Raw genomic sequence first — 225189 nt, forward strand, 5'->3', positions numbered from 1 at the left:
CCGACGACTGGCGCGGGCGCGTCCTGATCGACTGGGGGCCGATGCCGGGCAGTTACGGCTGGGTGTTCCCCAAGGACGACACGCTGACGGTCGGGGTCATCTCGGCCCGCGGCGAAGGCGCCGCCACCAAGCGGTACCTGGAGGACTTCATCGCCCGGCTGGGCCTGGCCGGCTTCGAACCGAGCGTCTCCTCCGGGCACCTGACGCGCTGCCGCGCCGACGACTCCCCGCTCTCGCGCGGCCGTGTGCTGGTGTGCGGGGACGCGGCGGGGATGCTGGAGCCGTGGACGCGCGAGGGCATCTCCTTCGCGCTCAGGTCCGGGCGGCTGGCGGGGGAGTGGGCGGTGCGGATCGCCGAGGCGCACGACGCGGTGGACGCCCGGCGCCAGGCACTGAACTACGCGTTCGCGGTCAAGGCGGGGCTGGGGGTCGAGATGGCCGTCGGCAAGCGCATGCTCGCGGTCTTCGAGCGCCGTCCCGGCCTCTTCCACGCCGCCCTCACCGGCTTCCGCCCGGCCTGGAAGGCGTTCAAGGACATCACCCAGGGCTCGACCACGCTGGGCGAACTGGTCCGCAACCACCCCGTGGCCCAGCGCGCCCTGACCATGATGGACCGGCGCCAGGCGGCGCCCGCCGCCCCGGAGACCGACGCGGTGGAGGACGCGGTCGGTCCGTGACGGTGTGAGGGCAGGGCGGCGTCACCGCGGGGCGCGGGGACGACGGGGTGCGGTCCTGCGCGCCCGAGGGGACCGGTCCCACGTCGTCCCGTCCGAGGGCGCGCCGCGCCGGTCCCGGACGCGTGACCCCTCCCGGCGTGCCCCGGTCACCGTGCCGAGGGCCGTCCCGGGGCCGGGCGGGAGGCGTACTCCCCCGGGAGGACGGGTAGACCGCACCGGCGGGCTGACGCGCCCGGCGACGGCAGGGCCTGGCGTGGCGGGCATGGACGTGCAGCGCGTACGCGGATCGGGCCGCCGCGCCGACGGACATCCGCTTGCCCGTGCTCGACGGCCCGGCGGTCACCCGCCGTCTCACCGGCGACGCGACCTGGCGGACGTCGAGGTGGTCGTCATGGCGCCGGTCGGCATCGGCCTGTCCTACGAGGAGATCGCCGGCCGCCTGGTGGGCAGCCCGCTCACCGCCAAGACCCATGTCAGCCGGAGCACGGTGAAAATCGGTGCCCGCGACCGGGCCCGACTGGTCGTCCCGGCCTGCGGGTCGGGGCTGGTCCGGCCGCGCCGGCCGGGCCGAGCCCGCGGGCGTCCCCCCGCCCGGTCAGACGATCCCCGAGGTCGTCCGCCACAGGGCGGCCAGCGAGGCGTCCCCCGTCACCCGCGGCACTGGCACCCGGTTCCACAGCGCCAGGTACAACTGGTCGGCGGGGCCGAAGAGTTCGGCTTCGGCGGGGGCGTCCGCGCCGCCGCCCCGTTCCGTGACCGGCGGTCCGTCGGACAGCCGTACGGTCCACACCGCGTCGTCGTCCGCCGGACCCGCGCCGCCGGGCACGTCCTCCGCGCGCACCCGCAGCACGCGCGGCCGGGACGTGCGGACCCTGCTGCGGGAGCGGGCGTGGAAGCCGCGCAGCAGTTCGTCGATGCCGTCGACGGCGAAGGGGGTGCCGACCGGTGCCGGGGTCCCGCCGCGTGCCGCCTCGGCGTCGAAACGGTGCACCGCCGTCTCGTGCGCCTGGCGCCGGGTCCAGAAGGCCAGCGGAGACGGCGAGGGCAGGGGTGCCGGGTGGAACGTCCAGCACACCACGTCGTCCGGGGCCCGGTCCAGGGTCTCCACGAGACGGCGGTGGCTGTCGCGGTACCAGTCCACCAGAGCGGCGCCGTCGAGGAGCGGGGGCTCACCCATGGGCCGCGGCGAGGTGTGCGCGTCCGCGACGAAGGCGGCGGCCCACCGGTGCACCACGCCGGTGTGCCGCAGCAGGTCCCGCACCCGCCACCCCGGGCAGGGCGGCACCGGCGCACCGGTTCCCGCCTGCTCGGCGGCGGCGGCCAGCAACCGGCCCTCCCGGTCCAGGGTCTCGAGGAACTCGGCAGTCTTCATGGCGGGAAGTGTGCCGGACGGCACCCGCTCCCGGGGAGGGGGTCCGGCCACCGGACGGGTCCCCCCGGCGCCGTGCCCGGCCGGCCTCCCCCCGGCACCAGGGGGTCCGGCCATCGGACGGGTCTCCCCGGCGCCGTGCCCGGCCGGCCTCCCCGGCACTCCGGCACGGCACGGTACGGGGGCGGTTCTCCCGGCGTGACACCGGACCGGCCCCCGGGGCCGGCCGCCCGGTACGACACCGGGTCGGCGTATGCCGCGTTGCGGTGGGCCGAACGGTGGGTTGGGCTGGTGAGGACTCATTTCCCCACGCTGCGGACGGCGATCATGACGATGTCCCCCTTCGGCGCCTCGTTCGGTGGCCCGGACCCGTTCTCCGAGATCCTCAACCGCTTCTTCGGCATGACCCCGGGGGCCTCGCCGCCGCAGGTGCAGAGGGTGCCGATCGGGCGGCTGCTCACGGAGTCGGCGCAGGACCTGATCAACCGCGCCACCGGGAAGGCGGCCGAGGACGGCAGCTCCGACCTGGACACCCAGCACCTGCTGTGGGCCTGCACCCAGGTGGAGCCCGCCCGCGGCCTGCTCGCCCAGGCCGGCGCCGACCCCGAACGGCTCGCCGCGGACCTCGCCCGGGCGCTGCCCGGGGAGAGCGGCACGCCCTCCGCGCAGCCGGGCCTGACCCCGGCGGCCAAGCGGGTGCTGCTGCGCGCCTACGAGCACTCACGGGCGGCCGGAGTGTCGTACATCGGGCCCGAACACATCCTCGGAGCCCTGCTGGACACACCGGGCGCGGCGCCCGACCGGGTCCTGGCGGCGCACGGCATCGACACCGAGCAGGTGCGGCGCGGCGCCGAGGCGGCGGCCCGCAACGAGGGCACGTCCGGCGGCACCGAGACCCCCAGCGACACGCCGACCCTCGACCAGTACGGCCGCGACCTGACCGAGGAGGCCCGCGCCGGGAAACTGGACCCGGTGGTGGGCCGGGCCCAGGAGATCGAGCAGACCGTCGAGATCCTCTCCCGCCGCTCCAAGAACAACCCCGTGCTGATCGGGGAGCCGGGCGTCGGCAAGACCGCCATCGTGGAGGGGCTGGCGCAGCGGATCGTCGCCGGGGACGTGCCGAGGACCCTGGAGAACAAACGGGTCGTCGCCCTGGACCTGACCGGCCTGGTCGCCGGGGCCCAGTACCGCGGGCAGTTCGAGGAACGGCTGAAGAACGTCATCGACGAGGTCAAGGCCGCCTCCGAGTCGACGATCCTGTTCCTGGACGAACTGCACACCGTCGTCGGCGCGGGCGCCACCGGCGAGGGCTCCATGGACGCAGGGAACATCCTCAAACCGGCCCTCGCCCGCGGTGAGCTGCACGTCGTCGGCGCCACCACGCTCGCCGAGTACCGCAAGTACGTCGAGAAGGACGCCGCCCTGGAACGCCGCTTCCAGCCCGTCATGGTGCCGGAGCCGAGCGTCGAGGAGACCGTGCAGATCCTGGAGGGCCTGCGCGACTCCTACGAGGCCCACCACCAGGTCCGCTACAGCGACGACGCGCTGGCCGCCGCCGCCGAACTCTCCGACCGCTACGTCAGCGACCGGTTCCTGCCCGACAAGGCCATCGACCTGCTCGACCAGGCGGGGGCCCGGGTACGGCTGCGGTCCCTGGGGCGCTCCACCGAGGTCGCCGACCGCGAGGACCGGCTGGCCAAGCTGCGCCGCGAGAAGGACCAGGCCGTCGCCGCCGAGGACTTCGAGCGGGCCGCCGAGCTGAAGGACCGCATCACCGAGGTCGAGACCGAGCTGGAGGGGGTCGCCGAGCGTCGCGAGGGCGTGCTGGAGGTGACCGTCGACGACATCGCCGACGTGCTCTCCCGGCGCACCGGCATCCCCGTCGCCCAGCTCACCGAGAGCGAGAAGGAACGGCTGCTGAAGCTGGAGGACGCCCTGCACGACCGGGTCGTGGGACAGGACGAGGCCGTCACCGCCGTCGCCCAGGCGGTACGCCGCAGCCGGGCCGGCATGGGCGACCCGAACCGGCCCGTCGGTTCCTTCCTCTTCCTCGGCCCCACCGGCGTCGGCAAGACCGAACTGGCCAAGGCACTGGCCGAGCTGCTCTTCGGCGACGAGAACCGCATGGTCCGCTTCGACATGAGCGAGTTCCAGGAGAAGCACACCGTCTCCCGGCTCGTCGGCGCCCCGCCCGGATACGTCGGCCACGAGGAGGCCGGCCAGCTCACCGAGAAGGTGCGCCGCCAGCCCTACAGCGTGCTGCTCTTCGACGAGGTCGAGAAGGCCCACCCGGACGTCTTCAACACCCTGCTCCAGGTCCTGGACGACGGACGCCTGACCGACGCGCAGGGCCGCACCGTCGACTTCCGCAACACCGTGGTCGTCATGACGTCCAACATCGGCGCCCAGCGGATCCTCGCCCACCACGGGGACGTCGCCGCCATCAAGGACCAGCTGATGGAGGACCTGCGCGGCCGGTTCCTGCCCGAGTTCCTCAACCGCATCGACGACATCATCGTCTTCCACGGCCTGGGCGAGCAGGAGCTGAACCGGATCGTCGACCTGCTGCTGGACAACAGCCGGCGGCGCGTGCGCGCCCAGGGCCTGGAGCTGCGGGTCACCGACGCCGCGAAGAAGCTCCTCGTGGCCCACGGGCACCAGCCCGCGTTCGGCGCCCGTCCGCTGCGCCGCACCATCCAGGCCGAACTGGACAACCGCATCGCCTCCCTGCTCCTGAGCGACTCGGCCGACCCCGGGGACACGATCGTCGCGGACGTCGAGAACGACGCCCTGGTGTGCGGCGTCGAACGTCCGGCGCCGTCCGACGCCAAGGTCTACGCGGAAGGGGACGGCATGGACGCGGCTTCCTGACCTGGCGTCGCACCGGTCGGGGGCGGTCGTCGCGGGGTGCCTGCCGCCGGCCGTTGCCGGTCGCGGGTCGCCGGCCGGCCCCGGTCGTCGGCCGGTGACCGGTGGCCGGCCGCCCGTGTCACTCGTACGCCGACCGCCGGGTCGCGAACCCGATCGCGGCGGCGACGGCGGCCAGGACGGCGACGCTGGTGAGCGCGGCCCGCAGGGAGAGCCATTCGGCCATGAACCCGATGGCCGGAGGCCCCAGGAGCATGCCGCCGTACCCGAGGGTGGAGGCGGTCGCGACACCGCTCGGGCCGGCCAGGGCGCCGGCGCGTTCCACGGCGACCGGGAAGAGGTTCGCGAGCCCGAGCCCGGTGACGGCGAAGCCGAGCAGGGCCGCCCACACGGTCGGCGCCAGACAGCCGAGCAGCATGCCGACGGCCCCGACGCAGCCGCCTGCCACGATGGTGCGGGTGCGGCCGAGCCGTTCGAGCAGGGTGGTCCCGGTCAGCCGCCCCACGGTCATCGCGAGCGCGAAGCAGGAGTAGCCGACCGCCGCGACGCCCGGCGAGGCGGCCAGGTCCTGGGTGAAGTGCAGCGCGCCCCAGTCGGCCATGGCCCCCTCGCCGTAGGCCGTGCACAGGGCGATGAGACCGAGGACGAGGACCATCACGCGGGTACGCCCGTCCAGCCGGCGCGTGTCGCGCTCCCCGGGACGAGCCCGGCCCGACGGGGACGGAGACGGGGCCGGGGGCGTGATCCGCAGGAGCGTACGGCCCGCGACCGCGGTGACGAGCAGGCCGATCAGGGTGAGGGACAGCAGGTGGCGGGTGGGGGAGAGGTGTCCGGCCACCAGGCCGCCCAGGCCCGCCCCGACCATGCCGCCGAGGCTGAAGGCGGCGTGGAAGGTGGGCATGACCGGCCGCCGCAGCGCGGCCACCAGATCGACGGCCGCGCTGTTGAACGCCACGTTGATGCCCCCGTAGGCGGCACCGAACACCAGGAGGACGGCGCCGAGCGCCGGGGCGGAGTGGGTGAGCGGGGGGAGGGCGACGCTGAGGGAGAGCAGGACGGCGCAGACCACGGTGACGGGGTGGCTGCCGTAGCGGCGGCACAGACGTCCGGTGAGGGTCATCGTCACGACGGCCCCGGCGGAGACGCCGAGCAGCGCGAGGCCGAGCGCCCCGGCGGAGGCGTGCGTCTGCTCCTTGACGGCCGGGATGCGCACCACCCAGCCGGCGAAGACGAAGCCGTCGAGCGCGAAGAACGCGGTGAGGGCGATCCGGAGTCGGACGAGCGAGGGGTCCGGCACGACACTGTGCGAACGGACTTTGTTTATTAGCGGCACAAAGTCAGGCTAGAAGGGCGTCCGCGGCGGGGCAAGGGGCTGGACGGTTCGTCCGGGCGGGACGGTGCGGAGTTTCCGGGTGCGGTTCCGCGCAGGTCAGCGGGTGCGCGCGGCGGACCGGCCCGGCCGGGCCCGGCGGTCGAGCGGGCCCCGCCGAACCGGAGCGGGCCCGTCCCGCCGGGGCCGCACCGGAATGCCCCCGCCGCAGCAACTGGCCGCACCGCAACCCAACGCCGCAAGTACAGGAACGGCCGCGTCGTGATGGCCGCGCCGGGACGCCCTCGCCGCAGCGGCCGGTCACACCGCAGCGGCCGGTCGCACCGCAGTGGCCCCGCCGGACAGCTCAGCGGGAGTGGCCCGCCGGTCGAGCGGGCCCGCCGAACCGGAGCGGCGGCCCGCCGCGGTGCGGGTGCCGCGCCGCCTCTCTCCGGGGAGCTGGTCAGCCTCTCCGCAAGGTGCTGGTCAGCCCGTCATACGGCCCCAGCGGGTGTCCATGCGGGCCCATTCGTCGTCCCACTGGTCGAAGCGGTGGTGGTCCAGACGGGACTGCGCGATCTTCGCGGTGCCGATGACGAGACCGACGGTCGCCGTCCCGGCCCACAGGCCGCCCAGGACAGACTGGAAGGCCGTGTCGGCCGCGGAGGCGGGCGGGGAGGTCAGGGTGCCGTGGCCGTTGGTCCAGACGGTGACGCGGGACCCGGGGGCCGCGGCGGCCGGGACCCGGGTGCGGTCCGTGTGGCCGGCGCCGTCGGGTTCGGTCCAGCGGACCGTCCCCCACACCAGGGCGCCGCCTCCCGGCCGGTCGTTGCCCCCGGGACCGTCCCGGGTGAGCACGGCGGTCACCGGGTGGATCTGCGCGCGGGCGCGTTCCGCCGTCTGCTGCATCGCGCCCACCGTCAGCAGCCCGGCCGCCAGACCGCCCACCAGGGCGAGGACCCAGGCGGCCAGCAGGATCCACGCCTCGATCACATCGCTGGTCCGGCGGAGTGGATTGCGCCGCCATCGCCACCGCCACACTCCCGCACGACGTGTCACTTTCGACACCCCCTCGTGCCAGACCTACGGCCCTTACTGCCAGTGTGCCCCCAGAAGCGATCAGAGGCCTGCGCGCGGGCGGAACCAGTGGGGCCGGCGCTACGACAGAGCCAGGACGACGAGCCCCACGACGGAGCCAGCGCGACCAGCGCCCGACAGGACGAGCCGGGACGCTCGGTGCGGAAGGAGGCCTGAGGCCGGGGCGCCTTCGAGGGCTCAGGCCGTGGCCACCAGCAGTTCCTCCGCGGCCGCCGGACGCAGTCCGTCCGTACGGCCGGTGAAGTAGCGCCGCGCCAGGTCCTCCGCCGACACGTGCCGCACCTGCGCGAACCCCGCCTCGCGCGCCAGGGAGAGCATCTTCGGCGGGGAGAAGAAGCTGAGGAACGGCGTCCCCGAGGCCCGCGCCCGGCGCGTCGTGGTCTCCAGCAGGTCGCGCATCGCCGGCTCCAGGAGTTCCGCGGGCTGCATGAAGGTCATGGCCAGCGTGGAGCCGGGCGCGAGTCCCGCCACCTGGCGCAGCGTGCCCGTGATCGCCTCCCGCGTGAGGTACATGCTCACCCCCGTGCACGCCACCACCGCCGGACCGGCCGCGTCGAACCCGGCCGCGACCAGTTTCTCCCACCAGGAGCCGCCCGCCTCGAAGTCGACGGGCACCAGCCGCAGGCCGTCGGGCACCCCCAGCCCCAGTTCGGCCAGGCGCCGCCGCTTCCACGCCTGCGGCTCCGGCTGGTCCACCTCGAACACCCGCATCCCGGCCGCCACCTCGGGCCGGCGCTGGACGAAGGTGTCCAGACCGGCGCCGAGGACCACGTACTGCGTGACGCCCCGCCCGGCCTCCGCCACGACCAGGTCCTCGACGAAGCGGGCCCTGGCCACGATGCCCGCCCGGAACGCCCGCGTCCCCTCCGGGTCCATGTCCGGTCGCGCGCGCCAGTTCTCGCCGGGGTCCGCCAGGCGCAGGCCCACCTCGTCCTCGAAGACGTGCGGCGGCGGATCGGCCCGCACGTGCACGCCCGCCACAGCGCGACCCGTACCGCCGTGTGGTCCGGCTGCTCCGCCCGACTGCCCACCATGCGTCCACCACTCCTCCGCGACCGGACCGGGGGCGGTCGCCCCCGGGGACCAGGGTGGGGCCTGTGCCGGGCGGCCACTACCGCGCCGATGCGCCGTCCGGCGGGTCTCGCCCGAACGGGTGAGGCGGCCTTCCCGTCTTGGACACGGATCGGTTAAGGCTTCCTCACGTGTCGGTTGCCGTGCGGTGAGCGCGCCATGATGGGGCCATGACGCTCGCCGCGCGCGCTCTCGCCCAACTGGCCACCTGGCCCGACCTGATGGAAGCGGTACCGAGCTGTGGCACCGGGCAGGCGCTCGGCTCGGCGCACGGGGAGATCGCCCACTTCCACTCCGACCGCGACGTCGACCTCAAGCTGACCGACCGGGCCATACGCCGGCTGTCGGGCGATCTCAGACGCTTCGCCGCCGTCCGCGTCGTGCCGGGCTCCTCCTGGGTGACGATCCGCCTCGACGCCTCGGCCGACGTCGATCTCCTCCTGTCCCTCATGAGCGTCGCGCTCAAGGCCGATCAGGGGGGAGCGGGGGAGGACCGTCCGGTTCCGGCGGGCTGCAACGACGGCCGTGGTGTGGGTTTCCTGCGCACCTGACCAGCCCCGGCCCCGGCCCCGGTCCCGGCGCCCGGCGAAGACGCCGGACACCTCGGCCCGCCCCGAGACCCCGGGCGCCCCGCCTGCTCCGATCGCTGCGGCGGTCCCGGCCACCCGGCAGGCTTCGAGCGGCCCGGTGGTGTCGGAGCCCCGGGTCCTCTCCGGCGGCCGGAGCCCCCGGCGTGCCCCGGACTCAGACGGTGACCACCCGGACCCCCGCCTCCTCGAACCTGCGGACCGTCTCCTGGCCCGCCGCCGCGTCCGTGACCAGGGTGTCCACCGCCTCCGCCGGGCAGATGCGGGCGAAGGCGCGGCGCCCCAGCTTGCTGGAGTCCGCGGCCACGACGACGCGCTCGGCGCGCTCGCACAGCACCCGGTTGATGGCGGCCTCCGCCTCGTCGTGGGCCGCCGCACCGTGCGCGACGTCGAAGGCGACCACCCCGAGGACCGCCACGTCGAGCGTGATCTGCCCGAGCACGCCGTCCGCCAGCGGCCCGATCAGCTCGTACGACTGCGGGCGCGCGACCCCGCCGGTCACCACGATCTTGAACTGGGGCCGCACGGCCAGCTCGTTGGCGATGTTGAGCGCGTTCGTCACCACGGTCAGGGCGGGCGAGCCGGAGCCGAGGTCGCCGCGCACCGCCAGGGCGCGCGCCACCTCCGTGGTCGTGGTGCCGCCGGTCAGGCCCACCGCCTCCCCGGGCGCGACGAGGCCGGCGACGGCCTGGGCGATGCGCTGCTTCTCCGATGCGCGGCGGGCCGTCTTGTAGCGCAGCGGCAGCTCGTAGGAGACGCCGTGCACGACCGCACCGCCCCGGGTGCGGACGAGCATCTGCTGCTCGGCGAGCTGGTCGAAGTCCCGCCGGATCGTGGCGGCCGACACCTCCAGCCGGGTCGCCGCCTCCTCGACCTCCAGGCGGCCGTGCTCCACGAGCAGTTCCAGCAGTGCCTTCCAGCGGGCGTCGCGCGACATCGGCGGCCTCCGTTCGTCCGTCCTCCGCGACCTTAGCGCACCCGACGCGCAGGGAAATGCTTGATTGTGCTCGAAAGTGGGCTGTATCTTGCAAGAACAATCAGATGACCCGGGAGGGTGTGCCATGAGCCATGTCGAGGACGAGCTGACCAGCCAGCCGGAGTGCTGGACCCGAGCCGCGGCCGACGCCGCGGAGCACGGCCGGGCGCTGCCGGCCCCGGGGGAACGGGTCGCGATCGTCGGCTGCGGGACCTCGTACTTCATGGCGCAGTCCGCCGCGGCGCTGCGTGAGGGCGCCGGACAGGGCGAGACCGACGCCTTCGCCGCCTCCGAGTTCCCCCGCGGCCGTGCCTACGACCGCGTGATCGCCCTGACCCGGTCCGGCACCACCACCGAAGTCCTCGACCTGCTGAACGGGTTGAAGGGCACCACCCGCACCACCGCCGTCACGGCGGACCCGGCCACCCCGGTCATGTCCGCCGCCGACGACGTCGTCGTCCTCGACTACGCCGACGAACGCTCGGTCGTGCAGACCCGGTTCGCCACCACCGCGCTCACCCTGCTGCGCGCCCACCTCGGCCTGCACACCGACGCCGTCGTCGCCGACGCCCGCACCGCGCTGGCCGGGCCCCTGCCCGAAGGACTCGTCGACTGCAGGCAGTTCACCTTCCTGGGCCGCGGCTGGACCGTGGGCCTCGCCAACGAGGCCGGCCTCAAGATGCGCGAGGCCTCCCTGTCCTGGACCGAGGCGTACCCGGCGATGGAGTACCGCCACGGCCCCATCAGCGTCACCACCCGGGGAACGGCCACCTGGGCGCTCGACCAGGCACCGGAAGGCCTCGCCGAACAGGTCCGCGGCACGGGCGCGCTGTGGGTCCAGGGCACCCTCGACCCGCTGGCCGAACTCGTGCGCGCCCAGCGCCTCGCGGTGGCCGTCGCCGCCTCCCGCGGCCTCGACCCCGACCAGCCGCGCCACCTCACCCGCTCGGTGATCCTCACCCCCTGACCGCCTGCTCCGCCCCCTTCCCGAAAGGAACACGCCGTGCCGCTTGCAGCCACCGGCGACCTGGTCGGCAGCGCAGCCGCCGCGCGCTCCGCCGTCGCCGCGTTCAACATCATCACCCTGGAACACATCGAGGCCGTCGTCGCGGGCGCCGAGGCGGCCGGCGCACCCGTCCTCCTCCAGGTCAGCGAGAACGCGGTCGCGTACCGCTACGGGCGGCTGCTGCCGCTCGCCCGCGCCGCCGTCGCCGCGGCCGAACAGGCAGCCGTCCCCGTCGCGTTGCACCTCGACCACGTGCAGAGCGACGACCTGCTGCGTCAGGCCGCCGACGCGGGCTTCGGCTCGGTGATGTACGACGCGGCGCGGCTGCCCTACGCGGAGAACCTCGCCGCGACCCGGGCCGCCGCCGAGTGGGCGCACTCCCGGGGACTGTGGATCGAGGCGGAGCTGGGACAGGTCGGCGGCAAGGACGGCCGGCCGCCGCTGGACGCCCACGCCCCGGGCGCCCGTACCGACCCCACCGAGGCGCACGCGTTCGTCACCGACTCCGGCGTCGACGCCCTGGCCGTGGCCATCGGCAACACGCACGCCATGACGGAGCGCACCGCCGCCCTCGACCACGGCCTCATCAAGAGCCTGGCCGGCGCGCTGGACGTCCCGCTCGTCCTGCACGGCTCCTCCGGCGTGCCCGACGGCGAACTGACGGCGGCCGTCACCGGCGGCATCGCCAAGGTCAACGTCGGCACCGCCCTCAACATCGCCATGACCGCGGCGATCCGCGACTTCCTCGCCGCCCACCCGGAGGCGGTCGACTCCCGCAAGTACCTGGGGGTGGGCCGCGAGGCGATGGCGCGGGAGGTGGAACGCCTCATCCGCGTGATCGGCACGCCGGTCGCCCAGGCCGCACCGGACGGCATCGGCACGGCGGGTGCAGCGGCTACCTCTTGACGGCCGTCAGCACCACGAACTTCGGGTTGCCGGCCACCAGCCGGCAATTGCCGAACAGCCGGCGCAGCTTCACGTGATAGCCCAGGTGCCGGTTGCCGACCACCCACAGCGCGCCACCGGGGCGCAGCGCCCGCCGCGCCCCGGTGAACATCCGCCACGCCGTCGCGTCCGTCGTCGCCTGGTGCGAGTGGAAGGGCGGGTTGTTCAGCACCAGGTCCACGCTGCCGGCCGGCACCCCGTCCAGGCCGTCCCCGACCCGGAACTCGGCGTGCCCCGGCACCCCGTTCGCCTTGTACGTCGCCTCCGCCGACGCCACCGCCTGGAACGACTCGTCCGTGAACAGCACCTCGGCCCCCGGGTGCGCCAGCGCCACCGCCGTCCCCACCACACCGTTGCCGCAGCCCAGGTCCACCACGCGGCGCGCGGCGCGCGCGTCCGGCAGGTGCTCCAGGAGGAAACGGGTGCCGATGTCGAGCCGGTCGGCGCAGAAGACCCCCGCGTGGTTGACGACCGGCCGTCCCGAGACCGCGCCGACGCCGTCGGGCAGCGTGTACTCGTACGGCCACGGGTTCGCCGGCCGTTCCAGCGCCGGGTCCGGACGGCACAGGATCAGCCGCGCCTTGCGCTCGGCCAGTGAGGTCCGGGTGGGACCGAGGACCCGCTCGAACAGCGCCAGCGTGGAGGTGTGGATCTCCTTGACCATGCCGGTGCCGACGACCACCGTGCCCGCGTGCACCCCGGGTGCCAGCCGCAGCAACTGGTCCTCCAGCAGGGCGAGGCTCTTGGGCACCCGCACCAGCAGGACGTCGATCCGCCCGGGCGGCGGGTCCTGGGTGGTCAGCAGGCGCACCGCCCCGGTCTCCACCCCGTTGCGGGCGAGGTTGGCGCGGGCCGCCTCCTGCCCGAGGTAGGAGTCCGTGATGTGCACCGGCCGGTGCGCCGCGAGCGCCGTGACCAGCGCGCCCCAGCGGTCCCCGAGGACCACGACCGTGCCGGACAGGTCGATGGACTGTTCGGCGAGGTGTCGCAGCAGGTACTCGTCGGAGGCGTCCCAGGCACGCAGCCGGTCGCGCGGGTCCTCGGGGAACCGGGCCAGCGCCGGCTCGCCCCAGGCAGTCGTCATACGGTCGTTCATCGTGCGTCCAGGCTAGGCCCTGTCGTCAAATTCCCGGCTGCCTCGCGACGCCATGCACGCACTCTCGCCGCACCGGGCCCGGACCCGAGTACGTCCAGTACGAGGGTCAGGGCCCGGCACGCCGAGAGCACGCACCTGACGCCGCGAGGCCCGCCCTCCGGGCGGACGACGGGAATGTGACGACAGGACCTAGCCGAGCCGCAGCTCACGACCGCTCGGGCAGGATGGAGGCATGGACGCCGAGCTGTTCCCCCGTTCCCGTACGGAGATCGCGCCGGGCGCCGTGCACGTACCGGACTGGCTGGACCCGGCCGGCCAGCGCGAGCTGCTGGCCGCCTGCCGGGAGTGGGCCCGCCCGCCGGCCGGCCTGCGCACGGTGCACACCCCCGGCGGCGGCACGATGACCGCCCGGCAGGTCTGCCTCGGCCGGCACTGGTACCCGTACGGCTACGCCCGCACGGCGGTCGACGGCGACGGCGCCCCGGTCAAACCCTTCCCGGCCTGGCTCGGGGAACTGGGCCGGCGCGCGGTCGCGGACGCGCTCGGGACGGACGGCGCCGGAAGGGGCGCGCTCGGAGCGCCGGGGGCCGGCGCGGACGCGCTCGGAGCCGACGGTTCCGGCGGGGTGGCGTACGACATCGCGCTCATCAACTTCTACGACGCCGACGCCCGCATGGGCATGCACCGCGACAGCGACGAGAAGTCCGGCGCGCCCGTGGTGTCGCTGAGCCTCGGTGACACCTGCGCGTTCCGCTTCGGCAACACCCGCACCCGGACGAAGCCGTACACGGACGTCGAGCTGCGCAGCGGTGACCTGTTCGTGTTCGGCGGCCCGTCCCGGCTGGCGTACCACGGCGTGCCGCGCGTCCACGGCGGCACCGCACCGCCTGAGTTGGGCCTGACCGGGCGGCTGAACGTCACGCTCCGGGTGAGCGGGTTCCCAGACCCCTGCTCCGGATCCCGCGCCGTGCGGCCGCCCGCACCGGACCCCGCTCACCTGGGCTGATCCGCACCGCCGCTGACCTGCGGCACGATCGGCCGGACGGACCCGCGGGACAGGCCCGCGGATCATGGGAGACTCGGCCTCATGAGCGGCAAGGCGGACCCCCGGGCGGCGGGGGAAGGGACCACCTCGAGGACGCGGCTGGACCGGGGGCGCGGTGCGCTCGGACCCGCCCTGGAGCTGGTGCACACCGGACGTGCCCCGACCCGCGCCGTGCTCACCGCCGAACTGGGCGTGACCCGGGCGACCGCCGGTGCGGTCGCCGCCGAGCTGGAGGCGCTGGGCCTGATCCGGGTGGACGCCCGGCCGGGGGCGGCGGCCGGTTCGCAGGGACGGCCCTCGCACCGGCTCACGGTCGCGGACGAGGGCCCTGTGGCCCTGGCCGCCCAGGTGCACGCGGACGGCTTCCGGGCCGCCCTGGTGGGGCTCGGCGGCCGGATCGTGGCGACCGCGCCGGGCTGCGAGACCGTCGACGCCGACCCGGCCAAGGTGCTCGGCTCGGTCGTGGAGGCGGGCGCCGAGCTGCTGCGGGCCACCGGGCGGCGCTGCGTCGGCGCGGGCCTCGCCGTGCCCTCCGCGGTCGCCGAACCGGACGGCACGGCCCTGAACCCGCTCCACCTCGCCTGGCCCGCTGGCGCCCCCGTGCGGCGGATCTTCGCGCAGTGCGTACGCGACGCCGGCATCGGCGGACCGGCGTTCGCGGCGAACGACGTCAACCTCGCCGCGCTCGCCGAGCACCGGCACGGCGCCGGACGCGGCGCCCGCGACCTGCTGTGCGTGGCCACCGGACACCGGGGCGTGGGCGGCGCGCTGGTGCTGGACGGGCGGCTGCACACCGGCAGTTCGGGGCTGGCGCTGGAGGTCGGCCACCTCACCGTGAACCCCGAGGGCCGGCCCTGCCACTGCGGCAGCCGCGGCTGCCTGGACGTGGAGGCCGACCCGCTGGCCTTCCTCACCGCCGCGGGCCGGGAACCGGGCCCCGAGGTGTCGCTGCTGAAGCAGGCCGAGGACCTGATCCGCGGCCACTACGACGACCCGGCCGTCCGCACGGCGACCGCCGCCCTGATCGACCGCCTGGGCCTCGGGCTCGCCGGACTGGTGAACATCCTCAACCCGGACCGGATCATCCTCGGCGGACTGCACCGCGCCCTGCTCGACGCCGATCCCGGCCGGCTGCGGGCGGTCGTCGCCGACCGCAGTCTGTGGGGGCAGAGCGGCGGGGTCCCCATCCTGCCCTGCACGCTGGCCCACAACAGCCTGGTCGGCGCGGCCGAGCTGGCCTGGCAGCCGGTCCTGGACGACCCGCTGGCGGCACTGACCTGACCCGGACCGGCCCGGCCGGGCCGCCGGCGGTGCACGGCGGCCTCATGAGCGCGCGGCCCGCTCAGGGCCGAAGCAGCGTCTTGATCGCGCGGCGTTCGTCCATGGCCCGGTAGCCCTCGGCCACCTCCTCCAGCGGGAGGGTCAGGCCGAAGACCTGCTGCCGGTGCTGGAGGAACAGTCCGGCGGCACGGGCGAGGCGGGGGCCCTGTGACCACCGCCGTCACCGTCGCCACAGGCGGCACCGACAGCACCGCTGACCGGCCACGTACCCGCCGCAGCCGCCCGCGGCAGTTTCGGTGACCCACCGCAGTGGGCCACCGAAACTGCCGCGGGCGGCCGGCGGTCGCGTCCTCGTGCGTCCTCACCGTCCGGTCAGCCGAGAACGGCCGACCGGGCGGGAGCATGCGCGGGACGCGCTCCGTCGAGGGCGGGGCCGACCTCGGTGAACCGGGGCACGGACTGCTCCCCGCCCACCAGCCGCGGTACCCGTGCGGGCACCCCGACCGGACCGGCGGCCGTGGGCAGGGTGAACCACACCACCTTGCCCTCCTCGCCGTCCGGGCGAGCACCCCAGCTCTCGCTCATCGCGGCCACCATCGCGAGCCCCCGGCCCTCGGTGGCCAGCGGTGCGATCTCGCCCATGTCCTCCACCACGGGAAGACGTGGATCATGGTCGCGTACGGAGACGGTGAGCCGGTCGAGCAGCAACTCCAGCTCGACGGTGCACAGCTTGTCGGGCCGGGCGTGCTGGTGGACGTTGGTCAACAACTCCGTCACACCGAGCGCGGCCCGGTCTATCAGAGGGTCCAGATGCCAGTAGCGCAAGTGCGCCGATACGATTCTGCGGACCTGGCCGATCCGCGACGGCAGGGCTTGGAGCTCCACCGTGCAGTGCCTGCTTGGGTGACTGATCACGGCTGCGACTCCCCGACGTTGAGGTCCGGAAGAACACGACGTTTCGGATGCAGCAGGGCGCCTGCGTGACACTGCCGCCTGCTGTCGTGGCCGGCGGGCTGGTTCGCAGCGTTATCGCCGGTAAACCCAGAGTGACGTGAGACCAGCGTGGCGCAAGGGGTTCGGTACCGCAACTTCGAGTCACCTTCCGACGCTCAGCCGTCCCGTCCCGCCGCCCGGCGGACCGCCTCGACGAACCGCTCGGCGGCAGGCGGCCCCGGCTCCCCGGGCGGGGGGTCGTCCGCGGCGAGGGTGAGAACGTACCGGTGGCCGTTGAGGTCGGCCAGCGCCCGGTCGTCCGGGGCCAGCCACGGCCTGGAGGCGCGTACCGTGCGGATCGGCGCGCTGTCGATCTCGCTGCCGTAGCTGGTCAGCAGCTCCAGTCTGCCGTCGCTGATCCGCACGCGCCCGGCGCGGGTCAGCGAGCGCAGCCGCCGCGCGATCCGCACGCCCCTGGCCGTGAACTCCGGCTCCGCCATCCCTGACCGCCCCCTTGCATGCGCCGGCGCCTGGTGCGCGCGCCGGCTCCCGTCGCCGCCGGGACACGCCCGCACGCCCGGCTCCGATACCGCCGGGACACGAACCGGCACGGTCCGTCCGGGGTCCGGGGCCCGGTGCGTTGTGCGTTTCCGGCGGGCTGTTCGTCCCGCGCGGTGCAGTCTGCCCCGCTTCGGCACACAGCACCAGAGCACGTGGGACCCCGGCGGGCCCGGACCCGGAGCACTCGCGCGAACGCGCCCCGGCCGATGCCCGCAGTGCGCCGCCGGCGCGCTCTGGCGCGTCGCGCCCCAGGGCTGCCTTTGAGCCGCCCAAAGTGGCGTTTATGCAGGTGAAAGGCGTGTCGAAGGTGTCTATCATCGAGTGCGTCGGGCCGTGCGACACGCCGTCGCGGGCCCCGTGAGCCCAGTTTGAGGAGTACGGCCGTGAGCACCACCGAGCAGCGCCGGACCGGCGAGACCCTCGACGTCGACCGCAGCGACACCGGCTACCGCGACTGGCTCAAAGAGGCCGTCCGCAAGGTCCAGGCCGACGCCAACCGGTCCGCCGACACCCACCTGCTCCGCTTCCCGCTGCCCGAGGAATGGGGCGTCGACCTGTACCTGAAGGACGAGTCGACCCATCCGACCGGCAGCCTGAAGCACCGCCTGGCGCGCTCCCTGTTCCTGTACGGCCTGTGCAACGGCTGGATCCGGCCGGACCGCCCGGTCATCGAGGCCTCCAGCGGGTCGACGGCCGTCTCCGAGGCGTACTTCGCCAAGCTGATCGGCGTGCCCTTCATCGCGGTGATGCCGCGTACGACGAGCGCGGAGAAGTGCCGCCTGATCGAGTTCCACGGTGCGCGCTGCCACTTCGTGGACGACCCGCGCACGATGTACGAGGCCGCGGCGCGGCTGGCGGTGGACACCGGCGGCCACTACATGGACCAGTTCACCTACGCCGAGCGGGCCACGGACTGGCGGGGCAACAACAACATCGCCGAGTCCATCTTCCGCCAGCTGGAGCTGGAACGGTTCCCCGAGCCCGCGTGGATCGTCGCCACCGCGGGCACCGGCGGCACCTCCGCCACCCTGGCGCGCTACGTCCACTACATGCAGTACGACACCCGCGTCTGCGTCGCCGACCCGGACAACTCCTGCTTCTTCGAGGGCTGGACCACCAGGGACGCGGACGTCACCTGCGAGCGCGGCTCACGCATCGAGGGCATCGGCCGCCCGCGCATGGAACCGAGCTTCGTGCCCGGCGCCATCGACCGGATGATGAAGGTGCCCGACGCGGCCGCCGTCGCCGCCGTCCGCGCCCTGGAGCGGGTCATCGGCCGCAAGGCCGGCGGCTCCACCGGCACCGGTCTGTGGAGCGCCCTGAAGATCGTCGCCGAGATGCGGGAGCAGGGGCGCCGGGGGAGTGTGGTCACGCTGCTGTGCGACCCGGGCGACCGCTACCTCGACAAGTACTACTCGGACACCTGGCTGGCCGAGCAGGGCCTGGACAGCGCGCCGTACACGGCGGCGATCGACGCGTTCCTGGCCACCGGCACCTGGCCCCGCTGAGCCAGGGGCAGTCCCGCCGGCCGCCGCCCAGCCGACCCGCCGCTCCGTCCCCCGTCAGCGGCGGCCCTCCTCGCGGGACCTCAGTCGGCTGAGCCCTCCACGGCCTCGCCCGCCACCACCAGCCGCAGGTGTTCCGAGATCTCGGCGCGCGCCCCAGCCGGCAGTCCGGCGTCCGTCACCAGGGTGTCCACCTGCTCCAGCGTCGCGAACGAACTCAGCCCCACCACACCCCACTTGGTGTGGTCGGCGACCACCACGACACGCCGTGCGGACTGCACCAGCCGCCGGTTCGTCTCCGCCTCCGCGAGGTTCGGCGTCGACAGACCGGCCTCGGCCGATATCCCGTGCACCCCGAGGAAGAGCATGTCGAAGTGGAGCGCCGCGATCGCCTGGTCGGCCACCGGGCCCACCAGCGAGTCGGACGGTGTGCGCACGCCGCCGGTCAGCACCACGGTCGCCGCGCCCTGGCGCTGGCCGGAGGTGCGCTGCGCCGTGTGGAAGACGTCCGCGACCCGGACCGAGTTGGTGACCACCGTCAGATCCGGCACGTCCACCAGGTGATGGGCCAGCGCATACGTCGTCGTACCGCCCGAGAGGGCGATCGCCGAGCCCGGCGCCACCAGCTCGGCGGCGGCCCGGGCGATGTCCTCCTTGGCCGTCAGCTCCAGGCCCGACTTGGCCTCGAAGCCGGGCTCGTGCGTACTGGCCTCCACGACCGGGACCGCACCGCCGTGCACCTTCTCCAGCATGCCCTGGCGGGCCAGCGCGTCCAGGTCACGGCGGACCGTCATGTCCGACACGCCGAGCTTGCGCGTCAGTTCGTTGACCCGCACCCCGCCCCGGCGCCGGACCTCGTCGAGGATCAGGGCGCGCCGCTGCTCCGCGAGGAGGTTCTGATTCTCGCTCACGTGTGCTCCGGTTCCTTTCGCCTCAAGCCGTCCGACCCGCGCCTGCGCAACGGGTCCGGCGAGGAGGTCCGGACAGCCCTGGTGCGCGGGCGCCCCATCCTTTCACGGGTCACCCGCCGTGGCGCCATCGCCTGTCCCGACGCGCTCATGCCAGAAACAAGCGCCTCGCCGTACGCCCCCCTCACTCCGATGTCACCCAGATCGGGGAGATTGCGTGACAGGGGCTGTGCGGCGGGCCGCCGGCGGAGATCCTGGTCGCGCACCGGCAAGGACGACGGCGCGACCCGGGGGAAGTGCGGCGGTGGCACAGACACGAGGACACCCGACGGTGAACGGACCGGACGGACCGGAAAGGCCTGACGGACCCGGTGATACTTCCGGGCCTGACGCACCGGACAAGCCTGACCGACCGGGCGGCGCTGACGGAGCTGACGGGCCTGACGGGCCCGGTGGCTCTGACGGGCCTGACGGACCCGGTGCGCCGGGCGGACCGGGCGGACCGGGTGGGCCGGACGGGGTGCGTCCGGCTGGGAGCCCCGGCGCACCGTCAGGGCCGGCCCCGCCCGCACTGGAACTCCTCGTGCACGGTGTCGGCGGCACCACGCCCGAGAAGATGCTCGACGACGAGCGGACGGTACGGGTCACCGGCGACGACACCGCGGCGGTCTACCGCCGGGCCGCCGACGCCGACGCCGAGACCCGGGCGGGGCGGGACCCCGGCCGGCCCGTGCCCGAGGCGTACGTCTGGTGCAACCTCACCTCCGGCGACGGCAGCCGCGCGCTGTGGCTGTTGCTGCTGCCGTTCATGGTCGTCAACCTCGCCCACTGGATGCGCCCCGAAGCCCACGGCCGCCCGCGCACCGTACGCCTGTACGGTCTGCTGGTCCGGCTGGCCGGTCTGACCCTCACCGTGCTGCTCGTCGCCGCCGCCTGCGAGGTCGCCCTCGACCTGGCCGCCTGGCAGTGCGCGGGCACACCCGCCTGCACCGCACGCCACTCCTGGCTGGCCTTCCTGTCGCCCGCCACGGGCGGCTGGTGGAGCCTGCCCGGCCGCCGGCTCGCCCTGGCCGCGCTGGTGCCCGCCGCCCTCACCGGCCTGCTGTGCCACCTCTCCCACCGCACCTGGAGCGCCTACGAGTCCCAGCAGCCGCTGTCCCCGGGACCCGAACCCGAGGAGGAACCGGGCGGCGGCTCCCTGGCCCGCCCCGGCTTCTGGTACGGCAGGCGCCTGGTGGCCCGGCTGCGCGGTGCGCACACCGCCGCCGGACTGCTGACCGTCGCCGCGGCGGTCGCCGTCCCGGCCGCGCACTTCGACCGGCGGCCGGGCGGCCCCGCGGCCCTGGACGTCCTGGGCTGGCTGCTGCTCGCCGCCCTCGCCGGCACGGCCGTCCTGGTGGTGGCCGTGGTCTGCCGCCGGGGCCGCAGCGAGCACCGCCTCGACCGGCACCTGGACCGCCGCCTCGTACGGGGACTGCCGCTCGGCGCGCTCCTGCTGCTCGCCCTCGCCCTGGTCTACGGCGGCTGGTCGCGCCCCGGCTGGACGTCCGCGGGCCGGCTGCAGGGTGACGCCACCTTCGGCGCCGTCTCCCTGGTGCAGGGCGCCCTGGTCGTCGCCCTCGCCGTCACCGCGGCAGTGCTGCACCGCGGCCGGTCTGCCGACCGCCGCCCGGGTGCGCCGCCGCACGCCGCGGGCGGGCAGCGGGCCGCGCTGCGCGGCCAGGGCGGACCGGCGGTCGCCATGCTGGCCTGCGCGCTCGGCGGAGTCATGTCCGGCGGCGTCGCCCAGCGCGTGGCCGACTGGCTGGACGGCACCGGCGGCTGGATCCAGGGACCGCCGGTCCTGCTCACCTGGCAGGCGTCCGTCATCCCCCCGCTGCTCCTGTTGCTGCTGGTGCTGTGCGGGCGGCTCGCCGGCCGCACCTGGCGGCTGGCCCGCGCCGAGCGCGCCACGGTGCGACGGGACTTCCCGGGCGAGCCGGCCGACCGCGAGCGCACCCGCCGGATCGCCCGCACCCGCGCGACGGCCACCCTCACCGACGACGCGCCGCTCGTCGTCGGCGTCGTCTCCGCCGCCACCCTCCTGCTGGGCACCGTCGCGCTCGTCGGCGCCCTCGGCACCGGCCGGACCCCGGCCCGGGCCGCCGGCGAGGTCCACCCGGCCGTCCAGGGCGCCGCCCAGACCGCGCAGGCGCTGGGCTCCTGGCTCGTCGGACTCGGGTTCATAGCGTTCGTCACCTGGGGCCGGCGCGCCTACAAGGACGCCTCCGCCCGGCGCACCATCGGCATCCTCTGGGACGTCGGCACCTTCTGGCCGCGCGCCGCCCACCCCTTCGCCCCGCCGTGCTACGCGGAACGCGCGGTGCCCGACCTCACCTGGCGGATGGCCACCTGGACCCGGGCCACCGGCGGCCGTCTCGTCCTGTCCGGACACTCACAGGGCAGCGTGCTGGCCGCCGCCGCGGCCTGGCAGCTCACCCCCGCGGTCCGCCGCCGGGTCGCGCTGCTCACCTACGGCTCCCCGCTGACCCGCCTCTACGGCCGCTGGTTCCCGGCCCACTTCGGACCGGGCGCCCTCACCGGGCTGCACCGCGACGTGGTCTGCTGGCGCAACCTGTACCGGCTCACCGACCCCATCGGCGGCCCCGTCCGCCTGCCCCGCGACGGCGGTCCGCGGGGCGCGTGCCCGGAGGTCGACCGCGCCCCGCTCAAGGACCCGCTCGCCTACGGCCGTACCGCGCAGCACCCGCTGCCCGCACCGCTCCTCGGCCACTCCGACTACCAGGCCGACCCGGCCTTCGCCGAGGAACGCCGCGAGCTGCTGGCCCGGCTGCACCCGGAAGTGCCCGCACCGCGCCGCGACGCGGACTCTCCCCCCTCCCCGGCCGCCGGCCCGCGACCGGGCGCGCGGCCCCCTGGAGGCACCGGGGCTCAGGGCAGCTCGGGCAGATCCTCGGAGTAGAGCAGGGTCAGATCGTCGGTGTCGGGGTCGTCGAGCTGGGCGACCCGGCTGGCGTGCCGCTCCACCATTGCCTCGAACGTCTGCCGCGCCGTGCGGCCGTTGCCGAACGCGGCGCCCCGGGGAAGCGCCGTGAAGTACTTCAGCAGCGCGTCCGGCGTGCCCGGCGCCAGCCGGTACTCGTGCTCCTCGGCCTGCTGCCCGACGATCCGCAGCAGTTCCTCGGGACCGTAGTCGCTGAAGGTGATGGTGCGCGAGAAGCGCGAGGCCACGCCCGGGTTGACGGACAGGAACCGCTCCATCTCGGCCGTGTAGCCGGCGACGATCACCACGACCGCGTCGCGGTGGTCCTCCATCAGCTTCACCAGCGTGTCGATGGCCTCCTTGCCGAAGTCGCGCCCGGCGTCCTCGGGAGAGAGCGCGTACGCCTCGTCGATGAACAGCACACCGCCGCGCGCCCGTTCGAACGCCTCCTGGGTGCGGATCGCGGTGGAGCCGATGTGCTCCCCGACCAGGTCGACGCGGGACACCTCGACGAGATGGCCCTTGTCCAGGACCCCGAGGGAGGCGAGGATCTCGCCGTACAGGCGGGCGACCGTCGTCTTGCCGGTGCCGGGGGAGCCGGTGAAGACCAGATGGCGCTTGACGGAGGCGGCCTTGAGCCCCGCCTGCTGCCGGCGCCGGCCCACCTCGATCATGTCGGTGAGGGCCCGGACCTCGCGCTTGACGCTCTCCAGGCCGACCAGGGCGTCGAGTTCGCCCAGCACGTCCTTCGCGGTGCGCGCGGGCCGCTCCTCCTGGACCGCGGGCGCAAGCGGCTCCTGCGCGGTGCCGCGCTGCCCCGGGACCGCCCCCAGCAGACCGGCAGCCCCGGGCGACGGCTGCACCGTCTGCACGGCCGTCTCCCGGGCGGCGGGCGGGCGCACGCCGCCGCTCTCGTCGCTCGCGCAGTCCTCGACGACCGGTCCCGACCCGGGCGCCGCGTCCTGGCCGGCGTCCGCGAACTCGTACCCGCCGCGGGCGCACCGCTCCGTACGGCACTTCTTCAGCGTGGTACGGCAGCCGTCGATCACATGGAAGCCGTAGCCCCCGCTGCCGGTGACCCGGCATCCCAGGAAGCTGCCGCGGCCACCGGCGGAGACGTAGAAACCGGCTTCGGCGGGGGAGACGACGGTGCAGCGCTCGATGGTGGGGTCGGCGCCCTTGGTGACGATCACACCGGTCTGGGTGGCGTCCACCGTGCAGTTGGCGAGCGTGCCGCCGCTGCCGTGGTCACGGAACCACGCCCCCGTGGCCGCTTCCTTGATCCGGCAGTCGTCGAGCTGTGCCGTGGCGCCGTCGCTCACCGACACGGCCGTGTTGCGCACCTGGGACAGGTCGCTGTCGACGACGTCGGCGCGGGAGCCGCGGTCGAGCACGAACAGGGCGTCCGGCACGTCGTGCACCCGGCAGGAGTCGAGGACCGCGGTCGCGCCGTCACTGATCCACACGGCCGGGTAGTCGCCCGTGCTGTCGGAGATCTCGCACTGGTTGGCGTCCACCCGGGTGCCCGGGTCCCACACCGACAGACCGTTGCGCCCGAACCGGCGCACCGTGGTCCGCGTCAGCGTCAGCACGGAACGCGAACGCAGGTCCACCGCGTTCTCCGGGATGTCGTGGAGCCGGCAGTCGGCGAGGGTGAGCACCGCGTCCGTGTCGAGGGTGACACCGTCCGCGGTGGTGCGGTGCACCTCGCAGTCGGTGAGGTGCGCGGAGGCCCGCCCGGTCACCTGCACACCGCTGCCGCGGACCTCGTAGACCTCGCAGCCGACGGCCTCCAGGGCGGAGTTGTCCCCGGTCACGGTGATGCCCGGGCCCGAGGTGTGGTGGATCCGGCAGCGTTCGAGACGCGGGTGGGCGGCGTCCCGGACCGACACGCCGGACTGCCCGGCGGCCAGGATCTCGCACTCCTCGAACACCCCGCCGCCCGAGCCGAGCACGGCGATGCCGGCGCCGGCCGGATTGTCCACGGTGCAGCGCCGCACGGTGGGGCGGGCCCCGCCGCGCACCTCGATGCCGGACGCCGACCGCGTCACGATCCGCACGTCCCTCAGCTCCGGTGTGCCCTCCTCCACCAGCAGCGCGGGCGCGGTGGTGTCCTGGCCCTCCACGTGCAGGTCCTGCACCACCGCCGAGGCGCGCACGGTCAGCGGCACCCCGTCCAGGGGGGCGATGCGCACCGCGCCGGGGGATCCCTCGGGACCGCGCAGGGTCACCGCGCGCTGGACGACGAGGTTCTCGCGGTAGGTGCCCGCGGCGACGGTGAGGACGTCACCGTCCGCCGCGGCCTCCAGGGCGGCGGCCAGCGATGCGTACTCACCCGTGCGGCGCCGCCACCGTGATGTGCCGGTGTGCGTCACCTGGACCGTGCCCTGTGCCATGGTGTTGCCGTGCCCCCACCTCGTCGTACTGATGGCTCGTTCACCTTCGGGGCGCCGCACCGGTGCCGGGACCGGGGCCGTGCTCAGCCCTTCGGGCCGCCGCGCGCACGCGCGCGGAGGGTGCCGAACGCGTCGGCCGGTCCACCGTAGCGCGTGCGTGGAGGGTCGGTTGACCGGAGCGGGGAGGCCGGCGGCAGCCGGAGCCGGGAGGCCGTCAGCTGCCGGTGCCGGTGCGGCCCCAGTCCGGACCGGCGCGGTCCCAGGCCTGGTCCCAGCGCGCGTACCTGCGGCGGACCAGGCGCCACAGGACCAGTCTGCGTATGCCCTCGGTCAGGCCCGCCGCCACCAGGGCCGTACCGAGCCCGGCCAGCACCGCGTGCGTGGTCGCGGTGGTGGTGTCCAGGGGGCGGGGCACGGTCCGTCCGTGTGCGTCGGTCCACAGGGTGAAGTGGTCGCCGGCGTGCGCGCTCTTGAGATCGGTGGTGACCGGGCCGTGCCGGTGGACGCCGTCCGGTCCGGTCCAGTCGGCGACGACACGGCTGCGGACGTCCCGGCCCGTCGCGATCTCCGGGTCCGGGACCGGCGCGGACGCGGTCAGTCTCCGCACGACGGTGGCCGGGACCGGATGCCGGGCGTGCCGCTGCTCGCGCACCGACTGCTGGAGGGCGTCCTGGGTGACCGTACCGACGAGGGAACCGAGGACCGGGGCGGCGACCAGGATCAGGAGCAGGGCGGCCAACGCCACCCATGACTCGACCAGATCGGTCGTGCGCCGCAGCGGATTGTGCCGCCAGCGCCAGAGTCCGCTGATTGCCCGCACTCTCCCGCACCCCCTTCCCGCTCCGTGATAACCCCCCGCGGAGCCGTGCATCCGGGAAGTCGGTCGAAGAGAGAGGGAAATCACCTACGACCGGCCACTCTCATGAATCTCTCACGAATCCCCAACGAGCGGGCCGCGGCAACGGGTTCCCGGGAAGGGGCGGATCTCACGCGAGGATCGTGAGCGGGTCGCCGACGCGGAGGGTGCCCCGTGACTCGGGCACCAGGTTCTGCCCGAAGACCAGGGAGCCGCCGAAGCGGCGGTGGCGGCCGAGGGTGCGCAGGGGTTCCTTGCCGCGTTCACCGGTGGTCTGGTCGGTGGTGGTGACCACGCACCGGCCGCACGGCTTGGCGACCCGGAAGGTGACCTCTCCGATCGCGATCCGCTGCCAGTCGTCCTCCGCCCAGGCGTCGGTGCCGCTCACCACGACGCTCGGGCGGAACCGGTCCATCGGCACCGGGCCCTCGTCGGCGTGATCGCCCTGTGCGATCAGCGAGTTGAGGGAGCGGAGCGAGGAGAGCGAGGTGATCAGCAGCGGGAAGCCGTCGGCGAAGCTCACGGTCTCCCCGGGCCGCGCGAAGTCCGGGTCGACGGGCCGGCGGGCGGCGGGGTCGTCCATGTGCACCAGGCGCACCGCGGCTCCGACGAGCGCGCTGCACCAGGCGTCGGCGGCGGCACCGGCCGGGACGGCCTCCACCTTCTCGCCGAAGATGTCCACCGTCACGGTGGCCCCCGGCCGCGGCACGGGCACGGTGCACGGCCCGAGTCCGGGCGCGGACAGACGAAGGCCGCCGCCGGGTGACAACTCGGCGACGGCCGACGCGAGGTGCGGCTGCTGGCGCTGGGTGACGACCTTTCCCCCGTCGTCGGTCACGACCCAGCGCCGGTCCCCGGCCAGCCCCCAGGGCTCCACAACGGCTTCCCCGAGCCCCACGGGCCGGAACGCCTTGACCGGATGGATGTGTATCGAGTGCAGTTCCGCATTCCCCATGACCTCATCCTGCCAGGTGGCACGGACAGGCGGGGGAGGCGGAAGGATCAGTAGCCGCGGTACTGCTGGTTGTTGTACGGATCCTGGTACGGCGCCGCACCGGGCCGCGGGGCCGCGGGACGCATCGCCTCGTAGCCCGTGCCGTTCGTCATGGGGCGCGGAAGCTGCTGCTGCGGGCCGGGATAACCGCGCGGGGCGGAGGCCTGCTGCGGGATGTAGGCGGCGGGCGCCTGCTGCAGAGGTGCGGGCTGCGGCGGCTGCTGGTAGCCGTAGCCGGGCTGGGACGGGGCTGCCGGCAGGGCGGGCAGCGCCGAGGGAAGCGCGGGCAGGTGGCTTCCCGCGTGGTTTCCCGTGTCGTACGGCGCGGGAACCCGGATCGGGGCGATCTGCGGCGTGCCACGCTCGGCGACGAGCGAGTCGTAGATCGGGGTGTCCGGGAAGGAGGCGGAGTAGTAGCCGCCACCATAAGTGGAGCGGGGGGAGGTCATGGCACATAAGTTAAGCCCACGATGTGCTGGTTGGGGAGACCGATAAGAGGGTTGTTTTCCGTGTCGGCGGTGACGCGGGATCCCCAATCCGAGCGAACTTGACAAAAAGGGACGCTGCGGGGGGTTTGGATCGTGTAAGGAGCAGGGTTCTGGGGCGTTACGGGGGCCCGCCGGGCGAGTTCCGCCGCTCCTCGTGAGAGTCCCGCCCCGCGGGCATAGGTTGGGCGGGAAGCGAGTCGAAGCAGCGCCGGGACCGGGGAGATCGGCCCGGCCGAGGTGAGGGGGCGCACATGTCCATGCCGAAGGGATCGAACACGCCGGTGCCGACCACGGCCCTGCGCGTCGAGGTGGGCCGGCGTTCCGGTCCGGGCGTCCCCGACGTGGACGCCTCCGCCCTGCTGCTGGCGGGAGGCGGAAAGGTGCGCTCCGACGGGGACTTCGTCTTCTACAACCAGCCGGCCCACACCTCGGGCGCGGTGCGCCACGAGGGCAAGCGCGACCTCGCGGGACAGGCGACCGACACGCTCGTCGCCGACCTCGCGCGCGTGGAGGCGGCGATCGACCGGGTGGTGCTGGCCGCCTCGGCGGACGGCGGCACGTTCGGCCAGGTGCCCGGTCTCTACATCGAGGTGCGCGACGCCGCGGCGGACACCGTGGTCGCCCGCTTCGACAGCACCGGGGCGAGTGTCGAGACCGCCTTCGTGCTGGGCGAGTTCTACCGCCGCCAGGGCGCCTGGAAGTTCCGTGCCGTCGGCCAGGGCTACAGCAGCGGACTGGAGGGCCTGGCAACCGACTTCGGCATCACCGTGGACGAGCCCCAGCACGCCGCGCCGGCCCCGGCGCCGTCGGCGGCCCGCACCCCGCCTCCCTCACCGCGGGCCGGCGGGGCCGCGGCCCGGACACCGGCCACCGCCCCCGCCACACCGCCCCCCGTCGGCCCGCCGGTGCCCCTGCCGTCGCCCGTCACGGCCTCCGCGCCCGCGTTCCCGCCGCCCACCGCACCCCCGCCGCCCGCTCCCGCCCCCGTCCGCCTCACCAAGGTCACGCTCACCAAGGCGGCCCCTTCCGTCTCGCTGGCCAAGCAGGGCGGCACCTCGGGCGCGATGCGCGTGAACCTCAACTGGCAGGTGCGCAAACAGTTCACCGGCTGGGCCGGCAAACGCGGCCGGGCCGTCGCGACCCACGCCGACCTCGACCTCGACCTGTGCGCGCTGTACGAACTCGCCGACGGCCGCAAGGGCGTCGTCCAGGCCCTCGGCAACGCCTTCGGGGCCCTGCACCGGCCCCCCTACATCCACCTCGACGGCGACGACCGCACCGGCGCCGTGGACAGCGGCGAGAACCTCACCATCAACCTCGACCACACGCACGACTTCCGGCGCATCCTCGTCTTCGTGACCATCTACGAGGGCGCCCGCTCCTTCGCCGACCTGCACGCCACGGTCACCCTCCAGCCGCAGCACGGAGCGGCGGTCGACTTCTCCCTGGACGAGTGCACGGTGCCCTCCACCGTGTGCGCGCTGGCCCTGATCACCAACACCGGCGGCGACCTCGTCGTCCAGCGGGAGGCCCGCTACCTGGTCCCCGCGCGCGGGGTGAGCCCCCAGCGCACCATCGACCACGCCTACGGGTGGGGCATGAACTGGACGCCCGGCCGCAAGTGAGCCTCGGTCCCCGTTCTCAGCCCTCCTCGGGCACGGCGTCCGGACGGGTGTAGGTGCGGCCCTTCCAGGCCGCACCGCGGCCCCGGTAGTGCTGCACCGCGGAGTCCACCGTCATCAGCAGGTACAGGAACGCCGTGAACGGCAGCAGCGGGGCGAGCCACAGCGGCTGGCGGTAGTACCGCACCATCGGCACGTACGTCGCCGCCATCACCAGCCACGCCGCGCCGCCGGCCAGCGCCGTCGCCGCGCCGCCCCCGGCGAGTCCCGCCACCAGCGCCACCGGGGGCACCAGGTACACCAGCGCCAGTCCGGCGACCGTCCCGGCCAGCAGCAGCGGGTTGTGCCGCAACTGCGCGTACGCGCTCCGCGAGACCATCCGCCACAGGTCGTACAGGCGCGGATACGGACGCACGCTGTCCACCCGCTCGGCGAGCCCCAGCCAGATGTGCCCGCCGCCGCCCTTCACCGCCCGGGCGAGCGCCACGTCGTCGATCACCGCGTGCCGGATCGCGTCCGGGATCCGTGCCCGCTCGGCCGCCTCCGCGCGCAGCAGCACACAGCCACCCGCGGCCGCCGCCGTCCGCCCGCCCCGCCGCCCGATCCACCGGAACGGGTACAGCTGTGCGAAAAAGTAGACGAACGCCGGGACGACGAGCCGTTCCCACAGGCTCTCCACCCGCAGCCGCGCCATCTGCGAGACGACGTCGAACCCCCCGGTGCGCGCCGCCGCCACCAGCCGGCGCAGGCTGTCCGGAGCGTGCGCGATGTCCGCGTCCGTCAGGAGCAGGTACTCGGGGGTACGCGCGCGTGCCAGCGCGATGCCGTGCCGTACGGCCCACAGCTTGCCGGTCCACCCCTGCGGCGGCTCGCCCGGCGAGTCCACCGTCAGCGGCAGCCCGCCACCGCGCCGCGCCAGTTCCCGGGCCAGTTCACCGGTGCCGTCCGTGCTGCCGTCGTCGATCAGGAACACCTCGGCGCGCCCCGGATAGTCCTGCGCGAGCAGCGAGGGCAGACTCTCGCCCAGGACGGCGGCCTCGTCCCGCGCGGGGACCACGATGCACACGGCAGGCCAGTCGTCGGGCGCCGGCTCCGTCCGCGGCGGCAGTCTCACGTCCGTACGCCAGAAGAACCCCTGGCCGAGCAGCAGCCACAACCAGGCGGCGAGTGATCCGACGGCGGTCCACATGATCACGCTCACCCCCGCAGTCTGCCCCACCCGGACGGCCGGTTCGAGGGGATCGTCTATCGTGGCCGGGTGAAGATCGCGCTCATGGACTCCGGGATCGGGCTGCTGGCGGCCACCGCCGCGGTACGGCGCCTGCGGCCCGACGCAGATCTCGTGCTGTCCCTCGACCCCGCCGGGATGCCCTGGGGACCCCGCACCCCGCAGGACCTCACCGCGCGGGCCCTCGCCGTCGCCGAGGCCGCCGCCGCCTACGGTCCGGACGCCCTGATCGTCGGCTGCAACACCGCGACCGTGCACGCGCTGACGACCCTGCGCGACCGCCTGGAGCCGGACGTTCCGGTCGTCGGCACCGTCCCCGCCATCAAGCCCGCCGCCGCCGGCGGCGGCCCGGTCGCCATCTGGGCGACGCCCGCCACCACGGGCAGCCCCTACCAGCGGGGCCTGATCCGCGACTTCGCCGACGGCGTGCCGGTCACCGAGGTGCCCTGCTGGGGGCTGGCCGAGGCCGTCGAGCACGCCGACCAGGCGGCGATCGACGAGGCCGTCACGGCCGCCGCCGCGCTGACTCCCGAGGACGTCACGACCGTCGTCCTGGGCTGCACCCATTACGAACTCGTCGCCGAGCGCATCCGTTCGGCCGTACAGCGGCCGGGACACCCGCCGCTGGTCCTGCACGGCTCGGCGGGCGCCGTCGCGGCCCAGGCACTGCGCCGGCTCGGCGCCGGACCGAAGCCCCAGGCGCCGGCCGAGGGCACGGTGACGGTCCTGCTCAACGGCGAGGAGGGCGCCCTGCCCGCACCGGCCCTGGCCTACGCGGAAGGCCGCCTCCTCGAAGCGGTCTCGCCCGCCCGCTGACGGCCGCCCGCACGAGGGGTGCCGCGTTCCCGGGCGCCCGGGCGCGGGACACTCCCCGTGTGCGACGCGCTACCCACGCGGCGAAACCTGAGTAACCTCATTGCCATGAGGGACCACTCCCGCGTCGAGAACGGCCCGCATCCCGAGGTGTGGACGGGGCGGGCCACCAACCGGTTCCAGTGGCTGCTGGCGCTCGTCGGCGCCGCCTGCCTCGCGCTCGGTATCGAACTGGCCGTCGACTCCGCCTGGAGTTCCGGTGTCCCCGCGCTGGTGATGTCCGTCGTGGGCTGCATCGCGGCCGGGCTGCTGGTCCTCTTCGGCACCCTCGCCTTCGTCCACGTCGCACTGAAGGTCGACAAGGACTCACTGGAGGTGCGCTGCGGCCACATCGGGCTGCCGCGCCGCCGCATCCCGCTGGCCCACGTCACGGACGCCGAGTTCGCACCGCACGTCACTCCGCGCCACTGGGGCGGCTGGGGCTACCGCTGGCGTCCCGAGAAGGGCACCGCGGTGGTCGTCCGGCGCGGCGAGGGTATCGTGCTGCGCCTGTGGGACGGCCACACCTTCACGATCACCGTCGACAACGCCGAGTCGGCGGTCCGCGTGATCAGGGACCGGCTGCGTCCGCCGGCACCGGGACGCGCCTAGCCAGTGCTGTGGCCGGGAAGGCCGTCGGGAAGCTCGCGGCGTCCGGTGACGGGGGCACCTCCCACGCCGTCCGGGCAGCGGGGGGCATCGCAAGGCGGAGCCTGACCCGCGTACCGGATGCACTCGGGGGATGCGACGACGCGACCGGGGGTCCCCCTGCTCGAAGAGCTGGGGGAAGCCGTGCCGGGCGTCGCGAGCCGGTGAACCTTCCCGGTCACAGCATCAGCCGCACGGGCTGCAGCCGCGGCAGCCGCCGGACGTGCTCAAGGAGGGTACCGACGAGTTGCTGCCCGCCGTCGGGGCCAGGGTGCGCCGGTCCGCCTGCCGCCTGGCGTCTTCGGCCCGCGATCCGCGCTGACGAGGGGCAGGTCAGCCGCCGTACACTCCCGGGGTGACCGTCACCGCAACTTCCGTCGACGAGTCGGACCGGCTGCACCCGCGGTCCGCCCGCGCCCCCTGGTCCGCGAGACTCGTACGACTCGTGCCCGCCGCCGTGGCGGCACTGTCCGGCCTCCTGCTCTACGTCAGCTTCCCGCCGCGCACCCTGTGGTGGCTGGCCCTGCCGGCGTTCGCCGGGTTCGGCTGGGTGCTGCGCGGCCGTGGCTGGAAGGCCGCGCTGGGCCTGGGCTACCTCTTCGGCCTCGGTTTCCTGCTGCCCCTGCTGGTGTGGACGGGTGTGGAGGTCGGCCCCGGACCCTGGCTGGCGCTGGTCGCGGCGGAGGCGCTCTTCGTGGCCCTGGTGGGCGCGGGCATCGCCGCGGTCTCCGCGCTGCCGGCCTGGCCGGTGTGGGCGGCAGCCCTGTGGATCGCCGGTGAGGCGGCACGCGCGCGCGTGCCCTTCCACGGGTTCCCCTGGGGCAAGATCGCCTTCGGCCAGGCGGACGGTGTGTTCCTGCCGCTGGCCGCGGTCGGCGGCACGCCGGTGCTCGGCTTCGCGGTGGTCCTGTGCGGCTTCGGTCTCCACGAGGCCGTACGCCTGGCGGTCGAGGCACGGCGGACCCGGACGGTGCGCCGCCCGGCCGCGGCCGTCGCGCTGCTGAGCGTGGTCCTGCCGGTCGTGGGCGCGCTGGCCGCCCGCACCCTGGTGAGCGACAAGGCGGAGAACGGGACGGTCACCGTCGCCGTCATCCAGGGCAACGTGCCGCGCTCGGGTCTGGAGTTCAACGCCCAGCGCCGGGCGGTGCTCGACTACCACGCGCGGGAGACCGAGCGGCTGGCGGCGGACGTGAAGGCGGGCAGGGCCCCGCGGCCCGACGTCGTGCTCTGGCCGGAGAACTCCTCCGACATCGATCCGTTCGCCTACCTCGACGCGCGCATGGTGATCGACCAGGCGGCCAAGGCCATCGGCGCACCGATCTCGGTCGGCAGCGTCGTGGAGCGCGACGGCGAACTGCTGAACGAACAGATCCTGTGGGACCCGGTCAAGGGGCCTCTGCAGACCTACGACAAACGGCAGATCCAGCCGTTCGGCGAGTACCTGCCGCTGCGCTCGCTGCTCGGCGCGATCAACGAGAACTGGACCTCGATGGTCCGCCAGGACTTCAGCCGGGGCACCGAGCCCGGCGTGTTCCGCGTCGCCGGCACCCGGATCGGCCTGGCCACCTGCTACGAGGCCGCCTTCGACTGGGCCGTGCGCGACACCGTCACCCACGGCGCGCAGATGATCTCCGTGCCCAGCAACAACGCGACCTTCGACCGCAGCGAGATGACCTACCAGCAACTGGCCATGTCCCGCGTCCGCGCGGTCGAGCACAGCCGCACCGTCACCGTTCCGGTGACCAGCGGCGTCAGCGCGATCATCATGCCCGACGGGCACATCACCCGGAGGACCGGCATGTTCGTCCCGGGCCACCTGGTCCAGAAGGTCCCGCTGCGCTCCTCGCGCACGCCCGCGACCGAGCTGGGCGTCCTGCCGGAGATCGCCCTCGTGCTGATCGCGGCCGGCGGCCTGGGCGGGGCGATCGGCGCCGGCGTGCGCGGCCGTCGCGCCCGGACGGCGTGACCGTACGCCGGACGTACGCCCCCGCACACCCTCTGTCCACCGGCTGACCGGCGGCCCCGGCCCGTTAGGGTCGGTCCATGGCCACTCCTGACTTCATCCGTACGATCCGGGCCGCCGCGGGCAACCAGTTGCTGTGGCTCCCCGGGGTCACCGCCCTCGTCTTCGACGACGAGGGCAGAGTCCTGCTGGGGCGCCGCTCCGACACCGGCAAGTGGGCCGTGATCGGCGGCATCCCCGAGCCCGGTGAGCAGCCCGCCGCCTGCGCGGTGCGGGAGGTGTACGAGGAGACCGCCGTGCGCTGCGTCACCGAGCGAGTGGTCCTGGTCCAGGCGCTGGACCCCATCACCTACGCCAACGGCGACGTCTGCCAGTACATGGACATCACCTTCCGCTGCCGTGCCGTGGGCGGCGAGGCGCGGGTCAACGACGACGAGTCGCTGGAGGTCGGATGGTTCCCGGTGGACGCGCTGCCCGCCCTGAACGAGTTCGCGCTGTTCCGGATCAAGCAGGCCCTGTCCGACGCCCCCACGTGGTTCGAGCCTACCGATCTTGACTGAAGTATGGGTTGTGCCCATATGGGGTGGGGTGCGGGCACTGCCTAGGGTCGAGGCATGACCTCGCCCCGCCCGTACCCCGCACCCCAAGGCTCCCCGCTCGACCTCGCCGGTCGCACCGCGCTCGTCACGGGCGCGGCCGGCGGCATCGGCCGCGCCTGCGCACTCCGGCTGGCCGCGGCGGGAGCCGAGGTCAGAGCGGTCGACCGGGACGCGGCGGGCCTGGCCGCGCTCGCCGAAGGCTCCGGCTCCCTCGCCGGCACCCTGGAGACCCAGGTCCTCGACCTCACCGACCTGGACGCCGCCGAGCGGGCGGCCGCCGGCACCGACGTGCTCGTCAACAACGCCGGGATCCAGCTGGTACGCCCCATCGAGGAGTTCCCGCCCGAGGTCTTCCACACGGTACTGACCGTGATGCTCGAAGCGCCCTTCCGGCTCATCCGCGGTGCCCTGCCGCACATGTACGCACAGGGCTGGGGCCGGATCGTCAACATCTCCTCGGTGCACGGGCTGCGGGCCTCCGCCTACAAGTCGGCGTACGTGGCGGCCAAGCACGGCCTGGAGGGCCTGTCCAAGACGACCGCCCTCGAAGGCGCGCCGCACGGCGTCACCTCCAACTGCGTCAGCCCCGCCTACGTCCGCACCCCCCTCGTCGAGAAGCAGCTCGCCGACCAGGCGCAGGCTCACGGCGTCCCCGAGGAGCGGGTCCTTTCCGAGGTGCTGCTGCAGGACAGCGCCATCAAACGCCTGATCGAACCGGAGGAGGTGGCGGAGGCCGTGGCGTACCTCTGCGGTCCGCACGCGTCCTTCCTCACCGGCACCTCGCTGGTGCTCGACGGCGGCTGGACCGCCCACTGACCTGCGCCGCCGCCGCCCGCAGCGGAGTTTTCCACAGGGCTCGGCGGACATCGCCCCGATACGGAATCCTGTCCGCATGCCCAGCGATCACGTGCAGTCCGCCCGGCGCCCCGCCCCCGGCGCAAAGACGCCCGCCGGCGGTGGCGCCCCGCCGGACGGCGGTGCCGAGGCCCCGTTCCTCGAACTGCTGGCCCGGGGCGCGCCCGCCGCCGCCTTCGAACAGCCGGTGCAGCTCGCCCGCGCCGAGAACCGGCCCGCCGAGCGGATCGCCGCGCTCGAACACGCCAAGCTGCTCGCCCTGCGCGTCCGCGCCGAACTGGAGGGACGCAGACGCCGCGAGGCAGAGCTGTCGGCGCTGTTCGAGACCGCCCACGACCTGGCGGGCCTGCGGGACCTGGACGCGGTGCTGCCCGCCATCGTGCAGCGGGCCCGCTCCCTCCTCGGCACCGACGTCGCCTACCTCACGCTGAACGACCCGGCGCGCGGCGACACGTACATGCGGGTCACCGAGGGATCGGTGGCGGCCCGCTTCCAGCAGTTGCGCCTGGGCATGGGGGAGGGGCTGGGCGGCCTCGTCGCGCAGACCGCCCGGCCGTACGTCACCGACGACTACTTCAAGGACGCCCGTTTCCAGCACACCGGCACCATCGACGAGGGCGTGCAGGACGAGGGGCTGGTCGCCATCCTCGGCGTGCCGCTCATGCTCGGGGCGCAGGTGATCGGCGTCCTCTTCGCGGCCGACCGGCGGGCCCGGGTGTTCGAACGCGAACAGATCGCCCTGCTCGGCTCCTTCGCGGCCCTCGCCGCCGCCGCGATCGACAGCGCCCACCTGCTCACCGAGACCCGCACGGCCCTGGCCCGGCTCGAACGCGCCAACGAGATCATCCGCGACCGCAGCGCGGTCATCGAGCGCGCCTCCGACGTCCACGACCGCCTAGCCGAACTGGTCCTGCGCGGCGGCCAGGTCCACGACGTGGCCGCCGCCGTCTCCCAGGTCCTCGCCGGCACGGTCGAGTTCACCGAGGCCGCCGCCGCGCCCGCCGGGCCGCTGGAGGCCGCCCGCGCCGAAGGACACGCCGTGCGCCACGGCGAGGACTGGGTGGCGGCCGTCACCGCCGGCGGCGAACTCCTCGGCGCGCTCGTGCTGCGCGGGCACCGCCACCTCGACCCGGTGGACCAGCGCACCCTGGAGCGCGCGGCGATGGTCACCTCACTGCTGCTGCTGGCCAGACGCTCGGCCGCGGAGGCCGAGCAGCGCGTCCGCGGCGAACTCCTCGACGACCTCCTGGACGCCCGCGACCGCGACCCGCGCCTGCTGCGCGAGCGCGCCACACGCCTGAGCGCCGACCTCGACGCCACCCACGTCGTGCTCGCCGCCCGCCTCGACGCCCCGGCCGCCGACGCCGACCAGGCGGCCGACGCCCGGCGCCGCCTGTGGTCGGCGGCCTCCCACCTGGCCGCCACCCGGCAGGGCCTGGCCGCCGCCCGCGACGGCGGTACGGTGCTGCTGCTCCCCCTCCGGCACGGCTGCACCGCGACGGAACTGGCCCGCCGTACCGCCCACCACCTGGGCGCCGCCGTGCACGAGGCGGTTACCGTCGGCGCCTCCGCCCCTGTCGGTGACCTGGCCGCCCGGCCCGGCACCGCCACCGCCGCCTACGCGGAGGCGCAGCGCTGCCTGGAGGCGCTGCGGCTGCTCGGGCGCACCGGGGACGGCGCCGCCGCCGAGGACTTCGGCTTCCTCGGCCTGCTCCTGGCCGGTGAGCGGGACATCGCCGGGTTCGTGGACCGCACCATCGGCCGTGTCACGGCCTACGACGAGCAGCGCGGCACCGACCTCATACGCACCCTGGAGGCGTACTTCGCCTGCGGCATGAGCCCGGTCCGCACCAAGGACGAGCTGCACGTCCATGTCAACACCGTGGCCCAGCGCCTGGAGCGCGTCGGCCGCCTGCTCGGCGCCGACTGGCAGACACCCGCGCGCGTCCTGGAGATCCAGCTCGCCCTGCGCCTGCACCGACTCGCGTCGCCCGCCCCGCGGTGACCCGGCCGGGCAGGATGCCGCCCGGGAGCAGGACCCGCTCACTTGTCGACGTCCGAGGGGGTCGAGCCGTGCGACCCCGCGTGTCAGGTGATCGCGCTCGGTGACAGCGGCGGCCGCGGCGGCGTCCTCGGTGACGTCGACACGGACGAACCGGGCGCCCGGCGCGGCGGCCGCGGCGGCGCACTCCGCTTGTCGTGCCTGTCCGTCATGCCCAGATCGACTGGGCGACGGCCGCCCCCGTGAACGCCGCGCCGAGACCGCCTACGATGCCGGCGACCGCGTTGGCCGCCGCGAAGAAGCGGGCGCCTTCCTCGGCCAGCCGCAGGGTCTCGTAGGAGAAGGTCGAGTAGGTGGTGAGCGCCCCGCACAGGCCGGTGCCCAGCAGCAGCTGGACGTCGGAGGAGGCGCCGCCCGCGAGGACCGCGCCGGTGATCAGACCGAGGGTGAGACAGCCGATCATGTTGACGGTGAAGGTGCCCCAGGGGAAGACGCTGTCGTGCCGGGACTGCACCGCGCGGTCGGTCAGGTAGCGCAGCGGCGCACCGACCATGGCGCCGAGGACGACGAGCAGCCAGTTCACGTGTTCTCCCGGTGCCGTCCGACGTACCTGATGACCTCGCAGCCGTCGAGGATCACCAGACCCTCGGTGACCAGTTCGTCGAGCTGGGGGAGGAAGGCGCGGACGCGGTCCTCGGTGTCCACGATGACGATGGCCACCGGCAGGTCCTCGCTCAGCGACAGCAGCCGCGAGGTGTGGATGAGCGAGGACGCCCCGAACCCCTCGATGCCGCGGAAGACCGAGGCGCCGGCCAGGCCCGCCCGGTGCGCGCGGTGGACGATCTCGGAGTAGAGGGGCTTGCGGTGCCAGGTGTCGTTCTCGCCGATGAAGATCGTCACCCGTAGCGCGGTGCCGGTGAGCCGGGTCATCGCTTCCTCCGCTCGATCACGCGGCGGGTCAGGTTCGCCGTGGTCCACACGGCCGCCAGCGCCGCGAGCATGGTGGCGGCCAGGTAGGCGAGGCCCGTGGTGGCGCGGCCCTGGTCGACGAGCCGCTGGATGTCCACGGCATACGTGGAGAAGGTGGTGAAGCCGCCCAGGACGCCGGTGCCGAAGAACGGCCGGACCAGCCGGTGGGCGGCCCAGACGTCGGTGATGACCACCATGAAGACGCCGATGACGCCGCAGCCGATGACGTTGACGAGGAACGTCGTCAGGGGGAACGTCCCGGCGGCGGTCGGCCACAGCAGCGAGGCCCCGTAGCGGGCCACCGCTCCTACGGCGCCGCCCACCGAGACGACGGCCACGACCGGCCCCTGTCCGGCGAGCAGCTCGCGCCGTCTGGCGGGGCCGCGCAGTTCGACGTCGGGGTCGACGGGTTCGCCTAGCACCTGCGGTCGGGCCTCTCCCATACGGCAGTACTCCTACTCGGACAGCGCCCGGTGCTTCTTCGGGCGCACACGTGTCGCAAGCAGGGACCGTTGGCGGCGTCGACGCCGCGGTTGGGTGCGGCGGGCCCCACCGCCGCGCGGCGCACCCGATCACGTCCGGTCGCCGCCGCCCGGCCAGCCTACCGTGTGCGCCGGACCGCTTCACCGGCGGCGTCCGGGAGCGGGCCCCTCGGCCGGCCGGGCACTTCGTGGAGGTGAACCGCGGCCGGTCCAGCCGGACGCGCGGTCCAGCGGAATGCGGTCCGCCTGCCGCCTGCCGCGCCGCGGCCCGGCGGTCTACGGACCGACGGCCGCCGCCGGGGATGCGGTGGGCCGGGTGAGGTCGAGGGTCCAGTTCTGGCCGACGAGATCGTGGCCGAAACTGTGGTGCGACTCCTCCTCGGCGAGGACGAAGCCGAAGGCGCGGTAGATCCTGCGCGCGGCGACCAGCACGTCGTTGGTCCACAGTGTCACCTGTGCGTAGCCGGCCTCCCGGGCGAAGGCCAGACACGTCTCGACGAGACGGCTGCCGACGCCGAGACCGCGGGCGGCCGGGGTGACGAGCAGGATGCGCAGCCTGGACACCGCCGGGGTGTCGCCGGCCACCAGGAAGACGCACCCGACGCGTTCGCCGTCCGCCTCGGCGATCCAGCCCGCCTCCCTGGCCGGGTCGTGGCCTGCCGCGTACTGCGCGACGATCCCCGCGACCAGCGCCTCGAACTCGGTGTTCCAGCCGAACTGCCGGTCGTACTCCTCGCCGTGGGCCATCACCACCCAGCCCAGGTCGCCGGGACGGTCGGCGCGGCGCACGGTGACCCGTGACCGGTGCTCCTGCTGTGACATGGCCTGTTCTCCCGTCCGGCTGCCCGCCCCGACGCACTGACACGACTGTTTCAGTAACGCTAGGCTAGCTCCATGTCCCAGCAAGCGGGAGCCCCCTCCGCACGGCAGACCGAGCTGCTCGAAGCCGCCTACCGGTATGTGCTCGCCCACGGCCTGGCCGGCCTCTCCCTGCGCCCGCTGGCCACGGCCATCGGCTCCAGCCCCCGGGTGCTGCTGTTCCTGTTCGGCACCAAGGAGGGGCTGGTGCGGGCGCTGCTGGCGCGCGCCCGCGCCGATGAACTCGCGCTCCTGGCGCACCTGACACAGGCCGGCCGGCCCGTCGGGCTGGCAGACGCCGCCGAACGGGTCTGGGAGTGGCTCGCCGCCGCCGGACACCGCCCCCTGCTGCGGCTGTGGACCGAGGCGTACGCCCGTTCCCTCGTCGAGCCCGACGGAGCGTGGGCCGGGTTCGCCCGGGCCACGGTCGACGACTGGCTGGAGGTGCTGGCGGCCTGCCAGCCGCGGGCGGAGAGGGACGGCGCGGACGGCGCGAGCCGCCGCACTCTGGCACTGGCGGTGCTCCGCGGGGCGCTCCTGGACCTCCTCGCCACCGACGACGAACCCCGGGTCACCGCGGCCGTGCACCACCAGCTGGCCGTGCTGCGCACATGAGAAGGCCGACGGGCCGCCACCGTGGAGTACGGCGGCCCGTCGGCCGTGGCGCCGTCGGGCGGGGCCTGCGGCGGCCGGAGCGGACCGGCGGCCGCAGGCCGCGCCGTGGGCCGGTGCCAGGGCGGGAACACGCCGGGCCCCGCACCGAGCGGAGGCCGCCGTGCACCGGCCGTCGCCTGGCTGCCGCCCCGACCGGCCCCGGCGGGACCACCCACCGTCCCTCAGAGGACCGGCGAGCGCTCCCTACGGGCCCGAGGAGCGCCCCACGCCGGGATCGGGGGAAGGCTGTCCGGCGCCGGTTCAAGGGCGCCCCGTACCGCACACCCCCCTCACCGCCCCCTCGCGCCCGAGCCGGTCACAGGTACTTCTTCAGCTCCCGCCGGGCGAGTGAGCGCTGGTGCACCTCGTCCGGGCCGTCGGCGAGCATCAGCGTGCGCGCGCCCGCGTACAGTTCGGCCAGGGGGAAGTCCTGGCTGACGCCGCCGGCGCCGTAGAGCTGGATGGCCCGGTCCAGGATGGCGACCACCGCGCGCGGGGTGGCGATCTTGATGGCCTGGATCTCGGTGTGGGCGCCCCGGTTGCCGACCGTGTCCATCAGCCAGGCCGTCTTCAGCACCAGCAGCCTCAGCTGCTCCACCTGCACCCGGGCGTCCGCGATCCAGTTCTGCACCACGCCCTGCTGCGCCAGCGCCTTGCCGAACGCCGTACGGGACACCGCCCGCCGGCACATCAGCTCGATCGCCCGCTCGGCCATGCCGATCAGCCGCATGCAGTGGTGGATGCGGCCCGGACCGAGGCGGGCCTGGGCGATGGCGAAGCCGCCGCCCTCCTCGCCGATGAGGTTCGACGCCGGGACGCGCGCGTGGTCGAAGACCACCTCGGCGTGGCCGCCGTGGTAGTGGTCCTCGTACCCGAAGACCTGCATCGCCCGCTCGACCGTGACACCCGGCGTGTCGCGCGGCACGAGCACCATGGACTGCTGGCGCCGGATGTCCGCCCCGTCCGGGTCGGTCTTGCCCATCACGATGAAGATCTTGCAGTCGGGGTGCATGGCCCCGGAGATGTACCACTTGCGGCCGGTGATGACGTACTCGTCCGAGCCGTCCGTGGCCCGCTCGATGCGCGTGGTGATGTTGGTGGCGTCCGAGGAGGCCACCTCCGGCTCGGTCATCGCGAACGCCGAGCGGATCTCACCCGCGAGCAGTGGCTGGAGCCACTGCTTCTTCTGCCGCTCGTCGCCGAACTGGGCCAGCACCTCCATGTTGCCGGTGTCGGGCGCCGCGCAGTTGGTCGCCGTGGGCGCCAGCTGCGGCGAACGGCCCGTGATCTCGGCGAGCGGCGCGTACTGGAGGTTGGTCAGACCGGCACCGTGCTCGGCGTCCGGGAGGAACAGGTTCCACAGGCCCTGCCGGCGTGCCTCGGCCTTCAGTTCCTCCACCACCGGGGGGTTCTCCCACGGCGAGGCGAGGCGGGCGCGCTGCTCGTGCGCGATCTCCTCGGCCGGGTACACGTACTCGTCCATGAAGGCGAGCAGTTTGGCGCGCAGTTCCTCGGTGCGCGCGTCGAACGCGAAGTCCATGACGGATCAGCCCTCCCGGAGGCCTTCGTGCAAAGTGGTCAGGCCGTGCTGGATGAAAACGGGGACCAGATCGCCGATGCGGTCGAAACCGCGGCCGACCGTCTGGCCGAGCGTGTACCGGTAGTGGATGCCCTCCAGGATCACGGCGAGCTTGAACCAGGCGAACGCCGTGTACCAGGAGACCGCGGACACGTCGCGCCCCGAGTGCGCGGCGTACCGCTCGATCAGCTCGGCGGGCGAGGGGTGCCCGGGCGCCTCGGCGGTGGTGGACACGGGCGAGTCGGGCATGCCGAGCGGGCTGCAGTACATGACCAGCAGGCCCACGTCGGTGAGCGGGTCGCCGAGGGTGGACATCTCCCAGTCGAGGACGGCGCGGATCCGGTCGTCAGGACCGATCAGCGCGTTGTCCAGCCGGTAGTCGCCGTGCACCACGGCGGGGGCGGGGGAGACGGGCAGCGTACGCCCCAGGGACGCGTGCAGCTCGTCGATCCCCGGCAGGTCGCGGTTGCGGGAGGCGTCCAGTTGCTTGCCCCAGCGGCGCAGTTGCCGGTCGAGGAAGCCCTCCGGGCGGCCGAAGTCCGCGAGACCCACCTCGCCGGGGTCCACGGAGTGCAGGTCGACGAGGGTGTCGACGAGCGACAGCACCGCCTCGCGGGTACGCGCCGGGCCGAGCGCGGCGAGCTGCCGCGCCGTCCGGTACGGAGTGCCCTCGACGAACTCCATCACGTAGAACGGCGCGCCCAGCACCTCCTCGTCCTCGCACAGCAGCACCGTGCGGGGCACCGGCACGCGCGTCGGGTGCAGCGCGCTGATCACGCGGTGCTCGCGCTTCATGTCGTGCGCGGTCGCCAGTACGTGGCCCAGCGGAGGCCGGCGTACCACCCACCGGGTGGTGCCGTCGGTGACCGCGTACGTCAGGTTGGACCGTCCGCCCTCGATCAGCCGCCCTGTCAGGGGGCCCCGGGCCAGGCCGGGCCGCTCGCGGTCGAGCAGGCCGCGGAGCCGGTCGAGATCGAGTCCGGGCGGGTGGTCGGGGCTCATCCGGTGCTCCTGGGAACGGGTCGGCAGCAGGTCACGACCATCATGCTGACTAGTCGGTATGTCGTCCAGTACGCGTCACCTCACGGTGAAGTGATCCACGTCTCCAACGGCCCTGACCTCGCTGCCGGGCATCCGCTCCGCCTCCTCCCGCCGCCCCCCGGGGCTCAGTCAGTTCGTGTAGTGCGTGTCGAAGCGGCCGGTCCGGTCCGCCGGGTGGCCCCCGTCGCCCGGCTCGCCCGGGTCGAGTGGGTCGGTCCGGTCGTACCGGGCGGCCGGGGCGGTCCCCGGGGCCGCGTCGCGGTGTCCGGGCGGCCCGTACGGCTCCTGCGGCCGTGCGGTGCGGCGCGGCCGGACCGGCCACCACAGGGCACGGCCGAGCAGCGCGGCGAGCGCCGGGACCAGCGCGGTCGACAGGACGAACGCCGACAGCAGGATGCCGAGGGCCGTGGCGAAACCGATCTGCTGGGTGGCGGGGGCAGGGTTGACCGAGAGGCTGCCGAAGGAGCCGGCCAGGACCAGACCGGCGGTGGCCACGGCCGGTGCCGTGTGCCGTACGGCGCGGGCCACGGCCGAGCGGGCAGGTCCCGGGCGCGCCATCTCCTCCCGGATGCGGTCGCTCATCAGGATGTTGTAGTCCGTGCCCAGGGCGACCACGAACAGGAACAGCACGAGCGGCAGGGTGAAGTTGACGCCCGCCTCGCCCCGCAGGTGCTGGAAGACCAGGGTGGAGGCGCCGAGCGTGGCGGCGAAGCCGAGACCGACGGCGAGCATCAGCACCGCGGGCGCCGCCACGCTGCGCAGCAGGACGAGCAGGATCAGCGCGATCAGCGCGGCGGCCACGGGGAAGACGAGTTCCAGGTCACCGGAGACGGCCGTGGAGATGTCCGCGAAGATCGCCGCCGTCCCGCCGACGTGTGCCTCGCCGCCCGGCGGGGTGTGCCGTGCGACGGTCGCTCGCACCGGCCCGGACACCAGGTCGCGCGCCTTCTGGCTCTGCGCGTCCGCGGTCAGGTAGAGGTCGATCCGGGCGGCGTCGCCCGCCTTGTCGAAGACGGCCGGGGCCACCTGGCCGACGCCCTCCGTACGGCTGAGCGCCCGTGCCAGGCCGTCGACGCCGTGCCGGTCGAGGGTGCCGCCGTCCTTGGCCGTGAGGTAGACACTGGCCGGGTCGGAGACGCCGGCCGGCAGGGCCCGGGAGATCTTCGCCGCGGTGGCCGCGGCCGGGGTGTCGCCGGTGCCGCCGCCCGTGCCGTAGTCCATCTTCATGCCGAGGGTCCCGGCGGCCATCACACCCAGCAGGGCGACGGAGCCGAGGGCCACGGCCAGGGGCCGCCGGGCGACCACGTCCGCGAACCGGCCGGCCGCGCCCTCGCGCGGCGCCCGCTTCAGGGCGCGGGAGGGCCAGAACATCTTGCGTCCGGCGACCGCCAGCAGGGCCGGCATGAAGGTGAGACTGGCCAGCAGCATCACCAGCACGGAGACCGCGATGGCCGGGCCGAGCACCCGGAACTGCCCGAAACTGGCGATGCCGAGGGTGGCGAAGGCGGCGACGATGGTGAGGGCGGCCGAGGTGATCGCGGAGCCCACGCGGCCTGTCACCTCACCGGCGATCTCACGCGCGTCGCGTTCCGGACGCGCGCGCAGCCGCTCACGGAAGCGGAACAGCAGGAACAGGAAGTAGTCGATCCCGATGCCGAGCAGTACGACGCTGATGAGCGACGGGGTGGAGGGGTCCAGCCGGATCCCGGTGAGCAGCGCCGTGCCGACCACGGCTCCCGCGGCGGCTCCGCCGATGAGGCTGACCGCCAGGAGGGGCAGCAGAGCCGCCATGACGCTGCGGAACACCAGCACGTTCAGCAGCACGATCAGACCGATGGTGAGCAGACCCGCCACCGTGCCGGTGGTCTTCTCCGCCTCCTCGCTGTCGACCGTGTCGGCCAGACCGCCGGTGAATCCGGCGCGCAGTCCGTCGCGCGCGTAGGTGTCGGACGCGGTCTTCCGGAATTCCTTGAAGACGTTCTGCAGACCGGGGTCGGTGGAATTGCCGGAGAGTCCGACGGGGAAAAGGACGAAAGTGCGGTGAGGGGCGACCGTGCCCGGTCCCGTCTTCGGTGTCTGGGAATAGTCCTTCACCAGGAAATCCGGGGTGTCGTCGGTCTTGGGCATCGTCACCCGCTGCCGGCCGAGCCCGGCCGCGACAGCCTCCGCGCGCCGCTGGTCGGCGACGGAGAGCGGCTTGCCGTCGGCCCGTTCGACCAGCATCGTCACGGAGTTGACGTCCGGCTTGACGCCGAACTTGTCCTCGGCGACCTTCAGCGCCGCGGCCGAGTCGTACGACTTCGGCAGGAAGTCGCCGAGCTGGCTCTCCGTCACGCGGAACATCAAGGCCTGGCCCAGGATGGTGAGACCGATTCCCAGCAGTACCCAGAGGGTGATGACCTTCCATGGATTTCGCGTGGAGAATCCGGTCAGGGCGCGTATCACAGCGGCTCCGTTCGAAACGATCTCGGACAGTACCTCTCCAGAGAACCAGCGGAACGGGCGCGGATCGTCGGGGCGCGGGATGAAAAGCGGCGGGGGCCCCAGGGGCCGCAGGCGCGGCGGACCGGGACCGTGGTCCTGGTCCGGTCTCGGTCCCAGGAGGGAGGGCGGCGGCACCGCCCGCTGCGACAATGGCGGCAGCAAGCGCCGGGGCCCGAGGGGCCGGCCGGACCGAGCGGCGAGAGGAACACCATGGCGACGTGTCGCAGCACCGCGCCGTCGTCGCCCGCCACCGCCCCGGCGGGGCGCGGCGCCGCGCCCCCGGCGGGCCGGGGCACGCGCGGGTGGCAGGGCACACGTGTGCGGCGCGTGCGGCACGGCATACGCGTACGCCCCGCCTTGCCGTGGACCGGCGACGAGGCCCTGCCGTGGACCCGCAACGACGCCTTGGTGGCCGTCGGCGCGGCCGTCCTGGACCTCATCGGCTACACGGCGTTCCCGCAGTTCACAGGCGTACCGGTGTCGACCGCCGGAGCGCTGCTGCTGGTCGTTTCCGGGCTGCCCCTGCTGGTCCGGCGGCGCTTCCCGCTGACCGCCCTGACCGTCGTCCTGGCGTTCGTCGCGCTGCTGAACGTGTCGGTGCGGATGGACCAGCACTTCGGCGCCGTCCTGGCGGTCGCCCTGTACTCGGCCGTACGGGGCGGCCGTCCCTGGGCGACGGCGGCCGCGACGGCCGGCGCGGTCGGCGTCACGCTGCTCACGCCCGACCTCACCTCACCGCCCGGTCTCCTGAACGTGGTCGGCGCCTGCCTGGCCGCCGGGCTCATCGTCGCCGGCGCCCTGGTCATCGACCGCTGGCAGCAGGAGACGGAGGTCAGGCGCCGGCTCCTCGCCGACCGCGCGGTGGCCGAGGAGCGCAGGCGGATCGCCCGGGAGCTGCACGACGTCGTCGCCCACCGCATCACCACCATGCAGCTGATGGCGGGCGGTGCCCGCGCCAACCTCGACCACGATGCCGGCGTCGCCCGCGAGGCCCTGGTCACCCTGGAGGAGTCGGGACGGCTGGCGCTGCGCGAGATGCGGCAGCTCCTCGACGTCCTGCGCGCCGACGACGACACGGCGGCCGACCGCTCCGGCGTCCCGGAGGCGCCGCAGCCCGGCCTGGAGGACCTCGACCGCCTGGTCAAGGAGTCACGGCAGGCCGGCCAGCCCGTCGAACTCGTCCTCGACGGCGAGTCCCGGCCGCTGCCCCCGGTGGTCGGCCTGACCCTGTACCGGATCGTGCAGGAGGCGCTGACCAACGCCCGCAAGCACGCCGGTCCGGGGGTGGCGGTGGAGGTCCGTCTGGAGCGGCGGCCGCAGGGGGTGACGGTGTCCGTCACCGACCCGGGCCCCGACGACGCCGAGCCGCCCGCCGCGGCGGGCGGCGGCAGCGGATACGGTCTGATCGGCATGCGCGAACGCGTCGCCCTGCACGGGGGCACGCTGCAGGCCGGCCCGCTGCCCGGGGGCGGGTTCCGGGTGGCGGCGAGTCTGCCGGCGGAACCGCGGCGCGGCGAGGACGAGGAGCGATGACGGTGACCGAAGACGCGAGCGAAGGGATGAGCGGGGCCGTGACCGGGACTGCGACCGGGACCGACGAACCGGTCCGCGTGCTCATCGCGGACGACCAGCCGCTCGTCCGGCGCGGACTGGCCCTGATCCTCGGCCCCGCGCCGTCGGTCACCGTGGTCGCCGAGGCGGAGAACGGGGAACAGGCCGTCACGCTCGCCGCCGAGCACCGCCCCGACGTCGTGGTGATGGACATCCGCATGCCGGTCCTCGACGGGGTGGCCGCCACCGAGCGGCTCGCCCGTGAGCTGCCCGGGTGCCGGGTGCTCGCGCTGAGCACCTTCGACATGGACGAGTACGTGGTCGCCGCGCTGCGCGCCGGTGCGTACGGCTTCCTGCCCAAGGACAGCTCCCCCGAGGAACTGGTCGCCGCGATCCGCACCGTCCGGGCCGGTGAGGCCGTCGTCGCCCCACGTCTGCTGACCCGGCTGATCTCCGCGTACGTCAGGACCCGGCCGGCAGCGACCCGCGGCCGTCCGGACGCCGCTCCCCAGGACGCCGCCGACCTCACGCCGCGTGAGGTCGAGGTGTGGCGGCTGCTGGCCACCGGCCAGGACAACAACGAGATCGCGCGGAGCCTGGAGATCAGCGTCTCCACCGTGAAGAACTACATCACCAGCATCTTCGGCAAACTCGGCGTCCGCGACCGGGCGCAGGCGGTCATCGCGGCCTACGAGTCGGGCCTGGTACAGGTCAGCCGGCCGGCCCGTACCGACACCTGAGCGTCCCGGCGGCGGACCGGCCCCCAACCGCCACCGGCCGCGAGCGGACGGAGGCGAGGCGTGAGCGACGACCGAGGCTCGGCCGGGGCGGCGGCGCGGACCGGCTCCCGCTTCCGGACAGGCGCGGCGCGGGCGCATGCGCAGGGCAGCGGCAGGGGCGTCGTCCCCTGCCTCCACCGGGGCCGCGGCCGCCGGCCCCAGGCCGCAGGCCGGGCCACCGGCCCGTGACCCGGCCCGTGGAACCAACGCTGCACAGGTCCCGCCCCGTGGCGCGGCCGGAGCCTGGCGGCAGCCCATGGCGCAGTGTGGCCCGAACCCGCCGGACCGAACCGCGCCCCGGCCGGCCGCGCCCCATCCCGTCCCGCCCCACGCCGCCGAGCGGAAGTGGCGCGGGGCGTGGCCGGGCCCCGGCCGGGGCCCGGAGCCGGCGTGCCCGCGGCCGGGGGCCGGACGCTTCTACGGCTCGGGGCGGCCGTCCGGGGTCCGGGGCACCGGTTCGGCGTTCCGGGGGGTGGCGGGGACGCCGCCCTTCGGGTCGAGGATCTGGCCGCCGTAGAGGTCCTCCAGCCAGGTCGACTGGTAGATCGTGTCGAGATAGCGTTCGCCGAGGTCCGGGGCGATGGCCACCGCGGTCAGGTCGCGCTCGTCGTGCTCGGCGAGCCACGCCATGGCGCCGCTGACCACCGTGCCGGTCGAGCCGCCGAAGAGGAAACCGCGCCGGGCCAGCCGGTGGCAGGCGCGGATCGTGTCGGCCTCCTCCACCCGGATCACCTCGTCGACGTAGGACTCGTCGAGCAGCGGCGGGCGCATGCTCATGCCGAGGCCGGGGATCATCCGGCGGCCCGGCTTGCCGCCGAAGGCCACCGAACCGACGGTGTCCACCGCGACGATCCGCACCGGCCGGTGCCACTCGCGGAAGTACCGCGCGCACCCCATCAGGGTGCCCGTGGTGCCCGCCCCCACGAACAGCACGTCCAGGCGGGGGAACTGCGTGGCGATCTCCGGCGCCGTCCGCCGGTAGTGCGCACCCCAGTTGCCCGGGTTGGTGTACTGGCTGAGCCACACGTACCGCTCGTCGGAGGCGCACAGCGCCCGGACGTAGTCGATCCGGGCGCCGAGGAAGCCGCCGTTGGCGTCGAGGTCGGCGATGACGTGGACCTCGCTGCCCAGCGCCTCCATCAGCAGCCGCGTGGACAGGTTGCAGCGGGAGTCGGTGACGCACAGGAACCGGTAGCCCTTGCTTGCGGCGATCACGCTGAGCGCGACGCCGAGGTTGCCGGACGAGGACTCGATCAGCACCGAGTCCTCGCTCAGCAGCCCGTCCCGCTCCGCGGCCTCCACCATCTCGACCGCGGCCTTCAGCTTGATCGAACCCGCGAAGTTGAAGCCCTCGCACTTCAGGTAGAGCGAGCGTCCGAAGATCGGCCGGAGGTCGACGTAGAGCCGGCCTTCGTTGAAAGCGTGGGGAGCGGAGATGACAGGCACGCTAACCTCCTGATGCCGGGGGCCGGGGGACGGACGTTCAGCCGTACCGGCGCAGCTCGTGGAAGAAGTCGTCGACGACGTGGAGGTTCCCGGCCCGGGCCACCTCGGCGTGGACATAACTGCCGACGGCGAGGTCGAGGACCCCGAGGCCGAACGGGGAGAAGATCACGGTCCGGTCGGACGGCGGTTCCACCCGGCCGGTCAGCACGTCGTCGAGCGTGCCGTCCAGGAAGTCCCGCCCGCCGGTGAGTTGTTCGGCCAGGTGCGGTGAGGTGCCGGCCTTCAGGCAGTGCTCGACGTCGTCGACGAAGTTCGCCGAGCCGAGCAGGATCCGCGGGTCGAGGTCGCGCAGCGACACGTGCAGCACCACCGGGTGGTGGTCGAACCAGGACGGGTCGGTGACGTGCGGTTCGCCCGCGACGGTCGCGAACACGACCAGGTCGCTGGAGCGGATCAGCTCCTCGGGGCTGTCGTGCACGGTGATCCGCCCGGCCTGATCCGCGGAACCGTTTCGCCCGCCCTGCCCGGCCTGTTCCACGGCACCGGCCGCCTGGCGCAGATAGCCGCAGAAGCCGGCCGCGCTGTCGGCGGACACGTCGTACACGCCGACCGAGTCGAAACTCCAGCCGGTACCGGCGAGGAACGTGTGGATGTAGCGGGCGATCAGACCCGTGCCGAAGAAACCGATCCGGGCCGGCCGGGTCCGGGTCCGGGAGAGCCGGTCCGCGGCCAGCGCCGCCGACGCCGCCGTCCTGGTGGCGCTGATGATGGAACTCTCCAGGCAGGCGAACGGATAGCCGGTGTCGTGGTCGTTGAGGATCAGGACCGCCGAGGCCCGGGGCACCCCGGCCGCCACGTTCTCCGGGAAACTGGAGATCCATTTCAGTCCGTCCACCCCCACCGTCCCGCCGACCGAGGCGGGCAGCGCGATGATCCGGGAGGTGGGCCGGTCCGGGAAGCGCAGGAAGTACGACGGCGGGTTGACCGTCTGTCCGGCGCCGTGCAGCCGGTACGTGGCCTCGACGAGGTCCACGATCTCCTTCTCGCGGCCCTGGAGCGCCTGCTGCACCTGCGCACCGGAGATCACCGCGAAGGACGGCACGCGCGCCGCCCCGGAGGCGGGGGAGCCGGTGACGGGGGACGTCACGGAGGTCATCGCCGGTCTCCTTCCGGGGCGGGCGTGCCACCGGCCGGCACCCGCGGCTCGGCCATGGCCACCAGGACCCGCCGCTCACCGGTGAAGGCCTCGCGGCTGTGCGCGGTGCGGATGTTGTCGACGAGCATCAGGTCACCGGCCTGCCAGGGCTCACGCCGGGTGTGCTCCTCGTAGACGGCGTTGATCCGCTGGACGACCTTCTCGCCGATCGGACTGCCGTCCCCGTAACGGGTGTTGAACGGCAGCCCGTCCTCGCCGTACTCGTCCACCAGGTACTCGCGCACCTCGGGCGCCAGCGTCCACTCGTTGAGGAACGCGATCTGGTTGAACCAGCAGGGCCGGCCGGTGACCGGGTGCCGTACGACGGCGCTGCGGCGCTGCCGGGTGCGCAGCGACCCGTCGTCGCGCCACTCGAAGCCGATGTCGTGCGCGCGGCAGTAGTTCTCGACGGTCTCCCGGTCCTCGGTGCCGAACGACTCGGCCAGCGAGGCGCCGATCTCGTCGTTGTAGCTGCGGGTGAGCAGCCAGCCCTCGCGCTCGAAGCGCTCCGTCACCTCGGCGGGCAGCGCCCGCAGCACCTGTTCCGCGTCCGCCACCGCGGTGGCACCGCCCTGGGCGGGCGCGGTGAGGCACGCGAACAGCATCAGCGTGGGAACCCGCTGCGCGTAGCTCAGTTCGTGGTGCATGCACATCGGCTGGTTGTCCGGCCAGGCGGTCGAGGAGTACAGCCCGGAGCCGTAGGACTGCCGGACGGCGAACGCCTCGCGCTCCGCCATCGGTTCACCGCCCAGCGCGGTGAAGACCGCCCGGACCTGTTCCTGCTCCCCGAGGCCCAGGCCGCGCACCAGGAGCGCGCCGTGCTCGGCGACCTGCGCGCGCACCGCCTCGCGGTACTGGGCCGCCCAGCCGGCCGCGTCGGCCGGTGGTTCGACGTGCAGGACCGGCGGCCGGTCCGGTCGCAGCTCCACCTCCAGCAGTGACGCCGGGGACGAGAACGACATCTCGGTGTTCCTTTCGTCGGGCGGTGTGGTCGCCGGCCGGTCGCTCGCCGGCCGGCGTGGTCAGGAGGACGCCAGCAGTTCGGCGGCGCCGAGGACGGCCCGCGCCGCCCCGTCCGGCCGGGTGCGGGGGAAGTAGTGGCCGCCGTCGGCGAGTTCGTGCAGCTCCACCTGCTCGGCCAGGAACCTCCAGTCCCGGTGGTGTGCGCCGTACCCGGCGGTGTGCGGATCGTCGGCGGCGACGACCACGGTCACCGGTGCGGCGAGCCGCACCGCCGGCGGGCTCTCCAGGACGGCCGCGAAGTAGCGGTGCGCCGACACGCAGTCGTGCCGGTAGGCCGCGCCGATGTGCTCGGCGTGGTCCGCGTTCAGCTCGCCCAGCTCGGTGTAACCGCTGTCCGCGCTCAGCCGGGCCGCGATCTCCGCGTTGCCGCACCGTGCCAGCTCCGCCGCGGCGGCGGTGCGTTCGGCGGCCGTCCCCGGCAACTGCGCGCCCAGGAACACCCGCACCACCCGCACCCCGCGCTCCTCCAGCCGCCGTGCCGTCTCGACGGCCGGGGCCGCCCCGGAGGAGTGGCCCCACAGCATGACCTGTGCCAGACCGCGCGCCAGGATCTCGGACACGGCCTGCTCGGCGACCTGCTCCAGCGGGGCGAACGCCTCGCCGGCGGCGGCCAGGTCGTGTCCCGGCAGCTCGGCCGCGTACACCGCGAGGCCGCTGCCGGCCAGGGCGCTCGCCATCGGCCGGAAGTTGACCGCGTTGCCGCCCGCGTACGGGAAGCACACCAGGGCGCAGGCGCCGGGGCGGGCCGCCGCCGACAGCGGCTGCAGCAGTTCCGGCCGGCTCGCCCGAGCACCGTCGAGCAGCGCCGCGAGGTCGGCGAGCACCGGATGACGAGTGATGTCCTTGAGGGAGACCGCCCGGTCCAGGGCGATGGTCAGCTTCACCGCCGACAGCGAGGTGCCGCCGCGGTCGAAGAAGTGGTCGCCGCGGCCGACGCCGTCCCGGGGCAGCCCCAGCAGTTCGGCCCAGGCCTCCGCCAGCCGCCGCTCGGTCGCGGTGCGCGGGGCGTCCTTCGCCCCGCCGTCCGCCCTGTCCTGCTCCGCAAACCGCTCGGCCAGCGCGGTCAGGGCCTTGCGGTCGGTCTTGCCGTTGGCCGTCAGCGGCAGGCCGTCCTGCCAGTGGAAGGCGCTCGGCACCATGTAGGCGGGCAGCGCGGCCCCCAGCGCCCGCTTCAGCTCCTCGGCCTCCAGGCGCCGGCCGGTGTAGAAGGCGACCAGATGGGCGCTGCGCCCGGCGAGTTCGGCGACGACGACCGCGCCGTCGCGCACTCCGTCCACCCGCAGCAGCGTGTTCTCGATCTCCCCGATCTCGATCCGGAACCCGCGGATCTTGACCTGGCTGTCCCGCCGTCCCAGGAACTCCAGCTTGCCGCCCGGGTGCCAGCGCCCCCAGTCCCCGGCCAGGTAGAGCCGCTCGCCCGGCCGGTAGGGGTCCTGCCGGTACGCCTCCCGGGTGCGCTCGGGATCGTTGACGTAGCCGCGGCCCACGCACACCCCCGAGAACGCGATCAGGCCGGGCGCGCCCAGCGGCACCAGGGACAGGTTCTCGTCGACGACGAGCACCCGCACGTTGCTGACCGGACGGCCCAGCAGCACCCGGTCCGGCACCTCGCGCATGACCTCGTGGTTGGTGTCGTCCGACGTCTCGGTCAGGCCGTAGGCGTTGACCAGGGCGACGTCGGGCTTCAGCGCGAACCAGCGCTGGACCAGCTCCCGTTTCAGCGCCTCACCGGTCACCGACACACACCGCAGGGCGGCCAGCTCGCGCGGGTGCCGTTCCAGGTACGCGGCCACCACTTCCAGGTAGGAGGGCACGACCTGCGCCACCCCGACCCCGCCGCGTTCCAGCGTGTCGACGAACCGCTCCACGTCCACGACCGCGTCCTGCTCCACCAGCAGCGTCCGCCCGCCCACCAGCAGCGCGGCCAGCAACTGCCACAGCGAGATGTCGAAGCACTGCGGGGCCGTCTGCGCCACCACCGTCTCCTGGCCGATCCCCAGGTCGTCGATCTTGGCGAACAGGTGGTTGAGCATGCCGGCGTGCTCGCACATGGCGCCCTTCGGCTCGCCCGTGGAGCCGGAGGTGAAGTAGATGTACGCCAGCCGGCCGGGCGCCACCTCCAGACCCAGGTCGCCGTCGGCGTGGTCCTCCGCGTACGCGTCCCCCACCAGCAGCTTCTCGACGCCCGGTGCCTGCCCGGCCAGGGCCTCGTCCAGGGTGGCGGTGCTGCCCGGCTCGGTCAGCGCGATCCGGCAGCCGGACCGGGCCAGGGTCGCCGCGATCCGCCCGGCCGGGAAGTGCGGCTCGATCGGCAGGTAGACACCGCCGGCCTTGAACACCGCGAGCACCGACGCCAGCCAGTCCAGATCGCGTTCGGTGACCACCGCCACCACGTCCTCCGGGCCCACCCCCCGCGCCAGCAGCGCCCGCGCCAGCCGGTTCGCGTGGGCGTTCAGCTCGCCGTACGTCCACGAGCGGTCCCCGTGCACCGCGGCCACGGCGTCGGGACGCTCCCGTACCCGCTGCTCGAACAGCTCGTGCGCCCGCGCGTCGGGCAGGGTGCGCTCCGGTCCGGCCAGACCTTCGAGCTGCTCGCGCACCTCCTCGGCCGGCAGCAGGCTCTGCCGGGCGTGCTCGGCGTCCGCGTCGGCGGCCATCAGGGCGAGCGCGGCCAGGTGGTAGCCGCAGATCCGGGCCGCCGCCGAGGCGTCCAGCACGTCGGTGCGGTACCGCAGGCGCAGCGTCATCCGCGCCTCCCGGTCGGACCAGCCCACGGCCAGCACGGTGCCCGGGGGCAGGGCGCCGTCCGCGCCGCGCCCGGTCTCCTGCCAGGCCCCGGCGGCCCAGGAACCCTCCGGGTCGCACACCACCTCGTACGCCGGTTGGGTCAGCCCCAGCTCCCGGCGCAGCTCGCCCACGGCGAAGTCGCGGTGCGTGAGCAGGTCCGCCTCGACGCGGCGGGCGGCGCGCACCACGCCGCGCCAGGTGGGGGGTGCGACCGTCAGCCGGCAGGGGAGCGGGTCACCGTCGCCCACCGCGTGCCCGGTCACCACGTCCGGCTCCCCGCAGAGCGCGGCCAGCACCTTGGCGTGGGCGGCCAGCAGCACCGCGCTGACCGGGACGCCCAGTTCGGCGGCCAGGGCGCGCACCGCCTCGGCCACCTGGGCCGGGACCGTCTCCTCGTGCCCGGCCACGCCGGCGACGGGCCGCGGCGCCCACCGCGGGACGGCGGTGAACCCGCCGGCGGTCAGCACATCAGTCCAGAAGTCCCTGTCCGCTGCCACGAGCGTTCCCATCGAATGACCCTTCCTCAGTTGGCCGTCGGAGCGGCGGGGTTGCCTTCCCATTCCGCGTCGGGCGGGACTTCCTCGCCCTTCATCAGAAAGGAGTCGGGCGCCAGCACTGCCCGGTCGCCGAGCGTCACGCCGTAGTGGACGTGCGCGCCGACGCCGAGGGTGACGCCCGCGCCGAGTGCGGTGCGGTCGGACTTGAAGGTCCCGTCCTCCTGCGAATGGCACTGGATCTTGCTGCCGGCGTTGAGGGTGCAGTCGTCGCCGATGGCGGCCAGTGTCCGCTCCGTGATGAAGCATCCGTCGTCGAAGACACGGCGGCCGATGCGCACCCCGGTCAGCCGCCAGACCAGGGCCTTGAACGGCGTGCCGTTGAAGATGGCCAGGTAGTGGTCCGGCACCTTCCACACCCGTTCGTGCCACCAGAAGTACGGCTCGTAGATGGAGCACAGCTTCGGCCGCAGCGGGCGGAACCGGGTCAGGCATCGCTCCAGCAGGATGTAGAACCCGGTGGTGAGCACCAGCGTGAGGGCCAGGTAGCAACCGATCACGATGTGCCCCAGGGTGCCGTACAGGCCCACCGAGCCGAGCGCGAAGGCGGTGAGCAGGGCCGTGTGCAGCCAGCGCATCAGCAGGTGCATGGCCATGGAGTGCAGGTTGTAACGATTCTTCGCGGCCAGGCTGCGGCGCAGCGCGTCGCCCGTGCGCAGGTGGTCGAATCGGGTGTCGCGCTCGACCGACCGGGGGATCTCGAAGCACGGCGAGCCGAGCAGTCCGACCCCCTCGCGGATCTCGCCGTCGAGGGGGACCATCACCTTCGTCGCCAGCAGGCAGTTGTCACCGGTGCGCGCCCCGGCCGGGTAGGCGATGTTGTTGCCGAGGAAGTTGCGGGCCCCGATCGAGGTCCGGCTCATCCTGAAGGACGTGCGGGAGTAGTCGGCGTTCAGGATCGACAGGCCGTCGGCCACCATCGTGCCGCTGCCGACGGAGACCAGGAACGGCGACTGGTGCTGGACCTCGGTCCCGAAGTTCGAGCCGGTCTGCTCGACCTCGGAGAGGTCGTACCCGATGCCGCGCAGGTAGGGGACGATGTAGGAGCTGTCACCGAACAGCCAGGTGAAGAACCTGACGTTGGTCAGGCCGGCGATCAGCCGGTGCACGGCGTAGTGGAAGCCGTAGAGCGGATAGACCCGGTCGGGGCGGATCACGCGGTGCAGTACCCGCGGCACGGTGCACAGGGCGAGCAGTCCGAGCAGGAGACCGCCGAAGAACAGCACCGAGGACACGATCAGGGTGTCGCCGAGGAACTCCCCGGCCGTGGTGCCCCGGGTCTCGGCGGCCAGTCGTTTGCTGAGCACCGGGACCTCCGCGAACAGCATGTACACCCCGCCCACGGCGAGCGGCAGGTACAGGAGGAACAGCTGCAGCAGGGTGGTGAGCGCGAAGCCGGCGCGGCGCAGCGTGCCGCACCGGGCCGGGGGGACCCGTACGTGATCGACGTGCGTGGGCTGGGCCGGGGAACCGTGCCACCGCTCGCCGGCCGGGATCGCCCGCCCCCGGTACAGGGCCGAGGCGTGGCCGAGCTGTGCGGCGTCGCCCATGGCGGTGTCGATGTCGAGGACCGTCTTCTCACCGATGAAGACGTCCCGGCCCAGGGTGATGCCGCCGGTCTGGATGGCTCCGGCGTACGCCCGGTAGCCCAGGAACACGGCGTCGTTGCGGATCACCGTGCCGGCCCCGATGGTGAGCAGGTCCGTGCAGACCGGCACCGACCGGGAGAGGATCGTGACGTCCTTCCCGATCCGTGCGCCCAGCGCCCGCAGGTACATGACGTACAGCGGATTGCCGACGAACAGCACCATGGGATTGGCGTGGAGCAGTGACTTGACGACCCAGAAGCGCAGATACGCCATGCTCCACACCGGGAACTCCCGGGGTTTCCAGCGGCCGACGAGCACCCATTTCACGAGGACGGGGAAGGCGCACAGGGCGAGGAATCCGATCGTGCCGCACAGGAGCGAGCGGACGTAGATCTGGACGAGGCCCGATCCCGCCGCGACCCATTCGTAGGCCTGGGCGGTGACCATGCCGATGACGAAGGAGTAGCCGAGGAAGATCAGCGCCTGGAGCGCTCCGCACACCAGGTGGTTGCCCGGGACGTGCGGTGCGGGCGCAGGCGCCGGCGCGGAAGCCGGTGCCGGCGGTGGTCCGGCCGCCGTGCCGGGGCCGGCGGCCGGGGCGCCGGCGGGCGCGAGGGCGGCCGCCAGCTCCCGGAGGGTGGGGTGCCGGTAGATGTCCTTCATGGACACGGACGGCAGGTCGGGGTGTTTGCGCACCCGTGCGCAGAACTGGGCCATGACCAGGGAGTTGGCACCCAGGTCGGTGAAGAAGTGGCTGTCCGCCGGTACCTGCTCGGTGTGCACGACGTCCGCCAGGATGCCCGCGAGGAGCCGCTCGGTGTCCGCCGTCGTCGGATCGGTGACTGCGCGTCGGACGACGGCTGATTCGTCCGGCCCGGGCATCAGGATGTCGGCAGACTTCTCCACCATGCGAACTCCCTGAGAAAGGTCGAAAACCGTCGGCCAGGGGTGGCCGGTCCCCGAGACCGTGCGTTTTCGCCTGATCACGAAACCATGGATCAGTCTTGTGCGGGGTCCACGGGGTTGCCACTCGGGTCGGGCGCGCCGATCCGCCGCCGAGCGGCCGACGTACCGCTGTTTCCGCTGCCCCGGGCAGGGCGGGGGCCCTTGGCGGGATCACCCGTATGGAGTTCACTCCCGCCATGCGCGCGGGGCTTGCGGAGGCCCTTTCGGAGCCTCGGGGCCTCTTCGCGGGCCGGGGAGCGGCCGAGTGGCCCACAGCGGTCCTGGCGCGCACACTGAGCTGAGACGCGGGGCCGCGACCGGCAGTGACGCGGGGCCGCCCGGAGCAGGACCGTACCGGCCCGTGGGCCGGACCGTTCGTCGAGGGGGCCGATATGGCCGTAGAAATCCCGCCCCTGATCACACCCTCCCGGCTCAGGCGCCGCGGGGGCCTGTGGGGCGAATGCCTGGCGGAGTTCCTCGGGACCTTCGTCCTCATCGCCTTCGGCTGCGGCGTGGTCGCCATGGCGGTCGCGGCGCTGCCCGGATCGGGCCGGACCGAGGGACCCACGACCTTCTTCCTGGGCGCAGGGGACTGGCTGCTCATCACCTGGGGATGGGCGTTCGCCGTGGTCTTCGGCGTGTACGTGGCCGGTGGCGTCAGCGGCGCGCACATCAACCCGGCGGTGACGCTGGCGTTCGCGGTGCGGCGCAAGTTCCCCTGGGCCAAGGTCGTGCCGTACTGGATCTCACAGGTGGTGGGCGCCTTCGCCGGCGCGGCCCTGGTGTACGGGGTCTACCACGACGCGATCAACACGTTCGACCAGGCCATGAAGGGACCCAAGACGCACGGGCACACCGTCGCGTCCTTCTCCATCTTCGGCACGTTCCCGGCCCCGTACTTCCACGGCGGCTACTGGGGTCCGCTGGTCGACCAGATCGTCGGCACCGCCCTGCTGGTCATGCTGATCGTGGCCGTCGTCGACCTGCGCAACACCGCCGTGAAGGCGAACCTCGGGCCGCTCGTCATCGGCTTCGCCGTGGCGGCCGTCGGCATGTCCTACGGCGCCAACGCCGGGTACGCCATCAACCCGGCCCGCGACTTCGGCCCCCGGCTGTTCACGTTCTTCGCCGGCTGGGGCGACCTGGCGCTGCCGGGCAGTGAGCCGGGCTCCTTCAGCGCCTACTGGTGGGTCCCCATCGTCGGACCGCTCGTCGGCGGTGTGGTCGGCGTGCTGGTCTACGACCTGTTCATCGGCGACGTCCTGCACATCCGCGCCCAGCAGGCCGAACTGCCCGAGGTGGGCCGCACCCGCGGCACCGCGTCGGACGACGAGTAGCGCGGGCGCGGCGCCCGCGGCGGTCCCGGCGGCCGCCGCGGGTGCCGCGCCCCCGTGGGCGCGCCGCGGTGCGGCTCAGCCGTGGTACGAGATGTAGCCGTTGCCGTCGCGGTCGTCGCGCGCCTTGGTGTAGGAGTGCACGTCGGCGCGGGCACCGGAGGGCTTGTACAGGTAGATGGTGTCCTTGTCGTTGTTCCAGATGAAGTTGCAGTTCTGGCGGTAGGCGACGTTCTTCGCGTCGGACTCCCTGCCCTTGCCGCCGCGCAGCTTCACGTAGTCGCCGGGCTCCAGGTAGTGGTCGGCGGAGAACCTGAAGCGGTTGCCGGCGGCGTCCTTGACGACGTAGCCCTTGAGGTTGACCCGCGAGGTGCGCGAGTAGTTCTTGATGGTCAGGTACTCGTCCTTGGCGTTGCCCTTGGTGCAGCTGTTGGAGTCCCGCCCGGGGGCGTCGTACTGGACGCCCTTGATCTTCAGGGCGGAGGAGTACTCGGCGGCCTGTGCCGGAACCGCGGCGACGACGGCGACCGTCCCCGCCGTGGCGGCCGCGGCCAGCACGGAACGTATGCGCATGAGGATCCCCCCTCGGTGATGCGGATGGAGCGTCAGGAGCATACACAAGCATGGTGGAACGGTGGCGGGGGAGTGGAGGAAGCGTGAAGGCTGACGGGGGGCCAGCTCCGGAGGTCAGGCTCGGCCCGCCGCGGGCGGCGGGAGGGTGCGGGCCCGGCGCGGGGGGCGCTCGCGCACGCGGCGCACGAGGTCGACGGCGGCCTCGGGCCACTGCGGGTGGCCGAAGGCGAAGCCGGCGTCGAGCAGGCGGCCGGGGACCACGCGCCGGCTCTTCAGGAGCAGTTCGGTGTCCGTGCGCAGCACGAAGGCGCCGGCCTCCGCCATCCACCGCGTGGCCGGCAGGCCCACCGGGACGCCCCAGGCGGTGCGCAGCACCCGCATGAGGGCGCGCTGCGTCAGGGGCGCGGGGGCGGCGAGGTTGACCGGCCCCTCGATGTCCTCCCGCGCCGCCAGGAACAGCACGGCGCGCACGAAGTCCTGGTCGTGGATCCAGGAGACGTACTGCGCGCCGCCCGCCACCGGTCCGCCGAGGCCCAGCCGGGCCAGCCGCAGCAGCACGTCGAAGACCCCGCCCCGGTCGGGACTCATCACCATGGCGGCCCGGAGGGCGACCTTGCGGGTGCGCGGGGTCGCGGCCCGCTCCTGTTCCCGTTCCCAGGCGCGGGCGATGTCCACGCTGCAGGCCCAGTAGCCGGGGACGCCGGGTTCCGAGCCGCCGATGACGCCGGTCGCCTCGTCGTGGGGCGCGTCGAAGCGGTGCGCGTAGACGGTCGCGGTGCTCATCTGCAGCCACAGGCGCGGGGGCCGCCGGGCGGCGGCCACGGCCTCGCCCACGACGCGGGCGGAGTCCACGCGCGACTGCTTCATGGCCCGCAGGTTGTCCGGTGTGTAGCGGCAGCTGACGCTGCGTCCGGCCAGGTTCACCACCAGGTCGCAGCCGTCGACCGCCTGAGCCCACGGCCCGAGCGTCCTTCCGTCCCACAGGACCTGCCCCGCGCGCCGCGGACGCCGGGTCAGTACGACGACCTCGTGCCCGGCCGCGCTCAGCGCCCGCTCCAGCACGGTGCCCACCTGACCGGTCCCGCCCGGCAGTACGACCTTCATCGGACCTCGCCCCCCTCGTCGGTGAGGGTGATCCTACCCCTGTCTTGAACGTGTTCAAAAGTTCGGACGGCCGCCCGGGGAACTCCGGAACGGCTTGACCCTCACGCCGCGTGAGGCCCCAGGGTGAGGCCCATGAGCGACCACTTCAACGCGTTCGAGATCAGTCCCGTGCCCGCTCCCGGTCCGGACGCCGCCGCGCCGGAGCCGTTCCGCGGCATCTACGGAATGCCCGCCTTCGTCACCGTCCCCACGAGCGACATGGCGGCGTCCGTGGACTTCTGGACCCGCGGGCTCGGGTTCTTCGAACTGTTCACCGTCCCCGGCAGGCTCGTGCACCTGCGCCGCTGGGCGTTCCAGGACGTACTCCTCGTCACGGCGGCGGGCGTTCCGGAGCGGGCACCCGCGATGAGCATCGGTTTCGCGTGCGTGCTCGGCCAGGTCGAGCCCCTCGCCGAGGCCTGCCGCGCGCTGCGCCCGGACTCGGTCGAGGGCCCGCGCGACACCCCCTGGAACACCCGCGACCTGACCGTGATCACCCCCGAGAACGCACGGATCGTCCTCACCGCGGCGAAACCCTTCGACCCGGCAGGGGAGGAGGCGCGGTACCTCGAAGCCGTCGGCATCGTCGCGCCGGGAGCGGGCCGCGGCGACGGCGACAATGGGGAACATGCCTGACACCACTGATGCCGGGGGCCTGACCGTCGGTCAGGTCTCGGCCCGTCTGGGCGTGACCGTCCGCGCGCTGCACCACTGGGACGAGACGGGTCTGGCGCGGCCGTCGCTGCGCACGGCCGCCGGGTACCGGCTCTACACCGCCGCCGACCTCGAACGTCTGCACCGCGTCGTCGTCTACCGTGAGCTGGGTCTGGGCCTGGACGGGATCCGGGCCGTCCTGGACGACCCGGCCGCTGACGTGCCCGGTGCGCTGCGCGCGCAACGCGCCCAGGTCGCCGAACGGATCGAGCGCCTCCGGCAGCTCGATGCCGGACTGGGCCGGATGATCGACGCCCACGAGCGCGGCCTGCTGCTGACCGCCGGGCAGCAGGCCGCGGTCTTCGGCCCCGGGTGGAACCCGGACTGGCCCCTCCAGGCCCGCCGGCGTCACGGGGGCACGAGGCAATGGCAGGAGTACGCCGAGCGCTCGGCCTCCCGCTCGCCGCAGGAGTGGCAGGAGGTCGCCGACGCCGTCGCCGGTTTCGAGCGCGCGCTCGCGGAGGCGATGGACGCCGGTGTCGCCCCGGGTGACCCGGAAGCCGACCGGCTCGTCGAACGGCACCGTGAGGTCTTCGCCGCGTACTTTCCCCTCACCCGGCGGATGCAGGTCTGCCTCGGCCGCAGGTTCGAGACCGATCCGGGATTCGCCGCCCACTACGACGGCATCCGGCCCGGTCTGGCCACGTGGTTCCGCCGCGTCATCGACGCCGGCGCGCGTGCCCACGGCATCGACCCGGACACCGCGACCTGGGAGTAGGCCGCAGGCCTCCGCCTGCCGGTCCGCGGGCCCCGGCCGGGCCGGGTCAGGCGCCCGGTACGGGCCGCACGGTGAGGATCTGCTGGGCGTGGCCGACCGGGCCGTGCACGTCGTGCAGCACCGTACTGGTGATCCCCTGGCCGGCCGGACCGAAGACGACGGTGGTGTCCAGGCCGGTCCAGCGCCCCTCCGGCCGGCGGTGCAGGTGCACGGTCAGGTCGACGTTGGGAAAGATCCACGCCTTGGCCCTGTCGTCGAATTCCCGCCTGCCTCGCGACGCCATGCACGCACTCTCGCCGCACCGGGCCCAGACCCGAGTACGTCCGGTACGAGGGTCAGGGCCCGGCACGCCGAGAGCACGCACCTGACGCCGCGAGGCCCGCCCTCCGGGCGGACGACGGGAATGTGACGACAGGACCTTGGGCGACTCGCGTACGGCGATGCCGTTGGCCGTGTCGACCAGGGCCAGGTAGGAGGCCAGCGGGCTGCACGGCTCCCCGGCCACCAGGGCGAGCGGGGTGGACACCCAGACGGTCGCGCGGCCGGGCCGCGGCGGGCCGACGGGACGGACGTCGAGTGAGGCGATGTAGCCGCCGGGCCAGTGGTCCGTCATCGGCCAGGGGGCGAGCCCTTGCGGCCCGGTGAGCGGGACGGCCCCGCCCCCGGCGACCGAGGCGGTGTCCTGCGCGGCCAGCAGCCAGGCACGGGCCCGGACCACCGGGCGCCCGGGCACCCCGCCCGGAGCCGGGCGGCAGCGTCCGCCCCTGGGGCCGAGACGGGGCGGGCGCGCCCTGGCCGGTTCGCCGGCGGAGCGCGGGCCACGGCGTCGGAGTCGTCGGGGCGGCGACCCCCGTCAGGGCTCGCGGTGCTCGTGGGCCGCGCGGTCCAGCTCCGCCGCCTCCGCCTCGGCGAGCCGCTGCTCGGCGGCAACGTCGAGGGAGCGGGTCAGCCACCAGTACAGCAGCGCGGAGACGGGCAGCCCGATGAACAGGGAGATGTCCGCGCCGCCCAGCGCCTTCGCGGCCGGTCCGACGAAGAGGGTGCCGACGGAGAAGAACGGCACCATGGCGGCGAACCCGGCGAGGTAGGAGACGATCCCCTGCCGGCCCCAACGGCCGTACACACCGTGCGGGTCGAAGATCTCCGCGACCGCGTAGTGGCCGCGGCGCACGACGTAGTAGTCCATGAGGTTCACCGCGGTCCACGGGATGAACAGGTAGAGGACCAGCAGCAGGAAGTCGTTGAAGTTGCGCAGGAAGTGCGAGGTCGCGGCGAGCGCGCCGACGAGGGAGAGCGCCGCCGTCACCCCCAGGGTCACCAGGCGCACGGAGAGCGTCGGGCGCACCCTGCGGAACGAGTCGATGCCGCTGATCAGCGTCAGCGAGCCGCCGTACAGGTTCAGCGCGGTGACGGACACCAGGCCGAGCGCGGCGAACAGCAGCACGACGGCGCCGAAGCCGGTGAACACGGTGTCGCCGGCCGCGTCGATCGACCGGATCGTGTCGAAGTCCCGGCCCGCCCAGGCCGCCAGCAGCGAGCCCAGCACCATCAGCCAGATGCCGCCGAGCGCGGAGCCGGCGTAGGTCCAGTAGAAGGTCTTGCGGACCGTGACGTCGGGCGGGAGGTAGCGGGAGTAGTCGGAGACGTAGATGGCCCAGCTGATCTGGTAGCCGGCGACCACGCCGAACTGGGCCAGGAACGGGGTCCACCGGAAGCCGCCCGGGTCGAAGGAGCCCGCCGGGTAGCGCAGGTTGACCAGGACGCCCACGGTGAAGATCCCGAAGACGACCAGGAAGGTGTACGTCAGGAAGCGCTCGGCCTTGTGGATGACGTCGTAGCCGACCAGCGCGACGACCAGCCCGGTCACGGTGACCACGAGCACCCAGAGCTTGACGCCGCCGTGCAGGGTGGCGTGCAGGGCCTGCCCGGCGAGGATCGTGTTGAAGACGTTGAACCCCGCGTACTGCACATAGGCGAAGAGCCACACGAGCAGGGCGCCGACGTAACCGAACTGGGGCCGGGACTGGATCATCTGCGGCAGCCCCAGCTGCGGGCCCTGGGCCGAGTGGAACGCCATGAAGAAGGTGCCGACGAGGGTGCCCGCGACGATGGCCAGGAGCGACCAGAGGAGGTTGCCGCCCCCGGTGATGCTGATCAGGCCCACGGCCAGGGTGGCGATCTGCGCGTTCGACATGAACCACAGGGGGCCCAGGTGCCACAGCTTGCCGTGCCGCTCGTCCAGGGGCACGTAGTCGATCGACCGGGTCTCCAGACCCGCCACCCGCGGTTCAGCCGACGCGCTCACGGCACCTCCAGGGACCGACACACCCCTGTGGCCACGGTCGGCCCCGCGACGGCGCTGGTCAAGCCGGGCGGCGGGCGGTGGGTGCCGCCGGACGGAAGCGGTCCGGGCGCGCCCGCGGGCGGCTCGGCGCCGCTCAGCCCGCCAGGACCTCCGCCCAGCGGCTGGTCCCGGCGTCGTCCGCCCTGACGCCGCACCGGGCCGACAGCGCGGTGACGATGCCCAGGCCGCGGCCGTGCTCGTCGGGGTCGGGGGCCGAGCCGGGCGGGCAGGGAGCCGCGGGGCCCGGGTCGCTCACCTCCACGTGGACCGCGCCGCGGCCGTCGACGGGGACCCGCCACAGCCGCAGGGTCGCGGGCGGCCGGGCGTGCACGAGCGCGTTGGTGACCAGCTCGGAGACCACGAGGAGGACGTCGTCGGCGGCGTCGGCGGGCAGGTCCCAGCCGCCCAGCAGGCGGCGTACGCGACGGCGTACCGCCGACACCGCCCCGGGCGTGTGCAGCAGGGGGAAGGCGTGGTCGACTTCCCCGTGGGGCGCGGCGTCGAGCTGCGCTACGGTCATGTGCCTTCCTCCTCCGGCAGGTGCCGCCGCCCGCCGTCCGGGCGCGACGTGTCACGCTAAGGAACAAAAGCCCCGCAGGTCAATGAACCGCGGTCGGCATTACCGAACAACAGTCCTGAGCGGGACAAACAGGGCTAATATCGCCCCATGGCCGGACCCGTCCAGTCCATCGAACGAGCCGCGGCGATCCTGCGCCTCCTCGCCGGGGGCCCCCGCAGACTGGGGCTCGGGGAGGTGGCGTCGTCCCTCGGCCTCGCCAAGGGCACCGCACACGGCATCCTGCGCACCCTGCAGCACGTGGACTTCGTCGAACAGGACGAGACCACAGGAAAGTACCAGCTCGGAGCGGCACTGCTGCATCTGGGGACCAGCTACCTCGACGTCAACGAACTGCGCTCGCGCGCGATCAACTGGGCCGACGCGCTGGCCGCCCGCAGCGGCGAGGCGGTGCGCATCGGCACGCCGCTGGAGGGCCGGGTCCTCGTCATCCACCACGTCTTCCGGCCCGACGACACCCTGCAGACCCTCGACGTCGGCGCGCTGCTGCCGCTGCACGCCTCCTCGCTCGGCAAGGTCCTGCTCGCCTTCGGCACCGCCACCCTCGGCCCCCTGCCCGCGGACGGCCTGGAGGCGTACACGCGGCACACCCTCGTCGTGCGCGAGGACCTGGACCGGGCGCTCGCCGAGATCCGCGAGGTCGGCTGGGGCGCGGAGGTCCAGGAGATGGCGATGGGCGACGCGGGGATCGCGGCGCCGATCCGCGGGCACGGCGGCCTGGTGGTGGGCGCCATCTGCCTGTCCGGCCCCGTCGAGAGGATCTGCGACCCCAGGGGCAGGCCGCTGCCCGCCCTGACCGCCCTGCTCCGGGAGGCCGCACGGGCGATTTCCCGGGACCTGGGAGCGGGCCGCTGGTAGACCCCGGTAGGCCTCTCCTGTCAGGCACCCGCAGGCCCCCGACAGGTCTCCGCACCCGCGCGACGCACCGGAAGGCAGGACCGACCATGGTTGACCGGTATGTGATGTCCATCGACCAGGGCACCACGTCGACGCGGTGCATCCTGTTCGACCACAGCGGACGGCTGTGCGCGGTCTCCCAGCGCGAGCACCAGCAGTACTTCCCCCGCCCCGGCTGGGTCGAGCACGACGCCGTGGAGATCTGGCGCAACGTCCAGCGCATCGTGCCCGAGGCGCTGCGGAACGCGGGTGCGGACGCCGGGGCCGTCGCCGCCATCGGGATCGCCAACCAGCGCGAGACGACCGTCCTGTGGGACCGGCGGACCGGGGCGCCGCTGGGCCGGGCGATCGTCTGGCAGGACACCCGCACGGCACCGCTCGTCGACGCGCTCCGCGACCGGCCCGGCGACGAGTTCTTCCTCGACCGCTGCGGCCTGCCCGCCTCCACCTACTTCTCCGCGCCCAAGATCCGATGGCTCTTCGAGCACACGGAGGGCCTGGAGGAACGCGCCCGCAACGGCGACGTGCTGTTCGGCACGATGGAGAGCTGGCTGATCTGGAACCTGACCGGCGGCACCGACGGCGGCCTGCACATCACCGACCCCACCAACGCCGGCCGCACCATGCTCGTCAACATCCGCACCCTGACCTGGGACCCGGAACTCCTGGACTTCTTCGGCGTGCCGCGCGCCCTGCTGCCCGAGATCCGCTCCTCCGCCGAGAGCTACGGCGAGGCCCGCGCCCTGCTCCCGGGCGTCCGCATCACCGCCGCCCTCGGCGACCAGCAGGCGGCCCTGTTCGGGCAGACCTGCTTCTCGCCCGGCGAGGCCAAGTGCACCTACGGCACCGGCAGCTTCCTGCTCATGAACACCGGCACCGAGCTGGTCCGCTCCCGCAACGGGCTGCTCACCACCGTCGCGTACAAGATCGCGGGCGAGCCCACGGTCTACGCCCTCGAAGGACCCATGGCGGTCACCGGGTCACTGGTGCAGTGGTTCCGCGACCGCCTCGGCATGATCAGCACCGCCCCCGAGATCGAGACGCTGGCCCGCACGGTGGAGGACAACGGGGGCTGCTACATCGTCCCGGCCTTCTCCGGACTCTTCGCCCCCCACTGGCGCAGCGACGCGCGGGGCGTCGTCGTCGGCCTCACCTCCTACATCACCAGGGGCCACCTGGCCCGCGCGGTCCTGGAGGCCACCGCCTGGCAGACCCGTGAGGTGGTCGACGCCATGAACGCCGACTCCGGTCTCGCCCTCAAGCAGCTCAAGGTGGACGGCGGCATGACCTCCGACCACCTGCTCATGCAGATGCTCGCCGACGTGCTCGACGTCCCCGTGGTGCGGCCCCTGGTCTCCGAGACGGTCTCGCTCGGCGCGGCCTACGCGGCCGGGCTCGCCGTCGGCTACTGGGCCGACCTGGAGGTGCTGCGGCGCAACTGGCACCGTGCCGGGCAGTGGATCCCGCAGATGCCCCCCGAGCGGCGGGCGTGGGAGTACGAGAACTGGCAGCGGGCCGTCCAACGGTCCCTGGACTGGGTCCGCCCGCGCCCCGACGGAGTCTGACGCCCGCCGACACCGCGAATCGCCCCCGCCGCACTGGATACCCGGGCGTTCAGGGGTTCGGAAGTGAGCCCCACCGGGCTCTCCGCGCCGTGTGCCGCGGAGGGCCCTCTTCCGTCCTTCACCCGCTCCCCGCCCATCCCCCGGACCGGGCTCGTGACGGTGCGCGGCGGGGCCGCCGCCCGGTCATGCCGGGCACCCGGAATTCCGTGACCGGGACGATTGCGCGGTGCGTGGCCGGGTACGCGAGCAGAACCGTGCCAGGGCGCAGCGCCCGGACGGGCCCCCCGACCGCCGCGACCAGGGACCTGCCATGGACACACCCTCGAACGACCACACCGCCACGCCCGCCCAGCAGGCACTGGACGTGCTCGCCGAGAACGCGGAGGACACCGGCGCACTGGACACGCTGGCCGGCAGCGACGTGCTGGTGCCCGTGCCGGACGACGTCAGCGACGAGGACGCCACCGACCCCTCGGCGGTGGCCCTGCCCGTCCTGGAGCAGCCGGGCGGAGTGCCGGTGGTGCCCGTGTTCACCTCGGAACTGGAGATGTCCGAGCTGCTGCCCTTCATCTCCCGGTACCGTCTGGTGCCCCTGGGCGCCCTCGCCTCCCAGTGGCCCGCCGACGATCTGTCGCTCACCATAGACGCCAGCTCCCCGCACGGCCTGACGCTGACCTCCGAGGGCGTGCGCACCCTGCTGGGCCGCCCGCGCGGCTGACCCGCGGGGCCGGGGCGGGCGTCCGCGTCCGCCGACGGGCGGCCGCCCGCCGCTCACGCGTCCTGGATGAGCCCGACGAGGTTGCCGTCGGCGTCCTTCACCGAGGCGATCATCCGGCCGCCGCCGACGTCCTGCGCGTCCTGGAGCAGTTCGCCGCCCGCCTCCAGCAGCGCCGCCAGACGGCCCCGGATGTCGTCGACGTGCCAGTAGGGCACCGGGCCCGTCATGCCCTTGCCGTGGCCGTTCGGGTCGAGGCCGACGTCCTGGCCGGCCGCCTTGTAGCCGACGTAGTAGGGCTCGTCGGCGTACGGCTCGACCTGGAGCAGGGCGCCGAACAGGGACTTGGCGCGGGCCAGGTCCTTGACGGGGTAGACGATCGTGTTGAGGCCGGTGGTCATGGTGGGCTCCTCGCTGGTGGGCCGGACCCGACGGGTGCGTCGGTGGTTCCACCGTAGGGCGGGGGAGGGCGGGACGGCTTCTCGGATCCTGACCGGTCCCGCCGCGCCCCGCGCCTCCCGTCCCGCTACGCCGAGCCGCGCCTGACCAGCTCCGTCGGCAGGATCACCGCCGCCGGGTCCTCGCCGCTCATCTGCGCGAGCAGCACCCGCACCATCTCGGCGCTGATCCGGTCCCAGGGCTGGCGGATGGTCGTCAGCTCCGGGGTGGCGGCCAGCGCGGCGGGGGAGTCGTCGAAGCCCCCGACCGCCACGTCCTCGGGGACCCGGCGGCCCGCCCGCCGCAGGGCGCTCAGCACGCCCTGCGCCATCAGGTCGGAGGCGACGAACACCGCGTCCAGGTCCGGCACCCGCTCCAGCAGCAGCGCGGCGCCCGCCTCGCCGCTGGCCCGGCTGTAGTCCCCGGAGACGATCAGCCGCTCGTCGACGCCTGTGCCGACCTCCGTCAGCACCTCCTTGTACCCGGCGAGGCGTTCCACACCGCCGGGGGTGTCCAGCGGCCCGGTCACCACGCCCACCCGCCGGCGTCCCAGCGACAGCAGGTGGCGCACCATGTCGCGGGCGCCGTCGCGGTCGTCGGCGGCGACGTAGCTCACCTTGGAGCCGAGCCCGATCGGCTTGCCGCACGCCACCAACGGCACGCCCGCCGCGCGCAGTTGCTCGGCGACGGGGTCCCCGGAGTGGCTGGAGACCAGCAGCACCCCGTCGACGTGCCCGGCGGTGATGTACCGCATGATGCGCCGCCGTTCGTCCTCGGTCCCGGCCAGCATCAGCAGCAGCGGGACGTCGTGCGCGGCCAGCGCCTGGGTACAACCGCGCAGCAGGACGTTGAAGTTGGGGTCCTCGAAGAACCGCTCCTGCGGCTCGGTGAGCAGGAAGCCCACGGAGTCCGAGCGGCCGGTGATCAGGGAGCGCGCGTGCCGGTTCACGACGTAACCCGTCCTGCGGATGGCCGCGTCGACCGCTTCGCGCGCGGCCGGGCTGACGTAGTGCCCGCCGTTGAGCACGCGCGAGACGGTGCCCCGGGAGACTCCGGCCTCGCGCGCCACGTCATGGATCGTCGGCGGTCTGCGCCGGCCCCCCGCATTGCTCATGGTCATGACTTTACGGCTCCGGACAGCAGATCGAGACTCCAGAACCGCTGGACGACCAGGAAGAGCGCGATCAGCGGGACCACCGCGAGGAACGCCCCGGTGATGACCAGCGTGTACAGCGCCGGGGTGTTGGAGCCCTGCTCCAGGAGGGTGTACAGGCCGAGCGTGATCGGGAACTTGGCGTCGTCGCTGAGCATGATGTACGGCAGCAGGAAGTTGTTCCAGACGGCCACGAACTGGAACAGGAACACCGTGACCAGGCCGGGAACCATCATCGGCAGCGCGATCCGGGTGAAGATCCGCCACTCGCCGGCACCGTCCGTCCGCCCGGCCTCCACCACGTCCGCGGGCACGGCCGCGGAGGCGTAGATGCGGGCCAGGTACACCCCGTACGGGGACAGCACCAGCGGCAGCAGTACGGAGAGGTAGGAGTCGGTCAGGTCCGCCTTGGCCAGCAGCAGGTACTGCGGGACGGCGAGGATCACCGGCGGCATCAGGACACCCGCGAGCAGGACGTTGAAGACGCTCTCGCGGCCCCGGAAGCGGTAGACGGCGAGCGCGTAGCCGCTCAGGGCCGACACCGCCGTCGACAGCAGGGCGCCGGCCCCGGCGTAGAGGGCCGAGTTGGCCATCCACTTCCAGTAGATGCCGTCCCGGTAGGCGTCGAGGTCCCTGAGATTGCCGGCGAGGCCGCTGCCCGGCAGGAACGTGAACGTGGAGAACAGCTCCCGGCCCGACTTGGTGGCCGCGATCACCACCCACGCGACCGGCAGCAGGCAGTACACCGCGCCCAGCAGCAGGGTGACGGTGGGGACCAGCCCGATCCTGCGGCGCAGCGGCGGGCCCTGCGCCGTCCCGGGTGTGGTGCCGGCGGCCGGGGCCGCCTTGCGGACGGTGAGCGTGCTCATCGTGCCTCCTGCTGCTTGTTGCGGCGGTTCGCGGTGCGCAGGAAGCCGAACGACAGCACCAGCGTGGCCAGGGCGACGATCGTCGCCTCGGCGGCAGCCGCGTAGACGTCGCCCTTGCCGAAGGCGTCCTGGTACACCTTCATCAGCGGACTCCACGTCGTGCTGACCGAGTTGGTGAGCGGTTTGAGGGTGGTCGGCTCGTTGAACACCTGGAGCGTGGCGATGATCGAGAAGAAGAACGTCAGCACCAGCGAAGGGACCACCATGGGGATCTTGATCCGCAGCGCGGTCTGCAGCGGGGTGCAGCCGTCCAGTCTCGCCGCCTCGTACACCTCGGCCGGGATGGACCTCAGCGAGGTGTAGATGACGATCATGTTGAAGCCGGTGCCGCCCCAGACGGCGATGTTCGACAGGGCGAGGTAGAGCGGTCCGCCGTCGAGCAGGTCCGGCTGCGGCAGGTGCAGCTTGCCGAGGACGTAGGAGAAGGGGCTGACGTCCGGCAGGTAGAGGAAGCCCCACAGCAGCGCCGCGACCACGCCCGGGACGGCGTACGGCAGGAAGACGGCGAGCCGGGTGAAGGGGGCCAGCCGTACCTTCTCGGTGTCGAGCATCAGCGCGAACAGCAGGGCCAGGCCCAGCATCACCGGCACCACGATGCAGCCGTACCCGAGGACGCGCAGCGCCCCGTGCAGGAGTTCGCTGTCGGTGAGGGCGTCGGTGTAGTTCTCCAGGCCGGCCCAGACCTCCTTGCGGGCCCCGGAGCCCAGACCGAGCCCGGACACGTGGACCTTGTGGAGGCTGAGCCAGACCGCGTAGCCGATGGGCAGCGCGAAGAACAGCAGGAACAGGGCGGCGGCGGGGAGGAGGAAGGCGTAGGGGGCGCCCTTCACCCCACGGCGCCCCCGGCGGGCCGTGCTCGTCACCGGGCGACCTCGAAGCCCTGCTTCTTCATGTCGGCGACCGTGGCCTCCTGCATGGTGGCGAGCGCGGCGAGGAAGTCCGACCTGTTCTTGGCGGCGGCGCCGAAGGCGTCCTTGAAGGAGGTGTAGGCGACGTTCACGTTCGGGCCCCACGCGGAGGGCGCGGTGGTCTTCGCGATGTCGGCGGCCTCGGTGTAGAAGTCGGCCTGGCCGGAGAAGTACGCGGGCGGCTCGGTGAAGGCGCCGGAGAGCTGGGCGGAGGTGGAGGCCGGGTAGATGCCGCCCTCCTTGGCCAGCGCGTTGAGGGCGTCGCGGTCGGTGTTCAGCCAGGCGGCGAACTTCGCGGCGGCGTCCTTGTGCCCGGAGTCGGTGGTCACGGCGGTGGAGGAGCCGCCCCAGCTGCCGGTCACGTCCTGGCCGGGCGACCACTGGGGGAGCGGGGCCATGGCCCACTTGCCCTTGGTGTCGGGGGCGGCGGTGGTGAGCGTGCCCGGCGCCCACACCGCGCTGACCCACGCGATCTGCTTGCCGGTGTTCAGTGCCTTGTTCCAGGCCGGGGTGTACATCGGCTGGTTGTCTACGGCGCCCTCCTCGACCAGGTCGCCCCAGAACTTCGCGACCTTCCGGGTCGCCGCGTCGTCGACGGCGACCTTCCACCTGTCGCCCGAGGTGGTCCACCACTTGGCGCCGGCCTGCTGGGCGAGACCCGCGAACAGGCCGGAGTCGTTGGCCGAGAAGGTGGTCAGCGCCTTGTCCGGGGCCTTCTTCCGCAGGTCCCGCGCGGTCTGGGCGAACTGCTCCCAGGTGGCCGGAACCTTCAGCCCGTACTTCTTGAACAGGTCGGCGCGGTAGTAGAACATCATCGGCCCGATGTCCTGCGGGACCGCGTAGACCGCGTCGGTGCCGAGCGTGGTCTGCTGCCACACGCCCGCGGCGAACCTGCCCTTGATGTCACCGGTCTGCCCGGAGATGTCGGCGAGGGCGTCGTTGCTGACCAGGGTGGGCAGCGCCTGGTACTCGGCCTGGACCAGGTCGGGGGCCTTCTTCGCCTTGTGCGCGGTGAGGATCTTGGTGACCAGTGTGTCCCCGGACGCCTGGCGCTTGACCGTGACGGTGATCCCGTCCTTCTTGCCCGGGCCCTCGTTCCACAGGGCGACGACCTTGTCCATGCCGGGTGTCCACGTCCAGTACGTCAGTGAGACGGGCCCGGACCCGGCCCGGGCGCCGTCCTCGGACGACCCGCAGCCGGCGAGTGCGGTGGCTCCGAGCGCGACGGCTGCGGACATGGCCACGAGGCGGTGGCGCTTCGTGTTCGGCATGGATGTCTCCCCTGACCTGGGGCCCCACCTCGCGTGGAGACCCGCGGTGCCTGCTCCGCGGCGCGCCTCCGGCTCGCTCGCGGTGCTTCTGTGATCGTTCACAGTAGAGAAACATCCTGGACACTTGTCAATGGTTGTTGCTGTGCGGTTATGTTGGGATCTCACCACTGAATCTGTGTGTGTACGTTCTCAGACGATCGAACTCAACGGGAGAGATCCATGCCGGACACCACCCCCCCGGGGCCTCACCGGGCTCGCCTTCGGCGGGGACTACAACCCGGAGCAGTGGCCGGAAGAGGTCTGGCATGAGGACGTCCGGCTGATGCGGGAGGCCGGCGTCACCATGGTCAGCGTCGGGATCTTCTCCTGGGCCCTGCTGGAACCCGCCCCGGGGGAGTACGACTTCGGCTGGCTCGACCGGGTCCTCGACCTGCTGCACTCCCACGGCATCCGCGTCGACCTGGGCACCCCCACCGTCGCCCCGCCCGCCTGGTTCTACCGCGCCCACCCCGAGGCGCTGCCGGTCACCGCCGACGGCACCCGCCACGAGTTCGGCTCCCGCGGCGCGATCTGCCACAGCAACCCCGACTACCGGGCCGCCGCCGCGAGCATCACCACCCGGCTCGCCGAGCGCTACGGCAGCCACCCCGCCCTCGCGCTCTGGCACGTCCACAACGAGTACGGCGTGCCCGTCTCCGCCTGCTACTGCGACTCCTGCGCCGCCCACTTCCGCCGCTGGCTGGCGGCCACGTACCGGACGGCCGACGCGGTCAACGAGGCCTGGGGCACCGCCTTCTGGGGCCAGCGCTACGCCGGCCTCGACGAGATCAACCCGCCCCGCACCACCCCCACGGCCGGCAACCCGGCCCAGGCCCTGGACTACCGTCGCTTCGCCGACGCCACCATGCGCGAGAACTTCACGGCGGAACGGGACATCCTGCACCGCCTCTCACCGGGCGTCCCCGTCACCACCAACTTCATGACCGCCCTGAGCCAGTGCGACTCCGTCGACTACTGGGCCTGGGGCCGCGAGGTCGACCTGGTCAGCAACGACCACTACCTGATCACCGACGGCCGCCGCACCCACGTCAACCTCGCCATGGCCGCCGACCTCACCCGCTCCGTGGCCGGCGGCGCGCCCTGGCTGCTGCTGGAACACTCCACCTCGGGCGTCAACTGGCAGCCCCGCAACCCCGCCAAGGCACCCGGCCAGATGGCCCGCAACTCCCTCGCCCACGTCGCCCGCGGCTCCGAGGGCGCCATGTTCTTCCAGTGGCGGCAGTCGCGGCGCGGCGCCGAGAAGTTCCACTCGGCGATGCTGCCGCACGGGGGCACCGGCACCCGCGTGTGGCGCGAGGTCGTCGAACTGGGCGCGTCCGTCGACGCGTTGGGCACCGTCCGCGGCACGCGCACCGAGGCCGACGTGGCGGTGCTCTGGGACTGGCAATCGTGGTGGGCGCAGAATTTGCAGTGGCGGCCCAGCGAGGACCACGACCCGCGCGAGCGCGCCGACGCCTTCTACGAGGCGCTCTACGACCGTCACCTGACCGTCGACTTCGCCCACCCGGAAGCCGACCTGTCGGGCTACCCGCTGGTCGTCGTGCCCGCCCTGTACCTGATGACGCAGGCGGCCGGGAAGAACCTCACCGCGTACGTCGAGCAGGGCGGCACCCTCGTCGTGTCGTACTTCTCCGGCATCGTCGACGAGCACGACGCCGTCCACGAGGGCGCCTACCCGGGCCCGCTGCGGGACGTGCTAGGGAGCGTATTCGGTTGTGATCAAGGGGCTGCTCGTGTGAGGTCCTTGATCCAGATCACGGAGGCCCGGAGGTGGAGTCCGGCGAGGTAGCTCGCCGGGGTCTTGTCGTAGCGGGTGGCGATGCCTCGCCATGCTTTCATCCTGTTGATCGCCCGCTCGACGGTGTTCCGTTCCTTGTAGAGCCCGGTGTCGTGACTGACGGGCCTACCGCCTCCACTGCCCTTCTTCTTCCGGTTGGCGGCCTGGTCCTTCTTTTCCGGGATGACTGCCTTGATACGGCGTTTGCGCAGGTAGGCGCGGTTGCCGCGAGACGAGTAAGCCTTGTCTCCGGCGACTGCGTCCGGCCGGGTGCGGGGGCGGCCGACGGGCCCGCGCACCCGCACCTTCTTCAGGACGGGGATGAACTGTGGGCTGTCGGCTGCCTGGCCCGCGGTCAGGATGAACGCCAGCGGGCGGCACTTGCGGTCGGCGGCGAGGTGGACCTTGCTGGTCTGTCCGCCCCTGGAGCGTCCGAGGAGGGCGGCCTTCAGCCGGAGTCTGTGCCGACGCCGGACGCGTCGTCGTTCTTCCCGCGCGGGACCGCTTTCGGTCTCCTGCCCTGTTTGTTCTTCGAGGCCGCCCCCTTTGACCTGGCCTTCTCCTCCTCGGCGGCGGCTTTCTCCAGGGCAGTGACAACGTCCTCACCGAGGTGCATCCCGGCCGCGTCGTGGTGGGCACGGGTGGTGGTGGAGTCGATGCTGACCAAGGACAGGTCCACCTCACCGCGCTTCGCGGCTTCCGCGATCAGGCCCTCCAGCAGCGCCTCGAAGACCCCGGCGTCACGCCACTGCCGGAAGCGGTTGTGGACGGTCGACCATGCACCGAATTCTGTCGGCATCTCCCGCCACTGGCCGCCCGTCTTGAACCGCCAGATCACGCCCTCGAACTGCTGCCGCAGCCGCTCGGGGTACGGGCCGTACTCGCCAATCGGCAGGTACGGCTCGATGAACTCCCACTCCGGGTCAGTCAGTTGCACTCGTGTCACGTACGACGGTCTACCGGACCAGACCATGCCACGAAGGCACATCCCGCAGATTGATCACGACTCGATACGTGCCCTAGGCCTGACCGTCGAGGAGTTCTCCCCGCTGCAGGCGGGCGAGCGGGTGCGGCTGACCGGACCGGAAGGACCCGGGCCGGGCGGCGACGTGTGGACGGAGTTCGTGGTGCCGCGCGGCGCCGAGACCGTATGGACGTACGCCGACGGGCTCACCGCGGGACACCCGGCCGTGACCCGCCACCGGCGGGGCGAGGGCACCGCCTGGTACGTCTCCACCCGCCTCGGCGCGGACGGTCTGGACACGGTGCTCGGCCGGGCCGCCGAGGACGCGGGCATCGCGCCGCGCACCGGACTGCCCCGCGATGTCGAAGTGGTGCGCCGCAGCGGTGCGTCGGGCACCCATCTGTTCGCCGTCAACCACACCGGCTCCGACGTGAAGGTGCCGCTGGAGGCACCCGGCACCGAGCTGCTGACCGGGGAAGCCGTCGCGGGCCGGCTCGCGGTGCCCGCGGGCGCCGTGCGGGTGGTGCGCCTCGACCGCGCCTGAACCGCCGCCGGGCCGTGTCCGGGGGGCGGGCCACACCCGGGGGACGGCCGTGCACGGGGGCGGGACGGTGCACGGGAGGCGGGACCGTGCACGGGGGGATCGTGCACGGGGCGCCGACCGGTACTCGGAGGGTGCCGGGCCGCACCGTTGTGCGCGGGGGTGCGCTCTCGCGCCTGCTCCCGCGCGTACGCCCCCCCGTTATGTTTTCCGCGGTCCTGCAAGAGGGCCGCTGGCCTCCGGACTCGGCATGGCTGTTCCCCCCTGTCGAACTGATGACCTGGGGGGTGGTGCCACCGGGCCCGAGAGGCGCCGTTGGAGACGCTGATGAGAGGTCCGACTACCGCCCGGCCTGGTGCAACGCCCGGCCGCTTGCGGGTGGCAGGTCTGCATAACGTGGATGCGCGCACGACGCCAACGCCCCGGCCAGCACGCACGACATCCGTTCGGGAGGACGGCTTGTACGACAGCGACGAGATAGGCGTCTTCCTTGGCCTGGACGTCGGCAAGACGAACCATCACGGGCACGGGCTCACCCCGGCCGGCAAGAAGGTCTTCGACAAGCAGCTACCCAACACCGAACCCAAACTGCGGGAGGTCTTCACCAAGCTGAAGACCAAGTTCGGCACCGTGCTGGTCATCGTGGACCAGCCCGCCTCCATCGGAGCCCTCCCGCTCACGGTCGCCCGGGACACGGGTTGCCAGGTCGCCTACCTGCCCGGACTGGCCATGCGACGGATCGCCGACCTGTATCCGGGCGAGGCGAAGACCGACGCCCGCGACGCCGCCGTGATCGCCGACGCCGCACGGACGATGCCGCACACCCTGCGCTCGCTGGAACTGACCGACGAGATCACCGCCGAACTGACCGTGCTGGTCGGCTTCGATCAGGACCTGGCGGCCGAGGCCACCCGAACCAGCAACCGGATCCGCGGCCTGCTCACCCAGTTCCACCCCAGCCTGGAGCGCGTCCTGGGCCCCCGGCTCGACCACCAGGCCGTCACCTGGCTGCTGGAACGCTACGGATCCCCCGCCTCCCTGCGAAAGGCCGGACGCCGCAAACTCGTCGAGGTCATACGGCCCAAGGCCCCGCGCATGGCCGCCCGGCTGATCGACGACGTCTTCGACGCCCTCGACGAACAGACCGTCGTCGTTCCCGGCACCGGCACCCTCGACATCGTCATCCCGTCGCTGGCCCGCTCTCTCGGCGCCGTCCACGAACAGCGACGGGCACTCGAAGCCCAGATCGAGGCCCTGCTGGAGGATCACCCTCTTTCCAAGGTCCTGACGTCGCTGCCCGGCGTCGGCGTCAGGACCGCCGCCACACTGCTGGTCACCGTCGGCGACGGCACCAGCTTCCCCACCGCCGCCCACCTGGCCTCTTACGCCGGCCTCGCCCCCACGACCAAGTCCTCCGGGACCTCGATCCACGGCGAACACGCACCCCGCGGCGGCAACCGGCAACTCAAGCGGGCGATGTTCCTGTCCGCGTTCGCAGCCCTGCACGATCCCGCCTCCCGCACCTACTACGACAAATGCCGGGCCAGAGGAAAGACCCACACCCAGGCACTGCTCCGTCTGGCCCGACAACGGATCAACGTGCTGTTCGCGATGCTCCGCGACGGCACCTTCTACGAACCCAGAACCCCACGCCTCGCTTGACGAACGACATAGAGGCACCCCCCCGCGCCGGCCTCCGCCGCCCGGTACCGGCCAACGGTCGTCGAGTCCCGGTCACCACGGGTCGCTCCGCTGCGCGGCGGGAAACGTCAGGACGGGACGGGTGAGCGGCCCACGACAGGAGGCGGAGATGCTGCGTACTCCCGCCGGCCGGACACGTCTGGCCATCCTGGAGTGGCTCAAGGACCCGGTCCCGCCCCCGGGGCGGCGCGCGCCCCGCGTCCTGGCCGCCGGCCGCGCGGCGCACGGCAGGACCGCACGGTCCGTCGCCGCGGGCCTCGGCATCTCCCGCCGGGTCACCGAGAACCACCTCGCCCTCCTCGCCGGCCTCGGCCTGGTGCGCGCCCGGCGCGTCGGCCGCCGTACCTACTACCGGCGTGACGAGGACCGCATCGCGCAGGTGACCCGGATGTTCGAGAACGGCTGGTGACGGGGGGCGAGTTCAGACGGACAGGGGGTGGACGTCACCGGGACTTCATCTTGGCGCAGTAAGTGTGTCTGCGACGCCAGAGCGTCTACAACACTGTCGACCAAACATCCCCAGAACTGGATCCCATGAGCGCCATCTCCGTCGGTCAGGCCGTCGTCCTCGGAGTCGTCGAGGGGGTGACCGAGTTCCTCCCCGTGTCCTCCACCGGCCACCTCAAGATCGCCGAGGGGCTCATGGACATCCCGGTCGACGACAGCTCCGTCGTCGGGTTCTCCGCCGTCATCCAGGTCGGCGCCATCGCCGCCGTGCTCGTGTACTTCTTCAAGGACATCGTGCGGATCGTCTCCGCCTGGTTCCGCGGCCTGACCGACCGCGAGCAGCGCCACCACCACGACTACAAGTTCGCCTGGTGGGTGATCTACGCGACCATACCGATCGTCGTCGTGGGGCTGGCCGCCAAGCCGCTGATCGACGGGCCGCTCGGCTCGCTCTGGGTGGTCGCGGGATCGCTGATCGCCGGCAGCGGCGTGATGTGGTGCGCCGACCAGATGGGGCGGCACAAGCGCGGCGAGGACGACACCTCCTTCAAGGACGCCATGCTGGTCGGCACCTCGCAGATCCTCGCCCTGCTCTTCCCCGGCTTCTCCCGCTCCGGCGCCACCATGTCCACCGCGCTGATCCTGGACCTGGACCGCGTCGCCGCCACCCGCCTCTCCTTCTTCCTCGGCATCCCGGCACTCACCGGCGCCGGCCTGTACGAACTCAAGGACGCCCTGGGCGCCGGCGTGGGCGCCGCGCCGCTGGCCGTCGGCACGGTCGTGTCGTTCGCCGTCGCCTACGCCTCCATCGCCTGGCTGCTGAAGTTCGTCGCCAGGCACTCCTTCAACGCCTTCGTCCTCTACCGGATCGCCGTCGGCGTGCTGCTCTTCGGGCTGCTGGGGACGGGCGTCCTGGACGCATAGCCCCGGTCCGGGACCCATGGCGGCGATCCAAGAGGGTGCGGGCCCGGTCCGGGACGCACCGGCCCCGGCCGGGAGGGCGCAGCCAGGTCCGGCGCGGTCCGCCGAAGCCGGAGAGCGCCCGTGACGGCCGGGGCCGGGGCGACCGCCGGGGCGGGACTTGACACTCCCGCCCCGCAGGCCGGACCATCGCTCCGTGAACCTGTCAGACAGCCAGACAGGTGGGCAGGCACCCCGGCGGGTCAGCGCCATGGAAGCGGTCCTCACCCACCTGCGCGGCGCCATCGAGCGCGGCGCCTACGCGATCGGCGACAAACTGCCGTCCGAGGCGGAGCTGTGCCGCACGCTCGGCGTCTCCCGTCCGGTGCTGCGCGAGGCCCTGCGGGCCCTGCAGACCATGGGCCTGACCGTCTCGAAGACCGGCAAGGGCACCTTCGTCGTCGCCCTCTCGGTGGAGGACCCCACCTTCGGCGACTACACCGCCGGCCACCTCATGGAGGTGCGCCGGCACATCGAGATCCCCGTTGCGGGCTACGCCGCCACCCGGCGCACGCCGGAGGACCTCGACCGTCTCACCCACCTGCTGGAGCGCATGGAACAGGAGACCGACACGACCTCCTGGGTCGCGCTGGACACCCTGTTCCACCTGTCCGTCGCCCAGGCGGCCCAGAACCCCGTCTTCCGCCGCGTCATCGAGGAGATCCGGGACGCCCTGGCCCGCCAGTCCGCGTTCCTCAACGAGCTGGGCGGCCGGCGCGAACAGTCCGACCGCGAGCACCGGGCGCTCCTCGACGCACTGGTCGCCGGCAGCGAGCAGGACGCGGTGCGGGCCATGTCCCACCACCTCGACCGCGTCGAGACGACCCTCACCGACATCGTGCGCTCCCCACACACCCCCACCACGGCCCACGCGTGAACCCCGCGCGGGGCCGAGCCACCCACCCACCAGTGATCCAGGCAGTGATGTACAGCAGCTTTCCCGCCGAGGCACCCCTCGTCCGCGAACCCCGCCACGTCCCCGTCGCCCACCTCGTCCGCGGCGGGGTGATCGAGGGCGTCCACCACGGCTCCGCCGTCGTCCTCGGCGCCGACGGCCGGGTCTCCTTCGGCCTCGGCGACCCCGAGGCGGCCTTCTACCCGCGCTCCGCGCTCAAACCCGTCCAGGCCGTCGCCATGGTGCGCGCCGGGCTCCCGCTGGAGGGCGAGCTGCTCTCGCTGGCCGCCGCCAGCCACTCGGGCGAGGAACGTCACCTCGCCGGCACCCGGCGGATCCTGGAGCTGGCCGGACTGACCGAGGACGACCTGCGCAACGTCCCCGACCTGCCCTTCGACCCGGTCGTCCGGGACGCCTGGGTGCGCGAGGGCCGGCTGCCCTCCCGGCTCGCCCAGAACTGCTCCGGCAAGCACGCGGCCATGCTCTACACCTGCCGGCTCAACGGCTGGTCCCTCCACGACTACCTCGACCCGGCCCACCCGCTCCAGCAGGCCGTCGCCGAGATCGTCGAGGACCTGACCGGGCAGCGCGTCGCGCAGGTCACCGTCGACGGCTGCGGCGCGCCGCTGTTCGCGGTCTCCCTGCACGGCCTGGCCCGGGCCGCCGCCCGGATCACCACCGCCGTCTCCGGCACCCCCGAGGCCCGCGTGGCCGACGCGATGCGCGAGCACGCCGAGATGGCGTCCGGCTCCGGCCGGGACGTGGCGGCGCTGATGCGGGCCGTGCCCGGACTGCTGGCCAAGGACGGCTTCGAAGGGGTCCAGGTCGCCGCGCTGCCGGACGGCCGGGCCGTCGCCGTGAAGATCTCCGACGGGGCGAACCGGGCCCGGATACCGGTCGCGGCGGCCGCCCTCGTCCGGGCGGGCGTCGAAGCCTCCCTGCTCACCGAGTTCGCGGGCGAGACACTGCTCGGCGGCGGCCGTCCGGTCGGCAGCGTCCGCCCCGTCCGCGCGCTGGACCCGGAGGCGGACCCGCGCCCGGACTCGGACCCGGAGCGCTCCGCGGCCCCCGCCGGCGTCTGACATCCGGGCCCGTCCCGCGTCCGCGAGCCGTGCCACGCGGCCCGCGGAGACGGGCAGGGGCCCGCGGGGGCGGCGGTGCGGCCCGTGGCCCGCGGCCTGTGCAGGAGGGCCTAGCTAGGGGATTCGGGCGTGCGGAGCCGTGAGGACGCCGGGGGAGCCCGGCCCGGCTCGCGTCGCGCCCGGGCGGTAGGCGTCGGGCGGCCGGTGCGGGGGCGCCCAGGGCAGTACGTGCCGATCCCGGCGCGGTGCGCGTGAGCCCTGGGCAGTACGGGTGACCTGTCAGTGAGCCCGAGTTCCCGGGGCCGGGCGGGGCCGGGCGTCGCCGGTTCGGGGGTCAGCCGCGTGCGAGGCGCCTGGACCGGCGCCGCAGGCCCATCAGTACCGCTCCCGCGCCCAGCCCGGCCGCGCCGGCGATCGCGCCCGTCTGCGGCCAGTCGTCGGAGGGCGGTGCGGGCGGCGGTGCGGGCGCCGCCCTGGGGACGACGACCTGGGCGCTGTGCGCCACCGGGCGCAGTCCGTCGAGCGACCCGACCGGGTCGACGTGGCCGGCGGCGTCGAACCCCCAGTCGAGCAGGGCGCGGGCCTCCTCGTACACCTCGAAGCCCTCACCCTCCTGGGGGTTCATCACGGTCACGATGAGGGTGCGCTCACCCCGGTGGGCGGCGGCGACCAGGGTGTTGCCGGCGTTGGTGGTGTATCCGTTCTTGATGCCGACCAGCCCGGGGTAGGGCGTCACACCGTCGGCGCCGGTCAGCAGCCGGTTGGTGTTCGCGATCTCGAAGGTGCTGCCGTCGTTGCCGGGGAAGGAGGTCTCGACCGTCGAGCAGTAGCGGGCGAAGTCCGGGTTGCGCAGTCCCGCTCGCCCGAACACGGCCAGGTCGTAGGCGGAGGACACCTGTCCGTCGGCGTCGTAACCGTCGGGCGAGACCACATAGGTGTCCATGGCGCCCAGGGCGCGGGCCTTGGCCTGCATCTGACGGGCGGTCCGGTTCCAGCCGCCGTTGAGCGCGGCGAGCACGTGCACGGCGTCGTTGCCCGAGTTGAGGAACACCCCGTGCCAGAGGTCGGAGACCCGGTAGGTGTGCCCCTCGACGACCCCGACCAGGCTGCTGCCCTCGCCGATCCCGGCCAGTTCCTTCGCGCTGACGGTGTGCTGGACACCGCCGGGGACGGCGGGCAGCACGGTCAGCGCGAACAGGGTCTTCAGGGTGCTCGCGGGCGGCAGTTTCTCGTGCGCGTTGTGGGCGGCGAGCACCTCGCCGGTGCCCGCGTCGGCCACCACCCACGACAGGGCGGAGACGTCAGGTGTCTCGGGTGCGCCGGCGCGTGGGCGCACCTGGGTGCCCTCGTGCTGGAGGAGGGCCGGCTGCGGCACCGCGGCGTTCGGCCGGCCCCGCGCCCCGGGGTCCGTGCCGGTCCGGTTCGCCGCCGCCACCGGCGAGGTCACTATGAGCACGCCGGCCGTGCACAGGGCGCAGGCCGACACGGCAGTACGGAGCGAGAATCCGATCGTCATATCGCAAACGTAGGGACGTGTCGGGGCAGGCGTGACCTTGCCGGGGGCCGAACGGGGACGACGAACACCCGGATGTCCCAGCCCGCGCGGCCGTTCGGGTCGCGGCCCGCGTCGTAGGGGACTTCTCCGGCTTCCCCGCAGTCGGTGAACGGGCCGGCCGAGCGGTGGGCCGGCCGAGCGGGCGGTCGGCTGTGTGGTGGGCCGGCCGAGCGCTGCGGTCGGCCGAGCGGGCGGCCGGCCGAGCTGCCGAGCGGTCGGTGGGTCCGTCGCCCGTGGTCCCGTCGGCCTGTCGACCGGTCAGTCGCTCGTCGCTCGGCCGGTCGGCAGGGTCGGCTGGATCCGGCGCAGGAACGTGGCGTTGTCCGGCGTGCCGCGCAGCCGCTCCAGGAGGGTTTCGAGACCGCTGTGGCCGTCGCGGTGCTGCAGGACCCGGCGCAGACCGCGGGACGCCGCCAACTCGGCCGGCGACAGCAGGAGTTCCTCACGGCGGGTGCCGGAGGCGGCGAGGTCGACGGCCGGATGGACGCGGCGGGAGGCGAGTTCGCGGTTCAGCCGCAGCTCCATGTTGCCGGTGCTCTTCAACTCCTCGAAGAAGAAGTCGTCGGCACGCGAACCCGTCTCCACGAGCGCGGTGGCCAGGATGGTGAGCGAGCCGCCCTCCTCCGCCAGGCGGGCCGCCCCGAAGAGCCGTTTGGGCGCGTGCAGCGCTGCCGCGTCGACGCCGCCGCTGAGGGTGCGGCCACCCGCGGCCGCGGCGTTGTTGTGGGCCCGGCACAGGCGGGTCAGGGAGTCGAGGAGGATCACGACGTCCTCACCCGCCTCCACCAGCCGCTCGGCCCGCTCCACGACGAGTTCGGCGAGCGCGATGTGCTGCCTGGGCGTCCGGTCGAACGTGGAGGCGTAGACCTCGCCGCGCACCGAGCGCCGCATGTCGGTGACTTCCTCGGGACGTTCGTCCAGCAGCAGCACCATCAGCCGGCATTCGGGATGGTTCCCGGTGACGGCGGCGGCGATCTGCTGGAGCAGGACGGTCTTGCCCGTCCTCGGCGGTGCCACGATGAGCCCGCGCTGGCCCTTGCCGACGGGGGCGACCAGGTCCGTCACCCGCCCGGCGAGACCGGCTGCCGGGTGTTCGAGACGGAGCCGTTCGCGCGGGTGCAGGGGCGTCAGGTCGTGGAAGCGGCGCCGGCCGCCGAGTCCGTCCGGGGTGCGGCCGTCGACGCGGGCGACAGCGGTGACGGTGTGCCCCTCCCCCTGCACGGCTTCGACGAGGTCGCCCTTGCGCAGCCCAAGGCGGCGGACGAGGGCGGCGGGGACCTGCGGGTCGGTGGGGGAGGGAAGGAGGCCGGGACCGCGCAGATGGCCCTTCGAGCCGGTGTCGAGGTCCAGGACACCGGTGACGAGCCGGGGGGCCGGGGACGACTGGGCGTCCGTCGGGAGACGGTCGAGTGCGACGGTCATGGGTGGGGGTCCTTTCACGGACAAAGGCGCACGGCAGGGAAGAGGTGCGGGAGAGAGAGGAGAGCCACGCGGCGTGCGCCGGGCGCGGCCCGGACCGGGTACGGACCGGGCGCCGCGGGCGGAACCGCCACGGCGGTGCGGCGGCCCGGCGGCGCACGGTGTGCGGTCGGGACCCGCGAGGTGGCGGTGGGAAGCTGCTGTGCCGGACGCGGAGCGGCCGGATCGGCGGTCGCGTCGGCGGATCAGCTCGGAAGAGGAGAATCACATCGCACCGGCGCCCCCAGGAAGAGGGCGTGACACAAGTGCTCCAGGCAACGTAACACGTTCACGCCCGCCTGGCCACCCCGCAGCTCCGGTGACTGGCGGCTAAGCTGACGCGGATGTTCAGCCCGGAAGGACCCACGGTCCGCGAACTCGCCGTGCAGGCGCTGTCCTCCGTCGAGCACGGCTACGACCTGCTCGCCCCCAAGTTCGACCGCACCCCCTTCCGCACCCCGGACGCGGTGCTGGACGCCGTCGGATCCGTGCTGGAGCGGACCGGCCCCTACGGCGACGGGCTCGACCTGTGCTGCGGGACGGGCGCGGGGGCCGGCGTGCTGGCACGGGTGTGCCGCTCCACGGTCACGGGCGTCGACTTCAGCGCGGGCATGCTCGCCGTCGCCCGGCACCGGCACGGCCGGGCCGGCGACGCCCGGGCGACCGACGCCCGGGTCACGGATGTCCAGGTCACCGACGCCCGGGCGACCGACGCCCGGGTCACGGATGTCCAGGTCACCGACGCCCGGGCGACCGACGCCCGGGTCACGGATGTCCAGGTCACCGACGCCCGGGTCACTGATGTCCGGGATGCGGGCGGCCGGGACCCGGACGCCCGTTTCCCGGACGCCCGGCCCATGGGCGCCCCGGGCGCCGGACCCCGGGACGACCGCGGCCCAGGCCCCCGGGTGGCGTGGGTGCGCGCCGACGCGCGTGCCCTGCCGTTCCGTGCCGCCTTCGACCTCGTCGTCAGCTTCGGGGCGCTCGGCCACTTCCTCCCGGCCGAACTGCCCGCGCTCTTCGGACAGGTGCGTGCGGTCCTGCGGCCCGGCGGCGTGTTCGCGCTGCCGGTGTTCGCACCGCCCCCGCCGCGTTCGAGGGCGTTCTGGGCGCTGCTCGGCTTCGACGCGGCGATGCGGGTGCGCAACGCCGTGTGGCGGCCGCCGTTCGTGATGTACTACCGCGCGTTCCGCTTCGGTGACGTCCTGCGGGAACTGGAGCGCGCCGGACTGCGCACGGAACTGCACGCGCTGCCCGGATTCGGCCGGCGCGCCGACGGCAGCCCGCGGGCCCGGCTGATCGTGGCGCGCCGGCCGCCCCGAGACCGCGGCCGGCCGGTCCGACCGGGCGCGGCGCGTCCTTGACGGCCGGTCCCGGGGCGCGGCGTCTCAGCCCGCCGCCGGCAGCGTGAACTCGTAGACGAGCGCGTCCTGCCGTGCGTCCACCACCAGGTCGGTGATCTCCAGGATGCGGGCGTACTGGTCGTGGACGCGCCGGGTCACGCGCACCGAGGGGCCGTCGGCGAGCCGGGTGATCGCGTCCCGGTGGTGCAGGGTCAGGCCCGCGCGGCGCATCCAGTCGTAGGCCCGGCGCAGTTGGGCGGCGCACGCCCCGTCGGCGCGCTCGCGGTAGCGGGCCAGCTCGTCCACCTCGGCGAGGGCCACCGAGGAAAACGATGTCACCGCGATGCGCAGTCCGGTGCCGTCGGCCGTCGCCGAGCGGTAGCGGTGCACCAGGGTCGGGCGTCGCGGGGCGAGGCCCAGCTCCGCCGCGTGGTGCGCCGGCGGTGCCTCCCAGGCCACCGTGGCCCGGTCGAAGGCGTCCGGGGCGGCGGAGCGGGCGCCCACGGGAAAGTCCAGGAACGTGGACGGCTCCACGGGCAGGCCGGTCAGCGTGGCGTGGGTGCCGCGCCGGTCGGTGGCGACGAGTCCGTCCCGGCGCAGCACCTCCAGGGCCTGCCGTACGGTCTCCCGGCTGACCCGGAAGTGCGCGGCCAGGTGCCGCTCGCTCGGCAGGCGTTCACCGGGCGGGATGGTGCCGGCGCGCAGCTCGCCGAGCAGTTGGGTGGCGATTCTCCAGTACAGCGGCCGTCCCTCGGTCGCTCCTTCGGTCGTCGGGCGGGGGTGGGGGGTGGTGCGGGCCATGCCGCGCCTCCTGTTGGTGACGTACGGTAGCCATGCGGGCTCGGTGCGCCACCACATCTACCATTGGTCTAAACCAGTCGGAAGATGGTCCGCGCACTTCGACCGAAATCCGTCCATGCCCCACCCCTCGCCGCGTCGCCGGACCGCCTCGGGACCGCTTCCGCCCCGGCTGTCTCCCGCCTCCGGTCCGGCGCGGCTGCCGCCGCCCGGGAGGTGCGTCAGGCGCGCGAGCGCAGCCAGCGGATCTGGGCCGCCTCCTGGTAGGGGCCTCCTCCTTCGTGGTCGTTGAAGTCGTACACCTCGATCGTCTTGTCCTCGTGCGCCCACGCGTTGAACGCGGCGAACACCGTGGACGGCGGGCACGTCTGGTCCTCCAGGGCCGCCGAGAAGAGGGCCGGCGACCGGCCGCGGGCCGCGAAGTGGACCCCGTCGAAGTACGACAGCGTCCGCAGCACGTCCTCGGTGCGGCCGCGGTGCGTCTTGAGGTAGAGGCCGATCTCCCGGTAGGGGTGGCGGTCCGTCAGGGTCGCGGCGCGCGGATAGTCGCACAGGAACGGCACGTCGGGCGCGACGGCGACGAGGTCGGGCACCAGGCCGCCCACCGCGATCGTGATGCCGCCGCCCTGGCTCCCGCCGAGCGCGACGGTCCGGGCGGAGTCGGTCAGCGGGTGCGAGCGGGCCGCCTCGACCGCGCGGACCGCGTCCGTGAACACCCGGCGGTAGTAGTGGTTCTCGGGCGCGTCGATGCCCCGGGTCAGGAAGCCGGGGTACGCCGGAGCGCTGCCCACCGGGTCGGCGGTGCCGCCACCGCCGCCCCAGGCGCTGCCCTGCCCGCGGGTGTCCATCACGAAGTGCGCACGGCCCGTGGACGCCCACAGCAGGTGTTCGTGCGCCAGCCCCCGCCCGCCGCCGTAGCCGACGAACTCCACGACCAGCGGCAGCGGCGCGTCCACCCGGGTGGGCAGGGTCAGCCAGCCCTTGACCGGGTGGCCGCCGAAGCCGGCGAAGGTGACGTCGTACACCTTGACCGTGCTCAGCCCGGTGTCGACGAGGTCGAAGCGCGCGCCGAGATCGTGCTCGCGCGCCTCCTGGAGGGTCTTGGACCAGAAGGCGTCGAAGTCCTCGGGCTCCGTGGAGGCGCTGCGGTACTCGCGGAGTTCGTCGAGGGGAAGGTCGAACAGTGGCATCGGCGGCCGCCTTGGGGAGAGACGTACTGAGGATGATCACACCGTACGGCCGTGGTCGGATCACTCGCCAGACCCGGTCCGTGGGCCGGACGGCCGGGCGGCGCACCGTGGTTCGGGTGATCCGCAGGTCAGGGCGGCTGCGCGGGAAGAGGTGTGCGGCGGGCCGGACGAGCGAGGGCGGCCGGGCGGGGGCGCGGGTGATCGGGCCGGTGGGGACGGCCGTGCGGGGGCCCGGGGGAGGGGAGCGCTCTCAGGGAGCGCGCCCGGCCGCGCGGGCCGCATGCCCGCGCCCGGGCGGACGCCGTCAGCCGAAGCGCTCCACGCGGACGCGGTCGACGGGCAGGCCCGCCGCGACGAGCAGCCGGCAGGCGTGCTCCGCGAAGGAGTTGGACCCGCACACGTACGCCTCCCAGCCGCCCTCGGGCGGATCGGCGACGAGCGGCGCCAGATGCGCTGCCGACAGCCGTCCCGCCGGCACGCCGGCCGGGGCCCGGCGGGTGAAGACGGCCGTGGTCTCCGCGCCGAACTCCCCGGCGTAGATGAGCTGTTCGGGGCTGCGGGCGGACACCAGCAGGCGCAGCGGCACGCTCAGGCGCCGTGCGCGGTGGTGGCGCACCATCGACATCAGCGGGACGACCCCGCTGCCCGCGCCCAGCAGCAGCGCCGGACGGTCGCCGGGCCAGGCGAAGAAGCCGCTCAGCGGGCCGCGCACCTCCACCTGGTCGCCCGGCCGGGCCACCGTGTGGAACCAGCCGGAGACCTCGCCGCCCTCGACGTGGTCCAGGGTCAGCTCGATGTGCCCGGAGTCGTCGGGGGCGGAGGCCAGCGAGTAGTGGCGCTGGGCCACGTAGCCGTCGGGCGCGGTCAGCCGCAGCATCAGGTGCTGCCCGGGCAGGTGCCCGGCCCAGCCCGGCACGGCGAGGCGGAAGGTGGCGGCGCGCGGGGTCTCCCGGCGGATCTCGGTCAGGGTCGCCGTCCGCCAGGTCGCGGCGACCTGCTCGCCGACCGCGATACGCCCCGGAACGGCGAACCGGGTCGGCGGCGTGAACACCCCGCCGGCCGGCGTCTCGCCCACGGGCGTCTCGTTCACCAGGGCCCCGCTCGCCGTCGTCTCGTTCACCGGCGTCCGGGCCGGCAGTGTCTCAGTCACCGGAGTACCGCTGCTCCTCCCAGGGGTTGCCCCGGGCGTGGTAGCCGTTCTGCTCCCAGAAGCCAGGCTCGTCGTGGTCGAGGATCTGCAGACCGGCGATCCACTTGGTGCTCTTCCAGAAGTACAGGTGCGGCACCAGCAGCCGGGCCGGACCGCCGTGCTCGGCGGTCAGCGGCTCGCCGTCGTGGGTGAACGCGATCCAGGCGCGCCCGCCGCGCAGGTCCGCCAGCGGCAGGTTGCTGGTGTACCCGGTGTGGGAGTAGGCCACCGCGTGCGTGGCGGCGGCGTGCGGCCGCACGGCGTCCAGGAACACGTCCAGCGACACCCCGTCGAAGCGCACCCCGAACCGCGACCAGCCCGTCACACAGTGGATGTCGCCCTCGTAGGCGGACTGCGGGAGCCGCCGCACCTGCTCCAGGTCCCAGGTGCGGTCCTCGGCGACCAGGCCGTCGACGCGGAAGGTCCAGTCGGCGGGCGCGAGGTCGGGCGTGACCTCCGCGGACAGGACGGGCCAGTCGTCGCCCGCGTCGTACTGCCCGGGCGGCAGGCCGGGGTTGTGGACGCGGGGGCGTCCGGTGAAGCCTCGGGTGACGTGCATGCGGGTGGTGCCTCCAGGCCGCCGTGCGCGCGGCGGCCCGCCGGTCGGACGGGACGGACCTCCCGCCGGCCGGGCGGGACGGTTGCTTACGCATTCAACCGTACGTGCTCGCCGGACCTGCTTCCCACCCGGGCGCGGCCGGCCGGTGTGACGGCTGGATGAACTCTCCGGCGCGCACCCCGGTCACCGGGAATAGCCGCCGGACGATCTCTCTTGCAGGTGGCGTGCCGGCCGAGGCCGCCCCGCGGCGCCGAGGTGACGGCGCGGACGTCACCGGACGTGTGGTGCGGACGGCGGCGGACGTGCGGCGCCGGCGGCGGCCTGCGCGGCAGCACGGGCCACAGCGAACGCGACAGCGAAGGAGAGTGGAAGCGATGCCGAAGGCGTACGTCTTCACCCGGTACGGCGGTCCGGAGACCGAGGCGCTCGTGGACGTCGACCGGCCCCGGCCGGGTCCCGGGCAGATCCTGATCGCGGTGCGCGCGGCGGGGGTGAACCCGGTCGACTGGAAGCTGCGCACGGGATTCCGGCGGCCGGGCGAGAGCGGTGAGCCGGCCTTCCCGGTCGTCTTCGGCAGCGAGGCGTCCGGCGTCGTGGAGGAGGCCGGCGAAGGCGTCACCGGCTTCGCCCCCGGGGACGAGGTCTTCGGGAACGTGGTGGCGGGCGGCTACGCGCAGTACGCACTGCTCCCGGCGGCGGTGGCCGCGCACAAGCCCGCCGCGGTCCCGTTCACCGACGCGGCCACGCTGCCCGTCGCCGCGGCCACCGCCTACGACGGCCTGCGCCAGCTCGGCCTGCCGGCCGGGGCCACCGTGCTCGTCACCGGCGCGGGCGGCGGGGTCGGCGCGGCGGTCCTGCAGATCGCCCGCGCCTTCGGGCTGCGGGCCGTGGGCGTGGCGAGCGAGGGCAAGAAGGACTTCGTGGAGGGGCTCGGCGCGGTGCACGTGCCCTCCGGGCCCGGGTGGGCCGAACGCGCGCGGGCCGCCGCGGCGGGCGGCGCCGACGGCGTCTACGACCTCGTCGGCGGTGAGGTCCTGAAGGAGGCGGCGGACCTGGTCGCCGACCGCACGAAGCTGATCACCGCCGGCGCGCCGGAGTCCGACGTCGAGGCGCTGGGCGGCGCGCGGGTGCGGCGCGCCCGGACCGCCGCCGTCCTGGACGCGCTGGCTGACCTGGTCGTGCGCGGCGCCCTGGACCCGCACGTCACCGCGACCTTCCCGCTGGAACGGGCCGCCGAGGCGCTGCGCACCGTGGAGGAAGGGCACGCCCGCGGCAAGGTCGTGATCGAGGTCGCCGCGTGAGCGTGCCGACGGGCCGCACCGCCTGCGGGCCGGTGCGCGGGCACGTCCTCGACCACCCGGCCCTGGCCTCCCTGACCGGCCCGCACGCCCGCTTCGCCGAGCGGCGCGGACGGGTGCTGCGCTACCCGGTGGACGTGTCGCCGTGGTCGGCGCTGCCCGAGGAGCCCGACGCCCGCGACTGGGCGGACCTCGCCGCCCTCGCCGGGCCCGGCGCCGAGGTCCCCCTGCCGGGGTTCGTGGGCCGGGTGCCCGCGGACTGGGAGATCACCTTCCGGGTCGAGGGCGTGCAGCTCGTCGACGACGGCCTGGCCGCGGCCCCCGACCCGGAGGCGGTCCGCCTCGGCCCCGCCGACGTGCCGGAGATGCTCGGCCTGATCGCCCGCACCGAGCCCGGCCCGTTCCTGCCGCGCACGATCGAGCTCGGCACCTATCTCGGCATACGGCGGCAGGGAGCGCTCGTCGCGATGGCGGGGGAGCGGCTGCACCCGCCCGGGTACACCGAGATCAGCGCGGTCTGCACGGACCCCGCCTTCCGCGGCCGGGGCCTGGCGAGCCGGCTCGTCCTGGCCGTGGCCCACGGCATCCGGGCCCGCGGCGAGACGCCCTTCCTGCACACGGGGGCACGGAACACGAACGCCGTACGGCTGTACGAGTCCCTGGGCTTCCGTCTGCGGCGCCGTACCGCCTTTCTCGCGGCCCGCGCCCCCGAGACGGCGGACGGCGGTGCGGTGGCCGCGGCGCCGGCGGCGTAGCGGCCCACCGCCCGGGGACGGGGTCCGGGGTCAGCCGCCGCCGGGCGGTGTCCAGGAGTTGTAGCGGGCCAGGTAGTCCGCGAAACGCTTCAGGTCCTCCTCGGGCCACTGAGCCAGCCGCTCCTGGAAGGCCGCCCGGCGGCTGTCGGTGACCTGGAGGAGGAGCTGCCGGCCGGCGTCCGTGAGGTGCAGCACCTGGACCCGGTGGTCCTCCGGGTCCAGGCGCCGTTCGACGAGCCCGGTCCGTTCCAGCGCGGCGACCTGCCGGCTGACGGTGGACTTGTCCAGGGCGTAGTGCGCGGCCAGGTCGGTGGCCCGGCAGCCGCCGCGCTCCTCCAGGTGCCCGAGCAGCGTGTACGAGACCAGCGACAGCTCCGGGTGCATGCGGCCCGCCGAGGCCCTGGCCCGGCGGGCGAAGACCGTCATCTCACGCTGGATGGTCTCGACGGCCCCGTCCCGGGCAGGGCCGGTCGCGGTCGCGCCCCGGGCGGCTGCGCACCCGCCCGGTTCTTCCTCTGTTGTCACGGAATACCTCCCCGGCTCATTCTGGTTGTATAGTACAACTGAAAATAGAGTTGTATATGCCAACCATTGGAGGTCGTGAGCGATGAGGTCGCCTGCGCTGCGCCATGTGCTCACCCACCTGATCACCCCCCTGCTGATGTGCCTGGGCATGGGGCTCGCGTACATGGGCGCGTTCGTCACCCCGGAGCCGCACCACCTGCCCGTCGCGGTCGTGGGCTCGGGGCCGCAGGCCAAGGTGTTCGCCCAGACGGTCAAGGACACGGCGGGCGACCGGCTCGACGTCCGCACGGTCGCCACCCGGGACCGTGCCGTCGACCTGCTCATGTCCCGCGACATCGACGGCGCCTACGTGCCCGGCGCCAAGGCCCCGGAGGTGCTCGTGGCCGGCGCCGGGTCCGACATGGGCGCCACCGCCGTGGAGAAGGTCTTCACCCCCGTCGCCGCGCGCCAGGGCCTGCCGCTGAAGGTGACCGACGTGGCCCCGCCGACCTCCCACGACCCCACCGGGCAGGGCCTGTTCTTCCTGCTGGTCGCGCTGAGCATCGGCTCCTACGCCTCCGTCGCCGCCATCGGCGCCGCGGGCGCCGCCCTGCCGATGCGGATCCGGGCCCTGCTCACCCTCGGCGTGTCCGCCGTGGTCGGCGGCATCGGCGCGCTGCTCGCCGGCCCCCTCTTCCACCTCGCCCCGCACAGCCTGGCGGGCCTGTGGGGCATGGCCTGGCTCTACTCCGCCGGCATCCTCTTCATCGGTGTCGGTCTGCACACCTTCCTCAAGCGGTGGACCACGCTCACCATGATGGTGCTGTTCGTGATGCTCAACTTCACCACCTCCGGCGGTCTGTTCCGGCCCGAACTCCAGAACGGCTTCTTCGGCGCCCTGCACGCCTTCTGGAACGGTGCCGGGTTCGTCGAGGGCGCCCGCAGCCTGCTGTACTTCGGCAGTGACGGTCTCGGCCGCAACCTGTGGACCCTGGTGGTGTGGCTGCTGGCCGGCCTGGCGGTCACCGCGGTCGCGGCGGCCTGCGAGGGACTGCGGACGTCCGCCTCCCACGGGGCGCACGCGGCCGGGGGAGCGCACGCGGCGGGCGGCGCCCACGCCGCCGGTGCGCCGCGCACGGCGCCCGCGCAGCCGGCGCGGGAGCCCGGAGAGGCGGAGCGCTCGCAGGAGACCGGCTCGCAGGAGACCGGCTCGCGGGCTCCCCGCGTGAGCGCCACCGGAGCGGCCGACGAGGCGGCGCGCGAGGCGGCCGAGGAGGAGACCGAAGAAACCGTCGGCGTCTGAAAGTTGGGGTAGGGTGACCTGCGGTCGTGGACGGTCCCGGCCGCAGGAGACGGAGGAGGTGAGACCCATCACCGCTGTGTCGGCTCGGGTGCTCTCCTCCCACCGGGCGCGGATCACCGTCGGCAGGTGACCGCGGGAGCACCCTTCGCTTCCGAAAGGTCTCGCCCCTCCATGCCTGAACTCCACCCCTCTTCGCCCGAGTTCCCCCCGTCCTCCGCTCCGGCGGAACCTTCCCCTTCCTCCGCCGGCTCCGCGGCCGCCCCCGTCCCGCCGGATCCGGCCGCACCCGCCGCGGTCGTCGCGGCACTGCGCGCGGCCGGCTGCGTGTTCGCCGAGGAGGAGGCGGAGCTGATCCTCGCCACCGCCCGCACACCGCACGAGGTCACCGCCCTCGTGGAGCGGCGGGCCGCCGGCCTGCCGCTCGAACAGGTGCTGGGCTGGGCGGAGTTCCACGGTCTGCGCATCGCCGTGGACCCGGGCGTCTTCGTGCCCCGCCGCCGCACCGAGTTCCTGGTCGACCAGGCCCTGGCCCAGGTGCCTGACGCGTCCGTCGTGGTGGACCTGTGCTGCGGCTCGGGCGCGGTGGGCACCGCCCTGGCCGGCGCCCTCGGCCCGGTCGAACTGCACGCCGCCGACATCGACCCGGCGGCGGTGCGCTGCGCCCGCCGCAACGTGGGCGCCGCCGGCGGCCGGGTCCACCAGGGCGACCTGTTCGCGGCGCTGCCCGCCGCGCTGCGCGGCCGCGTGGACATCCTCGCCGCGAACGTGCCCTACGTCCCCACGGACGAGGTCTCCCTGCTGCCCTCCGAAGCCCGTGACCACGAACCGCCGGTCGCGCTCGACGGCGGCGCCGACGGCCTCGACGTGCTGCGCCGGGTCGCCGCCGGTGCCCCCGGCTGGCTCGCCCCCGGCGGCTGCCTCCTCGTCGAGACGAGCGGGCGCCAGGCGCCGGCGGCCCTGGCCGCCTTCGAGGCGGCCGGACTCACCGCGCGCCTGGCCGCCTCGGAGGAACTGGCCGCGCACGTCGTCGTCGGCACACGGCGATGATCCGGGCGCGGCGGCGGGCGGCCGGGGGGACCCAGGCACCCGCCGCCGCGCCCGAGCCGGAGCTCTGGGCGGGCCGGCGCCGGTGTCGGAGCCGAGGGCGGGCCGGCTTCGGGGCCGGGTCCGTGGGCGGGGCGGTGCCGGTCTCGCCGCTGCGGGTCGATACACCTGGGGCGTGTTTCGCAAGTGGCGCTGTCCGTCCGAAGGGCGGGCCCCGCGGCGTCCGGTGCGTGTGATCGCGAGGCGGAGGGTCGTCCTCGTACCGGGTGTACGTGGACGATCCCGGCAACGCGGCGAGCGTGCGTGCCAGGCGTCGCGGGGCAGGCGGGACTTCCGAAACCCGCCCTGGGCTAGGACGGTGTCTGCGCGCGGGCGACGAGCAGCGCCACGTCGTCGTGGTTGTCCGGCTGGCGCAGCGTGCGCAGCAGCAGGTCGCACAGCTCCTCCAGCGGACGCAGCGGATCGTCGAGCAGCGACAGCAGCAGGTCCAGGCGTTCGTCCAGCGGGTGCCGGCGGGTCTCGACCAGCCCGTCGGTGTACAGCACCAGCTGGTCGCCGGGTTCCAGGCCGACGGTGGTGGTGGAGAACGCGACCCCCCCGACGCCCAGCGGCACCCCGGTGGGCAGGTCGAGCAGCTCGGGCAGACGGCCGGCCCTGACCCGGGCCGGCGGCAGGTGCCCGGCGTTGGCGATCCGGCACTGGCGCAGCCGCGGGTCGTGGACGGCGTACAGGCAGGTGGCGATGGAGTGGTCCAGGCCGTCGGTGATCCGGTCCAGGTGCTCCAGGAGCCGGGCGGGGTCGAGGTCCAGCGAGGCCAGGGCCTTCGTGGCGGTGCGCAGCCGGCCCATGGTGGCCGCCGCGCCGATGCCGCTGCCCATGACGTCACCGACGACCAGGGCCGTCTTGTCGTCCTCCAGGGGGATCACGTCGAACCAGTCGCCGCCCACCTCGGTGGTGGCCCCGGCCGGCTGGTAGCGGGAGGCGACCTCCAGGCCGCCCGTGACGGAGGGGTGGTGGGGCAGGAGGCTGCGCTGCAGGGTGAGGGCGGTGTCGCGGGCGTTCTGGTACCAGCGCGCGTTGTCGATCTGCACCGCCGCGCGGGCGGCCAGCTCGCGGGCCAGCAGGACGTCGTCGTCGCTGAAGGGAGCCGGGTTGCGGGTGCGTTTGAGGTCCAGGGCGCCGAGCACCTCGCCGCGCGCGATGAGCGGCACGGCCAGGTACGAGTGCACGCCCGCCCGGCCCAGCAGGACGGCCGCCTCCGGGGACCGGGCGATGCAGGTCAGGTCCTCGTCCTTCACCTGGGCCACCAGCACCGGCTCTCCGGTGCGCACGCACCGGGTGACCAGGCGGTCGGGGTCGTAGCGGGCGATCTGCCCGGGCGTGTCGGCGGCCTCCAGGGCGTCCGTGGCATGGTCCGCCCGCACCGCGAGCGCCCTGATGACGGCCGGCTCCGCGGGTCCCAGTTTGCTGCGGCGGCCCCCGACGACCGCCTCCAGCAGGTCCACGGCGGCCACGTCCGCCAGTTCCGGCACGGTGACGTCGGCCAGTTCCCTGGCCGTGCGGTCCAGGTCGAGGGTGGTGCCGATCCGGGCCGAGGCGTCGGCGATCAGGGCCAGGCGCCGCCGGGCGGCCTCCGCCTCGATGCCCGCCCGGTACTGCTCGGTGATGTCGACGACCGACACGGCCACGCCCAGCGGGGTGCCGACCGCGTCCTCGAGCCGGTACATCGACACCGACCAGGCGTGGTCGTTGTCGGGGTCGGCCGGTGTCCTGCCGACCGCGAAGACGTCGACGACGGACCGTCCCGTCTCCAGGACGCCCCGCGCCGCCGACTCCACGGCCTGGGCGTCCACCTGGACCAGCACCTCGGGGACGGTCCTGCCGATGTGCTCCTCGGCGCTGACGCCGTCGATCCGCTCCAGCGCCGGGTTGACCGACACGTAGCGCAGCCGGGTGTCGAGGACGGCCAGGCCGATCGGCGACTGCGAGACGATCCGCGCCGACAGGGCCACGTCCCGCTCCAGCCGCCGTACGGTCGACTGGTCCGCGGCGAGCCCGAGCGCGTAGACGTCCCCGCGGTCGTCCAGCAGCCGCATGTTGCGGAACTCCACCAGACGGGTGCTGCCGTCCTTGTGCCGGATGGGGAAGGCGCCCGCCCAGCTGCGGCCGGTGCGCAGGACGTCGGCGAAGAGTTTGATGACCACGTCGAGGTGTTCCTCGTGGACCATGATGCGGGCCGCGTACTGGCCCAGTGCCTCGCCGGCGGAGTAGCCGAACAGCTCCTCGGCCTGCGGGCTCCACAGCACGATGCGTCCGTCGGCGTCCAGCACCACCGAGGCCACGCGCAGCACGTCGAGCAGGCCGCTCGGCTGCACCGGGCCGGACACCGGCTCGTCGCCCTCGGCCAGGGGAGCCCCGGCTGCAGTCATCCCACGCACCGCCTTCACCCGTCCACGCGGCCCGCCGTCCCCGGTGCCGGCACACCCCGTCGTACCGCGCCCCCGCTCACGCCGAGAGGGTCCGCCGCTTCCCTCCACCATCTCTCAACACCCGGGTGGCCGTCCCCCCGAATGCGCCGGAAGGACCGCCCCGGGGCGGCCGGGAACGCCGGTAGTGCTGCGCGGGAGGTGGTGGTTTGCTGAGAGGAGGTGAGGGTGGAGCGCGGCTTCGGGGGAACCCCTGTGCGGTAGTACAGCGCGGTCACGAGAGGAGCGATCACGATGGAGAGCGAGCGAGCGCACCCGGAATCCGTCTCGGTGGAGCTGAGCGGATGCAGCAAGGAAGACGCCCGGACCGTGTTCGACGCCCTGTGCGCCTGCTATTCGTCCGACCGGTGTACGGACGACGTTCCCCGGGACTTCCACGAGGTGCGCCCGACGGTGTGGCTCGGCACCTTCGACGTCGCCGAGACGACCGGGTCCGAGTGCGGCCCCACGCGGCTCGGGGCGTCCGTCACCGCGGACGTGCAGGGCGGCTACTGGGCGATCGACAGGTTCCGTACGACCCTGGACTCCCTGTTCACCGTGCAGGACCTGGCCACGGCCTCCGGCGACCAGGAGCGGGAGCTGCACGTCCGGCTGGAGAGCCGCTGAAGGCCCACGGCCGCCGGTCCGGACCGCTGACCGCGGCCCGCTGACGGCGGCGGGGCGGCCGGTGGCGGCCCGCCTGCCGACGGGCGGCGGGCCGCCTTCACGGCGGTGACGGAGGCCGGCCGGTGCCGTGACGGTGGCCGGCAGGGCGGTGACGGCCGCGCGTACGGCGGTGAGGGCCGCGGCGGGAAGCGGCGGCCCGGCGTACGGCCGTCGGGGTGACGGCGCGCGGCCGTCGCCACCCTTCGCGTCCGCCCCGCAGTGAACCCATGACCCGATCCCGTCGCCCGGAGAGCGGCCGTCCGCCCTCCGGGCGGCGCACACGCACGCCGCGCCTTTGTGCAACAAGTTGCATAACAGTCTCCGGGTCCTCTACAACTAGCGGGTACGACACCACGCACGGAGGGCCCGATGAGCCGTTACCCGCACCTGCTGAGCCCGCTCGACCTGGGCTTCACCACCCTGCCCAACCGGGTCCTCATGGGCTCGATGCACGTCGGGCTCGAAGAGGCCGAGGGCGGCTTCGAGCGCATGGCGGAGTTCTACGCGGCGCGGGCCCGCGGGGGAGTGGGCCTCATCGTCACCGGCGGCATCGCCCCCAACGACGAGGGACGGCCCTACGAGGGCGGGGCCACACTGACCGACGAGGCCGAGGCCGCCCGGCACCGCACCGTCACCGCGGCCGTGCACCGCGAGGGCGGCCGGATCGCCCTGCAGATCCTGCACTTCGGCCGCTACGCCTACCACCGCGACCTGGTCGCCCCCAGCGCCCTCCAGGCGCCCATCAGCCCCTTCGTGCCCCGCGAGCTGACGGACGCCGACATCGAGCGGACCATCGACGACTACGCGCGCACCGCCCGCCTCGCCCGGCAGGCCGGGTACGACGGCGTGGAGATCATGGGCTCCGAGGGCTACCTGATCAACGAGTTCACCGCCGCGCCGACCAACCACCGCACCGACCGCTGGGGCGGCTCGTACGAGAACCGCATGCGCCTGCCCGTCGAGATCGTCCGCCGGGTGCGCGAGGCGGTGGGCGAGGACTTCATCGTCATCTACCGGCTGTCCATGCTCGACCTGGTGCCCGGCGGCTCGTCCCTGGACGAGGTGATCACCCTCGCCCGGGCCGTCGAGGCGGCGGGCGCCACCCTGATCAACACCGGCATCGGCTGGCACGAGGCGCGCATCCCCACCATCGCCGCCTCCGTACCGCGCGGCGCCTACACCTGGGTGACCAGGAAGCTCATGGGCGCGGTCTCCGTCCCGCTCGTGACCACCAACCGCATCAACACCCCCGAACTCGCCGAGCGGCTGCTCGCCGACGGCTGCGCCGACATGGTGTCCATGGCCCGCCCGATGCTCGCCGACCCCGACTTCGTCGCCAAGGCCGCCGCCGGGACCCCCGAGGCCATCAACACCTGCATCGGCTGCAACCAGGCCTGCCTCGACCACACCTTCAGCGGGCAGATCACCTCCTGCCTGGTCAACCCGCGCGCCTGCCACGAGACGGAACTGGTGCTCTCGCCGACCCGCCGGCGCAAGCGCGTCGCCGTCGTCGGGGCGGGCCCGGCGGGCCTGGCCTGCGCGGTGGCGGCGGCCGAACGCGGCCATCAGGTCACCCTGTTCGACGCCGCGAGCGAGATCGGCGGGCAGCTCAACGTGGCCCGCAGGGTTCCCGGCAAGCAGGAGTTCGAGGAGACGCTGCGCTACTTCCGCCACCAGCTCGCGGCGCACGGCGTCGACGTGCGGCTGAACACGCGCGTGGGCGCGGACGACCTCGCCGGCTACGACGAGACCGTCGTCGCCACCGGTGTCACCCCGCGCCCCCCCGACATCCCCGGCGTCGACCACCCGCGTGTCCTCGGCTACCTCGACGTGCTCCAGGGCGGCGCCCCCGTCGGCGAGCGGGTGGCGATCCTCGGCGCGGGCGGCATCGGCTTCGACGTCGCCGAGTACCTGACCGACGGCGGCGAGAGGACGAGCGAGGACCCGGCGGCCTACTTCCGCGCCTGGGGCGTCGACACGGACTACCGCACGCCGGGCGGCCTCGCCGCGCCCGAGCGGCCCGCTGCGCCGCGCACCGTCCACCTGCTCCAGCGCAGGACCACCAAGGTCGGCGCCGGGCTGGGCAAGACCACGGGCTGGATCCACCGCACCGAACTCAGGCACCGCGGCGTCACCATGGTCCCGGGTGTGCGCTACGACCGGATCGACGACGCCGGACTGCACATCACCGTCGACGGCACGAGCCGCGTCCTGGAGGTCGACACCATCGTGCTGTGCACCGGGCAGGAACCGCGCCGGGACCTGTACGACGAGCTGCTCGCCGCCGGACGCAGCGCGCACCTCGTGGGCGGCGCGGACGTGGCCGCCGAACTGGACGCCAAGCGTGCCGTCAAGCAGGGCACGGAACTGGCGGCGGCCCTGTAGCACCGCGGCCCGGCCGCCCGGGATCCGGCTTCCCCCCGTCCCGGGCGGCCCGGTCAGGCCCGTCCCGGGCCGGGTCCGGTCCTTGCCCGGCTCGGCCCCGCCCTCCCTAGGATGGAGCGCATGTCACTGCCGCACGCCATCCTCACCGCCCTGCTGGAGAAGCCGTCCTCGGGGCTGGAGCTGACGCGCCGCTTCGACCGGTCGATCGGCTATTTCTGGTCGGCCACGCACCAGCAGATCTACCGCGAGCTGGGAAAGCTGGAGGCGGACGGCCTGATCCGCACCCTGCCGGCCGAGCAGCCGGCCCGCGGGCAGAAGAAGAGCTACGAGGTCCTGCCCGCGGGCCGTGCGGAACTGGCCCGCTGGAGCGCCGCCGCGCAGGACCCCAAGCCGCTGAGGGACGCCCTGCTGCTGCGGCTGCGCGCGGCCGCGGTGGTCGGCACGGCAGGCATCCAGGACGACCTCAGACGCCATCTGGAGCTGCACGAACGGCAGTTGGCGGAGTACCGGGAGATCGAGGAGCGCGACTTCCCGCCCGGCCGGGACGGCGCGCAGGACCGGCTGCGGCACCTGGTGCTGCGGGCCGGCATCGACCTGGAGACCTTCTGGACCCGGTGGCTGGAACACGCCCTGGAGGAGTTCGCCGAGCTGCCGGACGGCGTCTGAGAGCGCGGCCCCTCACAGACGGTACGGCCTGGAGCGGCGGCGCAGCACCCAGCCCGTGGCGATCAGCCCGGCCCCCACCAGGGCCCCGCCCGCCGCGAACGTGACCGTACGGTAGTCCTTGACGGCGCCGCCGAGCCCGCCCATCACACCGCGCGTCGGCGTGGCGGGCGCGGACGTGGCCGGGACCGCCGGTTTCGAGGCGGCCGCGACGACGATCGACTGGGTGCCCGCGGTGATGTTGTCGGAGCACACCACGATCACGGTGTAGGTGCCCGGCCGCACACTCTGCCAGGCCGCCGACTGGCTCACGGTCGTCCCCGCCAGCGCCGACCTGCGTCCCTGGGCGAAGCTGGTCTGCCCGGGCGCGAGCAGTGACGCCGTCCCCCAGCCGCCGCCGACCAGGGTGCACGCGCTGGTGGTGACCGACACGGTGGAGCCGTTGGCGCTCACCGAGATGCCCGGGCCCGCGGCGGCCGGCGCGGCGGCGAGGGCCAGAGCGGCGGTGACCGCCGCCGCGGCCGGGGCGGAGCGCGTGAGTGGCTGAGTGTGGCGCATGGGAGTCCCTCCGGCGGCACGGTCGGCGGACCACCCCATGTGCCGCCGGAGATAGGGGATCGCCCGTGCTGCCTCCTCAAGGGGCAGCCAACGCCCCGGGGACGCCGGTCGCACGCGCGGCGCGCCCACCCGGGTGACCGGCACCGCGGCGGCGGCTCCGGCGGAGGGATGCCACCGAGGGTCCGGTGACCCGGCGGGCGCTCCCGTACCGAGGGTCCGGTGCCCCGCCGGGCGGTCCCGTATCGAGGGTCCGGTGACCCGGCGGGCGGCCTCTCGGCGGGGGCCGTCGACCGGCGGCGGCCCCTGCGCGCGGGACCGGGCCCCGGCGGACCGGGGCTACCGCCGGCCCTGTCCGGTGGTCACCGTGCGCTCCGGCGAGAAGCCGCCCCAGGTACCGTCGGGCAGCCTCGCCCGCAACCGGACCCGGTGTGCGGCCCCCGCTTCCCGGCCCAGGTAGAAGCTGTACGACGCCGTCCCGCGCGGGGGTGTGCCGCCCCAGACCAGGGAGGTGGCCGGCCGTCCGTCGAGTTCGATCTGGTACTCCGTCACCACGGTCTCCGTGCGCGGGGCGACCCAGTCGAGGTCGAGGTAGTACGCCCCGTCCGCGCGGTGGGTCGCCGCGTGGAACGCGGTCGGCGCGGTGTCCCGCCCGTCGTCGGAGCCCGGCGTGGTGAGCGGGACGGCGGCGCTCGCGGGGGAGAGGTTGCCGGCCGCGTCGCGGGCCCGCACGGTGAAGGAGTAGCGGGTGCCCGGCCGCAGCCCCGTGAGCACCGTCGCCGTCTGGTTCCCGCCCACGCTGTGGATCCTCGTGGCGCCCTGGCAGATGTCGTAGGAGACCACGCGCCGGTCGTCCTCGGAGGGCCGCCAGGACAACTGGACGGCCCGGCTGCCCACCGTCCGGCCGCGCGGGGAGCGCGGGCGGGACGGGGCCGAGCGGTCGGCCGGGGCGGCCGCGGGCGTCGTCGCCCGCACCGGCCGGCTGCGCGGCCCCAGCCTGCCCTCGGTGTCCAGGGCCCGCACGGTGAACACGTACGCCGTCGACGGGCTGAGCCGGGTGACGTCCGCCATGTGTTCCGTGGCCGGTACGTCCGTCACCCGGGCGGTGCCCCGGTAGACCCGGTACGCCCGGACGCCCGACCCCGGGGGCGAGGCGTTCCACATCACGTGCACGCTGGTGGCGCTGCCGGCCGCCGCGGTGACCCCGGTGGGCGCGCCGGGGCCGCCGCCCTCCCCGTCGTCCGCGGCGCCCTGCCCGCACGCCGCGAGCAGCGCGAGCGCCCCGCAGACCGCGACGACACGCCCGGGAAGGCGGTGAACGCCGCCGGGCGGGCGAACCGGCTCGGGAACGCGTCGCACGAGGTCTGCCTCCCCGTCAACTGCGGCGCGGGAAGCCCGAACACCGCTTCGGTCAAGGTCCGGACCAATATGCCGCGTTGATGTGAGCCCATCAAGAGGGCCCGAGGCGGGCGCGCCGCGGGACCGGGCGGGGCCGGGTGCGCACGCGGTTGCGTATGCTGAACCACATCCCAGCCGAACTCCCCGGAACACCAGGGGAGTTCGTGCCGTGGCGCGGAACCGCTGTCGTCGCTGATCCCGCGCCGTCGCCGGCGGCCGGGGCGGCACGGGCCCTGCGGCCCGGCCCCCGGCCGTCCGGCAGGCATGACACGCCACGCGCCGTCCGGTCCCTTAACGTGTGCCGCACGATCACCTTCATCACCGATGAGATGAAAGTCAGTCAATGTCCCCGAGGAGAGGGTTCCTCATCGTGCGTGTCCAGTCGCTGACCCTCGTCGCGGCGAGCGCCGCCCTGCTGGCTCCGACGACACTGCCCGCCACCCCCGTCCCGTACCGCCCCCCGGCGGAGCCGGCGGCCCGCGGCGACGGCGACGTCCTGGCCGCCGACCTGCTGGCCAGGACCCGCCACTGCGCCCAGGTGTCCCACGGCCGCTACCGCTCCGACGCCGGTACCCGCGCCACCATCCCGGTCTGCGGGCTGTCCGGCGCCGTCTACTGGAAGGCGGACCTGGACATCGACTGCGACGGACGGCCCACCCGCCGCTGCAACCGGCGCACCGACCCGCAGTTCTCGCCCGCCGCCGCCTACACGCAGTCCGACGGCCGCCGGCTGAACGCCGAGCGCCTGCCCTACATCGTGCTGCCCGCACCCAGCCGGATCTGGAACCACCGGGCCCACGGCCTGCGCGGCGGATCCGTCGCCGCCCTCGTCTACCGCGACCGGGTGCGCTTCGCGGTCGTCGGCGACACCGGGCCGCGGGACGTCATCGGCGAGGCCTCCTACGCCGCCGCCCGCCAGCTCGGCATCCCCGCCGACCCGCGCGGCGGCGGCGCACACTCGGGCGTGACCTACATCGTCTTCGAGAACTCCCGGGTCGGCCGCATCGAGGACCACGCCGAGGCCGTGGCTCAGGGGGAGCGGCTGGTCCGGCGGCTGGTGGGCGGCAGGGCGCGGACCCGGTGACCGGCGGGCGGGCCCGGCCCGCGGCCGGCGCCCCGGGCCCGTCCGCCGGTCCGGCTCACACCTTCCGGTAGGCGTAGGCGTCCGCGGCGGCCGCCTCGACCGCGTCGATCCCGGCCCCGGTGGCCGCCGTCACCACGGCCGCCACCGCGCCCTCGACGAACGGCGCATCCACCAGCCGGGTGCCTTCGGGCAGTTCGTCGCCCTCGGCGAGCAGCGCCTTCACCGTGAGCACGGCACTGCCGAGGTCGGTCAGCACGGCCACCCCGGCCCCCCGGTCCACCGAGGCCGCCGCCGCGGCGACCAGCTCCGCGCTGGTGCCCATGCCGCCGCCCTCCCGGCCGCCCGCGGGAGCCACCGCGACCCCCTCGGCCCCGCCCGCCAGTCCCCTCGCCAGCTCCGCCACCGACGCCGCGACCTCGGCGCTGTGCGACACCAGCACGATCCCGACCCGTGCGCCGTCACCACCCACGTCAGCCCTCCACCCCTTCGGCCGTCCCACTGGTCCCGCTCGCCCCGCCGGCTCCGCTCGTCCCGTCCGCCGCGCTCGCTCCGGCCGCCTCGGCGAGGGCGGCGACCAGCAGCGCCGACGACGTGGCACCCGGGTCCTGGTGCCCGATGCTGCGCTCCCCGAGGTAGCTCGCCCTGCCCTTGCGGGCCTGCAACGGCGTGGTCGCCTCGGCGCCCCGCTCGGCGGCGGTGCGCGCGGCCGCGAACCCCTCACCGAGCGCGTCCACGGCCGGCACCAGCGCGTCGACCATCGTCTTGTCGCCCGGCGCGGCACCGCCCAGCTTCATCACCCCGTCCACGCCGGCCCGCAGCGCCTCGGCGAGCTGCTCGCCGGAGACCTCGGAGGCGTCCCCGAGCGCCTTGCCGGTGCGGCGCAGCAGCGTCCCGTACAGCGGCCCCGACGCGCCGCCGACCTTCGAGATCAGCTCCCGTCCGGCCAGCGTCAGGACCCCGCCCGGCGTGTCGAGCGCCTCCTTCTCCAGCGCGTCGCGCACAGCCGTGAAACCGCGCTGCAGATTGCTGCCGTGGTCGGCGTCCCCGATGGCCGAGTCGAGGTCGGTGAGCCGCTGCGCCTCACGGTCGACGGACGCGGCCGTCGCCGTCATCCAACGGCGGAAGAAATCGGCGTCGAGCACTGGAACTCCCTTGCGTGATGGATACGGACGAGGTGCCGGCACCGGTCACAGACCCCAGCGCAGTCCCGGCGTGTTCACGGGCGCGTCCCACAACCGCAGCAGCTCCTCGTCGATCTGGCACAGCGTGACCGAGGCACCCGCCATGTCGAGGGAGGTGACGTAGTTGCCGACCAGCGTGCGGGCGACCGCCACACCGCGCTCGGCCAGCACCCGGTGCACCTCGGCGTTGAAACCGTACAGTTCGAGCAGCGGGGTCGCGCCCATTCCGTTGACCAGGAGCAGCACGGGGTTGCGCGGGTTCATGTCCTCCAGGACCGCGTCGACCGCGAAGTCCGCGATCTCGCCCGAGGTCATCATCGGCCGCCGCTCCCGGCCCGGCTCGCCGTGGATGCCGATGCCCAGCTCCAGCTCACCGGCCGGCAGATCGAAGGTGGGGCTCCCCTTGGCCGGGGTGGTGACGGCGCTCAGCGCGACGCCGAAGCTGCGCGCGTTCTCGTTGACCTGACGGGCGATCGCCTCCACGCGCTCCAGCGGCTGCCCCTCCTCGGCCGCCGCGCCCGCGATCTTCTCCACGAACAGGGTCGCGCCGGTGCCGCGCCGCCCCGCCGTGTACAGGCTGTCGGTCACCGCCACGTCATCGTTGACCAGGACCTTCGCGACCCGGATGCCCTCGTCCTCGGCGAGTTCGGCCGCCATGTCGAAGTTGAGCACGTCGCCCGTGTAGTTCTTCACCACGAAGAGGACACCCTGCCCGCTGTCCACGGCCGCCGCCGCCCGCAGCATCTGGTCGGGCACCGGGGAGGTGAAGACCTCTCCGGGACACGCGGCCGTCAGCATCCCCGGCCCCACGAACCCGCCGTGCAGCGGCTCGTGCCCCGAACCGCCGCCCGACACCAGGGCGACCTTCCCGGCCACCGGCGCGTCCCGTCGCAGGATCACCCGGTTGTCCACGTCGACCGTCAGCTCGGGATGGGCCGCCGCCATGCCGCGCAGCGCGTCCGCGACCACCGTTTCGGCCACGTTGATCAACATCCTCATGGGGTCTCCTCCATAGCTCGGCGCTTGCCTCCAGGCCTGCTTCCCCGCAGGCCAGCGGCGTGGACGGCGGTTGGCATGAGGCGCTGACGGCCGCCTGGCACCGGCGGCCGTCCGTCCCGTCTACTGAAGTATTGACCTTGTGGCGGCGAAGGTCACCTGCGTCCGCCCGCCTTCACCGCGTGTAGCGGCCGGTGACCGAGGGTGCGCGGGTCGCGCTCGTGCCCGTCGGACCCGCCCCGGGCCGCCGGCCGCCGCCCGCGGAGCCGGTGTAGTGGGCGAACACGATGACGTTGCTGTCGTAACCGCGGCCGCCGGTGTAGGTGCCGCCGCAGGTGATGAGGCGCAACTCCGGTGCCCTGGTGGGCCCGTAGACGGCCTCGGTGGGAAAGCGGTCCTTGGCCACCGTGACCACGGTGTCGACGGTGAAGCGGGCGGTGATCCCGTCGGCGCGCAGCACGTCCACCCGGTCCCCGGCGCGGACCTGCCCGAGGCGCCAGAAGACGGCTCTGCCGCCGGGCAGCCGCGCGGAGTCCACATGGCCGAGCACCACGGCCGGCCCAGGCTGCCCGGGCGCCGCGCTGCCGTCGTACCAGGCGGCCTCGCGGGCCTGCTCCGGGCGGGGCACGGCGACCGTGCCGTCCTTGTTCAGGCCGAGACGGAGGACGTCCGCGTGGATGCCGAGGCGCGAGAGGTCGATCCGCACGGGCGGGGAGTGCCCCAGCGCGGGCGCCCCAGGGGGAGCGGCGGGGCGCGTGCCCGGCGGCAGGGACGCGCTCGCCGGGGCCCGGGGCGGCGGCTCGTGCGTCTCCAGGACCCCGCGGACCGCGACGGTCAGTCCCGCCAGGCCCGCGGTGACGCAGACGGCGGCCGGCCACAGCGGCCTCCCGCCCCCGCCACGCCCCGGAGCCCCGCCGCCACGCCCGGGGTGTCCGGCATCGTTTCCGTCAGGTCCGGGGGCGTGTCCAGGTGGGCCCGGGTCGCCTTCGGCAGGTCCGGGTTCGCGTCCGGGGTGTCCGGCATCGTTTCCGGGAGGTCCGTCGCCTTCGGGGTGTCCGGGAGGACCGGGGTCGCGGCCGGGAAGTCCCGGGTCTTCCCCGGGGAGTCCCGGGCCGCCCTCGGGATGTCCGGCGGCGCGTCCGGGAAGGCCCGCGACGTCTCCGGGAGGCTCGGGGCCGTTTCCGGAAGGTCCCGGGTCCCCTCCGGGAAGTCCGGCGGCGCGTCCACGATGACCGGCGTCATGGCCCGGACGCCCGTCGCCGCGCCCGGAACGCCCCTGGCCGCCGTCGTCGTCAGCCGCGCGCGGCACCGCGCCGACGCCGCAGCAGGAGGGCGCCGGCGCCCGCGCCGGCGGCGGCCACGGCGCTCCCGGCGGCGATGAGCGGCGCGGTGGAGGTCTGGCCGGCGCCGTCCCCGGTGTCCGCCGCGCCCCGCGGCAGCACGGCCTGCGCCGACGCGGAGGCGGACGTGGACGCGGCCGCCGGCGTGTCGGTCCGCGGGGCGGCGGCCTGCCCGGCGTGCCGGGAGAGCCAGGTCAGGAAGTCCGTGATCTCCGACTCCTGGCCGGTGGCCCCGGAGGCGGCGGCCGCCCGCAGCTCGTCGTGGACCGCACGCGCCTGCGGCTCCAGGAACTCGACGAGACCCGAGTTGTGGTGCGGGATCATCATGTTCACGAACGCACGGTCGAACGCCTCGCCGCCGGCCGTCGCGCGCAGCCCGGCCAGCATGCGCCGGCCCTCCTCCTCCAGCCCCCGCACCGCCTTGCCGACGCCGGCGGGGAGCTTCGCCGACGCCTGCTCGGGAGTCAGCCCGTACCACTGGCGCAACCAGCGGGTGAACTGCTCCACCTGGCGCTGGTGGGCGGTGATCAGGTCCTTCGCACGCGCGCGCAGCGCGCCGTCCGTGCCCCGCTCCGTCTCCAGCCGGGCCATGTCGATGGCCGCCTCGTGGTGCGCGATGATCCCCGCGAGGAAGGCCGTCTCCAGGTCCTTGCCACGCAGCGCGGCCAGCTCCTCGCCGAGGCGGCAGGCGAGCGGCGACAGCGCCGCCGGTCCGTCGCCTCCGGTGCGCGCGTCGGCGGTGCGGGCACCGGCGGTCGCCAGGGGACTCGGGACAGTGGTGCGGGCGAGCGCCGGTGCGGCCGGACCGCACAGGACGGCGCCGAGCGCGAGCAGTGCGGCGCCACGGCGGCGCCAGGGTATGGGTACGTTCACGGCAGAGCCTTTCTGGGAGAACCGGCGTCTGGCGGAACCGGCGCGGGCGGTCCCCGCACGGGTGAGAGGGGACCGAACGGACAGAACGTGCCCGGTTCGGTACCCACAGTAGGAACTGCGGCGGTCGGGGACCGCGCCGGTGTGCTCCATCCGGGCGTACGGCCACGGCACCCGCCCGCCGCTCCGCGCGGCCGCAGTCCGGCGGGCGGCGGGCCGTCCGGAGCGCGGGGGCGGTCCGGCGCGCGGCCCGCGCCGCACCCTTCGCCGCCCCCCGGCGAAGGGCAGCCGGTGAGGCCTGCGCGGAAAGCCCGTGAGCAAGGTCCGTGCGGAAAGCTCGTGCGGAAGGCCCGCGGCGGAAGGTCCCCCTGCGAAGGGCTCTGAGGCGGTCCTACGACGTCCCGCCTAGGACCGGACGCGCAGTGCCGGTGGTGACGTTACGACTTCCGCCCGTTCCGCCGCCGCGGACGGCCGCCTAGGTCCTGTTGTCACATTCCCGTCGTCCGCCCGGAGGGCGGGCCTCGCGGCGTCAGGTGCGTGCTCTCGGCGTGCCGGGCCCTGACCCTCGTACTGGACGTACTCGGGTCTGGGCCCGGTGCGGCGAGAGTGCGTGCATGGCGTCGCGAGGCAGGCGGGAATGTGACGACAGGGCCTAGCGTCCTCGCCATGGCACAGACAGGAATTCTCGACGAAGCGCTCGAGCGACTGCACCGGTCGGGTCCGGAACGGCTCGGGCGGCTCACCAACCACGCGCCGATGGCCGTCGAGGCGCTGGCCGCGCACGGGCAGGCGGGCGCGGTGCACCGCTGGCTCGATCTGTACAGCGGCAAACTGGAGGACTTCCCGTCCGGCACCGGACCCGTCACGGCCGCCGACTGGCGTACGGCGCTCGGCGATCCGCGCCGGGTCGCCGACTGGATCGGCCACTTCGAACGCGAGATCGCCGAACGCCCTTGGCGCGACGTGCTGACCGAGTGGTGGCCCCGGCTGCTGCCCGGCATGTACGGCGGCTCGACGCACCCGGTGATCCGGGTCGGCCACGCCGTACGCACCCTGCTGTCCGGCGAGAGCACCGGGCCGCGCCTGGCCGAACTCGCCCACGGCCTCGGCTACTGGGCCGCCCGTCACCGTCCCGTGGCGGACATCGTCCCGCTGCCCGGTGCCGCGAGCGCGGCCGGTGCCCTCGACGCGGTGGCGCCCATCGCGGAGCAGGACGGCGGCTTCCCGGACCGGCTCGGCCGCGTCACGGGCCTGCCCGTGTGGGCGGCCACGGTCACGGACGCCGACGAGGCGCACCGCCGCCTCACCGAACTGGTGCGCGCGGCGACCCACCGGTACGCGACACACGGCCACGGCGAGCCGACGATGCTGGTCCATGCCGCGACGGCTCCCAACGCCGTGCTGCGCACGCTGCCCGCGCTGCCCCGGGTGCTGTGGGTTCCGAGCCTGCGGGCCGCCTGGACGGCGTCCGCGGCGGTCACCGCGATGTACGCGCCCCGGGACCCGGTCGCGTACGCGCCCCCGGGCACGTTCACGCCGGAAGAGGTCTTCGAACGGGCCCTCGTCCACGGCGACGAGCACGTCATCAAACTCACCGACACCGCCCTCGACGTCGGTGACGCGCAGGCGCTGGCCGCCGCGCTGCGTGCCGTCGAACTGAGCGAACCCCTGGTGTGACCCGGAGCCCTTGGTGTGACCTCGCGAGCGAGCCCCTGGTACGGCCAACCCCGTGCGCCGCGCCCCGCCGGGGGCGCCCGTCCGCCGCCCGCGGGCCGTCGCCCTGCCGCCTGCGAGCCGCCACCGTGCCGCAAGCGGGCCCCCCAACCGGCTGCGGGCCGTCTTCGCCGCGCGCCGGGGGGCTTCGGCCGGTCGCGGGTCGGGACCCCGTCCGTCGCGTCGTTACGCTCGACACCACGATGAAGAACCACACCACTGAGCTGGGGCCGAAGGCCGACAAGGTCACCGTCCGACGGCACAACCTCAGCCTCGTGCTGCGGACCGTGCACGACGCGGGCGAGGTGACACGGGCCCAGATCGCCACCCGGGTCGGACTGACCCGGGCCGCGGTGTCCTCCCTCGTCGAGCAACTGCTCGCCCACGGCTTCGTCACCGAGTCGGGCAAGACGAGCAGCGGCCAGGCGGGCCGCCCCGGCACGGTGCTCAAGGTCGCCCAAACCGGCCCGGCGGGCCTCGGCGTGGAGATCAACGTCGGTCACGTCGTCGTCTGCGTCGTCGACCTCGCCGGCACCGACCGGGTCCGGCTGGAGGAACACGTCGACAACCGCGGGGTGCCGCCGTCGCAGGTGCTGCGACGCGCGGCCCGGCTGGCCGCACGGGCGCTGGGTTCGGCCGCCGCTCAGGGGCTCGAGCCGGTCGGTGCCCATGTGGCGGTGCCGGGCCTGGTCACCGGCGGCTCCGTCCGGCAGGCCCCCAACCTCGGCTGGCGGCGCGTCCCCCTCGAGGGACTGCTCGCGCAGGCGCTGAGCGCGCTGCGGCCCGACCGTCCGGCGCTGCCGGTCAGTTCCGACAACGAGGCGAACGCCGCCGCGCTCGCGGAACTGTGGTACGGCGCGGGGACGGAGGGAGTGCGCAGTTTCCTGTACCTCACCGGGGAGATCGGCATCGGCGGTGCCCTCGTGCTCCGGGGCGAACTGCTGCGCGGCGCGCACGGTTTCGCCGGCGAGATCGGGCACATGGTGGTCGACCCGGACGGCCCGCTGTGCCGGTGCGGCGCCCGGGGCTGCCTGGAGCAGTACGCCGGTCAGGCCGCCCTGCTGGACGCGTCCGGCGTCGGCACGGACGCCGGCGTGCCGGGTGTCGCCGAACTCCAGCGCCGGGCACGGCGCGCGGACCCCGCCGCGCTGGCCGCGATGGAGCGGGCCGGGCGGCAGTTGGGCGTGGCGGTGTCGGGAGCGGTGAACCTGTTCGACCCGGACGCCGTGATGCTCGGCGGTGTCTACCGGGAACTGATCGAGTGGCTGGCCCCGGCCGTCGACCGTGAACTGGCGCGCCGGGTGGTCTCCGGGCTGTGGCGCGAGGACCGGAGCAGGCTGCGGGCGTCCTCCGCGCTGGGCGACGCCGCCCGGGGCGCGGCCGGAGTCGTCGTGCGGGAGGTACTGGCCGACCCGGCCGCCTACGCCGAGCGCGCCGCGCGCGGCCCCGACCCGCACGAGGCGCGGTCCTGACCCGCGCGGCGGTCCCGTCCCACGGGGTAAGAGCTGCGAACAAAAATGGGCCCCGGCGGTCGGCGCCCGGCACGCGCCCTCGCCGTGTTGCCGGAAGGCCCTGGTAGCTCCGCTACAAGGACCTTCCGGCGCCTTGCGATCGCACGCACCGGACACCGTCCGCTGATCGGAACCCACTTTTGTTCGCAGCTTTAAAGCGGGCCCCGCAGCGACCGGTCCCGCAGCGCGGCCGGTCCTCGTAGCGGTCGGCCCCGTAGCGTGGCCGGCCCCCCGCAGCGGCCGGCCCCGCGTCGCCCTGCCTCGGTCAGCCGCGCTGTGCGGCGATCAGCGACCTGTACCAGTGATAGCTGTCCTTCGGGATGCGCCGCTGCGTGTCGTAGTCGACCCGGACGATGCCGAAACGCTTGTCGTAGCCGAACGCCCACTCGAAATTGTCCAGCAGCGACCACACGTAGTAGCCGCGGACGTCCACCCCCGCGTCCATGGCGGCCCGCAGCGCGCCGAGGTGGTCCCGCAGGTAGGCCACCCGGTCGGTGTCGTGGACCGCGCCGTCGGGGCTCACCTCGTCCTCCTCGGCCGACCCGTTCTCCGTTATGTGGAGCGGCGGCAGGGCGTCCCCGTAGCGCTCCTTGAGGGAGACCAGCAGGTCGGTGAAGGTGGCGGGGGCGACCGGCCAGCCCATGGCGGTGCGGCGGGCCCCCGCGAGCGGCACCTCCTGGTAGCGGTTGTCCGTGGCCACGCGCCGGGCGGGATCGCTCTCGCGGTGGGGGGCGTCGGCGACGACGATCGGCCGGTAGTAGTTGACCCCGAGGAAGTCCAGCGGCTGCGAGATCAGCTCAAGGTCGCCCTCGCGCCGGAAGTCCTGCCCGCTGATCAGCTCGCCCCAGGTCTCCTCCTCCGTGTCCGGATAACGGCCCGCCAGGAGGGGCTCGGTCCACACGAGGTTGTGCTGGGTGTCGGCGCGGACCACGGCCGCCAGGTCGGCGGGGGAGCCGGTGGCGGGCAGGTTGCGGTCCAGGTTGAGGGTGATGCCGACCTCGCGCACCCCCGCCGCGCGCAGCGCCCGCACGGCCAGTCCGTGGCCGACCAGCAGGTGGTGGGCGGCGGCCAGCGCGCCCCGGCCCTCCTTGGCGCCGGGTGCGTGCCGCCCGACGGAGTAGCCGAGGAACGCGCTGCACCACGGCTCGTTGAGGGTGATCCAGCGCGGCACGCGGTCGCCCAGGTGCTCGGCGACGACCGCGGTGTACTCGGCGAACCGCTCGGCCGTCTCCCGGACCCGCCAGCCGCGCCCCGCGGCGGAGCCGCCGTCCGACGGGGTCTCCAGGGCCTGCGGCAGGTCCCAGTGGTAGAGGGTGGCGGCCGGCTCGATGCCGGCCGCCAGCAGTTCGTCGACCAGCCGGGAGTAGAAGTCCAGGCCCTTCCGGTTCACCGGGCCCGTGCCGTCCGGCACGATGCGCGGCCAGGCGATCGAGAAGCGGTACGAGTCCACGCCCAGGTCGCGCAGGAGCGCCACGTCCTCGCGGTAGCGGTGGTAGTGGTCGCAGGCCACGTCACCGGTGTCGCCGTTGGCGACCAGACCGGGGGTGTGACTGTAGGTGTCCCAGATCGACGGGCCGCGGCCGTCCTCCCGTGCCGCGCCCTCGATCTGGTACGAGGCGGTCGCGGCGCCGAGGACGAAGCCGGGCGGGAAGCCGGGGAAGCCGGTGGTGTCGGGAAGGTCAGTCATGGAGGCCGTTTCCAGATGTGCCGTGGGACGGGTTACTTGACGGAGCCGCCGGTGATGCCGGCGGCGATGTACTTCTGGGCGAGGACGAGGAGGACGGCTGCGGGGACGGCGGAGAGTACGGAGGCGGCCATCACGGAGCCCCAGTCGCCGACGTGGGCGCCGATGTACTGGTAGATGCCGAGGGTGACGGGTTTGACGTCGTCGGTGGTGTTCAGGGTGAGGGCGAACATGAAGTCGCTCCACGAGAAGAGGAAGGCGAACAGGCCGGAGGTGATCAGGGAGTTGCGGCTCATCGGCAGGACGACTTGCACGAAGGTGCGTACGGGGCCGGCGCCGTCCATCTGGGCGGCTTCGATCACCTCGCCCGGGATGGAGACCATGAAGGAGCGCATCAGGACGATCGAGAAGGGGATGCCGAGGGAGGCGTCGGCGAGCATGAGGCCGAAGTAGGAGTTGACGAGGCCGAGGTCGACGTAGGAGTTGTAGAGCGCGTTGGCGATGACGATGCCGGGGACCATCTGGGTGATCAGTGTGGTGAAGACGATCGTCCGGGAGCCGGGCAGGCGGAACCGGGCCAGTGCGTAGGCCGCGGGGGCGGAGATCGCCAGGCAGATGGCGACGGCGCCGAGGGAGACGGCCAGCGAGGTGAGCAGGTGGCCGCCCTGGTCGTCCAGGGCTTTGGAGAAGCCGGACAGGTCCAGGCGGGCGGGTACCGGGTCGACCTGGAGGAGCCCCGATTCGGGCTGGAGGGCGGTGTTGAGCATCCAGTACAGGGGGAAGAGCATCACGCACAGGATGAGCACACCGGCGATGGTGGAGCCCCAGCGGCGCCCGGGTGTGGTGGGCGTGCGAGCGGTCATGGTGGTCACTTCCCCTCGGTGCGGTTGGCCCGCAGGTAGAACACCGCGAAGACGGCGGAGATGAGGATGAGTACGTTGCCGACGACGGCGCCGGCGCCGAAGTCCAGGCGTACGAAGGAGTTCTGGTAGGTGAGGGTGCCCAGGGTCTGGGTGGCGTCGGCGGGGCCGCCGTCGGTGAGGGCGAGGATCAGGTCGAGGATCTTGACCGTCGACATGAAGCCGAGGACGAGGACGACGGTGATCACGGGTTTGAGCATGGGCAGGGTGACGGAGCGGAAGGTCCGCCAGGCGGTGGCGCCGTCCAGGGCGGCCGCTTCGTGCAGTTCCCTGGGGATCTCCTGGAGTCCGCCGTAGAGGATGACCATGTTGAAGGGGATGCCGATCCAGATGTTGACGAGGATTACCGACACCAGGGCCATGCCGGGGCTGGTCAGCCAGGGGGTGTGGCCGCCCGGGCCGAGGGTGTCCAGGAACGAGTTCAGGACGCCGGTGTCCTGGTCGAGGATGCGCCGCCACACGATGCCGGAGACGACCATGGGCACCAGCCAGGGCAGCAGGATCAGGGAGCGCAGGACGCCGTTGAGGGGGAATCTGCGGCTGAAGAACACGGCGAGTGCGAGGCCGATGGAGAACTGTCCGAGCAGTGATCCGGCGGTGAAGACGAGGGTGTGCCACAGTGCCTTGCCGAACAGCGGGTCCTGGAAGACGTTGATCCAGTTGTCGGTGCCGTTGAAGGGTGCGTCGCCGGTGAAGAAGGTCTTCGGTGTGTAGTGCTGGAAGCTCATCACGACGTTGCGGACGAGCGGATAGCCGAAGAACAGGAGCATGAAGACGACCGCGGGGGCGACGAACCCCCACCGCGTGAGGCTGCGGCGCAGCCGCAGCCGTCGTGGATCCGGGGCGCCGGTGCTCTGCTCGGTGGCGGGCACCGGGACGGTGACGGTGGACGTGGTCATGGTGGCGTACCTCAGTTCCCGCTCGTGGCCCGCTGCTGGGCGCGCTTCAGGGCGGCCTCGCTGGACTGGCCGGTCAGGGCGGACTGGAAGGCGCTCTGCAGGGCGAGCGACACACTCGGCCAGCCGGCGCCGAGCTTGGCGGTCCGGGACCGGGCGGCGGCCACCTGGTCGGCGAGCGCGTCCAGTTCGGGCACCCGGGTGCGCCACACGGCGGCGGCCTTGGCGTTCGCCGGGACCATCCAGCTGTTGAGCGCGTAGGTCAGCTGTTCCTTCTGGCTCGCCAGACAGGCGACGATCTCGCCCGCCCGCTTCTCCCGCGCCTGGTCACCGGTGTCGGGCACGGTGAGCACGGCGCCGCCGAGCGGACCGACGGAGGGCGCGCCCGCCCGGGGGACCGGGATCTTGGCGATGCCCCAGTGCAGCGACTTCTTCGTGTTCAGCGTCTCCACCTGCCACGGGCCGTTGATCATCATCGCGGCGTTGCCGGCCATGAACTGGTCGTTGACGTCCGCCTGCGTCCAGCTGACCGTCGACTTCGACAGCGAGCCGTCCGCCAGCAGGGCCTTCCAGTAGTCGAGCGCCCCGACGACCTGCGGGCTGTCCAGCCTGGTCTCGTCGCCGCCGTTGGACCACATGAACGGGGTGAACTGGAAGACGCCGTCCTCCGCGCCGCCCGCGCTGAGCGCCACTCCGTACCGCTTGCCCCCGGTGAGCTTCTTCGCGGCCCTGCGCAGCTCGTCCCACGTGGTGGGGACCTGCACACCGGCCTGGTCGAGGATGTCCTTGTTGTAGAACAGCGCCAGGGTGTTCACCGACCGTGCCGCACCGTAGTACGTCCCCTTGTACGAGCCGAAGTTCACGATGCCCTGGGGGATGTCCCGGGTGCTCAGGCCGAGCGTCTTGAGGTCGACCAGACCGCCCGCCTCGGCGAACGTCGGCATCTCCGAGGCGTCGAACTGCACGATGTCGGGCAGCGACTTCGAGGACGCCATGCGCAGGGCCTTCGTCATCACCTGTGCGGCCGGGACGCTCTGCTGCTCGATGGTGACGCCGAGCTGCTCGCCGCAGCGGGCCATCGCCTGGGCGTCCCAGCGGTGGTAGGACTCGTCGGTCGAGGAGTTGAGCACGGTGTAGACACCGGCGTCGCGCTGCTGACCGCAGCCGCTCAGACCCGCGCCGGCGACCAGGGCGAGGACGGCGGTGAGCGGCGCGAGGGCCCGGCGTGAGCGCCCGCCGCCCGCGGCAGCCGGGTCCCGTCCCGGCCTGCCGAAGGTCCACACCCCGGTCGTGAACCGATCTTCAGGAGTCCTGTTGAAGCGCTTCGACATGCTGCGGCCCTTGCTGTCGTGTCGCCCGGCGGCGTCGCCGGAGGCTTTGTTTGCTGAGATGACTAATACGTCAATCGCTGCCGCCGCGCTAGCCCTGTACGCGTGTTGGTTCGCGCACCCTTCGAAGTGGCACTCCGTGCCGGTCCGGAAAAAGTGCCTGGTCAGTCGCGTGAGTATCAGGCAAGACGCCTGTGCTGCCTATTTGTTTTGTGTACGATCAAAATGCCGGGCGACAGCCTGCGCAGCCCCGCCGAACAGTCCCGCTCCCCCGAGGAAGACCATGAAGTTCACCAACGGGTTCTGGCGCATCCGCGACGGCGTCCAGCTCGGGTACGCCACCGAGATCCGCGACGTACGTATCGAATCGAAGCGCTTCACCAGCTATGCCGCCGTGCAGCGGGTGACCCGCAGAGGGGACACCCTCAACGCCCCGCTCCTCACCGTCGACTGCTTCTCGCCCGCCGAGGGCGTCATCGGCGTCCGCGTCACCCACCACGCCGGCAAGCGGCACCCGGGCCCGGACTTCGACCTGGCGGCCGAGCCCGGCGGCGCCGGTGAGGTCCGCCGGGACGGCACCGTCACCGAACTGGTCAGCGGTCCGCTCACCCTGCGCCTGGACCGCGCGGCCCCGCACACCCTGACCTTCCACGGGGCGGGCGGGCGGGAGCTGACCCGGGCCGGCCGCAAGGGCACCGCCTTCGCCACCACCGACGACGGAGCGCACCACGTCCTCACCCAGCTCGCGCTCGGCGTCGGCGAGCAGATCTACGGCCTCGGCGAACGCTTCACCCCGTTCGTCAAGAACGGCCAGGTCGTCGACGTCTGGCAGGCCGACGGCGGCACCAGCAGCGAGCAGGCCTACAAGAACATCCCCTTCTACCTGTCCTCACGCGGCTACGGCGTCTTCGTCAACCACCCCGGCGCCGTCTCCTTCGAGGTCGGCTCGGAGTCCGTCGGACAGGTGCAGTTCAGCGTCGAGGACCAGACGCTGGAGTACTACGTCGTCGCGGGCCCCACCCCCAAGGACGTCCTCACCCGCTACACCGCCCTCACCGGCCGCCCGGCCCTGCCCCCCGCCTGGTCCTTCGGCCTGTGGCTGACCACCTCCTTCACCACGGACTACGACGAGAAGACGGTCATGTCCTTCGTCGACGGCATGGCCGAGCGCGGCATCCCGCTCTCCGTCTTCCACTTCGACTGCTTCTGGATGCGCGAGTACCAGTGGTGCGACTTCCAGTGGGACCCCGAGGTCTTCCCCGACCCGGAGGGCATGCTCGCCCGGCTGAAGGCCAAGGGCCTGAAGGTCAGCGCCTGGATCAACCCCTACATCGCGCAGAAGTCCCCGCTGTTCGACGAGGCCGCCGCGCTCGGACACCTGGTGCGCAGGCCGGACGGCGACGTGTGGCAGTGGGACCTGTGGCAGGCCGGCATGGGCCTGGTCGACTTCACCAGCCCCGACGCCCGCGCATGGTTCCAGGCGAAGCTGAAGCCACTGCTGGACCAGGGCGTGGACTGCTTCAAGACGGACTTCGGCGAACGCATCCCCACCGACGTCGTCTGGCACGACGGCTCCGACCCGGAGCGCATGCACAACTACTACACCCACCTGTACAACCGGACGGTCTTCGAACTCCTGGAGAAGGAGCGCGGGCAGGGCGAGGCCGTGGTCTTCGCCCGGTCCGCGACGGCGGGCGGCCAGCAGTACCCCGTGCACTGGGGCGGCGACTGCTGGTCGTCGTTCGAGGCCATGGCCGAGTCGCTCCGGGGCGGCCTGTCCCTGTCGCTGAGCGGGTTCGGCTTCTGGAGCCACGACATCGGGGGCTTCGAGGGAACGCCCGACCCGGCGGTCTTCAAGCGCTGGCTGGCCTTCGGCCTGCTCTCCTCCCACAGCCGCCTGCACGGTTCGTCGTCCTACCGCGTGCCGTGGGAGTTCGGCGAGGAGGCCGTCGAGGTCGCCCGGCGCTTCACCCTGCTCAAACACCGCCTCATGCCCTACCTGTACGGGGTGGCCGTCGAGGCCCACCGCACCGGCGTCCCGGTGATGCGGCCGATGGTCCTGGAGTTCCCGCACGACCCGGCCTGCCGTCCGATCGACCGCCAGTACATGCTCGGCCCCGACGTCCTGGTCGCCCCGGTGTGCAGCGAGGACGGAGAGGTGGAGGTGTACCTGCCCGAGGGCACCTGGACCCACCTCCTCAGCGGAGAGCGGGTCACCGGACCGGTGTGGCGCACCGAACGCCACGGCTACGACAGCCTGCCCCTCTACGTCCGCGAGGGCGTCGTCCTGCCCCTGGCCGCCGAGGACGAGCGGCCCGACGGTGACTGGCTGGCACACCTCACCCTGCTCGTCCACCCGTCGGACGCGGCCGACGGCGTCCGCCCGGTCCGCGTCCCCGACCTGAGCGGTGCCACTGCCGCCGAGTTCCGCGTCCGGCGCGAGGGCCGGCTGCTGCGGGTCACCGCCGAGGGCACCGACCGGCCCTTCACGGTGCGGGTCGCGGGCGGTGCCAGTGCCGAGGGCGCGGGCGAGGTGACCGTCCCGCTCGGATGACCGCGCGAGCGTCCCCGGGGGTCCTGCGCGGCCGGCGCCCTCGGCGCCGGCCGCGACAGCCCCTCGGGGCGCGCGGCTCAGCCCTCGGCCTCCTGCTCGGTGAGTGTCCAGGCGTACTGGAGCCAGTCCGCCGCCGTGACCGCACCCAGACCCGCGCAGAGCAGCCGGGTGGCCCGGGGCGCGCAGACGTAACCGCCGGTCAGGGCGCCGGCCACCCACACCGAGGTGCAGAACGGGCAGGCCACCAGGTCGCCGATCGCGCGCCGGACGCCACTGCCGCGCGGCTGGTCCATGACCTCACCCGCCGGCAGCTCTTCGCCGCGCCGGGTGAAGGGCGCCCGCAGGAAACTGGTGACCTTGTCCTTGGTCAGCAGCCGGGAGGCCTTGAACGTCGCCGCCCCCAGCAGGGCCACGTCCCACGGCGGCACCCGCTCGGGCAGCCGGACGCCCCGCCGGCGGGCCACCCCGGCGAAGAGCGCCGCGCCCGCCGTGAACGTCGCCGCGAGCGCGGCGTACCCGCCCAGGGGCACCTCGTCACGGTCGTCGTACGACTCCTGTGCGGCCGTCATGGAACACCCTCCTTCGCCGGTCCCGCCGGTCGCGGACCCCGACCCGGGTGCCCAGCGGCGCCCTGCGCCACACGTGCGCGGACGACGCCCGCCCCCCGCCCGCGCGGACGACGCCCGCCCCGGTCCCGGCCGTGCGCGGACGACGCCGCCCCCGGTCCCGCACGTGCAGGGACACGGCCGCCTCCGTCGTCGCCCGCCTCGGCCGTCCTCCCCGCGCCCCCCGCGCGTCGGCCGGCCGCACCCGGCCCGCCTCGCGCACCGCCGGCCGCCCCGGAACCTGCCCCGCGCACCGCCGGCCGGCCCCCGCCACCGCACGGGCGGCTTGGTTCCGGTCTTCCCGGGTACCCACGGCGCCATGGCGGTGGGCAGGACGACGACGCGAGGACCGCGCGGGGGAACCGGGGGACCGGGGGGAGCCGGGAGAGGAGCGAACCCGGCACTCGGACGGGCCCTGCTGCGCTGGGCCACCACGACCGATCACAAGGTGATCGGCAACCTGTACATGGCCACGGCCTTCTCGTTCTTCCTCTTCGGCGGGGTGCTCGCCCTGCTGATGCGGGCCGAACTCGCCCGGCCCGGACTCCAGTTGGTCAGCGCCGAGCAGTACAACCAGCTCTTCACCATCCACGGCACGGTGATGATGCTGCTGTTCGCGACCCCGATGTTCGCCGGGTTCACCAACGCGGTCATGCCGCTGCAGATCGGCGCGCCCGACGTCGCCTTCCCGCGGCTCAACGCGCTGTCCTACTGGCTGTACCTGTTCGGCGGGCTGACGGTGGTGTCCGGATTCCTGGTGCCCGGGGGAGCGGCCGGCTTCGGCTGGTTCGCCTACGCGCCGCTCAACAGCGCGATCCGCAGCCCCGGCGCGGGCGGCGACCTGTGGGTGATGGGGCTGGTGGTCACGGGCGTCTCCACGACGCTGGGCGCCGTCAACTTCATCACCACGATCCTGTGCCTGCGCGCCCCCGGCATGACCATGTTCCGGATGCCGATCTTCACCTGGAACGCGTTGTTCACCTCGATCCTCGTGCTGCCCGCCTTCCCCGTCCTCACCGCCGCCCTGCTCGCCCTGGAGGCCGACCGGAAGTTCCGCGCGCGGATCTTCGAGGCCGGCGACGGAGGCGCCCTGCTGTGGCAGCACCTGTTCTGGTTCTTCGGGCACCCCGAGGTGTACATCGTCGCCCTGCCGTTCTTCGGCATCGTCTCGGAGGTCATCCCGGTGTTCAGCCGGAAACCGATCTTCGGTTACGTCACCCTGGTCGGCGCGACCATCGCCATCACCATGCTCTCCGCGGTGGTGTGGGCCCATCACATGTTCGCCACCGGCGCGGTCCTGCTGCCCTTCTTCTCCCTGATGTCGTTCCTCATCGCGGTGCCCACCGGCGTGAAGTTCTTCAACTGGATCGGCACCATGCACAAGGGGTCGCTGTCCTTCGAGACGCCCATGCTGTGGTCGCTCGGCTTCATGGTGACCTTCCTGCTCGGCGGGATGAGCGGCGTGCTGATCGCGTCCCCGCCGCTCGACCTCCACCTCACCGACAGCTACTTCATCGTCGCCCACCTGCACTACGTGCTCTTCGGCACCGTGGTGTTCGCGATGTTCGCCGGGTTCTACTTCTGGTGGCCGAAGTTCACCGGCCGGTTCCTCGACGAACGGCTCGGGAAGATCCACTTCTGGACCCTCTTCACCGGCTTCCAGACCACGTTCCTGGTGCAGCACTGGCTCGGTGAGACCGGCATGCCCCGCCGCTACGCCGACTACCTGGCCGCCGACGGCTTCACCGCCCTCAACACCGTCAGCTCCATCGGCGCCTTCCTGCTCGGCCTGTCCACCCTGCCGTTCCTGTACAACGTCTGGAAATCGGCCAGGAGCGGGCGCCGGGCGGAGACCGACGACCCCTGGGGCTACGGCCGTTCGCTGGAGTGGGCGACCTCCTGCCCGCCCCCGCGCCACAACTTCACCGCGCTGCCCCGCATCCGCTCCGAGTCCCCGGCGTTCGACCTCCACCACCCGGACGTGGCCCGGGGCAACGGAACGACGAGCGGCGGGGGACCGGCCGGCCGCCCGACCCGAGAGGCGCCCCTGTGAAAACCGAGGCACGGCTCTTCACCGGCGTGGCGCTCTTCTTCGCCGTCACCGCCGCCGGTTACGGATGGTGGGCGGCGGAGCCCGCCGGCACCGCCGCCCTGGCCGTCACCTGCCTGACGGCCGCGCTCGTCGCCTTCTTCCTGCGCGTGCAGCACCGCAGGCGCGGCCCGCGTGCGCAGGACCGCCAGGACGCCGAGGTCGTCGACACGGCCGGGCCGCTGGCCTTCTTCTCCCCGCACAGCCCCTGGCCCGTCGTCGTCGCGCTCGGCGCCGTGCTGCTCGCCCTGGGCGTCGTCCTCGGCCTCTGGCTGGTCCTGATGGGTTGCGGGGTGCTCGTCTGCGGGGTGCTCGGAATGGTCTTCCAGCACGCAGGCCGCGACGACGAGCGCGGCGGGGCGGCCACCGGCCCGCAGAGCGCACCGCCCGGAGCGCAGGACGGCGCGCCTGCCGCCGCTCAGCGGCCCGGCCCGCGCCCCGCACCGGGCTCCGGCTCCTCCTCCTGAAGGCCTGGCCCCTCCCCACCGTCCTGGGAGTACCAGGAGTTGAGAGTGGCCCGCAGCCGCCCCACCCGGGACGCGTCCCCGCCGGCGTCCTCCGGTGACGTGAGGGGCCGGGGCACCCGCCGGGCCCGTACGGCATGCCGGGTCTCCTCGTCGACCGGCACGTGCCGCGCGGTGTAGCCGCCGCTCACCGTCTGCCGCACCTCGCCGGTCTCCTCGCCCCTCGCCAGCCGCTCCTCCTCGGCCTCCCGCAGGGCGAGGCAGAGCCGTTTGGTGACCATGAGGGACAGCGGCGGCAGCAGGACCAGACAGACGCGGAAGGTCCAGGTCAGCGCGTTCAGGGAGACCTTGAAGGTGTGGGCGAGGATGTCGTTGCCGCCCGCCGCGAGCAGCACCGCGTAGAAGCTCAGCCCGGCGACGCCGAGTCCGGTGCGTACGGGCCGGTCGCGGGGCCGGTCGGCCAGGTGGTGCTCCTGCCGGTCACCGGTGACCCATGCCTCGAAGAACGGGTACGCGTACAGGACGGCGAACAGGGCGAGCGGCAGGACGACGCCGGGCAGGAGGACGTTCCACATCACGGTGTGCCCGGCGACGGAGGTCTCCCACGGCGGTACCAGCCGCAGCGAGCCTTCCAGGAAACCGACGTACCAGTCGGGCTGGGACCCGCTCGACACCATGTCGGGGCGGTAAGGACCGTACTTCCAGACGGGGTTGACCTGTGCCACCCCGGCGAGCAGGGTCAGGACGCCGGACACGGTGCAGAGCAGTCCCAGCGAACTCGCCGTGAACTGCGGGAACAACGGCTTGCCCACCGCGTTCGCCTTGGTGCGGCCCCGGCCCGCCCACTGGGTGTGCTTCAGGTGGAACACCAGGATCAGGTGCGCGGTGACGAGGGCGAGCAGCAGGCCCGGGACGAGCAGGACGTGCAGCGAGTACAGCCGCGAGATCACCTCGTGCCCGGGGAACTGGCCGCCGAGGACGAGGAATCCGACGTACGTCCCGACGACCGGGACCGACAGCATGACGCCCTGCGCGATCCTCAGCCCCGTCCCCGACAGCAGGTCGTCCGGCAGCGAGTAGCCCGCGAAGCCCTCGGCGAGCGCCAGCAGGAACAGGGTCACACCGATCATCCAGTTGATCTCGCGGGGGCGGCGGAACGCGCCGGTGAAGAACACGCGCAGCATGTGCACGCCGATCGCGGCGACGAAGACCAGCGCGGCCCAGTGGTGCAGCTGCCGGATGAGCAGCCCGCCGCGCACGTCGAAGCTGATGTGCAGCGTCGACCGGTAGGCGGCCGACATGCGGATGCCGTCCAGCGGGGTGTAGGTGCCGTGGTAGACGACCTCGGTCATGTCCGGACGGAAGAACAGTGTCAGCCAGACGCCGGTCACGAGCAGCACCACGAAGCTGTACAGGGCGATCTCGCCCAGCAGGAACGACCAGTGCCCGGGGAAGGCCTTCCGCAGGAGGCCCCCCGCTTCGTACACGGGCGCCCGCCCGTCGAGGTGGTCGGTGGTCCGCTCGGCCGCGTCACGGAGCCCGGCCGCGGCCCGGGCCCTCCTCCTCCGCATCAGCACGGCGCACGGGTGCCCGTGCGCCGCTGCCGGAAACCAGGGGTGACGCCCCTTCTACGTGCGGTCGCCCTTCGGCTTGCCCCGCTGGTCCGGTGTGCCGTGCGGCGGCGGGCTGGACGGCTGCGGCGAGGTCGCCGGGGTCACCGGGGAGCCCGCGTGTCCCTCCCGTCGCTCGGGGCGCGGCGCGGAGGGGTCGCCCGGGGTGGGCCGGGCGCCCGACTGGAGTTGCCGCAGGCGGGCGGTGAGCACCTCGGTCGCCGGTGGCCGGTCGGCGTGGGTGCGTTCGTGGGCGAGCAGTTCCTCCACCGCCTCGGCGGGCAGGGAGCGCACCCTGCTCTCCAGGGAGCCGAGGGGCAACTGGTCGTAGTCGGGCAGGGGCAGGGCGCTGCGGCCGGTGTCGTCGGCCATGGATCTCACTTCCCTCGGGGCGAGGACCACGCGGAGCGGTCCCTCGGTGCGACGACCTCGCGCTCGCGGGTCGGGTCCCGGTGCGGCGGTCCCGCGAGCCGTGGCCGGGGCCCGGTGCGGACCCCGGCAGGGCCCGCCGGCGCGGGTCAGTGGCGACCGGAGCCGCCGCTGCCGAACGAGCCGCTGCTCCCCTCGTTCCAGCGGGGGCGCGTCCGCGTGGGGCTCGTCCGCGAAGCGGCGTTGCCGTGTGCCGGCAGACGGTGCGGCGTCAGCCGTTCGCCGTCCCGGGGCACCTCGTGGGGCTCACGGTTCTCCAGCACCTCGCCGACCGGGCCGGAGTCCGGCAGACGCGGCTGCTCCTCCGGGCGCGGCGGCGCGGGCTCGCGCCGGCGGATGCGCGCGCCCATCCAGAACGCGCCGATCAGCAGGGCCACCAGGACCAGCCCGGCGACGAACGGCCAGATGCCGATCGCGGCCCCGTCGGCCGCGGCGATGTCCAGCGATGCGTTGCTCATGGAGCGCGGGTACCCCTGGCCGCGCCGGCGAACCGGGGCGCTGTCCGCCGTGCCGGACGGGCCCGCTCCCGTGCGCGAAGCGAGGGCCGCGGCCCCGGACCGGTGTGCCACGGCACGCCGGGCCCTGTCGTCACATTCCCGGACGCCGCAGGCCCGCCCTCCGGGCGACGACGGGAAGTGACGGCAGGGCCTAGGAGCGCGCCTGACGGGTCCGGGAGCGGTTCGCCTTGCGGATCGCCGTCAGGAGTTCGTCCTTGGTCATGCGCGAGCGCCCCTCGATGTCCAGGCGCTTGGCCATGTCGTACAGGTGCTCCTTGGACGCGCTCTCGTCGACGCCCTCGCCGCTGCGCCCTCCGCTCCCGCGGGGCCGGGCCGACCGCGGGTCGGAGGGACCCTTGCGGCCGCCCTCCTTGCGCTCCCAGTGGTCGCCGACCTTCTCGTACATGTGCTTCAGCGCGCCGTACGCCACCCGGTGGGCCCGCTCGCCCTCGCCGTACGTCTCGACGGCGGAGTCGTGGGCCTTGATCCAGGTGCGCTGGGCGTCCTGGGAGGAGCGCTCCAGCGTCGACGGCAGCTCCTGTCGTCCGGGCACGGACATCCACCTCCGTGGTGCGGTCGCTCCCCGGTGTCCCGGGGCTTTCCGGATTCTTTTCTCACGTCCCGGTGCTCCGCGGGGTCATCCGGTGCTTTTCTCTGTTTTTCGGTCCTTTCCGGGGTGCCGCACGGGTGCCCCCGCCGGGCGGCCGGAAAACCGCTCAGGCCCGCCGTGGCACGGGGTTTGGCGGGTACGGCACCGGCTACTCGCGAGATGTGACCACGACGCATACGACATCATCGACGCCTTCGCAACAGGAACTCGTCCAGTTCCTGGAGGACCGTTTCGCGTGTGCGCAGGCGTGCACGGAGTGCGCGCGGGCCTGTGCGCTGCGCGCGAGCCTGGTGGATGTGGGCGGGGGTGAGGAGCAGGACCTCGTGCGGCGCAGGGGCATCATGTGCGCGGAGGTCTGCGACGCCACCTGCAGGGTGCTGTCCGAGCAGAACAGCCAGGACGAGGCCGGTATCCGCGCCCAGCTGGAGTGGTGCGTGACCGTCTGCCTGGAGACCGCCCACGTCTTCGACCGGCACCCGGGCGCGGAGCAGGCCGCGGACGCCTGCCGGACCTGCGCCAAGGCCTGCGGGGAGTTCACCGCGGTCCTGGACTGACCACGAGGCGGCCCTGCGGCACCACCGGCCCGGCACACCCGACGCGTGCCCGCGCCGCACGGCAGGACGCGTGCGTCCGAGCGGTCCGCGTCACGACGCACCATGCGGCCCGCGTCCCCCGCACGCCGTGCGCGCCTCATGGCATACCTCCCGGCACGGCCTGCGCGCCCCGTACGGCGTGCGGCCGACGCGCGGGGCGGTGCACAGCGCGCGGGCGCCCGTCGACGTGCCACGGCCTCCGCGTTAGCCTGCCGGACGTGGAGACCATACGCACGGCCGCGACCGTGCCCACGGACGACGGGGACGCGGGGCTCTTCGGGCCGGACTCGGTGACCTGGCAGGTGCACAGCGATCCGATGATGTGGGTCGCGGGCATCCGGGCGCTGTACCTCCAGGCGCTGCATCCCCGCGCCGTGCGCGCGGTGATGGAGAACTCCGACTTCCGGCGCGACGCCTGGGGCCGGCTGATGCGCACCGCGAACTTCGTCGGCACGACCACCTACGGGACGACGGACGCCGCGGAGAAGGCGGGCGCCCGGGTCCGCAGGATCCACCGCCTGCTGTCGGCCACCGACCCGGACACGGGCGAACGGTACGCCGTCGACGCCCCCGAACTGCTGCTGTGGGTGCACTGCGCGGAGATCGACTCCTACCTGGACGTGCTGTGGCGGTCCGGTTTCCCGCTCACCCGCGCACGCGCCGACCGCTACGTCGCCGAACACCGCGCGAGCGCCCGGCTGGTCGGCCTCGACCCGGACACGGTGCCCGCGAGCCGGTCGGAGCTGGCCGCCTACTTCGACTCCGTGCGGCCCCGGCTCGCCGCGGGCGCCGACGCCCGCGCGGTGGACGACTTCCTGCGCCGCCCGCCGGTGCCCCTCCCGCTCGTGCCGGCGCGCGAGCTGCTCTGGCGGCACGTGGCGCACCTGGCCTACGCCTGCCTGCCGCCGTACGCGCACGAACTGTACGGCCGGCCCGCCCCCGCGCCCGGCGTCGTCACCCGCCGGCTGCGAGCCACCGGCACGCTGCTGCGCTGCGTGCCCGCCCAGGTGCGCTGGCAACTGCCGCCCAAGCACATCCTGCGCGCCGTGGCACGGCTGGGTCCGGCGGCACGTCCCGCCCCGCGCAGAGCCGGTCCGTAGCCCGCCCGCCCGGCAGGCACCGGGCCGTCGGCACGCGCCCCCGCCGCGGCCCTGGCCGCCCGGACGTCCGCGTGCTACCAAGAGCCATGAGCGCACACGACGCACACGACGCACAGGGCGGCTACGACGTGGTGATCGTCGGCGGCGGGCACAACGGCCTGGTCGCCGCGGCCTACCTGGCCCGCGCCGGACGGTCGGTGCTGGTGCTCGAACGGCTGGACCGCACCGGCGGGGCGGCCGTCTCCACCCGCCCGTTCGCCGGGACGGACGCGCGGCTGTCCCGCTATTCCTACCTGGTCAGCCTGCTGCCCCGGAAGATCGTCCAGGAGCTGGGCCTGGACGTCGGGCTGCGCACCCGCGCCGTCTCGTCGTACACCCCCGCCGTGCGGGACGGCAGGCACACCGGACTGCTCGTGGGCGGCGGCCCCGAGCGCACCCGGGAGGCCTTCGCCCGGCTCACCGGATCCGACCGCGAGTGGCAGGCCTGGCAGCGCTTCTACGCCATGACCGGACGGGTCGCCCGGCGGGTCTTCCCCACGCTGACCGAACCGCTGCCCGGCCGTGCGGAACTGCGCCGCCGCGTCGACGACGAGGACGCCTGGCGCATGCTGTTCGAGGAGCCCGTCGGCGTCGCCGTGGAGGACTTCTTCGCCGACGACCTGGTCCGCGGAGTGGTCCTCACCGACGCCCTCATCGGCACCTTCGCCGACGCCCACGACCCGGCCCTGCCGCAGAACCGCTGCTTCCTCTACCACGTGATCGGCGGGGGCACCGGGGACTGGGACGTCCCGGTCGGCGGCATGGGCGCCCTGACCGACGCCCTCGCGGACGCGGCGCGCGCCGCGGGCGCCCGTCTCCTCACCGGGCACGAGGCCGTCCGGGTGGAGGCCGACGGGCGAACCGCCGAGGTCACCTACCGGACCGCGGACGGCGAGGGCACGGTGGGCGCCCGGCACGTGCTGGTGAACGCCTCTCCGCAGGCCCTGGCCGAGCTGACCGGCCAGGAGCCGCCCGAGCCCGCGGAGGGCGCCCAGCTGAAGGTGAACATGCTGCTCAGCAGGCTGCCCCGGCTGCGCGACACCTCCGTCGACCCGAGGGAGGCGTTCGCCGGCACCTTCCACATCGCCGAGGGCTACCGGGCCCTGGCCACGGCCCACGCGCAGGCCGCCGCCGGTGAGCTGCCCGCCGCGCCGCCCTCGGAGATCTACTGCCACTCCCTGACCGACCCCACCATCCTCGGTCCGGAACTGATCGAGCGGGGCTGCCACACGCTCACCCTGTTCGGCCTGCACACCCCGGCCCGGCTGTTCGCCCGGGACAACGACGCCGTACGGGAGGAGCTGCTGAAGTCGACGCTCGCCCAGCTCGACGCCCACCTCGCCGAACCGCTCGCCGACTGCCTGGCCACCGACGCCGAGGGCCGGCCGTGCATCGAGGCGAAGACGCCGCTGGACCTGGAACGGGACCTCGGCCTGCCCGGCGGCAACATCTTCCACCGGGCACTGAGCTGGCCGTACGCCCAGGAGGGCACCGGCCGCTGGGGTGTGGAGACCCGGCAGGCCAACGTGCTGCTGTGCGGCGCCGGCGCGGTGCGCGGGGGCGGGGTCAGCGGCGTGCCCGGGCACAACGCGGCCATGGCGGTGCTGGAGGGGACCCGGGCGCAGGACGGCTGAGGGCAACGTCGCGGCAGGGGGCGACCGAAGGCGATGCGTAGCAGGGCGGTTGAATGCCCCCGCCGTCCCGGGGCACCCCGACAGAGCGAGGCAAAACAGGACGAACCCCCCACCGGAGGCTCCCATGGCCGACCTCAGCCCGATCGACCTGCAGAAGGCCCTCAGCGGCGCGGACTATCCCACGGACAAGCAGCACCTGGTGGAACGCGCCCGGCAGAACAAGGCCAACGAGAAGATCGTCAGCCGGCTCGACGGCCTCAGCCAGGACCACTTCGACGGCCCCAACGAGGTGCAGAAGGCCGTCTTCAACGAGTGACGAGTGGCGAGTGACGGGTGACGGGTGACCGTCCGCGGACGCCCGTCGATCCGCGAACGCCCGTGCATCGGCCGTGGGCCTGCCGTGCCGTTCCGGAGGGCAGGCCCACGGCATGTACGCCACGGCATGTACGGGGTTCCATCAGACGTCCGGTTGCCCGGTCGAGTCTGATCGTCCGGACGTGCCCGCTCGGCCGTGCCCGGTCGTCGGGCCGTGCCCGGTCGTTCCTTGCCGGTCCGCCGGTCCGCCGGTCCGCCGGTCCGCCGGTCCGCCGGTCGCTCAGTCCGCGGAAGCGGTCCATCCCTGCGCCGTCACGCGGGACGCGTCCGCCGGGCGGACCTCGTCGAACAGGACGTGCCGGTGCGACTCGACGCGCTGGCCGTCGACGTACGCGCCGCGCCCCACGTAGAGGCGGTCGGTCGTGTACCGCCAGCGCACCACCAGCTGCCGGGCCGCCGGCAGGTCGGCCGCGACCCGGTGCCAGACGCGCCCGGAGAAGCCGGTGGCGGTGCCCGCCGGGTGCTGCTGCGGCTGCTCGCCCCGTCGGGTCGCCGTGTACGGCACCGGCTGCCAGGACGTTCCCCCGTCGGCGGAGGACTCCAGGGTGAGGACGTCCGACTGCGGCTCGGTGTCCCACCACAGGGAGCAGCGCAGCCGTGCGCCGCCCGCGGAGGTGTCGAGCGCGGGCAGCGCGAGGGTCGCGGTGGTGCTGCTCGCCATCCCGGAGAACCAGGCGGTACGGCCCTGCTCGGGGCGGACCGCGACGGCCCGCGCCAGGTTGTTCCCCGCCGCGACCCGGGGGGCCGAGCCGGAACGCCAGGTACGCACCGGGTGCACGGAGTTGCCGAGGACCACGAGGAAGGAGTCGGTCGTCGGGTCCAGGACCAGCGACGTCCCGGTGAAGCCGGTGTGGCCCGCGGTGCTCGGGGTGGCCATCGCGCCCATGTACCAGTGCTGGTACAGCTCGAAGCCGAGGCCGTGCTCGTCGCCGGGGAAGGCGGTGTTGAAGTCGGTGAACATCAGCTCCACCGACTCCGGGCGGAGGATGCGCGCGTGCCCGTAGGCGCCGCCGTTGAGCAGGGTCCGGCCCAGCACCGCCAGGTCCCAGGCGCTGGAGAACACGCCCGCGTGCCCGGCCACCCCGCCCAGGCTGAACGCGTTCTCGTCGTGCACCTCGCCCCACACCAGGCCCCGGTCCAGGGCCGACCAGGGTCTGCGGGCGTCCTCGGTGGCGGCGATCCGCGGCTTCCAGGAGGCCGGCGGGTTGTACCGGGTGCTGCGCAGCCCGAGCGGTCCGGTGACCTCCTGGGCCAGCAGTACGTCCAGGGTGCGGCCGGTGATCCGCTCCAGGACCAGCTGGAGCGAGATCATGTTCAGGTCGGAGTACAGGTACACGGTGCCGGGCGGGTTCAGCGGCGCCTCGTCCCAGATCATCTCCAGCTTCTGCTCGTACGCCGGCGCGTCGTACAGCGGCAGGTCGGGCCGGAAGCCGGAGGTGTGCGTGAGCAGTTGACGGATCGTCACGTCCTGTTTGCCCGCCCGGCCGAACTCCGGGAGGCAGGAGGCGACCTTGCCCTCCAGCTCCAGCGCGCCCCGCTCGATCTGCTGCACGGCCAGGACCGAGGTGAACAGCTTGGAGAGGGAGGCCAGGTCGAAGACCGTGTCCCGGGTCATCGGGTGCTGCTCGTCCGGCGGGAACTCCACACCGGTGTCGGTCTTCTCGTCGTACGACGCGTAGCGCACCGCCATGCCGATCGGCTCGTGCAGCGCCACGGTGCCGCCGCGGCCGGCGAGCAGGACGGCGCCCGCGTACCACGGGTGTTTGGGGGAGGAGCCGAGGAACGTCTCGGCGTCGGTGACGAGCCGGCGCAGCGGGCCGGGGAGCAGACCGGCGTCATGCGCGGTGCCGTGCCGCAGGGTCCTGGGGGCGGCGGGGCGCCGGGGGCCGTCGGACGCGGCGGCCGGCGCCACCGGGAGGGCGCCGATGCCCAGTGCGCCGCCCAGGAGCAGGGAGACCCGGCCCAGTTGGCGGCGGGTGATCCCGCGTCCGTCCCTGTCTGCCCTGCCGTCGGTCATCGTGAGGCCTCCCGCCGCGCCGTCTGAAAGTATCTTTCGTACGTTGCCGTGCGGGGTGAAACTTTCGTGTCAGAGTGGGGCCTTGTCAACGGGGCGTGCGCGAACGGCGCCCGCGCGGAGGCGAGTCGGCCCCTGGGGGCGGTGCCCGGCCGCGGAACCGCGTTCGGCCTCTCCGGCCGGAGGGGAGCGCCGGATGCTTGACCTGCCCGGGCGGCGGACCCAGGATCATGTGTCATGACGCCTGGACACGCCGGCACGGTCGACGGAGTGCTGCGGCACAGCGCCGGGCGCACGCCCGCGCGGACCGCCCTGGAGTACGGCGACCGCTCCTGGACGTACGCCGGACTCGACGACGCCGTCTCGCGCGCGGCGAGCGTCCTGCTCGGACACGGCCTCGCCCCCGGCGACCGCGTCGCCGCCTACGGCCACAACTCCGACGCCTACCTGATCGCCTTCCTCGCCTGCGCCCGCGCGGGCCTCGTCCACGTGCCCGTCAACCAGAACCTCACCGGCGACGACCTCGCCTACATCCTGGGCCAGTCCGGCAGCGCCCTGGTCCTGACCGACCCCGGCCTCGCTCACCGACTCCCGCCCGGAGTGCGGCAGTTCGCCCTGCGCGACACCGAGGACTCGCTGCTCGCCGCCCTCCCCTCCGCCACGCCCCATGCCGGCCCCGCACCGGGCGGCGAAGACCTGGTGCAACTGCTGTACACCTCGGGCACCACCGCCCTGCCCAAGGGCGCGATGATGACCCACCGGGCCCTGGTCCACGCGTACCTGAGCGCGGTCGCCGCCCTCGACCTCGACGCGGACGACCGGCCCGTGCACGCGCTGCCGCTCTACCACTCCGCGCAGACACACGTCTTCCTGCTGCCCTACCTCGCCGTCGGCGCCACGAACATCCTCCTCGACGCACCCGACGGCGACCGCATCCTCGACCTGGTCGAGGCCGGCCGCGCCGACAGCCTCTTCGCGCCGCCCACGGTCTGGATCGGCCTGGCGAACCGCCCCGACTTCGCCGGCCGCGACCTCGACGGACTGCGCAAGGCCTACTACGGCGCCTCGATCATGCCGGTGCCCGTGCTGCAACGGCTGCGCGCCCGGCTGCCGCACCTCGCCTTCTGCAACTGCTTCGGCCAGAGCGAGATCGGTCCGCTGGCCATGGTGCTCGGTCCCGGCGAGCACGAGGGGCGGATGGACTCCTGCGGGCGGCCGGTGCGGTTCGTGGACGCCCGCCTCGCCGACGAGAACGGCGCGGACGTGCCCGACGGGACGCCCGGCGAGATCCTGTACCGCTCGCCGCAGTTGTGCGAGGGCTACTGGGACAAGCCCGAGGAGAGCGCCGAGGCCTTCCGCGACGGCTGGTTCCACTCCGGAGACCTCGCGGTGCGCGACGCCGAGGGGTACTACACGGTCGTCGACCGGGTGAAGGACGTCATCAACTCCGGGGGAGTGCTGGTGGCCTCGCGCCAGGTCGAGGACGTGCTGTACACCCATCCCCGCGTCGCCGAGGCCGCCGTGGTCGGTCTGCCCGACGCACGGTGGATCGAGGCCGTCACCGCCGTCGTCGTCCCGCGCGGCGAGGTCACCGAGGAGGAGCTGATCGCCCACGCCCGCGACCGTCTGGCGCACTTCAAGGCACCGAAACGGGTCGTCCTCGTCGCGGAACTGCCGCGCAACGCCAGCGGCAAGATCCTCAAGCGGGAACTGCGCGACCGGCTCGCAGGCCCCGCGCGGCCCTGAGCCGGCCCGGCACGGACGTGGACCGGCCCGGCGTGGACGTGAACCGCCCGGCGCGGACCTGAGCCGGCCCGGCGCGGACGTGGACCGGCCCGGGGTGGACCTGAGCCGGCCCGGCGCGGACCTCGACGCCGCCATGAGGTGGCGGGGGCATCGGGCAGGGCGGTGCCCAGGGGGCCGGCGGGTGCATGGGGCACGATGGGCCCATGGCGACGCACGAGAGCACGACGGTCCCCCTGCCTGCGCACCGGACCGGGAAGGGCCCGGACCCTCTGCCGCGGCACGAGACCGCGGGGGCGCCCCTGCCGCCGCACGAGACCACCGGCCGGCTGGAAGCGCCGGCCACCGCGACCGCCCCCGCCCTCCTGCTGCGCCCGTGGGAACCGGCGGACGCCGCCCCTCTCGCCGACCTGTACCGGGACGAGGCACTGCGCCGCTTCCTGAGCCACTCCGTCACCGACGAGGCGGGCGCCGTCCGCTGGATCGAACAGCAGCGGCAGGGCAGAGAGACCGGCGGCCGGTTCGCCTTCGCCGTGGTGGAACACGCGGCCCCGGGCACCGCGGGGCGCCTGGCGGGACACGCCGTCCTCAAAGGCGTCGCCCCCGGCTCCCCGGCCGCCGAGGTCGGCTACTGGACCGCGGCCCACGCGCGCGGCCGGGGCGTGGCACCCCGCGCGCTGGAGGCGCTGACCGGCTGGGCCTTCGCGGCGTTCGCCGCGCAGGGGCTGACCCGGCTGGAACTCGTGCACCAGGCGGACAACACGGCGTCCTGCCGCGTCGCCCTCAAGTGCGCCTACGAGCTGACCGGGACCCTGCCGGCCGCGCCGCCCGCCCACCCGCTCGACGGGCACGTCCACACCCGCACGCGGATCACGGGCGCAGGTCCACGATCCGCCTGATCTTGCCCACCGACCGCTCCAGCGACTCCGGTTCCACGATCTCCACCGCGACCGACACCCCGATGCCGTCCTTCACCGCCGCCCCGATGGACCGGGCGGCCGCCTCCCGCACCTCGGGCCCGGCGCCGGGCCGGGCCTCGGCGCGGACCGTGAGGGCGTCCAGCCGGTCCTCACGGGTGAGCCGGAGCTGGAAGTGCGGCGCGACGCCCGGGGTGCGCAGCACGATCTCCTCGATCTGGGTGGGGAAGAGGTTCACCCCGCGCAGGATCACCATGTCGTCGCAGCGGCCGGTGATCTTCTCCATCCGCCGGAAGGCGCGCGCCGTGCCCGGCAGCAGCCGGGTCAGGTCCCGGGTGCGGTAACGGATCACCGGCATCGCCTCCTTGGTGAGCGAGGTGAACACGAGTTCCCCCTCCGCGCCCTCGGGCAGCACCTCACCGGTGAGCGGGTCCACGACCTCCGGGAAGAAGTGGTCCTCCCAGATGTGCGGGCCGTCCTTGGTCTCCACGCACTCCTGCGCCACACCCGGCCCGATCACCTCCGACAGCCCGTAGATGTCGACCGCGTCGATCCCGCACCGCTCCTCGATCTCCCGCCGCATCCCCTCGGTCCACGGCTCCGCCCCGAAGACACCGACGCGCAGGGAGGTGGAGCGCGGATCGACGCCCTGCCGCTCGAACTCGTCGAGGAGGGTGAGCATGTACGACGGCGTGACCATGATGATCCGGGGCTGGAGGTCCTGGATCAGCCGCACCTGGCGGGCGGTCATGCCGCCGGAGGCGGGCACGACCGTACAGCCGAGCCGCTCCGCGCCGTAGTGGGCGCCCAGCCCCCCGGTGAACAGCCCGTACCCGTACGCCACGTGCACGACGTCGCCGGGCCGGGCGCCCGCCGCGCGCAGCGAGCGGGCCACCATGTCCGCCCACACCGACAGGTCGCCGTCCGTGTAGCCGACGATCGTGGGGAGCCCGGTGGTGCCGCTGGAGGCGTGGATGCGGCGGATGCGCTCGCGGGGCACGGCGAACATCCCGTACGGATAGGTCGCGCGCAGGTCCGCCTTGTCGGTGAACGGGAAACGCGCCAGGTCGGCGAGCGAACGGCAGTCGTCCGGGTGCACCCCGGCCGCGTCGAAGGACGCGCGGTGGAAGGGGACGTTCTCGTAGGCGTGCCGCAGCGAGGCACGCAGCCGCTCCAGTTGCAGCGCCCGCAGCTCGTCGGTGCCCAGCCGTTCCCCCGAGTCCAGCAGCCGTGCCGCATCCGCCATCGGGACTCTCCCTCGCCTGTCACGCCCGTACGGTCGATCCGGTCCGTCGACCGATCATTCGGTCGAGACCCTGGAGATCAGTAATCCAGTCCATCGGGCCACAGGCAAGGGGCGGTGGCGAAATTCCTTGCCGGCCGTGGCGCCCTCGGCCAGGATCGGCCGCATGCCGACCTTCACCGCACCCGACGGGACCCGCCTCGCCTACCACCTGCGCGGAGAGGGCGAACCGCTGCTCGTGCTGCCCGGCGGGCCGATGCGGGCCTCCGCCTACCTGGGCGACCTCGGCGGGCTCGCCGCCCACCGCCGGCTCGTCCTCCTCGACCTGCGCGGCACCGGCGGCTCCGCGGTCCCGGCGGACCCGTCGACGTACCGCTGCGACCGGCAGGCCGAGGACGTGGAGGCGCTCCGCGTCCATCTGGGCCTGGAGCGCGTCGACCTCCTCGGGCACTCGGCGGGCGGCAGCCTCGCGGCGCTCTACGCGGCCCGCCGCCCCCGCCGGGTGGGGCGGCTCGCGCTGATCACCACCGCCCTGCGCCCCCTGGGGCTGAGCGCGACGCCCGGGGACCGGCTCACCGCCGCCCGGCTGCGCAGCGGCGAGCCGTGGTTCGCCGGGGCCTACCCGCGACTGGAGGCCTGGCTCGCGGGCGGCAGCGAGTACTGCGCGGCGCTCGCCCCCTTCTTCTACGGCCGCTGGGACGACGCCGCCCGGGCGCACGCCGAGGCCGACGAGGAGCAGACCAACGAGGAGGCCGCCGACCGCTTCTTCGGGGAGGCGGAGTTCGACCCCGCCGCGACCCGCGCCGCGCTCCGCGAGCTGACCGCGCCCGTCCTCGTCCTGGCCGGGGAGCTCGACGGCGGGCCCCGCCCGGAACTGGCCCGCCGCGCCGCCGCGGCTTTCCCGCGCGCCGAGTTCGCGGTGCAGCCCGGCGCCGGACACTATCCGTGGCTCGACGACCCGGAGTGGTTCGTGCGGCGGGTGACGGACTTCCTCGGCCGGGCGCGGTCCGCTCTGCCGTCGGCAGAATGACCGGCGGCACGGCGCGGACCGGGCCTAACGTGCCGGCATGGACAGCGGACCGCACCTCGTCGACGCCAACGGCATCACCCTCGCCTACCGCGCCTGGGGCGAGACGGACGCGCCGCCCGTCCTCCTCCTGCACTGCCGGGGCGCCGACGGCTCCGACTGGACACCGATCGCCCGGCGGCTGGCGACCGGCCCGCGCCCGCGCCGGGTCTACGCCCCCGACCTGCGCGGCCACGGCCGCAGCAGCCGGCTCGGCGACCGCCCCGGCGGCTACGCCCACGAGGCCCTGCGCGACGACGTGCTCGCCCTGCTGCGGGCGCTCGGAGTGGACCGTACCGACGTCGTGGGCCACTCCCTCGGCGGCGCCGTCGCCTGCCTGATCGCCCAGCGGGCGCCCGGGCTCGTACGGAGGCTCGTCCTGGAGGACGTACCGGCGCCCGTCCCGCTGGACCCGCCCCGCCCGCCCGCGCGGCGCCCGGCCGGGGACCTGCCCTACGACTGGGCGATGATCCGGGCCACGGACGAGCAGCGCAACGCCCCCGACCCCGCCTGGGGCGCGGGCATGCACCGGATCACCGCGCCCACCCTGCTGGTGTCGGGCGGCCCGTCCAGCTTCGTCCCGCCGCGGCAGATCACCGAACTGGCCGGTCTGATCCCCGACGCCCGCGTCGTCACCGTCGACGCGGGGCACCTGGTGCACGAGAGCAGGCCCGAGGAGTTCCTGGCCGTCGTGGAACCCTTCCTCGCGCACTGAGCCCGCGGTCCCGGCGGACCCGCGCGGAACCTCCCGGACCCCGGCGGGCCATCCCGCGAAGGTCCCTTCCGGACGGCCTGTCGGCGGTGGCGGCCGCTCGCTAGGCTGGCCCGCGGACGACGGAAACGGGAGGAGCACGGACGTGGCCGAGAGCACTGTCCAGCAGCACCCGCTCGCGGGGTGGGACAAGCCCGAGCTGGACCTCAGCAACGCCGAGTGGCAGTCCAGCAGCCGTGGCCTGGGGGATGTGGAGATCGCCTTCGTCGAGGGGTTCGTCGCGATGCGCAACAGCGGTCGCCCGGAAGGCCCCTCGCTGATCTTCACACCCGCGGAGTGGGGCGCGTTCGTCTCGGGAGCACGGGAAGGGGAGTTCGACCTGACCTGAGCGGGGCTCGCGGCCGCGGGACGGCAACGGGGGGACGGACCCCGTCGGGACCGTCCTCCGGCCCGGCTGACGTGCCGGAGGCCGGGGCGGGGTGTGGCCGCCGCGTTTCGTGGACACGCGGCCTTCAGGGCCCCGCCGGCGCCGCCCGATCCGGGCCGGCCCGGCCGGGCGAGGCCGCCCTCCGGAGGTGAGGTACCCCATGAGCGCTCCGCCGGTCGTCGCAGCGGTCGACGGCTCCGACGACAGCCTGCGCGCCCTGGACTGGGCCCTGGACGCGGCCCGGCGGCGCCGGGCACCGCTGCGGGTGGTCCATGTGCGGCAGTACGCGGCCTGGACCCAGCCCGGCGTCCTGGTCGCCGGGCCGCCCGCGGGAGCGGAGGACGCCGTGCTCGACGCGGCCCGCGCCCGTCTCGCGGCCCACAGCGGCGGCACCGCCGTCGAGTACGCCGGGCTGGACGGCGTGCCGGGCGCCCTGCTGCCCGAGCAGGGCGCGACCGCCCAACTGCTGGTGCTCGGCTCCCGCGGCCGGGGCGGGTTCGCGAGCCTGCTGCTGGGCTCCAACGGCCTGGCCGCCGCCCGCGACGCCGAGTGCCCGGTCGTCGTGGTGCCCCGGCCCGGACGCGAGGTCCACGACGGCGTGCCGGCCGGCCCCGGCCCCAGGGTGGCCGTCGGCCTGCACGTCGACAGCCCCGACGACGCGGTGCTCGCGTTCGCCTTCGCCGAGGCCGCCCGGCGCGGTGCCCGGCTCCAGGCGGTCGCGGCCTACCCCTGGCCCGCCCGGACCTGGGCGGCGGCCGGGGAGATGCCCGCGCCCGCGATCGACCAGGGGGAGGTGGAGAGCGAGATCCGCACCCTGGCCGAGGGCTTCCTCGCCCCGCACCGTGCCCGGCACCCCGACGTGACCGCCGACGCGGACGTCCTGCCCGGCGACGCGGCCGGCCGGCTGGTCGCCGCGTCCCGCGGTGCCGAACTGATCGTGGTCGGCCGCCACCGCCGGCGCCTGCTCGCCCCGGCCCGCATGATGGGCTCCGTCACCCAGGCGGTCCTCCTGCACGCGGCGGCCCCGATCGCGGTGGTGCCCCCGTCACCGCCCCAGGAGTGACAGCCCTGGCGGCGCCCGAGCCGCCCCGCCCGGCGTTCGCCGTGCGGGGGCCGGGCTCCGGCGCCGGCGGACGGGGGCGTGACTACCATCGGCGTATGCAGGACTCGCCGGGCAGGGACGCCCGTCTCGCGCTCGACCTCGCACTGACCCTCCGCCACGACGGCGCCGGCGGGGTCGCCGACGACCTGGCCGACCCGGCCGGCCTCACCGCCTGGGTGCGTGCGCGCCCGGAGATCCTGCCCTTCGCAAAGCCCTGCACCGCGGACGCGGCCGCACTGGCCGCGGTCCGTGAACTGCGCGCCGCCGTCCGCGCGCTCTTCGCCCACGCCGTCCGCCCCGGCGCGCCCAGCGCCGCCGACGCCGCACGCCTGATGCCCGTGCCCGAGGCCGTCGACCGGCTCAACGCGGCCGCCGCCCGCACGCCCACCGTGCCCGTGCTGCGCTGGGAGGGGTCCGCCGAACCGGTGCTCCACCGCCGGCCCGTCCACGGCGCCGGTGACCTCACCGCGGTCCTCGCCCAGGCCGCCGTCGCCTTCCTCACCGGCCCCGACCGGCAGCGGCTGCGCGCCTGCCACGCCCCCCGCTGTGTGCGGTACTTCCTCAAGGAGCACCCGCGCCAGCAGTGGTGCGGGCCCTCCTGCGGCAACCGGGCCCGCGTCGCCCGCCACCACGAGCGGCACCGCACCGCCGGAGGGGCCGGCTCCGGGTGAATTCCCGCCCCGGCCGGAGGCCGCCCGCACGTCGCGCGGCAGGCCGGGACACGTACCATGGCGGCATGTCGTTCCTCCGTCGCCGCAGCGCCACGCCCGCCGGGCCCGACTTCGACGTACTGGCCATGGACCCGGGCGACTGGCCCGGCAACCTGGGTGCCGGGCTGCTGCCCGCGCCCGACGGCACCTGCCAGGGTGTGTTCCTGCGCTACGACCTCTTCGGCGGCCGCGGTACCGCAATGATCATCGGCAACCTCCCCGAGGGCTCCCCGGCCCGGGAGGTCCCCGACGGCGAGGTGCCCTTCGAGGTGGCCCAACTGCTGCTCGCCCTGGAGAACGACGAGGAGGTCACCGTCGTCGGCACCGAGGACATGCCGGTGCTGCAGGGCGACAACCTGCTGATCGTGCGCCGGCTCAAGCTCTCCGAGAGCCGGATCTCCTGTGTGCAGTTCGACCGCAGCGACGGCGTCCTGGTCACGATCGCCGCCTGGGACCGTCCCATCACCGACGACCTGTACGCCCTCCTCAAGCCGCTGCCCGCCGAGCTGTTCCAGCAGGGCTGAGCGGGCACGGACGGGCGGACGCGGGCGCCGGTCCCGGAACCGGCACCCGCGAGGGGCGCAGCGCGTGCCCCTACAGACCCGAAGGCTGCACCCGCACGTCGGCCGCCCGCACGAACGCCACCCGGTGGCCGTACTGGATCTCGTAGTACAGGTCCTTGCCCACGACCACCCGGTGCGAGTCCGTGGTGAACGTGACCGAGTAGAAGTACTCACCCGGCACCGCGTCCCCGGCCACGTACTTCTGCCCGGCGAGCAGCCTGTACGGCAGCGGCGACACCGACTGCACCGGCACCCCGGCCGGGTAGGCCTCCTTCTCGGGGTACGCCCGTCCGTACACCGGCACACTGTCCGCCCCGGCCTTCGGCGTCACCACCAGGCCGGCCGCGTTCACCGCGGTGGGCCGGCCGGCCGGGTTCTGGAACCAGGCCTTCTGGCCCAGGTACCAGATCGCCGTCCAGTCGCCCTGGCGGCCGGCGACCGCGTACTGCTGCCCGGTCTCCGCCCGCGACGCCACGTCGTTGACGTCGGTCGTGGAGTCGCCGCCGTCCGGCCTGAGCCCGATGTCCTTCACCAGCGGCGCGGACGTGTCGGGCCGCGTGTACAGCCGCACCTCGTTCGAGCCGTGCGCGGCGCACGCCTCGCCGGCCGTGGTGCAGCCGGTGTACTCCACCTGGTTGGCCGCGTAGTCGGGGCGGATCGTCACCAGCCCGCCGTTCCTGCCCGCGGTCGGTTCGAACGGGCGGCCGAGCAGCTCGAAGTAGTGCCGCCAGTCCCAGTACGGGCCGGGGTCGGTGTGCATGCCCGGGACCGTCCCGCTGGTCGGGCCGGGCACCGTGTCGTGGCCGAGGATGTGCTGCCGGTCCAGCGGGATGCCGTACTTCCGGGCCAGGTACTTCACCAGCCGCGCCGAGGAACGGTACATCGCCTCCGTGTACCAGGCGTCCGGCTCGGCGAGGAAGCCCTCGTGCTCCAGCCCGACCGAGGCGGCGTTGACGTACCAGTTCCCGGCGTGCCAGGCCACGTCCTCGCCCTTCACGTGCTGGGCGATGTGGCCGTCGGTGGAGCGCAGCGTGTAGTTCCAGGACACGTAGGTCGGATCCTGGACGAGGTTGAGGACGCCGTCCCAGCGGCCCTCGGTGTCGTGGATGACGATGTACCGGACGCGCTGCGAACCCGGCCGGCCGCCCAGGTCGTGGTTGCCGTAGTCGTCGGTGCCGAACTGCTGGTACGGCGCCGGGACCCACTCGCAGGACACCGAGGCCGGGCACTCCGTGCCGGCCGCCGAGAGGTGCGCGAGGCCCGTCCGCGCCAGTTGCGCGGTGTCGGGGGCCAGGCGCGGCCGGGCGGCCAGCACGACGCGCTGTCCGGCGTCGGTGGTGCGCCGCTCGCCGGAGCGGATGACGTCGTACACGTCGTCCGCGTAGGCCGCCGCCGTCGCGCTGTCGTCCGCGCCGGAGAACCGGGCCACCGCCCCGTACCAGTCGGCGGGATCCGCGCTCAGCGGCTCGCCGAGGCGCTTCTGCGCGGCGGCCAGCAGGGCCGCGCCGCCCGCGATGTTCGCCGCGGCGTCGCCGCGCAGCCGCTCGGCGGGGATCCCGGTCAGGCCGGCGGCCCGGGGCAGGGTCTTCAGCCGGTCGGGCAGCGCCTGGTCCGCCGGTACGGCCGTGCGCGTGACGGGGTGCAGGGCGGGGCGGGCGCTGTCACCGCGCGGGTCCTCGGTGCCCTCGCCGTGGTGCTCGGCGCGGGCCAGCGCCGTGTGCGCGTCCGTGAGGTGCATCGGACCGTAGCCGCCGGTCACGCTCGGGGCGCCGGCGTGTGCGTCCCAGCGGGACTGCAGGTAGGAGACGCCCAGCAGCACACTGAGCGGCACGTGGTACTCGGCCGCCGCGGAGGCGAACGCCCGTTGCAGCCGGCCGCTGTCGCCGGGCGCACCGGTGCCGTCCGCGGCACCGGCGGACGGCGCGGCGCCGAGCAGCGGCAGCAGCAGCGCGGCACAGGCGACGGCACCCGCCGCCGTTCGCGCCCGGGTGCGGCCCGGCGTGGCTCTGGAGTCGGTGACGGATCCTCGCAAGGCTGCCTCCTGGGGCACTCGGGCGTGACGGGGCGTGCGGGGCCGGCGTGGGGTCAGTGGTACCGGCTGTCCGACGATCCGTCAATCATGCGCGCGGCCAGGCGATTTCCCATGTCAGCCGGGGTTCCGGCGAGTTTCGCGGCAACACCGCACGGGCCTGCGGGGCGTCAGTGGCATACACCTGTGTCCACGCCTGCCGACCGCTCCCCGCCCGGGCCCCGGGAAGGGCAACGGGCCGGCGACCGAGGCGCCGGGGCGGACGGTGAGAGTCCGCGGGGAGGGAGGGGAAGAGGGCGGCGGGCGCGGTGGAGGGAGCGTGCGGGGCGGCGCGCGCCGGCGGTGCGCGACGGCGAGGGCCGGCCGGGTCGAAGACCGCTCCGGGACGAGGAAAGACGAGGAAAGGGGCCACACGGCGAGCCGGAGAAGACCGGCAGGGCGGCGGGGGCGAGCCCGTGGCGCGGGACGCTGAGGGTGGTCCGCGGTGCGAGGGCGAGAGGCCCGCGGGAGCGGGGGAGAAGGTGCACGCGGCGGGGCGGGCCCCGCCGGGGGAGGGGCCGCCAGGGCCCGCGGCGCGCGAGGACGACTGCCGAGGGCGCGGCGGAACCGGACCGTGGCGTGCGCAGGGCAGGGCCGCGGTGTCACGGCGAAAGGCCGGCGGTGTCACGGCGGAGGGCCGCGGTGCGCCCGCTGGGGTGGCGCGCCGCGGCCCTCCGCCCCTGTCAGCGAGTGCCGACCGCCGCGCGTACGGCCCTGCGGGCCAGCTGGCAGTCGTCGTGCAGCCGCCTCAGCAGCAGCCGCTGCTCCTCACCGGTCGGCGCGGCGGCCGGGTGGGCCGTGCCCGGTGCCGTCGGGGCGGCGTCGTGCATCGAACGCTGCACGGCCGTCTCGTAGGTGCGGATCTCCCGCGTCAGGACGAGCATCAGGTTCACCAGGAACGCGTCCCGGGCCGCCGGACCGCCCGCCTGGGCGAGCTGGCTGATCTGCCGCCGCGCCGTGGGCGCGTCGCCGAGCACCGACCACAGCGTCGCCAGGTCGTAACCCGGCAGGTACCAGCCCGCGTGCTCCCAGTCCACCAGGACGGGACCGGCCGGTGAGAGCAGGATGTTCGCGAGCAGCGCGTCCCCGTGGCAGAACTGGCCCATGCCCTGGCGGCCCGCCGCGTGCGCGATGCCGTGCAGCAGCTTCTGCAGGTCGCCCATGTCGCGGTCGGTGAGCAGGCCCAGCTCGTGGTAGCGGGAGATCCGGGCGGCGTAGTCCAGCGGGGCGTCGAACGTGCCCGCCGGCGGCCGCCACCGATTGAGCCGGCAGATCGCGCCGAGGGCCGCCTTGATGTCCGCCCGCGGCGGGGTCTGCGACGGGTGCCGCTGGAGGGCCGCCACCCGGCCCGGCGCCCGCTCGATCACCAGCGTGCAGTTGTCCGGGTCCGCCGCGATCAGCCGGGGCACGCGGACCGGGGGCCGGTGCCGGACGAACGAACGGTAGGCCGCTATTTCGTGCCGGTACCGCTCGGCCCATTCACGGGACGGGTCCAGTAAACACTTGGCGACGGCCGTGCTGCGCCCGGTCGTGCCGACCAGGAGAACCGACCGGGCGCTGCGGCGCAGGACCTGCACGGGAGCGAACTCCGGGCAGATCCGCTGCACCGAGGCGAGCGCCGTGCGCAGTTGGGCGCCCTGCGGGCCGGACAGATCGAGCCTCCCGCTGAGCGGTGGTGTGCCGAGCCCCGGTGCGCGCCGCGGCCGGCCCACACCGAGCACGGGGGCCGCCGGACGCGCGGGGTCGAGGTAAGGACCGCCGGTGCCCGGACGGGCGCGCAGCGGCCGGGGCGGGGCGGACACGGAGGACGATGCTGCGTACATGGGCGAGACAGATCCCTTCGTGTGCCTGCTGCTCGAAGCGCGCTGCCCGGCCCGGTCGCCCGGGTGCACCCTGGGGAATGTCCCTCGGCGACCGGGTCGGGGTGGCGCTTTCCTACCTGACACCCCTGGCCCCGTGGCACACCATCTGGCGCACCCTGGCGAACCCTGGCGAATAGTCGCCCGGCAACTCTCACCGGGTCTACTGTCAACTCAGCCGAGTACCTGGGGGCTTGACGTGACAGGACAACCCAACACCCGTCTCGCGGATCTGTTCGGCCTGGCCGGCTGGTCCAAGGGGGAGCTGGCCAGGCTGGTCAACCGGCAGGCGGCGGCCATGGGCCACCCCCAGCTGGCGACCGACACCTCCCGGGTGCGGCGTTGGATCGACATGGGAGAGATCCCGCGCGATCCCGTGCCGCGGGTGCTGGCGGCCCTGTTCACCGAGCGTCTCGGCCGTGTCGTGACCATCGAGGACCTCGGTCTGGTGCGGCAAGGGCGTACGGGGAAACGGCAGGGCGAGCGGGACGTGGAACATCCCGACGGCATGCCGTGGGCGCCCGAGCAGACCGCCGCGGTCCTCACCGAATTCACGGGAATGGACCTCATGCTCAACCGACGCGGCTTGGTGGGCGCGGGTGCCGCGCTCACCGCGGGATCAGCACTCACCGGCGCCATGCGCGACTGGCTGCACACCGATCCGGCCCTGAAGGCCGACGCCCCCGGCCTCGACCACCCCCTGCACGCCGACCCCGCCGGGTTCGACCGCTACGACGCCGCCCCGGTAGGCGCGGAGGAGGTCGAGGAACTGGAACGCTCGGTGGAGGTGTTCCGGGCCTGGGACGCGGCCCGCGGCGGCGGGCTGCAGCGCAAGGCGGTGGTCGGCCAGCTCAACGAGGTGGGCGGCATGCTCGCCTACCGCCATCCCGCCCACCTCCAGCGCCGTCTGTGGGGCGTCGCCGCCAACCTCGCCGTCCTGGCGGGCTGGATGTCCCACGACGTCGGCCTGGAGCCCACCGCCCAGAAGTACTTCGTCATCGCCACCCACGCCGCGCGCGAGGGCGGCGACCGGCCCCGCGCGGGCGAGGCGCTCTCGCGCGCGGCCCGCCAGATGGTGCACCTGGGCCGGCCCGACGAGGCACTGGACCTGATGAAGCTCGCCCGGTCCGGCTCCGGTGAGGGACTGCAGCCGCGCACCCAGGCGATGTTCCACACCATCGAGGCCTGGGCCCAGGCGTCCATGGGCAAGGGCCAGGCGATGCGCCGGACGCTCGGCCGGGCGGAGGACCTGTTCGTCTCGGAGAGGGGCAACCACGAACCGCTGCCCTGGATGCAGACCTTCAAGGACGAGGACCTGTACGGCATGCAGGCGCTCGCGTACCGCACGCTGGCGGAGTTCGACCCGGACGCGGCGGTGCACGCCCAGCACTACGCGGAGAAGGCGCTGGCCCTGCGGGTCGACGGCCGTGAGCGGTCCAAGATCTTCGACCACCTGTCCATGGCCTCCGCCTGCTTCATCGCGGACGATCCCGAACAGGCGGACCGCTACGCACGGCTGGCGCTGATGTCGATGGGGTCGAACTCCTCCCGGCGCACCTGGGACCGGCTGCGCGAGATGTACCGGCTCACCGCCCAGTACGCCACCTACCCGAAGATCCACGAACTGCGGGAGGAGATCCTGCTCGCCATGCCCGGGCCGCGGACGAAGGGCGCGGGCAGCGCACCGGCGTAGAGGAGCCGAGGCATCGGTCACGGCCTCGTCGGTTACGGCGTCACCCTGGCGACGAGCACCCAGGCGTCGTCCTCGCGCTCCGCCGCGCCGAACTCCTCCGGGACCGCGCGCACGCCGTCCCGCGCGCTGCGCGCCGAGGCGAACCGCGGGGCGAGACCCAGCAGGCGGTCGACGGCTGCCGTCGTGTCGTGTCCGGGCACCAGGGCGCCGGAGTGCAGCAGGAGCAGGTCACCCGGCCGGAGGGTCTCCTCGGTCTGCCCGTGTCCGGCGGCCGGGACGGTACCGGGCGGCACGCCGTCCGGCGCGTCCAGCGTCCGCCCCCTCCCGTCGCGGAACAGCAGGGGGGCGGGGTGTCCCGCCCGCGCCCAGGTCAGGGCGCGGCCGGCGGGCCGGTAGCGGCAGCAGACGGCGCCGCCCAGGGCGGGCCGGCCGGTGGTGTCGGCCAACTGACCGAGTGTCAGAAACAGTTGGGCCGGTCCGGCGCCCGTCCCGGCCGTCCCGCACAGGGCACTCGGCAGCCGGGCGGCGCCGGGTCCGACGCCGGTGAGGTGCCCCACGCCGAGCAGGGTGTCGCCGTCGGGCAGCTCCAGCGTCTCGTACCAGTCGCCGCCGGTGACCGGGCCCGAGGCGGCGGGCAGGTGACGGGCGGCCAGGTCGAGCCCCGGGCCGCCCCGGTGCGGGAACCGCGGGGAGCCGCGCCGCGGGGGCGGCACGGCTTCCCGCGGCGCGGCCGCGAGCCGGTGCCCGGTCTGTGCCGGGTGCCGGTGGCGCTGCGGCGAGTCACGGGTCTCGCGCAGTGCCGGCCGGCCGCGGCGCAGTGCGCTGACGTCCCGCAGTGCCGCCCGCATCGAGGCGGTGCCGCCGTCGGCGTCGGGCACCGGTTCGCCCGTCGTGCGCACGGTGCGGACCGTGCCGTCCGGCCGTACGACGCGGAACTCGCCGTCGACCGGCTTCGCGTCGACCAGGCAGCCGGTGACCATCGCGGTCAGCCGGGCCCTGTCCTCCTCGTGCGCCACGGAGGGCAGTTCGTCCAGGGTGAGCGCGGGGGCGGCGGGGGCACGGCCGAGGATCCGGTGCAGTGCCGCGGACCAGTCGGCCGCACCCGTCAGCAGGTTCCACTCGGCGTTGCCGGACCGCCGGGACGGGGAGCCCTCCCGTGCCTCCCGGCGCACGGCGCCGCCCTCCGGCCGGCGCGCCCGGGAGGCCAGGGCGCCGACCGCACCGCGCCCGCCCGGCCGGCCGGGCGGGCGGTCCGCGAACAGGGGCGAGGGCATGACGGACTCCGATGAGGGGACGGGGCGCGTGGGGCGGTGGGACCGCTACGACTGTGGCACAGCCGGCGACGGCCCGTAAGGGATTCGGCGACACACGATACGGTGGTGCTTCTGGCATATGCCACAGTCTTCGCGGGGCGACTCGACTGCGCCTTCGGCCTACTGCGTGACATCGTCAAGGCGTAGGCACGCTACGGGAATTGACGGAATCGCGGGCGTTCCACACCGGCGTTCAAGCGTGTGTTCGACGGCTCGGGTGTTCCCGTCGGCGGGGGTGTCGCGCCCCGGGGCCGGCAGGGTGATGCAGGTCACATGAATTGGTGGGGGGTCAGGCGTAATGCAAACGGCACCTGCGGGCTCCTAAGAACACACGGCAGAACCGGCCGACCTCCGACCCGCAGGGGAGACCGACCATGGACACCACCCTCGAGCAGTCCGCCCGCGCCCGTCTGATCACCGCGGACGGACAGGAACTCACCGTGCCCGCCATGCTCCGCTACGCCTCCGCGGACCCGCTGGCCGTGCACATCGACTTCCCGCCCGAGGCCTCCCTCGACGGGGAGGAGGTCACCTGGACCTTCTCCCGCATCCTGCTGGAAGAAGGCCTCGAACAGCCGGCCGGAGCGGGCGACGTGCACTTCTGGCCCTGCGGGGGCTCCCGTACGGCGATCGAACTGCACTCCCGGTCGGGCATGGCCCTCCTCCAGTTCGACTCCCCGGCGCTGCGCCGCTTCCTCCTGCGCAGTTACGCCGTCGTCGCGCCCGGCACGGAGGATGTCGGCGCCGCCGTCGACCGCGGCCTGAGCGCCCTGTTCGGCGCGGTGTGAGGGAGCCCGCGGCCCGTACCCCGTGCTCAGAGGGCGCCGGGGGCGTACAGGTCCGGGCGGGGCGCCAGGTCGACCGGCACCCGGCCGCCGTGCTCCAGCGAACGCACCCCCGCCTCGGCGACGACGGAGGCGGCGTAGCCGTCCCACGCGCCGGGCCCGGTGACGCGCCCGCTGCGGGTGGCGTCGACCCATGCCTGCACCTCGCGGTCGTAGGCGTCGGCGAAGCGCACGAGGTAGTCCTGCGGCACCTGCTCGCGCGCGCGGCCCCGCCGGGTGACGACCATGCCGTGGTCGTCGCCGACCCGGGCGCTGCCCCGTTCGCCCACCGCCTCGCACCGCACCTGGTAGCCGAAGCCGCAGTTGACGAAGACCTCCACGTCCACCAGCGCGCCCCGCTCCGTCTCGAAGAGCACGAACTGCGGGTCGAGCAGCCCCTCGGGAGCCCCGGAGGAAGCCGCCGGACGCAGGACGGTGACCGCGGTCAGCTCCTGCCCGAGCAGCCAGCGGGCCGCGTCGATCTCGTGCGACACCGAGCTGTTGACCAGCATGGCGCTGGTGAAGTGCGGCGGGGAGGAGACGTTGCGGTGGGTGCAGTGCAGCATCAGCGCCCGCCCCAGCTCCCCGCTGTCCAGCAGTGACTTGAGCTGCCGGTACCCCGCGTCGTAGCGCCGCATGAAACCGATCTGCGCCAGCCGCCGGCCCAGCCGCGCCTCCGCCTCCACCACCCGCAGCGCACCGGCCGAGTCCGGCACCATCGGCTTCTCGCACAGCACCGGCAGCCCGCGCGCGAAGGACGCGAGCAGTGCCTCCTCGTGCGCGGGCCCGGGGGAGGCGACCAGGACCGCGTCGACGCCGGGCGCGTCGAGGGCGGCCACCGCATCGGCGTGCACCGAGGCCCCGGCGATGCCGTCCAGCGCCTCCTCGGCCCGTGCGGTGTCGGGGTCGGCGACCGCGGCCACCCTGGCACCGCTCACCACCCGGTCCAGGCGCCGTACGTGATCGGCCCCCATGTGTCCGGCGCCCAGCACCGCCACGCCCAGCAGCTCACCCACGTGCGTTCCTCCTCGTCGACGGTTGCGCCGTAGCGTAGACGCCGACGAGGAGGGCGGCCGGGGCCCGGGCGGCGCGCTCAGTAGCGCAGCACGGCGGCGATGCCCTGCTCGTCGCCGAGGGTGCCGTCGGGCACGAAGCGCACCTGGGCCCCGGTCTCCAGGCACTGCTCGACGATCTCGTCCACGATGTCCTCGCGGGCGTCGAGGTCGCCGCCCTCGGCCGGGACCAGGTGGTCGCCGGCGTCGTCGCGCACGGTCACCCGGTAGTTCTCCTCGACGGCCAGCAGCCGGATACGGCCCTCGCGGGCGCTGCGCCACAACTCGTCGACGCCCGCGGCGAACGCCTTGCGCCCGCGCGCCGCCTCCAGCTCCCGGGCGACGGCCTCGGTGTCCTCGCGAGCCTGTGCCTCCAGCACCGGCCGGAGCGCCCGCCGCACCGCCTCGGGCGTGCCGTGCGCCAGACCGCCGTGCGGGACGTGCACCGCGTCGCGGGCGACACCGCCGCACTCGTCGAGGACCGCCAGCGCGCCCGGCTCGCCGGTGACGTACAGCGGGCGCGGGTGCTCGCGCAGCACCGCGCCCATCGCGGTGTCGGTCTCCCGCAGGAACTGCCGGGTGCGTTCGTCGCGGAAGGTGCTCGGCGCGTCACCGATCCGCTCCTGCCGTTCGGCGTCGAAGTTCTCGTCGAGGTCCCGGATCCGCGGGAAGCCGCCGGTGCGGTCCTCGGCGATCCGGCCCCCGCCGCCGCTCCACAGGGTCATGCGGTCGGCGGAGACGGACAGCACCCAGAAGGGCCGCTCGGCCGCGTTCGCGGAGACCAGGTTGCGGGTGAGGAAGGTGTCCGAGAGCACCACCCGCTCCGGCACGCTGCGGCCGAGCGACCACACCTGGTGCTCACCGGGCGCGGCGAAGATCAGCAACCCGTCCTCGGCGTAGGTCAGGTCCACCTCGGACAGCGCCTGATCGAGCTGGCGTTCGACGTCGGTCCGGCGTTCCCGGGTGACCGCCGGGTCGGTCTCCAACTGCTTCTTGGCCTCGGCCACGGCGTTGCGCAGCCGGAGCCGGTCCTGGGCGTTGTCGGGTTCCCTGCGATGTGTCGGCGTCAGCACGGACACCGCGGGATAGCTGCGCGGGCGCCGCAGCTCGGCGAGGGTCGCGGGACTCAGATCGTGCTCCATGACAGCACCATAGGGCGGATTCGCATATCGGGCATTTGGAGTAATCGGTCGCCGCGGGCGGGGTAACTGGTTGCTGCGGGCGCTCGCTTGCCGGTACACGGCCCGAGGACCGTGCGGGCCCGGAAGATCACGCCGGCCCGGTGGGCCATGCCGGTCCGCAGGGCCATGCCGGCTCGGTGCGCCACGGCGGTCCGGTGGGCCACGCCGGCCCGACAGGCCACGTCGGTCCGGACGGCCATGCCCGTCCGGGAAGTCACGGTCGCCCGGAGGCGGCACGCGCCGCCTCCGGAGATCGTGTACGGAGGCGGAAGGACGGCGTCCGTTGGACAAGTCTTTGCCGGTGGCCGGATCGGGGCGGACCGTCCCGGACCGCCCCCGGTCGGCGGCCGGCCGGCGGATCTCCGGGAGGCAAAGTCCGGCCGAAAGCGCGGGGGTCGCAGGGCCGTGCGGGTTGCGGCCGCGTTGACGGTCCCGGGCGGGTGAAACACGCTCGTCATATAGGTGCTGGGTACAACTGGTTCGCTGGAGGTACGACATGTGCGGCATCACCGGCTGGGTCTCCTTCGACCGCGACCTGCGTTCCGAGGCCGCGACGCTGGACGCGATGACGGAGACGATGGCCTGCCGCGGCCCCGACGACCGGGGGACGTGGGCCCAGGGACCCGCGGCGCTCGGTCACCGCAGGCTCGCGATCATCGACCTGCCCGGCGGGCGCCAGCCGATGAGCGAGACCACCCCGGACGGCACCGTCGCGCTGGTCTACTCGGGCGAGGCCTACAACTTCACGGAGCTGCGCACCGACCTCACCGCGCGCGGTCACCGCTTCACCACCGACTCCGACACCGAGGTCGTGCTGCGCGGCTACCTGGAATGGGGCGACGGTGTCGCCGAGCGGCTCAACGGCATGTACGCCTTCGCCGTCTGGGACGGCCGGCACGACAAGCTCGTCATGATCCGCGACCGCATGGGCATCAAGCCGTTCTACTACCACCCGACGCCCGACGGCGTCCTCTTCGGCTCCGAGCCCAAGGCGATCCTCGCCAACCCGCTGGTCCGCCCCCGGGTGACCCTCGACGGCCTGCGTGAGCTGTTCACCTTCGTCAAGACACCGGGCCACGCCGTGTGGGACGGCATGCGCGAGGTCCGGCCCGGCACGGTCGTCACCGTCGACCGGGGCGGTCTGCGCACCCGCGTCTACTGGCAGCTGGAGACCCGGCCGCACACCGACGACCGCGACACCACCATCGCCACCGTGCGCTCCCTCCTCGACGACATCGTGCGCCGCCAGCTCGTCGCCGACGTGCCCCGCTGCACCCTGCTCTCCGGCGGCCTCGACTCGTCCGCGATGACCGCGCTGGCCGCCCGGCAACTGGCCGAGCAGGGCGAGAAGGTGCGCAGCTTCGCCGTCGACTTCGTCGGCCAGAGCGACCGGTTCGTCGCCGACGAACTGCGCGGCACCCCCGACACGCCGTTCGTGCATGACCTGGCCCGCGCCGCCGACACCGACCACCAGGACATCGTGCTCGACGCGCAGTCACTGGCCGACCCGGAGGTGCGGGCACGGGTGCTGAGGGCCCGTGACCTGCCCATGGGCTTCGGCGACATGGACGCCTCGCTGTACCTGCTGTTCCGCAGCATCCGCGACCACTCCACCGTCGCCCTGTCCGGCGAGTCCGCCGACGAGGTCTTCGGCGGCTACCTCCAGTTCTTCGACGAGGAGGCCCGCCGCGCGGACACCTTCCCCTGGCTGGTGCGCTTCACCCGCGACTTCGGCGACGACGGCGACGTCATGCGCCCGGACCTCGCCCGCGCCCTGGACCTGCCGGCGTACGTCGCGGACGGCTACCGCACCGCCGTCTCCGCCATCCGCCGCCTGGACGGCGAGAGCGACTTCGAGTACCGGATGCGGCAGATCTGCCACCTGCACCTGACCCGCTTCGTCCGCGTCCTGCTGGACCGCAAGGACCGGATGAGCATGGCCGTCGGCCTGGAGGTCCGCGTGCCGTTCTGCGACCACCGGCTCGTGGAGTACGTCTACAACACGCCCTGGTCCCTGAAGTCGTTCGACGGACGGGAGAAGAGCCTGCTGCGGGAGGCGACCGCGGACCTGCTGCCCAGGTCCGTGTACGACAGGGTCAAGAGCCCCTACCCGTCGACCCAGGACCCCGCCTACGCGACCGCCCTGCAGAACCACGTCAAGGACCTGCTCGCCCGGCCCGACCACCCGGTGTTCGAACTGGTCGACCGGGAGCGGGTGCGCCGCGCCGCGCACCGCGACACCCCCGTCAGCACGCAGGCGGCACGGCGCGGCCTGGAGAAGACCCTCGACCTGGCCGTGTGGCTCGACCTCTACCGCCCGGAGATCGTCAGCGGCTGAGCCCGATCGCCCGGTCCGCGGCGGCGGCCGACGGCTGCCACCAGGTCGTCACCGGCTCCCACACCCTGACCGAGCCGCCCGTGCCCAGCTCGGCCGCGGTGAAGACGCGGCCCGGCGCCGACGGGTCCGCCCAGACGGTCAGCGAGCCCACCCGGCGGACCTCGGGGTCCGCCGGGTGCGCCACCGTGCGCACCGCCGCGTACGCGGTCCTGCCGGCGTCCAGCCGGTACGGGCCGCTCCCGCCCGGCGGAACCGGCTGCGCCGCGCCGTCCAGGTCCCCGAAGGTGACCGTGGGGACGCGGTCGACGGTGCACGCCCGGCCGTGGTTGGTGACCTGGACGCGGACCACGGTCCGGTCGGCGGGCACGGCCCGCGCCCGGACGGTCAGCCGCGACCCGGCGCAGGCGGGAGCGGCAGGCTTGGCGGCGTGCGCGGCGGCGTGCCCGGAGGCCGCCTGTACGGGCGGGGCGGACAGCAGCAGGGCGGCGACGGCGGCCGGCGCGGCCGAAAGAGCGACGGCGGTACGGATACGCATGGATCCCCCAGGGTGACGTCCGTGGTCGTGCGCGTGCGGGGCGCGTGGTCAGGGCCGGGCCCGGTCACGGCCGCCGGGCGGCCGTGCGCCTTCCCGCCCGCGCCCGTCCAGTGTGACCACCGGGCGGGCCGGCTGGTTGCCCCCTGGCCCCTCGTTGGTCCGTACGGGGGACGCCGCGCGCGGGGGAGGGGCGAGCGGCCGGCCCCTCACCCGCTCGTGCCGGGCTGCGGGTCCGCCGGGCACGAACTGCCGTCGGCGGGCAGCGAGCCGTACAGCAGGAAGTCGTCCACCTTGCGGTGCACGCACGAGGACGATCCGTAGCCGGTGTGGCCGTCGCTGCGGTTGTCGAGCACCACCGCGGAGGAGCCCAGGCGCTGCGCCGTCTCCACGGTCCAGCGGTACGGGGTCGCCGGATCGCCGCGGGTGCCGACGAGGAGCATCTTCGCCGTGTCGACGTTCCGGACCTTCGTGCGGATGTAGTCGGTGCCCCTGGGGCGGCCGTAGCACATCAGCAATTCGTTGAGCCGGTAGCGTCCGAAGACCGGCGAGGCCTGCGCGTACTCCGCGCCGAGCCGCCCGAGGTCCTTGGTCAGCTGCTCGGCGCTCGGGCGGTCCGGGTCGTCCGCGCAGTTGACCGCCATCATCGCGGCCGGCGCGTTGTCCAGCGGGACGTCCGCGCCGTTCACCAGCCCGCCGCCGCGTGGTCGCGGGGTGTCGCGCGTGCTCGGCCGGGCCGTGGGGTACGGCCGGTCCTGCGGGTTCCGCGGGTCCTGCGGACGCTCCCGGACCGGAAGTGCCATGCCGCCGGAGGCGAGGGACTGGACGGGGCGGGTGTCGCCGTCCTGCACCAGCGAGGCGACCGCCCGCTCCAGCGAGGGCCACAGCGCCTTGCTGTACAGGGCCTGGCCGATCGCGCCGACGAGTTGCTGGCCGGTCAGCCGGCCGCCGAGGCCCGTCGGCACCGGGTTCTCGTCGAGCGACCTGACGAGCTGGACGACCTGGTCACCGGCCTGGCGCCGGTCCTGGCCGAACGGGCAGGCGATGTCCTGCACGCACCAGTCGAGGAAGTCGTCGAGCGCGGTCTGCTGGCCCTCCGCCGCGACCAGGCCCTGCTCCGCCAGCGGTTCGGTCAGCGTGTCCACCCCGTCCAGGGCCATCCGCCCGACCTTTCGGGGGAACTCGGCCGCGTACACCGCCCCGAGCCGGGTGCCGTAGGAGAAGCCCAGGTAGTTGAGTTTCCCGTCCCCGAGGGCCTGCCGGATCACGTCGAGGTCCCGGGCCGCGTCGACGGTGCCCATGTGGCGCAGGACCGGACCGGCGTGGCCGGTGCACTCGGCCGCCAGTTTCTTCCACTCGGCGAGCGCCTTGCGCGCGGCCCGCGCGTCGCCCAGGTCGGCCTGCGCGGCACCGGTGTCACCGCCCGAGCCGGAGGAGCCGCCGGCGTCGACGCCGCAGCTGACGGGGGAGGACCTGCCGACACCCCGCGGATCGAAGCTGACCACGTCGTAGCCGTTGGTCAGGTCCATGAACTGCCGTCCGCCGAGCGCCAGTTCGGACACGCCCGAGCCGCCGGGGCCGCCGAAGTTCAGCACCACCGAGCCCCGCGAACCTCCCGTGGCCCGGTACCGGGCCAGCGCGAGGTCGAGGGTGCCGGCGGCCGGGCGGGCGTAGTCGACGGGGACGGTGACCTTGCCGCACTGCAGGTCCTTGGGCGCGCCCGTCTCGCACGCCGTCCACGTCACCTTCTGCCGGTAGAAGCGGTCCAGGCCCGCCGGTCCCGCGCCCGCGGCGGCCAGAGGCGGGCCCGCACCGCACAGGGCCAGAGCGACGGCCCCGACGCAGACACAGCGCCGGGCCGCGGACCGCGTCGACGGCTTGGCCAGCATGGATGCCTCCAGGGGCGCTCCGCCGCGGACCGGGACAACGCCCTCGCTCACCATAAGCGGGCCCCGGGCCCCGCGCCTCCCGGTGGAATTCCGGTGCAGGACCGTTCCGTCAGACGTACGACGCTCCCCGCCCCGTTCGAGAAGAGGCCGCCGGGAGACGGTCGGCGCACCACCGGCAGGGGTGAATCACGGACCGGCCATAACCCGGTTGGCCGACCCGCGTTCTACCCGGTGCGGGCAAGCGTCCGCGACCATGTCTGGAAGGCACAGGACCTATGAAACGGGTTACCCGAAATGGTGTGATCGCCGTCGCCGCCTCCGGCGCGCTGGCGATGGCCGTGCCGGTGTCCGCCGCGTTCGCGGCCGACGGGGGTGCCACCGCGGACGGCGCCGCGGCCGGCTCGCCCGGGCTGCTCGCCGGCGACACCCTTCAGCTCCCGGTGCACGTCCCGGTGAACGTGTGCGGCGACACGGTGAACGTCGTCGGTCTCCTCAACCCCGCGGCGGGGAACCGGTGCGCCGGCACCTCCGGCGGGCGGGGCGCCGCGCCGTCCACCGGAGGAGTGACGGCACGCGAGAGCGGAAAGGATTCGCCTGGTGTGCTCTCCGGCAACGGCGTCCAGCTCCCGGTGCACGTGCCCGTGAACGTCAGCGGCAACTCGGTGAACGTGGTGGGCATCGGCAACCCGGCCACCGGCAACACGTCCGTCCACACCTCCGCCGGGCGGCCCGCGCCGCACCCTGTCACGCCCCCCGCGCGCTCCACGCCGCGCCCGGCGCCCAAGCCCGTGCCGCACCCCGTGGCCGTACCGCGCACCGGCACGTCGCTCGCCCACACCGGTGCGGACGGGACGACGCCCGCCGTCGCCGTGAGCGCGGCCCTCCTGCTCGGCGGAGCCGTCCTCTGCCGGCGCTTCCGGCCCGGCACGGTCCGCTGAGACCGCCCCGGCCGCAGGGGAGTGTCCCACGGCACCCGGTCCCCCCACCGGTGGGACCTCCGCCCGAGGTCCCGTCCGCCCCGGGCCCCCTCCGCGTCGGCCCGCCCGGTGCGCTCCCCACGCGCACCCGCCGCACAGCCCCCGCGCCCACCCGGCGCACCGACCCCTTCGAGCAGGACCCGACCCCCGCCTTGTCGTCGGCCCTCCTGTGTCCCGCGTCCCGCTCCCCGTCGTCCGCCGCGATGCGCGGCTTGATCCCGCCGTGGCGTCCGCAGGCGTGATCCGCGAGGATGCTGCGCGCACCCGCCCGCGAAGGAATGGAGCGCACCGATGGTCCTGGAGGCCCGCGAAGACCTCGTCGTCACCCAGGCGACCCTGGAGGACTGGCCGGTCATCAGCCGGTGGGCGGCCGACGAGGGATGGAACCCCGGGCTGTCCGACGGTCCCGCCTTCTTCGCCCAGGACCCGGACGGCTTCTTCCTCGGCCTGATCGGCGGCGAGCCGGTCTCCGCGATCTCGGTGGTGAACCACGGCGCCGGCTTCGCCTTCCTGGGCTGCTACCTCGTCCGCCCCGGCCTGCGCGGCCGCGGACACGGCCTGACCACCTGGAAGACCGCCCTGGCGCACGCGGGCAGCCGCACGGTCGGACTCGACGGCGTCGTCGCCCAGCAGGACAACTACCGGCAGTCGGGCTTCCGTCCGGCCCACCGCACCGTCCGGTTCGCCGGAGCCGCCCCCGCCGCCCACGACCCCGCCGGTGCGCGGCCCGCCACTGCCGCGGACCTGCCGGACCTCATCGCCTACGACGCGCTCTGCCACCCGGCCGACCGTCCGCGCTTCCTCGGCCGCTGGCTGACCACGCAGGGCCACCGGACCTTCGTGCGCCGCGCCTCCGGAAGCCGGGTCACCGGCTACGGCGTGCTCCGCCCGGCCCGCGACAGCCTGCGCATCGGTCCGCTGTTCGCCGACACTCCCGAGGACGCGCGCGCCCTGTTCGCCGCGCTGTGCGCCGGGGCCCAGGGGCAGGACATCGCCGTGGACGTCCCGGAGATCAGCGCTGCCGGTGTCGCCCTGGCCGAGGAGGCGGGACTCACGCCGACGTTCGAGACCGCCCGCATGTACACGGGACCGGTGCGTGAGCACGCCCGTGAACGGATCTTCGGCGTCACCACCCTGGAACTGGGCTGACCGTGGCGGAGGCGGGCCGGGAACCGGATTCGCCCGGGCCCACTGTTGTTCGCAGCTCCTAAACCAGTTGCTCCGGGCGGCCGCCTCTGATGGGGTCCGGCACATGGATCATGCCACGGTACTCGCCCGCTACGACCGGGAACTGCGCGAACGCGCCCGTCCCGACTCCCCCGCCGCCCGCGTCGAACGCGCCGGGGACGTGATACGCCATGTCGGCAGCAGCGCACAGGACTGGAACGGGGTCCTGTGGTCCGCCCTGGACGCCGACGGCGCCGACGCGGCGATCGCCGAGCAGGTGGCCCACTTCTCCGCGCTGGGCCACCCCTTCGAATGGAAGCTGTACGGGCACGACCGGCCGGCGGACCTCGGGCGGCGGCTGGCGGCCGCCGGGTTCACAGCCGAACCGGAGGAGACGCTCATGGTCGCCGAGGTCACGGACCTGTCGCTGGACGCGGCGCTGCCCGAGGGCGTGCGCCTGCACACCGTCACCGACGAGGCCGGCGTGGACCTCATGGTCGCCGTGCACGACAAGGCCTTCGGTCCCGACGACGGCGCTCTGCGCCACCGCCTGCTCGCCCAGCTCACCACGGCCCCGGAGACGCTGGTCGCCGTCGTCGCCCTCGCCGGTGCCGAGCCGGTGAGCGCGGCCCGCATGGAGATGCCGCCGGGCACCGGCTTCGCCGGTCTGTGGGGCGGCGGGACCGCCGAAGAGTGGCGTGGCCGCGGCATCTACCGGGCGCTGGTCGCCCACCGCGCCCGCATCGCCGCCGAGCGAGGCTACCGCTACCTGCACGTCGACGCCGGCAGCGAGAGCCGCCCCATCCTCGAACGCCTCGGCTTCGTCCCGCTGAGCACGACGACGCCGTACGTCTACGAGCCCTGACCGCGGCGACGGGCGGGGCGGCGTGTGTCCGCACCCGCCCGTCAGCGGGGCCCGAGACGCCGGCGCCGCCCGGGAGCGCGGGGCGATGGCCGGGCGGCGCCGGGGGTGGGGGCCGGTCAGCGCCGGGGCGCCTTCGCCCGGTCCAGTGCGGCCACACCCACCGCGGCGAGCGCGATCTGGATGATCCACTCGATCCAGTCGACGCCCTCGGTGTCCGCCACGCCGAGCGCGGAGGCGACCGCCGCCCCGATCAGCGCGGCCACGATGCCGATGACGATCGTCCACAGGATGCCTATGTGCTGGCGGCCCGGAACGACGAGCCGTCCCAGGACACCGATGATGATGCCGATGACGATGGCACTGATGATGCCGCTGATCTCCATGTTCGCCTCTCCGTGTCGTGGTCCCCGCGGTTGTCCGGATGCCCGCTGCGCGCGCCGGCACTCCACCGGGACACCGCTCCATCGGCATGCCACTCCGCCGCGACCGCACTCCACCCGCATGCCGCTCCGCCGGGACCCAGTCGCGACGGCACCCCACCGGGACGGCCCTCGGGGCGCGCCCCGTTTGACAGGCGGGTGACCGCCTGGGTGACTGTGAGGGTGCGAGCCCCGAGCGGCCGGCCGAGCCACGTCTACGTCACCTACCTCGCGAGCACCGCCGAGGCGGTCTGGGACGCCCTGACGGACGCCGACGTGACCGCCGCCTACTGGGGACACGGCAACGTCTCGGACTGGCGGCCGGGCTCCCGCTGGGAACACGTGCGGACGGACGGCTCCGGCGTCGCCGACGTGGTCGGCACCGTCGTCGCGTCCGACCGCCCGACCCGGCTGGTCCTCACCTGGTCCCCGCCCGAGGACGAGGCGCGGCCGGACCGCCACTCCCGGGTCACCTTCGACGTCCGGCCCCATCGCGACATCGTCCGGCTCACCGTCACCCACGAGCACCTCCGCGACGCCGGGGAACTCGCCGCCGCGGCACGGGGCTGGCCGGCGGTCCTGTCCAACCTCAAGTCCCTGATCGAGACCGGCCGGCCGCTTCCCCAGGACCCCTGGCTGATGCCCGACGGGTGACACTCCCGCCCTCACCCGCCCCGCCCGCGACCGGCCGTCCCACAAAGCCGGTCCGTCATACGAGACCGGGTCGGCCTCTCCTTGACTGCCCCACCGGCGGCTGCCACGATCGTCGGCATGAACATGCGACCGGCTCTCACGCGGCGACGCCATGTCGACCTCGCCCGCGTCTCCAGCGCAGCCTGTCGCACCGCGGCCTGACCGGCCCGCCGCGCATCTCCGCGCCGCTCTCCTGACCCCCCCCACCGCCCGGACACCGCGTCGGCGGCCGCGCGGGTCCGTTCCTCCGTTCGGGCAGGCCCCGCCTTTCCCGTCGAGTTCGAGTCGCCGGGCCGTGCAGTCGTCGAGCCGGTGGCCGGCGGGTCCGGTGACCGCTCCGTCCCGCCTCCCCCCGCCGGCGTGCGCCCGCGCGTCCGCCGCCGCGCCCGCACCCCCCTCGCGCCCTCCACCCCTCCCGTCGCGCCTGCCGGGCTCGTCCGTCACGGCCGCCGCCAGGCCCGTCCGTCGTTCCAGAAAGAGGACCCATGGCCACCGTCCTGTCCGTGTCCGGCAGCCCCTCCGCCTCCTCCCGCACGCACCGCCTGCTGCGCCACCTCGACCAGCGACTGGTCGACCAGGGCCACGACGTGATCCCCCTCGACGTCCGCGCCGTCCCCGCCGAGGCGCTCCTCGGAGCGGATCCGCGTCATCCGGCCATAGTGGAGGCCGCCGGACTCTTCGCCCGCGCCGACGGCGTGGTGGTCGGGACCCCCGTCTACAAGGCCTCGTACGCCGGTGTCCTCAAGGCACTCCTCGACCTGCTCCCGCAGTACGCCCTCACCGGCAAGACCGTGCTGCCGCTGGCCACCGGCGGGTCCGTCGCCCACGTCCTCGCCATCGACTACGCACTGCGTCCCGTCCTCACCTCCATGGGCGCGGCACACGTCGTGCAGGGCTGGTTCACCCTGGACAAGGACATCACCGTGCGCGAGGACGGCACGCTGACCGTGGCACCGGGCGCTGGCGAGGCCCTCACCCAGGTGGTGGACCAGTTCTCGGGTGCCCTCGGCCGCGTGCTGCTGCCGGCCGCCGCGAGCTGAGCCCGTCCCGTCCCCTCCCCGCGCCGCCGTGCCCCGCCCGCCCGCGAGGAGGGGAGGCGGGACGGCGGCACCGCACCCGGTTGACTACTCTTGTGTAGACGGTCCACTGGAATGCAGGTGAGGACGGGGTGAGGGACGTTCCCATGACCGACGCGAAGGACGAACGCAGACCGGCCGGTGAGCTGGAGGCCGGTGTGATGGCCGTCCTGTGGGCCGCCGGCGCGCCCCGGACGCCGGGCGAGGTGCAGGCGGGACTGGCCGCCGACCTGGCCCGCACCACGGTGACCACGATCCTGACCCGGCTGTACGAGAAGGGCATGGTCGAGCGGCGCCGCCAGGGGCGCGGCTACGCCTACTACCCGGTGCAGGACGCCCACGGGCTGACCGCCCGCCGCATGCACTGCGAACTCGACCGCGACACCGACCGCCAGACCGTCCTCGCCCGCTTCGTCGCCCAGCTCAGCGCCGACGACGAGCGCATCCTGCGCGACCTGCTCGAACCGGATGAGCGATGACCGCCCTGCTGCTCCTGCCGCTGCTGCTGCCGTTCGCCGTGCCGCCACTGGCCCGGCGCGCGCCGGACCTTCTCGCGCCCGTGACCGCGCTGTGGGTGATCACCGTCTCGGCGGTCGTGCTCGCGGGCTGCTCCCTCGCCGCACTCGGCGGGTTCGTCCTGACCGGCCTGCTCAAGCTGCCCGTCTTCGCCGGCCTGGGCGAACTGGTGCACCCGCTGCACACCGCCTCCGACCTGGTGGTGGTGCCCGCGGCGGCGGTCTCCGTCGGTGCGCTCGCCGTGTGCGCCGGCACGCTCGGGCGGGCGGCGGTCCGGGAGGTGAGGGCCTTTCGCAGCGCCCGCACGGAGGCCGACCGCAGGCCGGCCGCCGGTGACCTGTGCGTCGTCGACTCCCCGCACCCCGACGCGTACGCCCTGCCCGGCCGCCCGCACCGCATCGTCGTGACCACCGCGATGCTGCGCAGCCTCGACGCCGCCGAGCGCGAGGCGCTGTTCGCCCACGAGCGCGCGCACAACCGCGGCGGCCACCACTACTTCCTGGCCGCCGCCGAACTCGCCGCCCACTGCCACCCCGCGCTGCGCCCGGTGCGCGGCAGCATCCGCCTGGCGGCCGAACGCGCCGCCGACGAGGCCGCCGCCGCGGCCGTGGGGGACCGGCGGCTCACCGCCCGCGCCATCGCCCGTGCCGCGCTGGCCGGGCAGGAGGCCCGTTCGGCGCGTCCGGAGTGCGCGCCCGCCGCCACCTCGGGACCGGTGCCGCACCGGGTCAAGGCCCTCCTCGCGACGCCCCAGGTCCCGGGCCGTGCCGCTGCCTGGATCGCCGGGCTGCTGCTGGCCTGCACCGCCCTGTCCTGCGGCGCCTCCGCCACCGGCGTGCTCGACTTCCACCACCGGGTGGAGATAGCCCAGGGCGAAGAGCGGCGCTGAGCCGCGGGCGAGAGACGGCTGACCCCTGGGCAGGAGCCTGCTCACCTCGTGGGCGAAAGCCCGCCGGACCCGAGGGCGGCAGCTTGCTGACCCGGTGGGCGGAGCCTGCTGACCTCGGAGGCGAGGGCCTGCCGGTCCCGAGGGCGGGAACTTGCTGATCCCGTGGGCGCAAGCCTGCTGGCCCCGCGGGCGAGGGCCTGCCGGACCGGTGGGCGGAGACTGCCGACCTCGGGGGCAAGGGCCTGCCGACCCAGGGCGGGAGCCTGCTCGACCCGCGGGCGGAGATCCTGCGGAACCCCCTGCCGAGAGCCCGCCGCCTCCCTGCCGAGAGCCTGCCGCTCCCTCTCCCGAGCGCCCGCTGGTCCCGCTCCGCCGACCCCGGTCCGCCGTCCCCGGCGCTTCGGGCCGGGGCGACTGGCGCGGCGGAGGTTTTACGTATAACCTCACCGGTCATCCGCCCGCCCCGAAAGGCCCCGATGAGACATATCGCCCTGGTCACCCTCGTCGTCGACGACTACGACGAGGCGATCCGCTTCTACACCGGTGCCCTCGGCTTCCGCCTCGTCGAGGACGCCCCGCGCCCGGACGGCTCCCGCTGGGTCGTCGTCGCCCCGGGTGAGGCGGACCACGGCACCGCGCTGCTGCTCGCCCGCGCCAAGGGGGACCAGCAGCGGGCCCGGGTCGGTGACCAGACCGGCGGGCGCGTCGGGTTCTTCCTGCACACCGGCGACTTCGCCCGCGACCACGCCCGGATGCGGGCGGCGGGCGTCACCTTCCTGGAAGAACCGCGTCACGAGCCGTACGGCACCGTCGCCGTGTTCGAGGACCTGTACGGCAACCGCTGGGACCTGCTCCAGCCCGCCGCCCCCTGACCGGCCCCTCGCCGCCCGGCCCCCTGGCCGGCCCGCCCCTCGCCGCCGAGGGGCCCGCACCTTCACACGTTCACCCGCCGAGGAAAGACCGCACATGACCGCCCCGCGCATCGACACCGAGACCCTCCGCCGGCTGCCCAAGGCCGTGCTGCACGACCACCTCGACGGGGGCCTGCGCCCCGCCACCGTCGTGGAACTCGCACAGGCGGCCGGCCACACGCTGCCCACCACCGACCCCGACGAGCTGGCCGCCTGGTACGTCGAGGCGGCCGGTTCCGGCGACCTGGTCCGCTACATAGCCACCTTCGAGCACACCCTCGCGGTGATGCAGTCCCGCGAGGGTCTGCTGCGCACCGCCGAGGAGTACGTGCTCGACCTGGCCGCGGACGGCGTCGTCTACGGCGAGGTCCGCTACGCGCCCGAGCTGATGGTGAACGGCGGGCTGAGCCTGACCGAGGTCGTCGAGGCGGTGCAGGAGGGGCTGGCGGCCGGCATGGCCAGGGCGGCGGCGGCCGGCACCCCCGTCCGGGTCGGCACCCTGCTGTGCGGCATGCGGATGTTCGACCGCACCCGGGAGGTCGCCGGCCTCGCGGTGGCCTTCCGGGACGCGGGCGTCGTCGGCTTCGACATCGCCGGTGCCGAGGACGGCTTCCCGCCCGCCGACCACCTCGCCGCCTTCGAGCACCTGCGCGGCGAGAGCGTGCCGTTCACCATCCACGCCGGCGAGGCCCACGGCCTGCCCAGCATCCACCAGGCCCTTCAGGTCTGCGGCGCCCAGCGGATCGGCCACGGCGTGCGCATCACCGAGGACATCGTCGACGGCAAGCTCGGCCGGCTCGCCGGGTGGGTGCGCGACCGCCGCATCGCCCTGGAGATGTGCCCGACCTCCAACCTCCAGACCGGTGCGGCCACCTCGATCGCCGAGCACCCCGTCACCGCCCTGAAGGACCTCGGTTTCCGGGTCACCGTCAACACCGACAACCGTCTGGTGTCGGGGACGACGATGACCCGGGAGATGTCCCTGCTGGTCGAGGAGGCCGGCTGGAGCGTCGAGGACCTGCGCACGGTCACGGTGAACGCGGTCAAGAGCGCGTTCATCCCGTTCGACGAGCGCAGGGCCCTCATCGAGGACGTGGTCCTGCCGGGCTACGCCTCCGCGCTCTGAAGCAGCCCCCTGACGTAGGCGGCCTGTCCGACGTGCTGGAGATCGTCGGACAGGACGCTCACCAGGCGCACGCCCAGCGTGACCGGGGGATCCCAGCGCTCGTCCACGACGCGTCCGAGGTCCGCCGCCGCCATCCGCCCGAGCGCCCGCACACTCTGCTCGTGGACGGCGTCGTGGTACCCCGTCAGCAGGTCGCCGGAGTCGACGCGCACCTTGGCCACCTTCTGCGGGGTGTGCCCGTAGCCGGTCTCGCGCGCGTGCAGGTCGAGGCCGAAGCGTTTCTCCCAGTCCTGGGCGAGCCACACCTGGTCGAGGCCGAACGCGTCCGCGAGGTGGTCGTCCTGGACGCGGGTCAGATGCCAGACCAGCCAGGCGATCGAGTTGGCGTCGGCGGCGGGCCGGGCGTTGAGCTGCTCGGCCGGCAGGCCGTCGACGACGGCGTGGACTTCTTCCTGGATGCGGCCGTAGCCGTCGATGAGGATGTCCTTCGCATGCATACGTCCACCATCGCGCATCGGGCGCTCTCACGCGTCCGGAATCCAGCTTCCGTGGAAGCCGAGCGGCACCCGGCCGGGCAGGTGCACCCGGGCCACCGGCTCCCCGGTGAAGTCCTGCGCGGCGAGGATCACCAGGTCGGCGGCGCCCCGGTCCGGGTTGTGCACATGGGCGAGGGTGTACCCGTCGTCCTCGGCGGCCCGCCGGTCCGCCGCGTCGCGCGGGACGAACACGGCCTCGCCCGCCGCCGCGCCGGTCGGCAGCCGGTGCACCTGGGTGCGCCCGCGCAGCAGGTCGTGCTTGATGAGCTCGTTGGAGAAGGCGTGGTCGGGCGGGTTGCCGTCCGGCGTCTGGTAGGCCAGCGTCATGTCGGCCGCCGCCGCCGAGTAGCCGTAGCGGTGCCGCCGTGACACCAGCGCCTCGTTCACCCGGGGGAACTCCTGCGGCCTGCCGTCCACGGTCACCCGGCGCACCTCGCCGCGGTGCGGGTCGACCGTCCAGCGCTCCAGGACCGGGTGGCCCGCCCCGTACGGACCGCCCGAGCCGAGCCCGGCGGGGTGGAAGGGCGCCGGATACACCGTCAGGTCGACGATCACCCGGCCGCCCTCGTCGTAGGCGTTCAGCGTGTGCGAGTAGTACGCCGGGTCCGTCCCGATCCAGCGCACCTTTCCGCCCGCCCGGGGCATCAGCCCCACCCGCATGGGGTGTTCCCGGTTCCAGATGTAGGGCACCAGGTCGCCGCGTTCGGCGCCCGCCGGGTCGAAGGTGACCGGCGCGTCGATGATCACGACGTACTTTTCGGTGAGCGCGAAGTCGTGCAGCATCGGCGCGTCCGCCACCGGGATCCGCGTGGTGCGCGAGACCCGTCCGGCCGGGTCGACGACCAGGTGGCGCACATGGTCCCAGGTCGGGTAGTACGCGATGGCGTGCAGCTCCCCGGTGTGCGCGTCGAACTTGGTGTGCGCGGCGAACGCGCCCTCCAGGCTGCCGCGGAAGTCGTAGGTCCCCACCGTGTTCAGCTCGCCGTCCAGCTCGTACGGCAGCGGTCCGCTCTCCTGGAGCGCGAGGATGCGCCCCCGGTGCCCGATCACGTGGGTGTTGCACGGGAAGTCGTCCGGCGGCACCGGACCCGGGTAGGGCTCCCCGAGCTTCCGCGCCACCTGCGAGGAACGCACCCACCGGTTGCGGTACCACTCCGCGCGGCCGTCGCGCAGCCGCACCCCGTGCACCATGCCGTCGCCCTGCATCCAGTGGTGCGCCCGCGGATCCTCCAGGCCCAGCACATTGGGGCCGTTGCGCAAAAAGCGCCCGTTCAGCTCGCGCGGGACGCGGCCGGTGACCGGCAGGTCGAACGCCGTCAGTTCCTCGGTGACCGGGGCGAACGCTCCCTCAAGGAAAGGGAAATGACGCGCCGTCGGCTGCTGGTCCGCGGCGGCTGCCGTGCCCGCGGAGAGGGCCGGTGCGCCGAGCAGGCCCGCCGTCGCCGCGGCCGCCGCACCGCCGCGCAGTACGCTGCGCCGTGTGTGTTCCGCCATCGTCCTTGCTCCTGAACGCCGTTGCCGGGAAGGGACGTTCCTGAGTCTGCGGTGCGGCAGCGGCGCGATCAGGAGGGCTGGAACCCCTTCGGGGGTGTAGCCAGCCCCCCTGTTCCCCGGGTGCCGAGCAGGGCCACCAGCGCGCGGGCGGCCGGACTGGCGGCCTGCTCGGCGGGGAGCAGGACCACCGTCTCGTACGCCGTCCCGTCGGCGCCCTCGAACGGCAGCGCGGTGAGCGAGGGCCGCTTGTGCCGGAAGTGACGGGGGACCACCGCGATCCCCAGGTCCTCGTCGACCAGGTCGAGCAGACTGTGCACGTCGTTGACCTCCAGCGCCACCGTGCGCCGCACCCCGGCGAGGGCGAAGGCGGCGTCCGTGGTGCGGCGCGGACCCCAGTCGGGATGGAAGTCCACGAAGACCTCGCCGCCCACCTCCCGCGGAGTGAGCGGCGCCCCGGCCGCCGCGAACCGGTGCCCGGGATGGCACAGCACGGTCATCGGCTCACCGGCCAGCGCCACCGAGCGCAACCGGTCGCCGTCGGGTTCGGTCCGGTAGGCGAACGCCAGATCGAGCCGGCCCGCCGCGACCCCTTCCGCGAGCGCCCCCGAACCCGCCTGGCGCAGCCGGACCTCCACGTCCGGGTGGCGCCGCCGGAACGCGGCGAGCAGCCCCGCCACATGCACCCCGGCGATGCACTGCTCGGTGCCCAGCGACAGGGTGCCGCGCAGCACGCCCTGCACCGCCGCCACCGCCTCGTGCGCCGAGCGGACCTGCGCGAGGATCCGCTCCGCCTCGCCGAGCAGCGCGCGCCCGGCCTCGGTGAGCGTCACCCGGCGGGTGGTGCGCACGAACAGCGGCGCCCGCAGTTCCCGCTCCAGCGCCCGGATGGAGGCCGACAGGCCCGACTGCGAGACCATCAGCCGCTCCGCCGCCCGGGTGAAGTGCCGGTCCTCGGCGACGGCGACGAAATGCTGGAGATGACGCAGTTCCATGATTGAGAAGCCTAGCCGTTGAATCCGATCGGATTCTTTCGTTGGACCGCTGCCCGCACCCCGCGCGAGAGTGGGACACCGGTTCCGGATGCGACGGAACCGGTCATCTCGTGCCCCACCCCTCATGGAGTCGCGTTGTACACCGCCCACCCCGACCGCTACGCCGACCTGCCCTACCGGCGCACCGGCCGCAGCGGACTGAAGCTCCCCGCGCTGTCGCTCGGCCTGTGGCACAACTTCGGCCCCGACCGCCCGGCCGCCACCCAGCGCGCCATCCTGCGCCGCGCCTTCGACCTCGGTGTCACCCACTTCGACCTGGCCAACAACTACGGCCCGCCGCCCGGCTCCGCCGAGACCGCGCTCGGCGAGGCGCTGCGGGCCGACTTCGCGCCGTACCGCGACGAGCTGGTGATCTCCACCAAGGCCGGTTACCTGATGTGGCCCGGCCCGTACGGCGAATGGGGCTCGCGCAAGTACCTGCTGTCCTCGCTCGACCAGAGCCTGGAGCGCATGGGCCTGGAGTACGTCGACATCTTCTACTCGCACCGCTTCGACCCGGACACTCCGCTGGAGGAGACGATGGGCGCGCTGCACACGGCGGTGCAGCAGGGCAAGGCGCTCTACGTCGGCGTCTCCAACTACTCGGCGGAGCAGACCCGCGAGGCCGCCCGGATCCTGGGCGAGCTGGGCACGCCGCTGCTGATCCACCAGCCCCGCTACTCGATGCTCGACCGCCGGCCGGAGGACGAGGGGCTGCTCGACGCCCTCGACGAACTCCAGGTCGGCTCCATCGCCTACTCCCCGCTGGAACAGGGCCTGCTCACCGGCCGTTACCTCGACGGCATCCCCGAGGACTCCAGGGCGGCGAGCGACAGCCCCTTCCTGAACTCCGAGGCGGTGACCGCGGAGCTGGTCGGCAGGCTGCGGGCGCTGGACGAGATCGCCAGGTCGCGCGGTCAGTCGCTCGCGCAGATGGCGCTCGCCTGGGTGCTGCGCGGCGGCCGGGTCACCTCGGCCCTGGTCGGTGCGAGCAGCCCGCAGCAGCTGGAGGACAGCGTCGCCGCGGCCCGCAACCTCGACTTCGACGCCGGCGAGCTGGCCCGGATCGACGCGATCGTACGGCCGTAGCACGCGGCGAACGGACCGTTCGGCCGCCGGTGCCGGCGCGGCGGCCGAGACCGGTGCGGACGGCGGGCAGCCGGCCGTCCGGCCGCCGGGCACGGCGAACGGGCCGTTCGGTCGTGAGACCGGCCCGACGTGATCGTCCGGCCGTGAACCGCCACGGTCCCGATCGCCCGGTCCGGGCCGGGCCAGGTGACGCGAGGCGGCCGTCCACTCCCCGGAGGTGGGCGGCCGCCTCGCCGTGTGCCGGGCGTACCGGCACGCCTTTCACGCCCCGGCCGGCACCCGGTCGAGGAAGCCCAGCACGGACCGGATCCGGCCCTCGCCGTCCAGGGTGATGACGTCGAACCCGGCGACCGGCGCGGAACCGTCCGCCTCGCTCACCAGTTCCCAGGAGAAACGGGCCGTGTCGTGGTGCCCGTCGACGGCACCGGAGAGCCGGAAGGTGAACCCGGGGAACTGCTCGTGCGCCCCGGCGATCAGGGCGGCGATCTGCTCGTGGCCGCGGACCTCGGCGAGGGGGTCGGTGTAGCGGCCGTCCGGCGTCCAGGCCGCGGCCACCGCCTTGCCCAGCGCCTCGGCGCCGTTCGCGTTCCAGGCCTCCAGGTAGCGGGCGACGGCGCTCTCGTAACGGTCGGTCTGCGTGGACATGGGAAATCAGCCTCCATCGAGGGCGTCGGTTCTGGTCGGGATCCGGATCCCCGTGACCGGTGATCCGATGGCTCCACCTTGCCCGGGCTGCGGCGAAGAGGTCGATTACCGCCGGGGTAATGCCGACGCGGCGGCGGGCCCGCGCGATTCCGGCCACGTGGCCCGCGGAATATGCCAGGAGACTGGCCAAAAAGTCATGGTGACACTGTTTCAGGAGTCAACATACTCGACCTCGGGGGCGCAGCACCGCACAGGAGCCGTACGGGGAGTGAGGGAAGAACAGCACGCGGAACACCCGACGGGGGAGGAGCAGTGCACGACGAATTCCTGTGCCATGTCACCGGGTACGGCGTGTGCGACGGCCGCCGCATCGGCGTGCCGCTCGGCACCTACCGGGCGCCCACCCTGGCACTGGCCCTGTGGTGGCTGCGCGACCGTGCCTCCTGGATCGCCGAACGCCTCGACCCCGGCCCCCGGACCCCGTACGTCCCGCAGGGCGCCCTCGTCCCGGTGCCGGACACCGTCCCCGACGTCCCCGGCATCCTCCGCGCCTGGTGCGCCGACCCGCTCCGGCAGGAGCAGGTCGCCGACGAGCTGGCCGGCGGACGGCTCGTGCGGATCGCCGCGGGCGACGAGACCACCGAGTACGAACTGCTCGCCGAGTCGGTGGACGCCCTGCGCATGCAGCGCACCCTCCCGGCGCTCCTGCTGCCGATGGGCTGAGCGCCTGTCACCCCCGGTCGGCGCGTCCGGACCCCGGCCGGCCGGGCGGCCCCGGCGGTGCTCCGCCGCGGCGCCGCACCCGGCGGGCGGCCGTCGCTCCCAGGAAACCGGTGACCAGGCCCCACAGCGCGGCCGCTCCCAGCGCGCTCCACAGCCGGGGCCGCAGCAGCAGTTCCCCGGACAGGCCGCCGCCCACGTCGCCGATGCCGAGCAGGGACAGCCCGTAATGGGCCGAGATCCGGCCCGACAGGCAGACGAGCAGCACCGTCAGGACCAGCCCCACGGCCATGCGCACGGCGTGCCGCCACGGACGCGTGGCGGCGGGGGAGAGGACCGCCGCCAGGAACGCGGCGGCCGACAGCAGCACCGCGTCCACGACCACCAGCCACCAGACGCGGCCGTCGTGGGCGGCGAGCGTCCCCAGGTCGAGTGTCGACACATCCGGGGTGCGCAGCACCTCGTCGAGCAGGCGCGGCACCGGCAGCCCGAACGGTCCGTCCACCCGCCCCTGCCAGGTGGCGCCCAGGCCGATGGTGAAGGCGAGCCAGGTCAGGTTCGGCAGACCCAGCAGGACCAGGGCGAACGTCCGGGCGGGGTGGCCCCGGGTCCCGGCCGTGACCAGGGCGACGACCAGCCCGAGGGCGACGCAGGAGAGCAGCAGCACGACCAGCGCGTACGCCACCGGACGCACCCGGGCCCCGATCCACGGCAGGCCTGCCGGAACAGCAGCCGTCCGGGCCGACAGCAGGGCCAGCGCCAGCACCCCCACCAGCCACAGCAGCCCGAAGCCGGCGGTCTGCCCCACGTCGGTGGTGAAGCCGACCTCCGGTTCGACGCCGAAGAGTCCGCCGACCGCGCCGAGCACACCGTCCCCCAGGTCGACGGCGAAACGCTGGCGGGCGGCGAACGCGAGCCCGGTCAGCGCCGCAAGCCACAGCACCGCGATCCGCGCCGCGCCGAAGGCCTGCTCCCGCGCCCCGGCCGCCGCCCGGTGCCGCAGGGGACGCAGGAAGCCCGCGCCGACCACGAGCGCACCGGTCAGGGAGACCGACAACGGCATCACGGTGACACCGGCGTGCGTCTCGGCGAGCACCCCAGCGTCCCCCGCCAGTTGCATGCTGCCGCCGACCGCGGTCACCACCGTGGCCGCGACCACCCGCGGAAAGGCGTTGCCGGGCAGGTCCGCCGCCCCGGCCGCCCACAGACCCAGGGCGGCGACCACGCCCATGGCGGCCATGGCGGCCACCACCGTGGCCAGGGCCTGCGCCCAGCGGCGCGGGGCGGTGGACGGCGGGGCCGACGGACCTTGCGGGGGGCTCACGCTGCCACGCTAAGCACCGCCACGGCGGGACGCCCCCCGGAAGGTCCGTCCGCCGCAGGACCCGCTCGCGCCCGCGGCTCCCGCGCGCCACCGGCCCGGGCCGCCCGTACGGTCCGGCGCGCACCCCCCCCGGCCGCGGGGGGACTGGGGGGCGCGACACTGGGTAACAGCACTGATGCAGTAGCGTCCGGTCGTACCGGCTTCCGAGAGAGAAACGCATGATCGATGACCCGGGCGGGGCAGTGATACCCACTGGTGTCGACATCCCCGTACAGCCGCTGCGGCGTGCGACCCACTACACCGGTGAACCCGGCTGTATCGCCGACGCGCGTTCCTTCGCCGCGCACTTCCTGGAGCAGCTCAGGACCGAGTGGTGTGCCGAGATCGGCAGCGGGTCCGAGGACGCGCTGCTCCTGGTCGTGAGCGAACTCGTCACCAACGCCGACCGGCACAGCCAGGGCCCGTACATCCTCGAACTGGAGGGCACCGACAGCGCGGTGAGCGTCTGTGTCTACGACAGCAGCGCCGCACTGCCGCGGCGCTTCCCGCGGGATCCCGAACGGATCGGCCGGCACGGCCTGGAGATCGTGTTCGCGCTCGCGGCCGAGGTCGGCGCGGAACGGGTCCCGGTGGGCAAGCGGGTGCGGGCCCTGGTGCCCCTCGGGCGCGACTGAACCTGACGCCGGTTCTGCCCCGTTGTGCTTTCTTCTGCCCGGGCAGTACGTTTTACTGGCTACGTGTGTCGATTCCGCCCGTTTCCAGCCTTTCCGTTCCGGTCCCGGACGGGAGCTTCACCCAGGGCGGAATGCCGCCCCCTGGCGCGGGCGCCCGCGCCTCCTAGGCTGGAGAGGTGAGCAACCAAGCGCCGAACCAAGCCCGCGTCATCCCGCTGCGCCCGCAGGCCGCGCGCCCAGCGTCCGCCCACTTCCCGCAGGGACACACCTCCCCGGACCGCCCGGCGCCCGGCCGTCCCGCCCCGGGCCGTCCGGCCTCGGGCGCTCCCGCCGGCCGGACCGCCCCCGCCCGCGAACCCCTCTGGCGCGACCTCGTCGGTGACATCCTGCGCCGTGAACGCCTGGCGCAGGAGCGGACGCTCAAGGACGTCGCCGATGCGGCGCGGATCTCCATGCCCTACCTGTCGGAGATCGAGCGCGGCCGCAAGGAGGCCTCCTCGGAGGTCCTCGCGGCCGCCGCCCAGGCCCTCGGTCTGGGCCTCGCCGGCCTGCTGGCCCTGGCCCAGGGCGAGCTGCTGCGGGTCACGAGCCGCACCGCGGGCCGCGGCCGGGGCACGACCGCCTCGTCCGTGTCCTCGGTGTCCTCGGCGTCGTCCGCCGCACCCGCCTCCCGTTTCGACGGGCTGTGCCTCGCCGCCTGACACCGCCGCCCCGGGCCGGCGCCTCAGACCGTCGTGAGGCGCCGGCTCAGCACCTCGTCGGCCAGTCCGTACGCCACCGCCTCCCGGGCGGTGAACACCTTGTCGCGGTCCATGTCGGCGCGCAGGGTCGCGGTGTCGTGCCCGGTGTGCCGGGCCAGCACCTCCTCCACCTGGGAGCGGATGCGGACCATCTCCTTGGCCTGGAGCGCCAGGTCGGAGACGGTGCCCTGCCGGCCGCCCGCGGCCGGCTGCCCGAGCAGCACCCGCGCGTGCTCCAGCACGAACCGCCGCCCGGGGTCCCCGCCCGCCAGCAGCACCGCCGCCGTGGAGGCCGCCTGTCCCACGCAGAACGTGGAGATCGGCGAGCGTACGAACGTCATCGTGTCGTAGATCGCCATCAGCGAGGTGTAGGAGCCTCCCGGCGAGTTCAGGTAGACCGCGATCTCCTGCTCCGGGTTCGCCGACTCCAGGTGGAGCAGCTGGGCGATGACGACGTTGGCGACACCGTCGTCGATCTCCGTGCCGAGGAAGACGATCCGCTCGTTCAGCAGCCTGCTGAACACGTCGTAGGACCGCTCGCCCTGCGCGGTCCGCTCGACCACGTACGGAACCGTGTACGACCCCATGGTCACCACCCCGCCCGTCGGCGCGAGGCGGCCGGGCGGACGTCGGCCAGCGACTCCACCACCTGGTCCACCATCCCGTACTCCCTGGCCTGTTCCGCGGTGAACCAGCGGTCGCGGTCGCCGTCCCGCGAGACCGTCTCCACGCTCTGCCCGGTGTGCTCGGCGGTGAGCCGTTCGATGGTCCGCTTCGTGTGCTCCAGGTGCTCCGCCTGGATCTCGATGTCCGCGGTGGTGCCGCCGATCCCCGCCGACGGCTGGTGCATCATGATCCGCGCGTGCGGCAGCGCGAACCGCTTGCCGTGCGTCCCCACCGTGAGCAGGAACTGGCCCATGCTCGCGGCGAAGCCCATGGCCAGCGTCGACACGTCGTTCGGGATGAGCCGCATCGTGTCGTAGATGGCCAGACCGGCGCTGACCGAACCGCCCGGGCTGTTGATGTACAGGCTGATGTCGGCGCGCGGGTCCTCGGCCGACAGCAGCAGCAACTGGGCGCACACCCGGTTGGCCGAGACCTCGTCGACCTGCGTGCCCAGGAACACGATCCGCTGCCCGAGCAGCAGGCTCGCCAGGTGGTCGTCGAAGCGGCTGGGCGGCGTCTCGCCCTCCTCGGCGCGCGGTGGCGCAGCGGTGAGTGAAGTCATCGCGTCTCCTCGTCGGTTCGTGGTTGCCGTCCACTCCACTGTCGGCCGCGCCGGGGCGGCCCGGACCGTTTCTCTGCCCGTGGCAGATCTGCCACGGGCAGAGCCGGCGGAGGAGGCCGAGGGGGGCGCCGGAACGGATTTCCCGGCGAGCGATGAGTTCTGCCGCGCGGACCGGTCGATACAGATGACCGCGTGGACCGGTCGACACGGATGACCGCGTCCCACACCCAAGGAGGACCCCGTGGCCACCCAGGGATTCACCACCTGCCTCTGGTTCGACGGCACGGCCGAGGAGGCCGCCCACTACTACGTCTCCGTCTTCAAGGACTCCAGCATCGGACGGATCGGCCGGTCCAACGAGGCGGGGCCCGGCCCCGCCGGGTCGGTGGTCACCGTGGAGTTCACCGCCGACGGCCACCGGTTCCTGGCGCTGAACGGCGGCCCGCAGTTCACGTTCAACGAGTCGATCTCGTTCCAGATCCACTGCGCGGACCAGCAGGAGGTCGACCACTACTGGAGCAAACTCACCGACGACGGCGGCGAGCCCGGCCCGTGCGGCTGGCTCAAGGACAAGTACGGCGTGTCCTGGCAGGTCGTCCCGGACGAACTGGTCGACATGATCACCGACCCCGACCAGGAGAAAGCGGCCCGCACCACCCGGGCGATGCTCTCGATGGGCAAGCTCGACATCGCCGCCCTGAAAAGGGCCCACGCGGGCGAGTAGCGGGCGGCCGTGCGGCCGGCCCACCCGTCCGGGGGAGTGGGCCGGCCGCCCGGACCACCTGGGAGCGCGGCCACCCGGCCCTGCGTGAGGGCCGGCCACCCGGACCGGCGGCGGAGGACGGCCCTCGGGTCCTAGGCGGTCGGGGCCCCCACGAGCGCCGCCACCTCGCCGGCGCCCAGCGTGCGGCCGTACACCCGCAGACGTCCACAGCACCCTTCAGGTACGGGTCGGCGTACTGCGACCGGCCGACGTACCCGGTGCGCACATGGTTGCCGAAGTGCCGGGGCTCCCCGGTGACGGCCGTGTTGCGGCCGGCCTCCGCGCCGTCCACGTACAGCACCGCCGTGCCCGCGCCGTACGTCACCGCCACGTGCGCCCAGCGCCCCGTCGGCAGCGGCCCCGCGTCGACGCGCTGCTCGTCTAGGTCCTGTCGTCACATTCCCGTCGTCCGCCCGGAGGGCGGGCCTCGCGGCGTCAGGTGCGGCGAGAGTGCGTGCACGGCGTCGCGAGGCAGGCGGGAATGTGACGACAGGGCCTCTAGGCGCCGCCCGCGGTGATCGCGTACCGCAGCGTGCCGTCGCCGCTGAGCGGGGTGAGGAACAGGGCCTCCAGGCCGCGGGCTGCCCGTCCAGCCGCACCCACACGGCCGGCGAGTACGCCGACGCGCCCGCCGGCAGGTCCTCGGCGAGCACCACATGGCCGTCGGTCCCGTCCAGGGCCACGGCCCCGCCCGAGCGGCCGGACGCCGACCACGAGGCGCCGCCCGCCAGGTGTGCTGTGCGGCCGTTGCCGGTCGCGTCGGCCGCTGTGCTGCCGGAGGTCTCGTCGAAGCGGTGCCGGGCGGCGAACTCGGGGGGCGGCGGCGGGGGTTCACCGGTCAGCCAGTAGACGCTGTAGTGCTGGTGGTGCACGCGTGGCACCGGCAGCAGCGTCGCGTCCACGCCAGGGGTCGGGCGCGTGATGTCAACAGAGGTGTACGGGAAGCAAGTTGGCGGCCGTGCGTCCCGGCCGGCCGGGCGCGGGGATGCGCGCGGTCCAGGCGGTTGACAGGTATTGGTTAATGGCATTAGCTTTTGGCTAACGGAATTAGCCACGGGAGGGCGACATGACCGAGTACCTGGCCGTCGACGGCGGCACGATCGCGTACGAGGTGGCGGGATCCGGCCCGCTGATGGTGCTCGCGCACGGCATGGGCGACAGCCGCGCCGCCTACCGGGCGATGATCCCGCAGCTGGTGGCGGCCGGCTACCGGGTCGCCGCCGTCGACCTGCGCGGCTGCGGCGAGTCCGGGACCGACTGGCAGGACTGGAGCCGCACCGCGATCGCCGGCGACCTGCTCGCCGTGATCCGGCACCTGGGCGGCCCGGCCGTGCTCGTCGGCCACTCGGTCTCCGGCGGCGCCGCCACGATCGCCGCCGCCCTCGAACCCTCCCTGGTCAGCGCGGTCGTCGAGCTGGCCCCCTTCACCCGCAAGCAGTCGGTCCGCCTCGGCGACCTGCGGGTCAAGCGCTTCCGGCAGGGCATGCTGCGGCTGCTCGGCGCGGGCGTGTTCGGCAGTCTGCCGCTGTGGCGCTCCTACCTCGACGTCGCCTACCCCGGTGCGAAGCCGGCCGACTGGGACGAGCGGATCGGCCGTATCGAGGCGCTGCTGCGCGAACCGGGCCGTATGAAGGCCTTCCAGTCCATGGGCCGCACCACCCCCGCCGACGCAGGCGCCCGCCTCGGCGAGGTCCGCAGCCCGGTCCTGGTCATCATGGGCACGCTCGACCCCGACTGGGCCGACCCGCACGCCGAGGGCGCGGCGGTCGTCGGCGCCCTGCCGCCCGGAACCGGCCGCCTGGAGATGATCGAAGGCGCCGGGCACTACCCGCACCATCAGCTCCCCGGCCGAGTGGTCGCGCTCACGCTCGCCTTCCTCGGTACGGAGGCCGCCCGTGCCTAGGGCAGGACTCGACCCCGCGGCCGTGGTCGCGGCCGGTGCCGCACTCGCCGACGAGGTGGGCCTCGCCCGCGTGACGATGGGTCTGCTGGCCGAACGGCTCGGCGTGCGCACCCCCTCGCTGTACAAGCACGTGGGCGGCCAGGAGGACCTCAACCGCCGGATCGCGGCCCTGGCGCTGGGCCAGGCGGCCGACGCTGTCGGCAGCGCGGTCCAGGGGTACGCCGGCCGCGACGCCCTGGCGGCGGCGGCACGTGCCTTCCGCGCCTTCGTCCTAAAACACCCCGGCCGGTACGCCGCGACGGTCGGCGTGGAACCGTCCGGCCCCGACGACCCGCTGGCCGCCGCCGGGCAGCGGCTGCTGGAGGCGTTCATGGCGGTCCTGCGCGGCTACGCGATCGCGGAGTCCGACGTGGACCACACCCTGCGCACGCTGCGCAGCCTCTGCCACGGGTTCGCCACCCTGCAGTCGGCGGGCGGCTTCCGGTGGAGCGCCGACGTCGACGAGAGCTTCGAGTGGCTGATCGCCTTCGCCGACCGGGGGCTGCGCGCCGGATGAGACCGCCGCCTCCGGCGCGCGCCCCGTCGCACGGATGGTTAGCGTGTGTGAGAGCCGGGAACCAAAGCGGGTTCCGATCAGCGGGCGGTGTCCGGCGCCTTGCGAGGGCGCGTGCCGGGCGCCGCCCGTCGGGGCCCGTCTTCGTTCCCGGCTCTGAGCGGAGCACGCCACCGACCGGAAAGGCCGCAGCCATGGCGGTACGACGTGAGGGAACACCCTGCTGGGCCGACGCGATGTTCACCGACCTGGAGCAGGCCAAGACCTTCTACGGCGAGGTCCTCGGCTGGACCTTCGGCGAGTCGTCCACGGAGTACGGCAACTACACCGAGGCCTACGCGGACGGCAAGGCGGTCGCGGCCGTGGTGCCGCCGGTGCCCGGACAGGAGGGGCAGTCCCAGTGGTGCCTGTACTTCGCCTCACCCGACGCCGAGGCCACCGCGCGCCGCATCCGCGACCACGGCGGCGAGGTGCTCATGGAGCCGATGCGGGTCGGTGACTTCGGCACCATGTGCCTGGCCCGGGAGCCGAGCGGCGCCGTCTTCGGCGTCTGGCAGGCCGGCACCCACCAGGGCTTCGAGGCCACCGAGACCCCCGGCGCCTACTGCTGGGCCGAACTCCTCACCCGCGACCCCGGCGCCGCGGACACCTTCCTCACCTCGGTCTTCGGCTACACCACCAAGCAGATCGAGGACGAAGCGATCGACTTCCGGCTGTTCGGCCTCGACGACGAGACGGTGCTCGGCCGGATGCGGATGACCGACGACTTCCCGCCCGAGGTGCCCTCCTACCTCAACGTGTACTTCACGGTGGCCGACTGCGACGCCGCCGTCGCCGCCGCGACCCGCCTCGGCGGCGCCCTGCGCTACGGGCCGGTGGACACTCCCTTCGGCCGGCTCGCGGTGCTCGGCGACCCGCAGGGCGCTCACTTCTCCGTGATCGACATCACCACCACCCAGGGCGAGAAGCCGCAGGTCAAGAACGTTCCGTAGGGGACCTCCGGACGGGGGCACGGGCGGCCGCCGGGCCGTGGCATCATCGAGCCCATGCGTGAACGAGTGGTGGCCGCCTGCGACGGGGCCTCGAAGGGAAATCCGGGCCCGGCGGGCTGGGCGTGGGTCGTCTCGGACGACGCCCGGACCGCGGCCCGCTGGGAGGCCGGTGCGCTCGGCACCGCCACCAACAACGTCGCCGAGCTGACCGCCCTGGAGCGGCTGCTCGCCGCGACCGACCCGGAAACACCGCTCGAGGTCCGCATGGACTCCCAGTACGCGATGAAGGCGGTCACCACCTGGCTGCCCGGCTGGAAGCGCAACGGCTGGAAGACGGCCGCCGGCAAGCCCGTCGCCAACCGGGAACTCGTCGTCCGGATCGACGAACTCCTCGACGGCCGCTCCGTCGACTTCCGCTACGTACCCGCCCATCAGGCGGACGGCGATCCGCTCAACGACTTCGCCGACCGTGCCGCCAGCCAGGCGGCCCGGGTGCAGGAAGCGGCCGGCAGCGCGCTCGGCTCCCCGCAGCCCCCGCCCTCGCCCGACACCCCGAAGGTCGCCGCGCCGCGCCGCAAGGCACCGCGCCGCACCGGCTCCTCCTCCGCCTCGTCCTCTTCGTCCTCCTCGTCCCGCACCATCAAGGCCAAGTTCCCCGGCCGCTGCCTGTGCGGCCGCTCCTACGCCGCCGGCGAGTCCATCGCCAAGAACGCCCAGGGCTGGGGCCACCCGGAGTGCCGCACGGCGGACGCCTGACCGGCGGGGGAGCGCGCCGGGGGCGGGCCGCCGCCCGCGGCGGAAGCGGCCTCACGATGCGTGGCCGGACGCTCGCAGTCTGTTACCCTTCGTTGCCCATCGACCGCTCTGTGTAGTCATCAGGGGTGTGCGTGAAGGTCGTCTGCGCCGGCGGCGGGCCCGCGGGCCTGTACCTCTCCATCCTGCTCAAGCGGCAGGACCCGTCCCACGACATCACCGTCCACGAGCGCAGCCCCGAGGGCTCGACCTACGGCTGGGGCGTCACGTACTGGCAGGGACTGCTCGACCTGCTGCACGCCCACGACCCCGAGTCGGCCGCCGCCGTCGAAGCGCACTCCGTGCGGTGGCGCGACGGAGTGGCCCACGTCGGGGAGCTGACGGCCCGCCACCGAGGGGACCAGGGCTTCGGCATCGGCCGGCACCGGCTCCTGGAGATCCTCGCCGACCGGGCCCGCGCACTGGGCGTACGGGTGGAGTACGAGAGCGAGGTCGCCGCCGACGACCTGCCGGCCGCCGATCTGGTGGTGGCCGCCGACGGCGTGCACAGCGCGCTGCGCACCCGGCACGCCGCGCACTTCGGGACCCGGGTCCACCTCGGCCGCAACCGCTACCTCTGGCTCGGCACCACCAAGGTCTTCGACGCCTTCACCTTCGCCTTCGTCGAGACGGCGCACGGCTGGATCTGGTGCTACGGCTACGCCTACGGCGGCGGGCACAGCACCTGCGTCGTCGAGTGCTCGCCGCAGACCTTCACCGGCCTCGGGCTCGACCGGCTCGACGAGGCGGACGCACTGGCCCTGCTGGAGACCCTCTTCGCCGGTGTGCTCGACGGGCACCGGCTCATCGGCCGCGCCGCGGGCGCGGGCGGCGCCCCCTGGCCCACCTTCCGCACCCTGACGAACCGCACCTGGTCCCGCGACCGCCTCGTGCTGCTCGGCGACGCCGCCCACACCACGCACTACTCGGTCGGCGCCGGCACCACCCTCGCCCTGGAGGACGCGATCTGCCTGGCCGGCGCCCTGCGCGCGCACCCCCTGCGCCCGGCCCTCGCCGCCTACGAGCGCGAACGACGCTCGGCCCTGCTGTCCGTGCAGAGCGCGGCCCGGCACAGCGCCCAGTGGTACGAGAACCTGCCCCGCTACATCCACCTGCCCCCGCACCGGATGTTCGCGCTGCTCGGCCAGCGCCACTCACCGCTGCTGCCCTACGTCCCCCCGCAGGTGTACTACGGGATCGACAAGGCGGCCGGCCGGCTGACCGCGGTGCGGCGGCTGAAGAGGTGGCTCGGACCGAAGGTCGCGCGCACGGTGCAGGCCCGCGCGCTGGAACGCGCGCGGGAGCGCCCGTAGAAGCGCTCCCGGATCCGCTGACCCGCCGAGCACGGGCGCGGTGGGGCCGGTCGCGGGGAACGGCCGGGCCGCAGGCCCCGCAGGGGCGCCGTCCGTTCGCGCGGGCCGCTCGAACGCCGTCCCGGCGGGCGGCGGGTGACAGACTGACGGCATGAACGAACGTGAATTCGGCAGGTCCCACCAGCACGCGTCGGTCGTCGGCCTCGGCACCTGGCAGCTGGGCGCCGACTGGGGCGACGTCGACGACAAGGAGGCCCTCGCCGTCCTGGAGGCCGCCGCCGAGGCCGGGGTGACCTTCTTCGACACCGCCGACGTCTACGGCGACGGGCGCAGCGAGCAGACCATCGCCGCCTTCCTCGCCGGGCGCCCCGACCTCCACGTCCTGGTCGCGACCAAGATGGGCCGGCGCGTCGAGCAGATCCCCCAGAACTACGTCCTGGACAACTTCCGCGCCTGGAACGACCGCTCCCGCCGCAACCTCGGCGTCGACCGCATCGACCTGGTGCAGCTGCACTGCCCGCCCACGCCCGTGTACTCCGCCGACGAGGTCTTCGACGCGCTCGACACCCTCGTCGAGGAGGAGCGGATCGCCGCGTACGGCGTCAGCGTGGAGACCTGCGCCGAGGCGCTGACCGCCATCGCCCGGCCGAACGTGGCCAGTGTGCAGATCATCCTCAACCCGTTCCGCATGAAGCCGCTGCGCGAGGTGCTGCCCGCCGCGCGGGAGGCGGGCGTCGGCATCATCGCGCGCGTCCCGCTGGCCTCCGGCCTGCTGTCGGGCAAGTACACCAAGGACACCGTCTTCCCCGCCAACGACCACCGCACCTACAACCGGCACGGCGAGTCGTTCGACCAGGGCGAGACCTTCTCCGGCGTGGACTTCGCCACGGGCGTCGAGGCCGCCGCCGAGTTCGCCGCGCTCGCCCCCGAGGGCTGCACCCCGGCCCAGCTCGCCCTGCGCTGGATCATCCAGCAGCCCGGCGTCACCACGGTCATTCCCGGCGCCCGCTCCCCGGAGCAGGCCCGCGCCAACGCCGCCGTCGGCAAGCTGCCGCCGCTGCCCGAGGAGACCATGGCGGCCGTCCGCGACCTCTACGAGCGGCGGATCAAGGACCAGGTGGAGGCCCGCTGGTAGGAACGCCGCCCGCCGGCGGACCGCCGCAGGAGGTCCGCCCTGCCGTGCGCGCCCGGCCCGCCGGACGCGCACGGCAGGTTTTCCGCCTCCCTGGGAACACGCCCAGGCACACGGCCGGCCCGTCGGGGGCGGGGCCAGGGGCAGGAGAGGCGGAGTGATGGCGACGGAGCGGGCGGCGGAGGACCGGCGGCGCCGGGGGCGCGACGAGACCGAGGAGGAGCGGGCCGACCGCATGTGGGTCGAGCTGATCCAGGAGGTGCGGGTCGCCCAGACGGGGGTGCAGATCCTCTTCGGTTTCCTGCTCACCGTGGTCTTCCAGCCCAAGTACGCGACCCTCGCCCCCGCCGACCGGACCATCTACATCGTGACGGTCGTCCTGGGCGCCGCCGCGACCGGCGCGCTGATCGGCCCCGTCTCCCTGCACCGCCTGGTCTCCGGCCGCCGGGTCAAACCCCAGGCGGTCCGCTGGGCGTCCAGGATGACCTTCGTCGGACTGATCCTCCTGCTGGCCACCATGACCGCCTCGCTGCTGCTGATCCTCCGAGTGGCCACGCACGACGGGTTCGTCCCCTGGCTGGTCGCGCCGGTCGTCGCCTGGTACCTGCTGTGCTGGTTCGTGCTGCCCCTGTGGGCCAGGCGCCGCCACACCTCCCGGTGAGCGCCGGCCGGGGCGGCCCGCACCGACGTCCCGGTGAGGGCAGGTTCAGCCGAAGGCGTCCCGCAGAGCCGGCAGCAGGCTCTTCGCCGACCAGTCCAGGAACGGCTCCTGCGCCTCACCGCCGATCTGGACCAGCGCGACCTCCGTGAACCCGGCCTCGGCGTAGGGGCGTACGGCCTCCACGAACGCCTCCGGATCGTCGCCGCAGGGAATCGACTCGGCGACGTCGTCCGGGGTGACGAACTGGGTGGCCGCCTCGAACGAGTCCGGGTGCGGCAGCTCGGAGTTGACCTTCCAGCCGCTGCCGAACCAGCGGAACTGCTCGTGCGCACGGCCGATCGCCGCGTCCCGGTCGGTGTCGTAGCACACCGGCAACTGGCCCACCCGGGGCTTGCCCTCGCCGCCGTGCCGGTCGAAGGCCTCCAGCAGCCCGGGCTTCGGTTCGGTGGCGATGACGAGGTCGGCGAGGTGCCCGGCGAGCCGGCAGGACTGCTCGCCGGAGACCGCGATGCCGATCGGCGGCGGCTCGTCGGGCAGGTCCCACAGCCGGGCCGACTCCACGTCGAAGTGGGCGCCGTGCCGGGTGACGTGGCCGCCCTCGAACAGCGCCCGGATGATCTCGACGGCCTCCTCAAGGCGCTCGTGGCGCACGTCCACCGACGGCCATCCGCCGCCCACGACGTGCTCGTTGAGGTTCTCGCCCGAGCCGAGCCCCAGCCGGAACCTGCCCTGGGCCAGCAACTGCACCGTCGCGGCCTTCTGCGCCACGACCGCCGGGTGGTAGCGGAAGCTCGGGCAGGTCACGTACGTCATCAGCGGGATGCGGGAGGTGGCCTGCGCCGCCGCTCCCAGCACACTCCACGCGTACGGTGCGTGACCCTGCGCACGCAGCCACGGGAAGTAGTGGTCCGAGACGACCGAGAAGTCGAAGCCGACCTCCTCGGCCCGTACGACGTGGTCCACCAGCTCACGTGGACCGGCCTGCTCGGTCATCATCGTGTATCCGATTTGCACCATGACGGCCGAGTCCCCGGCCGGCGCCCCGGGAAACGGCCCTGTCAGCGCAGCCCGAACCGTCGCGCCCAGTCCAGGACGTCGGTGAGCGCCGCGTTGCCGCCGCACACGACGAGCCCCAGCCGGGCGCCGGGGCCGACCCGGTCGAGCACCTGCCGGGCGGCCGGCAGCAGACAGCCCGCGGCGGGCTCCGTCCACACCTTGGCGTGCTCGGCGAGGTCGAGCACACCCTGGACGGCCGCCCGGTCCGGCACCACGAGCACCTCTTCGACCAGGGCCCGGGCGTGCTCGTACGTCAGCTGCGACACCGCCGGGGCGCTCAGCGTCGTGACGACCGAGGAGAGGGGGACCGGCACCGGGCCGCCCGCCGCCAGCGCCTGCGACATGGCCTGCGCGCCCTCGGTCTCCACACCCCAGATCCGTACACCCGGGCGGAGCGCGCGCAGCGCCGCGGCGACGCCCGCGATCAGCCCGCCGCCACCGACGCTGACGAGCACGTCCGTGAGCGGACCGGCGTCCTCGGCGAACTCCAGCCCCACCGTGCCCTGCCCGGCGATGACGACCGGGTCGTCGAAGGGATGGACGAGGGTGAGCCCCTCGTCCCGCAGCCGCGCCGCCGTCGCGAACGCCTCGTCCATCCCGTCGGTCAGCCGCAGCGAGGCTCCGGCCTCCTCCGCGATCCGCAGCGACCGGGCCGGTGCCGAGCGCGGCATGACCACCGTCGCCTTCACATCGAGGGCGGCGGCCATCACCGCGAGCGCGATCCCGTGGTTGCCGCCGCTCACGGCGACCACGCCCGCCGCCCGCTCGGCCTCGCCGAGCGAGAGCAGCTTCGCCGTCGCACCGCGCGCCTTGAAGGAACCGGTGCGCTGCAGCAGTTCCAGCTTCGCGGTCACCGGTGCACCGAGCAGCGCGGACAGGCCCGGGCTCGGCACGGTCGGCGTGCGCACGACGTGACCGGCGATCCGCTCGGCCGTGGTTTCGATGTGCGTGATGCCGATCAAGGCGGTCCGTCCTTCCGGCGCGGGGCGGGGATCCGTGCCACCTCCGACCCTCACCCGAGCGGGCACCGCGGGTCAACCGGTGTCCGGTGGCCTGCTGCCGGTGCTGCCGGTGCTGCCGGGCCGTACCGGCGGTCGGCCGCTCAGTGCTGCTGGGCCTTCTGCGGGGTCGCCTCGCTGGGACGGACGATGACGTGGCCCTCGCCCTGGAGCATCAGCTGCACGGCCTCGCCCGAGCCGCCGCGCAGCATCGACCCGATGGACTGCGAGCGGTGCAGCGAGGTGTGGAGGCGGGCGGTCCAGCCGACCACGGCGTCCGTGTCGACGTAGACCGGCTGCTGGGGTGTGACGGGTATGACGAGCGGGTTGCCCTCGCACGCCAGGCCCAGCCGGCCCTGGCCGGTGAACACGCTGTTGAACAGCCCGCCCCCGGCGATGCCCGACCCCTTGACCGTCTTGATCTCGTACGACAGCGAGGAGTCGAAGCACAGCACGTTGCGCCCGTTGACGGTGAACTCGTCGCCGGGGTCGATCTGGATGATGAAGCAGTTCTGCGCCTCGTGCGCGAACCAGGCCTCGCCCTGCCCGCGCACCGACATCAGCGCCAGACCCTCCCCGGTGACCGCGCGCTTGAGCATGCCGCCCACGCCCTGGCCCTTGCGCTCGAACTGGAGGCTGCCGCGCCAGGCCACCATGGCGCCCTGGCGCGCCAGCATCTCGCCGTTCACCACGTAGCGGACGCACTTGGCGTTCTCGACGTACATGCCCGGTGCGGTCGCGGGCCGCACCACGTGCTCACTGGAAAAGAGATCACCCTTCATGGGGGCATCCTGGCCCGGAGCCGGTCGTTCCGCCAAGATCGGCGGACGGACTCACCCGGTGCGCTCGTGCGCCGAGCCCGCGCGCGGACGCGGGGCGGCGCCGCGCGCCGGGGCCTGCTTGCCGCAGAACGCGGCCTCCAGGGTGCGCAGCATCGTCCCGTGCACCGCGTCGTTGTTGGAGGTGGTGGCGACCGCGGCGTAACTGCGCAGCCCGTCCTTGCTCGCGAACGCGTAGGTGGAGAAGCCCTGGACCGTCCCGGTGTGGCCGTACACGGAGATGCCGCAGGACAGGTCGCGCCGGCGCAGTCCGAGACCGTAGGCCTGACCGGTGCCGGCCGGCATCCAGCGTTCCATCTCGGCCAGCTGGGCGGCGGGCAGCAGCCGGCCGCCGAGCAGTGCGGACAGGAAGGTGTCCAGGTCGCGGGTGGAGGAGATGAGCGCGCCCGCGCTCTGCGCCCACGACGCCGTCTGGTCGGTGGCGTCCACCAGCGCGCCCTTGGCGTCGTCGGGGGTGAGATAGCCGTGCGCGTGGCGGCCGGGGATCTGCGTGTCGGGGTGGACGTAGAAGGTGTCGGTCAGCTTGAGCGGCTTGATGATGCGGTTCTCGTACTCGGTGCGCACCGGATGGCCGGTCAGCTTCTCGACGAGCAGGCCGGCGACCACGAAGTTGGTGTTGGAGTAGGCGTAGGCGGCGCCGGGCGCGTTCGTGCGCGGGTGGCGCAGGGACTCGGCCAGCAGCTCGCGGTAGGTGAAGACCTTGGTGCGCACGGCCTCGAAGCCGGGGACCGTGCGGGCGAACATGTCGGCGGTGTAGTCGTACAGGCCGCTGCGGTGGCTCAGCAGGTGCCGCACGGTGATCCGTTCGTCGGGCAGCAGCCCGGGCAGGTAGTGGTCGACGGAGGTGTCGAGCCGCAGCCGGCCCTCCGCCGCCAGTTGCAGCAGGACGACCGTGGTGAAGGTCTTGGTGACGCTGCCGATGCGGAAGCGGTCGGCGGTGTCCATCGCGCGCGCGTCGGTGCGGTCGGCGGTCCCCTCGGTGGCCTGGTGGACCGTGGGGTGGTCGTCGTAGGACGCGCGGTGGTCCTCGACGCGCGCCGTCGCGCCGGGCGCCCCCTCGCTGAGCGCGGTGCGCAGCAGGGCATCCAGCGCCACGGTGTCCGGGGCGGGCAGCGCGGCGGACGCACGGGCCGCCGCGGCGGGCGCCGGGCGGCCGGCCGCCGCGTGCGCGGGTCCTGCGAGCAGGGTCAGTACCAGCGATCCGAGCACCGCGCTCGTGCCCCTCGTGCGTGAGGCCATACGATTCCGCTCCCGTCTTCGTCGCCGCGTGGTCCGTTGCGAGATTGATCACATCCGGGCAACGCAACCATCTCGTATCGCGTCACATCTCCAGGAACGACACACAGTTGGTCACTCGCTGATCACTCCTTGATCACCGAGCGGGACTGAATTGGCAAAGGATTGCCCTGGGCGGCACGGAATGGATCATTCGTGCTTTACATGTGCATGTCCTGCCCACAAGGGTTTCTTCCCGGGGCCCGACCAGCCCTCATGGCGCAACCGCGTCATGCGTCGGGGCGGTTGGTGATCCCGGCCGCCTTCACCAACGAAGGAACCCTCAAGAGTGCACAGACCCCACATACGCAACGTGGCGGTCGTCGTCGCCGCGACGACGGCCGTCACGGGCCTGGCCGGCCCGGCACTGGCCGCCCCCGCCAAGGGGCCGGACCGCACGGTGTCGGCCGTCCGCACCTCCACCGCCTCGGTGGTGGGTGCCGCCCGCGCCGCCGCCTTCGCCCACGCGTCGGCGACCGGCGTCGTCCAGGGGGACGAACTGCGCGCCCAGGACGTGATGGTCGACCCCGAGGGCGCCCGTCACGTCCGGTTCATCCGCACCCACCAGGGCATGCCGGTGCTCGGTGGCGACCTCGTCGTCCACCTCGACCGCAAGCTCGCGTACACCGGCGTCACCCGGGCCGCCGACCGGACCGTCAGGCCCGCCACCACGCGGGCCGAGGTGACGCCCGCGCAGGCCGCCGCCAAGGCCGCCGCCGTGGCCGAGGGCGACGCGGGCAACGCCCAGCTCGTGGTGGACGCCCGCGGCGGCGCCTCGGCGCTCGCCTACCAGGTGCGGGTCACCGGCAGCGCCACCACCGAGGGGGCCCGCTCCCGGACGGTCGTCATCGACGCCGTCACCGGCAAGGTGCGCAGCAACACACCCGACAGCGACGAGTTCCTGTCGCCGAAGCTGCTCGCCACCCTGACCCGCCAGGGCGGAACCCTGCCGTCGCGGGGCAGCGTCCCGCCGGCCGGCTCGCTCGGCACGATCAGCGGCACCTCCGCCTCCTCCGGGCGCTACCCGCGCACCACCGCGGGCAGCGGCGCGTCCCTGTTCGTCGGCCCGGTCTCCCTGACCACCACGCAGACGGCCCGGACCGGCTTCGTGCTGACCGACCCCACGCGCTACGGCACCGAGACCCGCGACGCCAGGAACCGGCTGCAGGAGAACTTCGCGCGCGGCACGAAGATCACCAGCACGAACAACAGGTGGGGCAACGGCAGCGTCTCCAACCGCGTCACCGCCGCCGTCGACGCCCAGTACGGCATCAGCAAGACGCTGGACTTCTACAAGAAGACCTTCGGGCGCAAGGGCATCGAGAACAACTCCAAGGGCGCCAAGGCCATGGTGCACTTCGGCAACGGGATCGCGAACGCGTTCTGGGACCCGACGTGCGACTGCATGCTGTACGGCGACGGCGACGGCGACATGTTCAAGAAGCCGCTCGTCGCCCTCGACGTCACCGGCCACGAACTGACCCACGGCGTGGTGGACTCCACCGCACGGCTGGAGCCCACCCGCGTGGACGCCGCCGGCAACCAGTACGGCGAACCGGGGTCGCTGAACGAGTCGCTCGCCGACATCTTCGGCTCCAGCGTCGAGTTCTTCGCCAACAACCCGAAGAACCCGCCGAACTACCTCCTCGGCGAGAAGCTGGGCCTCGCGCAGAAGTTCCTGCGCCGGCTCGACCACCCCTCCCTCGACCAGCTCGAAGGCGCGATCGACTACTGGTCGCCGCAGGTGTACTACACCGAGGTGCACGCCGGTTCCGGTGTCTCCTCGCACGCGTACTACCTGCTCGCCGAGGGCAGCGGCCGCAAGACGATCGGCGGTGTCGCCTACGACTCGCCGACCTACGGCGGACTGTCGGTGCAGGGCATCGGCCGGGCCAAGGCCACCGCGATCTTCTACCGGGCGCTGACCCGCTACATGGTCTCCACGACCGACTTCCACGACGCGCGTGTCGCGACGCTGCAGGCGGCCAAGGACCTCTACGGAGCGGACAGCACCGAGTACCGCACGGTGGACACGGCCTGGGCGGCGGTCAACGTCACCGCCGCCAACACCCCGGCGGCCCGTCCCTGACGGACCACCGGAGACGGCCTGGATGCCCCGCCCCCGGCGGGGCATCCTCGTTCCGTCAGGACCCCGCTCAGCGCAGGGTCCGGGCCCAGTCGTGCGGGACCCGGCCCGCCGGGCCCGGCACCGGCTGGTCGTCCGGGTGGGCCGCCGGGGGCGCGAGCCGCGGACCGGAGTCGTACAGCTCCTGGGTCGCGAAGTTCCAGAACCACTCCTCGCCCGGCTCGAAGCTGCGGATCACCGGATGCCCGCTGGCCCGGTAATGGGCGTCGGCGTGCCTGCCGGGGGAGTCGTCGCAGCAGCCGACGTGCCCGCACAGCGCACAGCGCCGCAGGTGGAACCACCAGCCGCCGGACGCGTCGCACTCGGCACAGCCCGCACCGCTGGGCGGTACGGCCGGGTCGACGAACGTGTCCTCGGAACCGCCGCTGCTCATGCCTTCTCCTCGGGGAGGGAACTCAATGCCGTGCCGTCGCCGTCCGCGGCGGTCAGCGGCAGCAGGACCTGGAAGCGCGTGTCGCCCGGCACCGACTCCACGGCGAGGCTGCCGTGGTGCTTGTTGACCACGATCCGCCAGGAGATGTCCAGCCCGAGGCCGGTGCCCTGGCCGACGGGCTTGGTGGTGAAGAACGGGTCGAAGATGCGGCCGCGGATCTCCGGCGGCACCCCCGGCCCGGTGTCGCGGAACTCCACCAGCAGCCGGTCGCCGTGCAGCGCCGTCCGCACGGTGAGCGTGCCCTCGCCGCCCGCGCCGTCCATGGCCGAGACGGCGTTGTCGATCAGGTTGGTCCACACCTGGTTCAGCTCGGCCGGATAGGCCGGGATCCGCGGCAGCGTCCGGTCGTAGTCCTTGACGACCTTGATCCGCGGCCCCGTCTTGCCCGACAGCATCAGCAGCGTGCTGTCGAGGAGTTCGTGCACGTCGGCGATCTGGTACGGCGCCCGGTCCAGCTGCGAGTACTGCTTGGCGGCGTCGACGAGCCGGGAGACGCGGGCGGTGGAGTCCGCGATCTCGTCCATCAGCAGCTCGGTCTCCACCGTGTAGTTGAGCCACCCCACCGCCCCCGGCAGGATGTCCTCGCCGACCACCGCCGCCACCTGCTCCAGCCAGTCGACGTCCAGCCCCGCCTGCACGAACGTGGGCGCGAGCTGCCAGCCGTTGCGCACGCCGTGGTCGTCCAGCCAGTCGGTGAGCGCGTCCTCGCGGTCGGCGGCCTCCAACGGGCTGAGCGCCACGGCCTTGCCCACCTGCTCGGCCGTCCGCTCCTGGATGTCGATGAGGTCCGCCAACTGCTCCCGGGTGAAAGGACCCTCGGCGACGACCGCCAGCTTGTGGCGCATCTTCGCCACCCGCTCGCGCAGCGTCTCCGTCGCCCGCACGGCAGCCGCCGCCGGGTTGTTCAGCTCGTGCGTCAGCCCGGCGGACAACGAGCCGAGCGCCAGCAGCCGTTCCCGCTGGCCGATGGCCGCCTGGGTGTTCTTCGAACCGAAGAACAGCCCTTCCAGCAGGTGCACCGCCATCGGGAACCACTCCTGCATGATGCTCGCGAACGTGTCCGCGGGCAGCACGAAGAACCGCGTCGGCTCCGTGACACGCATCGAGTTGGTGTACACCTGCCGCACCCGGTCGCCGATGTACGCCTGCATCGCGCCCGTGTACACCCCGCGCTGCGAGGTGCGGGCGACCTCCACGTCGTCGTCCCCGACCCGGCGCGAGAGCACCACCGTGCCCTCGATCATCACGTAGAAGCAGGTGGCCGGATCACCCTCCGTGTACACCGGGCCCGGCTCGAACCGCTCCACCCGGCCGTCGCTGCACAGCCGGCCCAGCTGCTCGTCCGACAGCTTCTCGAACAGGAACAGCGAACCGATCTCCCTGGGGCTGCAGGGCATCACCCGCCCGCTCACGACTGCTCCAGGTAGCGGTGGACCAGCATCACGGCCATGGCTCCCTCTCCGACCGCCGACGCGACCCGCTTGGCGGACTGGGCCCGGGCGTCGCCCGCCACGAACACCCCGGGCACGTTGGTCTCCAGGTGGTACGGCGGGCGGTCCAGCTCCCAGCCGGCCGGCGGCCGTCCGTCCGCGGTCAGGTCCGGACCGGCCAGGATGAACCCGCGCTCGTCACGCAGCACCGTCCCGTCCAGCCAGTCGGTCAGCGGCGCGGCGCCGATGAACACGAACACCCACTGCGCGTCGACCCGTTCCTCGCGCCCGCTGCCCAGGTCGCGCAGGGTGAGCTGCTCCAGGCGGCCGGTGCCGTGCGCGGCCTCGACGACCGTGCCGGTGCGCACCGAGATGTTGGGCGACTCCTCGATCTGCTGGATGAGGTAGTGCGACATCGACGCCGACAGCGACGGGCCGCGCACCAGCAGCGTCACCGACTTCGCCCCCCGGGACAGGTACATCGCCGCCTGCCCGGCCGAGTTGGCGCCGCCCACGATGTACACGTCCTGCCCGTGGCAGGAGGGCGCCTCGGTCAGCGCCGAACCGTAGAACACGCCGCAGCCGGTCAGGTCGTCCGCCCCGGCCGCCGGGAGCTGCCGGTAGGAGACACCGGTCGCCAGGAGCACACTGTGCGCGGCGACCGCCGAACCGTCGGAGAACCGCACCGTGCGCGCCGCGCCGTTGACCTCCAGACCGGTCACCTCGCGCGCGGTGAGGATCTCCGCGCCGAACTTCGCGGCCTGCCGGCGCGCCCGGTCCGTCAACTGGGCACCGGAGACGCCGTCCGGGAAACCGAGGTAGTTCTCGATCCGCGAACTCTGCCCCGCCTGCCCGCCGGTCGCCGAACGCTCCACCAGGACCGTACGCAGCCCCTCGGAGGCCCCGTACACGGCCGCGCCCAGCCCGGCCGGGCCGCCGCCGATCACGACGAGGTCGTAGAAGTCGGCCGCCGGCGTGGTCGCCAGGCCCACGTGGGCGGCGAGCTGCGGGGCCTCCGGCTCGACCAGCGGGGTGCCGTCCGGGGTGACCACCAGCGGCAGCCGCTGCCCGTCCTGCCCGGCCGCCCGCAGCAGCCGCTGCCCCTCCGGCTCGTCGGAGGAGTACCAGCGGTAGGGCACCTGGTTGCGGGCCAGGAACTCGCGGATCTCCGAGGACCGCGCCGACCAGCGGTGCCCCACCACCTTCGTGCTCGGCACCGGCCGGTGGTCGCTGTGCCGCCACGCCTGGAGCAGGTCGTCCAGCACGGGGTACAGCTTCTCCTCGGGCGGGTCCCAGGGCTTGAGCAGGTAGTGGTCCAGGTCGACGACGTTGATGGCGTCGATCGCCGCCGTGGTGTCCGCGTACGCGGTCAGCAGCACCCGGCGCGCGCCCGGGTACACGTCCAGGGCCTGTTCCAGGAACTCGATGCCGTTCATGCGCGGCATGCGGTAGTCGGCCAGGATGACCGCGACGAGGTCGCCGCGCAGCTTCAGCTCGCGCAGCGCGTCCAGCGCGGACTCGCCGGACTCCGCCCGCACGATCCGGTACGACTCGCCGTAGCGCCGCCGAAGATCGCGGGCGACGGCACGGGAGACTCCCGGATCGTCGTCCACGGTCATGATGACGGTCCGCGCGGTTTCCGCGGCCTGTGTCATGTGTCTCCCACCCCGTGCGGTCGCGACGGGCGGCCCGGTGCCCCCGTCTTCGAGCCCACTTGCGCCCATCGTAGGTGCGTCCGTGGCCGTTCGCCCGGGCGAGCGCGGGACCCCGCCGCGCCGGGGGCCGTCCGTCCGCAGGTCACCGCCGCCCGCGCCCCGGCCGGTCAGGGCCGCATGGCAAGATCGTCCGGGGCGTGGGGAAGACTGGGACCGACCTACGGGCCCACGATCCAGGGAGGCGGACGGCATGACACGGCCGATCACGGCGGGTGTGGACGGATCGCAGGAGAGCCTCGCCGCACTGGCGTGGGCGGGGCGGGAGGCCGAGCGCCGCGGGCTGCCGCTGCGCGTCGTCCACGCCTGGCGCTTCGAGGTGTACGAGGCCTTCGGCCTGGGCGGCCGTGACGCGCAGCGGCAGCAGGCGCGCGAGGTGGTCGACCAGGCGGTCGCCGGCCTCACCGGCCGCCACCCCGGCCTGACGGTGACCACGCAGATCGTGGAGGACGGCGCCGCGGACGCGCTGACCGCCGCCGCCGCGGACGCCGAGGCGCTGGTGCTCGGCTCGCGCGGGCAGGGCGCCCTCGTCGGCTTCCTCGTCGGCTCCGTCGGACAGCAGGTGATCGCCGAGGCCGTACGGCCCGTCGTCCTGGTCCGGGCCGGGGACGAACCCGCCGCCGAGGCCGCGGGACGCGAGGTCGTCGTCGGCCAGCACGGCACCGCCGACGACAGCGCCGAGACCCTCCGGTTCGCCTTCGAGACGGCCGCCGCCCGCGGTGCCACGGTCCGGGCGGTCCGCGCCTGGACACTGCCGCCGGTCTTCGCCTACAGCCCCGGCTCGCTCAAGCTGCTCGACGAGGCCGGCGGCCTGGAACCGTACGAGAAGAAGGGCCTCGCCGAGGCGCTGCGGCCCTGGCGGGAGCGCTTCCCCGACGTGCCCGTCGTCGAGCACGTGGAGATGGGCAGCGCCGGCCAGGTGCTGCTGGCGGCGGCCGCGCACGCCCAGCTCGTGGTCGTGGGCCGCCGCGCCCGCCGCACCGCGGTCGGCGCCCGGATCGGCTCCGTCGCGCACGGCGTCCTGCACCACGCGGGGTGCCCGGTGGCCGTCGTCCCGCACGAGTGAGCCGGGACCCGGGCGCCTACTCGGGTGCGGTGGGCTCCAGCGTCGTGCGGGCCTTGGGCAGGACGTTCCTGACGTAGTCCTCGACCGCGGTGTCCAGGCCTATGTCGTGCTGCGCCCGCTCCGACAGGTACCAGCGGTGCTCCAGCAGCTCGTGGTAGATCTCCGCCGGGTCCATGGCGCCGCGCAGCTCGCGCGGCACCTCCCGCACGGTGGGCCGGAACACCTCCCGCACCCAGCGGTGCGCGAGGACCTCGGGCCGGGCGGAGAGCGGGTCGCCCGGGGCGTAGTCGTCCTGGGTGGCCATCCAGCTCTCCAGGTCGGTCAGCAGCCGCCGCGCCTGGTTCTCCTCAGTGTCCAGGCCGGTCAGCCGCAGCAGCTGCCGCTGGTGGTGGCCCGCGTCGACGACCTTGGGCACGAAGGTGACCGTGTCGCCGTTGGAGGAGTGCTCGATCTGCATCTCGGCGACGTCGAAGCCGAGGTCGTTGAGGCGGCGGATGCGGCGCTCGATGTAGTGGTACTTGCCCGCCGGGTACACGGAGGTGCGCGTCAGCTCCCGCCACAGTCCGTCGTAGCGGGCGCAGATCTCGGTGCCGAACTCGATCGGGTCCACGGAGGGGTGCAGCGCGCCCGAGGCCTCCAGGTCGAGCAGCTCGCCGCTGATGTTCACCCGGGCCAGGTCGAGGTCGTAGTCCCGCTGCCCGTCGCTGAGCCGCGGGTGCAGCTCACCGGTCTCGGCGTCGACGAGGTAGGCGGCGTAGGCGCCCGCGTCGCGCCGGAAGAGGGTGTTGGACAGCGAGCAGTCGCCCCAGGCGAACCCGGCCAGGTGCAGCCGCACCAGCAGCACGGCGAGGGCGTCCATCAGCCGGTGCATGGTGGCGGGCCGCAGGGTCGTCTCGAACATCGAGCGGTACGGCATCGAGCCGCCCAGGTGCCGGGTGATCAGCACCGGTTCCAGCGGCGCCCCGGCGCGGTCCGTGCGGCCGGTGACCACGGCGAGCGGGTCGACGGCGGGGATGGCGAGCCGGTCCAGGTCGCGCAGCAGCTCGTACTCGCGCAGCGCCGGGCGCTCGGCCAGCTCCTTGACGGCGACCACCTCGTCGCCGGCCCGGGCGTAGCGCACGACGTGCCGGGAGATGCCGCGGGGCAGCGGCACGAGGTACTCCTCGGGCCACTCCTCCAGCGGCGTCTCCCAGGGCAGTTCGAGCAGGAGCGCGGGGTGCTCCGGGTTGGTGGCGCTGATCTGCAAAGCCATGGCGGAAACTCTAGGTCCTGTCGTCGAGTGCCCGTCGTCCGGACGGCGGTCTGACGAGGCTCAGAGCTGCGAACAAAAGTGGGTTCCGGTCAGCGGGCGGTGTCCGGTGCGTGCGATCGCAAGGCGCCGGAAGGTCCTTGTAGCGGCGCTGTCAGGGCCTTCCGGCAACGCGGCGAGGGCGCGTGCCGGGCGCCGGCCGCCGGGGCCCACTTTTGTTCGCAGCTCTTAGAGCGCGTGTTCCCTGGCTCGTCGGGCGGCCAGGTCCACCGGGCCGCGGTGGACGGGGCCGTGGCCGGGCAGCAGCACGTCCGCTTCGAGTCCTTCGAGTATCTCCAGCGAGGCCAGGGCCCGGGCGCGCTCGTGGTGGAACATGTCGGGCAGCAGCTGGGGGCCGGTGATCCGTGAGGTGGGGTGGCCGCTCACCAGGGCGTCGCCGGAGATCACCACGCCGGCGTCGGGCAGGTGGAAGACCGTGTGGCCGCGGGTGTGGCCGGGTGTGTGCACGGGCACCGGCCGTCCGGGCAGGTCCAGCGGGCCCGCCACGGGGAACGGCTCGGGGGCGGCGACGGGCAGGTGCGCGGTGCCGCCGACGCGCAGCGAGTGCACCGCCCAGGGCAGCACCCCCGGCCGCCAGCCGTTGCGCAGCACCGTCCCGATGCTCACCTGGTGCAGGAACTCCCGCCGGGCGTGCGGGACTTCGTTCTCGTGGAGGAGGACCGGGGTGCCGTACGCGGCCCGGAGGTGCTCGGCTGAGCCCAGGTGGTCGTTGTGCGCGTGGGTGATCAGCACGGCCGCCACCGCCTCCGGTGAACCGCCCACCGCGGCCAGCGAGTCGAGCAGGTCCTGCCGGTCGCCCGGGTAGCCGGTGTCGACGAGGGTGACCGCGTCGCCCTCGGTGAGAATGACCCAGTTGGTGTTGCTGCCGTGCACCAGGTAGGTGCCGTCGGCCACTTGCCGCACGTCCGCCGTCATCGCTCTCCCCAAGCCGTGGATGGCCCCCGCGAGGGACAGCAAACCAGATGTGATCACCGGCCCGGCGACGGGGAACCCCGCGCGCCCGCGCCCGCCGGTGCCCGGGACGAGGGTTCCGGCGCCCGCGCCGCGCCTCGCCCGGTGCGGCGGCCGGCCGGGGCGGTGCGTCAGGCCTTTCGATACACCGGTGCATCGGATACATTCACGTATCGAGGACGAGGTGGCAGTGACATGACACAGCAATCGAGGCAGCCGGTGCCGGTGGCGCGGCCGGCCGCCACGAAACGCCGGGCGCGGACCCGCGCCAACCTCCTCCGGGCCGCGTTCGAGGTCTTCGCCGCCAAGGGTTTCGGACGCGTGTCGATCGAGGAGGTCTGCGAGGCCGCCGGGTACAGCCGCGGCGCCTTCTACTCCAACTTCACCACCCTGGACGAGCTGTTCTTCGCCCTCTACCGCGAGCGCGCCGAACTGATCGCCCGCCAGGTCTCCGGGGCGCTCGCCCTCGACGGACCGGACCTCGACGTGGCCGCCGCCGTGGACCGGGTCACCGACGTCCTCCTGCTCGACCTCGACTGGCTGCTCGTGAAGACGGACTTCCTGGTGCACGCGGCCCGCGACCCCGCCGTGGCGGACACCCTGCGCGAGCACCGGGCGCGGCTGCGCGGGGCGATCGCCGAACGGCTGGCCCGCGCCCACACCCGCACCCCGCTGCCCGCCGTCCTCGGCGGCGCGGACGGCGCCGCCCACGCGGTCGTCGCCGCCTACGACGGGGTCACCGTGCAACTGCTGCTGGACAAGGACGCCGACGCCGCCCGCGCCTGGCTGCGGCAACTGCTCACCGCACTGCTCACCGACGGCAGCGGCACCGCCGTACGCACCCACTGAGAAGGGAACGGGACACCATGGACGCGGACGTCATCGTCGTCGGAGCGGGCCTGGCCGGCCTGGTCGCCGCGCACGAACTGACCAGCCGGGGCCGCCGGGTCGCCCTCGTCGACCAGGAGAACGCCGCCGATCTCGGCGGCCAGGCGTACTGGTCGTTCGGCGGCCTGTTCCTCGTCGACTCGCCCCAGCAGCGGCGCCTGGGCGTCAAGGACTCCTTCGAACTCGCCTGGAACGACTGGCAGGGCAGCGCACAGTTCGACCGGGCGGACGACGAGGACGCCTGGGCGATGCGCTGGGCCCGCGCCTACGTCGAGTTCGCGGCCGGGGAGAAGCGGTCCTGGCTGGAAGGACACGGCATCACGCTGCTGCCCACCGTCGGCTGGGCCGAGCGCGGCGATCTCAGGGCCGACGGCCACGGCAACTCCGTACCCCGCTTCCACATCGCCTGGGGCACCGGCACGGGAGTCGTCGAGCCCTTCGTCCGGTACGCGATCGAGGCGGCCGGGAAAGGACTGCTCACCTTCCACCACCGGCACCGGGTGGACGAACTCGTCGTCGAGGGCGGCGCGGCGCGCGGCGTACGGGGCACGGTCCTCGCCCCGGACGACTCGCCCCGCGGCGTCGCCTCCAACCGCGAGGAGACGGGCCCGTTCGAACTCACCGCCCAGGCCGTGATCGTCAGCAGCGGCGGCATCGGCGCCGACCACGACATCGTCCGCCGGTACTGGCCCGAACGGCTCGGCACCCCGCCGGCCCGCATGGTCACGGGCGTCCCCGCCTACGTCGACGGCCGGATGCTCGACATCAGTGCCGCGGCCGGCGTACGCCTGGTCAACCGCGACCGCATGTGGCACTACACCGAGGGGGTGCGCAACTGGAACCCCGTCTGGCCCGGCCACGGCATCCGCATCCTGCCCGGACCGTCCTCGGTCTGGCTCGACGCGCTCGGCCGCCGGCTGCCCGACCCCTGCCTGCCCGGCTACGACACCCTGAGCACCCTGCGGCACCTGCGCACCACCGAGGACATCGCCGCCCACGACCACTCCTGGTTCGTGCTGACCCGCAGGATCATCGAGAAGGAGTTCGCGCTCTCGGGCTCCGAGCAGAACCCCGACATCACCGCCAAGGACCGCAAGGCCGTGCTGCGCGACCGGCTGCTCGGCAAGGGGGCGCCGGGGCCCGTGCGGGACTTCGTGCGGCACGGCGCGGACTTCGTCGTCGCCGACACCGTCGAAGAACTCGTGGGCAAGATGAACCGGCTCACCGACCGGCCGCTGCTCGACCCCGCCGAGGTGCGCCGCCAGATCACCGCCCGCGACCTCCAGATGGCCAATCCGTACAGCAAGGATGCCCAGGTCCAGGGCATCCGCAACGCCCGCCGCTACATCGGTGACCGCCTCGGCCGGGTCGCCGTCCCGCACCGCATCCTCGACCCCGCGGCCGGGCCGCTGATCGGCGTCAAGCTGCACATCCTCACCCGCAAGACCCTCGGCGGCATCCAGACCGACCTCGACTCCCGCGCGCTCGGCCCCGACGGGCAGCCCGTCGAGGGCCTGTACGCGGCGGGCGAGGTCGCCGGGTTCGGCGGGGGCGGCGTCCACGGCTACAACGCGCTGGAGGGCACCTTCCTCGGCGGCTGCCTCTTCTCGGGCCGCGCGGCCGGCCGTGCCGCGGCCGGACAGGTCGTCTGAACGGGGGGCGGTCCGGCGGATCGTCTGGACGGGGGCCGGTCCGCCGGATCGGCCGAACCGGGACCGGTCCGGCCGGTCGCCCGGCCGAGGCCGCGGCCCGGCGGCCCGCCTGACCGGGCGCCGTGGGCCGCCCGTTCCCCAGGGCGGCGGGCGGGCCGCCGCACAGCACTGCCGCGACGCGTCAGGAGGGTTCTACTCTGGGGGCGCTTGATCACGCGCCGCCCCAGCCCCCTCGCGAGGAGACACCGTGACGCCAACCGGCAAGCACCGCCCCGCCCCACGCGCCGTGACCGCCGCCGTCCCCGTCGCGGTAGCGGCGCTGCTGGCCGCCGGCGGACCCGCTGCCGCGGGACCCGTCGGCACCCCCACCGCGCCCGCCGCATCCGCGACGGCCGGTGCCCCCGGCGCGGGCGACCCGTACTTCCCGCTCGCCGGCAACGGCGGCTACGACGTCTCCCACTACGACCTGACGCTGCGTTACGACCCCGGCAGCCGCCGGCTCGACGGCACCGCCGTCCTCACCGCCCGGGCCACCCAGCCGCTCACCCGCTTCGACCTCGACCTCAAGGGCCTGAAGGTCACCGGCGTCACCGTCGACCACGCCAGGGCGGGCCACCGGCGCGACGGCCAGGAACTCGTCGTCACCCCGCGCACCGCCCTGCGCCCGGGCCACCGCTTCCAGGTCACCGTCACCTACAGCGGCACCCCGGAGCCGGTCATCGACCCCGACGGCTCACCGGACGGCTGGATCCCCACCGACGACGGCGCCTTCGTCGCCGGGGAACCGCAGGGCGCCATGACCTGGTTCCCGGCGAACAACCACCCCCTGGACAAGGCGACGTACGACTTCACCATCACCGTCCCCCAGGGCCGCACCGCCGTGGCCAACGGCGTCTACCTCGGCAGCCGCACCGCCCACGCCCGCACCACCTACCGCTGGCGCCAGTCGGAGCCCATGGCCGCCTACCTGGCCACCGCCACCGTCGGCAGGTTCCGCATCGAGCGGTACACCACCCGCGACGGCATCCAGGTCTACAACGCCGTCGACCCGCGCGAGGCGGCCGCCGCCGCACCCGTAGTGAAGCACCTGCCGTCGGTCCTGGAATGGGAGAGCCGGCTCTTCGGGCCCTACCCGTTCCGGGCCGCCGGAGCGATCGTCGACCACGCGCCGGACGTCGGCTACGCGCTGGAGACCCAGACCAGACCCCTGTACGACTCCGCACCCGACCTCGGCACCCTCGTCCACGAGAGCGCCCACCAGTGGTTCGGCGACTCCGTCTCCCTCACCCGCTGGCAGGACATCTGGCTCAACGAGGGCTTCGCCACCTACGCCGAATGGCTCTACACCGAGCAGCACGGCGGCCCGAGCGCCCAGCAGGAGTTCGACGCGCTGTACGCCAGGCCGGCGAGCGACCGGCTGTGGGCCTTCCCGCCCGGCGACCCGGGCAGCGGCGAGAACATCTTCGCCACCCCCGTCTACGCCCGCGGCGCCATGACCCTGCACCAGCTGCGCAGGGCCGTCGGCGACCCCGCGTTCCTCCGGATCCTGCGCACCTGGGCCGCGTACCACCGCGCCGGACACGGCACCACCGCACAGTTCACCGCACTCGCCGAACGCCTCTCCGGCAAGGACCTGGACGGACTCTTCCGCACCTGGCTGGACACCCGCGGAAAGCCGGCCACGCCCCGGCCCTGACGAGTTCCTCACATGCGTCGGCCAAGGTCGACGCATGATCACCCATCGACGCCGTGCCGTCCCCGGCCCGCCGACCGCTTAGGATCCGCCAGGTGTGCGCACATGTGCTGGTCGCCGAGGACGACGAGATGCAGGCCGAACTCATACGCCGCTCCCTGGTGGGGGAGGGGCACACCGCGACCGTGGTCCACGACGGCCGGGCCGCCCTGGACGCGGCCCGGCTGCACCGGCCCGACCTGGTCGTCCTGGACCTGATGCTCCCTGGGATCGACGGCTTCGGGGTGTGCCGGGCGCTGCGCCGCGACGGCGACGTCCCGGTGCTGATGCTCACCGCCCGCTCCACCGAGGACGACATCCTGCTCGGCCTGGAACTGGGCGCGGACGACTACATGACCAAGCCCTACAGCCCGCGCGAACTGATGGCCCGCGTCCGGACCGTACTGCGCCGCAGCGGCCGGGCCGGTGAACGGCGCGAGGACCCCGTCGTGCGTGCCGCGGGGCTCGCCGTCGACCCGGTGCGGCACGAGGTGCGCTGCGAGGGACGGCCGGTGGAGTGCACCCCGGCCGAGTTCGAGATCCTGCTCGCCATGGCCGCCGAACCCGAACGGGTCTTCACCCGGCGGCAGTTGCTGCGCTGCACGCGCGGCCTGGAGCGGGCCTCGACCGAACGGGCCGTCGACGTGCACATCATGAACCTGCGCAAGAAGCTGGAGGCCGACCCGCGCAGACCGGCCCGGCTGCTGACCGTCTTCGGTGTCGGCTACAAACTGAACGGCGGCCACGAACCGGGCGACGACAGCCTGTGAGCGGGGACGCCGGCGCGCAGGGCGGCATACCGCTGCGCAAGCGGCTGCTGGTGCGCCTGCTGATCGCCTCCGTCCTCATCGCCGGCTGCTCCGTGGCCGCGACGGCCTGGCTGGCCGTGCAGACCACCACCAGCGCCCTGCGCCAGGAACAGGGCCAGGACCTCGCCGACGACGTGGCCATCCTCGCCCGGCTCAGCGGCTACGCCGCCACCCACCCCGATTGGAAGGGCGTCGGGCCCACGGTCCGCGAACTGGCCGCGCGAACCGGCCGCCGGATCGCCCTGGCCACCGGCGACCGCACCCCCCTCGCCGACTCCGCACCGCACGGCAGCCCGCTGCCGCCGAGCCCCGCCGCCACCGTCGACCCCCTGCACACCGACACCTACACCCAGCGCGGCGCCCAGCTCAGCGGCGTCGACCCGCGCGCGGTCGGACCCTATCTGCTGCCGGCCGGCGAACGCGCGACGATCGACCGGATCGCCGAGAAACGGCGGCGCTGCTTCGAGAACAACGGCGCGCCCACCACGATCCGGCACACCCCGAGCGGACGCCCCTACCTCGTCGACGCCGACGGCAGGGTGGACACCGACGTGCCCGTCGCGTGCGCCGACGGCGCCCTCAACAGTCCCACCCCCACCGAGCAGAAGGCCTGGGACGAGCTGCGGCGGCGGGTCGAGGGCTGTCTCGTACGCGCCGGCCTCGATCCGAACCTCGGCCGGTTCCTGGCCTACGGGCCCGTGCTCCCGGGCCCCGGCAGCCACTACCTGTTCAGCAAGGTCGCCAAGGGCGGCGACGAGCAGGTGCGCAAGGAGCAGCGGTGCGCCGACGACGCCTACCGCGAACAGCTCGACCCCTACGTCGCCCCCGCCGCCCAGCTCTTCCTCGGCGGCGGCGTCCGGACGGCACCCCGCTTCGTCATGTCCTCCGGCAACAAGGCCAAGGTCGTCGGAGCCGCCGGTCTCGTGCTGGCCGTCACCGTCGCCGTCACCGCGGTGGTCGCGAGCAGGCTGGTACGGCCCCTGCGTGCCCTGACCGAGGCCGCCCGGCAGCCGCCGGACCAGCACGTGAGGGTCCCGGTCACCACCCGCGACGAGACCGGCCTGCTCGCCCGGACCTTCAACGAGCTGACCGAACGCCGCGAGCGTCTGGAGGCGCAGCGCAAGGCGATGGTCAGCGACATCGCCCACGAACTGCGCAGCCCGCTCACCAACATCCGCGGCTGGCTGGAGGTGGCCCGCGACGGCCTCGTCGACCCCGACCCCGCCCTGCTCGCCTCGCTGCACGACGAGGCGCTGGTGCTCCAGCGCGTCATCGACGACCTCCAGGACCTCGCCGCCGCCGACGCCGGCACCCTGCGCCTGCACCGGGAGCCGCTCGGCGCGGGCGACCTGCTCGACCAGGTGGCCGCGGCCCACCAGGTCGCCGCCCGCACCGCCGGCGTCGCCCTGCGCACCGTGTGCGGGGACGGATTCGGCCTGGACGCCGATCCGGTGCGCATGCGGCAGGTGCTGGGCAACCTGGTGTCCAACGCGCTGCGCCACACGCCGTCGGGCGGCACCGTCACCCTGGCCGCCCGCCCGGAGGGCGACGAGGTCGTGCTCACCGTCACCGACACCGGCACGGGCATCGGGCCCGAGGACCTGCCGCACGTCTTCGACCGGTTCTGGCGGGCGGAGAAGTCGCGCAGCCGCCGCACCGGCGGCAGCGGGCTGGGCCTCGCCATCGTCCGCCAGCTGGTCGAGGCCCACGGCGGCACCGCCACCGCGGCCGGCGAACTCGGCGTCGGCAGCGTCTTCACGCTCCGCCTGCCCGCGGCCGCGGCCGGCGCACCCGGCGACGAGCCGGCCGATTCCGTGGGCTGATCTCGGGTACCCCCGCCTACGGACGCGAGGCCGGAGGGCCTGCGAGGCGAACCGGAGCCTGCTGAGAGGCGGCACGGCACACCGGGTGAGAGGGAAGCGCCCGCCGGGGCGGGACGAAAACGCCCGCCGGGGTGGGACGGAAGCGTTCGCCGGGGTGAGGCGGCAGTGCTCACCGAGGCGGGGCAGGAGGGAGACCACGACCATGAGCGCACCGGACGACCTGCCCGCCGTGCATTCGCTGACCGGCCTCGCCGCCCTCGTCGAGCGGCACACCGGCCTGTACGTCCGCTGGTCCCGGGGCCCGGCCACCGATCTGGGGGCCACCTCCAGCGTCGACGAGCTGACCGGCGTCCGCATGCCCGGCCTGTCGGCCAACCCGCTCGACGTGGAGGACTGGTGGCAGGACCGGTCCGTCGAGCTGTGGGTGGCCCGCCGCCTGTACGACTATGCGCACCTGCCGCACGACAAGGGCCCCGGTGTCCGCCCCTGGGTCCTCACGGGCCGGGAGACGGGCCGTGGCCCGGACAACGAGCCGCTGGTCGTCGACGTGCGGCCGCTGTGCTGGATCGACGCCGAGGTCATCGACGCCGCCCGGGCGGAGGTCTCCCGGCAGGAGGCCCGCTGGGGCACGCTCCGCCGCTCGGGCGGGTGAAATCCCTGCCGAACAGGCCGTCTTGCGCAGGCCGTGACCCTGGGGCGCGGTGGTCCGACGTGTCCGACGCCGGACCGGGACCGGCGCCGGCCCGGATTCCGGAACCCCGACCGAGACCGGTCAGGGGTCCGAGAACCGGACTGGCGCCGGTCGGGATCCGGAAACCCGGACCGAGACCGGTTCGGGTCCCGGTTCAGGTCCCGCTCCGGGTCTCGGACCGGTCATCCGGAACGGTGGCGGGCCGTGGCGCGGCGCCGCCTGAGCGCGCGCCGCTCGTTCTCGCTGGTCCCGCCCCACACTCCGAGGGTCTGGGCCGTGTCCAGCGCCCACTCCAGGCACTCGTCCCGGACGGGGCAGCGCCGGCACACCGCCTTGGCCTGCTCTGTCTGCACCAGCGCCGGACCGGTGGTCCCGATCGGGAAGAAGAGATCCGGATCCTCGTGGCGGCACGCGGCGTGTTCGCGCCAGTTCTCCATGAAATGTCACCTGCGATCGAAAGTCGTCCGTGCCTCGTCAACTTCGTGCTCGCCGTCGGGTCACCCGCCGCCGCGCGCTGAAACAGCGCGGGCGGCCAGGCGGCGGACCTTCGCACAATCCGCACACAGCCGAGGCGGCCCGGCACCGGGCCGGCGCCGGCCGGAACCGTCCGTCGCCTCCGTCGCCCGGAACGCGTGTGCGAGAGGTGCGGCCGGTGCTGCGATAGTTGGTCCGAACAGAAAGATGTAACGAGCAACCAGGAAGCCCGTGGACACCAGCGAGACCACCGACAGCAGCAGCCCGGCCCAGGCCGGCGGCGGCCCGGACACCGGGGAGGCCCGGCGGGGCTGGCGCCGCTGGGCGATGGACACCCGTCCGCTGCGCCGCCCCGCCTACCGCAGGCTGTGGTCCTCCACCATCGTCACCGCGGTCGGCAGCCAGCTCACCGCCGTCGCCGTGCCCAAGCAGATCTACGACATCACCGGCTCCTCGGCGTGGGTCGGCTACGCGAGCCTCGCGGGTCTGGTGCCGATGGTCGTCTTCGCGCTGTGGGGCGGCGCCGTCGCCGACACCGTGGACCGCCGCAAGCTGCTGCTCGTGACCAACTGCGGCATCGCCGTCACCTCGCTGCTGTTCTGGGTGCAGGCCCTGACTCGGCTGGACTCGGTGGCGGTCCTCATGGTGCTGCTCGCCCTCCAGCAGGCCTTCTTCGGGCTCAACTCCCCGGCCCGCAACGCCTCCATCGCCCGCCTGGTGCCCGAGGAGGAGCTGCCCGCGGCCAACGCGCTGGGCTCCACCGTCATGCAGACCGGGCTGGTCGCGGGACCGCTGCTGGCGGGTGCGCTGATACCCGTCGTCGGACTGCCCGAGCTGTACCTCGCCGACGCCGTGGCCCTGTGCGTGACGGTGTGGGCGGTGTGGCGGCTGCCGTCGCTGCCGCCGCTGACGGGCACGGACCGGCGGCGCGCCGGGGTGCGCGAGATCGCGGCCGGGTTCCGCTACATCTCGGGGCACAAGGTGCTGCTGCTGTCCTTCCTCGCGGACATCATCGCCATGGTCTTCGGGATGCCCCGCGCCCTGTTCCCGCAGCTCGCCGCCGAGACCTTCGCCCCCTACGGGGAAGGTCTCGCGCTGGGACTGCTGTTCGCGGCGGTCCCCATCGGCGCGGTGGCCGGCGGCCTGTTCTCCGGCACCTTCTCCCGGGCGCGCCGGCACGGCTGGATGGTGATCGGCGCGGTCACCGCCTGGGGCGTCGCCGTCGCGGGGGCCGGCCTGAGCCGCAACCTGTGGATCGCGGTGGCGTTCCTGGCCGCCGCCGGAGTGGCCGACATGATCTCCATGGTGTTCCGCGGCGCGATCCTGCTGTCCGCCGCCACCGACGAGATGCGCGGCCGGATGCAGGGGGTGTTCACGGTCGTCGTGGCGGGCGGACCCCGCCTGGCCGACGTCCTGCACGGCACGGCCGGCTCGGCGTTCGGACCGCGCGCGGCCGTGGCCGGCGGCGGGCTGCTCGTCGTCGTCCTGATGCTGGGACTGGCCGCCGCCGTACCGGCGCTGCGCCGCTACCGCATCTGAGGCGGGCCTTTCGAGACACGCCCTAGATCTTCCGCCGGGGGATCGTGTACTGCTCCAGCAGCCTGCTCCGGGTCGTCTCCAGCCGGTTGGCCAGGATCTCCGCGACGGTGCGCACCAGGGACAGTCCCAGCAGCGGATCCTCCACGGACAGGGCCAGTACCGCCGCACCGTCGAACTCGTAGGCGCGGACCCGGCTGAACGCCTCGGCGCCGAAGTCCCACTCGTAGGGCGGGAAGAGCCACGACCAGCCGAGCAGGTCCCCCGCGCCCAGGCTCGCCACGGTGACCCTGCGGGTCGGTGTGACCTGCTGGTCGAGGTGGACGGCGCCGGAGCGGATCACCCAGAAGCGGTCGGCGGTGCCTCCCGCCTCGAAGATCCTGGTGTCCTCCGGGAAGGACACCTCCCGCGCGACTTCCATCAGGCGGTCGCGCTGTTTGTGGGGGAGGGCGGTGAGCAGTTTTATCGCTTTGGTCATGACCGGGACTCCTCACCGGCGTTCGGTTCCGCGCATCTGCCTACGCCCATTCCAGCGGCTGCGGGCACGCGGGGCACCTCGGCGGACGAGGACGTGAAGAAGCCCTGGCTGGACGGGGGAGGCCAGCCAGGGCCGTATGCGGCGGCGTCCAGGAGACCGCTGCGGGGTCGACCCCGGCGCCGCGTATGCATGAACAGTAAACCATTTTCGGTCGTTCTCCTCGGTCGAGAAGGGTCCGAGTGACCGGTTTCACTCGTTTTCATCCCCAGATGAACCGCATGTTCACGCCACGCACCCTCCAGGCGTGACAGGGGCGCCTGACCGGCCGCCCGCCGCCGCCGGATGTTTGGGCCCGCCCGCGAGGGCTAGCCGGACGGGGAGGCCGGCGGAGTCCGTTCCGCACGGAGAACCCTCACCACGCAGGGAGCGAGGAACAGGGGAGCGGAGAGATGCCCGAGAAGCACAGGACCACCCCGGTCATGGAGCCGCCGTCCGGCGCGGCCCGGTCCGAGGCGTGCAGGCCGGCCGACGCCCGGCAGGCCGTGGCGGACGTGATCACCGCATGCTGCCGCGCCGGTCATCCGCCGTGCGACGCGCACGCCGTCTCGGACGCCCAGCTCGTCGCCTCCGAACTCACGACCAACGCCATCCTGCACGGCGGCGGCGTGACCGACTTCCACGTCGACGTCGTCGGACCCGAGGTCCGGGTCTGCGTGAGCGACCGCAGTGACCGGCTCCCGGTGGCCCGGCCCCCGACGGACCCGCAGGGCCGCTTCCGCAGCGGCGGGCACGGCTGGCCGATCGTGTGCCGGCTGGCACGTGACGTGCAGGTCCGCGACCTTCCCGCCGGCGGGAAGTGCATCAGCGCCGTGGTGCCCCTGACCTGAAGGCGCGGGGCCCGGAAGACGCGCCGGCCGTCGTGGAAAGCGCCCGCGCACGCCGGGAGCGTTGCCCGCTGCAAAGAAATCCGTGAAGCGGAGTTTGTTCCTCCCACCCCAGGGCAGACGGAATTTCGTGCTTCGGACCGGAGGCGCGCCAGCGGGAGCGGCACGGGTGCTCCGGAGGCCCTTCGGATCGCCCCGGGCGAGTGCCCCGCCTCCCGCGGTACATCCCTGAAACCACCGTTCAGGAGCGATTCCGCATGCTGATCGACATATCGACAAGCCGTTCCGGCACCCCCGAGGACCAGGCCGCTCCCACGCGGCGCCAGCACGACGACGCACCCGAGACCGAGGCCCTCTTCCGACGCCTGGCGGCTCTGCCGGAGGGGCCCGAACGGGACTCGGTCCGCGACGAACTCGTGACCGCCTGGCTCCCCATGGCCCACCGCATCGCGGGCCGCTTCCGCGACCGCGGCGAGTCGATCGAGGACCTGCGGCAGGTGGCGGCACTGGGCCTGGTCAAGGCCATCGACCGGTTCGACCCGGACCGGGGTGCCTTCGAGAGCTACGCCGTGCCGACCATCACCGGCGAGGTGAAGCGGCACTTCCGGGACCGGATGTGGGCGCTGCGCGTGCCCCGCCGGGTCCAGGAACTGCGCAACAAGGTGCGCGTGGCCCGCCGCGAACTCACCCAGAACCCCGGCAGCCCCGAGCCCTCCATCGCGGCGGTCGCCGCCCACACCGGACTGACGGAGGAAGAGGTCAGCACGGGTATGGAGGCCCTGGACAGCTTCAGCACCCTCTCCCTGGACGCGGAGATGTCGTCCGGCGCCGACGGCTACAGTCTCGCGGACACGCTGGGCGCGGCGGACTCCTCGTACGACGTCGTCGTGGACCGCGAGTCGGCCAAGGAGGGGCTGCGCAGGCTTCCCGAACGCGAACGCGCCATCCTCTACATGCGCTTCTTCGAGGACATGACCCAGAGCCGCATCGCCGACCGGCTCGGCATCTCGCAGATGCACGTCTCCCGGCTCATCAGCCGCAGCTGCGCCCGGGTCCGGGACGAGGTCCTCGCGGAACGCACCGCCCGCCGCACGCACGGCCCCCGCCCCGGCGCCCCCCGCTGACCGGCCGGACCCGAAGGCCGCGTTGCGTCACCTCCGGACCGGCCGGAGAGCGCGTCGCGTCCCTCCGGACCGACCGGCCCCCGCCGCCTCCGTCCCCGCTGCCCACGGACCGCCCACCCCACGCCGCACGGCCCGCAGCCGTGCGGCGTGAGGCGGGTGGTCCGTGCTGTCGCGCCCGCTCTCCCGCAGGCCGGCGGCCGGAAAGGGCCGGCCGGGTCTGAGAGCGCCCGGCCGGGGAACACGGGGGAGATGGACAAAGACGAGCTTCCGCCCGACGACCGGGCCGTGGAGGTGTACCTCGACCTGCTGCGGATCCGGATGCCCGAGGACGACTACGAGCTTCTGCTCACCGTCGTCGACCCGGTGCTGCGCGCCATACACGAACAGGGAGAGCAAGGCGTGCCCACCACGGACTTCCCGCTGGACGGGCCGCAGACACAGGGGCTGCCGCAGCAGATACGCGACGAGGCGGCCCTGGTCATCGCCACCGCGGTCACGGGGCGCCTGGACAACGAGCTGGTCGTCCTGGACATCGAGGAGACCGGCCCCGTCCGGGTCGTCACCGACGCCACCACTGCCGCCGACCCGGCGCGCCTGACGGAGATCGCCGACTACATCCGCGACCGGCACCGGGAGACCGAGGAACTGCGCGGCATCGCCGCCGCCAGTGACCTGCCGACCGACTTTTGAGACCCGGCGCCGGCCGCTGCCCGCGCCCCCGCTGCCGTCCTCACCGCTTGGAGGTCGGCACCTTGACACCCAGCGGCCGGGCGAGGCCCACCACGGCCTCGTCCAGGCGCTGGAGGTGCCGCAGCACCCGGTCGGTGATCCGGCCGTAGCGGGGCGTGCCGGGAGCGGCGCCCGACTCCAGGAGTGACGCGATGCTCGGGCCGGTCTCGATCTCGGGGGCCTGCTGCTCACCCGCCACGTGCGCGGTGAGCGCCGCGATGTTGTGCGTGATGCGGCGGCAGGCCTGGCGCAGCCGTGGATCCGCCGCTATCGACGGATGCGTGGGCAGCAGCTCGGCCGTCGCCGCCAGCGACCGCGCGTGGTACGCGCACGTCTCCAGCAGGGCCAGGAGGTACTGGGCGGTGTTGCGCCGCGCCCGCAGCGGCGTGATCGGGTGGGTCAGCGGCTGGACGGCCCCCCGCAGATCGCTCAGCGCCTGGTCCAGGTCGCGCGCCTGGTCCAGGAGGTCGGCCTGCCGCCCGCCGCTCAGCTGGTCCACGGCGGTGCCGGTCACGTCGTAGAGCCGTTCGAGGACCGTGACGAGCAGCTCGTCCGTACGCCGGTCGGTGTGCACCGGCAGGACCACGGCCGCCGCGATGATCCCGCAGGCCGCGCCCAGCGCCGTCTCCTCGATGCGCAGCAGCAGCACCGACAGGCTGTAGGTGTGCAGCAGCGTGTACAGCAGGCCCAGCGCCGCCGTGACGAAGAACGACATCAGCGTGTACGACAGCGGCGCGGTGTAGAACATCGCGAAGACGAAGAGCAGCACCAGGGCCAGCGCCGGCCAGGTGTGCGGCCCGACCAGACCGGCCAGCACGATACCGGCCACCACGCCGAGCACGGTGCCCAGCAGCCTGCGGTAGCCCTTGACCAGGATCTCGCCCGTGGACGAGGTGTTGATGAAGACGATCCAGCAGGTCAGCACCGCCCAGTACCAGCGCTGGCTGGAGAGGAACTCGCCTCCCACGATGGCCAGCGACGAGCCCAGCGCCACCTGCACCGCGGCCCGTGTGGTGGGCCGCCGCAGACCGGTGGCGGGCTCCTCCAGGGCCTCCTCGCCCGCCTCGGCGCCCTCGATGGCGGCGTCCTCGGCGTCCAGCTCCTCCCGCGAGCGGGTGGTGGCCGGGGTGTCGTCGGACTCGTCCTGCGGTGCGCCCAGCGCGGTCCGCAGGCCCAGTACCGCGCGGGCGGCCTCGCCGATGCCGCGGAAGACGTCCTGCACGGCGGCCGACGCGGCCGGCAGGTTCTCCTCCTCGCGGTAGCCCAGGAGCCGGTTGCGCACATGCGTCATGGCCGTCCCGCCGCCCTCGCCGACGGGCCGCAGCACCAGCATGCGCAGCGCCCCCAGATCGCGGCGCAGGGTGTCCGTGGCCTCCTCGCGCACCGGCAGCCTGCCGTGCGAGGGGACGGGGGCGCCGGGCAGGTGGAGCGTGAGCGTGTCGGTGCGTTCGCTGCTGCGGGCGTTCAGCAGGAGCAGTCCCAGTCGTTCGGCGGCGATCTCGGCGCCCGCGATGCGCCGCTGCACCAGCCGGGCCACGGCCTCGTCGGAGGTGCCCTGCTCCAGCCGCCCCTGGATCATGAGGGCCGTCTCGTGCAGCCGGGCGGTGCCCTCGCGCACCGCCTCCAGGGCCTTGTCCGCCTCGTCGGGTCCGGCGTCCAGCAGCTCCAGCTGCGCCGACACCAACTGGGCCAGCCGCACCCGGAACGCCTCGCGCAGCCGCAGCAGGATGCCCGCCGGGGTCTCGTAGACGATCACGAACCGCATCAGGGCGCTGGAGGCGAACGCGAGGGCGACGACGACGTACAGGGACAGCAGCGTGTGCGCGGTGGCGCCCACGAACAGCGACATGAAGTAGACCTGGAAGCCGATCAGGCCCAGCGCGTTGCCGCGGTCGCCGAAGCGGCGGCTGTAGACGGCGCAGAAGATCAGTGCGACGAAGAAGACGTCGCCGGCGATCACGCGTGAGTTGAGCAGCGCTCCCAGGGACACGGACGCCAGCGCCACCGGGAGGCCGAGCGCGAGCGTCACGGCCTGCTGGGAGCGCTGTTTCTCGCGGATGGCGAAGGTGGCCGCCATCGACGCGATCGCGCCGGCCACGAGATGCGGCACCGGGACGCGCAGCGCGCCCAGCACGGCCAGGGTCAGCGCTATCGATCCGGCCGTCCTGGACCCCGCGGCCAGCCTCAGCAGCCCGGGATCGGACGCCGCGACGCGATCCCGCAGCCGTGCCCAGACCGACCCCTCCGCTGCACTCACGCCGCCGTACTCTCTCCCGATCCCCGTGGACCTTCGTGATGATCCGTTTCTCCAGCATCGCACGCCGCGGCCGGACCGCTCCTCGCGGCCCGGCCGGGCGCGGCGGTGCGCCGCCCGCGTGGCGTCACCCTGCTCGCGTGGTGTCACTCCGCCCGGGGCGGCGCCGCTGCGCGAGCAGGGCCGCTCCGCGGCGGCCGGGTCACAACGCCCGGCTGCGTGACTTCTCCACGTGCTCCTGCACCTGCTGTGCGGTCATGTATGCGTCCGTGTACTCGAAGTCCTTCAGCTTGGCCGGCTTGCGGGCCTGGAAGCCGGTGCGGACGAAGTCGTCGCCGGCGACCGCGTTGAGCAGCCAGTTGGTGCCGACCCTCACCTTGGCGACGTTGGTGCGCAGCGCACCCAGGTGATAGCCGCGGGCCACCGCCTGGGCGGGCACCCCGTGCAGTTCGACACCCAGCGGCTTGGCGACCGCGTCCGCGCCGCCCAGGTCCACCACGAGGCCCAGATCCTTGTGCTCGTAGGGCTGCATGGGCTGGTGGCGCAGCGAGGCGACGAGGTTGGCCGCGACCCGCTTGCCCTGCCGGGAGGCGTGCTGGGCGGTCGGCGGGCAGACCGCGCCGTCGTCCTTGGCGAGGTCCGGCACGGCGGCGGCGTCGCCGAGCGCGAAGACGCCGTCGTAGCCGGGCAGGCACATCTCGGCGGTCACCGCGAGCCGGCCCCTGACCGTGTCCGCGCCGAGGGTGGCGATGAGCGGGCTCGCCACCACGCCCGCCGTCCAGATCAGGGTGTGGGTGGGCACCACCCGGCCGTCGGTGAAGGTGACCTCCTCCGGGCCCGCCTTGGCGATCGAGACGCCCAGCGAGATCTCGATGCCCCGCCGGCGCAGGTCCTCCTGGGCGCTGCGGCCCAGCTTGTCGCCCAGCTCCGGCATCAGCTTGGGGGCGATGTCGATCAGGTGCCATTTGATCAGCGCCGGGTCGAGCCGCGGGTAGCGCTTGACGGCGGCGTGCGTCAGGCGCTGCAGGCAGGCCGCGGTCTCGGTGCCGGCGTAGCCGCCGCCGACGACCACGAACTGGAGCCGCGCGGCCTGCTCGGCCGGGTCGTCGCTGGCGTCGGCCAGGTCGAGCTGGGTGATGACGTGGTCGCGGACGTAGGCGGCCTCGGCGAGCGTCTTCATGCCGAAGGCGTGGTCGGTGAGACCGGGGATGTCGAAGGTACGGGTGATGCTGCCGGGGGCCAGCACGATGTAGTCGTACGGCTCGTCGACGATCCGGTCGGTGATGGTACGGATGACGCAGACCTTGGCCTTCAGGTCCACGCCGATGGCGCCGCCCGGAATGATCCGGGTGCGGTACTTCTTGCTGCGGCGCAGCGAGACGGCGATCGACTGCGGCGTCAGCACGCCGGAGGCGACCTGGGGCAGCAGCGGCAGATACAGCTGGTAGGCGAACGGCGTCACCAGGGTGACGTCGGCCTCGCTGGGCGAGAGGGTGCGTTCCAGACGGCGGACGCACTCCACGCCGGCGAAACCTGCGCCGACCACCAGGATCCTGGGTCGTGTCACGGTGTTCATCCCTTCTGCGGCTCCAGGCGGTATGCCTCGACGTCAAGCGCCTGCCCCTGGATCGCTGCTTCGCACCTCTTCGCTCCCGCCGTGCCGCCGGTCCTCCTCCGCCCGGCCGGGCACGACGGCCGCCCACACGTGTCGATCACCACCATGCCCGTCCCGGGCCGTCCGCGCACCAGAAAGGGCCGCCCCGGCCGCCCCGGGCGGCACGGCAGTGCCCCGGCCTCACTCCGGCCGCGCGGCCGGTTCGTCGAGCCGGGCCAGCGCCTCCTCGGTGGTGTCGGACACCGGCACCGTGAGACTGACCCCGGTGAGGTCGAGGATCCGCCGCACGGCCGGAACCGGCGCGATGATGTGGACGCTGCCCGGACGGTCGCGGACCTCCTGGTAGACGCGCAGGATGATGTTCATGCCGGAGGAGTCCATGAACGGCACCCCCGTCAGGTCCAGCAGGAAGTGCCGCCGGCCGTGGTGGAGCTGGTTGGCCAGGTGCGCCTGGAGTTCGGTCGCGGTGTCGACGTCCAGGTAGCCCTCGACCGTGAACAGGGCCACGTCCTCCCGGATCAGGGTGACCTCGACGGACAGCGGGTTCTGGGCAACGGACACGAGTACCTCCAACGAGTGCGGACTGCGCCTGCGCGCCTACCCCTGAACCGGCCCGGCACACGCGCCGGGCGCGCGGGCCGGCCGTCGAATGCGGACGTCGGCGCAGGGTAGTTGGTGCTGTGGAGTGATCGGCAAGGCCGTGGGGCCGCCGGGACGGCCGTGGAACCGGCACGGGGGACGTGGCCCGCCGCAGCGGGCGCCGGGCCGCGGCGGCGGGCTGTGCGGCCGCAGAGAGGAAGGGGCAGCGTGACCATCGAGGGAATCTGGGCGTATCCGCCGCGGGCCGGCCGCACCGGGGACGCGGACCTGACCGGCTTCACCGTGGTCGCAGGCGACGGCACCGTCGGCCACGTGGACCGGGAGGCCGACACCTTCGGGATGCGGCACCTGGTGGTGGACACCGGTGTCTGGGTCTTCGGCCGCAGTGTCCTGGTCCCGGCGGGCGTGGTCCGCCGGATCGACCCGGCCGAGCGCAGGATCGAGGTCTCCTGTTCCCGGGCGGAGATCAAGGCGGCGCCGCGTTTCCGCACCGACAGCGAGACCCGGGACCGCGGCTACCTGACGCGGGTGGGGGAGTACTACCACGGGCTGCCGCCGCGCCAGGAGGCGGGCACCGCCTGACCGGGCCCGCGCGCCCCCTCGGGGCGGTGGCCGCGGGCTCACCAGGGCAGGAAGACGTGCACGTCCTTGCCGTGGTCGGTGACGACGACGCTGACCTGGTCGCTCAGCGTGTGGATCAGGTGCCAGCCGATCCCGCCGCCGCCCCGGCTCGGATGGAACGGCCGCGGCGCCGGCGGCGTGGTGCTGGTGTCGCTCAGCGTCACGTGGACCCCGTCGAAGGTCCGGCGCAGGCGCAGCACGAACGGTCCCGGAGCGTACTGCACGGCGTTCGCGGCGAGTTCTGTCACCACCAGCAGGATGTCGTCCCAGTGCTCGGGGGCCGCCGGCAGCGCGCTGCGCGCGAGGTCGTCCAGGAACTCCTCCGCGGCCAGCCGCGCGCCCGTCACATGGTGCAGCTCGCCCGCGAAGCGAGCGGTGCGGCTCGGAATGCCCTCGGTGGCCAGTGTGTCTTCCCCGTGCGGATCGGTCGCCATCTCGCCTTCCCTGCCCGGCGTGCGCAGGGCGTCGTCGTCCTGTCCCTTCCGTTCGTCCCCTGTCTAGTTCCCGTGCGCGGGGAGGCTACGCGTCGCCGGACCATGGCACGCGTCTCAGCGCAAGGCGTCATCGGTCCCGCCTCCGGTCCGTCCGCCACGGCGGCGGCACGGGGCGGCCGGATCGGGTGGTACCCGGTGGGCAGGAGGGGGGACTCGGAGGACATGAGTCACGTCAATCCAGACCCCGACCCGGACCGGACGTCCGGGCTCGAACCGGGCGGCGGTGTGCCACCGGGGGAGACCCCGCCCGCCGAGAGCAGCATGCCCGAGGCCGGTCCCCGCGAGCCGGAGGCCACCTCCCGGGGGTGGGCGAAGGCCCCGCTGGCCCTCATCCTGCTCCTCGTCCTGCTGGTCGCCGCCGGCTTCCTGGCCTACGCCCTCGCCCTGATCTTCTGAGTCACTCCTGGGTGAGCCGCACGCACTCGGTGACGACCTCCCGCAGACTCCCGGTGCGCTCCATCAGCTCGCGCTGCGTGTGCGCACCGTTCCCGCGGGTGAGCAGCGTGTCCAGCGAATCGCGCGCAAGTTCGAGATCGCCGGTGTCGGTGAGGGCGTCGGAGACATGGCCGAGCAGCGCCCGCAGCACCGACCGCGCGGGCAGCCGCCGCATGGTGTGCGGGTGCAGCAGTTCCGCGCCCGGCCCGGTCCGGGCGGCCTGCCAGGCCGCCAGCCGCAGCAGGCTCACGCTGTGGTCCACCGGCGCGACGCCCGCCCGCCACTCTCGGGCGGCGGTCTCCACCAGGGCGCGCGCCAGCGTGGCCACCAGACGGGCCGTGCCGGCGTGCAGGCACACGTCCGCGACCCTGATCTCCACCGTCGGGTACCGCTCGGACAGGCGCGCGTCGAAGTACGCCATCTTCTCGTCGAGGATCACCCCGGTGGCGACCATGTCCGCCACCAGCCGGTGGTAGCGCTCCGCCGACCCGAACAGCTCGGTGGGACCCGCCGACGGCCAGCGGTCCCAGACCCGGCTGCGGTAGCTGTCGTAGCGGGTGTCCTTGCCCTGCCAGAACGGCGAGTTCGCGCTGATCGCCACCAGCACCGGCAGCCACGGCCGGATGCGGTCCAGGACCGCGACGCCCTCCTCGTCGGAATCGACGGCCACGTGCACGTGCATGCCGCAGACCAGTTGTTCCTGCGTCGCGATGCCGTACTGCTCGGCCAGCCACTGGTAGCGGTGGTTCATGCCGATGGCCGGGCTCACCGGCAGCGGCGAGGTGGCCAGCGCGGCCACCGCGCAGCCGATCTCCCCGGCGTGCCGGGCCGCCTCCTTGCGGCAGCGCACGATCTCCGCGCCGAGTTCGGCCATGTCCGTCTGCGGATGCGTGGCGAACTCCAGCATCTGCCCGTACAGCTCTTTCTCGAACACGTCCTGTTCCGCGTCGGCCGCCTCCGCGCGGGCGAGCACCGCGGCCGACAGGGCCTTCGGCTCACCGCTGTCCGGGTCCACCAGGAGGAGTTCCTCCTCCACTCCGACGGTCCGCACCTCATGCCGCCCTTCGTCCCGTGACACCGGCCGGGCGCCGGGGTCGTACGACCCCGACTGCCCCGAGGCGGCCGCCGGACACCCGGTGCGGTGTGCGGAGTCCGGCGGCCGGCCGGTGACCCCGCGCCGTCAGGCGGGGTACGGGGTCAGCCAGACGGTGGCCAGCGGCGGCAGCGTGAGACGGACGTGCCCGTCCTCCGGCTTGACCGGGTCGGGGTTGGTGACGTCCCCGCCGCCGTAGCGCGCCGCGTCCGTGTTCAGGACCTCGCACCAGGCGGTGACGTCGACGGGCACGTCCAGGCGGTACCCCTCGCGGACCACGGGGGAGAAGTTCGACACCGCCAGCAGCGGGGCGCCCGCCGCGTCGTGGCGCAGGAACGCGAAGACGTTGTCGTCGGCCGCGTCCACCGCGACCCAGCGGAACCCCTCCGGCCGGGTGTCGCGCTGCCACAGCGCCGGAACGTCCCGGTACAGCGTGTTCAGGTCCCGCACCAGGTCCCGCACCCCGCGGTGATCGCCCGCCGCGCAGTTGGCACCCTCGTCCAGCAGCCACCACTCCGGGCCGTGCTCCTCGGAGAACTCACCGCCCTGCGCGAACTCCTGCCCCATGAACAGCAGTTGCTTGCCGGGATGGGCCCACATGAAGCCCAGGTACGCCCGGTGGTTCGCGCGGCGCTGCCACCAGTCGCCGGGCATCTTCGACACCAGGGCCTGCTTGCCGTGCACCACCTCGTCGTGCGAGATCGGCAGCACGTAGTTCTCGCTGTACGCGTACACCATCGAGAAGGTCATCTCGTGGTGGTGGTACTTGCGGTGCACCGGCTCCTTGCTCATGTACTGGAGCGAGTCGTGCATCCAGCCCATGTTCCACTTCAGCCCGAACCCGAGCCCGCCGCAGTCGGTCGGCGCGGTCACCCCGCCCCAGGCGGTGGACTCCTCGGCGATGGTCACCACGCCCGGCGCCCGCCGGTACACGGTGGCGTTCATCTCCTGGAGGAACGCCATCGCGTCCAGGTCCTCCCGGCCGCCGTACTGGTTGGGCGTCCACTGCCCGGAGTCGCGCGAGTAGTCCAGGTAGAGCATGGAGGCCACCGCGTCCACGCGCAGCCCGTCGATGTGGAACTCCTCGCACCAGTAGACGGCGTTGGCGACCAGGAAGTTGCGCACCTCGGTACGGGCGTAGTCGAACTCGTACGTCCCCCAGTCGGGGTGCTCGGCACGCTGCGCGTTCCCGGGCTCGTACAGCGGGTCCCCGTCGAAGCGGGCCAGCGCCCAGTCGTCCTTCGGGAAGTGCGCCGGCACCCAGTCCATGATCACGCCGATCCCGGCCCGGTGGCAGGCGTCCACGAAGTACCGGAAGTCGTCCGGTGAGCCCAGCCGCGAGGTCGGCGCGTAGTACGAGGTCACCTGGTAGCCCCAGGAACCGCCGAAGGGGTGCTCGGCGACCGGCATCAGCTCCACGTGCGTGAAGCCCAGGTCCTTGACGTACGCGGGCAGCTCCTCGGCCAGCTCCCGGTAGGTCAGGCCCTTGCGCCAGGACGGCAGGTGCACCTCGTACACCGACAGCGGCGCCTCGTGCACGGGCGTGTCCCCGCGGTGCGCCATCCACTCGGCGTCGCCCCACTCGTGGTGCGCGGCCGTCACGATCGAGGCCGTGTCCGGCGGCACCTCGGTACGCCGCGCCATGGGGTCGGCCTTCAGGAACCGGCCGCCGTACTGTGAGGTGATCTCGAACTTGTACCGCGCGCCCTCGCCGATGCCGGGCAGGAACAGCTCCCACACCCCCGCCGCGCCCAGCGAGCGCATCGGGAAGGCGGTGCCGTCCCAGTACGTGAAGTCACCGGCGACCCGCACCCCGCGGGCGTTGGGCGCCCACACCGTGAACCGGGTGCCCGCCACGCCCTCGTGGGTCATGGGCTCCGCACCGAGCGCCTTCCACAGCTGCTCGTGCCGGCCCTCCCGGATCAGGTGCAGGTCCAGCTCGCCGAGGGCGGGCAGGAAACGGTAGGGGTCGTGGACCTCGTACTCCTCCTGCTCGTAGGAGACCACGAGGGTGTACTCGGGGATCGCGTCCAGCGGGAGCACGGCCGAGAACAGGCCGTCGCCCTCACTGACCAGCGGGGTGCGCCCGCCGTCGGTCACCACGCTCACCGCGCGGGCGAACGGGCGCAGCGCCCGGAAGGCGACCCCGCCCGGCACCGGATGCGCGCCGAGCAGCGCGTGCGGGTCGTGGTGGGCGCCGTGCAGCAGGCGCTCACGGTCGGCGGGGTCCAGGGGCGGGGCCGCCTGGGCCCGGCCCGCCGCGGGCGGGACAGGGCCGGACGGCTCGGGAAGTGACGTGTCGCGCAGTGCCACCGGTTCAGCCTCCTCTCACGGCGAGACGTTCGATCGCCGCCATCGGTACGGCGAGCCAGTCGGGGCGGTGCCGGGCCTCGTACAGCACTTCGTACACGGCACGGTCCGTCTCGTAGGCCCGCAGCAGGGCGTGTTTCTTACGGGGGTCCCAGCCGGCCCGGGAGGCGTAGCCGGCGCAGTACGCCTCCCGGCAGCGGCGCGCCCACTCCGGCCGCCAGGGGCGGCGCTGGCGGGCGGCGTAGTCGAAGGAGCGCAGCATGCCCGCCACGTCCCGCACCGGGGACTCGGGGATGCGGCGCTCGGCGAGCGGACGCGAGGGCTCGCCCTCGAAGTCGATGACGAACCACTCGCGTCCGGCCCGCAGCACCTGGCCCAGGTGCAGGTCGCCGTGCACCCGCTGCGCGGCCGGTCCGGCGTCGCAGCTGGCCAGCGCGGCGAACGCGGTGCGCAGCCGGGTGGTGTACGGCCGCAGCGCGGGCACCGCCTGGGCCGCCGCCTCCAGCCGCTCGGTCATCGCCACCGCCGTACGGGCGACCTCACGGTGCCCGGCGGTCGGGAAGGCGTCGGCCAGCGCCAGGTGCACCTCCGCCGTCGCCTGCCCCAGCTGGTGCGCCTGGGCGGTGAAGTCGTCGCCGGTGGCCAGCGCCCGCAGGGCCAGGGTCCAGCCGTCGGCCGCGTCGGGCAGGAACGGCTGGAGCACGCCGAGCGTGGCCTCCTCCGGCCGGGTGGTGCGCAGCCAGGCCACCGGGGCGGGGACCCGGCTGCAGCCCTGCCGGGCCAGCGCCCACGGCACCTCCAGGTCCGGGTTGACGCCGGGCTGGATGCGGCGGAACACCTTCAGGATGAACTCGTCGCCGTACACGATGGAGGAGTTGGACTGCTCGGCGTCCAGCAGCCGGGGCGCCAGGCCGCCGGGGATGAGCGCGGACGGGTCCGCCTCGAAGCGCAGCGGGCCCGCGCTGCCGGGGTGGCGCAGCCGTTCGAGCAGCAGTTGCGCCGACCGCGGGTCGCACAGGGCGTCGTAGATCGCGTGACCGGCCAGCGGCCCCTCGGCGGCCCGGCCGATGAAGGCGCGGTGCAGCCGCGGGGACAGCTCCTGCCGTACGCCGAGCAGCAACTGGTAGCAGTCGGCCGGCGGCGGCGCCGAGATGCCGGCCGGGGCCGGGACACCGCCGTGACCGGTGGCGAGCCCGGCGTGTTCGGCGTGGACCAGCAGATGCAGACAGCCCGGGAACAGCTCCGTCATCGACAGCAGCCGCAGATCGGTGACGGGCCGGTCCTTGCCGGCGAACCAGCGCTGCCGCGGCAGCCAGGCGCGCAGCAGCGACCCGAGCGAGGCCATGGGGTCGGCGACGCCGGGGCTGCTCGGCTGGAGGGATGCGGTCTTCGTCATGGTCACGCCTCCTTTCGTCTCGGCCACACGGTCAGACTCGTCGGCCGATCCGGGATGCGACTCTGGTGAGCCGGAACCAGTAGAAGCCGTGGCCCGCGAGGGTCAGCAGGTAGGGGAGCTCCCCGATCGCCGGGAACCGGACGCCGCCGATCAGCTCGACCGGGTGCCGTCCGTCGAAGGCGCGCAGATCGAGTTCGGTGGGCTGGGCGAAGCGGGAGAAGTTGTGCACGCACAGCACCAGGTCGTCCTTGTACTCGCGCAGGAAGGCGAGGACGGCGGGGTTGGAGGAGGGGAGTTCGGTGTAGGTGCCGAGGCCGAAGGCGGGGTTCTGCTTGCGGATCTCGATCATGCGGCGGGTCCAGTGCAGCAGCGACGAGGGGGAGGACATGGAGGCCTCGACGTTGGTGACCTGGTAGCCGTAGACCGGGTCCATGATCGTGGGGAGGTAGAGGCGGCCGGGGTCGCTGGAGGAGAAGCCGGCGTTGCGGTCGGGGGTCCACTGCATGGGGGTGCGTACGGCGTCGCGGTCGCCGAGCCAGATGTTGTCGCCCATGCCGATCTCGTCGCCGTAGTAGAGGATCGGGCTGCCGGGCAGGGACAGGAGCAGGGCGGTGAAGAGTTCGATCTGGTTGCGGTCGTTGTCGAGCAGGGGTGCGAGGCGGCGGCGGATGCCGATGTTGGCGCGCATGCGCGGGTCCTTGGCGTACTCCGCGTACATGTAGTCGCGCTCTTCGTCGGTGACCATCTCCAGGGTCAGTTCGTCGTGGTTGCGCAGGAAGATGCCCCACTGGCAGTTGGCGGGGATGGCCGGGGTCTTGGCGAGGATCTCGGAGACCGGGTAGCGCGATTCCCTGCGCACGGCCATGAAGATGCGCGGCATGACGGGGAAGTGGAAGGCCATGTGGCACTCGTCGCCGCCGGCGCTGTAGTCGCCGAAGTAGTCGACGACGTCCTCCGGCCACTGGTTCGCCTCCGCGAGGATCACCGTGTCCGGGTACATCCGGTCGATCTCCTTGCGCACCCGCTTGAGGAACTGGTGGGTGGCGGGCAGGTTCTCGCAGTTGGTGCCCTCTTCGGCGTAGAGGTAGGGCACCGCGTCCAGGCGGAATCCGTCGATGCCGAGGTCCAGCCAGAACCGCAGGGCGGCCAGCACCTCCTCCTGGACGGCGGGGCTCTCGTAGTTCAGGTCCGGCTGGTGCGAGAAGAAACGGTGGAAGTAGTACTGGCCGCGCACCGGGTCGAAGGTCCAGTTGGAGGTCTCGGTGTCGACGAAGATGATCCGCGCGTCCGGATATCCCTTGTCGTCGTCGGCCCACATGTAGAAATCGCCGTAGGGTCCGTCGGGGTCCTTGCGCGATTCCTGGAACCACGGGTGCTGGTCGCTGGTGTGGTTCATGACGAAGTCGATGATGACGCGCATGCCGCGCTGGTGGGCGGCGTCGACGAATTCGACGAAGTCGGCGAGGTCGCCGAAGTCGGGCAGTACGGCGGTGTAGTCGGAGACGTCGTAACCGCCGTCTCTGAGCGGGGATCTGAAGAACGGCGGCAGCCACAGGCAGTCCACGCCGAGCCACTGGAGGTAGTCCAGTTTGGCGGTCAGGCCCTTGAGGTCACCGATGCCGTCACCGTTGCTGTCCTGGAAGGAACGGACCAGGACCTCGTAGAAGACGGCACGTTTGAACCACTCCGGGTCGCGGTCCCTGGCCGGGGCGTCCTCGAAGATGTCGGGGACGGGCTCGTTGACTGTCATGGCGCGGGAGGCCCTCCGATCTGCGGCGAGGTGGACGGTCGCTGGACGTGGAGCACGTGCGCGGGACGGTGCCCGGGGTCGAGACGCACGTAGTTGGTCCTGCCCCAGTGGTAGGTCTCACCCGTCAGTTCGTCGAGCACGGACGTGGACGCGTGCGGGTCCAGGCCGAGGTGCCGCATGTCCAACGAGACCGTGGCCTCCTGGGTGTGGTGCGGATCCAGATTGACGACCACGACGACGGTGTCCTCGCCCGCGCGCTTGGTGTAGGCCAGCACGGCGTCGTTGTCGGCGTGGTGGAAGTGCAGGTTGCGCAGGTGGTGGAGCGCCCGGTGGCGGCGGCGGATGTCGTTGAGGCGGGTGATGAGGGGGGTGATGGTGCGGCCCTCGCGTTCGGCGGTGGTCCAGTCGCGGGGTTTGAGCTGGTACTTCTCGGAGTCGAGGTATTCCTCGCCGCCTTCTTTAAGAGGGGTGTTCTCGCAGAGTTCGTAGCCGCTGTAGATGCCCCAGGCCGGGGAGAGGGTGGCGGCGAGGACGGCGCGGACCTCGAAGGCGGGGCGGCCGCCGTGCTGGAGGTAGGCGTGCAGGATGTCGGGGGTGTTGGTGAACAGGTTGGGCCGCATGTAGGCGGCCGCCTCGCCGGTGAGTTCGGTGAGGTAGTCGGTGAGTTCCTGTTTGGTGTTGCGCCAGGTGAAGTAGGTGTAGGACTGCTGGAAGCCGACCTGGGCGAGGGTGTGCATCATCGCGGGGCGGGTGAAGGCCTCGGCGAGGAAGACGACGTCGGGGTCGGTGGTGTTGATCTCGCCGATGACGCGTTCCCAGAAGACGACGGGTTTGGTGTGGGGGTTGTCGACGCGGAAGATGCGCACGCCGTGGTCCATCCAGTGCCGCAGGACGCGCAGGGTCTCGGTGACCAGTCCGTCCATGTCGGCGTCGAAGGCGAGGGGGTAGATGTCCTGGTACTTCTTGGGCGGGTTCTCGGCGTGGGCGATGGTGCCGTCGGGGCGGTGGTGGAACCACTGGGGGTGTTTGTGGACCCAGGGGTGGTCGGGGGAGCACTGCAGGGCGAGGTCGAGGGCGATCTCCAGACCGAGTTCGCCGGCCCGGTGCACGAAGTGGTCGAAGTCCGCCAGGGTGCCCAGGGCGGGGTGGACGGTGTCGTGGCCGCCTTCGGGGGAGCCGATCGCCCAGGGCACGCCGACGTCGTCGGGGGTGGCGGTGAGGGTGTTGTTGCGGCCTTTGCGGTGGGTGGTGCCGATGGGGTGGATGGGGGGGAGGTAGACGACGTCGAAGCCCATGGCGGCGATGGCGGGCAGGCGGCGTTCGGCGGTGCGGAAGGTGCCGTGGGGCTGTTGGGGGGTGCCTTCGGAGCGGGGGAAGAACTCGTACCAGGCGCCGTAGAGGGCGCGTTCGCGTTCGACCTGGAGGGGCAGCGGGTCGCCGGCGGTGACCAGCTCGCGCAGCGGGTGTCGGGCCAGGACCGCGTCCACCTCCGGCGTCAGCGCCGCCGCCCACCGGGTCATCACCGGCAGCGAGTCGTCGTTCATCACCCGGACGGCCGCTAGCACGGTCTCCCGCAGCGGCCCCTTGGGCACCCCGGCCGCCGCCCGGCTGAGCAGCTCGGCGCCCTCCTCCAGCACCAGCCCGGCGTCGATGCCGGCCGGGACCTTGATGTGCGCGACGTGCCGCCAGGTGGCGACGGGGTCGCTCCACGCCTCGACGTGGTAGGTCCAGCGTCCGATCGCGTCCGGTGTGACCTCCGCGCCCCAGCGGTCGCTGCCCGGCGCCAGCTCCCGCATCGGCGTCCACGGGCCCGGACGGCCCCCGGGATCGCGCAGGACCACGTTCGCCGCGACGGCGTCGTGGCCCTCGCGGAACACGGTGGCGGTGACCTGGAACGTCTCGCCCACCACCGCCTTGGCCGGTCGCCTGCCGCACTCGACGGCCGGGCGCACGTCCCGTACGGGAATGCGGCCGACCGCCGGGGTACGACTCGGGGTCGAACTCATGGGTGTCACCTCCACCGTGCTTGAGGCCGGGCTGACGCCCGGCCGGGAACCAGGTACTTCTCGGTCTGTCGCGGTGCGGTGGTCCCCCCGCGGGGCGGGGGGACGGTATGTGGTCCTACGCGCCGGCGGGGGAGCGCCGGTCCTTCGCCGGCCGGCGCCGGGTCCGTCCCGGGACCACGGCGACGTGCGGCCGGCCGGTGCTCTGTTCCCGCAGATAGGTGACGAGGTTGGTGCGCAGGTAGCGCTCGGCCGCGTCCGCCGCCTCCCGCGCGCAGCGCTTGCCCATCAGCACGCACAGCGTGTAGCCCGAGTCCTCGAAGGTGGCCCGCACCCGGCGGTCGTCGGGAGACGCGAGCATCGCGCGTTCCCACACCCGGTAGTGCCGCAGATGCCGGGCTACTTCGGCTTTGGCAGGTAGCAGCATGGCGCCGTTCACCTTTCGGGAGCGCTCGATGGGCACGTTTCCCCGACGGTCGGGGCGGTGACCGCGCACGCGAGGCACGCGTCCCGTTCACGGCGCTCGAGACTTTCACTCATGGTGCACGTTCAACGACACAGCGTCCTGTTGGATCTTCAACCAGCTCACCCGCCCGGCGGACACCGAACCGGCACCCCGTCCCACCCGCTCGTGTTGCACGAATGGCGTAGCGCCCGCACTGTGGATCTGACTCAGAGGCAACACATGCTCACGCTTCGTGCTCGGGGAACCGGCCCGCAAGGGCGGGGATGGAGCGCGGGCCTCGCCGGTGAGGAGCCAACGACGATGAAGACCGCAGTGCCCTGCTACTACCACCTCGACGTGGAAGTCAGCCCGGAACGGGTCGGACAGGTCAGGCGCATCCTGGCCGCTCACCTTCGGTTCTGGGACCTGGAGGACCTGGTCGACCCCGTGTGCGGCGGCGCCGAGATGCTGCTGAAAGCCATCGACGAGCACGCACGGGACAAGCACACGTCCATCGAGATGTGGTGGACCGGCCAGCACCTCATCACCGCGGTCGGGGAGAACAACCACGACCTGCGCCCCGACCAGGACCTGCGCACCTGCCTGGCCCGGATCGCGGCCACCAGCGACGGATGGGGCTGCTGCGCCTCCGAGACCGGCAGCAAGATCATCTGGTTCTCGCAGCGGGCCCGCGCCGGGGTGCGCGTCCCGCTGGTCCCGAAGGCTCCCGCCCCGACCCTGCGCGAGGGCCTCAAGCCGCCCCGCGCGCTGCCGGTCGCCGCGCTCGCCTCGCCGCTCAGCCGCCCCGAGGGCGTCCTGGAGGCGGCCCGGTGACCCGGCGCACCAACCGTGGAAAAGGGGTGCCCGTGCCCGTGTGGAGCGGGTACCCCTACCCGCTGGGCGCGGCCTACGACGGGCAAGGCACCAACTTCGCCCTGTTCAGCGAGGTCGCCGACCACGTCGAACTCGTCCTCGTGGACGACGCCGGCGCCCACCGCCGGGTGCCGCTGACCGAGGCCGACGGCTTCGTGTGGCACGGCTACCTGCCCGGCGTCGGCCCGGGCCAGCGCTACGGCTACCGGGTGCACGGCCCCTGGCACCCGGCGGCCGGCCACCGCTGCAACCCCGCGAAACTGCTCCTGGACCCCTACGCCAGGGCCGTGGACGGGCGGATGGACGACCACCCCTCGCTCTACGAACGCGCCCCGCACGGCCCCGACCCGTCCGACAGCGCCGGGCACACCATGCTCGGCGTGGTCACCGACCCGGCCTTCGACTGGGGCGAGGACCGTCCGCCCCGGCGCGCCTACTCCGACACGGTGATCTACGAGGCCCATGTGCGCGGCCTGACCCGCACCCACCCCGACGTCCCCCCGGAGCTGCGCGGCACCTACGCCGGTCTCGCCCACCCCGCGGTCGTCGAGCACCTGACGTCGCTGGGGGTCACGGCCGTCGAGCTGATGCCGGTGCACCAGTTCGTCCACGACGGCGTGCTCCAGGGCCGCGGCCTGTCCAACTACTGGGGTTACAACACGATCGGCTTCTTCGCGCCGCACAACGACTACGCCGCTCACGGCACCCGCGGCGAGCAGGTCGCCGAGTTCAAGTCGATGGTCAGGGCGCTGCACGCGGCCGGCCTCGAAGTGATCCTCGACGTGGTCTACAACCACACCGCCGAGGGCAACGAGAAGGGTCCGACGCTGTCCTTCCGCGGCATCGACAACGCCTCGTACTACCGCCTCGTCGACGGCGACTGGGCGCACTACTACGACACCACCGGCACCGGCAACAGCCTGCTGATGCGCCACCCCTACGTACTCCAGCTGATCATGGACTCGCTGCGGTACTGGGTCACCGAGATGCACGTCGACGGCTTCCGCTTCGACCTCGCGGCCACCCTGGCACGGCAGTTCCACGAGGTGGACCGGCTCTCCGCGTTCTTCGACCTGATCCAGCAGGACCCGGTGATCAGCCGCGTCAAGCTGATCGCGGAGCCCTGGGACGTCGGCGAGGGCGGCTACCAGGTGGGCAACTTCCCGCCGCTGTGGTCGGAGTGGAACGGCCTCTACCGCGACGCCGTACGGGACTTCTGGCGCGGCGAGGAGCACACGCTCGGCGACTTCGCGTCCCGGCTGACCGGCTCCTCCGACCTGTACGCGCACAACCGGCGCCGCCCCCGCGCGAGCGTCAACTTCGTGACCGCGCACGACGGTTTCACGCTGCGCGACCTGGTGTCGTACAACGACAAGCACAACGACGCCAACGGCGAGGGCAACCGGGACGGCGAGAACACCAACCGGTCCTGGAACTGCGGGGCCGAGGGCGGCACCGACGACCGGGCCGTCCTGGAGCTGAGGGCGCGCCAGCAGCGCAACTTCATCGCCACCCTGCTGCTCTCCCAGGGCATCCCCATGCTCTGCCACGGCGACGAACTGGGCCGCACCCAGGGCGGCAACAACAACGCCTACTGCCAGGACAACGAGGTCTCCTGGATCGACTGGCGGCTCACCCGCGAGCAGCGCGAACTGGCGGACTTCACGCGGTACGTCATCGGTCTGCGCACCGCCCACCCGGTGCTGCGCCGCCGCCGTTTCTTCCAGGGCGAGACGGCCACCCGCGACGACCAGCCGCTGCCCGACCTGGTGTGGATGCTGCCGGACGGCCGGGAGATGGCGGAGGAGGACTGGCAGCGCTCCGACGCCCACTCCGTCATGGTCTTCCTCAACGGCGACGCCATCGCCGAACCCGACCCGCAGGGCCGGCCCGTGGTCGACGACTCGTTCCTGCTGCTGCTCAACGGCTACTGGGAACCGGTCGACTTCCGCCTGCCCGGCCCCGCCTACGGGGAGCGCTGGACCACGCTCGTCGACACCGCCGAGCCGCAGGGCCCGCCGGACGAGGCCGAGCACAAGTTCTCGGGCGACCTGCGCGTGGAGCCCCGCAGCCTGGTCCTGCTCACGCGGCCCCCGAGAACGGCCCGCTGACCCGCACACCGCGGCCCCGCCCCTCCTTCGCCGAAGGAGGGGCGGGGCCGCGGTGTGCGTCCGGTGCGGTCAGGCCTCCCTGCGCGAGGTCACCGTGAACTGCGCGCCGTCCGGATCACGCAGGACGGCCTCCTCGGTGCCTTCGCGCAGCACGCTGCCGCCGTGGCTCTCGGCCGCGCGGGCGCAGGCCGCGACGTCGGCCACCCGGAAGTGGATCTGCCAGTGCGGCCGGATGGTCGGGTCGGGCGCCGCCCCGAGCGCCCCGGACTCGATGCGGGCGACGACCTCACCGTGGCTGCGCAGGACCACCTCGTTCCCCTCGTAGCGGACCTCGCAGCAGCCGGGCTGCTCCGACGCCCAGTCCAGGACCTCGCCGTAGAAGATCGCGGCGTCGAACGCGTCGCGCGTGTGCAGCCGGATGAAGGCCGGCGCGGCCTTGCGCCAGGTCTCCCAGTCGGTGAACAGCTCGCCCTCCCAGATCCCGAAGGTCGCGCCGTCCCGGTCGGCGAGCAGAGCCGCCCGGCCGGGCGGCAGGGAGATCGGGCCGACCGCCGAGGTGCCGCCGCGCTCCTGCACCCGGGAGACGGCCCGGTCGGCGCTCGGCACGGCGAAGTACGGCGTCCAGGCCACCGCCATCTGCCACATGGACGCCACCGCCGCGATCCCCGCGACCGGGGCACCGTCGGCGAGCGCGATGCGGAAGCGGTCCCCGAGTCTGGCCGAGCGCCACTCCCAGCCGAGCACGGCCCGGTAGAAGTCCTCCGTGGCCTCCAGATCGCGGCTGGTCAGGCTGACCCAGCACGGCGCGCCGCACACCGTGTGCGTGGAGAGGGGGCCGGTCGTGGGGCGGGCGGCTGTCGTGTCGTCGTTCATGGCACGTCCTGGTCTCGTCGACCGGTGGCCACCGGTCTGTCACCAGTGTCCGACCGGAACCCGCAAGGGCGCCTGCCGAGTACCCCCCGCGTACCGCCGAAACGGCACCGGGGGCCTCGTGCGCAGGTCAGCCGGTCTCGGCCAGCAGTTCCTCGCGCAACTGGGCGAAGCAGCCGCTCAGCAGCCGCGAGACGTGCATCTGCGAGATGCCGAGCTGCTGCGCGATCCGGCTCTGGGTCATGCCCCCGAAGAAGCGCAGGTAGAGGATCATGCGCTCGCGCTCGGGCAGCGCCTCCAGGCAGGGCCGCACCGCCACCCGGTCCACCACGAGGTCGTAGCGCGGGTCGGACTCGCCGAGGCCGTCGCCGAGCGCGTAACCGTCCGTGCCCGGGACCTCCGCCTCCAGCGACAGCGCGGCGAAGCAGTCCAGGGCCTCCATCCCGGTGCGTACGTCGCTCACGCTCAGGTGCGTGTACGCGGCGATCTCCGCGACGGTGGGGGCGCGGCCCGGCGTCGTCTGCGCCAGCTCCTTCGCCGCCCGCCGCACCCGGTTGCGCAGGTCCTGGACCCGGCGCGGCACGTGCAGCGTCCACATGTGGTCGCGGAAGTGCCGCTTGATCTCGCCGGTGACCGTCGGGACGGCGTAGGCCTCGAAGGCGTAGCCGCGCGCCGGATCGTAGTGGTCGACCGCCTTGACCAGGCCGAGCGCCGCCACCTGGTACAGGTCCTCCAGGGCCTCCCCGCGGCCGCGGAAGCGGACCGCGATCCGCTCGGCCATGGGCAGCCACACCTGGACCAGCTCGTCCCGCAGCGCCTTGCGCTCGGGCCCGTCGGGCAGCCCCGCGAGCCGTTCGAAGGCGGCCGCGGTGTCGGGGGCGTCGTCGTGCGGGTGGGTCTTGGTTCTGCCGGTGGTACGCATGCGCTGCGCCTCCCTCAGCAGGTGCTGGATGGACGGACACCACGGGAGGCGCGGGGCAGTCCTGCACGGAATGCGACGGGGCCCGGCGCGCCGGCTCCCACGGGCGTGCCTCCGGTCCGAAGCACTGAAATGCGGATTCCCGGAGCCGGTCGTTCCGAAACAATTCTCCGAATGCGGTGACGGTATGCGACCAAGCGATTCGAATTCGTCGCCGACCGGTCGGGAATTTTCTGCCGCGGCAAATCAAAGACTATCAAAGACGGGTGAAAACAAA

General features: G+C 73.7%; 196 protein-coding genes and 6 pseudogenes (1 of these 202 only partly in view). 100 read left to right on the forward strand and 102 right to left on the reverse strand.

The window, feature by feature from the left end; all coding sequences use genetic code 11:
• Both AC6I72_RS28005 and AC6I72_RS28010 read left to right on the forward strand, forming a co-directional pair.
• Positions 1-677 carry the 3' portion of a geranylgeranyl reductase family protein gene (locus AC6I72_RS28005; protein WP_498003912.1) on the forward strand. Its footprint begins 586 nt before the window's first position, so the window shows 677 of its 1263 coding nt (coding positions 587-1263); its start codon lies off the left edge, out of view; it ends in the stop codon at positions 675-677.
• Between the two features lie 283 nt (positions 678-960).
• Positions 961-1233 (forward strand): annotated as a pseudogene (locus AC6I72_RS28010) (DNA-binding response regulator); the annotation flags it as partial.
• A gap of 39 nt (positions 1234-1272) precedes the next feature.
• Here AC6I72_RS28010 and AC6I72_RS28015 read toward each other — a convergent pair.
• On the reverse strand, positions 1273-2049 hold the full coding sequence (locus AC6I72_RS28015) for a maleylpyruvate isomerase family mycothiol-dependent enzyme (protein ID WP_498004836.1): 777 nt from the start codon (positions 2047-2049) through the stop codon (positions 1273-1275).
• 324 nt (positions 2050-2373) lie between these two features.
• Here AC6I72_RS28015 and AC6I72_RS28020 point away from each other — a divergent pair, with 324 nt between their 5' ends.
• Positions 2374-4917, forward strand: a complete 2544-nt coding sequence (locus AC6I72_RS28020) for an ATP-dependent Clp protease ATP-binding subunit (RefSeq protein ID WP_498004837.1) — start codon at positions 2374-2376, stop codon at positions 4915-4917.
• Between the two features lie 118 nt (positions 4918-5035).
• Here the strand turns inward: AC6I72_RS28020 and AC6I72_RS28025 are convergent, their stop codons facing one another.
• The 3 genes and pseudogenes from AC6I72_RS28025 to AC6I72_RS28035 all read right to left on the reverse strand — a co-directional run bounded on the left by AC6I72_RS28025 (position 5036) and on the right by AC6I72_RS28035 (position 8355).
• Positions 5036-6211, reverse strand: a complete 1176-nt coding sequence (locus tag AC6I72_RS28025) for an MFS transporter (protein WP_498003913.1) — start codon at positions 6209-6211, stop codon at positions 5036-5038.
• Positions 6212-6709: 498 nt separating this feature from the next.
• The gene (locus AC6I72_RS28030; RefSeq protein WP_498003914.1) at positions 6710-7291 is read right to left on the reverse strand and encodes an Rv1733c family protein; all 582 of its coding nucleotides are present in this window, start codon (positions 7289-7291) and stop codon (positions 6710-6712) included.
• A gap of 207 nt (positions 7292-7498) precedes the next feature.
• A pseudogene (locus AC6I72_RS28035) lies at positions 7499-8355 on the reverse strand (class I SAM-dependent methyltransferase).
• Positions 8356-8562: 207 nt separating this feature from the next.
• Between AC6I72_RS28035 and AC6I72_RS28040 the strand changes: the two are divergent.
• Positions 8563-8943, forward strand: a complete 381-nt coding sequence (locus tag AC6I72_RS28040; RefSeq protein ID WP_498003915.1) for a luciferase domain-containing protein — start codon at positions 8563-8565, stop codon at positions 8941-8943.
• A gap of 193 nt (positions 8944-9136) precedes the next feature.
• On the opposite strand, the gene AC6I72_RS28045 is transcribed toward AC6I72_RS28040, so the two are convergent.
• Positions 9137-9916: a DeoR/GlpR family DNA-binding transcription regulator gene (locus AC6I72_RS28045; protein WP_498003916.1), complete on the reverse strand. Its 780-nt coding sequence runs from the start codon at positions 9914-9916 to the stop codon at positions 9137-9139.
• A 124-nt stretch (positions 9917-10040) separates the two neighbouring features.
• Between AC6I72_RS28045 and AC6I72_RS28050 the strand changes: the two genes are divergently transcribed.
• Together AC6I72_RS28050 and AC6I72_RS28055 are read left to right on the forward strand one after the other, a co-directional pair.
• Entirely contained in the window at positions 10041-10922 is an 882-nt protein-coding gene (locus tag AC6I72_RS28050) for an SIS domain-containing protein (RefSeq protein ID WP_498003917.1), read from the forward strand.
• A 36-nt stretch (positions 10923-10958) separates the two neighbouring features.
• The gene (locus tag AC6I72_RS28055; RefSeq protein ID WP_498003918.1) at positions 10959-11867 is read left to right on the forward strand and encodes a ketose-bisphosphate aldolase; all 909 of its coding nucleotides are present in this window, start codon (positions 10959-10961) and stop codon (positions 11865-11867) included.
• On the opposite strand, the gene AC6I72_RS28060 is transcribed toward AC6I72_RS28055, so the two are convergent.
• Entirely contained in the window at positions 11857-12990 is a 1134-nt protein-coding gene (locus tag AC6I72_RS28060; protein ID WP_498003919.1) for a methyltransferase, read from the reverse strand. The two genes, AC6I72_RS28055 and AC6I72_RS28060, sit on opposite strands and share 11 nt — an antisense overlap.
• Before the next feature lie 244 nt (positions 12991-13234).
• On the opposite strand from AC6I72_RS28060, the gene AC6I72_RS28065 reads away from it, so the two are divergent.
• Together AC6I72_RS28065 and AC6I72_RS28070 are read left to right on the forward strand one after the other, a co-directional pair.
• The gene (locus tag AC6I72_RS28065; RefSeq protein WP_498003920.1) at positions 13235-14008 is read left to right on the forward strand and encodes an alpha-ketoglutarate-dependent dioxygenase AlkB family protein; all 774 of its coding nucleotides are present in this window, start codon (positions 13235-13237) and stop codon (positions 14006-14008) included.
• An 81-nt stretch (positions 14009-14089) separates the two neighbouring features.
• A complete protein-coding gene (locus AC6I72_RS28070; protein WP_498003921.1) occupies positions 14090-15328 on the forward strand; it encodes an ROK family protein in 1239 nt (412 codons plus the stop codon).
• Between the two features lie 372 nt (positions 15329-15700).
• On the opposite strand, the gene AC6I72_RS28075 is transcribed toward AC6I72_RS28070, so the two are convergent.
• Positions 15701-16243, reverse strand: a complete 543-nt coding sequence (locus tag AC6I72_RS28075; protein ID WP_498003922.1) for an ATP-binding protein — start codon at positions 16241-16243, stop codon at positions 15701-15703.
• Positions 16244-16437: 194 nt separating this feature from the next.
• A complete protein-coding gene (locus tag AC6I72_RS28080; RefSeq protein WP_498003923.1) occupies positions 16438-16761 on the reverse strand; it encodes a hypothetical protein in 324 nt (107 codons plus the stop codon).
• Positions 16762-17205: 444 nt separating this feature from the next.
• Here AC6I72_RS28080 and AC6I72_RS28085 point away from each other — a divergent pair, with 444 nt between their 5' ends.
• Positions 17206-18330 carry a PLP-dependent cysteine synthase family protein gene (locus AC6I72_RS28085; protein ID WP_498003924.1) on the forward strand — a complete coding sequence of 375 codons (1125 nt, stop codon included), beginning with the start codon at positions 17206-17208 and terminating at the stop codon, positions 18328-18330.
• Between the two features lie 80 nt (positions 18331-18410).
• Here AC6I72_RS28085 and AC6I72_RS28090 read toward each other — a convergent pair whose 3' ends face one another.
• Complete coding sequence (locus tag AC6I72_RS28090) at positions 18411-19238, reverse strand: DeoR/GlpR family DNA-binding transcription regulator (RefSeq protein ID WP_498003925.1); 828 nt, start codon at positions 19236-19238, stop codon at positions 18411-18413.
• 613 nt (positions 19239-19851) lie between these two features.
• On the opposite strand from AC6I72_RS28090, the gene AC6I72_RS28095 reads away from it, so the two are divergent.
• Positions 19852-22197 (forward strand): hypothetical protein, encoded by a 2346-nt coding sequence (locus tag AC6I72_RS28095; protein ID WP_498004838.1) that lies wholly within the window; start codon positions 19852-19854, stop codon positions 22195-22197.
• Here AC6I72_RS28095 and AC6I72_RS28100 read toward each other — a convergent pair.
• From AC6I72_RS28100 to AC6I72_RS28115, 4 genes are all read right to left on the reverse strand, one after another.
• Positions 22167-24614, reverse strand: a complete 2448-nt coding sequence (locus AC6I72_RS28100; protein WP_498003926.1) for a right-handed parallel beta-helix repeat-containing protein — start codon at positions 24612-24614, stop codon at positions 22167-22169. The genes AC6I72_RS28095 and AC6I72_RS28100 overlap by 31 nt on opposite strands.
• Positions 24615-24828: 214 nt before the next feature.
• Entirely contained in the window at positions 24829-25434 is a 606-nt protein-coding gene (locus AC6I72_RS28105) for an Rv1733c family protein (protein WP_498003927.1), read from the reverse strand.
• A 166-nt stretch (positions 25435-25600) separates the two neighbouring features.
• The gene (locus AC6I72_RS28110; protein ID WP_498003928.1) at positions 25601-26425 is read right to left on the reverse strand and encodes an MOSC domain-containing protein; all 825 of its coding nucleotides are present in this window, start codon (positions 26423-26425) and stop codon (positions 25601-25603) included.
• A gap of 47 nt (positions 26426-26472) precedes the next feature.
• Positions 26473-26913 carry a DUF6643 family protein gene (locus AC6I72_RS28115; RefSeq protein ID WP_498003929.1) on the reverse strand — a complete coding sequence of 147 codons (441 nt, stop codon included), beginning with the start codon at positions 26911-26913 and terminating at the stop codon, positions 26473-26475.
• Positions 26914-27203: 290 nt separating this feature from the next.
• On the opposite strand from AC6I72_RS28115, the gene AC6I72_RS28120 reads away from it, so the two are divergent.
• On the forward strand, positions 27204-28577 hold the full coding sequence (locus AC6I72_RS28120) for a TerD family protein (protein WP_498003930.1): 1374 nt from the start codon (positions 27204-27206) through the stop codon (positions 28575-28577).
• Positions 28578-28593: 16 nt separating this feature from the next.
• On the opposite strand, the gene AC6I72_RS28125 is transcribed toward AC6I72_RS28120, so the two are convergent.
• Positions 28594-29775 (reverse strand): glycosyltransferase, encoded by a 1182-nt coding sequence (locus AC6I72_RS28125; protein WP_498003931.1) that lies wholly within the window; start codon positions 29773-29775, stop codon positions 28594-28596.
• 57 nt (positions 29776-29832) lie between these two features.
• On the opposite strand from AC6I72_RS28125, the gene AC6I72_RS28130 reads away from it, so the two are divergent.
• The 6 genes from AC6I72_RS28130 to AC6I72_RS28155 all read left to right on the forward strand — a co-directional run bounded on the left by AC6I72_RS28130 (position 29833) and on the right by AC6I72_RS28155 (position 36724).
• The gene (locus AC6I72_RS28130; protein ID WP_498003932.1) at positions 29833-30618 is read left to right on the forward strand and encodes a glutamate racemase; all 786 of its coding nucleotides are present in this window, start codon (positions 29833-29835) and stop codon (positions 30616-30618) included.
• A 105-nt stretch (positions 30619-30723) separates the two neighbouring features.
• Positions 30724-31266: a hypothetical protein gene (locus AC6I72_RS28135; RefSeq protein WP_498003933.1), complete on the forward strand. Its 543-nt coding sequence runs from the start codon at positions 30724-30726 to the stop codon at positions 31264-31266.
• A gap of 391 nt (positions 31267-31657) precedes the next feature.
• On the forward strand, positions 31658-33268 hold the full coding sequence (gene lnt, locus AC6I72_RS28140; RefSeq protein WP_498003934.1) for an apolipoprotein N-acyltransferase: 1611 nt from the start codon (positions 31658-31660) through the stop codon (positions 33266-33268).
• A gap of 77 nt (positions 33269-33345) precedes the next feature.
• Entirely contained in the window at positions 33346-33825 is a 480-nt protein-coding gene (locus AC6I72_RS28145) for an NUDIX hydrolase (protein ID WP_037854068.1), read from the forward strand.
• Between the two features lie 54 nt (positions 33826-33879).
• Positions 33880-34680, forward strand: a complete 801-nt coding sequence (locus tag AC6I72_RS28150; protein WP_498003935.1) for a 3-hydroxybutyrate dehydrogenase — start codon at positions 33880-33882, stop codon at positions 34678-34680.
• A gap of 76 nt (positions 34681-34756) precedes the next feature.
• Positions 34757-36724 carry a helix-turn-helix domain-containing protein gene (locus AC6I72_RS28155; protein ID WP_498003936.1) on the forward strand — a complete coding sequence of 656 codons (1968 nt, stop codon included), beginning with the start codon at positions 34757-34759 and terminating at the stop codon, positions 36722-36724.
• A 205-nt stretch (positions 36725-36929) separates the two neighbouring features.
• Here AC6I72_RS28155 and crcB (AC6I72_RS28160) read toward each other — a convergent pair whose 3' ends face one another.
• The 4 genes from crcB (AC6I72_RS28160) to AC6I72_RS28175 all read right to left on the reverse strand — a co-directional run bounded on the left by crcB (AC6I72_RS28160) (position 36930) and on the right by AC6I72_RS28175 (position 38994).
• On the reverse strand, positions 36930-37304 hold the full coding sequence (crcB, locus tag AC6I72_RS28160) for a fluoride efflux transporter CrcB (RefSeq protein WP_498003937.1): 375 nt from the start codon (positions 37302-37304) through the stop codon (positions 36930-36932).
• Positions 37301-37651, reverse strand: a complete 351-nt coding sequence (locus AC6I72_RS28165) for a DUF190 domain-containing protein (RefSeq protein WP_366726723.1) — start codon at positions 37649-37651, stop codon at positions 37301-37303. The genes crcB (AC6I72_RS28160) and AC6I72_RS28165 overlap by 4 nt, the downstream gene beginning before the upstream one ends.
• Positions 37648-38133, reverse strand: coding sequence for a fluoride efflux transporter CrcB (gene crcB / locus AC6I72_RS28170; protein WP_498003938.1), 486 nt, complete (start codon positions 38131-38133; stop codon positions 37648-37650). The genes AC6I72_RS28165 and crcB (AC6I72_RS28170) overlap by 4 nt, the downstream gene beginning before the upstream one ends.
• A gap of 315 nt (positions 38134-38448) precedes the next feature.
• Positions 38449-38994 carry a GNAT family N-acetyltransferase gene (locus tag AC6I72_RS28175; RefSeq protein ID WP_498003939.1) on the reverse strand — a complete coding sequence of 182 codons (546 nt, stop codon included), beginning with the start codon at positions 38992-38994 and terminating at the stop codon, positions 38449-38451.
• Positions 38995-39066: 72 nt separating this feature from the next.
• Between AC6I72_RS28175 and AC6I72_RS28180 the strand changes: the two genes are divergently transcribed.
• Positions 39067-39645 carry a TetR/AcrR family transcriptional regulator gene (locus tag AC6I72_RS28180; RefSeq protein ID WP_498003941.1) on the forward strand — a complete coding sequence of 193 codons (579 nt, stop codon included), beginning with the start codon at positions 39067-39069 and terminating at the stop codon, positions 39643-39645.
• A 355-nt stretch (positions 39646-40000) separates the two neighbouring features.
• Here the strand turns inward: AC6I72_RS28180 and AC6I72_RS28185 are convergent, their stop codons facing one another.
• The 3 genes from AC6I72_RS28185 to AC6I72_RS28195 form a co-directional block, all read right to left on the reverse strand.
• On the reverse strand, positions 40001-41224 hold the full coding sequence (locus tag AC6I72_RS28185) for an acyl-CoA dehydrogenase family protein (protein ID WP_498003942.1): 1224 nt from the start codon (positions 41222-41224) through the stop codon (positions 40001-40003).
• A gap of 6 nt (positions 41225-41230) precedes the next feature.
• The gene (locus AC6I72_RS28190) at positions 41231-42265 is read right to left on the reverse strand and encodes a phosphotransferase family protein (protein ID WP_498003943.1); all 1035 of its coding nucleotides are present in this window, start codon (positions 42263-42265) and stop codon (positions 41231-41233) included.
• Positions 42266-42433: 168 nt separating this feature from the next.
• The gene (locus tag AC6I72_RS28195) at positions 42434-44749 is read right to left on the reverse strand and encodes an MMPL family transporter (protein WP_498003944.1); all 2316 of its coding nucleotides are present in this window, start codon (positions 44747-44749) and stop codon (positions 42434-42436) included.
• 249 nt (positions 44750-44998) lie between these two features.
• Here AC6I72_RS28195 and AC6I72_RS28200 point away from each other — a divergent pair, with 249 nt between their 5' ends.
• Together AC6I72_RS28200 and AC6I72_RS28205 are read left to right on the forward strand one after the other, a co-directional pair.
• The gene (locus AC6I72_RS28200) at positions 44999-46321 is read left to right on the forward strand and encodes a sensor histidine kinase (RefSeq protein ID WP_498003945.1); all 1323 of its coding nucleotides are present in this window, start codon (positions 44999-45001) and stop codon (positions 46319-46321) included.
• A gap of 26 nt (positions 46322-46347) precedes the next feature.
• Positions 46348-47079: a response regulator gene (locus AC6I72_RS28205; RefSeq protein WP_498004839.1), complete on the forward strand. Its 732-nt coding sequence runs from the start codon at positions 46348-46350 to the stop codon at positions 47077-47079.
• Between the two features lie 456 nt (positions 47080-47535).
• Here AC6I72_RS28205 and sbnA read toward each other — a convergent pair whose 3' ends face one another.
• The 5 genes from sbnA to AC6I72_RS28230 are packed head-to-tail and all read right to left on the reverse strand — an operon-like array spanning position 47536 to position 56621.
• On the reverse strand, positions 47536-48564 hold the full coding sequence (gene sbnA / locus AC6I72_RS28210) for a 2,3-diaminopropionate biosynthesis protein SbnA (RefSeq protein WP_498003946.1): 1029 nt from the start codon (positions 48562-48564) through the stop codon (positions 47536-47538).
• A gap of 37 nt (positions 48565-48601) precedes the next feature.
• Positions 48602-49720 carry a 2,3-diaminopropionate biosynthesis protein SbnB gene (sbnB, locus tag AC6I72_RS28215; protein WP_498003947.1) on the reverse strand — a complete coding sequence of 373 codons (1119 nt, stop codon included), beginning with the start codon at positions 49718-49720 and terminating at the stop codon, positions 48602-48604.
• Entirely contained in the window at positions 49717-50721 is a 1005-nt protein-coding gene (locus AC6I72_RS28220; protein ID WP_498003948.1) for a TauD/TfdA family dioxygenase, read from the reverse strand. The genes sbnB and AC6I72_RS28220 overlap by 4 nt, the downstream gene beginning before the upstream one ends.
• 60 nt (positions 50722-50781) lie before the next feature.
• Positions 50782-54078 carry a non-ribosomal peptide synthetase gene (locus AC6I72_RS28225; RefSeq protein ID WP_498003949.1) on the reverse strand — a complete coding sequence of 1099 codons (3297 nt, stop codon included), beginning with the start codon at positions 54076-54078 and terminating at the stop codon, positions 50782-50784.
• A 14-nt stretch (positions 54079-54092) separates the two neighbouring features.
• Positions 54093-56621, reverse strand: a complete 2529-nt coding sequence (locus AC6I72_RS28230; RefSeq protein WP_498003950.1) for a Pls/PosA family non-ribosomal peptide synthetase — start codon at positions 56619-56621, stop codon at positions 54093-54095.
• A gap of 428 nt (positions 56622-57049) precedes the next feature.
• Between AC6I72_RS28230 and AC6I72_RS28235 the strand changes: the two genes are divergently transcribed.
• Entirely contained in the window at positions 57050-57994 is a 945-nt protein-coding gene (locus AC6I72_RS28235; protein ID WP_498003951.1) for an MIP/aquaporin family protein, read from the forward strand.
• Positions 57995-58069: 75 nt separating this feature from the next.
• On the opposite strand, the gene AC6I72_RS28240 is transcribed toward AC6I72_RS28235, so the two are convergent.
• Together AC6I72_RS28240 and AC6I72_RS28245 are read right to left on the reverse strand one after the other, a co-directional pair.
• Entirely contained in the window at positions 58070-58564 is a 495-nt protein-coding gene (locus AC6I72_RS28240; protein ID WP_498003952.1) for a lamin tail domain-containing protein, read from the reverse strand.
• A 114-nt stretch (positions 58565-58678) separates the two neighbouring features.
• Positions 58679-59668, reverse strand: a complete 990-nt coding sequence (locus tag AC6I72_RS28245) for an epimerase (RefSeq protein WP_498003953.1) — start codon at positions 59666-59668, stop codon at positions 58679-58681.
• Between the two features lie 132 nt (positions 59669-59800).
• On the opposite strand from AC6I72_RS28245, the gene AC6I72_RS28250 reads away from it, so the two are divergent.
• Positions 59801-60343: a VOC family protein gene (locus AC6I72_RS28250; RefSeq protein ID WP_498003954.1), complete on the forward strand. Its 543-nt coding sequence runs from the start codon at positions 59801-59803 to the stop codon at positions 60341-60343.
• A complete protein-coding gene (locus AC6I72_RS28255) occupies positions 60336-61139 on the forward strand; it encodes a MerR family transcriptional regulator (protein ID WP_498003955.1) in 804 nt (267 codons plus the stop codon). The genes AC6I72_RS28250 and AC6I72_RS28255 overlap by 8 nt, the downstream gene beginning before the upstream one ends.
• 46 nt (positions 61140-61185) lie before the next feature.
• On the opposite strand, the gene AC6I72_RS28260 is transcribed toward AC6I72_RS28255, so the two are convergent.
• From AC6I72_RS28260 to AC6I72_RS28270, 3 genes are all read right to left on the reverse strand, one after another.
• Positions 61186-61857 (reverse strand): thioesterase family protein, encoded by a 672-nt coding sequence (locus AC6I72_RS28260; protein WP_498003956.1) that lies wholly within the window; start codon positions 61855-61857, stop codon positions 61186-61188.
• A gap of 135 nt (positions 61858-61992) precedes the next feature.
• Positions 61993-63444 (reverse strand): purine-cytosine permease family protein, encoded by a 1452-nt coding sequence (locus AC6I72_RS28265; protein ID WP_498003957.1) that lies wholly within the window; start codon positions 63442-63444, stop codon positions 61993-61995.
• Between the two features lie 133 nt (positions 63445-63577).
• The gene (locus AC6I72_RS28270; protein ID WP_498003958.1) at positions 63578-64003 is read right to left on the reverse strand and encodes an ATP-binding protein; all 426 of its coding nucleotides are present in this window, start codon (positions 64001-64003) and stop codon (positions 63578-63580) included.
• Positions 64004-64150: 147 nt separating this feature from the next.
• Here AC6I72_RS28270 and AC6I72_RS28275 point away from each other — a divergent pair, with 147 nt between their 5' ends.
• The 3 genes from AC6I72_RS28275 to AC6I72_RS28285 all read left to right on the forward strand — a co-directional run bounded on the left by AC6I72_RS28275 (position 64151) and on the right by AC6I72_RS28285 (position 67240).
• Positions 64151-64918: an IclR family transcriptional regulator gene (locus tag AC6I72_RS28275; RefSeq protein ID WP_498003959.1), complete on the forward strand. Its 768-nt coding sequence runs from the start codon at positions 64151-64153 to the stop codon at positions 64916-64918.
• A gap of 86 nt (positions 64919-65004) precedes the next feature.
• Positions 65005-66522, forward strand: a complete 1518-nt coding sequence (gene glpK / locus AC6I72_RS28280) for a glycerol kinase GlpK (RefSeq protein WP_498003960.1) — start codon at positions 65005-65007, stop codon at positions 66520-66522.
• 310 nt (positions 66523-66832) lie between these two features.
• Entirely contained in the window at positions 66833-67240 is a 408-nt protein-coding gene (locus tag AC6I72_RS28285; protein ID WP_366726745.1) for an SseB family protein, read from the forward strand.
• Positions 67241-67293: 53 nt separating this feature from the next.
• Here AC6I72_RS28285 and AC6I72_RS28290 read toward each other — a convergent pair whose 3' ends face one another.
• From AC6I72_RS28290 to AC6I72_RS28310, 5 genes are all read right to left on the reverse strand, one after another.
• The gene (locus AC6I72_RS28290) at positions 67294-67638 is read right to left on the reverse strand and encodes a VOC family protein (RefSeq protein WP_498003961.1); all 345 of its coding nucleotides are present in this window, start codon (positions 67636-67638) and stop codon (positions 67294-67296) included.
• Positions 67639-67763: 125 nt separating this feature from the next.
• Positions 67764-68795 (reverse strand): LacI family DNA-binding transcriptional regulator, encoded by a 1032-nt coding sequence (locus AC6I72_RS28295; RefSeq protein WP_498003962.1) that lies wholly within the window; start codon positions 68793-68795, stop codon positions 67764-67766.
• A complete protein-coding gene (locus AC6I72_RS28300) occupies positions 68792-69697 on the reverse strand; it encodes a carbohydrate ABC transporter permease (RefSeq protein ID WP_498003963.1) in 906 nt (301 codons plus the stop codon). The genes AC6I72_RS28295 and AC6I72_RS28300 overlap by 4 nt, the downstream gene beginning before the upstream one ends.
• Positions 69694-70620, reverse strand: a complete 927-nt coding sequence (locus AC6I72_RS28305; RefSeq protein WP_498003964.1) for a carbohydrate ABC transporter permease — start codon at positions 70618-70620, stop codon at positions 69694-69696. Before AC6I72_RS28305 ends, AC6I72_RS28300 begins: the two co-directional genes overlap by 4 nt.
• Positions 70617-71936, reverse strand: coding sequence for an ABC transporter substrate-binding protein (locus AC6I72_RS28310; RefSeq protein WP_498003965.1), 1320 nt, complete (start codon positions 71934-71936; stop codon positions 70617-70619). Before AC6I72_RS28310 ends, AC6I72_RS28305 begins: the two co-directional genes overlap by 4 nt.
• A gap of 219 nt (positions 71937-72155) precedes the next feature.
• Between AC6I72_RS28310 and AC6I72_RS28315 the strand changes: the two are divergent.
• Positions 72156-73698: pseudogene (locus AC6I72_RS28315) on the forward strand (beta-galactosidase); the annotation flags it as partial.
• A 17-nt stretch (positions 73699-73715) separates the two neighbouring features.
• On the opposite strand, the pseudogene AC6I72_RS28320 reads toward AC6I72_RS28315, so the two are convergent.
• Positions 73716-74719 (reverse strand): annotated as a pseudogene (locus tag AC6I72_RS28320) (IS5 family transposase).
• Between the two features lie 73 nt (positions 74720-74792).
• Between AC6I72_RS28320 and AC6I72_RS28325 the strand changes: the two are divergent.
• The 6 genes and pseudogenes from AC6I72_RS28325 to AC6I72_RS28350 all read left to right on the forward strand — a co-directional run.
• Positions 74793-75281: pseudogene (locus AC6I72_RS28325) on the forward strand (beta-galactosidase trimerization domain-containing protein); the annotation flags it as partial.
• A gap of 456 nt (positions 75282-75737) precedes the next feature.
• Positions 75738-76940, forward strand: coding sequence for an IS110 family RNA-guided transposase (locus AC6I72_RS28330; RefSeq protein ID WP_498003966.1), 1203 nt, complete (start codon positions 75738-75740; stop codon positions 76938-76940).
• A 148-nt stretch (positions 76941-77088) separates the two neighbouring features.
• Positions 77089-77388 (forward strand): ArsR family transcriptional regulator, encoded by a 300-nt coding sequence (locus AC6I72_RS28335; RefSeq protein WP_498003967.1) that lies wholly within the window; start codon positions 77089-77091, stop codon positions 77386-77388.
• Between the two features lie 125 nt (positions 77389-77513).
• Positions 77514-78350 (forward strand): undecaprenyl-diphosphate phosphatase, encoded by an 837-nt coding sequence (locus AC6I72_RS28340; protein ID WP_498003968.1) that lies wholly within the window; start codon positions 77514-77516, stop codon positions 78348-78350.
• 193 nt (positions 78351-78543) lie between these two features.
• Positions 78544-79263, forward strand: a complete 720-nt coding sequence (locus tag AC6I72_RS28345) for a FadR/GntR family transcriptional regulator (protein WP_498003969.1) — start codon at positions 78544-78546, stop codon at positions 79261-79263.
• A 47-nt stretch (positions 79264-79310) separates the two neighbouring features.
• Positions 79311-80363 (forward strand): asparaginase, encoded by a 1053-nt coding sequence (locus tag AC6I72_RS28350; protein WP_498003970.1) that lies wholly within the window; start codon positions 79311-79313, stop codon positions 80361-80363.
• Between the two features lie 334 nt (positions 80364-80697).
• On the opposite strand, the gene AC6I72_RS28355 is transcribed toward AC6I72_RS28350, so the two are convergent.
• Together AC6I72_RS28355 and rho are read right to left on the reverse strand one after the other, a co-directional pair.
• Complete coding sequence (locus AC6I72_RS28355; RefSeq protein WP_498003971.1) at positions 80698-81879, reverse strand: D-alanyl-D-alanine carboxypeptidase family protein; 1182 nt, start codon at positions 81877-81879, stop codon at positions 80698-80700.
• Positions 81880-82176: 297 nt separating this feature from the next.
• On the reverse strand, positions 82177-83340 hold the full coding sequence (rho, locus tag AC6I72_RS28360) for a transcription termination factor Rho (RefSeq protein WP_498003972.1): 1164 nt from the start codon (positions 83338-83340) through the stop codon (positions 82177-82179).
• A 380-nt stretch (positions 83341-83720) separates the two neighbouring features.
• On the opposite strand from rho, the gene AC6I72_RS28365 reads away from it, so the two are divergent.
• Positions 83721-84740, forward strand: coding sequence for a class I SAM-dependent methyltransferase (locus AC6I72_RS28365; protein WP_498003973.1), 1020 nt, complete (start codon positions 83721-83723; stop codon positions 84738-84740).
• Between the two features lie 24 nt (positions 84741-84764).
• On the opposite strand, the gene AC6I72_RS28370 is transcribed toward AC6I72_RS28365, so the two are convergent.
• The 4 genes from AC6I72_RS28370 to AC6I72_RS28385 form a co-directional block, all read right to left on the reverse strand.
• Positions 84765-85520: a GntR family transcriptional regulator gene (locus tag AC6I72_RS28370; protein WP_498003974.1), complete on the reverse strand. Its 756-nt coding sequence runs from the start codon at positions 85518-85520 to the stop codon at positions 84765-84767.
• Between the two features lie 218 nt (positions 85521-85738).
• A complete protein-coding gene (locus AC6I72_RS28375; RefSeq protein WP_498003975.1) occupies positions 85739-86707 on the reverse strand; it encodes an acetylxylan esterase in 969 nt (322 codons plus the stop codon).
• A gap of 304 nt (positions 86708-87011) precedes the next feature.
• Positions 87012-87782 carry a ferredoxin reductase gene (locus AC6I72_RS28380; RefSeq protein ID WP_498004840.1) on the reverse strand — a complete coding sequence of 257 codons (771 nt, stop codon included), beginning with the start codon at positions 87780-87782 and terminating at the stop codon, positions 87012-87014.
• 67 nt (positions 87783-87849) lie between these two features.
• Positions 87850-88455, reverse strand: a complete 606-nt coding sequence (locus AC6I72_RS28385; protein ID WP_498003976.1) for a sulfite oxidase-like oxidoreductase — start codon at positions 88453-88455, stop codon at positions 87850-87852.
• 374 nt (positions 88456-88829) lie between these two features.
• Here AC6I72_RS28385 and AC6I72_RS28390 point away from each other — a divergent pair, with 374 nt between their 5' ends.
• Positions 88830-89756 carry an NADP-dependent oxidoreductase gene (locus AC6I72_RS28390; RefSeq protein WP_498003977.1) on the forward strand — a complete coding sequence of 309 codons (927 nt, stop codon included), beginning with the start codon at positions 88830-88832 and terminating at the stop codon, positions 89754-89756.
• Positions 89753-90508, forward strand: coding sequence for a GNAT family N-acetyltransferase (locus AC6I72_RS28395; protein ID WP_498003978.1), 756 nt, complete (start codon positions 89753-89755; stop codon positions 90506-90508). The genes AC6I72_RS28390 and AC6I72_RS28395 overlap by 4 nt, the downstream gene beginning before the upstream one ends.
• A 30-nt stretch (positions 90509-90538) precedes the next feature.
• Here the strand turns inward: AC6I72_RS28395 and AC6I72_RS28400 are convergent, their stop codons facing one another.
• Entirely contained in the window at positions 90539-90934 is a 396-nt protein-coding gene (locus AC6I72_RS28400; protein ID WP_498004841.1) for a MarR family winged helix-turn-helix transcriptional regulator, read from the reverse strand.
• Between the two features lie 181 nt (positions 90935-91115).
• On the opposite strand from AC6I72_RS28400, the gene AC6I72_RS28405 reads away from it, so the two are divergent.
• Both AC6I72_RS28405 and AC6I72_RS28410 read left to right on the forward strand, forming a co-directional pair.
• Complete coding sequence (locus AC6I72_RS28405) at positions 91116-92315, forward strand: ABC-2 transporter permease (RefSeq protein WP_498003979.1); 1200 nt, start codon at positions 91116-91118, stop codon at positions 92313-92315.
• A gap of 171 nt (positions 92316-92486) precedes the next feature.
• The gene (locus AC6I72_RS28410; protein ID WP_498003980.1) at positions 92487-93362 is read left to right on the forward strand and encodes a putative protein N(5)-glutamine methyltransferase; all 876 of its coding nucleotides are present in this window, start codon (positions 92487-92489) and stop codon (positions 93360-93362) included.
• Between the two features lie 347 nt (positions 93363-93709).
• Here AC6I72_RS28410 and AC6I72_RS28415 read toward each other — a convergent pair whose 3' ends face one another.
• Positions 93710-95788 carry a SpoIIE family protein phosphatase gene (locus AC6I72_RS28415; RefSeq protein WP_498003981.1) on the reverse strand — a complete coding sequence of 693 codons (2079 nt, stop codon included), beginning with the start codon at positions 95786-95788 and terminating at the stop codon, positions 93710-93712.
• 291 nt (positions 95789-96079) lie between these two features.
• Here AC6I72_RS28415 and AC6I72_RS28420 point away from each other — a divergent pair, with 291 nt between their 5' ends.
• The 3 genes from AC6I72_RS28420 (at position 96080) to AC6I72_RS28430 (ending at position 99541) form a co-directional block, all read left to right on the forward strand.
• Complete coding sequence (locus tag AC6I72_RS28420; protein WP_498003982.1) at positions 96080-96451, forward strand: hypothetical protein; 372 nt, start codon at positions 96080-96082, stop codon at positions 96449-96451.
• A 408-nt stretch (positions 96452-96859) separates the two neighbouring features.
• Entirely contained in the window at positions 96860-98875 is a 2016-nt protein-coding gene (locus AC6I72_RS28425) for an FAD-dependent oxidoreductase (protein ID WP_498003983.1), read from the forward strand.
• 120 nt (positions 98876-98995) lie between these two features.
• Positions 98996-99541, forward strand: a complete 546-nt coding sequence (locus AC6I72_RS28430; RefSeq protein ID WP_498003984.1) for a PadR family transcriptional regulator — start codon at positions 98996-98998, stop codon at positions 99539-99541.
• A gap of 12 nt (positions 99542-99553) precedes the next feature.
• Here the strand turns inward: AC6I72_RS28430 and AC6I72_RS28435 are convergent, their stop codons facing one another.
• Together AC6I72_RS28435 and AC6I72_RS28440 are read right to left on the reverse strand one after the other, a co-directional pair.
• Positions 99554-100096 (reverse strand): hypothetical protein, encoded by a 543-nt coding sequence (locus tag AC6I72_RS28435; protein WP_498003986.1) that lies wholly within the window; start codon positions 100094-100096, stop codon positions 99554-99556.
• 336 nt (positions 100097-100432) lie between these two features.
• A complete protein-coding gene (locus tag AC6I72_RS28440; protein ID WP_498003987.1) occupies positions 100433-101452 on the reverse strand; it encodes a fibronectin type III domain-containing protein in 1020 nt (339 codons plus the stop codon).
• 409 nt (positions 101453-101861) lie between these two features.
• On the opposite strand from AC6I72_RS28440, the gene AC6I72_RS28445 reads away from it, so the two are divergent.
• On the forward strand, positions 101862-102575 hold the full coding sequence (locus AC6I72_RS28445; protein WP_498004842.1) for a glycoside hydrolase family 75 protein: 714 nt from the start codon (positions 101862-101864) through the stop codon (positions 102573-102575).
• A 55-nt stretch (positions 102576-102630) separates the two neighbouring features.
• On the opposite strand, the gene AC6I72_RS28450 is transcribed toward AC6I72_RS28445, so the two are convergent.
• From AC6I72_RS28450 to AC6I72_RS28470, 5 genes are all read right to left on the reverse strand, one after another.
• The gene (locus AC6I72_RS28450; RefSeq protein ID WP_037853992.1) at positions 102631-103044 is read right to left on the reverse strand and encodes a PTS-dependent dihydroxyacetone kinase phosphotransferase subunit DhaM; all 414 of its coding nucleotides are present in this window, start codon (positions 103042-103044) and stop codon (positions 102631-102633) included.
• 1 nt (position 103045) lies between these two features.
• Entirely contained in the window at positions 103046-103717 is a 672-nt protein-coding gene (dhaL, locus tag AC6I72_RS28455; protein WP_498003988.1) for a dihydroxyacetone kinase subunit DhaL, read from the reverse strand.
• A 45-nt stretch (positions 103718-103762) separates the two neighbouring features.
• Positions 103763-104755, reverse strand: a complete 993-nt coding sequence (dhaK, locus tag AC6I72_RS28460; RefSeq protein ID WP_498003989.1) for a dihydroxyacetone kinase subunit DhaK — start codon at positions 104753-104755, stop codon at positions 103763-103765.
• Between the two features lie 172 nt (positions 104756-104927).
• The gene (locus AC6I72_RS28465) at positions 104928-106061 is read right to left on the reverse strand and encodes a class F sortase (protein ID WP_498003990.1); all 1134 of its coding nucleotides are present in this window, start codon (positions 106059-106061) and stop codon (positions 104928-104930) included.
• Positions 106045-106965, reverse strand: coding sequence for a DUF305 domain-containing protein (locus AC6I72_RS28470; protein WP_498003991.1), 921 nt, complete (start codon positions 106963-106965; stop codon positions 106045-106047). The genes AC6I72_RS28465 and AC6I72_RS28470 overlap by 17 nt, the downstream gene beginning before the upstream one ends.
• Positions 106966-107628: 663 nt before the next feature.
• Between AC6I72_RS28470 and AC6I72_RS28475 the strand changes: the two genes are divergently transcribed.
• Complete coding sequence (locus AC6I72_RS28475) at positions 107629-108639, forward strand: questin oxidase family protein (RefSeq protein ID WP_498003992.1); 1011 nt, start codon at positions 107629-107631, stop codon at positions 108637-108639.
• A 239-nt stretch (positions 108640-108878) separates the two neighbouring features.
• The gene (locus tag AC6I72_RS28480; RefSeq protein ID WP_498003993.1) at positions 108879-110147 is read left to right on the forward strand and encodes an ROK family transcriptional regulator; all 1269 of its coding nucleotides are present in this window, start codon (positions 108879-108881) and stop codon (positions 110145-110147) included.
• A 304-nt stretch (positions 110148-110451) separates the two neighbouring features.
• Here AC6I72_RS28480 and AC6I72_RS28485 read toward each other — a convergent pair whose 3' ends face one another.
• From AC6I72_RS28485 to AC6I72_RS28500, 4 genes are read right to left on the reverse strand one after another with little or no spacing between them, the layout of a single operon-like run.
• Positions 110452-111873, reverse strand: a complete 1422-nt coding sequence (locus AC6I72_RS28485) for a GH1 family beta-glucosidase (protein WP_498003994.1) — start codon at positions 111871-111873, stop codon at positions 110452-110454.
• A gap of 32 nt (positions 111874-111905) precedes the next feature.
• The gene (locus tag AC6I72_RS28490) at positions 111906-112733 is read right to left on the reverse strand and encodes a carbohydrate ABC transporter permease (RefSeq protein WP_498003995.1); all 828 of its coding nucleotides are present in this window, start codon (positions 112731-112733) and stop codon (positions 111906-111908) included.
• 5 nt (positions 112734-112738) lie between these two features.
• Positions 112739-113689 (reverse strand): carbohydrate ABC transporter permease, encoded by a 951-nt coding sequence (locus AC6I72_RS28495; protein WP_498003996.1) that lies wholly within the window; start codon positions 113687-113689, stop codon positions 112739-112741.
• 11 nt (positions 113690-113700) lie between these two features.
• Positions 113701-115017 (reverse strand): ABC transporter substrate-binding protein, encoded by a 1317-nt coding sequence (locus tag AC6I72_RS28500; protein ID WP_498003997.1) that lies wholly within the window; start codon positions 115015-115017, stop codon positions 113701-113703.
• A 280-nt stretch (positions 115018-115297) separates the two neighbouring features.
• On the opposite strand from AC6I72_RS28500, the gene yicI reads away from it, so the two are divergent.
• Entirely contained in the window at positions 115298-117568 is a 2271-nt protein-coding gene (gene yicI / locus AC6I72_RS28505; RefSeq protein WP_498003998.1) for an alpha-xylosidase, read from the forward strand.
• A gap of 77 nt (positions 117569-117645) precedes the next feature.
• On the opposite strand, the gene AC6I72_RS28510 is transcribed toward yicI, so the two are convergent.
• Complete coding sequence (locus AC6I72_RS28510) at positions 117646-118137, reverse strand: DUF1360 domain-containing protein (RefSeq protein WP_498003999.1); 492 nt, start codon at positions 118135-118137, stop codon at positions 117646-117648.
• A 355-nt stretch (positions 118138-118492) separates the two neighbouring features.
• On the opposite strand from AC6I72_RS28510, the gene ctaD reads away from it, so the two are divergent.
• Complete coding sequence (gene ctaD / locus AC6I72_RS28515; RefSeq protein ID WP_498004000.1) at positions 118493-120226, forward strand: aa3-type cytochrome oxidase subunit I; 1734 nt, start codon at positions 118493-118495, stop codon at positions 120224-120226.
• Positions 120223-120729: an aa3-type cytochrome oxidase subunit IV gene (gene ctaF, locus AC6I72_RS28520; RefSeq protein WP_498004001.1), complete on the forward strand. Its 507-nt coding sequence runs from the start codon at positions 120223-120225 to the stop codon at positions 120727-120729. The genes ctaD and ctaF overlap by 4 nt, the downstream gene beginning before the upstream one ends.
• Here ctaF and qcrB read toward each other — a convergent pair.
• The 4 genes from qcrB to AC6I72_RS28540 all read right to left on the reverse strand — a co-directional run bounded on the left by qcrB (position 120681) and on the right by AC6I72_RS28540 (position 123815).
• Positions 120681-122303 (reverse strand): cytochrome bc1 complex cytochrome b subunit, encoded by a 1623-nt coding sequence (gene qcrB / locus AC6I72_RS28525; protein ID WP_498004002.1) that lies wholly within the window; start codon positions 122301-122303, stop codon positions 120681-120683. The two genes, ctaF and qcrB, sit on opposite strands and share 49 nt — an antisense overlap.
• Before the next feature lie 51 nt (positions 122304-122354).
• A complete protein-coding gene (locus AC6I72_RS28530; RefSeq protein WP_498004003.1) occupies positions 122355-122708 on the reverse strand; it encodes a DUF8129 domain-containing protein in 354 nt (117 codons plus the stop codon).
• Between the two features lie 146 nt (positions 122709-122854).
• Positions 122855-123223: a DUF6479 family protein gene (locus tag AC6I72_RS28535; RefSeq protein WP_498004004.1), complete on the reverse strand. Its 369-nt coding sequence runs from the start codon at positions 123221-123223 to the stop codon at positions 122855-122857.
• Positions 123224-123413: 190 nt separating this feature from the next.
• A complete protein-coding gene (locus tag AC6I72_RS28540) occupies positions 123414-123815 on the reverse strand; it encodes a ChaB family protein (protein ID WP_498004005.1) in 402 nt (133 codons plus the stop codon).
• Positions 123816-124033: 218 nt separating this feature from the next.
• On the opposite strand from AC6I72_RS28540, the gene AC6I72_RS28545 reads away from it, so the two are divergent.
• From AC6I72_RS28545 to AC6I72_RS28560, 4 genes are all read left to right on the forward strand, one after another.
• Positions 124034-124426 carry a four-helix bundle copper-binding protein gene (locus AC6I72_RS28545; protein WP_498004006.1) on the forward strand — a complete coding sequence of 131 codons (393 nt, stop codon included), beginning with the start codon at positions 124034-124036 and terminating at the stop codon, positions 124424-124426.
• A 257-nt stretch (positions 124427-124683) separates the two neighbouring features.
• Positions 124684-125565 carry an oxygenase MpaB family protein gene (locus AC6I72_RS28550; RefSeq protein ID WP_498004007.1) on the forward strand — a complete coding sequence of 294 codons (882 nt, stop codon included), beginning with the start codon at positions 124684-124686 and terminating at the stop codon, positions 125563-125565.
• Between the two features lie 86 nt (positions 125566-125651).
• Positions 125652-127238, forward strand: coding sequence for a phytoene desaturase family protein (locus tag AC6I72_RS28555; protein ID WP_498004008.1), 1587 nt, complete (start codon positions 125652-125654; stop codon positions 127236-127238).
• A 124-nt stretch (positions 127239-127362) separates the two neighbouring features.
• On the forward strand, positions 127363-127554 hold the full coding sequence (locus AC6I72_RS28560; protein WP_366727089.1) for a DUF2795 domain-containing protein: 192 nt from the start codon (positions 127363-127365) through the stop codon (positions 127552-127554).
• A 279-nt stretch (positions 127555-127833) separates the two neighbouring features.
• On the opposite strand, the gene AC6I72_RS28565 is transcribed toward AC6I72_RS28560, so the two are convergent.
• Positions 127834-129630, reverse strand: a complete 1797-nt coding sequence (locus AC6I72_RS28565) for a serine hydrolase domain-containing protein (RefSeq protein WP_498004009.1) — start codon at positions 129628-129630, stop codon at positions 127834-127836.
• Positions 129631-129864: 234 nt separating this feature from the next.
• On the opposite strand from AC6I72_RS28565, the gene AC6I72_RS28570 reads away from it, so the two are divergent.
• Positions 129865-131373 (forward strand): fatty acyl-CoA synthetase, encoded by a 1509-nt coding sequence (locus tag AC6I72_RS28570; RefSeq protein ID WP_498004010.1) that lies wholly within the window; start codon positions 129865-129867, stop codon positions 131371-131373.
• A 203-nt stretch (positions 131374-131576) separates the two neighbouring features.
• On the forward strand, positions 131577-132269 hold the full coding sequence (locus tag AC6I72_RS28575) for a GNAT family N-acetyltransferase (protein WP_498004011.1): 693 nt from the start codon (positions 131577-131579) through the stop codon (positions 132267-132269).
• Here AC6I72_RS28575 and paaK read toward each other — a convergent pair.
• Positions 132241-133533 (reverse strand): phenylacetate--CoA ligase PaaK, encoded by a 1293-nt coding sequence (gene paaK / locus AC6I72_RS28580; RefSeq protein ID WP_498004012.1) that lies wholly within the window; start codon positions 133531-133533, stop codon positions 132241-132243. The genes AC6I72_RS28575 and paaK overlap by 29 nt on opposite strands.
• A 163-nt stretch (positions 133534-133696) precedes the next feature.
• On the opposite strand from paaK, the gene AC6I72_RS28585 reads away from it, so the two are divergent.
• The 6 genes from AC6I72_RS28585 (at position 133697) to AC6I72_RS28610 (ending at position 138071) form a co-directional block, all read left to right on the forward strand.
• Positions 133697-134560 (forward strand): alpha/beta fold hydrolase, encoded by an 864-nt coding sequence (locus AC6I72_RS28585; RefSeq protein ID WP_498004013.1) that lies wholly within the window; start codon positions 133697-133699, stop codon positions 134558-134560.
• Between the two features lie 37 nt (positions 134561-134597).
• Entirely contained in the window at positions 134598-135311 is a 714-nt protein-coding gene (locus tag AC6I72_RS28590; protein ID WP_498004014.1) for an alpha/beta fold hydrolase, read from the forward strand.
• Between the two features lie 142 nt (positions 135312-135453).
• Positions 135454-135696 (forward strand): DUF397 domain-containing protein, encoded by a 243-nt coding sequence (locus AC6I72_RS28595; RefSeq protein WP_498004015.1) that lies wholly within the window; start codon positions 135454-135456, stop codon positions 135694-135696.
• A gap of 199 nt (positions 135697-135895) precedes the next feature.
• Positions 135896-136798 (forward strand): universal stress protein, encoded by a 903-nt coding sequence (locus AC6I72_RS28600; RefSeq protein WP_498004016.1) that lies wholly within the window; start codon positions 135896-135898, stop codon positions 136796-136798.
• A gap of 95 nt (positions 136799-136893) precedes the next feature.
• The gene (locus tag AC6I72_RS28605) at positions 136894-137508 is read left to right on the forward strand and encodes a CGNR zinc finger domain-containing protein (RefSeq protein ID WP_498004017.1); all 615 of its coding nucleotides are present in this window, start codon (positions 136894-136896) and stop codon (positions 137506-137508) included.
• A 65-nt stretch (positions 137509-137573) separates the two neighbouring features.
• The gene (locus tag AC6I72_RS28610) at positions 137574-138071 is read left to right on the forward strand and encodes a hypothetical protein (RefSeq protein ID WP_037853953.1); all 498 of its coding nucleotides are present in this window, start codon (positions 137574-137576) and stop codon (positions 138069-138071) included.
• 70 nt (positions 138072-138141) lie between these two features.
• Here AC6I72_RS28610 and AC6I72_RS28615 read toward each other — a convergent pair whose 3' ends face one another.
• Positions 138142-140142, reverse strand: a complete 2001-nt coding sequence (locus AC6I72_RS28615) for an N-acetylmuramoyl-L-alanine amidase (protein ID WP_498004018.1) — start codon at positions 140140-140142, stop codon at positions 138142-138144.
• A gap of 719 nt (positions 140143-140861) precedes the next feature.
• Positions 140862-142001, reverse strand: coding sequence for an aminoglycoside phosphotransferase family protein (locus tag AC6I72_RS28620; protein WP_498004019.1), 1140 nt, complete (start codon positions 141999-142001; stop codon positions 140862-140864).
• A gap of 235 nt (positions 142002-142236) precedes the next feature.
• Here AC6I72_RS28620 and AC6I72_RS28625 point away from each other — a divergent pair, with 235 nt between their 5' ends.
• Positions 142237-143730, forward strand: coding sequence for a DNA-binding protein NsdB (locus AC6I72_RS28625; RefSeq protein ID WP_498004020.1), 1494 nt, complete (start codon positions 142237-142239; stop codon positions 143728-143730).
• A 32-nt stretch (positions 143731-143762) separates the two neighbouring features.
• Here the strand turns inward: AC6I72_RS28625 and AC6I72_RS28630 are convergent, their stop codons facing one another.
• Entirely contained in the window at positions 143763-145004 is a 1242-nt protein-coding gene (locus AC6I72_RS28630) for a PP2C family protein-serine/threonine phosphatase (protein ID WP_498004021.1), read from the reverse strand.
• A 413-nt stretch (positions 145005-145417) separates the two neighbouring features.
• On the opposite strand from AC6I72_RS28630, the gene AC6I72_RS28635 reads away from it, so the two are divergent.
• On the forward strand, positions 145418-145831 hold the full coding sequence (locus AC6I72_RS28635) for an SsgA family sporulation/cell division regulator (RefSeq protein WP_498004022.1): 414 nt from the start codon (positions 145418-145420) through the stop codon (positions 145829-145831).
• Between the two features lie 26 nt (positions 145832-145857).
• On the opposite strand, the gene AC6I72_RS28640 is transcribed toward AC6I72_RS28635, so the two are convergent.
• Positions 145858-146883, reverse strand: a complete 1026-nt coding sequence (locus AC6I72_RS28640) for a Gfo/Idh/MocA family protein (protein WP_498004023.1) — start codon at positions 146881-146883, stop codon at positions 145858-145860.
• A 77-nt stretch (positions 146884-146960) separates the two neighbouring features.
• Positions 146961-148061, reverse strand: coding sequence for a baeRF3 domain-containing protein (locus AC6I72_RS28645; protein WP_498004024.1), 1101 nt, complete (start codon positions 148059-148061; stop codon positions 146961-146963).
• A gap of 535 nt (positions 148062-148596) precedes the next feature.
• On the opposite strand from AC6I72_RS28645, the gene asnB reads away from it, so the two are divergent.
• Positions 148597-150438: an asparagine synthase (glutamine-hydrolyzing) gene (gene asnB, locus AC6I72_RS28650; RefSeq protein WP_498004025.1), complete on the forward strand. Its 1842-nt coding sequence runs from the start codon at positions 148597-148599 to the stop codon at positions 150436-150438.
• Here the strand turns inward: asnB and AC6I72_RS28655 are convergent.
• Positions 150428-150973, reverse strand: a complete 546-nt coding sequence (locus AC6I72_RS28655; RefSeq protein ID WP_498004026.1) for a DUF4232 domain-containing protein — start codon at positions 150971-150973, stop codon at positions 150428-150430. The two genes, asnB and AC6I72_RS28655, sit on opposite strands and share 11 nt — an antisense overlap.
• Positions 150974-151179: 206 nt before the next feature.
• Positions 151180-152859 (reverse strand): alpha/beta hydrolase, encoded by a 1680-nt coding sequence (locus tag AC6I72_RS28660; protein ID WP_498004027.1) that lies wholly within the window; start codon positions 152857-152859, stop codon positions 151180-151182.
• 275 nt (positions 152860-153134) lie between these two features.
• Here AC6I72_RS28660 and AC6I72_RS28665 point away from each other — a divergent pair, with 275 nt between their 5' ends.
• From AC6I72_RS28665 to AC6I72_RS28675, 3 genes are all read left to right on the forward strand, one after another.
• On the forward strand, positions 153135-153797 hold the full coding sequence (locus AC6I72_RS28665; protein WP_498004028.1) for a chaplin: 663 nt from the start codon (positions 153135-153137) through the stop codon (positions 153795-153797).
• 330 nt (positions 153798-154127) lie between these two features.
• A complete protein-coding gene (locus AC6I72_RS28670; protein ID WP_498004029.1) occupies positions 154128-154985 on the forward strand; it encodes a GNAT family N-acetyltransferase in 858 nt (285 codons plus the stop codon).
• Positions 154986-155088: 103 nt separating this feature from the next.
• Entirely contained in the window at positions 155089-155868 is a 780-nt protein-coding gene (locus AC6I72_RS28675) for a GNAT family N-acetyltransferase (protein ID WP_498004030.1), read from the forward strand.
• 116 nt (positions 155869-155984) lie between these two features.
• Here the strand turns inward: AC6I72_RS28675 and AC6I72_RS28680 are convergent, their stop codons facing one another.
• Complete coding sequence (locus AC6I72_RS28680; protein ID WP_498004031.1) at positions 155985-156251, reverse strand: GlsB/YeaQ/YmgE family stress response membrane protein; 267 nt, start codon at positions 156249-156251, stop codon at positions 155985-155987.
• Positions 156252-156470: 219 nt separating this feature from the next.
• On the opposite strand from AC6I72_RS28680, the gene AC6I72_RS28685 reads away from it, so the two are divergent.
• The 7 genes from AC6I72_RS28685 to AC6I72_RS28715 all read left to right on the forward strand — a co-directional run bounded on the left by AC6I72_RS28685 (position 156471) and on the right by AC6I72_RS28715 (position 161498).
• Positions 156471-156941, forward strand: coding sequence for an SRPBCC family protein (locus AC6I72_RS28685; RefSeq protein WP_498004032.1), 471 nt, complete (start codon positions 156471-156473; stop codon positions 156939-156941).
• Between the two features lie 123 nt (positions 156942-157064).
• Positions 157065-157142 carry a putative leader peptide gene (locus AC6I72_RS28690; RefSeq protein WP_498004843.1) on the forward strand — a complete coding sequence of 26 codons (78 nt, stop codon included), beginning with the start codon at positions 157065-157067 and terminating at the stop codon, positions 157140-157142.
• A 323-nt stretch (positions 157143-157465) separates the two neighbouring features.
• A complete protein-coding gene (gene ssuE / locus AC6I72_RS28695) occupies positions 157466-158020 on the forward strand; it encodes an NADPH-dependent FMN reductase (RefSeq protein WP_498004033.1) in 555 nt (184 codons plus the stop codon).
• Between the two features lie 143 nt (positions 158021-158163).
• Positions 158164-158535, forward strand: a complete 372-nt coding sequence (locus tag AC6I72_RS28700; protein ID WP_498004034.1) for a BlaI/MecI/CopY family transcriptional regulator — start codon at positions 158164-158166, stop codon at positions 158533-158535.
• The gene (locus AC6I72_RS28705) at positions 158532-159461 is read left to right on the forward strand and encodes a M48 family metalloprotease (RefSeq protein ID WP_498004035.1); all 930 of its coding nucleotides are present in this window, start codon (positions 158532-158534) and stop codon (positions 159459-159461) included. The genes AC6I72_RS28700 and AC6I72_RS28705 overlap by 4 nt, the downstream gene beginning before the upstream one ends.
• 476 nt (positions 159462-159937) lie before the next feature.
• Positions 159938-160333 carry a VOC family protein gene (locus tag AC6I72_RS28710; protein WP_498004036.1) on the forward strand — a complete coding sequence of 132 codons (396 nt, stop codon included), beginning with the start codon at positions 159938-159940 and terminating at the stop codon, positions 160331-160333.
• A gap of 94 nt (positions 160334-160427) precedes the next feature.
• Complete coding sequence (locus tag AC6I72_RS28715) at positions 160428-161498, forward strand: adenosine deaminase (protein WP_498004037.1); 1071 nt, start codon at positions 160428-160430, stop codon at positions 161496-161498.
• On the opposite strand, the gene AC6I72_RS28720 is transcribed toward AC6I72_RS28715, so the two are convergent.
• From AC6I72_RS28720 to AC6I72_RS28730, 3 genes are all read right to left on the reverse strand, one after another.
• Positions 161480-161995 carry a mycothiol transferase gene (locus AC6I72_RS28720; RefSeq protein ID WP_498004038.1) on the reverse strand — a complete coding sequence of 172 codons (516 nt, stop codon included), beginning with the start codon at positions 161993-161995 and terminating at the stop codon, positions 161480-161482. The genes AC6I72_RS28715 and AC6I72_RS28720 overlap by 19 nt on opposite strands.
• Positions 161996-162022: 27 nt before the next feature.
• Positions 162023-163528 carry a carotenoid oxygenase family protein gene (locus AC6I72_RS28725; protein ID WP_498004039.1) on the reverse strand — a complete coding sequence of 502 codons (1506 nt, stop codon included), beginning with the start codon at positions 163526-163528 and terminating at the stop codon, positions 162023-162025.
• Between the two features lie 68 nt (positions 163529-163596).
• Positions 163597-164520 carry a LysR family transcriptional regulator gene (locus AC6I72_RS28730; protein WP_498004040.1) on the reverse strand — a complete coding sequence of 308 codons (924 nt, stop codon included), beginning with the start codon at positions 164518-164520 and terminating at the stop codon, positions 163597-163599.
• 135 nt (positions 164521-164655) lie between these two features.
• Here AC6I72_RS28730 and mgrA point away from each other — a divergent pair, with 135 nt between their 5' ends.
• Positions 164656-165648: an L-glyceraldehyde 3-phosphate reductase gene (gene mgrA / locus AC6I72_RS28735; RefSeq protein ID WP_498004041.1), complete on the forward strand. Its 993-nt coding sequence runs from the start codon at positions 164656-164658 to the stop codon at positions 165646-165648.
• A 261-nt stretch (positions 165649-165909) separates the two neighbouring features.
• Here mgrA and AC6I72_RS28740 read toward each other — a convergent pair whose 3' ends face one another.
• The gene (locus AC6I72_RS28740; protein ID WP_498004042.1) at positions 165910-166293 is read right to left on the reverse strand and encodes a nuclear transport factor 2 family protein; all 384 of its coding nucleotides are present in this window, start codon (positions 166291-166293) and stop codon (positions 165910-165912) included.
• A gap of 312 nt (positions 166294-166605) precedes the next feature.
• On the opposite strand from AC6I72_RS28740, the gene AC6I72_RS28745 reads away from it, so the two are divergent.
• Positions 166606-167016, forward strand: coding sequence for a hypothetical protein (locus AC6I72_RS28745; RefSeq protein ID WP_037853914.1), 411 nt, complete (start codon positions 166606-166608; stop codon positions 167014-167016).
• A gap of 7 nt (positions 167017-167023) precedes the next feature.
• On the opposite strand, the gene AC6I72_RS28750 is transcribed toward AC6I72_RS28745, so the two are convergent.
• A complete protein-coding gene (locus AC6I72_RS28750) occupies positions 167024-168253 on the reverse strand; it encodes a streptophobe family protein (protein ID WP_498004844.1) in 1230 nt (409 codons plus the stop codon).
• A 302-nt stretch (positions 168254-168555) separates the two neighbouring features.
• Between AC6I72_RS28750 and AC6I72_RS28755 the strand changes: the two genes are divergently transcribed.
• Positions 168556-169011, forward strand: coding sequence for an ATP-binding protein (locus tag AC6I72_RS28755; protein ID WP_498004043.1), 456 nt, complete (start codon positions 168556-168558; stop codon positions 169009-169011).
• A 176-nt stretch (positions 169012-169187) separates the two neighbouring features.
• On the forward strand, positions 169188-169712 hold the full coding sequence (locus tag AC6I72_RS28760; RefSeq protein WP_498004044.1) for a helix-turn-helix domain-containing protein: 525 nt from the start codon (positions 169188-169190) through the stop codon (positions 169710-169712).
• Between the two features lie 23 nt (positions 169713-169735).
• Here AC6I72_RS28760 and AC6I72_RS28765 read toward each other — a convergent pair whose 3' ends face one another.
• On the reverse strand, positions 169736-170338 hold the full coding sequence (locus tag AC6I72_RS28765) for a ClpP family protease (RefSeq protein WP_498004045.1): 603 nt from the start codon (positions 170336-170338) through the stop codon (positions 169736-169738).
• A gap of 2 nt (positions 170339-170340) precedes the next feature.
• On the reverse strand, positions 170341-170979 hold the full coding sequence (locus tag AC6I72_RS28770) for a ClpP family protease (protein ID WP_498004046.1): 639 nt from the start codon (positions 170977-170979) through the stop codon (positions 170341-170343).
• A 241-nt stretch (positions 170980-171220) separates the two neighbouring features.
• On the opposite strand from AC6I72_RS28770, the gene AC6I72_RS28775 reads away from it, so the two are divergent.
• Positions 171221-171703, forward strand: coding sequence for a VOC family protein (locus tag AC6I72_RS28775; protein ID WP_498004047.1), 483 nt, complete (start codon positions 171221-171223; stop codon positions 171701-171703).
• Between the two features lie 131 nt (positions 171704-171834).
• On the opposite strand, the pseudogene AC6I72_RS28780 reads toward AC6I72_RS28775, so the two are convergent.
• Positions 171835-172641 (reverse strand): annotated as a pseudogene (locus AC6I72_RS28780) (LamG domain-containing protein); the annotation flags it as partial.
• Positions 172642-172808: 167 nt separating this feature from the next.
• On the opposite strand from AC6I72_RS28780, the gene AC6I72_RS28785 reads away from it, so the two are divergent.
• The 7 genes from AC6I72_RS28785 (at position 172809) to AC6I72_RS28815 (ending at position 179088) form a co-directional block, all read left to right on the forward strand.
• On the forward strand, positions 172809-173645 hold the full coding sequence (locus tag AC6I72_RS28785) for an alpha/beta fold hydrolase (protein ID WP_498004048.1): 837 nt from the start codon (positions 172809-172811) through the stop codon (positions 173643-173645).
• A 22-nt stretch (positions 173646-173667) separates the two neighbouring features.
• Positions 173668-174201: a TetR/AcrR family transcriptional regulator gene (locus AC6I72_RS28790; protein ID WP_498004845.1), complete on the forward strand. Its 534-nt coding sequence runs from the start codon at positions 173668-173670 to the stop codon at positions 174199-174201.
• Between the two features lie 191 nt (positions 174202-174392).
• Positions 174393-175190 (forward strand): VOC family protein, encoded by a 798-nt coding sequence (locus AC6I72_RS28795; protein ID WP_498004049.1) that lies wholly within the window; start codon positions 174393-174395, stop codon positions 175188-175190.
• A gap of 42 nt (positions 175191-175232) precedes the next feature.
• Positions 175233-175946 carry a ribonuclease H family protein gene (locus AC6I72_RS28800; RefSeq protein ID WP_498004846.1) on the forward strand — a complete coding sequence of 238 codons (714 nt, stop codon included), beginning with the start codon at positions 175233-175235 and terminating at the stop codon, positions 175944-175946.
• 131 nt (positions 175947-176077) lie between these two features.
• A complete protein-coding gene (locus tag AC6I72_RS28805; RefSeq protein WP_498004050.1) occupies positions 176078-177295 on the forward strand; it encodes an FAD-dependent monooxygenase in 1218 nt (405 codons plus the stop codon).
• 151 nt (positions 177296-177446) lie between these two features.
• Positions 177447-178430: an aldo/keto reductase gene (locus AC6I72_RS28810; protein ID WP_498004051.1), complete on the forward strand. Its 984-nt coding sequence runs from the start codon at positions 177447-177449 to the stop codon at positions 178428-178430.
• Positions 178431-178587: 157 nt separating this feature from the next.
• On the forward strand, positions 178588-179088 hold the full coding sequence (locus AC6I72_RS28815; RefSeq protein WP_037853896.1) for a DUF6328 family protein: 501 nt from the start codon (positions 178588-178590) through the stop codon (positions 179086-179088).
• 45 nt (positions 179089-179133) lie between these two features.
• Here AC6I72_RS28815 and AC6I72_RS28820 read toward each other — a convergent pair whose 3' ends face one another.
• The 4 genes from AC6I72_RS28820 to AC6I72_RS28835 form a co-directional block, all read right to left on the reverse strand.
• On the reverse strand, positions 179134-180105 hold the full coding sequence (locus AC6I72_RS28820; RefSeq protein ID WP_498004052.1) for an LLM class F420-dependent oxidoreductase: 972 nt from the start codon (positions 180103-180105) through the stop codon (positions 179134-179136).
• A gap of 41 nt (positions 180106-180146) precedes the next feature.
• Positions 180147-181106, reverse strand: coding sequence for a threonine/serine dehydratase family protein (locus tag AC6I72_RS28825; RefSeq protein WP_498004053.1), 960 nt, complete (start codon positions 181104-181106; stop codon positions 180147-180149).
• Positions 181107-181246: 140 nt separating this feature from the next.
• Positions 181247-181924: an AIM24 family protein gene (locus tag AC6I72_RS28830; RefSeq protein WP_498004054.1), complete on the reverse strand. Its 678-nt coding sequence runs from the start codon at positions 181922-181924 to the stop codon at positions 181247-181249.
• 51 nt (positions 181925-181975) lie between these two features.
• Positions 181976-183220 (reverse strand): serine hydrolase domain-containing protein, encoded by a 1245-nt coding sequence (locus AC6I72_RS28835; protein ID WP_498004055.1) that lies wholly within the window; start codon positions 183218-183220, stop codon positions 181976-181978.
• Positions 183221-183545: 325 nt separating this feature from the next.
• On the opposite strand from AC6I72_RS28835, the gene AC6I72_RS28840 reads away from it, so the two are divergent.
• Positions 183546-185345: a M4 family metallopeptidase gene (locus AC6I72_RS28840; protein ID WP_498004056.1), complete on the forward strand. Its 1800-nt coding sequence runs from the start codon at positions 183546-183548 to the stop codon at positions 185343-185345.
• Positions 185346-185412: 67 nt separating this feature from the next.
• Here AC6I72_RS28840 and AC6I72_RS28845 read toward each other — a convergent pair whose 3' ends face one another.
• Genes AC6I72_RS28845 through AC6I72_RS28855 form a run of 3 tightly spaced genes read right to left on the reverse strand, consistent with a single transcriptional unit; the run spans position 185413 to position 188920 of the window.
• Complete coding sequence (locus AC6I72_RS28845; RefSeq protein ID WP_498004057.1) at positions 185413-185775, reverse strand: UBP-type zinc finger domain-containing protein; 363 nt, start codon at positions 185773-185775, stop codon at positions 185413-185415.
• Entirely contained in the window at positions 185772-187247 is a 1476-nt protein-coding gene (locus tag AC6I72_RS28850) for an ATP-binding protein (RefSeq protein WP_498004058.1), read from the reverse strand. The genes AC6I72_RS28845 and AC6I72_RS28850 overlap by 4 nt, the downstream gene beginning before the upstream one ends.
• A complete protein-coding gene (locus tag AC6I72_RS28855) occupies positions 187244-188920 on the reverse strand; it encodes an NAD(P)/FAD-dependent oxidoreductase (RefSeq protein ID WP_498004059.1) in 1677 nt (558 codons plus the stop codon). The genes AC6I72_RS28850 and AC6I72_RS28855 overlap by 4 nt, the downstream gene beginning before the upstream one ends.
• A 250-nt stretch (positions 188921-189170) precedes the next feature.
• On the opposite strand from AC6I72_RS28855, the gene AC6I72_RS28860 reads away from it, so the two are divergent.
• A complete protein-coding gene (locus AC6I72_RS28860) occupies positions 189171-190043 on the forward strand; it encodes a universal stress protein (protein ID WP_498004060.1) in 873 nt (290 codons plus the stop codon).
• Between the two features lie 16 nt (positions 190044-190059).
• On the opposite strand, the gene AC6I72_RS28865 is transcribed toward AC6I72_RS28860, so the two are convergent.
• Positions 190060-191295 carry a DUF4032 domain-containing protein gene (locus tag AC6I72_RS28865; protein ID WP_498004061.1) on the reverse strand — a complete coding sequence of 412 codons (1236 nt, stop codon included), beginning with the start codon at positions 191293-191295 and terminating at the stop codon, positions 190060-190062.
• Between the two features lie 225 nt (positions 191296-191520).
• Positions 191521-192267, reverse strand: coding sequence for an MBL fold metallo-hydrolase (locus AC6I72_RS28870; protein WP_498004062.1), 747 nt, complete (start codon positions 192265-192267; stop codon positions 191521-191523).
• A 231-nt stretch (positions 192268-192498) separates the two neighbouring features.
• Here AC6I72_RS28870 and AC6I72_RS28875 point away from each other — a divergent pair, with 231 nt between their 5' ends.
• The 6 genes from AC6I72_RS28875 (at position 192499) to AC6I72_RS28900 (ending at position 199859) form a co-directional block, all read left to right on the forward strand.
• Complete coding sequence (locus AC6I72_RS28875) at positions 192499-193152, forward strand: TetR/AcrR family transcriptional regulator (RefSeq protein ID WP_498004063.1); 654 nt, start codon at positions 192499-192501, stop codon at positions 193150-193152.
• Positions 193153-193169: 17 nt separating this feature from the next.
• The gene (locus AC6I72_RS28880; RefSeq protein WP_498004064.1) at positions 193170-194843 is read left to right on the forward strand and encodes an FAD-binding dehydrogenase; all 1674 of its coding nucleotides are present in this window, start codon (positions 193170-193172) and stop codon (positions 194841-194843) included.
• A 286-nt stretch (positions 194844-195129) separates the two neighbouring features.
• Entirely contained in the window at positions 195130-196539 is a 1410-nt protein-coding gene (locus AC6I72_RS28885; protein WP_498004847.1) for a M1 family metallopeptidase, read from the forward strand.
• A 92-nt stretch (positions 196540-196631) separates the two neighbouring features.
• Positions 196632-197345 (forward strand): response regulator transcription factor, encoded by a 714-nt coding sequence (locus AC6I72_RS28890; protein WP_498004065.1) that lies wholly within the window; start codon positions 196632-196634, stop codon positions 197343-197345.
• Entirely contained in the window at positions 197342-199207 is a 1866-nt protein-coding gene (locus tag AC6I72_RS28895; RefSeq protein WP_498004066.1) for a sensor histidine kinase, read from the forward strand. The genes AC6I72_RS28890 and AC6I72_RS28895 overlap by 4 nt, the downstream gene beginning before the upstream one ends.
• Before the next feature lie 202 nt (positions 199208-199409).
• On the forward strand, positions 199410-199859 hold the full coding sequence (locus AC6I72_RS28900; RefSeq protein WP_498004067.1) for a DUF6098 family protein: 450 nt from the start codon (positions 199410-199412) through the stop codon (positions 199857-199859).
• Positions 199860-200080: 221 nt separating this feature from the next.
• Here AC6I72_RS28900 and AC6I72_RS28905 read toward each other — a convergent pair whose 3' ends face one another.
• Complete coding sequence (locus AC6I72_RS28905) at positions 200081-200335, reverse strand: WhiB family transcriptional regulator (protein WP_498004068.1); 255 nt, start codon at positions 200333-200335, stop codon at positions 200081-200083.
• A gap of 268 nt (positions 200336-200603) precedes the next feature.
• On the opposite strand from AC6I72_RS28905, the gene AC6I72_RS28910 reads away from it, so the two are divergent.
• Positions 200604-201911 carry an MFS transporter gene (locus AC6I72_RS28910; RefSeq protein ID WP_498004069.1) on the forward strand — a complete coding sequence of 436 codons (1308 nt, stop codon included), beginning with the start codon at positions 200604-200606 and terminating at the stop codon, positions 201909-201911.
• A 22-nt stretch (positions 201912-201933) separates the two neighbouring features.
• Here the strand turns inward: AC6I72_RS28910 and AC6I72_RS28915 are convergent, their stop codons facing one another.
• Entirely contained in the window at positions 201934-202386 is a 453-nt protein-coding gene (locus AC6I72_RS28915) for a cyclic nucleotide-binding domain-containing protein (RefSeq protein ID WP_498004070.1), read from the reverse strand.
• Positions 202387-202835: 449 nt separating this feature from the next.
• Between AC6I72_RS28915 and AC6I72_RS28920 the strand changes: the two genes are divergently transcribed.
• From AC6I72_RS28920 to AC6I72_RS28930, 3 genes are all read left to right on the forward strand, one after another.
• Positions 202836-203273, forward strand: a complete 438-nt coding sequence (locus tag AC6I72_RS28920; RefSeq protein WP_498004071.1) for an ATP-binding protein — start codon at positions 202836-202838, stop codon at positions 203271-203273.
• A gap of 254 nt (positions 203274-203527) precedes the next feature.
• Positions 203528-204394, forward strand: a complete 867-nt coding sequence (locus AC6I72_RS28925; protein WP_498004072.1) for a SigB/SigF/SigG family RNA polymerase sigma factor — start codon at positions 203528-203530, stop codon at positions 204392-204394.
• 249 nt (positions 204395-204643) lie between these two features.
• Positions 204644-205084, forward strand: coding sequence for a hypothetical protein (locus AC6I72_RS28930; protein ID WP_037853856.1), 441 nt, complete (start codon positions 204644-204646; stop codon positions 205082-205084).
• Positions 205085-205124: 40 nt separating this feature from the next.
• On the opposite strand, the gene AC6I72_RS28935 is transcribed toward AC6I72_RS28930, so the two are convergent.
• The 3 genes from AC6I72_RS28935 to AC6I72_RS28945 form a co-directional block, all read right to left on the reverse strand.
• Positions 205125-207347 carry an FUSC family protein gene (locus AC6I72_RS28935; protein WP_498004848.1) on the reverse strand — a complete coding sequence of 741 codons (2223 nt, stop codon included), beginning with the start codon at positions 207345-207347 and terminating at the stop codon, positions 205125-205127.
• A 232-nt stretch (positions 207348-207579) separates the two neighbouring features.
• The gene (locus AC6I72_RS28940; RefSeq protein ID WP_498004073.1) at positions 207580-208953 is read right to left on the reverse strand and encodes an NAD(P)/FAD-dependent oxidoreductase; all 1374 of its coding nucleotides are present in this window, start codon (positions 208951-208953) and stop codon (positions 207580-207582) included.
• 219 nt (positions 208954-209172) lie between these two features.
• Positions 209173-209553, reverse strand: a complete 381-nt coding sequence (locus AC6I72_RS28945) for an STAS domain-containing protein (RefSeq protein WP_498004074.1) — start codon at positions 209551-209553, stop codon at positions 209173-209175.
• Between the two features lie 246 nt (positions 209554-209799).
• Between AC6I72_RS28945 and AC6I72_RS28950 the strand changes: the two genes are divergently transcribed.
• Entirely contained in the window at positions 209800-210174 is a 375-nt protein-coding gene (locus AC6I72_RS28950) for a PRC-barrel domain-containing protein (RefSeq protein WP_498004075.1), read from the forward strand.
• A 38-nt stretch (positions 210175-210212) separates the two neighbouring features.
• Here AC6I72_RS28950 and AC6I72_RS28955 read toward each other — a convergent pair whose 3' ends face one another.
• Positions 210213-210647, reverse strand: coding sequence for an ATP-binding protein (locus tag AC6I72_RS28955; RefSeq protein ID WP_498004077.1), 435 nt, complete (start codon positions 210645-210647; stop codon positions 210213-210215).
• A 222-nt stretch (positions 210648-210869) separates the two neighbouring features.
• On the opposite strand from AC6I72_RS28955, the gene AC6I72_RS28960 reads away from it, so the two are divergent.
• Complete coding sequence (locus AC6I72_RS28960; RefSeq protein WP_498004078.1) at positions 210870-211103, forward strand: DUF6480 family protein; 234 nt, start codon at positions 210870-210872, stop codon at positions 211101-211103.
• Between the two features lies 1 nt (position 211104).
• Here the strand turns inward: AC6I72_RS28960 and AC6I72_RS28965 are convergent, their stop codons facing one another.
• The 6 genes from AC6I72_RS28965 to AC6I72_RS28990 form a co-directional block, all read right to left on the reverse strand.
• Positions 211105-212193, reverse strand: a complete 1089-nt coding sequence (locus AC6I72_RS28965) for a glutamate--cysteine ligase 2 (protein WP_498004079.1) — start codon at positions 212191-212193, stop codon at positions 211105-211107.
• A gap of 129 nt (positions 212194-212322) precedes the next feature.
• Complete coding sequence (gene glgB / locus AC6I72_RS28970; RefSeq protein ID WP_498004080.1) at positions 212323-214548, reverse strand: 1,4-alpha-glucan branching enzyme; 2226 nt, start codon at positions 214546-214548, stop codon at positions 212323-212325.
• Between the two features lie 4 nt (positions 214549-214552).
• Entirely contained in the window at positions 214553-215941 is a 1389-nt protein-coding gene (locus tag AC6I72_RS28975) for a maltokinase N-terminal cap-like domain-containing protein (RefSeq protein ID WP_498004081.1), read from the reverse strand.
• A gap of 31 nt (positions 215942-215972) precedes the next feature.
• On the reverse strand, positions 215973-217691 hold the full coding sequence (gene treS, locus AC6I72_RS28980) for a maltose alpha-D-glucosyltransferase (protein ID WP_498004082.1): 1719 nt from the start codon (positions 217689-217691) through the stop codon (positions 215973-215975).
• Positions 217688-219697, reverse strand: a complete 2010-nt coding sequence (locus AC6I72_RS28985; protein WP_498004083.1) for an alpha-1,4-glucan--maltose-1-phosphate maltosyltransferase — start codon at positions 219695-219697, stop codon at positions 217688-217690. The genes treS and AC6I72_RS28985 overlap by 4 nt, the downstream gene beginning before the upstream one ends.
• Positions 219698-219812: 115 nt before the next feature.
• Positions 219813-220121 (reverse strand): DUF5133 domain-containing protein, encoded by a 309-nt coding sequence (locus AC6I72_RS28990; RefSeq protein WP_498004084.1) that lies wholly within the window; start codon positions 220119-220121, stop codon positions 219813-219815.
• Positions 220122-220460: 339 nt separating this feature from the next.
• Here AC6I72_RS28990 and AC6I72_RS28995 point away from each other — a divergent pair, with 339 nt between their 5' ends.
• Positions 220461-220973, forward strand: coding sequence for a hypothetical protein (locus AC6I72_RS28995; protein ID WP_037852288.1), 513 nt, complete (start codon positions 220461-220463; stop codon positions 220971-220973).
• The gene (gene glgX, locus AC6I72_RS29000; protein WP_498004085.1) at positions 220970-223123 is read left to right on the forward strand and encodes a glycogen debranching protein GlgX; all 2154 of its coding nucleotides are present in this window, start codon (positions 220970-220972) and stop codon (positions 223121-223123) included. The genes AC6I72_RS28995 and glgX overlap by 4 nt, the downstream gene beginning before the upstream one ends.
• A gap of 69 nt (positions 223124-223192) precedes the next feature.
• Here the strand turns inward: glgX and AC6I72_RS29005 are convergent, their stop codons facing one another.
• Both AC6I72_RS29005 and AC6I72_RS29010 read right to left on the reverse strand, forming a co-directional pair.
• A complete protein-coding gene (locus AC6I72_RS29005) occupies positions 223193-223996 on the reverse strand; it encodes a VOC family protein (RefSeq protein ID WP_498004086.1) in 804 nt (267 codons plus the stop codon).
• A gap of 127 nt (positions 223997-224123) precedes the next feature.
• The gene (locus AC6I72_RS29010; RefSeq protein ID WP_498004087.1) at positions 224124-224915 is read right to left on the reverse strand and encodes an RNA polymerase sigma factor SigF; all 792 of its coding nucleotides are present in this window, start codon (positions 224913-224915) and stop codon (positions 224124-224126) included.
• Positions 224916-225189 lie beyond the last annotated feature (274 nt).

The organism is Streptomyces sp. Xyl84 (assembly GCF_059731885.1).

Bases quoted from the DNA above. Each gene is read 5' to 3' on its own strand.
- AC6I72_RS28285 (WP_366726745.1), top strand. From the start codon at position 66,833: ATGGACACACCCTCGAACGACCACACCGCCACGCCCGCCCAGCAGGCA.
- AC6I72_RS28860 (WP_498004060.1), top strand. From the start codon at position 189,171: ATGACACGGCCGATCACGGCGGGTGTGGACGGATCGCAGGAGAGCCTC.
- crcB (WP_498003938.1), bottom strand. From the start codon at position 38,133: ATGGGAGAGGCCCGACCGCAGGTGCTAGGCGAACCCGTCGACCCCGAC.
- AC6I72_RS28575 (WP_498004011.1), top strand. From the start codon at position 131,577: ATGGCGACGCACGAGAGCACGACGGTCCCCCTGCCTGCGCACCGGACC.
- AC6I72_RS28820 (WP_498004052.1), bottom strand. From the start codon at position 180,105: ATGGTGCAAATCGGATACACGATGATGACCGAGCAGGCCGGTCCACGT.
- AC6I72_RS28960 (WP_498004078.1), top strand. From the start codon at position 210,870: ATGAGTCACGTCAATCCAGACCCCGACCCGGACCGGACGTCCGGGCTC.
- AC6I72_RS28705 (WP_498004035.1), top strand. From the start codon at position 158,532: ATGACCGCCCTGCTGCTCCTGCCGCTGCTGCTGCCGTTCGCCGTGCCG.
- AC6I72_RS28350 (WP_498003970.1), top strand. From the start codon at position 79,311: ATGTACAGCAGCTTTCCCGCCGAGGCACCCCTCGTCCGCGAACCCCGC.
- AC6I72_RS28390 (WP_498003977.1), top strand. From the start codon at position 88,830: ATGCCGAAGGCGTACGTCTTCACCCGGTACGGCGGTCCGGAGACCGAG.
- AC6I72_RS28880 (WP_498004064.1), top strand. From the start codon at position 193,170: ATGGACGCGGACGTCATCGTCGTCGGAGCGGGCCTGGCCGGCCTGGTC.
- AC6I72_RS28605 (WP_498004017.1), top strand. From the start codon at position 136,894: ATGCAGGACTCGCCGGGCAGGGACGCCCGTCTCGCGCTCGACCTCGCA.
- AC6I72_RS28340 (WP_498003968.1), top strand. From the start codon at position 77,514: ATGAGCGCCATCTCCGTCGGTCAGGCCGTCGTCCTCGGAGTCGTCGAG.
- AC6I72_RS28930 (WP_037853856.1), top strand. From the start codon at position 204,644: ATGGACAAAGACGAGCTTCCGCCCGACGACCGGGCCGTGGAGGTGTAC.
- yicI (WP_498003998.1), top strand. From the start codon at position 115,298: ATGAAGTTCACCAACGGGTTCTGGCGCATCCGCGACGGCGTCCAGCTC.
- AC6I72_RS28080 (WP_498003923.1), bottom strand. From the start codon at position 16,761: ATGGCGGAGCCGGAGTTCACGGCCAGGGGCGTGCGGATCGCGCGGCGG.
- AC6I72_RS28530 (WP_498004003.1), bottom strand. From the start codon at position 122,708: ATGGCCGACGACACCGGCCGCAGCGCCCTGCCCCTGCCCGACTACGAC.
- AC6I72_RS28770 (WP_498004046.1), bottom strand. From the start codon at position 170,979: ATGACTTCACTCACCGCTGCGCCACCGCGCGCCGAGGAGGGCGAGACG.
- AC6I72_RS28765 (WP_498004045.1), bottom strand. From the start codon at position 170,338: ATGGGGTCGTACACGGTTCCGTACGTGGTCGAGCGGACCGCGCAGGGC.
- AC6I72_RS28690 (WP_498004843.1), top strand. From the start codon at position 157,065: ATGCGACCGGCTCTCACGCGGCGACGCCATGTCGACCTCGCCCGCGTC.
- AC6I72_RS28415 (WP_498003981.1), bottom strand. From the start codon at position 95,788: ATGACTGCAGCCGGGGCTCCCCTGGCCGAGGGCGACGAGCCGGTGTCC.
- AC6I72_RS28295 (WP_498003962.1), bottom strand. From the start codon at position 68,795: ATGACCATGAGCAATGCGGGGGGCCGGCGCAGACCGCCGACGATCCAT.
- AC6I72_RS28560 (WP_366727089.1), top strand. From the start codon at position 127,363: ATGGCCGACCTCAGCCCGATCGACCTGCAGAAGGCCCTCAGCGGCGCG.
- AC6I72_RS28565 (WP_498004009.1), bottom strand. From the start codon at position 129,630: ATGACCGACGGCAGGGCAGACAGGGACGGACGCGGGATCACCCGCCGC.
- AC6I72_RS28660 (WP_498004027.1), bottom strand. From the start codon at position 152,859: ATGCTGGCCAAGCCGTCGACGCGGTCCGCGGCCCGGCGCTGTGTCTGC.
- AC6I72_RS28610 (WP_037853953.1), top strand. From the start codon at position 137,574: ATGTCGTTCCTCCGTCGCCGCAGCGCCACGCCCGCCGGGCCCGACTTC.
- AC6I72_RS28645 (WP_498004024.1), bottom strand. From the start codon at position 148,061: ATGGAGCACGATCTGAGTCCCGCGACCCTCGCCGAGCTGCGGCGCCCG.
- AC6I72_RS28270 (WP_498003958.1), bottom strand. From the start codon at position 64,003: ATGACCGTAGCGCAGCTCGACGCCGCGCCCCACGGGGAAGTCGACCAC.
- AC6I72_RS28250 (WP_498003954.1), top strand. From the start codon at position 59,801: ATGAGCGACCACTTCAACGCGTTCGAGATCAGTCCCGTGCCCGCTCCC.
- AC6I72_RS28810 (WP_498004051.1), top strand. From the start codon at position 177,447: ATGAACGAACGTGAATTCGGCAGGTCCCACCAGCACGCGTCGGTCGTC.
- AC6I72_RS28900 (WP_498004067.1), top strand. From the start codon at position 199,410: ATGAGCGCACCGGACGACCTGCCCGCCGTGCATTCGCTGACCGGCCTC.
- AC6I72_RS28475 (WP_498003992.1), top strand. From the start codon at position 107,629: ATGGCACAGACAGGAATTCTCGACGAAGCGCTCGAGCGACTGCACCGG.
- AC6I72_RS28220 (WP_498003948.1), bottom strand. From the start codon at position 50,721: ATGTCGTTCTCGTCCCCGGCGTCACTGCTGGAGGTGGAGCTGCGACCG.
- AC6I72_RS28145 (WP_037854068.1), top strand. From the start codon at position 33,346: ATGGCCACTCCTGACTTCATCCGTACGATCCGGGCCGCCGCGGGCAAC.
- AC6I72_RS28715 (WP_498004037.1), top strand. From the start codon at position 160,428: ATGACCGCCCCGCGCATCGACACCGAGACCCTCCGCCGGCTGCCCAAG.
- AC6I72_RS28310 (WP_498003965.1), bottom strand. From the start codon at position 71,936: ATGCCGAACACGAAGCGCCACCGCCTCGTGGCCATGTCCGCAGCCGTC.
- AC6I72_RS28675 (WP_498004030.1), top strand. From the start codon at position 155,089: ATGGATCATGCCACGGTACTCGCCCGCTACGACCGGGAACTGCGCGAA.
- AC6I72_RS28815 (WP_037853896.1), top strand. From the start codon at position 178,588: ATGGCGACGGAGCGGGCGGCGGAGGACCGGCGGCGCCGGGGGCGCGAC.
- AC6I72_RS28915 (WP_498004070.1), bottom strand. From the start codon at position 202,386: ATGACCAAAGCGATAAAACTGCTCACCGCCCTCCCCCACAAACAGCGC.
- AC6I72_RS28095 (WP_498004838.1), top strand. From the start codon at position 19,852: ATGCTCGACGACGAGCGGACGGTACGGGTCACCGGCGACGACACCGCG.
- AC6I72_RS28070 (WP_498003921.1), top strand. From the start codon at position 14,090: ATGAGCGGCAAGGCGGACCCCCGGGCGGCGGGGGAAGGGACCACCTCG.
- AC6I72_RS28750 (WP_498004844.1), bottom strand. From the start codon at position 168,253: ATGGCCGCCATGGGCGTGGTCGCCGCCCTGGGTCTGTGGGCGGCCGGG.
- AC6I72_RS28205 (WP_498004839.1), top strand. From the start codon at position 46,348: ATGAGCGGGGCCGTGACCGGGACTGCGACCGGGACCGACGAACCGGTC.
- AC6I72_RS28410 (WP_498003980.1), top strand. From the start codon at position 92,487: ATGCCTGAACTCCACCCCTCTTCGCCCGAGTTCCCCCCGTCCTCCGCT.
- AC6I72_RS28230 (WP_498003950.1), bottom strand. From the start codon at position 56,621: ATGGTGGAGAAGTCTGCCGACATCCTGATGCCCGGGCCGGACGAATCA.
- AC6I72_RS28365 (WP_498003973.1), top strand. From the start codon at position 83,721: ATGTTCAGCCCGGAAGGACCCACGGTCCGCGAACTCGCCGTGCAGGCG.
- ssuE (WP_498004033.1), top strand. From the start codon at position 157,466: ATGGCCACCGTCCTGTCCGTGTCCGGCAGCCCCTCCGCCTCCTCCCGC.
- AC6I72_RS28050 (WP_498003917.1), top strand. From the start codon at position 10,041: ATGAGCCATGTCGAGGACGAGCTGACCAGCCAGCCGGAGTGCTGGACC.
- AC6I72_RS28120 (WP_498003930.1), top strand. From the start codon at position 27,204: ATGTCCATGCCGAAGGGATCGAACACGCCGGTGCCGACCACGGCCCTG.
- AC6I72_RS28165 (WP_366726723.1), bottom strand. From the start codon at position 37,651: ATGACCCGGCTCACCGGCACCGCGCTACGGGTGACGATCTTCATCGGC.
- AC6I72_RS28240 (WP_498003952.1), bottom strand. From the start codon at position 58,564: ATGCGCATACGTTCCGTGCTGGCCGCGGCCGCCACGGCGGGGACGGTC.
- AC6I72_RS28115 (WP_498003929.1), bottom strand. From the start codon at position 26,913: ATGACCTCCCCCCGCTCCACTTATGGTGGCGGCTACTACTCCGCCTCC.
- AC6I72_RS28510 (WP_498003999.1), bottom strand. From the start codon at position 118,137: ATGACGGCCGCACAGGAGTCGTACGACGACCGTGACGAGGTGCCCCTG.
- AC6I72_RS29010 (WP_498004087.1), bottom strand. From the start codon at position 224,915: ATGCGTACCACCGGCAGAACCAAGACCCACCCGCACGACGACGCCCCC.
- AC6I72_RS28200 (WP_498003945.1), top strand. From the start codon at position 44,999: ATGGCGACGTGTCGCAGCACCGCGCCGTCGTCGCCCGCCACCGCCCCG.
- AC6I72_RS28300 (WP_498003963.1), bottom strand. From the start codon at position 69,697: ATGAGCACGCTCACCGTCCGCAAGGCGGCCCCGGCCGCCGGCACCACA.
- AC6I72_RS28990 (WP_498004084.1), bottom strand. From the start codon at position 220,121: ATGCTGCTACCTGCCAAAGCCGAAGTAGCCCGGCATCTGCGGCACTAC.
- AC6I72_RS28855 (WP_498004059.1), bottom strand. From the start codon at position 188,920: ATGACACAGGCCGCGGAAACCGCGCGGACCGTCATCATGACCGTGGAC.
- AC6I72_RS28495 (WP_498003996.1), bottom strand. From the start codon at position 113,689: ATGACCACGTCCACCGTCACCGTCCCGGTGCCCGCCACCGAGCAGAGC.
- AC6I72_RS28135 (WP_498003933.1), top strand. From the start codon at position 30,724: ATGAGGGACCACTCCCGCGTCGAGAACGGCCCGCATCCCGAGGTGTGG.
- AC6I72_RS28875 (WP_498004063.1), top strand. From the start codon at position 192,499: ATGACACAGCAATCGAGGCAGCCGGTGCCGGTGGCGCGGCCGGCCGCC.
- AC6I72_RS28290 (WP_498003961.1), bottom strand. From the start codon at position 67,638: ATGACCACCGGCCTCAACACGATCGTCTACCCCGTCAAGGACCTGGCC.
- glpK (WP_498003960.1), top strand. From the start codon at position 65,005: ATGGTTGACCGGTATGTGATGTCCATCGACCAGGGCACCACGTCGACG.
- AC6I72_RS28975 (WP_498004081.1), bottom strand. From the start codon at position 215,941: ATGACGAAGACCGCATCCCTCCAGCCGAGCAGCCCCGGCGTCGCCGAC.
- AC6I72_RS28335 (WP_498003967.1), top strand. From the start codon at position 77,089: ATGCTGCGTACTCCCGCCGGCCGGACACGTCTGGCCATCCTGGAGTGG.
- AC6I72_RS28635 (WP_498004022.1), top strand. From the start codon at position 145,418: ATGGACACCACCCTCGAGCAGTCCGCCCGCGCCCGTCTGATCACCGCG.
- AC6I72_RS28620 (WP_498004019.1), bottom strand. From the start codon at position 142,001: ATGTACGCAGCATCGTCCTCCGTGTCCGCCCCGCCCCGGCCGCTGCGC.
- AC6I72_RS28370 (WP_498003974.1), bottom strand. From the start codon at position 85,520: ATGGCCCGCACCACCCCCCACCCCCGCCCGACGACCGAAGGAGCGACC.
- AC6I72_RS28235 (WP_498003951.1), top strand. From the start codon at position 57,050: ATGGCCGTAGAAATCCCGCCCCTGATCACACCCTCCCGGCTCAGGCGC.
- AC6I72_RS28045 (WP_498003916.1), bottom strand. From the start codon at position 9,916: ATGTCGCGCGACGCCCGCTGGAAGGCACTGCTGGAACTGCTCGTGGAG.
- AC6I72_RS28175 (WP_498003939.1), bottom strand. From the start codon at position 38,994: ATGTCACAGCAGGAGCACCGGTCACGGGTCACCGTGCGCCGCGCCGAC.
- AC6I72_RS28835 (WP_498004055.1), bottom strand. From the start codon at position 183,220: ATGGCCTCACGCACGAGGGGCACGAGCGCGGTGCTCGGATCGCTGGTA.
- ctaD (WP_498004000.1), top strand. From the start codon at position 118,493: ATGGCGGTGGGCAGGACGACGACGCGAGGACCGCGCGGGGGAACCGGG.
- AC6I72_RS28485 (WP_498003994.1), bottom strand. From the start codon at position 111,873: ATGACTGACCTTCCCGACACCACCGGCTTCCCCGGCTTCCCGCCCGGC.
- AC6I72_RS28600 (WP_498004016.1), top strand. From the start codon at position 135,896: ATGAGCGCTCCGCCGGTCGTCGCAGCGGTCGACGGCTCCGACGACAGC.
- AC6I72_RS28590 (WP_498004014.1), top strand. From the start codon at position 134,598: ATGGACAGCGGACCGCACCTCGTCGACGCCAACGGCATCACCCTCGCC.
- AC6I72_RS28670 (WP_498004029.1), top strand. From the start codon at position 154,128: ATGGTCCTGGAGGCCCGCGAAGACCTCGTCGTCACCCAGGCGACCCTG.
- AC6I72_RS28740 (WP_498004042.1), bottom strand. From the start codon at position 166,293: ATGTCCACGCAGACCGACCGTTACGAGAGCGCCGTCGCCCGCTACCTG.
- AC6I72_RS28480 (WP_498003993.1), top strand. From the start codon at position 108,879: ATGAAGAACCACACCACTGAGCTGGGGCCGAAGGCCGACAAGGTCACC.
- dhaK (WP_498003989.1), bottom strand. From the start codon at position 104,755: ATGAGGATGTTGATCAACGTGGCCGAAACGGTGGTCGCGGACGCGCTG.
- rho (WP_498003972.1), bottom strand. From the start codon at position 83,340: ATGACCGTCGCACTCGACCGTCTCCCGACGGACGCCCAGTCGTCCCCG.
- AC6I72_RS28785 (WP_498004048.1), top strand. From the start codon at position 172,809: ATGACCGAGTACCTGGCCGTCGACGGCGGCACGATCGCGTACGAGGTG.
- AC6I72_RS28710 (WP_498004036.1), top strand. From the start codon at position 159,938: ATGAGACATATCGCCCTGGTCACCCTCGTCGTCGACGACTACGACGAG.
- AC6I72_RS28020 (WP_498004837.1), top strand. From the start codon at position 2,374: ATGACGATGTCCCCCTTCGGCGCCTCGTTCGGTGGCCCGGACCCGTTC.
- AC6I72_RS28400 (WP_498004841.1), bottom strand. From the start codon at position 90,934: ATGACGGTCTTCGCCCGCCGGGCCAGGGCCTCGGCGGGCCGCATGCAC.
- AC6I72_RS28430 (WP_498003984.1), top strand. From the start codon at position 98,996: ATGTCACTGCCGCACGCCATCCTCACCGCCCTGCTGGAGAAGCCGTCC.
- AC6I72_RS28225 (WP_498003949.1), bottom strand. From the start codon at position 54,078: ATGGGAACGCTCGTGGCAGCGGACAGGGACTTCTGGACTGATGTGCTG.
- AC6I72_RS28150 (WP_498003935.1), top strand. From the start codon at position 33,880: ATGACCTCGCCCCGCCCGTACCCCGCACCCCAAGGCTCCCCGCTCGAC.
- AC6I72_RS29005 (WP_498004086.1), bottom strand. From the start codon at position 223,996: ATGAACGACGACACGACAGCCGCCCGCCCCACGACCGGCCCCCTCTCC.
- AC6I72_RS28555 (WP_498004008.1), top strand. From the start codon at position 125,652: ATGAGCGCACACGACGCACACGACGCACAGGGCGGCTACGACGTGGTG.
- AC6I72_RS28630 (WP_498004021.1), bottom strand. From the start codon at position 145,004: ATGCCCTCGCCCCTGTTCGCGGACCGCCCGCCCGGCCGGCCGGGCGGG.
- AC6I72_RS28985 (WP_498004083.1), bottom strand. From the start codon at position 219,697: ATGAGTTCGACCCCGAGTCGTACCCCGGCGGTCGGCCGCATTCCCGTA.
- AC6I72_RS28905 (WP_498004068.1), bottom strand. From the start codon at position 200,335: ATGGAGAACTGGCGCGAACACGCCGCGTGCCGCCACGAGGATCCGGAT.
- AC6I72_RS28870 (WP_498004062.1), bottom strand. From the start codon at position 192,267: ATGACGGCGGACGTGCGGCAAGTGGCCGACGGCACCTACCTGGTGCAC.
- AC6I72_RS28405 (WP_498003979.1), top strand. From the start codon at position 91,116: ATGAGGTCGCCTGCGCTGCGCCATGTGCTCACCCACCTGATCACCCCC.
- AC6I72_RS28655 (WP_498004026.1), bottom strand. From the start codon at position 150,973: ATGCGTATCCGTACCGCCGTCGCTCTTTCGGCCGCGCCGGCCGCCGTC.
- AC6I72_RS28795 (WP_498004049.1), top strand. From the start codon at position 174,393: ATGGCGGTACGACGTGAGGGAACACCCTGCTGGGCCGACGCGATGTTC.
- AC6I72_RS28435 (WP_498003986.1), bottom strand. From the start codon at position 100,096: ATGCGCCACACTCAGCCACTCACGCGCTCCGCCCCGGCCGCGGCGGCG.
- asnB (WP_498004025.1), top strand. From the start codon at position 148,597: ATGTGCGGCATCACCGGCTGGGTCTCCTTCGACCGCGACCTGCGTTCC.
- AC6I72_RS28245 (WP_498003953.1), bottom strand. From the start codon at position 59,668: ATGAAGGTCGTACTGCCGGGCGGGACCGGTCAGGTGGGCACCGTGCTG.
- AC6I72_RS28730 (WP_498004040.1), bottom strand. From the start codon at position 164,520: ATGGAACTGCGTCATCTCCAGCATTTCGTCGCCGTCGCCGAGGACCGG.
- AC6I72_RS28155 (WP_498003936.1), top strand. From the start codon at position 34,757: ATGCCCAGCGATCACGTGCAGTCCGCCCGGCGCCCCGCCCCCGGCGCA.
- AC6I72_RS28275 (WP_498003959.1), top strand. From the start codon at position 64,151: ATGGCCGGACCCGTCCAGTCCATCGAACGAGCCGCGGCGATCCTGCGC.
- AC6I72_RS28865 (WP_498004061.1), bottom strand. From the start codon at position 191,295: ATGGCTTTGCAGATCAGCGCCACCAACCCGGAGCACCCCGCGCTCCTG.
- AC6I72_RS28585 (WP_498004013.1), top strand. From the start codon at position 133,697: ATGCCGACCTTCACCGCACCCGACGGGACCCGCCTCGCCTACCACCTG.
- AC6I72_RS28845 (WP_498004057.1), bottom strand. From the start codon at position 185,775: ATGAGCAGCGGCGGTTCCGAGGACACGTTCGTCGACCCGGCCGTACCG.
- AC6I72_RS28920 (WP_498004071.1), top strand. From the start codon at position 202,836: ATGCCCGAGAAGCACAGGACCACCCCGGTCATGGAGCCGCCGTCCGGC.
- AC6I72_RS28190 (WP_498003943.1), bottom strand. From the start codon at position 42,265: ATGAGCCCCGACCACCCGCCCGGACTCGATCTCGACCGGCTCCGCGGC.
- treS (WP_498004082.1), bottom strand. From the start codon at position 217,691: ATGACAGTCAACGAGCCCGTCCCCGACATCTTCGAGGACGCCCCGGCC.
- AC6I72_RS28015 (WP_498004836.1), bottom strand. From the start codon at position 2,049: ATGAAGACTGCCGAGTTCCTCGAGACCCTGGACCGGGAGGGCCGGTTG.
- AC6I72_RS28720 (WP_498004038.1), bottom strand. From the start codon at position 161,995: ATGCATGCGAAGGACATCCTCATCGACGGCTACGGCCGCATCCAGGAA.
- AC6I72_RS28995 (WP_037852288.1), top strand. From the start codon at position 220,461: ATGAAGACCGCAGTGCCCTGCTACTACCACCTCGACGTGGAAGTCAGC.
- AC6I72_RS28255 (WP_498003955.1), top strand. From the start codon at position 60,336: ATGCCTGACACCACTGATGCCGGGGGCCTGACCGTCGGTCAGGTCTCG.
- AC6I72_RS28375 (WP_498003975.1), bottom strand. From the start codon at position 86,707: ATGCCACTGTTCGACCTTCCCCTCGACGAACTCCGCGAGTACCGCAGC.
- AC6I72_RS28755 (WP_498004043.1), top strand. From the start codon at position 168,556: ATGATCGATGACCCGGGCGGGGCAGTGATACCCACTGGTGTCGACATC.
- AC6I72_RS28925 (WP_498004072.1), top strand. From the start codon at position 203,528: ATGCTGATCGACATATCGACAAGCCGTTCCGGCACCCCCGAGGACCAG.
- AC6I72_RS28940 (WP_498004073.1), bottom strand. From the start codon at position 208,953: ATGAACACCGTGACACGACCCAGGATCCTGGTGGTCGGCGCAGGTTTC.
- AC6I72_RS28500 (WP_498003997.1), bottom strand. From the start codon at position 115,017: ATGTCGAAGCGCTTCAACAGGACTCCTGAAGATCGGTTCACGACCGGG.
- AC6I72_RS28355 (WP_498003971.1), bottom strand. From the start codon at position 81,879: ATGACGATCGGATTCTCGCTCCGTACTGCCGTGTCGGCCTGCGCCCTG.
- AC6I72_RS28535 (WP_498004004.1), bottom strand. From the start codon at position 123,223: ATGAGCAACGCATCGCTGGACATCGCCGCGGCCGACGGGGCCGCGATC.
- AC6I72_RS28110 (WP_498003928.1), bottom strand. From the start codon at position 26,425: ATGGGGAATGCGGAACTGCACTCGATACACATCCATCCGGTCAAGGCG.
- AC6I72_RS28060 (WP_498003919.1), bottom strand. From the start codon at position 12,990: ATGACGACTGCCTGGGGCGAGCCGGCGCTGGCCCGGTTCCCCGAGGAC.
- sbnB (WP_498003947.1), bottom strand. From the start codon at position 49,720: ATGACCTCCGTGACGTCCCCCGTCACCGGCTCCCCCGCCTCCGGGGCG.
- AC6I72_RS28700 (WP_498004034.1), top strand. From the start codon at position 158,164: ATGACCGACGCGAAGGACGAACGCAGACCGGCCGGTGAGCTGGAGGCC.
- AC6I72_RS28185 (WP_498003942.1), bottom strand. From the start codon at position 41,224: ATGGACTTCGCGTTCGACGCGCGCACCGAGGAACTGCGCGCCAAACTG.
- paaK (WP_498004012.1), bottom strand. From the start codon at position 133,533: ATGGCGGATGCGGCACGGCTGCTGGACTCGGGGGAACGGCTGGGCACC.
- AC6I72_RS28100 (WP_498003926.1), bottom strand. From the start codon at position 24,614: ATGGCACAGGGCACGGTCCAGGTGACGCACACCGGCACATCACGGTGG.
- AC6I72_RS28830 (WP_498004054.1), bottom strand. From the start codon at position 181,924: ATGAAGGGTGATCTCTTTTCCAGTGAGCACGTGGTGCGGCCCGCGACC.
- AC6I72_RS28955 (WP_498004077.1), bottom strand. From the start codon at position 210,647: ATGGCGACCGATCCGCACGGGGAAGACACACTGGCCACCGAGGGCATT.
- AC6I72_RS28680 (WP_498004031.1), bottom strand. From the start codon at position 156,251: ATGGAGATCAGCGGCATCATCAGTGCCATCGTCATCGGCATCATCATC.
- AC6I72_RS28490 (WP_498003995.1), bottom strand. From the start codon at position 112,733: ATGACCGCTCGCACGCCCACCACACCCGGGCGCCGCTGGGGCTCCACC.
- AC6I72_RS28385 (WP_498003976.1), bottom strand. From the start codon at position 88,455: ATGCACGTCACCCGAGGCTTCACCGGACGCCCCCGCGTCCACAACCCC.
- AC6I72_RS28725 (WP_498004039.1), bottom strand. From the start codon at position 163,528: ATGGCGGAACACACACGGCGCAGCGTACTGCGCGGCGGTGCGGCGGCC.
- AC6I72_RS28570 (WP_498004010.1), top strand. From the start codon at position 129,865: ATGACGCCTGGACACGCCGGCACGGTCGACGGAGTGCTGCGGCACAGC.
- AC6I72_RS28040 (WP_498003915.1), top strand. From the start codon at position 8,563: ATGACGCTCGCCGCGCGCGCTCTCGCCCAACTGGCCACCTGGCCCGAC.
- AC6I72_RS28420 (WP_498003982.1), top strand. From the start codon at position 96,080: ATGGAGAGCGAGCGAGCGCACCCGGAATCCGTCTCGGTGGAGCTGAGC.
- AC6I72_RS28425 (WP_498003983.1), top strand. From the start codon at position 96,860: ATGAGCCGTTACCCGCACCTGCTGAGCCCGCTCGACCTGGGCTTCACC.
- AC6I72_RS28180 (WP_498003941.1), top strand. From the start codon at position 39,067: ATGTCCCAGCAAGCGGGAGCCCCCTCCGCACGGCAGACCGAGCTGCTC.
- AC6I72_RS28665 (WP_498004028.1), top strand. From the start codon at position 153,135: ATGAAACGGGTTACCCGAAATGGTGTGATCGCCGTCGCCGCCTCCGGC.
- AC6I72_RS28065 (WP_498003920.1), top strand. From the start codon at position 13,235: ATGGACGCCGAGCTGTTCCCCCGTTCCCGTACGGAGATCGCGCCGGGC.